This is a genomic window from Mesorhizobium sp. M4B.F.Ca.ET.214.01.1.1 (assembly GCF_004791545.1).
GTDB lineage: Bacteria > Pseudomonadota > Alphaproteobacteria > Rhizobiales > Rhizobiaceae > Mesorhizobium > Mesorhizobium abyssinicae.
The window spans coordinates 1-224944 of the sequence record NZ_SRUX01000013.1 but is presented as its reverse complement, the minus strand read 5'-3'; the positions used below and the strand labels follow the sequence as shown (position 1 = coordinate 224944).

The window sequence follows — 224944 nt, the reverse complement described above, 5'->3', positions numbered from 1 at the left end:
CGGGGTCGATGGAACGGCGGACGAAGACCCTCGCTCTCCCACGGGCTTCAAGGCCCAAAGATGCTCCGGTCTCTCGTCCGCCACCGCACCTGCTGCAATAGCAGAGTCGGCAAGGGACAAGTTACAAGGATGCCGGCAGGCAGGTGAGGGGCGGCGCCAGCGCTCGGTGGACGGGCGATGGAGGCAAATTCGACCTGCCCTGCCAATCTCTCGCACGCGGCGCGGGAGTGGGAGGCTAACAGTCGCAAAACCGGAAACCACTTTTGCTGATCGCCCACTGATGCTAAACGCGCGCCTTCATGTCACGCTCGGCCTGGCGGCCGGGCGATCTCCGGGAAAGCAAAAATGTCCGCCTTCAAGTCCGACTTCCTGCGCACGATGAGCGAGCGCGGCTTCATCCACCAGACCTCGGATGATGCCGGCCTCGACCAGCTTTTCGCCAGGGAGACGGTGAGCGCCTATATCGGCTTCGACGCGACGGCGAAGAGCCTGCATGCCGGATCGCTGATCCAGATCATGATGCTGCACTGGCTGCAGCAGACCGGCCACCGGCCGATCGCGCTGATGGGCGGCGGCACCTCGATGATCGGCGATCCCTCGTTCAAGGACGAGGCGCGCAAGCTTTTGACGCCGCAGGACATCGAGGACAATCTGGCCGGCATCCGCCGCAACTTCGCGCCCTACCTCAAATTTGGAAGCGGCGCCGGCGACGCGGTCATGATCAACAATGCCGACTGGTTGATGGAGATCAACTACGTCAACTTCCTGCGCGACGTCGGCCGGCATTTCTCGGTCAATCGCATGCTCGCTTTCGATTCCGTGAAGCTGCGCCTCGACCGCGAGCAGTCGCTGTCGTTCCTCGAATTCAACTACATGATCCTGCAGGCATACGACTTCGTCGAACTCTACAAGCGTCTCGGCTGCCGCCTGCAGATGGGCGGCTCGGACCAGTGGGGCAACATCGTCAACGGCATCGACCTCGGCCATCGCATGGAGAACGCGCAGCTTTACGCGCTGACCACGCCGCTGCTCACCACCTCGTCGGGCGCCAAGATGGGCAAGTCTGCGTCGGGCGCGGTCTGGCTCGACGGCGACATGCTGTCGCCTTACGAGTTCTGGCAGTATTGGCGCAACACCGAGGACGCAGATGTCGGCCGCTTCCTGAAACTCTATACGACGCTGCCGCTCGACGAGGTCGCGCGGCTCGAAAAGCTCGGCGGCGCGGAGATCAACGAGGCGAAGAAGATCCTCGCCACCGAGATCACCGCCATGCTGCATGGCCGCGAGGCGGCGGAAACGGCGAGCGAAACCGCGCGCAAGACCTTCGAGGAAGGCGCGCTCGCCGACACACTGCCCAGCGTCGAAGTCGGCCAGGCCGCGCTCGAAGCCGGCATCGGCATCCTGTCGCTGCTGGTCACCGCCGGGCTCGCCGCCTCCAATGGCGAGGCGCGGCGTCATGTCCAGGGCGGCGCCGTGCGCCTCAACGACCAGTTGGTCGCGGACGACCGCCGGACTGTGACGCTTCAGGATTTGAGTCCGGAAAACGTCGTAAAGCTCTCAGTTGGCAAGAAAAAACACGTCCTGGCCCGGCCGGTGTGACGGGCCGCCTCAGCGGTATTCGAAGATCGACCTGAATATTCCGGGAGCGATTACCGAAAGCGGGTTGATGTCGAGGCTCGGCTTGTTGGCATTGCCTCTCAGCCGGAAAGTGACGCCGATCAGGCCGCGATCCCGGCCGTTTCCGAGCAGCGGGCCGAACAGCGGCAGTTCGCCGAAGATGCGGTTCAGCCCATAGACCGGCATGAAGGTGCCGGTCATGTCCATATTGTTGTTCTGGTCGTAGAGCGTGCCTTGGAAAGTGGTGCCGATGCGCTCGCCGCGCAGCACCCCGTTCGCCAGTTTCAGATAGCCGGCCCCCTTGTCGATCTCGGCGTAGCCGCGCTCGAACTTGACCCTGGACGTATCGATATCGGCCTTGACCGCCTGGTTCAGGCTGCGCGTGTCGCCGGCCGGCGTGGTCGACACGATCGAGGCGAGCTTCGGCTCGTTGACGACGAAGAAGTTGGTGGCATCGACCTGACCCTTCATCGGCCCGTCGCTGGCGCCCGCCATCGACAGCGTGATCGAGCCACCCTCCATATGCTCGTAGACATTGAGGAAGCGTAGTATGGCGCCGGCGTCGGCCGACTTCATGCTGAGCGCCCGCCTGCCGTCGGCGGTCGTGTTGCGGATGGTAATGGCCGCGCCGGAGCTCGCCGTCGCGCTGACCTCGAGGCCGTTCACCCGGGAACCCGCGGCGCTGTAGTTCAGCTTGAGGTTGGACAGCACCTCGTCATGGAAACCGGTCAGCGAACCGACATCGGCGTCGACGGAAATCGCGTCGGTGCCGGTGGTCTTGGTGGCGGTGTCGACATCGGAGGTGAACTGCTTGATCAGCGAGCGTGCATCGAGCGCCTCGCCGCTGACATCGACGGCATAGCCCTTGCCCGACCGCTTCACCGTCACCGCGACGTCGTCGCCCCTGTTCAGGGCGACCTTGCTGAAGCGGGCCGAAGACAAGGCGCCATTGACCAGCGTGACGTCGCCGTCGATGGAGAAACTCTTTCCGTCGAGGTCGAAATCGGAGAGCGTCGTGGTGCCGCCGGACTTGGTCATTGCAAATGTGACCTTGGCGGGGACGCCCGCGCCCTTGCTCCAGCCAGCCCAGGGGATATCGAGCCTGGCGCTGGTGAGATCAGCCGAGACGTTCTGTTCGTCGCCGTCGCTCTTGTCGATCGCCACCTTGATGGTCCCCGAAAGCAGCGGCGACAGGCCGGGCATGGCGGTGGCGCGCGTCTTGTCGTCGAGCACGAGCTCGACCTTGCGACTGGGCGGTGGCCCGTCATCGGCAAGCGGCTCGACGATGTCGAGCTCGGCCGGAATGCCGTTCAGCCGCGCCTTGGCCGAGATCACCGCCTGTTTCGGCTCGACGGTGATCGAGCCGTCGGCCTCCGTCACGGTCTGGTCCTCGAACGGCTTGGCGAGCGACAGGTCCTTATAGTCCAGTGTTACCAGCCAGTTGAGCTTCGAAGTGTCGACGCCAGACGTCAGCGGAATATCGGCCTTGACGTGGCCTGTGACCGTGCCGGTGAGATCCTCCGGCGACAGGCCGACATGGCGCATGGCGTTGATCGGCTCGTAGGAGGCGAGCTCGGCGATCGCCGGCGCCTCGCCGGCGACGTCGATGTCGAGCGCGCCGATCACCGGCGAGTGGTTGGCCTGCTTGACCGTCAGCGTGCCGTTGCTGGCCGCCACGGTGCGGCCGCTGGTCATGTAGACGCTGCCCGACGACAGCGCGATGTCGACATCGTTGCCGCGGAAGGAAACGACGCCCACCGCGTCACGGATCGGCGGGATGCGGCCGGCCGTGTCGAAGCGCGAACCCTCGACCTGGAAGCGGCCGAACACCTCGTCGGCGGACAGCGGGACGCCGTTGCCGAGCCGCCCCGGCACGACCTGGAACTGCAGGGTGGCGTCGACTACGCGACCGCCGAACAGATTGCTCAGCACCCACAGGCGGGCGTTGCGGGCGGAGAACCAGGGCCACAATTGCTTGACATGCGAGACCGGCATGTCGTGGATGTTGAGAGAGAGAGATATGCCCGGCGGGCCATTGTCGATGAAGGTGACCGAGGCCGTGCCCAGCACCTCGCTGGAAGATCCCGAGCGGACGCCGATCTTCTCGGCGATGAGCTTGTTGCTCTTCGGCTGATAGACCCCGGCGATGCGGGCCACGAAATCGAGTGCCGGCTCGGGCGACTCCGACGGAGAGAGCTTCGAGCCGTCGCTGGTCAGGTCGTAGCGATAGGCTGGCTGCTCGCCAGCGGTTGCCGGCTTTGGTCCGATCGAGCCGGCGAAGTCGAAGGTCGAGCGGCCGGTCTTGAGCAGAAGGCGGGTGACATCGATCTTGTTGGCGCCGGCGACAAGGGTGGCATTGGCGTCGACGTCGGCGGGCAGCTGCCCGCGCGAGCCGAGATCGAGCACGGAGCCTGCCAGCGACAGCGAGGCCGTCAGACGCGACTTCGTCTCCGCTGCTCCTTCCACCCCCGTCAATTTCAAGGTGACGGCGCCCAATTTGCCACCGGTCCCTGCTCCAGCGTCGGCGGCGAGACTGACGTTGGCGTCCAGCGCCGTGACCCGCCCGGTTGCAGTATCGCGGGCGGCGGAGGCGGCGATGGTGAGCGCGCGACCATCGACATCGGCGTCGTAGGAGGCCTGCATGCTGCCTGGGCCGGTCTGCAGGACAGTGGCATTGGCCACGGTGACCCGCTTGACCGGACTGGTGTCCGACAGAACGAACTCGACATTGCGCAGATCGACCTGGCGAATCGAATCCTCGCGCACGGCATCGAGGGCGTGGTTGACATTGGCGAAGACCGCGGCAACCACCTTGTCCGGATCAACCAGGCCATCCGCGTTGCGAAGCGACGCCGTCCAGTCGCCGCCAGTGGATGGCATCGCCGCCAGCATGAAATGCGCATCGGAAATCCGGGCGCTGGTCAGGCGCACCTCGCCCGAGAGCAGCGGGATCAGCCGGATGCCGAAGCGGACACGGCCGGCGTCGGCGATCGGCTTGCCGCCGGCGGTCTTCAGGCTGACGTCGCTCACCTGCAAGGCAATGAAGCTCGACCCGTCGAGCGTCAGCCGCGCCGGGCCGACGGCGACATCGACATCGAAGCCGGCCAGTTTCTCGATGGCCGTTTCCGCCTCGGCGCGAAGCCGCTCGGTGCCGATGCCCGACGTGCCGAGCACATAGACCGCGGCAGCGGCCAGCAACACCAGAGCGCTGAACCCGGCGACCACGCGGGCAAGGATGCGAAAGCCACGACCGATCCTGGCGCGCCCAAGCGGCGGCACTTTGCAAGCGGAGGGGAAAGCCGCCAGGTCGGTGATCTCGTCACGCCTGAACCTGATCTTCTCGTGCTGCGTTTCTTCCTGATCCACGCAATCTTCCGTTGTAGCGAACTCGATCGTGGACGAATCCCCGTCTGACACTATATCGATGCGGCTTCGCGCGTAACCTCAAACAAGGGCACCGACATGGCCGATCTCGACGTGGGCGATCTTGCGCCGCAATTCGATCTTCCGCGCGACGGTGGCGGGTCGCTCAGCCTCGCCGCATTGCTGGGAAAGCCTGTTGTACTTTACTTCTATCCGCAGGACGACACCACGAGCTGCACCAATGAGGCGATCAGCTTTTCGCAATTGAAGCCGGACTTCGAGAAGGCCGGCGCCGTGGTCATAGGGCTGTCCCCCGACAGCACCAAGAAGCACGACAAATTCAAGCAGAAATATGACCTTACCGTCGATCTGGTGGCCGATGAGGAGCGCAAGGTGATCGAGGCCTACCGTCTGTGGGTCGAGAAGACGATGTATGGTCGCAAATATATGGGCGTCGAGCGCGCGACTTTCCTGATCGGCGAGGACGGGCGCATCGCCAGAATCTGGCGGCAGGTCCGCGTCAAGGGTCACGCCGAAGAGGTGCTGGAGGCGGTGCGCGCGCTCTGAGGCATGCTCGACGGTCTTCGCCGCAACCCGATACCCGCTCTGCGAGCATTGGTTACCGGCGCATTCGGCCCGGCAAAGCTTTATTAACCCTAATAATGTGTAATCAGGCTCTTCGTGGCGTCACAACGAAAGCTTGGTCCCGTGAACCCAACCGGTCAGTCTGCGGTCTTCGGTAAACGCAAGGAGCCCCATACGGTCATCATCGCCCGGGGCAATGAAATCAGGCATTTCACCATCCGCCCCTGGCTTGCCGCCTTTCTCGGCTCGGCGCTGGCGGCTGTCGTCATCGGCTACCTGCTCGCCACCTCCTACCTGGTGCTGCGCGACGACCTGATCGGAGCGACGACGGCCCGGCAGGCGCGCATGCAGCAGGCCTACGAGGACCGCATATCGGCGCTTCGCGCCCAGGTCGACCGCATCACCAGCCGCCAGCTCCTCGACCAGCAGCTGATGGAAACCAAGGTGAGCGAGCTTCTGGAGCGCCAGACCCAGCTCAGCCAGCGTCACGGCCGCCTTGGCCCGATCCTGGAGCGCGCTGAAAGCGAAGTCGGGGCCGCGTCCGCCGCCGATGGCGCCGCGGCGGCCAAGCCGGATGAGCGCGCCGAGGTGATCGGCGCCCAGTCAGCCTATTCGATCGCCAGCCTCGGTGCCGGCGACACAAGACCGTTCTCATTGTGGTCGACACGCTCCGATCCGCTGCCCAGCGATTCGGCCGCCGACCGCGCCGACAGGCTGTTCGTGTCGATCAACCAGTCGCTCAAGGCAATCGAGAGCGAGCAGCTCACCCGCGTCACCACGCTCGCCGACAATGCCTACAAGAACGCCGACGCCATCACCCAGGCGCTCGCGGCCGCCGGCCTGCCGGTCGACAGCGATTTCGGCAAGGACAGCGATGTCGGCGGCCCGCTGATCCCGCTCAACGCATCGACGATGTTCGACAGCAAGGTCAAGGAACTGGACGAGGCGCTGGATGCGCTCGACCATTTGAAGAAGGAAGCGCGGCGGCTGCCGCTCGCCAACCCCGCCCCCGGTCATTCGGTCACCAGCCCGTTCGGCGTGCGCACCGACCCGATCCTCGGCACCGCGGCCTTGCATTCGGGCATGGATTTCAGGGCGCCAATGGGCATGCCCGCCAAGGTCACAGCGCCCGGCGTCGTCACCAAGGCGGGCTGGAACGGCGGCTATGGCCGCATGGTCGAGGTCGACCACGGCAATGGCTTCGCCACGCGCTACGGGCACTTGAGCGAGATCGACGTGACGGTCGGCCAGAAGCTCGCGGCCGGCGATATTATCGGCAAGACCGGCAGCAGCGGCCGTTCGACCGGCCCGCATCTCCACTACGAAGTGCGCCACAATGGCGATGCGGTCGACCCGCTGCGCTTCCTGACCGTCGGCAAGAAGGTCGCGCAGTACCTTTAGCTAGCTAGGCCGTAGACTCATAGGCGCGCAGCCACAGCCACATTTGACGCGAGTTGAACCATGGCAACAGACCGGTTGGGATCTCAGCTCGCTTTCTAGTGGCATGGCTCGACGTCGCAAAAGGCGTCAATCCAGGCATGGAAACTTGGCGCAACCTGATCGACGGTTCCAAAATCGTGATCGAAGAACCAAATTCCCCGCCTGTCGGCGCTGTCAACGCCAAGCTGGTCCGCATTGAAGCAGAACTTGTTTCCGGACCCGTCGCTGGCGATAGCGATAAGCCGATCAGGCATCCCGATCTCGCGCCAGCCAAGCGTTTCCTCTACTATCTCCTTCGGAGAATAGAAGTTGCTGAGATCATGCAGATCCAGCCCACGCACGACGATCGCGTTCAAAAGCGCGATTGTCGGCCGAGGCAATCCCACGTCGAGTACTGCTTGTCGATAGTCTTCGGGAAAGCGGACGCCTAGCTGCTGCTCAGCGGCACTCAAATCCCCCTCTAAGACTGACGCAGGGGGATAGCTAGGGGTAGTCCACTTCTCAACAAATCGCGAAAGTGACATGCTCGCTATTTTCCAACGCGAAGTAGACTTAACAGCTTGGGGACGCATGGCAACGCCCGCTTCCCAAACCATTTCGGTGAGCCCAGTTATGAATTCAGCTAGCGGTTTGCGCCGGGATTTTCCCGCTGCCCCGACAGAAACACCGTCGCTGCCGAAACCAAGGTGAGAGCGCCGTTTTTCAAGGCTGCCTCGTCAACGCGGAACTTGGCTTGGTGGAGCGGAAAGACCGATCCGACGTCTTCGTTGCGGATGTCGAGCCGGAAATAGACCGACGGAATTCTCACGCTGTAATAGGCAAAATCGTCGGCAATGCTCCACCCAGGCATGTTGAGCGCATTCTCCGCGCCGATGCTGGCCTTGGCGCCGGCAAGGATCAGTTCGGCCATCTCGGCATCGTTGACGACTCCGGGCTCGCCCCGATGGATGTCGACCTTCACCCTTGCGCCGTGGCTGGCCGCGACGCCCTCCAGCACCTCGCGAACCCGGCGCCAGGCGCGCTCGCGAGTAGCGTCATTGCCGCTGCGGATGGTGCCCTTCAAAGCGACTTTGCCGGCCGTGACATTGTAAGCATTGCCGCCATTGATGGCGGTCACCGAAATGACCAGCGGATCGTAAGGATTGGTCTCGCGCGAGACGATCTTCTGCAGTTCGCCCACCATGGAGCAGGCGACAGTCAACGCATCGATGCCTTCATAGGGTTTTGCCGCATGCGCGGCCGATCCGGTAACCAGGACATCGAACGTGTCGCAGGCCAGCGTGTAGGGACCAGAACCGACGGCGACCTTGCCCGACGGCGTATAAGGATCGACGTGGACGCAGAGCGCGGCATCGATGTCGTCGAGATGCCCTTCCGCCACCACTCGTTTGCCACCCGACGGCTCGTCCTCCTCGGCCGGCTGGAAGATCAGGCGGACGGTGCCGCCGAAACTGTCGCGCGTTCGATGCAGATGGGCGGCCACCGCAAACCCCATCGCGGCATGGGCATCGTGACCGCAGGCATGCATTACGCCGGGATTGAGCGACGCGAAGTCGACGCCGGACTCCTCCTCGATCGGCAAGGCATCGATATCGGCACGAATGGCGATTTTGCGGTTCGACGGCCGGCCGGTACCGACAATATCGACGGCAAGACCATAGCCGGCGACGTCGCGGATATTCTCGATCCCCTGCCCGGTGAGCATCTCCCGCAAATAACTTTGCGTTGCCGCTTCGCGGTTCGAAAGCTCCGGATGGCGATGCAAATGCCGGCGAACCTCGATCATCCGGTCGAGAATTCCGCCGTCGATGCTGATCGGGGCGGCAATCGCGCTATCCTCAGGGTTTGACATGGATTTCTCGCGGGAACCTGGTCAGGGTCTCGTTGCCGGTCTCGGTGATCAGGATGGTCTCGCTCACCTCGATGCCCCAACCCTCCATCCACATGCCGAGAATGGAATGAACGACGTTGCCGGGTTGAAGCACCGTCTTGTCGCCGGGCCTCAGGCTGATCGTGTGTTCGCCCCAGTCCGGCGGATAGGCGACACCGATGGAATAGCCGATGCGCGATTCCTTCTTCAGTCCGTAGCGTTGAATGACGTTGCGCCAGGCGGCTTCCACCGCTTCGGCGGTCGTTTCGGGCCTCGCCGCCTCGAGCACCGCGTCCATGCCTTCGATCACCGCCTTTGCCGTGTCCGAAACATTTGTCGGCGTCCTGCCAAGCTGCAGGGTTCTTGCGAGCCCGGCGGCATAGCGACGGCAGACCCCGGCGAGTTCGAGCGCGATCGTCTCGTTTTCGCCGAACCGCCTGTCGCTCCACATGATGTGCGGAGCGGAGGCATTCTCGCCGCCGAGGATGGTTGGAGGAAGGGCGGTGATGTCGCCGCAGAAGTCCGGGCTGCTGGCGATCTGTGCCGCCTGGATGGAGGCGATCGCGTCGCATTCGCGAACACCTGGCGCGATGACCTCGTAGGCCCGCGCGACAGCTGCCTCGGCCAGTCTCGATGCCTTGCGCAAGTAATCGATCTCGGGCGCCGATTTGACCGCGCGAATCCAGTTCACCAGAAGATCGGCGTCATGCCATCTGGCATTGGGCAGTCCGGCGACGAGCCGGGCATGGGCTTTCGGCGAGAAGTAATAGGCTTCGAGCTCGATGCCGATGTGACGATTGCCCCAGCCCTTGGCGACGATCCAGCCTGCTATCCAGTCCATGGGATGCCGATCGGCGCGCTGGACATGGTCCTCCGGGAAGCCGACAACGTTCTCGGGCTTCATCCAGGCGGTGAGCAGGCCGCCGGCGGCATCCATGGCGCGGCCGATCCAGACCGGCTCGACCTCCTCGATCGGAACCAGCACCATTTGCGGCGTGTAGAACGACCAGCCGTCATAGCCGGTTATGTAGTGCTGGTTGGCAACGTCATTGACGATCAGGACCTCAATACCTCGCCTTGCCATCTCGGCGCGGATCTTGCGAAGCCGCTGCTGGTATTCGTCGCGCTTGAACGGCAGTTCGATCATCTTTTCCCCATGCCTTGCTGGATCAACTGTCGCGGGCGTGCCGCCGCCTACCCTTGAAATGGTTTTGACCTAGCGGCAATCGGCCAAGCCGGCGCGTGGACAGGGCCTGGACCGATATGCCCGGTAATTTCCGGCCGCTCTGGGAAGGCCGTTGACTCGAGTTAAGTTGTAGGATGATATGTATCACCCGATATCCTGACATCGTCACTCCATGACCGTTCACCGCCTTTCGCCGGAAATCCTCAGCGCCATGCAGAGCGCTGTCGGGCAGAGCGGCGTCGCCATCTCCGGCTCCGACATGGCGAAATATCTCGGCGATTGGTCGGGCGATCATCGGGGCGCCGCGCTTGCCGTGCTGAAGCCGGCATCGGTCGCCGAGGTCCAGGCCGTGGTTCGGCTCTGCGGCGCGCTTGGACTCGGCATCATCCCGCAAGGCGGCAACACCGGACTGGTGGCAGGCGCGATCGACATCGAGGCGCGCGGCGCTGTGGTGATCAGCCTGGAGCGGCTGAACCGCATCCGCCTCGTCGACGCCGACAATTTCGTGCTGCAGGCCGATGCCGGCTGCGTCCTGCAGGCGATCAAAGACGTCAGCGAGGCGCATGACTGCCTGTTTCCGTTGGCGCTCGGCGCCCAGGGTAGCTGCCAGATCGGCGGCAATGCGGCGAGCAATGCCGGCGGCGTCAACGTCTTGCGTTACGGCATGGCGCGTGACCTCATCCTCGGCCTTGAAGTGGTGCTGCCCGACGGCGAACTGTGGGACGGCTTCTGCGGCCTGCGCAAGGACAATCGCGGCTATGACCTGAAGCAGCTTTTCATCGGCTCGGAGGGCACGCTCGGCATCATCACCGGCGTCGAGCTGAAACTGTTTCCGAGGCCGGCCCGCATCGAGACCGCCTATCTCGGCCTTGCCTCCTTCGAAGCGGCCGTCGCGCTGTTCCGGCAAGCGCGCCGGGCCACCGCCGACCTGATCTCGGCCTTCGAGATCATCGGCCAGGAATGCATCGATCTCGCGCGCCTGGTCGACGCCGATCTCGCATCGCCGGTCGAGGCTCCGGTTCATGTGCTGATGGAGCTTTCCGCCAGTGCCGCTGTCGACCTGCGTGCCTTGCTGGTCGATTTCCTCGCCGGCGCCATGGAGAGCGGCCTGGTCGCAGAAGCCCTGCTTGCCGACAGCGATGGCCACGCCAAGGCATTCTGGGCGATCCGCGAGGGGCTGGTCGAGGGCCAGGCAAAGCGCGGCTACCATGTGCGCACCGACCTTTCGGTGCGGATCTCGGACATTCCTGCGCTCGTCGACCAGGCGCGCCACTTCGTGGCGCTGGAGCATCCCGGCTGGCTGCCGCAGGCCTACGGCCATGCCGGCGACGGCAACATTCATTTCAACGTCCTGCCGCCGGAAGGCCTGACGGTGGTCGAGGCGCGCAACCGGGGCGCCGACATCACCGCCGGACTCTACCGCATCGCCAATTCGCTTGGCGGCTCGATCAGCGCCGAGCACGGCATCGGCCGCAGCCGCCATCGCGCCTTCTGGGCCGGGCTGGCGCCCGCCCATCGCCGGCTGGTCACCGCGCTGAAACAGGCGCTCGACCCTGAGGGCCTGATGAACCCCGGCTGCTTGCTGCCGCCAACGGAGACCGTTCCATGAAGCAAAGACTGGCCGCCATCGGCACCGTCGAAACGCTGCCGCACCGCGTCGCTGCCTTCCTCAGCCGCGAGATCGAATCGGGCGAGCTCAATCCGGGCACACGGCTGCCGACGGAACAGGAGCTTTCGGAAAAGTTCGGCGTCAGCCGCAACGTGGTGCGCGAGGCGATCGCCCAGCTTCGCGCCGACGGCATGATCGAGGCCCGGCAAGGCGTCGGCGCCTTCGTGCTGGCGCCGGAGCAGCGCGCCTCGATCCGCATCGACGGCGAGGCGCTGAAGGACAGCGAGAACATGGAGCGGCTGTTCGAGCTGCGCTGCATCCTCGAGGCCGAATCCGCGGCACTTGCCGCCGAGCGGCGCGGACAGGAGCACCTCGACGCCATCAAGGCAGCGCTCGACCGCATGAGCGGCGAGGAGCGCTGGGAGGAAGGCAGCATCGATGCGGACCTTCTGTTCCACCGCGAGATCGCGCGCGCCACCGGCAACAGCTACATCCACACCTTCATCTCCTTCGTCTGCGAACAGATCCGCCGCTCGATCCACTACGCCCGCCTGACCAACCCGCTGCACGATCTGGTCGAGGTCAATGTCGGCGAACATGTGCGCATCTACGAGGCGCTGGTCGCCGGCGATCCCAGCGCAGCCGAGGCAGCGATGCGCGCCCACATCATCGGCGCGGCGGAGCGCGTCGGCGTCAAGCTGCCGGCAGCGCGGCGCAAACAGTCCGGCAAGGGAAAGTAAAATGCCGATCGGGGACACAAACGCAATTTCGGATGTCTGCCTGCTCGTCGAGGACATCGAGCGCACGGTGGCGTTCTATGTCGAGAAGCTCGGCTTCCGGCTGCGCCGCCGCGCCGAGGGTTTTGCCGACTTCCATGGCGAGGGCGTGACGCTTGCCGCCTGGGAGATCGACCACATCAACCGGCATACCGGCGTGTCCAAGCTGAGATCGCCGCGCCAGGCGCACAAGGTCTGCGTGGCGGTGCGGCTCGACAGCCCCGGCGAGATCGACCGGCTGCATGGCGAGCTGAGCGCCAAGGGCGTGCCCTTCTATGGTCCGCCGGAAGACTATGTCTGGAACGCGCGCTGCGCCTACTTCACCGATCCCGACGACACGCTTTGGGAATTATACGCCTGGCTCGACGGCGGCCCCGGCGACTACCACGACGAACAGCCGTAGACGTCGCGCCGTGGGAGCGGCGCGCAATGAAGAAACCTCTTGCAACAGGAGCGAAAAATGAGTGGGAACAAGCATTTCGACATGAACCGCCGCAGCTTCGTGAAATCCGGCATCGCCGCCGTTGCCGCCGCGTCCGCCGGCATGCAGTTGGTGCTGACGCCAGGCGCCAAAGCGGCCGGCAAGGTCGTCATCCAGTATGACTGGCTGATGTCCAACGGCCAGATCGGCGATATCGCGGCCGTCGCCAACGGCTATTTCAAGGACGCCGGACTGGAAGTCGAGTTCAGCCCCGGCGGGCCAAATGCGGCGACCGTGCCGCCGGTGGTCTCTGGCGCCGCCCAGCTCGGCCAGTTCTCGGAAACGCCGCAGCTCTACGCGGCGCGCGCCAGCGGTGTGCCGGTGAAGATCATCGCCTGCGGCTTCCGCACCGGACCCTATGCCTTCACCTCGAAGCCGGCGAAGCCGATCCGCGGCGTCGCCGACCTCAAAGGCAAGAAGATCGGCATCCAGCCGACGGCGCGGTTCGTCATCGACGAGATCCTGGCCAAGAACGGCATCGATCCGTCGGAAGTCACCATCGTCAATGTCGGCTTCGACAAGGCGCCGCTGGTGCGCGGCGATGTCGACGCCATCGGCGGCTGGATCACCAACACGCAGGCGCTGAGCGTCGTCGGCGACGACCGCATCGACCTCCTCGTGCGCGATCTCGGGCTTAGTTCCTACGCCGATGTCTATTTCGCCACCGACAAGGCGATCGAGGAGAATGCAGACACGCTGGCGAAGTTCATCGGCGCCGTCGCCAAGGGTTGGGGCTGGGTGCATGCCAACCCGCAGGACGCGGTGAAGAAGATGGTCGCCGCCTATCCGGAGATGGATCTCGGCTGGGAGGAAAAGACGATCAACCTCGTTCTCAAGCTTTCCTTCGACGGCGCCACCGCCAAGGACGGCTGGGGCACGTTCGAGCCTGCCTCCATCGAGGAGCAGCTGGCGCTGCTCGACAAGGTCGGCCAGTACCCGAACGGCCGGCCGCAAGCCGCGGATGTCTACACCGCCAAGATCCTCGAACTGTCGGCCGCCGACCGGCCCAAGCTCGACGCGCCCGCCGCCTGATGGCGAACGCGATCGAGGCAAACCGACTGGATGTCGGCTATGGCGGCCGGCAGACGGCGGTGAAAGTGCTCGCCGGCCTCGACCTCGCGGTCGCGGCCGGCTCCTTCCTGTCGATCCTCGGGCCATCGGGATGCGGCAAGTCGACCCTGCTGCGCGTGGTCGCCGACCTGCTCGACCCGCTCGGTGGCACGATCAGCGTGCTTGGCGACACGCCGCATGCGGTGCGCTCGCGTCGCGATGTCGGCTTCGTCTTCCAGGATTCGACGCTGCTGCCCTGGCGCACGGTGCGCGACAATGTGCGTTTGCCGCTTGCAGTCGGGCAAGGCAGCCTGACGCGCAAGATCGAGGACCGCAGCGAGGAATTGCTGGAACTGATGGGGCTTGCCGGCTTCGGCGAGCGCCTGCCGCACCAATTATCGGGTGGCCAGCGCCAGCGCGTGGCGATCGCCCGCGCACTGCTCGGCGAACCCAGGCTGCTGTTGATGGACGAGCCCTTCGGCGCGCTGGACGAAATCACGCGCGACCGCCTCAACGACGAATTGCTGGCGCTGTGGCGGCGCACCGGCACGACCATCCTCTTCGTCACCCATTCGATCGCCGAAGCCGCCTATCTCGGCGAGCGGGTCATCGTGCTTGCCGCCAATCCGGGACGGCTGATCAAGGATCTCGACATGCGGCCGTTCAAGCAGGACGGCAACCGCTGCTCGCGCGAAGATCCGGCTGTCATCGCTGCCATGGCGGAACTGCGCGCGGCGCTGGAGCGCGCGTCATGAGACAGGCACCCTTGCCGCCGGCGCTGGCGATCGCGCTGCCCGTCCTTGGCGCGGCCTCCATCCTGTTCACCTGGCAGTTCCTGCTGCCGTGGCTCGGCGTGCCGGCCTATATCGTGCCGACGCCGACGGCGATATTCGGCGTCTTCCAGAAGAGCTTTGCATTGCTGCTCGGCAATCTCTGGCCGACGCTGATCGAGGCGCTGGCCGGCTTCGTCATCGGCAACCTCGCCGCCGTGATGCTCGCCGTGCTGTTCGTGCACAGCCGCGTGCTGCAGGCCGCTTACTTCCCGATCGTGCTGTTCTTCAACACCATCCCGATCCTGGCGCTGTCGCCGATCATCATCCTGATCTTCGGGCTCGGCATGACGCCGAAGATCGTCATAGCCGCGGTGATCTGCTTCTTCCCGACGCTGGTCAACATGATCCGCGGACTCGATTCGGCCAGCAGCAGCGAGCACGAGCTGTTCAGGGTTCTATCGGCGACGCGCTCGGAGATTTTCTGGAGCCTGCGCCTGCCGCGCGCGCTGCCGATGCTGTTCTCCTCGCTCAGGATTGCCTCCGCCACCGCCGTCATCGGCGCCATCGTCGGCGAATGGATCGGCTCGGACAAAGGGCTCGGCGCGCTGATCATCCAGGCGAGCTTCAACTACCAGTCCGATCGGCTCTATGCGGCGATCGTGCTGTCGTCGTCGTTGTCGATCGCCCTGTTCATCCTGGTTGTGGCGATTGAGCTTCGCATCATAAAATACTGAAATTGCTTTTAATTTCGCTCTGCTGATGGCGCCGGCGCGGACCCTCGCAGTCGTCGCCGGCAGGAGCCGTCCACAACACTAAAATATTTTTGAATTCCATTTGACTGAATAAATCTTCGGTGCGAAGCTCTACTCTCTTCGGGAGCGCAAGGCATGGCATTGCGGGGGACAAATCAGGAGTTCGGCCGGCCCTACAACCGACGCATCGTGCTGGAGTCCATCCGCCTCAACGGGCCGATCGCGCGCGGCGACATCGCCAGGGGCGTCGGTCTCACCGTGCAGACCGTGTCGACCATCGTGCGCGAACTGGAGGAACAAGGCTACATCCTGTCGCTGCGCGAAGAGCCGAAAGGCCGCGGCCTGCCACCGGCGACGCTCAGGATCAATCCCGAAGGCGGCTATGCCGTCGGCATCCACCTCACCCCGCTCGGCATCGACGCCGCGCTGATCAACCTCAGCGGCGACGTCATCGAAAGCATGCACAGCGAAGCGCCCAACGTGACGCCCGACCACGCGTTCGACCAGATCGGCGCCATGGTCCGCGACCTGGCCGGACGGCGGGCGGGCGGACGGGTGCTCGGCGTCGGCATGGCGCTGCCCGGCCCGTTCGGCGTCGAGTCCATGAGCTTCATCGGCCCGACGACCATGACCGGCTGGAAGGACGTGGCGCTGCGCGAGCGGCTGACGACGGCCACGGGTTTGCCGGCCTTCTTCGAGACCGACATGGCGGCCGCGGCCATGGGCGAGCGCCTCTACGGCCTCGGCACCGGATATTCCGACTACTACTACCTCTATTTCGGCGTCGGCCTCGGCGGCGCCATGGTGCATGATGGCAGCGTGCTGCGCGGCGCCTGGGGCAACGCCGGCGAGATCGGCCACATCCCGGTCGTGTTCGGCGGCGAACCTTGCCCATGCGGCAACCGGGGCTGCCTGGAGCGCTACCTCTCGCTCGAGGCGCGCGGACGCTGGCACGGCAGCGACGACGCCTGGGTGGCCGAGGTCGGCCCGGTTTTCCGCAATGCCATCACCATCATCGAGAACCTGTTCGACCCCGAGACGGTGGTCCTCGGCGGGCTGGCGCCGCCGGCGCTGCTCGAACGCCTGGCGGGAGCCGCAGAGCTGCCCAATTCGGTCTCGGCCCGCAAGGACCGCGTCACGCCGCGCATCGTCGTCGCCCGCGGCGGCCAGCATGCGGTGCTGCGCGGCGCGGCGGCACTTGCCGTTTCCGGGGTGCTCTCGCCGCGCTTCGGCCAGATCTTCACCGCCAAGCGGCAGCGCGGCGGCGACCTCCTGAAAGGCGGAGACATCGCGGCATGAGCGAACCCCTGCTGGTCCTCGACAACGTCACCAAGAACTATGGCGCCATCCAGGCGCTGAAGGGCATCAGCTTTTCGATCGGACGCGGCGAGGTCGTGGCGCTGCTGGGCGACAACGGCGCCGGCAAGTCGACGCTGGTCAAGATCATCGCCGGCGGGCTGGAGCCGACCTCCGGCCGCATGCTGTTCGAGGGCAAGGAGTTCCTCGCCAGATCGCCTGCCGAGGCCAAGGCGGCCGGTATCGAGACCGTCTACCAGGACCTGTCGCTGTGCACCAATGTCGACGTGGTGGCGAATTTCTTCATGGGCCGCGAGATCACCCGCAAAGTGCTCGGCGTCCCCGTGCTCGACGAGCGCGCCATGGAAGACGTGGTCGCCAAGGCGCTCGCCAATGCCGGCACCCGCATCCCGTCGTTGCGCACCAATGTCGAGCACCTCTCGGGCGGACAGCGGCAAGCGATCGAGCTCAACCGCTTCGTGCACTGGGGCGGCAAGCTGGTGCTGCTCGACGAGCCGTTCGCGGCGCTTGGCGTCGAGCAGACGCGACGCGGCCTCGACATGATCCGCCAGGTGGCGAACCAGGGCATCGGCGTCGTCATCATCACCCATATCATGCAGCAGGCCTTCCAGGTCGCCGACCGGATCGTGGTGATCCGGCAAGGCGTCGTGGCGGGCGATGTCGCACGCAACAAGACAAGTCCCGACGCGGTGATCAACATGATCACCGGAGAGACGCTGGCCGGTGCCGGACCGGCGAGCTGAGGGACAAATGAGGGGTCCGGCGCAAGAGGAGCGAACGACATGAAGAGAGTACTTCTTTCCGTCTTCGGTTTCCTGGCACTGGCCATTGCCACGCTCACGCCGGCATTCGCCCAGTCCAAGGGCACCGTCTATTATCTGGTGCCGACATTGCTCGATGAGTTCCAGACCGGTTCGGTGACCGCGCTGGAACTGTTCCTCAAGCAGGTCGGCTACGACTTCAAATCGCTGAACGCCGACAACAAGACCGACGCCCAGCAATCGCAGATGAACGACGTCATCGCGCTGAAGCCCGCTGCGATCGTGCTTGCGGCGGTCGATTTCAACGCGCTGAAGCCGTCCGTCGAAGCGGCCCGCGCCGCCGGCATCCCGGTGGTCGAATTCGACCGTCAGATCACCTCCACCCCGTCCGACTTCACCTCGGTCGCCGGCACGGTCGAGATCGGCTACGTCGCCGCCGACCAGGCCGAGAAGCTCCTGAAAGCGAAGAACGGGGCGGTGAAGGGCAAGATCCTGCAGGTGCTCGGCGATCCCGGCGATCCCTACACGCTCGACATCCAGAAGGGCTTCGAGGAGAAGATGAAGGCGTTCCCGGACGTCAAGATCATCTCGCTTCCGGCCATGCAGTGGGAAGCCAGCAACGCCGGCACCATCGTCGCCGACCAGATGCTCGCCAATCCCGACATCGACCTGATCTTCAGCCATGCCGCGCATCTCTCGGTCGCCGGCGTCGCCTCGCTCGAGGCCGCAGGCAAGAAGCCAGGCGACGTCATGATGATGAGCTCGAACGGCGCGCCGGTCGGTCTCGACCTGATCCGCAAGGGCTGGCTCAACGTCGAAGTCGAACAGCCGCTCTACGCCCAGGCCGCGGCTATCGCCATGTTCATGGACAAGATCGTCAAGAAGGAAGAGATCAAGCCCGGCGAATATGAGGTGCTTGGCCTGAAGTCGACGGTGACCAAGGAAGCCTGGGGCCCGAACATCAAGATCCCCGGCGCCGCCATCACCAAGGAGAACGTCGACAATCCGGCCTTCTGGGGCAACCAGAAGCCGCCGACCGAAACCGTAAAACCGGTCGAGTAACCACGAGGACCGCTCCGGGCTACCCGGCCCGGAGCGCCCCTCAAAAGCGCCGCGCGCGTCGAAACGCGCGAAGCCGCAACATTGTCAAACACGCGCGCCAACCGGATCAGCTCATGAACCCCCGCACCCGCCATGCTCTCGAGCTCATTCTCGACAATCTCGTCTGGTTCATGCTGGTCTTCGTGCTGGTGGTGTTTTCCCTGCTCATTCCGAACTACTTCCAGCTCGGCATCTTCGCCAACATCATCGAGGCCTCCAGCGTGCTGGGCGTGATGTCGATCGGCCTGGCGCTGGTCATCATCGCCGGCCACATGGACCTGTCGGTCGAATCGGTCGCCGCGCTCAGCGCCATGGCGGTCGGCATCCTGTTCTGCTCGTCGGGCATCGGCCTCGGCGTGCAACTGCACCCGCAATGGCTGATGGTTCCGGTTTCGCTGCTGCTCGCCGTCCTCGTCGGCGGCATCATCGGCGTCTTCAACGGCTTCCTGATCGTCAGGCTGAAGATGAGCGCCTTCATCATCACGCTGGCCTCCTACATCTGGGTGCGCGGCCTGGTGCTCGTCGTTTCCGGCGGCCGCTCGGCGCAGGACCTGGCGCCGGCGATCCGCTGGTTCGGCATCCAGCGGCTGATCGGCCTGCCGCTCACCGCCTGGATCGCCATCGCCTGTTTCGTCGTCTTCTCGCTGATCATGGCCAAGACGCCGTTCGGCCGGCATCTGGTGATGATCGGCGGCAACGAGACGGCGACCTTCCGCGCCGGCATCCGCGTCAATCGCAATTTGATCATCGCCTTCGTGCTTGCCGGCGCCATCGCCGGTCTCGCCGGCTGGCTGCTGGCCATCCGCACCTCCGGCGCCACCGCCAATCTCGGCGTCGGGCTTTTGTTCAACGCCTTCGCCGCCGTCGTCATCGGCGGCGTCAGCCTGAAGGGCGGCGTCGGCACCCTGCCCGGGGTCTATGCCGGCGTGCTCTTGCTCTCGGCCATCAACACGGCGATCAACCTGATGGGCCTGCCGGCCAATTTCACCCAGGTGATCCACGGCCTGCTGGTGCTGGCGGCGGTGCTGCTCGACGCCTTCAAGCAGACCATCCGGCAGAGGCTGGCATGACCGGCCGGCTGCAGGATAGGGTCGCGCTGATCGTCGGCAGCGCGCGCGGCATCGGCAAGGGCATCGCGCAGCGCTTCGCCGAAGAGGGAGCGAAGCTCGTCCTGGCCGACACCGAGGCCGGGGCCGGGCAAGCCACCGCGAGCGAGTTCGGCGCCGGCTTCATCCGCACCGACATCTCGCAAATGGCCGAGGCCGAGGCCGCCGTGGCGCTGGCGCTCGAGCAGTATGGCCGACTCGACATCCTGGTCCAGAATGCCGGCATTTATCCCTGGCAGTTGATCGAGAACACCAGCCCGGAGGACTGGGACAGGGTGATGGCGGTCAACCTGCGCGGCTCCTTCAATGCAACGCGCGCCGCACTGGTGCCGATGAAGGCGCAGCGGCATGGCCGCATGCTGTTCACCTCGTCGATCACAGGGCCGCATGTGACCAGCCCCGGCCACGGCCATTATTCGGCGACCAAGGCCGGAATCAACGGGCTGATCCGTGCCGCCGCGCTCGAATTCGCCGGCTACGGCATCACCGTCAACGGCGTCGAGCCCGGCAACATCCTCACCGAGGCGATCGAGCTGCATCGCGGTGCGGCCTATATCCAGAACATGCAGGACTCCATCCCGCTCGGACGGCTGGGCAGCCCGCGCGACGTCGCCAATGCCTTCCTGTTCTTGGCCTCCGACGACGCCAGCTACATCACCGGCACGACCATCGTCGTCGACGGCGGCCAGCTGCTGCCCGAGGGCAAGGATTTTCGGCTGCTGCCGCCATGATTGTTGACGGGCGTCGGCGAACGGCGAGATTCGCTTCAGGGTGACTGCTTCAAGATGGCTGGGATGGTGGGCGATGACGGGCTCGAACCGCCGACATCTTCGGTGTAAACGAAGCGCTCTACCAACTGAGCTAATCGCCCGCTCCGGGCCGGACCTTTAAGCAGTTAGGGCAGGCTTCGCAAGGCCAAATGAACAGGCGCCGCGTTGGCCGCGTGGCGGTTTTCCAGCGTAAAGAGGCGGTTGTCAAAAAACCTTCTCCAGTTTGCTGATAAGGTGCTTTGCCGCGCTTGACACCCGGTGGCGAACCCCTTATCCAGCGGCCCAACGACGAACACGGCTGACACGTGGTCGTCAAGTGCGCGGGTGTAGCTCAGTCGGTTAGAGTGCCGGCCTGTCACGCCGGAGGTCGCGGGTTCGAGCCCCGTCACTCGCGCCATTTCTTTCAAGGGCCTAGGCCCTGACTCTGCAGAAAAGCTTCAACTTTCAGGAACCGGCTTGTGCCCGCTGCGGCGGCACGCCGGTTTTCGCCATTCAGGCCGGCGGCGTGTAATTTGCCGACATCCGGCCCGCCTCGGTGCCTTTCGATCCACGTTTGTAGATCAGGCCGACAACCAGACCGATATATCCAACCTGAAGAATGACCAGCGCAAGAATGGCCCAGCCGAGCGCCTTCCAGACCGAGCCGGTTTCTATTTCGGCCCAGATTGCCGTGATGAACGACGTTGCGAGCATGCCCACTAGAAACTGAGGAAAATACATGGCTGCAGCACTCTCGTCTTGGCGATTCAGGCGGCTTTCAAACTCAGTTGCTAAAGAGCCCGCCGCTCCATTTCTGGAGCGGCGGGGCCCCCCGAATTTGCCCCCCGGCTGCCGGGGTAATTAACGACCCCGGGCATTGCTGACAGTGCAATTGCGATGCCAGAAATGATGACCCATTACGGGACACTCGGGGCAAAGGCGCAAGACCGCATTGCCGATAAACATTACCTGTGGCTAATATGTCACCTTGGCCGGAAGGGACCAAGGTGAAGAGGGTTTTGGCAGGTTTTCTGGCCGCGATGCTGGTGGCGTCGGCAGGTCGGTGCTGGTCCAAGGACACCGACAAACAGATTTCCGAAACCGCCCTGAGAACGCTCAGCGCCCAGATGTATTCCGGCATTCTGAGCCATGAATACCTGTATGGACGACGCTATCCGCAAAGCCGAATCGAGAACGGCTTCAAAAGGCACTTCGAGGAGATGAAGCTGCAGTTGATCGCCGATGGGTACACCATCGTGCCAGGCGCGGAAGGGCGCAACTCACAGCGGCCCCTTTCGGAGATGGCATTTGACGCCAAACGCCGGCTCGGCCTCCCGCGTCAATTCGGTGCCTTGAAGCGTATTGGCTCGACGACAATCCCGACTGGTGAGGCAAGCAAGAGCCGCTGTCGACCTCAAGTCCGCGCCAGCAGCGCCTCGACCTCCTGCAGCGTCGGCATGGACGGCGCAGTGCCGGGGCGAGTCACCGAAATGCCGGCGACGGCGCAGGCGAACTTTACCGCCTGCAGCGGCTCGACGCCTTTCGCCAGGGCCCCCGCGAGGCCGCCATTGAAGGCATCGCCGGCGCCCGTCGTTTCCACAACCGGCCCGGCATTGACGGCGCCTACATGGTCGGAACGATCCTTTGTGTGGAGCAGCGCGCCCTTCTCGCCAAGCGTGACGATGACCGCGCCGACACCTTTCTCGAGCAGGCTGTCGGCGGCGCGGCGGGCGTCGTCGATGGACGACACCTTGATGCCGGTCAGTTCCTCGGCCTCGGTCTCGTTGGGCGTGACATAGTCGCAAAGCGTATAGATGCGGTCGGGCAGCCTGGCGGCCGGGGCCGGGTTGAGGATCGTCGTCACCCCTGCCCCGCGCGCGATCTCGAGCGCCCTCAGCGCGGCCTCGATCGGCTGCTCGAGCTGGGTGACGAAGACGCCGGCCGAGCGGATGAGGCCGGCATGGGCATCGATGTCGGCGGGCGAGATCAGCATCGCCGCGCCCGGACTGACGATGATGGCGTTGTTTCCGGTCGTCTCCTCGACGAAGATATAGGCAGCGCCGGTGTAGCTGTCCGGGGTGTCGATGACCGCCGCCTTGACGCCGGCCGCTTGCCAGGTGTGCCTGGCCATGTCGGCGAAGGCATCGACGCCGAGCCGGGTCAGGAAGGTGGTGTCGGCGCCCAGCTTGCCGGCGGCGACCGCCTGGTTAGAACCCTTGCCGCCTGGGCCCAGCTTGAACGAGTTGCCGAGGATGGTCTCGCCCATGCGCGGCTGGCGGTCTGCGCGGTAGGCGGTGTCGGCGACGAAGACACCCAGGATGACGACAGGCTTGCCGGCGGCCATCGCCCTACTCCGCATCCGGCGGAATGACGCCCTTGCGGAAGGCGAAGCAGCCATAGAAGCGGCGCTCGCCTGTCTGGATGACGCAATAGGCCTTCTTGGCGCGCTCGTAGAAGGCGTAGCGCTCGATCGAGATCATCGGCCAGGCCTTGCCCTCGGCCTTGTCGATCTCCTTCTGCACCTCCTTCTGCACCGGCGGGATCTCGTCAGGATTGCCGACGATCTCCATGCGGGCGGCCGCGTCGTCGACAAAGCTGTCCAGCGGATAGAGCGACAGCACCGCCTTCACCACCTCCGCCGCCGGCGCGTCGATGCGCAGCAGATAGCCGAGCTCCGTCTGGCGGGCGACCGAATCGGCCGGGAAATTGGTGTCGCAGATGATCAGGTCGTCGCCGTGGCCCATCGCCCGCAGTGCCTGGAGCACGTCGGCATTGAGCAGCGGATTGATCCCTTTGAGCATGGCAGTCCTCGCAAAAAATCTGTTGGAGATCAGAGCCGGTTGCCGGTCTCTGCGTCGAAAAGGTGAAGCTGGTCGAGACGTGGCCGAAGATGCAGCGTGTCGCCCGGCTTGAAGTCGTGGCGCTCGCGGAACAGCGCCACCATCTCGCTTTCGCCGAAGCGCACGAAGACCAGGGTCTCGGAGCCGGTCGGCTCGACCACGGAAATCCTGGCGGCGACGCCGTCGGGATGGATTTCGAGATGCTCGGGCCGTACGCCGTAGACGACGTTCTGCCCGTCCCTGGCGGTGCTGCCGGGGGCAAGCGGAAACGCTGTGCCGGATATGTCGACGACCGGCTTGTCGCCCTTGCGCACGACGCCCTTCAGAAGGTTCATCGCCGGCGAGCCGATAAAGCCGGCGACGAAGAGGTTGGCCGGACGGTCGAACAGCTCCAGCGGCGCGCCGACCTGCTCGATTCGGCCGTCGCGCATCACCACGATCTTGTCGGCCATGGTCATGGCCTCGATCTGGTCGTGTGTGACGTAGATGGTCGTTGTCTTCAGCCGCTGATGCAGTTCCTTGATCTCGGTGCGCATCTGGACGCGCAGCTTGGCGTCGAGATTGGACAGCGGCTCGTCGAACAGGAACACCTGCGGGTTGCGCACGATGGCGCGGCCCATGGCGACGCGCTGGCGCTGGCCGCCGGAGAGCTGGCGCGGATAGCGCTTGAGATAGGGCGCGAGGTCGAGGATGTCGGCGGCGCGCTTGACCCGCTCGGCGACGATCGCCGGATCGGTCTTGCGCAGCTTCAGCGCGAAGGCCATGTTCTGCTCCACCGTCTTGTGCGGGTAGAGCGCGTAGTTCTGGAACACCATGGCGATGTCGCGCTTCGCTGGCGGCAGATTGTTGACGACGCGCTCGCCGATCGCGATCGTGCCGCCGGAGACGGTTTCCAGCCCGGCCACCATCCGCAAGAGCGTGGACTTGCCACAGCCGGAAGGACCGACCAGCACGACGAACTGGCCGTCGGCGATATCGACGCTGACATCGTGCAGGACCTTGACGGGTCCGAACGCCTTGGCCACATTGGTGATCGCGACTTGAGCCATCATCTCCCCTATCGTTTTCGGTGAAGCTAGCCATTGCCAACGGCAAGGGCAAGTCAGTATATTATAGATAAAAAGCCATTCCTGTTGACAAGGTAATCGATTACGCGAATAGTGGCGAGCGCAAAATCCGATGATCGGTGCTTTGCCGGAAATCGGATCTCCACGCGACGCAGGGTGGGGTCCCACGTCCCCATATGGTATAGGAGAAACGCAGACGTTTCGGCGTCCGATAGGTTGGCACGTCAAATTCACGGCTTTTGTTCTGGGAGGAATGTAGATGAGAGTCGGTCTTTACGAAAAACTGGTCCGCGCGGGTGCCACCCGGCGTGACATTCTCAAGGGCGCGGCCAGCATGGCCGCGATCGCCGCGGCTTCAGGCGCCGGCCTCGGCGCGCTGACCCGGCCGGCCGCCGCGGCCGACGATCTGCGCGCGAAGATCCTGCAGATCCCCGGCGTCGGCAAGGGTCAGCCGACCGATGCCGATTTCCAGAAGGTCGGCGAGCTCTGCCTCGAAGCCACCAAGGCCAACGTCAAGGAAGGCGAGTTCGCTGGCGTCGAGCTCACCTTCATGGGCCTCAACAACCAGAACCTGCACAATGTTCTGTTCCGCGGCTTCCTGAAGCCGTGGGAGGCCTATACGGGTGCCAAGATCAGCTGGATCGACCTGGCGCAGGCCGACTACAACGCCCGCCTGCAGCAATCGATCGCCACCGGCACCGTCGACTTCGACATCATCGAGATGGGCGCGCCCTTCGAAGGCGATGTCTGCGGCAAGGGCCTCACCTCCGAAATGCCCGACTGGGTCAAGAAGCAGATCGATTTCGACGACCTGGTCAACTACCTGAAGCCGCCGGTCGGCACCTGGAACGGCAAGCAGTACCGCGTCACCATCGACGGCGACGCGCACAACTTCAACTACCGCACCGACGTGTTCGCCGATGCCGATCTCGCCAAGGCGTGGAAGGAAAGCGGCGCGACGACAGAATGGGGCGTGCCGAAGACCTGGCAGGAAGTGCAGGCCGTCACCAAGTTCCTCAAGGGCAAGCAGTTCAAGGGCCAGGACGTCTATGGCTATCTCGACGCGCCCAAGCCCTGGGGCGGCTTCGGCTTCTACTTCCTCGGCAGCCGCGCCAGCGCCTATGCCAAGCATCCCGACGACAAGGCCTGGCTGTTCGATGCCGACACGATGAAGCCGCGCATCAACAATCCGGCGTGGGTGCGGGCGATCCAGGACGTCATCGACGCCCTGCCCTCGGAGCCGCCAGACCAGATCAACGCCGATCCGAACACCACCGGCTTCCAGCAGTTCCTGGCTGGCACCGGCTCGATGATCCCGTGGTGGGGCGACATCGGCTCCAACGTCAAGACGAACGACTCGTCGGTCATCGGCGACGTCACCGGCTTCTCGATCCTGCCCGGCTCGGACGACGTCTACAATTCGAAGACCGGCCAGTGGGACAAGCTTGCCAGCGGGCCGAACTACTCGCCGAACTGCGCCTATCTCGGCTGGGGCGTCTATGTCATGGCCCGCGTCGACAGCGACGAGAAGAAACAGAAGGCGGCCTGGTCGGCGGCGGCCCATCTCGGCGGCAAGGACCTGTCGCTCTGGTGCGCGGCCTATCCGTCGGGCTTCCAGCCGTACCGCAACAGCCATTTCAACATTCCGGAATGGGTGGCGGCGGGCTACGACGAGGCGTTCATCAGCTCCTACCTCAAGTCCGAGGGTGACAGCTACAACCATCCGAACGCGGCGATCGAGCCACGCATCCCCGGCATCTTCCAGTACTACAGCGCCGCCGAGGACATCCTGGCCAACACCTTCGCCGGCAAGATGAAGGCGCAGGAAGGCGCCGATGCCATCGCCGCCGCCTGGGAGAAGCTCACCGACCAGATCGGCCGTGAAAACCAGATCAAGCTCTACAAAGCCTCGCTCGGCGTGTAGCCTGATCGCATGATGAACCGGGGTCCGGCGACGCGTAGCCGCCGGACCCCGTTTTGACCGGCCAGCCGGTCGCTTTGTATCGACGGACGGGACGCGTGGCTGACCAGACCTTGCCCACCAATGCATGGCCGGCAAACGGCGTTCCAGCCGATCTGATCCCACCCGGCCGCAAGCGGCTCGGTTTCGCCTTGATGGCCGCGGCGACGCTCGGCCTGCTCGCCGTCATCGCGCTGCAGATCCTCTACAAGACGGAAGTCACCACGCTCGGCTTCGATACCTGGCGGCCGATCGTCTATGCCTATGTGCTGTGGGGCGTGGCGCTGGGCGTCGGTCAGGTGCTGACGCGCGGCGAGGACGGTCAGCGCGCGCTTTTCCTGCTTCCCGCGCTATTGTTCACCATCGCCATGGTGGTGTTCCCGACGTTGTTCGGCTTCTACATCGCGCTGACGGACTGGAACCTTAGCTCCTTCTCCGGCCGCAAATTCAACGGGCTCGACAATTTCTGGCAGATGCTGGCCGACCCATACTACCGCAACGCGCTGTTCAACATGGTGCTCTACGTGCTCGCGGTGTTCGTCGAATACATCATCGCCTTCGGCCTGGCGCTGCTCCTCAACGCGCAGATCCGCGCGCGCAAATTCTTCCGGGTCGTCTTCCTGATGCCCTTGATGCTGTCGCCGGTCGCGGTGTCATGGATGATCGGCAAGTCGCTGATGGAGTATCGCTTCGGTCCGGCCGCGACGCTGGCGCGACATCTCGGCTGGGACAATCCAGCCTTCTTCTCCAATCCGATCACCGCGCGCATCTCGATCATGGTGCTGGACGCCTGGACCTTCATCCCGTTCATGATGATCATGCTGCTTGCCGGCCTGCAGGCGATGTCGCGCGAGGTACTGGAGGCGGCCCGCGTCGACGGCGCCACCACCTGGCAGACGTTCTGGCAGGTCACCTTCCCGCTGATGCTGCCGGTGTCGGTGACGGCGGTGATCCTGCGCATCATCTTCAAGCTGAAGCTGGCCGACATCATCATCACCGTGACGTCGGGCGGCCCCGGCGGCGCCACGGATTCGGTGTCGAGCTTCATCTACCGCGAGTACCGCGACCGCTCGAATGTCGGCTACGGCACGATGCTGGCCATGGCCTATCTCGTCATCATCATCGTGTTCGTGACCTGGCTGCTGAAATTCGCCAGCCGTTTCGTGCGCAACGTCAACTGAGCGGCCGGCAACATGAGCGTCCAGACCACCGACTATTCCGTCTCCGAAATCAGCTCGCCGGCGAGCTTCCTGACCAGCCGCGTCTTCATCTATGGCGCGCTGGTGTTCTGGTCCTTTATCTGCCTGTTCCCGATCTACTGGACGATCACGACGTCATTCAAATCGGCGGTCGACGTCACCCAGGGCCATCTGATCCCCTTCGTCGACTTCCAGCCTGACTGGAAGGGCTGGCGCTCGCTCGGCCTGTCGCCGGACTCGATCACGCAGACCTCGACCGTGCGCGACGAGTTCTTCAAGCGCTTCATGAATTCGGTCATCGCCTCGGTCGGCGCGTCCGGCCTCGCCATCATCATCGGCAGCCTCGCCGCCTACGGCCTGACCCGCTACCGCTACCACTTCGCCTGGTTCAAGAACGAGGACATATCCTTCTTCTTCCTGTCACAGCTGATCCTGCCGCCGGTGGTGCTGGCGCTGCCCTTCCTGGTGCTCTACCGCGAGGTCGGCCTGCTCGACACGCGCGTCGGGCTGATCCTGCTCTACACGCTGATGGTGCTGCCGATCGTCATCTGGATTATGCGCGACCAGTTCAACTCGATCCCGGTCGAGCTCGAGGAAGCAGCGCTCGTCGACGGGCTGTCGATCTGGGGAGCTTTCTTCCGCATCGTCATGCCGATCGCGCTGCCCGGCATGGTCGCCGCCTTCATCCTGGCGATGGTGCTGTGCTGGAACGAGTATTTCTTCGCCGCGCTTTTGACCTCGACCGACGCCAAGACCATTCCCGTCATGGTGGCGAGCCAAACCGGGTCGCAAGGCATCAACTGGTGGTCGATGGCCGCACTCGCCACCGCCGCCATCACGCCGCTTGCCGTCATCGGCATCCTTCTGGAACGCTACCTGATCATGGGCATGACGGCCGGCGCGGTGAAGTAGCGCTTCAGCCCGCTGCCTGCCCCAGGAAGGCGGAGCTTATCCGGTCGCGAAACATCTCGGCGGTTGCGGCGGCGCCGAAATCGCGCGTCTCAAAACGCTCGCCCTTCAGCGTCGTCAGGACCACCGAGAAGGTCGGGCCGCCGCTGTCCCATTCGATCGTGCGCAGACCGAAATCGGCAATGTCGTCAGGGCCGAGACGATAGCGGCGCAGGAAGAACGGATTGCGCGTCACGATATCGATGCGACCGGAGCTGACGATCCAGCGCACCGCTGGACTGAAGAGCGCGGCGAGCGCAAGCGGGATGCCGACCGCATAGGCGCCGAGGATGATGAACAGGAAAAAGGGGCTGGCAAAGTTCGGTGGCCAGACGCCGCGATAGAGCTCCCAAGTAGGGACGATGATGCAAAACAGACCGGCAAGGCCAAGGAACAGGCGCTTGGCGACGTGCATCGGAACGTCGTGCCGCAACCGTCCATCGCTGCCGATCTCGTCCATTCCGGCCCCCTTAGCCCGGCGATCATGGCGGCGGATGATGAAAATAGGCGTAACGATCCGGAAGGCGCGTTTCTGTCGGGCGTGGCCAGACGCTGCTCGCCGCGTCAGGCCGACAGGAGGGCACGCAGATGCTCAAGGATCATGGCGACGCCCTTCCTGCCCAGCTCTGCCGAAGCTTCCGACGCGCTCGCCGTGTACCAGCTTGTATTATCGGCGAAGCGGCCGGCGTCGACCGCTTCGGGGCACAGCGCCAGCATCAGCGAGGTTTCGCCGATGCCGGCATGGTCGAACGGGTACTGGCCGTTCATGGCGGCCGACATCAGCGGATGCACCTGAACCCAATTGAAGAAGTTCTCGCCCTTGGCATGGCCTGCATAGTAGTCGGCCATTGTTTCGGAACCCCACCAGCCCTCGCCGCGCTGCTTTTCCAGGAAGCGGAAGATCGCCTGTCGGCCGGCGGCCTTGAAAGCGAGGTCGGTCGGCATGCCGGCGGTGAAATTCTCGGTCTGGTGGTGGATGATGGCGTGGATGTTGCGAAAGCCGATGCGCAGCAGGCTGAAGAACAGCCCCTCGGCGAACGGCGCCAGCTGATTGCCGCCGACCTGCACCGAGCCGCCGCCTTCCGGCGGCGCCACCGCATAGCTCGCGGCGCCATAGTAGAAGGCTGGCAGAATAACGATGTCGGCCTCCTTCTCGAACAATTCCAGTGTCTTGACGACGGCCAGCGTGTCCATGCCGACGGCCATGTGCTCGCCATGATACTCGAGCACGCCCAGCGGCAGGACGACCGGCCAGTTTTCGGCGATCGCCTTGCGGATCTGGTGCGGCAGCATCAATTCGTAACGCATCGCCCCTACTCCATATTGGTGTGGCGGGCGCGCATCGCCTCCGGCGAGGCGCCGGTCAGGGCCTTGAGCTTCAGCACCATCACTTCGAACAGCAGGAACAGCGCGCCCTCGAACAGCGAGCCCATCGGCAAGACGGAGGTCTTTGCCGCGCCCTGGTCGCTGGCCATGGTCTGCGCCGGGATCAGCAAGGTGAAATCGGCGAGCCTGGCCGCGCTGCTTCCGCTTTCGGCGGTGACGAGCAGGACCTTTGCGCCCGCATCCCGCGCAACCCGTATCAGGGTCAGCACCGTCGTGGTCTCGCCCGGCCCGGAACTGACCAGGAAGACGTCGCCCTTGCCCAGCGGCGGCGTGGTCATGTCGCCGACCACCGACACCGGCAGGCCGAGATGGTAAAGCCGCATGGCGAAACCCTTGACCTGCAGCGCCTCGCGGCCGCAGCCATAGACGGCGATCCTGCCGGCCCCGACGAGCACTTCGCAGGCGGCGTCGATGCCGGCCCCGTCCACCTTGGCCAGCACGCCGCCGAGTTCCTCCAGCGCGCTCGCGAACAGATCCGTACCGGCCTTGGTCATGATGGCTTCACCAGTTTGCCCAGGGGTTGAAAAGGTGGAAGCTTCTGGTCACGCCTTCCCGGGAAAGGCTTGTTTTTGTTCATGCTATCACCGCGAAAATGCCTGTCCAACGGCCGTCGGCGCTTTTGCTGTACCACGGGCGTGATAGTGTCATGTCAGACAAATCAGCCCCAGGAAAACTCCACGACATGAAGACACGGCATTTCGACCGCATCGGCAATGGCGGCATCGACTTCACCGAACTCGGCTTCGGCACGGCGCCGCTCGGCAACCTCTATCGCGCCGTCTCCGACGAGGACGCCCATGCCACGCTGGAAGCGGCCTGGAACACCGGCTGCCGCTACTTCGACACAGCGCCGCTTTACGGTCTCGGCCTCTCGGAAACCCGGCTCAACCCGTTCCTGCGCGGCAAGAAGCGCGACGATTATGTGCTGTCGAGCAAGGTCGGGCGCCTGATGCGCGCCTGTCCGCCGGCTGAGCGCACCGGCATCGGCAAGTTCTTCGACACGCCGTCGCGCCGGGAGGTCTACGACTACAGCTATGACGGCGTCATGCGATCCTTCGAGGCTTCGCTGGAGCGCCTCGGCGTCGACCGCATCGACATCCTGTTCGTCCACGACGTCGACATCTTCACCCACGGCAGCAAGGAGGCCTCCGACCGGCGCATCGAGGAGTTCATGACCTCCGGCTATTATGGTCTGCTTTCGCTGCGCGACCAGGGCGCGATCAGGGCCTTAGGCGGCGGCATCAATGAATGGCAGGTGTGCCAGACATTGGCCGAGCGCGGCGATTTCGACCTTTTCCTGCTGGCAGGACGCTACACGCTGCTGGAGCAGGAGGCTTTGCAGTCCTTCCTGCCGCTCTGCCAGAAGCGCGGCATCGGCATCGTGCTCGGCGGCCCCTACAATTCCGGCATCCTGGCCACGGGGCCGAAGCCGGGAGCCTTCTACAACTATTCGGAGGCGCCGAAGGACGTGCTCGATCGAGTGGCGCGCATCGAGGCGGTTTGCAAGCGCCACGGCGTGCGCCTCATCGAGGCGGCGTTGCAGTTCCCGCTGCAGCATCCGTCTGTCGTGTCGGTGATCCCCGGCGGCCAGCGGCCGGGCGAGGTCGAAAGCAACCGCGCGTTGCTCGACGTCAAGCTGCCCGAAGCTCTCTGGAGCGATCTGAAGCAGGAAGGGCTGCTGCGCGCGGACGCGCCGACGGGCTGATCTGCCGTGCTGGCGGTGGCAAAAGAAAAGCCGGGCAAGCCCGGCTTTTCTGATCTTTAAAGAAAAAGGTCTTAGTTGACCGCGTCCTTGAGGCCCTTGCCGGCCGAGAATTTCGGCACGGTGCGCGCCGGAATCTTCACCTCGGCGCCGGTCTGCGGGTTGCGGCCGGTCGAAGCAGCGCGTTTTGACACGGTGAAATTTCCGAAGCCGACAAGCCGGACATCGCCGCCCTTCTTCAGTTCGCCAGTGATCACGGAAAACACCGCATCGACGGCTGACTGCGCGTCACCCTTCGAAATGCTCGCGGCATCGGCGACAGCGGACACCAGTTCGTTCTTGTTCATCAAAATTCCCTTCCATGAGAAAACCGGAACTTTCGACTCATCCGGCAGGAAACGGACTTTAGAAAGAAGCGTTCCTGCAACCAAGTCGAAAAAGCGGAAAAAATCCGAAAAAAGCCCGGAATTCCGGGGTTTTTCACATTAAAAAGCCGGGCGCGAGGCCCGGCTTTCGTTTTGTGCGCTGCAACTTTAGCCAAATCTAATGCGCAAGCGACTTTCCGGCATCGTCGCCGCTGTCGGCCGCGGCCGGGGCGTTGACCGGCTCGACCCACTCGATCGCCTCCGGCATCCGCACCAGCGCGTGACGCAGCACTTCGCCGACCCGCGAGACCGGAATGATCTCCATGCCGTTCTTCACGTTGTCCGGGATCTCCGCCAGGTCCTTGGCGTTGTCTTCCGGGATCAGCACCTTCTTGATGCCGCCGCGCAGCGCGGCCAGCAGCTTCTCCTTGAGACCGCCGATCGGCAGCACCCTGCCGCGCAGCGTGATTTCGCCGGTCATCGCCACATCGGCCTTGATCGGAATACCGGTCAGCACCGAGATGATGGCGGTCGCCATTGCCACGCCGGCCGACGGGCCGTCCTTCGGGGTTGCCCCCTCCGGCACGTGGACGTGGATGTCACGCTTGTCGAACAGCGGCGGCTCGATGCCGAAATCGAGAGCGCGCGAGCGGACATAGGAGGCCGCCGCCGAGATCGATTCCTTCATCACGTCGCGCAGGTTGCCGGTCACCGTCATGCGGCCCTTGCCGGGCATCATGACGCCTTCGACCGTCAGCAGTTCGCCGCCGACTTCCGTCCAGGCAAGCCCGGTGACGACACCGACCTGATCGTCAGCCTCGACCTGGCCGAAGCGGTAGCGCGGCACACCGAGATAGTCGGCGAGATTGTCGGCGGTGATGGTGACCGACTTCTTCTTCGTCTTCAGGATCTCGGTCACCGCCTTGCGCCCGAGCTTCATCAGCTCGCGCTCCAGGCTGCGCACGCCCGCCTCGCGGGTGTAGGTCTGGATGATGCCGCGGATCGCGTCCTCGCCAACGGAGAACTCCTTCGGCTGCAGCGCGTGATCGCGGATCACCTTCGGCATCAGGTGCCGCTTGGCGATCTCGATCTTCTCGTCCTCGGTGTAGCCGGCGATACGGATGATCTCCATGCGGTCCATCAACGGCGCAGGGATGTTCAGCGTGTTCGCCGTCGTCACGAACATCACGCTCGACAGGTCGTATTCGACCTCGAGGTAATGATCCATGAACGTCGAGTTCTGCTCGGGATCGAGCACCTCGAGCAGGGCCGATGACGGGTCGCCACGGAAGTCCTGGCCCATCTTGTCGATCTCGTCGAGCAGGAAGAGCGGGTTGGACTTCTTGGCCTTCTTCATCGACTGGATGACCTTGCCGGGCATCGAGCCGATATAGGTGCGCCGGTGGCCGCGGATCTCGGCCTCGTCGCGCACGCCGCCAAGCGCCATGCGGATGAACTCGCGGCCGGTCGCCTTGGCGATCGACTTGCCGAGCGAGGTCTTGCCGACGCCGGGAGGACCGACGAGGCACAGGATCGGCCCCTTGATCTTCTTCTGGCGGCTCTGCACGGCGAGATACTCGACGATGCGGTCCTTGACCTTGTCGAGGCCGAAATGGTCGGTGTCGAGCACGTTCTGGGCAAAGGCCAGGTCGTGCCTGACCTTGGAGTTCTTGCCCCACGGGATCGACAGGATCCAGTCCAGATAGTTGCGCACGACGGTCGATTCAGCCGACATCGGCGACATCGTCCTGAGCTTCTTCAACTCGGCTTCCGCCTTCTCGCGGGCCTCCTTGGAGAGCTTGGTCTTCTTGATGCGCGCCTCGATCTCGGCGGCCTCGTCGCGACCGTCCTCGCCTTCGCCGAGCTCCTTCTGGATCGCCTTCATCTGCTCGTTGAGGTAGTACTCGCGCTGCGTCTTCTCCATCTGGCGCTTGACGCGCGAGCGGATGCGCTTCTCCACCTGGAGCACGGAGATCTCGGCTTCCATGAAGCCCATCGCCTTTTCCAGCCGTTCCTTGACGGAAAGCGTGGCCAGCATCTCCTGCTTCTCGGGGATCTTGATGGCAAGGTGCGAGGCAACCGTGTCGGCGAGCTTGGAATAGTCGTCGATCTGGCTGGCGGCACCCACCACTTCGGGCGAGATCTTCTTGTTCAGCTTGACGTAATTCTCGAAGTCGGTGACGACCGAGCGGGCCAGAGCCTCGATCTCGACCTCTTCCTCCTCCGGCTCGACCAGCGCCGAAGCACGGGCCTCGTGGAAATCGGGACGGTCGGTGAACGAGACGATCTTGGCGCGCGAGGCGCCTTCGACCAGCACCTTCACGGTGCCGTCGGGAAGCTTCAGCAATTGCAGCACGTTGGCGAGCGTGCCGATATCGAAGATGGCATCGGGCTCGGGATCGTCGTCGGCTGCGTTCATCTGGGTCGCAAGCAGGATCTGCTTTTCCTGACCCATCACCTCTTCCAGCGCCTTGATCGACTTTTCGCGCCCGACAAAGAGCGGAACGATCATGTGCGGAAACACAACGATGTCGCGCAGCGGGAGGACCGCGAAGACGCCGTCGCCGGGAGCCCTGGATGTTTTGGCCATTGTCCAACCTTTCATGTCGCGGCCGCCAGTCGGCCAACCGCGAATCTCATATTAACGACCGAGGATCGTTCCGCCTACCACCGTTTGTGACGGGAGTTTTACAGCACAGAATTCGGCACCTCGGCCTTCTGCTGTTAGTTGGATGTGTAAGCGGCAAAGATCAAGGGCAAACACGGTCCGTTCATCCTACTCCATCGGTCAGGCGGCACACCGTTTCACAGCAAAACGGCGCCCGTCGGGCGCCGTTCCACAAAAACTATGGGCCAGGTGCCATGTCAGGCGCTGACGTTGCCCTTCTTTTCCTTCTGCTCGGAATAGATGTAGAGCGGCCGGGCGTTGCCGGAGACCACCTCTTCCGAAATCACCACCTCGCGCACGCCTTCCAGCGCCGGCAGTTCGAACATGGTGTCGAGCAGGATTGCTTCCATGATCGAACGCAGGCCGCGCGCGCCGGTCTTGCGCTCGATGGCGCGCTTGGCGATCGCCGACAGCGCGTTCTCGTGGAAGGTCAGATCGACATTCTCCATCTCGAACAGCCGCTGGTACTGCTTGACCAGCGCGTTCTTCGGCTCGGTCAGGATCTGGATCAGCGCCGGCTCGTCGAGGTCTTCCAACGTCGCCAGCACCGGCAGACGGCCGACGAATTCGGGGATCAGGCCGAACTTCAGCAGATCCTCGGGCTCGACCTGGCGGAAGATGTCACCGGTGCGGCGATCCTCGGGCGAAGCGACCGTGGCGCCGAAGCCGATCGAGGTCTTGCGGCCGCGATCCGAGATGATCTTGTCCAGCCCGGCGAAGGCGCCGCCGCAGATGAACAGGATGTTGGCGGTGTCGACCTGCAGGAACTCCTGCTGCGGGTGCTTCCTGCCGCCCTGCGGCGGCACCGAGGCGACCGTGCCTTCCATGATCTTCAGGAGCGCCTGCTGCACGCCCTCGCCCGACACGTCGCGGGTGATCGAGGGGTTGTCGGACTTGCGCGAAATCTTGTCGATCTCGTCGATGTAGACGATGCCGCGCTGGGCGCGCTCGACATTGTAGTCGGCCGACTGCAACAGCTTGAGGATGATGTTCTCGACGTCCTCGCCGACATAACCGGCCTCGGTCAACGTCGTGGCATCGGCCATGGTGAAGGGCACGTCGATGATGCGGGCCAGCGTCTGCGCCAGCAGCGTCTTGCCGCAACCGGTCGGGCCGATGAGCAGGATGTTCGACTTGGCCAGTTCGACGTCGTTGTTCTTGCCGGCGTGCGCGAGGCGCTTGTAGTGGTTGTGGACGGCCACCGACAGCACGCGCTTGGCGTAGGGCTGGCCGATGACATAGTCGTCGAGGACCTTGAGGATCTCCTGCGGGGTCGGCACGCCCTCGCGCGACTTCACCATCGAGGTCTTGTTCTCCTCGCGGATGATGTCCATGCAGAGCTCGACGCATTCATCGCAGATGAAGACCGTCGGGCCGGCAATCAGCTTGCGCACCTCGTGCTGGCTTTTGCCGCAAAACGAGCAGTAGAGGGTGTTCTTTGAATCACCGCCGCCGGTATTGTTCGCAGGCATTTTCCTGTCCTTTCACCGCCCGCCCGCCGATGGTCTGGCCAAGGCGTCTTATCAATCTACCGCGAGAATGCGCCACCGCCAGTGTCCCAGCTCACACAGCGTATTCCGTACGAAACACAAATCAGAAGACGCGGCAACGATTCGCAGCAACCCCACACAAAGCTAAGCCGTCGAAAATCAACATAGCCTTAACGTAGGCAATCCCACCCGTCGAGGGAACAGCCAATTGTGGCCGAAATGCCGCAAGCCGCGCCAAAAGCGCGTTTTCCCGCCACCCGCTGCCAATCGGCGCCTAGGCGGCGACGACTTCGGCGGCCTCGCGGGACGAAATGACCTTGTCGATCAGACCAAAGTCCTTGGCCTCGTCGGCGGTCATGAAATGGTCGCGGTCGAGCGTCTTTTCGATCTCGTCATAGCTCTTGCCGGTGTGCTTGACGTAGACCTCGTTGAGGCGGCGCTTCAGCTTGATGATGTCCTGCGCATGACGTTCGATGTCCGAGGCCTGACCCTGGAAGCCGCCGGACGGCTGGTGGACCATGATGCGGGCGTTCGGCGTGGCGAAGCGCATGTCCTTGTGGCCGGCGCAAAGCAGCAACGAGCCCATCGAGGCGGCCTGGCCGATGCAGAGCGTCGACACCGCCGGCTTGATGAACTGCATGGTGTCGTAGATCGCCATTCCCGACGTGACGACGCCGCCCGGCGAATTGATGTAGAGGTTGATTTCCTTCTTCGGGTTCTCGGCCTCGAGGAACAAAAGCTGTGCACAAACCAGCGTCGCCATGCCGTCCTCGACCGGACCGGTGATGAAGATGATGCGCTCTTTCAGCAGGCGCGAGAAAATGTCGTAGGCCCGCTCGCCGCGATTGGTCTGTTCGACCACCATCGGAACGAGGTTCATGTAGGTTTCGACGGGGTTCTTCATGGACTATCCCTTTTTGAAGATGGGATTCCGGCGCCGGGGAGTATGAGCAATCGGGCAGAATCGGTTCTGGATCGTTAGGATGTAAATAGGATGCCGGCTCACCCTAACGCAAGGCCGCCCCTCCTAGCCATCTGGTTAAGCCGAATCAAGCGCTACCAACCGACGAAAGGCGCGGGCGAAGCGTCTTTCGACCCAGTGTCTCCCGGGGCGCTTTGAAACGGTAGCACTTTCTTAACCGCGCCCCTTAACGAAAAGCTGCAAAACCGCTTTCGGGGAACGGAGCTTCCGGTACAACTTCCGCGTTGAACTGGCGTTCTTTTCCATGGGGGAATGTCATGATCCGCAAAAGCCCTGCATCCCTGGCCGTGGCGGGCCTCGCCATCCTTGCCACGATATCGGAAACGGCCGCCGGCGGCCGCGCGCTCGAATGCTACGAGCCGATCCGCAGGCCGGCGCTCTACGATACCGTCTACGAGGACGTGATGGTCAGCCCCGGCGGCCAGTTCGTCGACTACGATGCGCCGATCTACGGCACGCGCGCGAGCGTCGAGCAGATCGCGCCAGCCCGCGTCACTTACGAGGTGGTGCCGGCCGTCACCCGCACCGTCTACCACACGGTCAAGGTGGACGACGGCGGCTATGCCTGGGAATGGCGCATCATCCACGGCCGCAAGGTGCTGTGCAAAGTGTGGCGCAAGGCCCGCTATGCGCGGGTCGCCGAAACTGCGGTGGTCGAGCCCGAGCGTCTCAGGCGCGTGGTGCTCCCGGCGGAATATGAAAGCGTCGCCCGGGAGGTGCTGGTGCGGCCGGAACGGCGGCGCATCACCGAGATTGCGCCCTCGTACCAGAAGGTGGCGCGCCGGATGCTGGTCAGGGAAGGCTCCACGCACTGGCGGCGCGTGCATATCGAGCGCCATTGCCGGGATTAGGCCACCTCTGCCCGCAGCCACTTCTTGAGGCCGCCGACATCACCGTCGCCAACGGCTTTGGCGACACGCCTGCCGACCGCCGCGCCGAACTTGTAGCCATGACCGGAGCAGGCCGAGACGACCAGGCATTTGCCCCTTTCGTGCGCCAGGAACTTCTCGTCGGCGGTGAAGGTGTAGGCGCAGGTGACGACCTCGGTCACCCTGTATTCAGCGATGCGGGCGATCGGCGGCGAGAACAGGTTGCGGATCACCTCACCCTCGCCCGGCACCGGCGCCCGGTTCCAATCGGCGTCGCTGGTCGGCACCTTGTGCAGGCCCGAACCGAATTTCATGCCGGCGCCGCGCGTCAGCGGGATCATGTAGCCGTCGGTGACGCCGCCGACGTCGAGGATGACGGGCGCCGTTTCCCAGGCCACCCTAAGATCGGCTGGCGGTTCGACATAGGCAAGCGCGGTGCGATAGGTCTTCAATTCACCGCCGAGCTCCGGGAGCAGCTTCAGCACCCACGCGCCGGCAGCGACTACGATGCGGTCGGCCTGCATCGTCTCGCCGCCGGCGAGCGTGATCCGACCGGCCTCGGCATCGACCTCGACCACCTTGCTGTGTTCGTAGACATTTGCGCCGTTGGCGCGCAGCCATGCAGCGAGGCCGGAGGCGATCCTGCGGCAATGCAGAGCGCCACCCTCGGTCGAAAAATAGGCGTAGCGGAATGAGTCCGGCTCCAGGAACGGCCAGCGCTCGACCGCGGCGGCGGGGTCGAGCAACTCGAAGGGAAAGTTCCCCTCCTCCAGGCCTTCGCGGTATTCCTCGGCCTCGTCGCCGGGCTCGCGCGAGATGCAGAGGAAACCCCTGGCATCGAGATGGTTCTCGCCGAGATCGGCCCACATCTCGTCCCAGGCGTCATACGCCTCCGTGATCAGCCTGCCATAGCCGGTGCCGGCGCGGTAGGCGCGACGGATGATGCGGTGATGGTCGCCCGACGCGGCCAGCGGATTGGGAATCGGCCCCTGCTCGACGATGGAAACGCTGTGCCCGGCCTTGACCAGCGACCACGCCGTCGAAAGCCCGGCAATGCCGGCGCCGACCACGATCACATTCATCGAAACCGTCCTTCCGCAGCCATCTCGCTGGCTCAATTCATTGGGTTGCCGGGCGCCAAGATACGGTCTGGCACCGGGCTGGCAAGGCGCGCTAATGATCCAGCATGACCGATTTGATGCCGCCACCCGCCTACCTTGCCTTCGATCCCGCCGGCCGTCGCCTGCGGCTCGACCCGCACGAGCCGGCCTTCTTCCTGAACCCGTACGAGGCCTATGCCTTCCTGCATGGCGCCGCGAACGCCTTCTTCTGGGAGGACTACGGCTTCTGGTGCTTTGGCGGCTTCGACGACGTCAACCGGCTGCTGCGCGACCGCCGCTTCGGCCGCCAGAACCCGGCCGGCATACCCGACAGCCGCGGCGTCGGCCAGGACCGTTCGCATCTCGCCGCCTTCGACGGCATCGAGGCCAATTCGATGCTGGAACTGGAGCCGCCGGTGCACACCAGGCTGCGGACCCTGGTCAACCGCGCATTCGTCTCGCGCCAGGTCGAACGGCTGCGGCCGCGCGTCGAAGCGCTGGCCAACGAGCTGATCGACCGCTTCGAGCCCAACGGCGTCGACCTCTTGCCCGCCTTCGCCTCGCCGCTGCCGATCACCATCATCGCCGAAATGCTCGGCGTGCCGGTGGCGATGGCGCCGCAGCTGCTCGACTGGTCGCACCAGATCGTCGCCATGTACATGCATGGCCGCACGCGCGAGACCGAGGAGACCGCGAACCGCGCCGCGCGCGACTTTTCCGATTTCCTGCGCGGCTACGTCACCGAGCGGCGCAAGCAGCCGGGCGACGACCTGCTGTCGCTGCTGATCGCAGCGCAAGAAGATGGCCAGAGACTGTCCGAGGACGAGCTGGTGTCATCAGCCATTCTGCTGCTCAATGCCGGCCACGAAGCGACCGTGCACCAGACCGGCAACGCGGTGCGCTCGATCCTGGCGCAGGGCGGCGACCCCAGCCGTTTCTTCACCACGCCGGAGGCGACCGCGGCCACGGTCGAGGAATGCCTGCGCTTCGACGCGCCGCTGCATATGTTCCTGCGCTATGCCTATGAGGAAATCGAGGTCCAGCCCGACATCGTGCTCAAGCGCGGCGACAAGATCGCGCTGCTGCTCGGCATGGCCAACCGCGACCCCTTAGCCTTCGCCGCGCCGCAGGCCTTCAATCCAGGCCGCGCCGACCAGAAGAACGTCTCCTTCGGCGCCGGCATCCATTTCTGCATCGGGGCGCCGCTGGCCAGGCTCGAACTGCAGGTCTCGCTGAAGACGCTGTTCGATCGGCGGCCAAAGCTCCACCTCGCCGAAGAGCCGCGCTTCCGCGACAGCTATCATTTCCATGGGCTGGAACGGCTCGCGGTGGCCTTCTGACAGGCGACGAACGGATATCGGGACAATGAGATTCGCCTTCCTGCAGGAACCGCCCTTCTGCTTCACCGACGCATCGGGCGCCTTGCGCGGCTGCGACGCCGTGCTCGCCGAGAAGGTTTGCGAGACATTGGGGCTGGACGGGTTTTCGGCCATCGAGGCAGAGTTCGCGGGATTGCTGCCCGGATTGGCCGCGAACCGTTGGGACATGACCACGGGGCTGTTCATCTCGGACGAGCGCAAGAAGCGGGTCGATTTCACCCGGCCGATCTGGATGCTGCCGGACGGACTGCTGGTCGCCGAGGGCAACCCGCTTGGACTGGGTGGCTACCGGGCACTCGGCCGCGATCCGTCGGCCATCCTTGGCGTTGTATCGGGCCAGATCCAGCACCAGACGGCGCTGCGCAACGGCGTTCCGGCCGAGCGGATCAGGATCTTCGGCACCCAGGCCGAAGCAGCCGAGGCCGTCGCTGCCGGCGTGGTGCATGCCTATGCCAGCGTCGCCATGGCGCATCGCGGCTACCTGGCCGGACGGCCTGACGCGCCGCTCGCCGTCATCGATGTTCCGGCCGAGGAAAAGCGGCCGGCGGCCGGCGCCTTCGCGCTCGCCAAAGGCAATGCGCCCCTGCGCCAGCGCATCGATACCTGCCTGGACGAGTTGCTCGGCGGCTCCTGGCACCGGCAGATGATGCGCGAGTACGGATTTTCCGAGGGCGATGTCGACCGCCTGCTCTGATCCGGCTGGAGGGGTCAGAGCTTGATCACATAGTCCTTAAGGGTCGTTTCAGGCATTCCGGTTGCACCCTGGATCTCAGAGGACCTGCGCGAATTCCCGGCGAATTGGCCAGGTAGGCGCAGCCTACAGAATTCCACTTGGCGCCTTACATGTTCCCAGAGATGCTAAGAACGAACAGGATCGTGGAGGCCAACATGACGATGGTCGCTGCCGGAAAGAATACTACCGCCAGCCAAAATCTCTTTGGGTGCATTTCTCGCAAGTAAACCCTACCACGCGCCGGGTAGATTCCTGCCCTAACGGCCGGCAATACAACATATATACAAAAATTTAAAAGCCACACGTTCGCGAGCACGCAGGCAATGACGATCACTATTTTGTATATATCGATACCTGAGTGCATGGTAATCCCCAATAGGCGCTAGTTCTCCCTGCTACTGTTCTTGGAGATCATTAAAGCTTGATTACATACTCCTTGCGCGTCGTTTCAAGCACTTCCCAGCTGCCCTTGAAGCCCGGCCGCAGCACGAAACTGTCGCCGGCTTTGACGGTGCGCGCCTCGCCGCCGTCCTCGGAGATCACCGAGACGCCGGACAGGATGTGGCAAAACTCCCACTCGTCATAGACGATGCGCCACTTGCCGGGCGTCGATTCCCAGATGCCGGCATAAAGGCCGCCGTCCCGCTCCTCGACATTCCAGGTGCGGAACTTCGGATCGCCCGAAATCAGCCGGTCCGGAGCAGGCGCGCCGGCCTCCGGCTCGGCGCTTGCGACATCGACGGAGAGAAAGTTCGGCGCCGCCATCAGACCTTGTCCAGCGCCTGTTCGAGGTCGGCGACGATATCGTTGACGTCCTCGATGCCGACCGAAAGGCGGACCGTGTCCGGCCCGGCGCCGGCCTTGATCTTCTGCTCGTCGGAAAGCTGGCGATGCGTGGTCGAGGCCGGGTGGATGACCAGCGACTTGGTATCGCCGACATTGGCAAGATGCGAGAACAGCTCCAGCGCCTCGACGAATTTGACGCCCGCGGCGTAGCCGCCCTTGAGACCGAAGGTGAACACCGCGCCGGCGCCCTGCGGCGAATACTTCTTCTGCAGGGCGTTGTTCTTGTCGCCGGGCAGGCTGGGATAGCTCACCCACGCGACCTTGGGATGGTTCGATAGCCAGCCGGCGACGCTCGCCGCGTTGTCGCAATGGCGCTGCATCCTGAGCGGCAGCGTTTCCAGTCCGGTCAGGATCAGGAAGGCGTTGAAGGGCGAGATCGCCGGGCCGATGTCGCGCAGACCGAGGACGCGCGCGGCAATCGCAAAGGCGAAATTGCCGAAGGTCTCGTGCAGCACGATGCCGCCATATTCGGGGCGCGGTTCCGACAGCATCGGGTATTTGCCCGACTTCGACCAGTCGAAGGTGCCGCCGTCGACGATGGCGCCGCCGATCGAATTGCCGTGGCCGCCGATGAACTTGGTCAGCGAATGGACGACGATGTCGGCGCCGTGCTCGATCGGCCGCACCAGGTAGGGCGAGGCCAGCGTGTTGTCGACGATCAGCGGCAGGCCGTGCTTGCGGGCGATGTCGCCGATCTTCTCGATGTCGACGAAGATGCCGCCCGGATTGGCAAGGCTCTCGATGAAGATCGCCTTGGTCCTGTCGTCGATCTGGCTTTCGAAGGTCGAGACATCGTTGGTGTCAGCCCAGCGAACCTCCCAGCCATAATTCTTGAAGGCGTGGCCGAACTGGTTGATCGAGCCGCCGTAAAGCCTTGTCGCGGCGACGAAATTGTCGCCCGGCTGCATCAGATTGTGAAACACCAGTATCTGCGCGGCGTGGCCGGACGCGACCGCCAGCGCCGCGGTGCCGCCCTCGAGCGCCGCGACGCGCTCCTCGAGCACGGCCTGGGTGGGGTTCATGATGCGGGTGTAGATGTTGCCGAAGGCCTTCAAGCCGAACAGCGAGGCGGCATGGTCGGCGTCATCGAAAACATAGGAGGTGGTCTGGTAGATCGGGGTCGCCCGGGCGCCCGTCGCCGGATCGGGCTTGGCGCCGGCGTGAATGGCAAGCGTGTTGAAACCGGGCGTACGCGTCATCGAAAACTCCCTCAGGAACCTGCGCAAGAAATCGTGGGGCATTCTTGGCGAAGGCCACCCCGGAATGCAAAGAAGAAAATACCTTTCGGCGTGCGATCTGCGACGAGCGCCCGAGAAAATCCAATTCTTCCCGGAATAATTTTGCGCCGCGGCAGCCGGGCTATTTTTGCCTTACGCCGAAGCTCTGGAAGCCCTGCCGCATCAGCGGCTTCTTCGACGACAGCACGCCGGAATTGACGCCGGTCCAGCCGATCTCGCCGGACAGCTTGCCGTATTCGATCTTCGGGCAGCGGTTCATCACCACCTTCATGCCGGCAGCCTCGGCGCGGGCGGCCGCCTCGTCATTGCGCACGCCAAGCTGCATCCAGACCACTTTCGGCAAGGGATCGAGCCGCAGAATCTGATCGAGGATACCCGGCACCGCGACTGAGCCACGAAAGATGTCGACCATGTCGACCGGCTGCGGCACGTCGGCGAGGCTTGCGTAGACGGTACGGCCTAGAATCTCCTTGCCGGCATGACCAGGATTGATCGGAAACACCGAGAACCCCTTGGCCAGCAGGTACTTCAGCACGAAAAAGCTCGGCCGAACGTCGTTGGGCGACGCGCCGACCATGGCGACGGTCTTCACCGAGTTGAGGATGCCGGCGATATAGGTGTTGTCGTAGCTGTCGTGGTTCATGCCTCGTCCTCATACAGCGCTTCGGCGAGAAAACCATCCGGATCGCCGCAGAAATCGCGCATCATGCGAAAGTGGTCGGTGTCGCGAAAATCGACCAGGTCGAGCCCGAAGCGGCTGATGCGGAACAGGCGCGCGCCGGGACAGGCCATCAGCAGCGGCGAGTGCGTCGCCATGATCACCTGCGCGGTGCCGGACAGGTCCATTCGCCTCAGCAGCTTGAGCAGTTCGATCTGGCGTGTCGGCGACAGCGCGCTTTCCGGCTCGTCCAGGATGTAGATGCCTTGCCGACGACAGCGCTCCTCGAAGAAGCGGATGAAACCTTCGCCGTGCGACCACGAGAGGAAATCGGGCGGCGGCGGTTTGAACGGGTCTTCGAGTGCCGCCCGATCAAGGTAGCGCGCCACCGAATAGAAGGATTCTGCTCGGAAGAACCAGCCGGCGGTGACCTTCGGCAGCCAATGGGCACGGAGCGTCTGGGCAAGCGCGGTGCCGCTTTTGTCGATGGCGATGGAATGGTCGACCGGCCTGTAGCCCTTGCCGCCGCCGGCCTCGTCGTAACCGGCAAGCGCGCCGATGGCTTCGAGCAGCGTCGATTTGCCGGTGCCGTTCTCGCCGACGATAATGGTGATCGGCGTGGTGAATTCGAACTCGAACGCGCGGCTGGCGAAGATCGGCAGGTTCCAGGGATATTGTTCCCAGTCCTCGACGCCCGCTGGCTCGAGCAGGATGCGCTTGAGATAAGGCGCCTTCAGGCGCGTCAGTTGCTTGCGAGGCGCCACGGGCAGCGTCAGCCCGGCAGCGAGATCGAGCCGTCTTCCGCGATCGGAAAGGCCGGATTGTGCGCGACTTCCCAGACATGGCCGTCGGCATCGGCGAAATAGCCGTACCAGCCGCCCCAGAAGGCGCGGCCGGCCGGCTTGACGATCTTGCCGCCGGCCTTCTCGGCCATGGCGAGGACTTGGTCGACTTCGGCGTCGGAGCGGGTGTTGTAGGCGAGATAGACGGCCGACGGCGCTTTTGCAAAGCTGACGCCGGAATCCTCCTCGGCGCTTTCGCGCGGGAACAGGCCGAGAATGGCTCCACCCATCTGGAAGAAGGCGACGCCCTCGGTGATCCCCGGATGGCGGGTCAGTCCCATGCCCTCGTAGAAGCGCGTCGCGCGATCGAGATCGTCGGTGGCGACGGTGATGATGGAGATACGCGGTTCCATTCGGACCTTCCTCTTTCCGGGCGCCCTACTCGTCCTTCCATTCCGGCTTGCGCTTGCCGACGAAAGCTCCGATGCCTTCCTCCGCGTCGCGCGCCAACATGTTCTCGACCATCACCCGGCCGGTGTACACATAGGCGTCGGCCAGTCCCATCTCGGCCTGAGCGTAGAACGCCTCCTTGCCGGTCTTGACCACCAAAGATGATTTCGAAGCAATGGTTTGCGCGTATTTACTGACAACCTGATTCAGGTATTCGCGCGGCACGATGCGGTTGATGAGGCCGAATTCTTTGGCGGTGGCCGCGTCGATCGTCTCGCCAGTCAGTAGCATTTCCATGGCCTGCTTGCGCGAGACATTGCGCGACAGCGCCACCATCGGCGTCGAGCAGAACAGGCCGATGTTGACGCCCGGTGTGCAGAAGGTCGCCTCGTGCGAGGCAATCGCAAGATCGCAGCTCGCGACCAATTGCAGCCCGGCGGCGGTGGCGAGGCCGTCGACCTCGGCGATGACCGGCCTGGGGTGGCGCACGATCGCCTGCATCAACTCGGCGCAAGCGGCAAAGGTCTTCTCGAAGAAGGCCCGGCCGCGATCGGCATCGCTGCGATGGGCGCTCAGTTCCTTGAGATCGTGGCCGGCGCAGAACACCTTACCGGACGCCGCGAGGATGATGACGCGCACGGATTTGTCGGATTTCGCGCGATCGAGTTCGGCCATCAGCGCCGCCATCACCGCCAGCGACAAGGCATTGGCCGGCGGGCTGGCGAGCGTCAGGCGAAGAGTGCCTTTGTCCAGGCTGGCGACAACAGGCCCCTCGGCGATTGCCGGCTTGATGGCGACGACTTCAGCCATGTTTTCAAACCTCTCCGCCCAATCCTTCTCGGCCTGCTGTGGCGCACTTCACAGACCATGGAACAAAAGAACTAGCACGCTGCCGATTGAAGAAAAGCCGCTAGCCGTGTTTTCTCGGCCGCAACATTTGGTCCAGGCGCCCTCGCCTTGGGTGCCCTGCCCGTCCCGCACATAGGAAATCGCCGATGCCCGCTCAAAGCAATCTGAAGCCGGTGTTGACCGCGGCTGACGTCAATCGGTTGATGGAAAGCGTCTATCCGCAGCTCAACGACCAGTTTTCCTTCTATCAGGCGCTGGAGGTGTTTCCCGGCGGCTGCATCGTGCGGCTCAATGCCGACGAGCGGCATCTGCGTCCGGGCGGCACGGTGTCCGGTCCTTCCCTGTTCACGTTGGCCGACATCGGCGGCTATGTCTGCGTGCTATCGCATGCCGGGCCGGATGCGCTGTCGGTCACCACCAACCTCAACATCAACTTCGTGCGCAAGGCCAAGGCCGGTCCGATCGACGGCCATTGCCGCATCCTGAAGCTGGGAAAAAGCCTGATGGTGTTCGACATCGACATCGTCGCCGGGCCGGACGGACACACGGTGGCGCATGCCACGGGCACCTATTCGATCCCGCCGAAACGTCCGAATGATGTGGTAAAATAATACCTTTTACTCAATTCATTGTTTTTGCTATGTTTTCCACGCAAAGAGAGATTTCGGTCGCCTTGACGCGCTGATTGCCCTCGCCTATAAGCCCTCGCGAAGCAGCGGCCCGCAACGGCCGCCGCTTTGTTATTGGCGACGGGCGAACACCCCAGCCAATTCAAGCAACAAGAAACGCCTTTCCCTGTCCTTCGCGGGTAGGGAAGGTCCAATCGAGAGCAAGAACCATGGCTACCTTTTCGCAGAAGCCTGCGGATGTGGTGAAGAAGTGGGTGCTGATCGACGCCGAAGGTCTCGTCGTCGGCCGCCTCGCCACTGTCATCGCCAACCATCTGCGCGGCAAGCACAAGCCCACCTTCACCCCGCATGTCGACGACGGCGACAACGTCATCGTCATCAATGCCGACAAGGTGGTGTTCACCGGCAAGAAGTACACCGACAAGGTCTACTACTGGCACACCGGCCATCCCGGCGGCATCAAGGAGCGCACCGCGCGCCAGCTGCTCGAGGGCCGTTTCCCCGAGCGCGTCGTCGAGAAGGCCGTCGAGCGCATGATCCCGCGCGGCCCGCTTGGCCGTCGCCAAATGAAGAATCTCCGCGTCTATGCAGGCGCTGAACATCCGCATGTCGCCCAGCAGCCCGTCACGCTCGACGTGGCCAAGCTGAACTCCAAGAACAAGAGGGCTTCGTAATGGCTGAGCTTTCCTCGCTCGCAGAACTCGGGACTGCCGCTGCCGTCGCGCAGCCGGCCGCTCCCGTCCACGTCCAGAAGCTCGACAAGTCGGGCCGCGCCTATGCCACCGGCAAGCGCAAGAACGCCATCGCGCGCGTCTGGGTGAAGCCGGGCTCCGGCAAGATCGTCGTCAACGACAAGGAATTCGCGAGCTACTTCGCGCGTCCGGTGCTGCAGATGATCCTCAACCAGCCGATCATCGCCGCCAACCGGGCCGGCCAATACGACATCGTCGCCACCGTCATCGGCGGCGGCCTGTCCGGCCAGGCCGGCGCCGTTCGTCACGGCATCTCCAAGGCGCTGACCTACTACGAGCCGGCGCTGCGCGCCGTGCTCAAGAAGGGCGGCTTCCTGACCCGCGACAGCCGCGTCGTCGAGCGCAAGAAGTACGGCAAGGCGAAGGCCCGCCGCTCCTTCCAGTTCTCGAAGCGCTAAGCGCTACGAAATTTGGACAATCGAAAGGCCGCCTCCGGGCGGCCTTTTTGTTTTTGGGATGCTCAGGGACCGCGGCCGGCCGGCGTCTTTATGTAGTCGATGAATGCGCGCAGCGGCGCGGGCACCAGCCGTCGGCCGGGATAGTACAGGAAGGGTCCCGGGAAGCTCTGCCACCACGGCTCCAGCACAGGTTCCAGCGCGCCGCTCTCGAAATGCGGGCGCACCCAGTCCTCAAACAGCCAGAGAATGCCGACACCAGCGATCGCCGCATCGACAGCGAGATCGACGCCTCCACCGATGCTGACGACCAATGGCCCCGTGGGATCGACCCGCACCACCTCGCCGTCCCGCTCGAACTCCCAGGGCGTCATGACCCCGCTCGGGAAGCGGCCGCGCACACAGGCATGGCCAAGCAGGTCGCGCGGGTGCTGCGGCCGGCCGTGCCGGTCAAGGTAGGACGGCGCAGCGGAGGTCGTGAAGCGCTGCGCTCGGGGTCCGATCGGCACCGCGATCATGTCCTGCTCCAGCCGCTCGTCATAGCGGATTCCGGCGTCGCAGCCGGCCACCAGCAGATCGATGAAGTTCTCCTCGGCGATCACCTCCAGGCGAATGGCGGGATAGGCCGCGAGAAATCCCGGAACGATTTTGGGCAGCACCAGCCGCGAGGCGCTTATCGGCACGTTGAGACGCAACGTTCCGGCGGGCCGGTCGCGAAAGCCGTTCACCACATCGAGCGCAGCTTCTACCTCGCCCAATGCGGGGCCGAGCCGCGCCAGCAGGCTGGCACCAGCCTCGGTCAAAGCGACGCTGCGCGTGGTGCGGTTGAAGAGCCTCACACCGAGCTGGGTTTCCAGACGGCGGATCGCTTCGCTGAGCGCGGAGGCACTGCCCGCCGTCGCGCGGGCTCCTTCGCGAAAACCGCCTGCGCGCGCCACCGCCATAAACGCCTGGAGATCGTTGAGATCCGTCGCCATTGTTCGTCATCCCGTACAACCTGTCCGGATTATAAGCGATTATCGAAACAGCCGACAGCGCCTATCTGCCTCGTCGACAGCAAGGAGAAACAGCATGTCCAGCATCCAAAAGTCCGGCACATTCACCCTCGGAAGCCACACCGTGAAACGCCTTGGCTACGGCGCCATGCAGCTTGCCGGCCCGCATGTGTTTGGTCCGCCCAGGGATCGCGATGCCGCACTGGCGGTGCTGCGCGAGGCGGTGTCATCGGGCGTGGACCATATCGACACCTGCGACTATTACGGCCCGCACGTCACCAACCAGATTATTCGCGAGGCGCTGTCGCCTTACCCCAAGGACCTCGTCCTCGTCACCAAGATCGGCGCGCGGCGCGGCAGCGATGCGTCCTGGCTGCCGGCCAATTCGCCTACCGAACTTGAGCAGGCCGTGCATGACAACCTCAGGAATCTCGGACTTGAGGTGCTGGACGTCGTCAATCTGCGCATAATGTTCGGGATGGGGCCGACTGAGGGCTCGATCGAAGCGCAGTTGACAGCGCTTGCCGAGTTGCAGCGCAAGGGACTGGTGCGCCATATCGGCCTGAGCAACGTCACTCCCGCGCAGATCGAGGAAGGCCTCCGGATCTGCAAGATCGTCTGCGTGCAGAACCAGTACAATCTGGCGCACCGCGACGACGACGCGCTGATCGACCAACTGGCGCGGGAAGGCACCGCCTATGTGCCATTCTTCCCGCTCGGCGGCTTCAGCCCGCTGCAGTCTTCGACTTTGTCGCGGGTGGCGGAACGGCTCGGCGCGACGCCGATGCAGGTGGCGCTCGCCTGGCTGCTGCGACGCTCGCCGAACATTCTGCTGATCCCCGGCACGTCGTCGGTCGGGCATCTGCGGGAGAATCTTGCGGCGGCGGAGCTGGAGCTTTCGGCGGAGGTGCTGGACGAGTTGGATGGCGTGGCGAAAGCCGCGTGATTGGCTAATCTCCCCCCTCGTGGGGGAGATTAGCTGCGTCGGCGCCGACGCCTAATTAATACTCGCCGTATGCGCCGGCTCGGCCGGCCGCGCCTCATCTGCATAAGGCACGCGAAAACCATTGGCGGCGAGCCAGCCGATCGCCGCCTTCGGCTCGTCGGTCTGGATGATGGTGGCGCCGCGTTCGGCCCAGAAGCCCCAGGTCTCGGCGGGAAGGCTTGCGGCGACCGCCAGCTCGTCGCCGCGGCCGCCCGACAGGTAGCCGCCCGGCTTGTTGACGATGGCGTAGGTGTCGGCCCAGAGGTGCCAGCCGCCGCGCACGGCAGACGCCCGCATGCGGTTGGTGAACAGCGGTCCGCCCGTCTCCGTCAACGTCTCGGCGCCGGCCCGCCAGTTGATCAGCTCGATCGCACCCGGGGAAAAGACGCGGCCAACCTTCTCGGCGAAGGCGGCGTCGCGCACGGCATCGTCGGCGATGATCGGCATGAACTGGAAGCCGCCGCCGATAGCGTCGATCGCCGCCTTGACGGTGTCGATCCGCTGCTGGTTCCAGAGGTTCTCCTTGACGATGACCTGATCGGCCATGCCGAGATCGCGGGCAACCGCGATCATGCCGGGCAGAGCATGAACGTCGAGCTTGTTGTCGAGGTTGATCAGGATCCGGTCCCTGGTCGCCATCAGCATTTCGCGCAGCGTCGAGACCGGCTCGCTGGTGATGGCGCCGGTGCCCTCCAGGACAAGCCTGCATCTCTTCAGTTCGGCGACAGTATGGTCGACCACCTCGCCCTTGCAGTTGGTGGTGCGGTCGAGCCAGCTGTCATGCATGACGACGAACTCGCCGTCCTTGGAGCGCCTGATGTCGACCTCGACGATCTCGGCACCGAGCGCGATCGAGGCCTCGACCGCGGCGAGCGAATTCTCGGGGTAAGGCGTCTTGCCGGCCTGCATGCCGCCGGCGCGGTGCGCCGCCACCATCACATGGTCGCGCCACTGGTTGGCATGCTCGAAGCGGTCGAGGATCTGCCTGGCGCGCGTTTCGCCGGCCAAGGCATGGCCGATCGAGACCGCGAGCGCCGCGGAAAGCAGAAGGCCTTGCCAGATGGTACGCATCAAGAATCGCTCCGTTCCGGATCGCAGTCCGGTTAAGCGATGCGCATGACAGGGCGGTGAACGAAGCCGGCTATGGGCTTGAACGGATTGGCTTCTCAGATCCGCTTGGCGAGCCGCCGGAACCAGGCCAGGGCCGGCATTTCGACGAAGCGCCAGGTGAACCAGGAGACGGCGATGGTGGCGACGAGCATGGTGAGAATAGCGGCAAAGCCGAGCCATGGCAGATCGGCGCCGAAGCCGGTCGCATGGTCGCCGCGCAGCACGATGTCGCCAAGCAGGTGAAGCCCGAACTTGCGCTCCACCAGCCCGCCGACATTGATCATGCGCGCCTGCACGAAGATGTGGACCATGTAGATGGAATAGGAGAGCGCGCCCAGCATCGGCATCGGCCGGGTGCGCAGGAAGGCGCTGATCCAGCCGCCCTCATGCGCAAAGAGGTAGAGCGCCAGCGCAAACACCAGGGGAGCGGCGATGCCGGCATCGTTGTCTCCGGCCAGCGCGACAAAAACACCGATCACCGCGATCATCACCATCTCGGCCGCCGTCCAGGCGATCCGCGCCCTGCCGTCACCGGCAAGCGCCTGTCGCGCCTCTGCAATGGAATCGTGCTGAAACCATGCCAGCAGCGCGCCGAGCGAGAAGCCGTAGAGGCAGCGGATGAAGCCGAAGTCGAAGGACACGTCCATATGCGTGTGAGAGAAGGCAAGCAGGAAAAGCGGCGCGGTGACGGCAGCGGCCACAAGCCAGATCCAGCTGCGCCGGCCTGCCGTGAAGACAACGGCGGCAAACAGCAGATAGGCGAAGAATTCGGCCGAGATGCTCCAGCTCGGCGCGTTCCAGCTCAGATGATCCTCGACGCCCATGCCTTGCAGCAGGAAGAGATTGGCGACGAGGCTGTTCAGGTCGAAGCCGCCGGTGAACGGCTCGGCACCCGTGCCGTGCAATTGCGGCAGCATGAGCCGCAATTCCTCGAAGGCGGCGAAGGCGGCGAGCATCACGAGATGCAGCGGGTAGATACGGCCGAAGCGGACAGGTGCGAAGCGGGCAAGCTCGACCGGCTCGCTGAGCCGGTTGCCGTAGGAACTGGCGATGACGAAGCCGGACAACACGAAGAAGAAATCGACGAACAGGTAGGAGCCGCCGACAAAGGCGCTTTGCGAGATCGTCGAGTCGGTCGGGAAATGGAACAGTGCCACCAGCAGCGCGCAGATGCCACGCCAGGAATCGAGCGCCAGGAAACGCTCGCTCGCCACGGTGCCGGTCCGGGTCGCCGCCGGCATATGCGCGGGGTTGAGAAAGGCGGTCTGCGTCATGATGATACAATCCTGTGTTGTCGTGGCACTCGCCGAGCGCCATTCCCGTTTCCCCACTCTGTGACTGGCATGTTGCGTGCCGGTTCTGTAGTTGTGGCAACCCGCTGAAAACCGAGGACCCGTAATGGCGAACCAGAACATCGACCATGCCTTCACCGCCCGCTCCAAGACGGGCGCGTCCTTCGAGCCGACCTATGCCGGCGCGCTGTCGTTCATGCGGCGCAGATACACGAAGGACGTGAGGGGCGCGGACGCGGTGGTGTGGGGCATTCCCTTCGATGCCGCCGTCACCAACCGGCCGGGCGCACGCTTCGGGCCGCAGGCGATCCGCCGCGCCTCGGCGATCCTCGACAACGACCCGCAGTACCCGTTCTCGCGCGACCTGTTCGAGCACCTCGCTGTTGTCGACTACGGCGACTGCCTGCTCGACAGCGGCAACCATCAGAAGACACCCGGCACGATCGAGCGCGAGGCGGCCAAGATCCTGAAATCAGGCGCCTTCCTGTTGTCGCTCGGCGGCGACCATTTCGTCACCTGGCCGCTGCTCAAGGCGCATGCCGCCATCCACGGACCGCTGGCGATGGTGCAGTTCGACGCCCATCAGGACACCTGGCCGGACGACGGCAAACGCATCGACCACGGCTCCTTCGTCGGACGCGCCGTGAAAGAAGGCATCATCGATCCCGATCGCTCGATCCAGATCGGCATCCGCACGCACGCCCCCGATACGTTCGGCATCAAGATCCTCTACGGTCACGAGGTCGAGGAGATGCGAGCGTCCGACATCGCCTATGCTATCGTCGACCGTACCGGCGGCAGGAAGACCTATCTCACCTTCGACATCGACTGCCTCGACCCGGCCTTCGCACCGGGCACGGGCACGCCGGTCGCCGGCGGCCCGTCCTCGGCGAAGATCCTGTCGACACTGCGCCAACTCGGCCAGATCGACATTGTCGGCGCCGACGTGGTCGAGGTTGCGCCCGCTTACGATCATGCCGATATAACGGCGATCGCGGGCTCCATGGTGGCGATGCATTATCTGGGCCTGGTCGCCGAGCGGAAAGCCCGGCTCGAGGACCTAAACAACGGCAATACTGTTGCAGTCAATCACGCTCAGGGCATATAGCGCTGAAATCGCAGGGACTTTTCAAGGCAATGAAACCGAAAATCTTCATCGACGGCGAACACGGCACCACCGGCCTGCAGATCAGGGCGCTGCTGGCCGAGCGGGGCGACCTGGAGATCATCTCGATCCCCACCGAGCGCCGCAAGGAAACTGCGGCGCGGGCCGAGTTCCTTAATGCCGCCGATGTCGCGATCCTGTGCCTGCCGGACGCCGCCGCCAAGGAAAGTGTGTCGCTGATCGAGAATGACACCACCCGGGTGATCGACGCCTCGACCGCGCATCGCGTTGCCGCCGGCTGGGAATATGGTTTCGCCGAAATGGACAAGGACCAGGCGAGGAAGATCGCCAACGCGAAGCGCGTCGCCAATCCCGGCTGCTGGCCGCAGGGGCCGATCGCGACGCTCAGGCCGCTGGTGTCGGCCGGATTGCTGCCCGCAGATTTCCCGATCACCGTCAACGGCATTTCCGGCTATTCAGGCGGCGGCCGGCCGATGATCGAGGACTATGTCGGCAAGGGCGAGGACGCGCCCGAATTCCTGCCCTACGGGCTGACCCTGCAGCACAAGCACGTGCCGGAGCTCAGGACCTATGCCAAGCTTTCGCACGACCCGATCATGCAACCGGCGGTCGGCAATTTCGCGCAAGGCATGATCACCGTGGTGCCGCTGCAACTCGGCGGCCTCGAGCGCGTGCCGACGGGCGCCGAGATGCACGCCGCGCTGGCCGATCATTTCACTGCGATCGAGGGTGGCGTGGTCGAGGTCGCGCCCTACACGCATCTGGAGCGCATCCCCGAGGTCGATCCGGAAATCTACAACGGCACCAACAAGATGAAGGTCTACGTCTTTGCCAATGACGAGCGGGCGCAGGCGCTGCTGGTCGCCGTCTACGACAATCTCGGCAAGGGCGCGTCGGGCGCCGCCGTGCAGAACATGGACCTGATGCTCGGCCTCACCCCGTAAGCAGGCATGCCGGAATTTCCGAAGCGCTGGAAAGTCAGCGCGCCCGAACTCATTGCCGAAACCTTCTCCAGCCGCATCCCTTACGGAAACCACACCGGCGGTAGGGATAGACGTATCCCAGCCGCAACCAACGAGACGCCTACACCGACAAGGAGCACGTACCTGCGCTTCATCGGCGGTCTCGTCGGTAGCGGATAGGCACCCTTGGTGCCGCGCCAGTGCGCGGCGGCAAATCCGAGCAGGATCAGCGCGAAACCCTGATGGGTCAGCGCCATGTGCAGCGGCACCTGCATCAACAGCGTGCCGATGCCGATCGAGGCCTGCACCAGGACAATCAGGAACAGCAGCGTGGCGCGGCGCGCATGGGTGGTTCCCGGCAGACGCCGGCGCGTCGCGATCATGTGCCAGAGCGCGACCGCAAAGACCGTGTAGGCGCCGATGCGGTGGACGAACTGCACCGTCTTCGGGTTCTCGAAGAAGTTGCGCCAGGCGGGCTCGAGCAGAAGCAGATCGCCTGGAACGAGCCTGCCGTCCATCAGCGGCCAGGTGTTGTAGCTCAAACCGGCGTCCAACCCGGCGACCAACCCGCCGAGATAGATCTGCACCAGCGCCAGCAGCACGATGACGCCAGCAAGCCGCTGCGTCGAGCGATCGGCGGCGGGCTCGGAATGCGGCGCCAGCCCCCGCGCCACTACCATAGTCGCGGTGAAGATCAGCGCCGCCAGCGTGAGATGCGTGGCCAACCGGTATTGGCTGACCGAGACGCGGTCGACCAGGCCGGACGCGACCATCCACCAGCCGATGGCGCCCTGCAGGCCGCCGAGCAGCAGGATGCCGACGAGCTTCGGCCCAAGGCCGCGCTCAATACGGCGCGTCGCCCAGAAGAACAGCAGCGGCAGGGCAAAGACGAGGCCGACGCTGCGCGCCAGGATGCGGTGTACCCACTCCCACCAGAAGATCGACTTGAACGCCTCGATGCTCATGCCCTTATTGAGCTCGGCATATTGCGGGATCTGCTGGTAGCGCTGGAACTCCTCCTGCCACTCGGCGTCGTTGAGCGGCGGGATGACACCGTGGATCGGCTGCCATTCGGTGATCGACAAGCCGGATTCGGTAAGCCTGGTGGCGCCGCCGACCAGCACCAAGGCGAACAGCACGAGAAGCACGAAATATAGCCAGCCGCGCACCTGCGCCCGGTTGCGCAGGTCGCGATCGCGGGCGGCATAGGGTGCGGCAGCAGTGATGGCGGCCATGGTTGTGTTCCGGCAATTGAGGTCGCGGGATTGGTGGACCAAGGCAGCCCCGGTGGCAAGGCCGGGCAGCGCGGCACGCCGTCGCGCCGCCAATGACAGGTTGCGTGCACCCTGCGATCGGCCTAAGCGATAGCCGTCAAAGAGATCGCGACATGCCCATTCGCCTCAAAAAGCTGATCGGAACCGTGCTGCTGGTTGCGCTGGTCGTCATCTACGCGCTGGTGGCGTCGATCGTGGCGGTTGCCCAACTGTCGGAATCGAGTCCGCTGGTGCATCTCCTGTTCTTCCTGTTGAGCGGCCTGCTGTGGGTGCTGCCGGCGATGGGCATCATCAAGTGGCTGATCATCGAACCGCGGCCCAAAGGCTGAAGTCCGGCGCCTGCAAAGGGCGCAAACGGGAATGTGATGTGATTGCGCGCGCCGAACACATCTCGCTACTTCCACAAGTGTTGATGCTCCGGGCCGGCCATCCGCGACGGTGACATGAAGTTGACCGCGGCGCCGGCACCGGCGCATGAAGTCCAGCGTTCCTTGCGACTCCCAGGACCAGGATCATCGCGCCGCTCCACCTTCCCGCTTGACGCACACATATCTCAATGGTTATACGTCAATCAATAGCCACCGGGTTATCGATCCCATGACGAATGCCCACGACGCGCTGTTCAGGACACTTGCCGATCCGACCCGGCGCGCCATCTTCGAACGACTGTGCCAAAAGGGAGAGCAGACCGTGGGCGCCCTTACGGCCCAGTCCGGGGTGTCGCAGCCAGCCGTGTCGAAGCATCTCGGCGTCCTGAGGCAGGCAGGGCTGGTGCGCGACCGCCATGAGGGACGGCAGACCCACTATAGCGCGCAGCTAGGCGCGCTTGCTCCCCTGATGGATTGGACACGCCAGATGGCCGGCTTCTGGGAGAGCCGGTTCGACGACCTCGAGGATCTGCTCAAAAGAATGGACCAATGATCAATACTGCAACCGAAACCCGCTCCGTCGTCGTCGAGCGGGAGATACCTTATCCGCCGGAAAAGATCTGGCGCGCGCTGACGCAACCGCATCTGATCGAGGAGTGGCTGATGAAGAACAACTTCAAGCCGGTCGTGGACCATCGTTTCAGTGTCAGCGCGGACTGGGGCGGCGTCGACTGCCAGGTCCAAACGGTCGAGCCCAACAAGACGCTGTCCTACAGTTGGGACACCAAGGATCTCGAGAGCGTCGTCACCTGGACGCTCACCCCCACGAGCACGGGAACCCATTTACGCATGGAGCAGACCGGCTTCCGGCCGGATCAGCAACCCTACTACCGGGGCGCCACCGTCGGCTGGCCGAGGTACCTTGCAGCCCTGGAGCAGGTGCTGGCGCGGATGGACTGAAGTCTACCGGCAGTTCAAGTCAAGCCCACGTTCACCACGCGCTATGCCGCGCACGATGCCAATGGAGGAAACAGAATGAAGATCAAGCTGACCAAAGTGTATGTGGACGACCAGGAAAAGGCCCTCGCCTTCTACACCGACGTTCTCGGCTTCACCAAGAAGGCCGATTTCAGCAACGGGCCGTTTCGCTGGCTGACCGTCGCCTCGTCCGACGAGCCGGAGGGCACCGAGCTGCAGCTGGCGCTGAACGACAATCCCGCGGCCAAGTCCTACCAGCAGGCCATGTTCAAGCAGGGCCAGCCCGCCGTCATGTTCTTCACCGACGATATCGAGAGCGACCACGAGCGCCTCAAGGCACGAGGCGCCGCCTTCGCCATGGCGCCGACCACGGTCACCGGCTCGACCATTGCGCAAGTGAACGACAGCTGCGGCAACCTGGTCCAGATCACCCAGCTGGCGCGCTGGTAGCGCGGGCTTTTCCGCTCATTTCTCAGAGGAGGTCGTATTGAACTTTAGCCAGTGGATTCGGCAAATTCACCGTTGGCTGTCGATCGTCTTTACGGTGACCGTCATCGCCAACTTCGTCGCCATGGCATTGGGGGAGCCGCCCGCCTGGGTGGTATACTCGCCGCTCTTGCCGCTCTTCCTGCTGCTGTTTTCCGGCCTCTATATGTTCGTGCTGCCCTACACCGGCAAGTCGCGTAGCGAGCAGCGCGTGGGCGGATAGGGACGGATGGCGAAGACGCGTGGACAATCGAACGCCAAGCGGGCCGGCACAGAGCCGGTCCTGCTTTCAGGCGGCAACCCGCAGATCGCCAAGGGCTATGGCGACGCCCCGGTGCAGGCCTATATTGCCGCCATGCCGGGGTGGAAGCGCGATGTCGGCCGCCGTCTCGATGCGCTCATCGCGCGCGCCGTCCCCGGCGTCGAGAAGGCGGTCAAATGGAACTCGCCGCTTTACGGGGTCGAGGGCCAAGGTTGGTTCCTCGGCGTTCATTGCTTCGCGAAATACGTCAAGGTCGCCTTCTTCCGCGGCACGTCGCTCAGCCCGCTGCCTCCAGGCGAGTCCAGGACCAAGGAAACGCGCTACCTCGACATTCGCGAGGACGATCAGGTCGATGAAGCCCAGGTCGCCGAATGGGTGAAGCAGGCCAGCCGATTGCCCGGCGAACGGATGTGACCGGACGACGGCTACGTGGCGCAACAACAACACGAAGGGAGTGACAGCCAACCATGAACAATAGCGCATCGCCGGAAAGCAAGTCTCCTTCGCAGCTGATAGACGCCAGGATCGAGGAGTTGGGCGACTGGAGGGGCTGGATGCTCAGCCAGCTCCGCGGCCTGATCAAGGAGGCCGATCCCGACGTCGTCGAGGAGTGGAAATGGAGAGGCGTTCCCGTTTGGGAGGACGCCGGCATGATCTGCACGGGCGAGACCTACAAGGCCGTGGTCAAGCTGACCTTCGCCAAGGGGGCTTCCTTGGAGGATCCCTCCGGTCTCTTCAACTCCAGCTTGGAGGGCAACACCAGGCGCGCCATCGATTTCCACGAGGGCGATGCGATAAACGCCGAGGCTCTGAAGGCGCTGGTTCGCGCGGCTGTGAGCCTGAACAAGTCCAAGGCCAGGAAATAATCCGCAGGATCGACCGGCGGCAGCCAAGGTCTGTTGAGATTCAGGTCAGGCCGAGTCGAAAACGGTGATTTCCGAGAACCGGAGCGGAGCGTACTTAGAGTACGTGAGCACAGGAAGCGCAGGAAAGCGCCGTTTGCAGGCTGGCCTCACCTGAATATCAACAGACCTAGATCGTCACCACCATTTTGCCGGCATTGGCGAGCGGCGTCGTCACGCCCGACAGCATTGTGCGGATATGGGCGACGCTCTGGTAGCGGCCATTGACCGAGATGCGCGGCAAGGCATGCAGGAAGCCGGCATGCTCGGCGCGCAGCACGCCATGGCGCGTCGTCACCGCCGAGACGTAGCCGGCATCGCGGGCAAAGCCCACTTCGCGGCAGCCGACGGCGCTGGCATAGCCATAGGGATAGGCAAGATGGCGCGGCTCCTGGCCGAGCTTTTCCAGCAATATGCGCCGGACATCGCCGATCTCATGCCGCGCGTCGGCCTCCGAAAGCCGTTTCAGGTTGAGATGGTTGACGGTGTGAGCGCCGATCGTCACCAGCCCGTGCCCGGACATGGCCCGGATCTCGTCCCAGCTCATCAGCGTGCTCGGGCGCTTTGTCGCCAGATCGATGCCGTTCACGCGCGCAAATTCGCGCAGCGTCGCTCGCTGGTCTTCCTCGCGCACCTCCACCGTCAGCCAGCCATGCAGGCGAGCGTTGGCCTGGAGTTTCTTGCCGCGGGTCGAGCAATCGATCGTCACCGAGCCGTTGGGGGTCGGCAGCGTCAGCCGGTCGCGCGCGTTGACGATATCCTCGATCACGTCCCACCAGAGGTCGGCGGCGCCGTCGATCAGGCCGGGCGCGACATAGATGGTGATGGGTGCGCCGTGCTTTTCCAGCACCGGCAACGCTTCGGTCATGTTGTCGCGATAGGCGTCGTCGGCGGTGATGGTGGCGAACTGGCCGCCCTTGCCGCCGCACGCGACGCGTTCGATCGCCTCGTCCAGCGAGACGAAGGCGTAGCCTTCGGCCTTCATGTCGGCGATGAGGGCATCGAGGAAGCCGGGCGCAATGTTCAGGTGACGGTTGACGCCGTTCGGCTTCTCCGGCGTCGCGGTGACCCGGTGCAGCATCAGAATGGCGCCGATGCCGCCGACAAACGGCTTCGCCAGTGGCGCAAGGCCGGTGTAGCGGGCGAGGTTCAGCGCCAGTTTCCGGATTGCCTCGCCCCCGTCGATCATTCCTTCACCTTTTGCGCCTAGGCTCATCCAAGCACGGAACGCGCCCACGCGTACCCCCTGACTGGGACCAATACGCCTTAAGGATTGAGGTATGGTTGACGCTAGCGCGTCATTTGACGGCAATCGGCTGGCCGCGAGCGAGACGTCGCCACGCACCTCGCCGGTCGGTCAGGCCGGCCTGTCGGTTACCGTCGGCGACGCTGCGGCGCTTGCAACTTATGCGGGATTCTGCGGTTCTGCGCTGTTTGCGCCGGCGCAAAGTGACGGCTGGATCCGCAACTGGGCGCGAGCGGTTCATCCCGACATTGTCGTCGCGGCACTCCATATGGAAGACGAGCCGGTGCTTGCGCTGGCCCTTGAAGTCGTTCGTCGTGGACCATTCCGCGTCGCCCGCTTCATGGGCGGCCGCCATGCCAACGGCAATTTCGCCGCCGTCGCACCGGGCTGGCTGCCAATGGCCAACGCCGCGGCGATGCGTTCGATGCTGGCGGGCATCGCCAGGGCACGGCCCGACATCGACCTGATCTCGCTGGAGCGGCTGCTGCCCGACCTTGACGGCGCCGCCAATCCGCTCGCCGCCCTGCCCCATTTTCCGAGCCCGAATCTATCGCTCGGCGTCGATCTCGACGGCGGCTTCGACGCCTTGCTGGCGCGCGCCAGCGGCAAGCGCAAGCGCAAGAAGCACCGTTCGCAGACGCGCAAATTCGAGGCGGTCGGTGTCTTCCGCCGCATCGAGGCGCGCACGCGCGAGGATGTGGACAGGCTGCTCGATGCCTTCCTCGAAATGAAGGAGGTCCGCTTCCGCAAGATGGGCATCGCCAATGTCTTCGGCGAGCCGGAAGTTCGTGCCTTCTTTCGCGCCTTGTTCAGCGAAGCGCTGGCCGAAACAAAACCATCCTTCGTGCTGCACGGGCTTGAGGTCGCCGGCAAGTTGCGCGCCGTCACCGGATCGAGCCTGTCGGGCAAGCGCCTGATCTGCGAGTTCGGGGCGATCGCCGAGGATGATCTCGCCTTCACCAGCCCCGGCGACTTCCTGTTCTTCGACAACATCCAGGAAGCCTGCGAAACGGGCTTCGCCGTCTATGACTTCTCGGTCGGCGACGAGCCCTATAAGCGGCTCTGGTGCGATGTCGAGACGCAGCATTTCGAGGTGATGGCGCCGTTGACGCTGAAAGGCCGCGCGCTGGCGCTGGCGATGCGGCAGGGCGCACGGATAAAGGCCTTCATCAAGAACAGCCCGCTCATCTGGAAGCTGACCAAGATGCTGCGCCGCAAGGCCGCCGGACAGGCGGCCCCTGCGAGCGAGGACGACAGCTAGCCATATAGAAGCGCTGGGATCGTGGAGCTCTGCGCCGGCGGGCGGCCGGAGCAGATCCCTGTCTTATGCCGCCGTGCGCCGTCCCGGGACCGGCGTTCCCGGCGACTCGTGGCCGAGCGGCGTCACCAAGGTAAGCTCGGGATAGCCGTTCTCGATCAGCTTGACCGCGGCCTGTGTCACCTCGTCGTCCGCCTCCAGCATCGAGAGGAAGACCTCTGTCGCCTCGCCCGCCAGCCGGCTGATGCCTTGCGCGTCGGCCGGGCCGCATTCGACCACGACAAGGTCGTAGGCGGTGGTCAGCGACTGCATGATGATCGGCAGCCGGTCGGCGGCGCGCATGGCGCGGGCAGGATCGGCGGTGCCGACCGGGATCACGTGGCAGTCCGAGTAGAGATCGGCGTGGATGACGTCGCTGAACTGCGCCTCGGAGGCAAGCAGATCGGTGATCCCCGGGAAAAGCGCGCTGTCCAGCATTGGTCGCGAGGCGGCGCCCGAAGCGGTGAGGTCGAGCAGCAGCACGCGCAGGCCGGCGTCCGAGACCTCGCGCGCCACCAGCACGGCCGAAGCGGCGGCCTCGTCGCCTTCCGGCGACACGAATATGGCCCGCGCGGCACCCGAGGCGATCAGCTTCTCCGCCGCCTTCTCGATGTCGATCTCGCCCAGCGCCGAGGGTTTCGGCGCGGCGCTTTCGTCCAGTGCGTCCGCTGCGGTGGCGGCCTCCGGCTGAACCTCTCGATCAGCCAGGCGATCCCTGGCCAGCCCGGCATCGACAAGTGCCGGCTCGACGCGGGCAACCGGCATCTCGACCTGCTCGATTCGCCCGAAGCGGGCGCCGGCGGCCGGGCGCATGGCGCGGCCCGAGAACAATTCCCCAAGAAGCGTCGCGATCGCCATCAGAAGCAGCGAGGCGACGAAGGCGGCGCCGACGATCGGCACGATCTTCGGGAAATACGGCTCCGACGGCGTCACGGCGCGCGAGAAGATGCGCGCATCGACCGGCAGATAGTTACGGTCGCTGCGCGAGGACGCCTCGCGATAGCGGGTCATGTAGGATTCGAGCAGCTGGCGCTGGGCGTTGGCGTCGCGCTGCAGCGCGTCGAGCTCGACCTGCTGCTCGCCGGCGCGCGCCGATGCGGCCTTCAGCGTGTTGACGTCGCCGAGGAGCTGGTTCTCGCGCGCCTGGGCCGTCTGCGCCTGAGTCGCCAGGCCCTTCATGATCTTTTGCGCCTCGTTGCGAATCTGGCCGTCGAGATCGGCAAGCTGCGATTTCAGGGCGCGGATGCGGGGATGATTGTCGAGCAAGGTGGTGGAGAGGTCGGCGATGTTGGCCCGAAGCTCGACCTGCCGCTCGCGCAGGCGCTGGATCAGGTCGGAGTTCAGCACTTCCGGCACCGCGTCCAGCGAACCGCCGCTTTGCAGCGCCTTGCGCACGCTGTCGGCGGTCGCCTCGGCGGCGGCGCGATTGGCGCGCACCCGCGACAGTTCGGTGGACAGTTCGGAAAGCTGCTGGGTGGCCAGCACCGCATTGTTGCCGCCCATCAGCAGATCCGATTGGGCGCGGAAGTCGGCGACCTTGGCCTCGGCATCCTTGACCCGCTTCGACAGGTCGGCGATCTCAGGCGCCAGCCAGTCGGTGGCGGCGGCGTTCGATTCCAGCTTGGCGTTGCCCTGGACGGAAATGTAGGTGTCGGCGATGGCGTTCGGAATGTCGGCGGCGAGCCGAGGATCCTCAGAAGAAAACTCGATGACGATAACGCGAGATTTTTCAACGCTGTACACGTTGAGCTTCTCGCGCATCTTCTTCAGCACGCGCTCTTCCGGCGGGATTTCGTTGGGGTCGCTTTTCAGCCCGACGATGACCAACAGCCGTCTGAGCGCCGACATCTTGGCCGCCTCGTCGAACTCGGGCAGCCGCGACAGGTTGAGCTTGGCGGCCACCTGCTTGAGGATGTCTGTCGAGGCGATGACCTCGACCTGGCTGGCCACGCCCTGCTCATCGAGAATCGGCTTCTCGCTGTCGTTGCTGGTGCCGTCAGGCCGGGTGAAGACCGATTCGCGGGTTTCGATCAGCAGCTTCGTCTCAGCCTTATAGTGCGGCGTGGCGAGCCAGGCGAAAGCGAAGGCCAGACCGGTGACGGCGAGCGCAACGACCAGGATGCGCAGCCAGTTCCTCGCCAGACTGGCGAAGAGCTGCCTGAGATCGACATCGACGTCTGCGGCCGCGGACTGAACGGACATGCATCCTGCTCCGAACTTTGAGTCTAGGATGGACCGTAAACAACTATGGTAACTCAGCCGTTAAGATCAGTACGAACCCCTATTAGAGACGACTGAAGAACATTCAGCAAAGACAGTAGAATAGCTACGCTTTTTGACGACCGCCGCCGCCGCGGACGGCAAACCTTTACCGGCCATTAACCCTAACAGGACGATAACGGATTCCGTTCCCTGGGGTTTGCCGCAACATATGGCGGCCAGCGATGAAGGTTCGTGACCGGCCATGAAAAGCACTGCCTCCCTCTTTCGTGCTCTGCTTGCCGTGTCGATGCTCGCCGGCTGCTCAAGCTACCGGCCGACGCCGGCGGCCTTTCATGAGGTGCTCGACCAGCCCTACCGACTCGGCGCCGGCGACCGCGTCCGCGTCACGGTCTTCGAGCAGGACGGCCTGACCAACACCTACAGTGTCGACCAGTCCGGCTACATGTCCTTGCCGCTGGTCGGCGCCGTGCCGGCGCGCGGCCACACCGCCCAGCAGCTCGAGAAGGAAATCGCCGACAAATTGCGGCAAGGCTATCTGCGCGATCCCGATGTCTCGGTCGAGATCGACCGCTACCGGCCGATCTTCGTCATGGGTGAAGTGGGTGCTGCCGGCCAGTATTCCTATGTGCCGGGCCTGACGGTGCAAAAGGCGATCGCGATCGCCGGCGGCTTCTCGCCGCGCGCCAACCAGGAAAGCGTCGACATCACCCGCGACATCAACGGCAAGGTAATGACCGGACGGGTGGTCACATCCGATCCGCTGCTGCCCGGCGATACCGTCTACGTCCGCGAACGGCTGTTTTGACAACCAACGTGGCGAACCAATTGCGGATCGTCCATTGCTTTCGCTCACCCGTCGGCGGGATATTCCGGCACGTGCGCGACCTGACCGAGGCGCAGATCGCTTCGGGTCACTCAGTCGGCATTGTCTGCGACTCGACCACCGGTGGCGAATTCGAGGAACGGCTGTTCGAGGGCATGACGGACAGCCTGGCGCTCGGCATCCATCGCACGCCGATGCAGCGCCATGTCGGGCCGGGCGACCTCGCCTCGGCCTGGCGCACCTACCGAATCATCAAGGAATTGCGGCCGGACGTGCTGCACGGGCACGGCGCCAAGGGTGGCGCCTATGCCCGGCTGTTCGGCTCATTGTTGCGGGTATCCAGGTCTCGCGTAGCCCGCCTTTATTCGCCGCATGGCGGCTCCCTCCACTATGACGAAACCACGGCCACCGGAAAGCTGTTCTTCGCGCTGGAGCGCTTCATGGCGCGCTTCACCGACTGCCTGCTGTTCGTCTCCGACTACGAGCGCCGCACCTGGCGCAGGAAGGTGGGCGAACCACCCATCCCCAACACGCTGGTCTACAATGGCCTGCGCGCGGTCGAGTTCGAACCGGTGGGGAGCGTGCCCGACGCGGCCGACCTGCTCTATATCGGCATGATGCGCGACCTCAAGGGTCCCGACATCTTCATCGATGCGCTGGCGCTGGCCGGCAACAGGCTTGGCCGACGCTTGAGCGCCGTGATGGTCGGCGATGGCGACGACCTGCCGCGATACCACGAACAGGTGAAACGGCTCGGCCTCGACGGCCATGTCCGCTTCCTGCCGCCGATGCCGGCCAGGGACGCCTTCACGCTGGCGGAGCTGATCGTCGTGCCATCCCGCGCCGAGGCCATGCCCTATATCGTGCTGGAGACGCTGGCCGCCGGCAAGCCGATGATTGCCACCGCTGTCGGCGGCATTCCGGAAATTTTCGGCGAAACCTCCCGCGCCTTGATCCGGCCCGACCCGAACCAGCTCGGCGACAGGCTGAGCGACGCGCTAGCCGATCTCGGCGCCTACCAGCGCCTGATGCCCGGGGCGCCCGACCTCAAGGCACGCTTCGGCGCCGACGTCATGGCGGCGGAGATCGAGAAGGCCTATTTTGCCGCGCTTCGGCGCTAGAGCGTGGTCGGCTTGATCTCAAGTATTTTTCACGCCGATCAGCGCCCTTTTCCTCAACGCTGGGTGGCAACCGCTTCAAAGCCATCGGTTGTCTCAAGGGTTTCTTAGCTCTCTTTTGCTATTCAGCTGAGCGAAGCCCGCGGACAATCCAATGAACGAGATCGACCCCGCACACCGCTTTTCCATGGACGCGGTACGCAAATTCGACGGCCCTGCCCCGAGCGAAGCATCGAGCAGCCTCAACGATGTGGCGCGCCAGGTCGCCTCGCAATACCGGCGCGATACGATGTCGCCGATCATGGTCAGCGGCGTGCTGCGCATGGTCGAGTTCGCGCTGCTGTTCCTGTCGGGTCTCTGCGTCTATGTCTACTATGTCGGCTTCTTCAAATATCTCGCCTGGCAGTACCCGCTGACGATCGCCGCGGCCTCGTTCCTGGCGGTGGTGCTGCTCGACGTCACCGACAGCTACCAGGTCTCGGCCCTGATGCGGCCGATCGCCAATTTTGGCCGCGTGCTCCTGGTCTGGGCCGGCACTTACGCGCTGATGGCGCTGACGGCCTTCATCATGAAGATTTCGGAGGATTACTCGCGCCTCCTGTTCGGCACCTGGTTTGTCGTCGGCTTCGTGCTTATCTTCGGCCTCAGGCTGGTGATGTCCAACCTGATCCGGCGCTGGGCCCGCGACGGACGCATGGAGCGGCGCGCCGTCATCGTCGGTGGCGGTAAGTCGGCCGAGATGCTGATCCGCTCGGTCGAGAGGCAGCCCTACAACGACATCCGCATCTGCGGCATCTTCGACGATCGCGGCGACAAGCGCTCGCCGCCGATCGTCGCCGGCTATCCCAAGCTCGGCAACATTTCCGAGCTGATCGACTTCGCGCGCATTGCCCGCATCGACATGCTGATCGTGTCGCTGCCGCTGACCGCCGAATCGCGCGTGCTGCAGCTGCTGAAGAAGCTGTGGGTGCTGCCAGTCGACATCCGGCTGTCGGCGCATTCGAACGCGCTGCAATTCCGCCCGCGCGCCTATTCCTACATCGGCTCGGTGCCGATGCTCGACATATTCGACAAGCCGATCAACGACTGGGATTCGGTCGCGAAGCGCGCCTTCGACATCCTGTTCTCGATCATCGGCATCATCGTCTTCTCGCCGGTCATGCTGGCGACGGCGATCGCCATCAAGCTCGACAGCAAGGGGCCGGTGCTGTTCAAGCAGAAGCGGCACGGCTTCAACAACGAGGTCATCGAGGTCTACAAGTTCCGTTCGATGTACACCGACCGCTCGGACCCGACCGCCAAGCAGACGGTGACCAAGAACGATCCGCGCGTCACCCGCGTCGGCCGCTTCATCCGCAAGACCTCGATCGACGAGCTGCCGCAGTTCTTCAATTCGCTGTTCGGCTCGCTGTCGCTGATCGGTCCGCGTCCGCATGCGATCGCCGCCCAGTCGCACAACCTTCTCTACAACGAGGTGGTCGACGGCTATTTCGCCCGCCACAAGGTCAAGCCCGGCGTCACCGGCTGGGCGCAGATCAATGGCTGGCGCGGCGAGATGGACACCAATGAGAAGATCCGCATGCGCACCGAATACGACCTCTATTACATCGAGAACTGGTCGCTGCTGTTCGATCTCAGGATCCTGTTCCTGACCCCGGTGCGGCTGCTCAACACGGAAAACGCCTATTGAGCGCGGTGGCCCATGAGCTGCCGGCGGCCGCGGTCAACAAGTTGCCGCCCCAGGCGGTCAACAAGTTGCCGCCCCAGGCGGTCAACCAGTTGCCGCCTCAGGCGGTCAACGCCAAGCTGGCGGCGCTGATTGCATCGGCCGCGGTGTTCTTCGGCGTCCTGCTTTCCGGCTTCGTCATCGACGAACCGGCGCCTTACGACCTCTTCATGGTCTGCCTGATCGCGGTGTGGGCGCTGTTCGGCCTGCGGATCTCGCGGGCGGCGGTGCCGCTTCTGGTGCTGCTGATAGTGATGAACATCGGCGGCATGATCTCGATGACGCAGATGGCGAACCTCGCCAACACGCCGCTCTATCTTGCCGTGTCGATGTTCCTCGCCTTCACCGCGATCTTCTATGCCGCGGTCACGTCGGTGCAGCCTCGTCTCTACCGGCTGATCTTCACCGCCTATGTGGTGTCGGCGGTGCTGACCGCGCTGCTCGGCATTGCCGGCTATTTCCACGCCTTCCCGGGAGCGGAGGTCTTCACCAAATACGACCGCGCCGCCGGCGCCTTCCAGGACCCGAACGTGTTCGGGCCGTTCCTGGTGCTGCCCGGCGTCTACCTGCTTTATCTGCTCCTGACCGGCCCCGTCGCGCGCATGCCGCTGGTCGCCGCGCCGCTCCTGGTCATCACCGCCGGCATCTTCTTTTCCTTCTCGCGCGGCGCCTGGGGCATGTTCGCGGTTTCGGCCGTGCTGCTGACCGGCGCACTCTTCCTGCAGAGCAACAGCGGCAAGTTCCGGCTGCGCGTGGTCATCATGACGGTCGCCGCCATGGCGCTGCTTGTCATCGCCATGGTCGTCATCCTGCAACTGCCGGGCGTGGCCGAGATGTTCTCCAGCCGCGCCCATCTCGAGCAAAGCTACGACACCGCCCGCCTTGGCCGGTTCGCCCGCTACACGATCGGCTTCCAGATGGCGATGGAGCATCCGTTCGGCATCGGCCCGCTGGTGTTCGGCACCATCTTTGGCGAGGACACGCACGACATCTGGCTGAAGATGCTGATGGACTACGGCTGGCTTGGCTTCATCTGTTTCCTGACGCTGACAGTGTGGACGATCGTGGCCGGCTTCCGCATCCTTCTGCGCGACCGGCCCTGGCAGCCCTATCTCTTGTGCGCCTATGTCGCCTTCATCGGCAATATCGGGCTCGGCACCTTCATCGACATCGATCACTGGCGCCATGTCTACCTGCTGCTCGGCCTGATCTGGGGCGCGATCGCGCTCGAATACCGGCATCAGAAGACTTAGGCCGGAGACAAGCGCGAACGTCATCTCACCCATCCGTCACACTCCAGCCCGGACGGACGTGTGCGCGCAATGGGCCAAGCAGTTTTCAACCAAGGCTGAACGAGAGCTCATTGACGTAGCGTGTCCAGCGCCCTTTTCGCTTCGATGAGGTCGACGACCGGATATCTGGATTCAAGCGCGTCAATTTTAGATCGAAGCCGCACTTCTGCCTCATGGACACGACCTTGTAGCGCGAGAATTGGTGCAAGTTGCGTTATGGCGCGGAGTTCAAAAAGTCGCGCTTTCTGCCGCTTTGAAGTAGCAATCGCTGTTTCGAATAGGCGCGCGGCACCAGCTAGGTCACCTTTGCTCGCGGCGATTTGGCCACGAAGCCGGAGGCATTCTGCCAGGTAGCTTGTCTCGTCCGTGTCGAAAACGAGTGTATCGACATCATCAAGCATTTGCGATGCGTCTTCGATGCGACTGGCCCTCAGGAGAAGACCACAAAGTTCGCATGCTTTCTCAGGGGTATGAAATACGACGCCGTGCCCACGCCAAAGAACCAAACTCTCCCGGACGTCATCGATGCCGGCATCCAGTTCGCCTAAATGCGAGCGGGCATGACCACGCCACCTAATGCCGCTGCCTCGACGCGCCGTGTAGCCATGCAGTTCGCAAATCTCGACGATCTTCGTAGCGTTCTCAAGGAGTTCCTCGTATTGACCAAGTAGCGCGCACAATTGGCACTGCACGAGAAGATGCCACGCGAGGTCGAAAGGCTTGTCGAGCTGGTCAAAATAGCGCATCAGGCGCTCTTTCTCTTCGACTGCAGCATCAAAGAAACCCAATATGATCAGCGATTCGCTGAAATATGCTTGGGCAGAGACACGTTGATCCGCACCGGCGAACGAAATACGATGACTTGGGTCAACGCGATCAATCAGATCTAAGGCCTTGCGCAAGGCCTCTGCTGCCAGCGGCTCTTCTCCTCGGTTGGAATGAGCGATCCCCTTTGTTGCCCAAAGACCACTCAGATGGGCCGTTGGAAGGAGATCGGCACAGTTTGCGAGCTGCTCTTCGGCCAGGGTCAGGTAATCGTGATTGCGCCCAGTGGCATAAAAAAATGGAGCGAGTGAAAGCGCAACGTCACATTGCAATTCGACCGATGCAGTCTTCGCGGCTGCAAGACGTGCGTCTTCAAGCGTCTTCCCAAGGCGCTCAGAACGATACCCTTCTGCCTGCATCAAGGCATTGGCCATCGCAAGATGGAGACGCGTCACCCGTTCGGCGCCGCCGGAGACGTCGCCAAGTCTCCTGCTGCAATCAATAGCACTGGCAAAGTGCGACACGGCTTCCCGGGTTGCCGCTCTGGCCAGAGCGGCCTCTCCCGCCTTTTGCCAGTGATCGACCGAGCTCGCCCAATCCCCCGCTTCCTGAAGGTGGTGCGCAAGGAGCTCGGGTTGCGCTTCGGTGATTTCGATCCACTGTTCCTCTAACATATCTGCGACCCGCTTATGTAGCTCCTGGCGCTTGGCGCGCAGCAGCGTGCCATACGCTGCGTCCTGAACGAGCGCATGCTTGAAGAGGTAAGTGGCCAGTGGACGAGTCCCGCGGCAGAACACCAGACCGGCGCCGACGAGTTGATCCAGTGCGCCATTTAGCTCAGCGGCATTTCGCTGTGCTACCGCTGCCAGCAATTCGTAGGAGAACTCCCGACCGAGAACCGCGCCAATTTGTGCGACCTCCTTAACGGCTGAGCCGAGGCGATCGAGCCGCGCCATCAACGAGGCATGCAGCGTGGCGGGAACGTTCAACACCGTCGCACCAGCTCTTGAGAGCACTGTCCTGGCGTTCCCGCCCTCCAATACTGCCTTGGTCAGCTCCTCGACGAACAGCGGCACCCCATCCGTGCGCTCGATGATCTCTGCGACAAGGTCGCTCGGCAGCTCTCCGGTGCCTACGACCCGCTGGACCAGCGCAGCACCTTCACGACGGTCGAGTCGATTGAGGACAAGAACCGTGACGTGCGCCTGCCCGGTCCACGGTGGTTGAAACTCGGGGCGAAAGGTGAGGAGAAGCAGCACTGGCAAGCGCGGCACTCGCTCGATGACCAAGTCGAGCAGCTCGCGCGAGCTGGGGTCGATCCAGTGGACATCCTCGAAGAGCATCAGCAGCGGACCTTGTCGCGCCAAGCCTTGGAGGTGCCGAAGCAGCGCCTCGAAGGTCTTTTCCTTCTTACGTTGGGGTGTCAGCTGGACAGGCGGAAAGCGACCTTCGGTCGGCAACGACAGCAGCTCGGCCAGCAGCGCCACGTCCTCCGACGAGGCCGGGGCAAGCAGGGCCGCAAGCTTATCCAGCTTCCCCGACATGTCGTCGCGCTCGAACCCAGCTGCGCGTCCGAGCTGCGCAATGATCGGATGGAGCGCGCTGTCTTGGTGGTGCGCTGAGCAGAAATAGCGCAAGTAGGTGCGCGGCTCATTCTGGATCCGCTCCTGCAAGGTGACAGTGAGGCGCGATTTTCCTATGCCCGGCTCACCTGAGAGCAGTACCACGCGACCTTCGCCACTTTTGGCGCGATGCCAGTGACGCTCCAGCAGGTCGACCTCCTCCTGACGTCCGACCAGCGGCGTGGGGGTTGCCCCGTGCAGCGCCTCGAAGCGGCTTTCGACAGCGCTCTCACGAGTCACTTGATAGGCGTGGATCGGCTCCGGAAAGCCTTTCACCTCGACGGAGCCAAGATCGTGATATTCGAAAAGATCGCCAACCAGCTGCCGCGATTGCGGCCCGATCACGACCGTGTCGGGTTCGGCGAGAGCCTGCAGGCGGGCAGCGAGGTTCGGCGTCTCGCCCACCACGCCGCGCTCCTGCCCATCGCCGGCGGAGATCAGATCGCCAACGACGACCTGCCCGGTGCCGACGCCGATACGAACCCGCAATGGCTCGGGCTCTTGGAGTCGCCTAACAGCATCGACGAGAGCAAGACCAGCGCGCACAGACTGTTCCGCGTCGTTCTCGTGCGCTTGCGGGTAGCCGAAATAAACCAAGACCCCGTCGCCCATATACTTGGCGACAAAGCCGCCAAAGTGAGCGACCGTATTGGCGACACAGCGGTGATACGCTCCGATGATCTCGCGCAGGTCCTCCGGATCCAGACGCGACGCGAGCGCCGTCGATCCAACGAGATCCACGAACATGACGGTCAGCTGTCGACGCTCCGCGCCTAGGTCCTGGCGGTTTTGAGCCACGATGTCATCGGTGCTCGGGGCGGGACGGCTTGATGCCATCCCCAGCCTCACTACCGCCTTACGAAATCGCTTGCGATGACCAAGCAGCATACCGAGCTTCTCGAGGTCGGCATCGGTCAGCTCCGGCAGAACTTCCGCGTCGATGGCGTTATCGCGAAATGCCTGCTCGTATTGCTGGAGCCCGAGGCCTCGCAACCAGACGGCAACGTCCACACCAGCTCTCCCAACGAATGGGGTCCCTCAGCAATGTTAACTCAGATGCCAGGGAATGAAGAGATGCATGGGAACACACCGAGAACATCCGGTGTGCTTTTCGGTGTGCTTTTTGGTCACGAAAGGCACACCGGGACCTTGTTTGTTCTAGTTCCCTCGATTTTGTTCGGACAAGGCACTTGCGCCAGACCCCTTGAGAATATAGGGCTTTGCGCGGTCCGGAGTGTAGCGCAGCCCGGTAGCGCACTTGACTGGGGGTCAAGGGGTCGTCGGTTCGAATCCGGCCACTCCGACCATTTTTCCTTGAAAGCCCTGGTTTGTCGAAGGCGCCCTGTGGCGCCTTTTCGCTATTCAGAGCGAAAGCCGCTGGAATCGCCCGGTCGCGATCAGGGCGCTGCCGACCGACGTTGGTCGGGCCTGGGCGGAAGCCGGTGGAACAAGACATGCGCCAGGCGCGGCCGCGGCTTGATCTTCCACTTCGGCACGAGTCGCCAGTGAGTCCTGCTCAGCGGCGAACAAGGATCCCGCGCGCTTCCTCGCCTGTCGAAATGCACCGCCAGCGCCTGGTCCACGGCGCACAGAACCGCGTAGCGCTCAATCTGCTCATCGGATAGCTCGCAATCCGGGACCTTGTCCCGCACCGACTGAACCACCGAATAGGTCGAAATGATGCGTCCGGGAGCAGCGCAGTCGATGCATCGCTGGACGGCGTCGATGACGTCGTCAGGAACAAGAAAGTTGAATTGGCGCGAACTGGTTGTGGTGGCAGTTACGATCCGCTCTAGCATATCGCCTTCTGAAAGCCCCGCAGCACGCTAGCGTCGGGACAGATCCATCAGCAAGGACTAATAATAGGCCCTGGCTGAGTTATGCACCGAATTCTTTGCCGCCTCAGTCACCAGCGAATCGAGGCCGCGCCGCGTAAGGATATGGGTGAACTCTGCACGGAACTAAAAAGCCCGCCAAGGCAAACCGTGGCGGGCTCGTTGGGTCGACACAGCTCGACTATTGCATGGGCCGATTTTCAGACGCTGGCATGTCGATGAAAGCGCCTTCCGGCATCTGGAGCGCGACGGCGATTCGCCGGAGCTTCGAGGGGTCGGCATCCCTGCCGCTTTCAATATCGGCAATCTCGTGGGTGGACAGGCCGCATGTCAGGGACAGCTCTTCGAGGCTGTATCCCCTGGTTTCACGGGCGGCCTTGAGGGCGCTGTAGCCGGGTGTTGCAATCAAATCGGACAGAACTTCGCGTCTGGCAGTGGCGGGCATTGGCAACTCCTTGGGTTGAAACCGTCTGATCAAATCATGGGGTTGCCTGAGACGAGCGAGACAATGACCGCTCGCGGGCGATTTGCCAAGCGTCAAAACGGGCGTCACGCCATCGTGAAACTGCGCCGGAATGATCTCGCGGAATCGAACCAGCCAAATGGGCGCCGCCGCCTTTCACCTCGGCACACCGGAGCAGCGCCCGGCCGAACCGGGGCGGGGAAGACCTGAGACACAATCCAGAAACAAAATTCTACACTCGGGAAAAATTGCCGAAAGAATCCAGGAGGATAGTCCCCAATCGCGGCGCTCGAGCCATCGATATGGTCCGATGTCTCCAGAAACGGCCCGCGCAAAAGGAAACGATGTCATGAAGAAGTCCCTCCTCTCCGCTCTCGGGCTGGCTGTGGCCCTGGCTGTCTCGATGCCGATCCTCGGCGCGACCAGCGCCGATGCTGCTCCGATGCATCACAAGCATCACCGTCACCATCATCACCGCAAGCACCATCGCAAGCATCACCATCATCATCACCATCATCACCACCACAAGAAGCTGGTGGCGAAGAAGGCCTAAGCAAACCGGCTTATCCGACAGGAAGGCCGGTTTTTGGTTGTTGCCCGTAACCGGCCTTCCTGCCCTGCTCTGATGGCATCGTGCCATCAGCGTTCGCGGCACAGGCAGTTCGCGCTGCTGCGCTCAGACCTGGTTGCATCCCAAGGGGTGCCTGATGTTGGCCAATGCCAGGTTGCCGGTAATGCACCGCCTGGTCCTGGCTGTCGCGCGGCTGCTGCTCACGCTTCGCCATCCTGCCCTGATCGTCCGCTTCGCCATGAAGCTCGGCTATCTGCCCAATCCCGCCGCGCCCAGGACCTATCACGAGCTGATGCTCTGGCGGAAAACCGTCGATCGCAATCCGCTGTTCGTGACGCTGACGGACAAGCTCGCGGCGAAGGATTATGTTCGCGGCATCTGCCCTGAACTGCCTCAAGCCAAAACGCTCTGGTCCGGGCGCGACCCCGCCGACATCCCACCCGGGCTGTTGACAGGCAATGCGGTGGTCAAGGCAAACCATGGCTGCGCGATGAACATCTTCGTTTCCGGCGGCCGGCCGGACCGTGCCACCGTCATCGCCACAGCAAGGGGCTGGCTCAAGAAACGCTATGGGCGCCGAAACGGCGAATGGGCGTATTGGCCGATCGTGCCAGCGGTCTTCGTCGAGGAGCGGCTCGAGCTGAGTGGCGGAGCAATCGCCACCGACATCAAAGTCCATGTCTGCGGCGGCACGGTCTGCCATGTCTGGGTGGAAGACAAGCAGGCCCGCCTCTCGCACCTGTTCGACTGCGATGGCAAGCCGCTGCCCGGGCGCGACCCCGACTATCCGCGCGAGGACCAGGCGCTGCCGGTCAGCGACCGTCTTGTCGACTATGTGCGCCGGGCGGCGGCGATCGCGCCGCGCATCGCCGGCGATCTCGATCACATCAGGATCGACTTCCTTGTCACCGGCCAGTGTCTCTATCCCGGTGAGCTCACCGTCTACTCCGCCGCCGGCTACGGCACGTGGACCAATCCGGAAATCATGGCGACGATCGAGCGAAACTGGCGGCTCGACCGATCGGACTATCTGCGCAGACGGCATCGCGGCATTACAGGTCTCTATGCCCGCGCGCTCAAGGCCTGGTGTCGGGCCGACGTACGCAATCGCCGGCCGGCGACGAGCCCTCGCCAGGCCTGACCAAGCGGCACCAAGCTCGCGCTCTGGCCTCCGCCTCGGCAAAAAATTTGAACCGACGCGTGAACCTTTCCCCTCCGGGCCGCACCAAGCCTGCATGGACGCCACGAAGGCGCTCCCCAACCAGAAGGACGCCGCAACGGCGATCCTCGATCAAAGAGAAGGAAATGCTCAAATGACCAACTTCACCAACTTCAAGCGCATCTCGCTCGCCGCGGCCATCGCTGTCTCGGCCCTCGGTTCGGTTTCCGTCCCGAGCTCGGCCTTCGCCGGCACGCACCCCACCGGCGACGGCGGCGCGGTGTGCAAGGGCGCGGGCTCCTGTCTGGTGCTCGAGATCGACTGCAAGGGCACCTATACCGACGCCACCGACAAGAACGGCACCGTCTACGGCAAGTGCAGCCAGGTCATGAAGGTCGACCCGACGAAGCGGCTCAAGCTCGCCAACTGATCGACCTGCGATCAAGGAAATGGCGGCCGTCCGCGCGACGGCCGCCATTTTCTTTCACCTTTCGGGGGCGCGCTAACGCCGCGCGAGGAACAGGCTGGCAACCAGTCCAAGCACGAGCAGCCCGACGGCGGCAGCTGTCGCGGGATGCTCGCGTGCCGTCCTTTCGATCGCTTTGCCCCTGCCGCCGATCACCGGCAGCGCATCGGCGAGGCGCCCGGCCAGCTGGGAATAGTAATCCGAAGCGGCGTCGCGACCGTCCTCATAGTAGGCGCCACCTTGCCTCGAGATGGCCTTCCTCAAAGCAGCCAGTTCCCTGGAGAGGGTTGCGACCTGCTTTTCGAGATCGGAGACGGTCGAAAGCGTTGCCATGATGCGTTTTCCTTCCTTGTGCAGAAGGAGGCGTAACGCATGGGCGCACAAGCAGTTCCGGTCAACCGACTGTCAGCGAGCGGCGCCTAACGCACCTGGTCGAGCAGGCGCTTGCACTCCAGCAGATCGAACAGCGCTTCCTGCAACAGGGCGCGGTTGTCGCGCGACAGTTTCGAGGAGTCCGGCTGGACCGGCCCCTCATCGTCGCTCTTGCCGAGGCCGAAGAAGCGTCGGCTGGGTTTCACCCTGGGCTGGCCGACCAGCATCTCGTCGTCGGCGCCGCGCGGCTGGGCAGCCGGCGTCAGCGGCACCTGTTCTGCCTGCCGGCGCTGCGCGATCGCCTCGACGGCCGCCATGTCGCCATTGCCGATGGCAACCAGGAAATGGTTGCCGTTCTCGCGCAACAACTTTTGCACGCCCTTGATGGTGTAGCCCTGGTCGTAGAGCATATGGCGAATGCCTTTGATCAGTTCGACGTCCTGCGGCCGGTAATAGCGGCGGCCGCCACCGCGCTTCATCGGCTTGATCTGGTTGAAACGGGTTTCCCAGAAGCGCAGCACGTGCTGCGGCAGATCGAGATCCTCCGCGACCTCGCTGATGGTGCGGAAAGCATCGGGGCTCTTGTCCATGGGTGAATCCTCCGCTGGACGGCGATCGGGCCAATTGCTGCCGAATCGAGCCTTATTTCAGCGGTTTATGGAACAATATTCAAGCCCGACGTCAAAACGCGCGGACATTATCAACCGGGCATTTGCGGCGGCTACTTGCCGCCCTTGGCCTTGCTGTTCTGGTGCGAGCGCAAGATGCGGCTCTTCAGCACGTTCGACGACTTGAAGGTCATCACCCGTCGCGGCAGGATCGGCACTTCCTCGCCGGTCTTGGGATTGCGGCCGATGCGCTCGTTCTTGGAGCGGACATGGAAAGTCGCGAAGGATGAGAGCTTGACCGTCTCGCCGCGCACGATGGCTTCGCAAATCTCATCCAGCACCGCTTCAACGAGCTCGGCCGATTCAGTTCTCGACAAGCCAACCTTGCGGTAAACGGCTTCGGCAAGGTCGGCGCGCGTAAGTGTCTTTCCCCCCATGCGACCGTCCCATCAGCTCAAAAACATAAATCGGTACAAGCAACGGCAGAGCCTAAGTAATTGATCCGTCAAGGTCAAGGACCGAACCCTTCCGTTCGGCACTTACCAGCGGACCAAAACCGCGCCCCAGGTGAAGCCCCCGCCCATCGCCTCGAGCAGCACCAGATCACCCTTCTTGATGCGGCCGTCGGCGACGGCCACTGACAGCGCCAGCGGCACGGACGCAGCCGACGTGTTACCGTGCAAATCGACCGTAACCACCACTTTTTGCTCGGCGATCCCGAGCTTCTTGGCGGAAGCGTCAATAATCCGTTTATTGGCCTGATGCGGCACGAACCAGTCGAGATCGTCGGCGGTGATGCCGGCCTGCGAGAACGTCGCCTCGATGACGTCGGTGATCATGCCGACCGCATGCTTGAACACCTCGCGGCCCTCCATCCTGAGATGGCCGACGGTGCCGGTGGTCGAAGGCCCGCCATCGACGAACAGCTTCTCCTTGTGGACGCCGTCGGAGCGCAAGCTCGCCGCCAGCACGCCGCGGTCGGCGATGGTGCCGGTCCCCTCGCCGGCTTCCAGCACCAGCGCGCCGGCGCCGTCGCCGAACAGGACGCAGGTCGAGCGGTCGTTCCAGTCGAGGATGCGCGAGAAGGTCTCGGAGCCGATGACGAGCACCCGCTTGGCCAAGCCGCCGCGAATGTAGAGGTCGGCGGTCGCCACCGCGTAGACGAAGCCTGAGCAGACCGCCTGCATGTCGAAGGCAAAGCCGTGATGCATGCCGAGCCGGTTCTGGATCTCGACCGCGGTCGCCGGAAAGGTGTTGTTGGGCGTCGAGGTCGCCAGCACGATCAGGTCGATGTCGGCGGGCGTCAGGCCGGCGCTGTGGAGTGCCGCGCGCGCGGCCGCCTCGCCGAGCGAGGCGGTGGTCTCGTCATCGGCCGCGACATGGCGCTGGCGGATGCCGGTGCGCTGGACGATCCACTCGTCGGAGGTCTCGACCATGCCTTCGAAATCGGCATTCTTCATGATGCGGCGGGGCAGCGCGGCGCCGGAGCCGCGCACGACTGATCTGATCAAAGCTCTTTCCTATTCCTTTGCGTCGACGACGACGTCGGATTTCCTGTTTGCCTGGGCATGCGGATTGCGCGCATGGAACAGATCGAGATCGGCCTCGATGCGGTCAAGTAGATTGTTGCGCACCATGTCGTAGCCAAGCTCGATTGCCGCCGCGAAGCCGTCCGAATCGGCGCCGCCATGGCTCTTCACGACAATGCCGTTGAGGCCGAGGAAGACACCGCCATTGGAGCGGCCGACATCCATCTTCTCGCGCAGCCGGTCGAAGGCGCCCTTGGCGAAGACATAGCCGATCCTGGCCATCAGCGTACGGCTCATGGCGGCGCGCAGATAGCCGCCGATCTGCCTGGCGGTCCCTTCCGCGGTCTTGAGCGCAATGTTGCCGGCGAAGCCTTCGGTGACGACGACGTCGACCGTGCCCTTGCCGATATCGTCGCCTTCGACGAAGCCGCGATAGTTCATCGATGCCATGTTGGCCTCGCGCAGCATGCGCCCGGCCTCCTTGACCTCTTCCTGGCCCTTGATCTCCTCGACGCCGACATTGAGCAGACCGACGCTCGGACGGTCGATGCCGAAGATCGAGCGCGCCATGCCAGTACCCAGAATGGCGAAATCGATGAGCTGGTGCGCATCCGCGCCAATGGTGGCGCCGACATCCAGCACCACGCTTTCGCCGCGCGTCGTCGGCCAGATCGCGGCGATCGCCGGACGGTCGATGGTGGCCATGGTGCGCAGGCAGAATTTCGACATCGCCATCAGCGCGCCGGTGTTGCCGGCCGAGATGCAGGCCTGGGCGGTGCCGGACTTCACCGCCTCGACCGCCTTCCACATCGATGACTTCCAGCGGCCATGGCGCAGCGCCTGGCTCGGCTTGTCGTCCATGCGGACCGCGATCTCGCAATGCACGAACTCGCTCACCTCGGCGAGCTTGGGGAATTTGGCCAGCTCGGGGCGCACCGCATCCTCGCGGCCATAAATGATGAAGCGGATGTCGGGACGACGGATGGCGACCGTCATGAGCGCCGGGATGACCACGCCTGGTCCGTGATCGCCGCCCATGGCATCGATGGAAATCCTGATCACGCGGTATTCATCTCACGGTTTGCCTGCCGGCGGCTTGAGCTGGTCAGGTTCGGGGGCTCGCGAAGGTTCGGCGAAAATAGCGTTTTTGCGCTGCCGCACAACCGGCTTTTCTAATATCGGGTCCGCTTTCAGGATTTTCCAAGCAGCGAACGCAGCTTTTGCTGGAATTCGCTTTCCTCGGCCTCGCCGTCGCCGGAGACCTCCAGCGACACGCCGGCCTTGCGCGGATAGGGGTCGATAGCCAGCCCGAAGAACTGCTCGGCGAGCGCGCCGACATCGATCGTGTCGCCGGAAAAGGTCTCCGGGCTGTCGGGTCCGTCGGCATCCAGCACGATCTCGCCGCCGCCTTCGAAACCCTGCCGCCCGAGCTTGGACTGCTCGGGCAGGAACAGCGCCTCGACCGGCTCGTCTATATGCGCCTCCACGGGATCCAGGGTGACGATGCAGGCCTGGGTGATGTCGGCCTCGACGCGACCGCTGACTTTGACGCCATTGCGCTTCCACGGCGCCACCAGAAGCTCGGCGCGATAGCGTTCGACCGAGAGCAGCTCGTGCTCGACGGCGAGCGCCGCGCGCTGCCTTTCGTCGGCCTCGATCGTCACCGGCAGGCCTTTTTGCGGCAGGCGGGCGACATTGGCGATGAAGGAAACCTGGCTTTGCGGGTCGATATGTTTCATCTTCGCCTCCTCAGCCGGCCGCCGGAAACGTCAGCGTGCCGGATGCGATCGATTCGGCCGGCTGGGCCGCAAGATGCCGGGCGGCATCCGCGACATAGGCGGCCAGCAGCGGCGCCTGCGGCCACTCACCCGCGTCGGGCACGACATTGCGGGTAAGCGCGGCGGCCAGCGCTTCCCTGTCGTCGCGCTCGAGCGCATCGTCGTAAGCGGCCGTGCGGCCATAGAACATCTTGGCCAGCTTCTTCATGCGCTTCGGCACGCCGACGTCGCTGATGCCCAGTTCCCGCAGCGAATGTTCGACATCCAGGAAGAACTCGTCGATGAGCACCTGGGCGACCTCGGTCGCGGCGCCGCTCTCGCCGCGCAGCCGGTGCTGGAACAGGAACATGTGCAGCGACAGCATCTCGAAACGACCAAGCGGCGTGTCCGGCACATTCCAGTCGGAATAAAAAACGGCTTGCCGCGCCGCCGCCACGATTTGTGCGTAAAGCGCCTCGGTGATAGCGCGGTTGGCATGGCGTTCGCGGCCAAAAAAGCGCTGGAACATTGAGGGTGGTCTCCCGGGGACCGTTTGTTGAATTGGCCTTGTTGCATCGGCAGGCAAGCTGGTTTACCGGTTTTGCCGCCCAGCGCAAGTTGCGGTCGGCTAATGGAGTTGTTGTTGCGCGCGCTGAATTTCAAGTTGCATTTCCTGGCCAGGCCGGCCGGCATGGCATCGCTGCTGGTGGCGGCGGCCGCCCTTTCAGCCTGCAATTCGTCCAAGATGATCGGCGATCTCAGCCCCGGCGAGACGCTGACCCAGGGCTACGTCATCGACCAGCAGGCCATCGACTCGGTGCCGGTGGGATCGAGCCGCGAACAGGTGCTGCTGGCGCTGGGCACTCCGTCGACGACGGCGACCTTCGACAACGAGGCCTTCTACTACATCTCGCAGACGCGCAAGCGCTATGTCGCCTTCGACAAGCCGCATCTGGTCGATCAGAAAGTGCTGGCGGTCTATTTCGGCGCCGACGGCCGCGTCACCCAGATCGCCAACTACGGGCTGAAGGACGGCAAGGTCTTCGACTTCATCTCGCGCACCACGCCGACCGGCGGCAAGGACCAGAACTTCCTCAGCCAGATCATCAACGGCGCCAGCAAGCTGGCGCCCGGCCTGCCAGGCGGCGGCAACGGCATGTAACCGACGGCCGGCTCGCTTTTCGCACGCGGGCAACACAGAATCAGGCAGCCAGGGACCCGCCGGATCGCTCCGGCGGGTCTTTGCTTGGTACTGACCGGCCGTTCCGGCTCAGCGAGGCCAGCTTCGCTCGAAGAGCAAAACCGAAGCCGTCCAGTGTCCCGATGATCCTTTATTGATCCTGTGGCGGGCGCAACTTCTGCGTTAGCCGTTTATCCACCACAAAACGCAATGGCGCTTGGGTTTCATCTGCCTATAATTTTTGATCCACAAGATCAGCCGGATCGGAGGGTCAGATGAGCCGCATCGTCATGTACGACCAGATCGGCGCCCGCAAGCCGGTCCAGAGCTTCGTCCTGGACTGGAAGGACGGCGTCCCGTGCACGCTCCGGCAGATCATCACCGAACGCGTGCTGCTGGAGCATGACAGGTTGCACGCCTCGCGCAACGACGCGGCGATCGAGACCCTGCTCTATGCGCCAAACACCGGACCGCTCAAGAAGACCAACCCGGACCAGGCTGTGGCGGCAGCGATCGAGGCCTTTTCGCGCAACGCCTTCATGGTGGTCGTCGGTGGCAAGCAAATGATGGCGCTGGACGACGTGGCCGTCATTTCAGCGCGCACGGACGTCGTCTTCATCAAGCTTTTGCGGCTCAAGGGAGGCTGAGCGGATGAGCAATGGACGGTTGTTTTCGGGTCTCAGGGCAGCGGCCGCGGCGTTCGGCAAGGCCGTAGGCGGCGCCGCGCGTCCGACTGAGCCGGCGCCGGTCGCCGACATAAACAGGATGGTCGAGCGCCTCCATCGCGCCCATGCCGACAGGGAGCGGAGCCAGGCGGAGGCGCTGGCGCGGGATATCGAGCTGGCCTCATCCGCCGGCGTCTCGCGTCCGATGACAGCGGAGCTCATCTCCCTCGTCCGCGCCTACGACACCGCGAACTCGGAGGAAGCCCGCAAGGATATCACCAGCCGCCTGCGCGCTTTGTCGGCGGAACAGCGCGGCGAGTTGTTCGACACTATCGACATGCTGCGAGCGCGGTTCGGCTGGGGTCCGGCGGTGGCCATCTATGTGCGCAGCCGCGAGGGCAGCATCCCACCCAGATTCGCGCGCTTTTGCGAAACCTTGAGTCGCGATCTTCTGCGCAGCGGCTTCCAGGCGAACGCGCCGAGAACCGCCACCGCGCTCAGGCTGCTCGCCAACGACCAGGCCGGCCTCCACCTCAAAGGCACGATCGGCTGGTCGAGCGGGTTGCCCAAGCTCGGCATCGTTCGCGAGATCGAGCGCGCGGTGAAACACGGACTGGTTCCTGGCCCCGAGGACCGGGCCAACGCCGCCAGGCTCATCGCGCTGGTTTGCGATACGCAGTACTACAAAAACCGGACTGGTCCGGAAAAGACCGATCCACCGCTGATCGTTTCGCTGAAGGCGCTTGCCGGGGCCGGCCAGCAGGACAGTTTCTTTGCGCGCATGCGGGCCAATCCGCCGGGAAAACTTCCGCACCTGCGCTACACGCCGCCGCCGTCCGACAAGGCGGAATTTTGGGACGACGTGCTGACGGAACTGGCACCGCTGTTCGAGGACATCCGCGCCTACGCCGGCGACAGGACGGTGCACAACTGGCTGACCGACCGACAGGCGTTCGCCGCCCGTTTTGGCTCCGGCGATGGCAGTGCCGCCTTCAGGTTCGGCTGGTGGGCTCGCGACACCAAGGGCGAGGAAGGTTTTCACAAGGACTACAACAACCATCTCAGCCGCATGCTGAGCCAGGAAAAACCCGAATGGCGACAGCTCGCGACCGCCGCGCAAATGGCGATGCTGCGTACCATGGGGCCGACCTTCGATCGGGGTTGGCCGCAGGACTTCACGAGGGCCGGCACGCAGGTCGAGGCGTTCGAATTCGGCGGCGGGGATCCTGACGGCAGCCTGCTCAACCATCTGGTTGCCGCCGGCGATGGCGCGCCCGGCACGACCTGGCTGAAGGATTGCGAACGCAAGATCGCAGCCCTTGGGCACGACACGGTGGCCGACGGTTTCAGGCAGTGGCTCAAACCGCTCTGCGAACCGGCGCTGCCGGAGATCGACCGCGACGTCTATATCGGCCTCGAAGCCTACAGCCTGGTGTTCAGCCCGCAGAATGCATCGGTGTTTCCGACACCGCTGCCGGAACGGGAGTCGGCGGGCTATGCGGCGGCGGTGCGGCAGTCCGCGCTGAAGGCGATCTGCGCGATACCGGGCCTGCTGTTCCAGCGCGCGGCCGGGGACTATGTACCCTGGCAATTTGATCTCGGCCGACTGCACGGCGAACTGTCGCCCGACAATGTCGCGGTCGCACGCGGCATTGCCCTGGCCTTGTCCCGCCTGCCGGCCGACAAGGCGCTGCCGCTGCTGGAATCGCTGGCAGGCGCGACGCTGATCAAGACAGGGCATTACGGACGCACCGTGCGTTCGCAAAAGACAGGGGCGGCCTGCGTCTGGTCGCTCGGCCAGTTGGGCACCGCGGACGCCGCCTATGCGCTCGGCCGCCTTCGCCGCAGGATCGACGACAAAGTGGTGATCAAGTCGATCGACAAGGCGCTGGAAGCGGCGGGCAGCAAGCTCGGCCTGTCGGGCGACGACATGCAGGAAATCGCCATGGCCGAGTACGGCATCGGCGATGGCGGGCTTCGTGTCGAGGAACTGGGCGGCGTTCGCGTCGAGTTGCGCGTTGTCTCGTCGGCCAAGGCCGAGTTGCGCAGCATCGACGCCAAGGGCAAGTCGAGCCGCGGCATCGCCAAGGATTTCAAGGCGGCACCCGGCGGTAGCGAAATGGCGGGCGAGTTGGAAAATGCGGCGAAGGACATCGCGCTGATCCTGCCGGAAGCGCGGCGCCGCATCGAGAGCGCCTGGCGCGACGGCCGCCACTGGAATTACCAGGGCTGGCAGGATCGGCTGATCGGCAATGGCCTGCTGCGCACGCTTTCCGAGCGCCTGATCTGGCGTTTTGTGGGTCCCAAGAGCGAGGCGTTCGTCGCCATGCCGCGCGACGGCGGGCTTGTCGATCATGCCGGCGTTCGCTGCCCGGTTCCAGGACCGGACTGGACGGTCCACCTTTGGCATCCGCTGGACAGCCCGGCCACGACCGTCGCCGCCTGGCGCGAGAGGCTTGCCAGGCAGACGATCCAGCAGCCCTTTATCCAGGCCTGGCGGCCGGTCTATGTCGTCACCGACGCCGAACTTGCCACGCAGAGCTATTCGAACCGCTTCGCCGCGCACATACTGGAGCAGGCTCCGGTCATGGCCATCCTGAAGAAGCGCGGCTGGACGGCGTACAACCGCAGCATGCACGGCAACAATGCCGAGCATGAACGCGTTCGGCTCATCCTGCCGCATCACGGCGTCGCGCCGAGTTCTGGGTCGCCGGCATCGGCACGCGCGTGCAGGACATCGAGGCGGCGGAGCGCGGCGCCGCCCTCTACGCCTTCATCGCCACGGACCGTGTCGCCTTCTTCGCGCTCGATCCCAAGACCGGGCTGCCGAACGAGGTGCCCCTGTCCGTCGATGCAGTGCCTCCCCGCGCGTTCTGCGAGGCGATGTACGACATCGACAGCGTGATAGGCCGCACCTCGATCGGCAACGACCGCCACTGGCAGGATCGCGGCGGCGATGCCCGCCACCCGCTGTCGGAGCGGCCTGAATTCCTCGATTACCGCGAGCGCTATTCGGCGGGACAGGCCAGCGGCCTGGCAAAGGGTCGCCGCGATTTCATCGCCACCATCCTGCCCGGCCTCGCCATTGCCAACCAGTGCACGGTTACAGACGAGTTCCTGATCGTCGACGGCAAGCGCAAGACCTACAAGATCAACTTCGCGTCCGGGCACATCAGAATGGCGCCCAACGACCGCTATCTCTGCATCGTGCCGTCAAACGAGGCGACCGGGCCAAGGCCAGCCTACGTGCCGTTCGAGGGCGACGACATCCTGTCGGTCATCCTGTCCAAGGCAATGATGCTCGCAAATGACGACAAGATAACCGACGGCTCGATCCTCACGCAGATCGGGTGACGGCAAAAAGAAAACCCGCGGGATCGCTCCCGCGGGTTTTTCTGACTTCCAGCCTCGAGCCTCAGCCGTGCGCGAGCACGGCCAAGAGCAGCAGGGCGACGATGTTGGTGATCTTGATCGCCGGATTGACGGCCGGGCCGGCGGTGTCCTTGTAGGGATCGCCGACGGTGTCCCCGGTGACCGAGGCCTTGTGCGCCTCCGAACCCTTCAGGTGCTTGACGCCGTCCTTGTCGGTGAAGCCGTCCTCGAACGATTTTTTGGCGTTGTCCCAGGCGCCGCCGCCCGAGGTCATCGAGATGGCGACGAACAGACCGTTGACGATGACGCCGAGCAGCGAGGCGCCGAGTGCCGCAAAGGCCGAGGCCTTCGAGCCCGAGATCAGAAGCACGCCGAAATAGACCACCAGCGGCGCCAGCACCGGCAGCAGCGACGGGATGATCATCTCGCGGATCGCCGCCCTGGTCAGAAGGTCGACGGCGCGGGCGTAGTTGGGCTTCGAGGTGCCGGCCATGATGCCCTTGTCCTCGCGGAACTGCTTGCGCACCTCCTCGACGATCGAGCCGGCAGCGCGACCGACGGCAGTCATGGCGATACCGCCGAACAGATACGGGATCAGGCCGCCGAAGATCAGGCCGGCGACGACGTAGGGGTTGGAGAGGTCGAAGGAGACGTCGCCCATGCCCTGGAAGTAGGGGAACTTGTCGCCATTGGCGGCAAAGAACTTCAGGTCGTTCGAATAGGCGGCGAACAGCACCAGCGCGCCGAGACCGGCCGAGCCGATGGCATAGCCCTTGGTCACCGCCTTGGTGGTGTTGCCGACCGCGTCGAGCGCGTCGGTCGAGTGGCGCACTTCCTTGGGCAGGCCGGCCATTTCGGCGATGCCGCCGGCATTGTCGGTGACCGGGCCGAAGGCGTCGAGCGCGACGATCATGCCGGCAAGGCCGAGCATGGTGGTGACCGCGATCGCCGTGCCGAACAGGCCGCCGAGCTGGTAGGTGGCGATGATGCCGCCGACGATGACGATCGCCGGCAGCGCCGTCGATTCCAGCGAGACAGCAAGGCCCTGGATGACGTTGGTGCCGTGGCCGGTCACCGACGCCTGGGCGATGGAGTTGACCGGGCGCTTGTTGGTGCCGGTGTAGTACTCGGTGATCACCACGATCAGGCCGGTCACCAGTAGGCCGATCAAGCCGCAGATGAACAGGTTTTTGCCGGTGATGGCGATGCCGGCGACGGTGCCGATATCACCCCAGCCGATGGTGAGCGACGTGGCGGCGCCAAGGCCGACGATCGACAGCAGGCCGGTGACGATCAGGCCCTTGTAAAGCGCGCCCATGATCGAACCGTTGGAGCCGAGCTTGACGAAGAAGGTGCCGACGATGGAGGTCAGGATGCAGGCGCCGCAGATGGCCAGCGGATAGAGCATGGTGTCGGCCAAAATGGCAGTGCCGCCGAAGAAGATAGCAGCGAGAACCATGGTGGCGACGACGGTGACGGCGTAGGTCTCGAACAGGTCGGCCGCCATGCCGGCGCAGTCGCCGACATTGTCGCCGACATTGTCGGCGATGGTGGCGGGGTTGCGCGGATCGTCCTCGGGAATGCCGGCTTCGACCTTGCCGACGAGATCGCCGCCGACGTCGGCGCCCTTGGTGAAGATGCCGCCGCCGAGACGGGCGAAGATCGAGATCAGCGAGGCGCCGAAGCCGAGCGAGACCAGCGCGTCGATGACGATGCGGTCATTCGGCTGGAGGCCCATCGGTCCGGTCAGGATGAAGTAGTAGATCGAGACGCCGAGCAGTGCCAGACCCGCCACCAGCATGCCGGTAATGGCGCCCGACTTGAAGGCGATGTCGAGGCCGGCGGCAAGGCTGTTGGAGGCGGCCTGCGCGGTGCGCACATTGGCGCGCACGGAAACGTGCATGCCGATGAAGCCGGCGGCGCCCGAGAGCACGGCGCCGATCAGGAAGCCGATGGCCGAGGTGATCGACAGCAGCCACCAGGCAAGCAGGAGCACGACGATGCCGACGACGGCGATGGTGGTGTATTGGCGCGCCAGGTAGGCCTGGGCGCCCTCGCGGATGGCTGCGGAGATTTCCTGCATGCGCTGATTGCCCTGATCGGACGCAAGGACCGAACGGGTCGCCCAAATAGCGTAAAGGACTGAAAGCAGGCCGCAGGCGATGACGGCGTAAATGATGGTCATTGCCGAATTTTCCTCGATTGATGGCCCAAAAGAACCCCTCCCTGGGCCGTTGGAACGGGGATGCACGCCGCCAGGCGGAATCCACCCCTTGGCTGGGCTGTATGCGAAACAGGGCTGGGAACGTCAAGATATTGTTCGGTTTTTGCCCGGCTTTCGCCCAAAAGGCGAAGGTGATCGCAAACCTGCCGGCGTGACCGTCCTTTTAGATCGATTGAAATGACGCTGGGTAATCAGTCGCCGCACGGATCCGGCGTCGCCTCTCGACAGGTCTTTCAGTGTCGGTCCCGCCCCGATCGGTCCCGACATTTGTCGCTAAACCGCCCCCTGCCCCATCCGACGCGCCGTGTAGCGCTCGATGGCCGACAGGCCGTCATAGATCAGCACGGCAAGTGCAGCGACGATCAGGCCGCCCTGCAGCACGAAGGCGAGATTGTTCGACAGCAGGCCGGCGATGATCACCTCGCCAAGCGTCTTGGCCGCAACCGTTGAACCAATGGTGGCGGTGGCAAGGCTGATGACCACCGAAAGCCGGATGCCGCCGAGGATGACCGGCGCGCTGAGCGGCAGCTCGACCTTGACCAGCCTCTGCCAGGCGGTCATGCCGGCGCCGCGCGCCGCTTCCATGACATTGCCCGGCAGGGTGGTGAGAGCCGTCAGCGCGTTCTCGAAGATCGGCAGCAGGCCATAGAGGAAGAGCGCAATCAGCGTCGGCTTCTCGCCGAAGCCGACGGCCGGCACGGCAAGTGCCAGCACGGCGACAGGCGGAAAGGTCTGGCCGATGTTGACCAGGCTGCGCGACAGCGGCAGGAACTCCGCTCCGGCCGGCCTGGTGACCAGAATGGCAAGCGCGACCGCAACGATGGTTGCGGCGACCGTGGCGATCAGCACGGTCCTCAGATGCAGCAGCGTCAGCGTCAGCAAGCTGCCCTGGTTGTAGATCGCCGGCGCGCCGTTCTCGGTCAGCGGCTTGAGCAGCGGCTCGAACAAGGCTGGGTTGGTGACGAAGGCGACAAGCAGCACCACCAGGAGAAGCCGGAGCAGCGATGGCAGCCAAGCTTTCATGCAGGCCTCGCGGCGCGCCTGACCAGCCCATCGACGGTGACCCGGCCAAGCGGCTTGCCGTCGCCATCCTTCACCGGCAGCGCCGGGCGACCCGACCAAAGCAGCTCGGCCAGCGCATCGCGCTGGCTGGCCTCGGCCGGGATCGCTTCGCCCTCGGCGGTCCCCTTCTCGACGGCATCGCCGACGCGGCCAAGCGACAGCAGCCGGAACGGTTTCTCGCTGGCGCCGACAAGCGTCTCGACGAAGGCGCTGGCCGGCTTCGCCAGGATCTCGGCGGGTTTTGCGTATTGCACCAGCTTGCCGGCATCCATGACGGCGATCTTGTCGCCCAGATGCACGGCTTCCTCCATGTCGTGGGTGACGAGGATGATGGTGGTGCCGAAGCGCTTCTGGATGGCCAGCAGGTCCTCCTGCGCCTTGTTGCGGATGATCGGGTCAAGCGCGCCGAACGGCTCGTCCATCAAAAGCACGTTCGGCTCGGCGGCCAGCGCGCGCGCAACGCCGACGCGCTGCTGCTGGCCGCCGGAGAGCTCGTGCGGGTAACGCGGCCCATAGGCCTGCGGATCGAGCTGGTAGAGCGTCATCAGCTCGTCGACACGGCGCTTGATGCGGTCCCTGTCCCAGCCGAGCAGCAGCGGCACCGTGGCGATGTTTTGCGCCACCGTGCGATGCGGAAACAGGCCATGGCCCTGGATGGCGTAGCCGATGCTGCGGCGCAGCTCGTAACCCGGCAGCGAGCGGTTGTCGGCGCCGTCGAGCTTGATGACGCCCGCGGTCGGCTCGACCAGCCGGTTGATCATCCTGAGCAATGTCGTCTTGCCGGAGCCGGACGTGCCGACGATGACGCAAACAGTGCGCGGCTCGATCGCCATCGACACATCGTCGACCACTGTGGTTTCGCCATAGCGCTTGGTGATACCTTCGATCTCGATCATGCCGGGCTTGCCTCATGTCGTCTGATGGAGGTCATTTCGATGATGGCGTCGAGGATGATGGCGGCGGCGAAGGCCAGCGCCACGGTCGGCACCGCGCCGAGCAGCACCAGATCCATCGCGGTCTGACCGACGCCCTGGAAGACGAACACGCCAAAGCCGCCGCCGCCGATCAGCGCGGCGATGGTGGCAAGGCCGATGTTCTGCACCAGAACGATGCGGATGCCGGTCAGGATCACCGGGAAGGCGAGTGGGAATTCGACGTCGAACAGCCGCTGGCGGTCGGTCATGCCCATGCCGCGGGCGGCGTCGTTGGCGGCGCGCGGCACGCCGGCGAGGCCGACCACGGTGTTGGCCACCACCGGCAGCAGCGAATAGAGGAACAGCGCGACGAAGGCTGGCGCGGTGCCGATGCCGCGGATGCCCAAAGCGCCGGCGCCGGGCACATGGGTCGCGACCCAGCCGAGCGGCGCGATCAGCAGGCCGAACAGCGCGATCGAGGGAATGGTCTGGATGATATTGAGCACGTTGAGCACGCCGGCCCGCAGCCTCTCGACGCGGTGGCACAGGATGCCGAGCGGCAGGCCGACCACCACCGCCGCCGCCAGCGAGCCCAGCGCCAGCGTGATGTGCTTGGCGCCTTCGGCCCAGAAACTGTCGGCGCGGTTGGCGTATTCCTTGAGGATCGACAGGCTATCCCATTGCCTCGACACCAGAAGCAGGCCGATCGCCAGCGCGGCGGCGATGAGCACACCGACGCGCGCCCAGGGCGACAGATCGAGCCTGGTCAGTACATCGGCGAGCAGCAGCGTGAAGGCAAAGATCAGCAGCCAGAAGCCGGAGGCCGGCGAGACGCGGGCAAAGGTGTTGCCTGCCGGGGTGAGGAAACTGCCGGCCGTGCCGATGAGGATGGCAAGCGCTGCAAGCGCCACGACGCCGGCGGCAAGCCGGAGCAGCAGCGGCGTCTTCAGCAGCGCGATCAGCGCGCCGGCGATGACGATCGCCAGCAGCAGCGGCCCGGTGGCAGACGGCAGCGCTTCCAGAATGGAGCGCGCCTGGCCGGGCACGATGCGGTTGGCACGGAAGGTGGCGAAGGGGGCAAGCAACGCCGCATAGGCCGCGATCGCGGCGATGACCACGCCGAGCTTGTCGAAACGGAGGGTCATCGGCTGCTCGCGCAGCAATTCGGAGAGGCAGAAATAGGAAGGCCTCGTTCCTTCGCGGCCCCCTCTGTGCTACCGGACATCTCCCCCACTTGGGGGGAGATCAGATGTCGCGCGGGCTTTCGCCAATCCCCAGCGTGGCAAGAGAAGCGACGGCGATGAAGCTGCCAATCTCCCCCCTTGTGGGGGAGATGTCCGGCAGGACAGAGGGGGGCGCCTCGCACCGGCGTACGTTTCTTCGACGCGATCGCGACTACTTCAAAAACCCGTTCTTCTTCAGAAAGTCCTCGGCGACGCCCTTGACCGGCTCGCCGCCGACCTGCACGCGGCCGTTGAGTTCCTGCAGCGTGACGAGGTCGAGCTTGGCGAACACCGGCTTCAGCAGCGTCTCGATCTCGGGATGCTCCTTCAGCACCGCCTCGCGGATGATCGGCGCCGGCTGGTAGACCGGCTGCACACCCTTGTCGTCGTCGAGGACGACGAGGCCGGAAGGCGCGATGCCGCCGTCGGTGCCGTAGACCATGGCGGCATTGGCGCCGTTGGTCTGGTTCGCGGCAGCCGCGATGGTCGCCGCGGTGTCGCCGCCGGAGAGCGTGATCAACTGGTCGGGCTTCAGCGCAAAGCCGTAGGTGGTCTGGAAGGCCGGCAAGGCGGCCGCCGAATTGACGAATTCGGCCGAGGCCGCAAGCACGACCTTGCCGCCGCCCGCCACGTACTTGCCGAAGTCGGTGAGCGTCGCCAGCTTGTTCTCGTCGGCGACCTCCTTGCGCAGCGCGATCGCCCAGGTGTTGTTGGCCGGCGATGGCGACAGCCAGACGATCTTGTTGGCGTCGTAGTCGAGCTTCTTGGCCGCCTCATAGGCCTTGGCGGCATCCTTCCAGACCGGATCGTCGGCCTTCTCGAAGAAGAAAGCGGCATTGCCGGTATATTCCGGATAGATGTCGATCTCGCCGGCGGTGATCGCCTTGCGCACCACCGGCGTGCCGCCGAGCTGGATACGGTCGGTGGTCTTGATGTTGTTGGCGTTCAGCACGAGCTGGATGATGTTGCCGAGCACGCCACCCTCGGTGTCGATCTTCGACGACACGACGACCTGAGCGTTTGCCGAGGCAGCGGTGATGCCGAGCGCAAGCGCGGCGCCAGCCAGAAGCTTGATTGAAAACATGGTGAAATCCCTTGCTGTGAACCGGATTCGGTTGCCGCATATGAGCATGGCTTCAACGCCCCGTCGGGGCACACGGTTTCATAACAACAGGGATACACGCAATAATTTTATACGGGCTGGCCCAACGTGGCAGCGCCGGTACAGGACAGGGTGGTGTCAGTTGGCTGCGCGCAAGCTCGTCACCTTCAACGCTCCGAGCGCAACGAAGCAGAGCGCGCAGACCGGGAACACCAGCCAGTTGAGCATCGCCCAGCCCCAGGCGTTGTAGACCGCGCCGGACATCAGCGAGGCGAAGGCGACGGAGCCGAACAGGACGAAATCATGGAAGCCCTGCACCTTGCTCTTTTCCGACGGGCGGTAGCTGGCGGCGACCATCGAGGTTGCGCCGATGAAGCCGAAATTCCAGCCGAGGCCGAGCAGGATCAGCGCCGTCCAGAACTGCCACAGCGCCAGGCCTGACAAAGCGACCGCGGCGCAGCCGATCAGCAACACGAGGCCGGCGGCGACGATGCGCTCGGCGCCGAAGCGGTGGATCAGCGAGCCGGTGAAGAAACTCGGCCCGAACATCGCCATCACATGCCAGGAAATGCCAAGCGTGGCATCATCCGTCGACAGGCCGCAGCCGACCATGGCGAGCGGCGCGCCGGTCATGACGAAGCTCATCAGCGCATAGCTGCCGACGACGCAGAACAGCGCCGCGACGAAACGCGGCTGGGTGACGATCTCGGATAGCGGCCTGGCGTCGCTGTCCTCGACCGCGGCGCCGCCGACCGCCTTGGGCGCGATGCGCAGAAACGACAGGATGACCGCGCCGACGGCCGACAGTACCAGGATGGAGGCGAACGAGCCGGCGAACATCACCGGTGCGAAGGATTCGCGTGTGAAGATGACGATCTGCGGCCCGAGAATGGCGGTGACGATGCCGCCCGCCAGCACGAAAGAGATGGCGCGCGCCTTGAATTCGGGCGGCGCGTTGTCGGCGGCAGCGAAGCGGAACTGCTGGACGAAAGCGCCGCCCACCCCGATCACCAGCAGGCCGAAGGCGAACAGCCAGAAACTCGGGTTGAACAGCGCCAGCGTCGCGACAAGCCCGCCGAGCGCGGTGACGACGGTGCCGGTCATGAAGCCGCCGCGCTGGCCGAGCTGGCGGATGATGGCGGCGGCCGGCAGCGCGCCCAGCGCCACGCCGATGTTGAAGCCGGTGACCGGCGCCGTCGCCAGCGATTTGTCGGGCCCAAGCAGGTATTGTCCCGCAAGCGCGCCAAGCGAGATGGCGATGGGTGCGGCCGAGCCGATGATCGCCTGCGCGGCGGCAAGCAGCAGCGCCGTGCGGCGCGCTTCCTTACCGGCCTCGGCAACGACGGCCGCGGCCGTCACGAAGCGTCCTTGCCGCGGCCTTCGCCGCGCACCCGGCGCGACACGCGGTCGAGCACGGCGTTGGTGAGCTTCGGTTCGTCTTCCTCGTAGAAGGCCTTGGCGATGTCGACATATTCCGAGACGATCACCGCCACCGGAACGTCGTCGCGCTTCATCAGCTCGTAGACGCCGGCGCGCAGGATGGCGCGCAGCGTCGAATCCAGCCGCGACAGCGGCCAGTCGTCGGTCAGCGCCTGGCGGATGACCGGATCGATGGTCTTCTGGTTCTCGACGACACCGGTGAGGATGGCGCGGAACCATTGCGCATCGGCCTCGCGATAGAGCGCGCCGTCGACTTCCTTGCCGAGCCGGAACGCTTCGTACTCGGCCGTGATCTCGATCACGCCACTGCCGGCAACGTCCATCTGGTAGAGCGCCTGCACGGCGGCGAGCCGGGCGGCGCCGCGCTTGTTGGCGTGGCGGGCCGTGGGCTGGCCGGGCGACGCGGGCTCGCTCACGATCGCGCTCCCAGCTGCTGTTTGAGGGCGATCATGGTCAGAGCCGCGCGCGCGGCAAAGCCGCCCTTGTCGCCTTCCGAACGTCTGGCGCGCGTCCAGGCCTGGGCGTCGTTCTCGGTGGTCAGGATGCCATTGCCGATGCAGACCGCTTCCTGCACGGAGAGGTCCATCAGCGCGCGGCTCGATTCATTGGCGACGATGTCGAAATGGTAGGTGTCGCCGCGCACGATGGTGCCCAGCGCCACGAAACCGTCATAGGCGGTGCCGCCTTCGGCGGCGCCGTCGAGCGCGAAGGTGATCACTGCCGGGATTTCCAGCGAGCCGGGGACGGTGACGACGTCATAGGTCGCGCCTGCCTCGTCCAGCGCACTCGTTGCGCCTTCGAGCAGCGCGTCGGCAAGGTCGTCATGGAAGCGCGCCTCGACGATGAGAAGGTGCGCCTTGTCCTTCGGACGGATGAACGCTTTGCCGTGTTGGGATATGCCAGCCATAGATGTCTCCGGGGGTCGCCGGTGACTTAGGCCGAAGCGGCAGCATTCGCAAGCTTTGTCCGATGCTCAGGCCCGGTCTAATTTGCCGGGGTGGCTCAAAGCCCTTCTTTCGCCGCCTCCGCCAGGCGCGCGGCGTAGCGAGCCATGGTGTCGATCTCGAGGTTCACGCGGTCGCCGACCTGGCGTTCGCCCCAGGTGGTGACGGTCAGCGAATGGTGGATCAGCAGCACGTCGAAGCGGGTGCCCTCGACCTTGTTGACGGTGAGCGAAGTGCCGTCGAGCGCGACCGAGCCCTTTGGCGCGATGAATTTCGCGAGCTCGCGCGGCGCTTCGAGCGTGAAGCGCACGGCGTCGCCCTCGTCCTTGCGCTCGACAATCTCGGCCGTGCCGTCGACATGACCGGACACGATGTGGCCGCCGAGCTCGTCGCCGATCTTCAGCGCCCGTTCCAGATTGATCCTAGTGCCGGACTTCCAGCCCATCGCTGTGGTCAGCCTGAGCGCCTCTTCCCAGGCCTCGACCTCGAACCAGCGGGCGTTGGAGCCGCCTTCCGGCAACGCCGTCACCGTCAGGCAGACGCCGGCGCAGGAGATCGAGGCGCCGATGGCGATGCCTTCCGGGTCATAGGCGGTGTCGATGCGCAGTCCGACCCCTTCCCTGAGCGGCGTCACGGCAGCGACGGTGCCGACATCGGTAACAATTCCCGTGAACATCAGATGTCTCTGTCTTTCAGGTTGACCAAACCGGTTCCCATTTCTTGGGTCATGGTCTTACCCACTCGGCGTAGCTGTCCTCGCCGAAGCGCATCTCGCGCAACTTGCGGAAACCTGCCGGGATATGGTCGGCGTCGATGGGCGATGCAATGCCTTCTTCGCCGATCGCGTCCGGCCCGCCGAACAGCACGATGCGATCGACCAGGTCTTCGTCGAGGAAAGCCTTGGCCACCCTGGCGCCCCCCTCGACCAGGACGCTCGCCATGCCGAGCGCCGCCAGATCCTCGAGCAGCTCAGGCAAGGCCACCTCACCTCCATACGTTTCCGTTCCGATGAAGTGCACGCCCGCGCGCTCAAGCGTGGCCCGCCGCTGCGGATCGGCCTCGAGGCAGGCGGCGAGGTAGAGCGGCACGCGGTCGACGCCGGAGACCAGCTTGGAGGTGTCCGGCAGTCGGATCTGGCGGTCGAGCACGATGCGCGCCGGCGAGCGGTTCTCCAGGCCGGGCAGCCGTACGGTCAGCGCCGGATCGTCCTCAAGCGCGGTGCCGATGCCGATCAGGATGCCGTCGGCTTCGGCGCGCATCAGATAGACTTCGCGGCGCGCGATATCGCCGGTGATCGCGACCTGCCCCTCGCCCTCGACGCCGATCTTTCCGTCGCTGGAAAGCGCAAGTTTCAGAATAATTTCCGGCCGTTTCCTGAGTGATCGAATCATGTAACCGGCCATCTGCTCCAAAGCCTCGTCGGCGAGCACTCTTTCGACAACCTCGATGCCCGCGGAACGCAGGATGGCGTAGCCTTGGCCGGAAACGCGCGGATCGGGGTCGCTGGCCGCGCCGACGACACGCGCAATGCCGGCATTGACCAGCGCGTTGGCGCAAGGCGGCGTGCGGCCGTGGTGGGCGCATGGCTCCAGCGTCACATAGGCGGTGGCGCCGCGCGCGAGTTCGCCCGCCTCGGTCAGCGCTTCGGTCTCGGCATGCGGCCGGCCACCGACCGCGGTGACGCCGGTGCCGACGATCATCGGCCCGGCGCCATCGTCGCGGACGATGATCGTGCCGACGGACGGGTTGGTCGAGGTGCGTCCGGCGTTTTTTCGCGACAGCCGCAGCGCCGCCGCCATGAAACGGCGATCGAGAGCTTCCTGCCCGGCCGGGCTTGGTCGCGGCCCTGCCATGCTCAACCTGCGTCCTCTTCGCTCTTGTCTTCGTCGCCCTTCAGCTCGCCGAGCAGCTCATGGAAATCCTTGGCCTCGCGGAAATTGCGATAGACCGAGGCGAAGCGGACATAGGCGACGTCGTCGAGCGACTTCAGCGCCTCCATGACCAGCCGGCCGACCTCGCCCGAGGCCACTTCGGTCTCGCCGGAGCTTTCAAGCTGGCGCACGATGCCGGTGACCGCGCGGTCGATGCGCTCGGGATCGACATTGCGCTTGCGCACCGCGATCTCGACCGAGCGCAAGAGCTTGTCGCGGTCGAACGGCACCTTGCGGCCGGATTTCTTGACCACGACGAGGTCGCGGAGCTGGACGCGCTCGAAGGTGGTGAAACGGCCGCCGCAATCGGGGCATACGCGCCGCCTGCGGATCGCCGCGCCATCCTCGGCAGGGCGCGAATCCTTCACCTGCGTATCTTCGGACTGGCAGTAGGGACAGCGCATGGAGAGCCTTCGGTTGGCGATTCTTGGTGAGCGGAAGGCTTAGAGGTTTTTGCCGCGATGGCAAAGCACGGACGGCCTTCCGTGCCTCAGAGATAGCGAGGCGCGAGGAAGATTGCCAGCGCCGCCGCCAGCCAGACCGCGATACCGCCGAGAACGGCAAGCCGATAGTCTACCCTCTCGATGAACAGCCAACAGGCGCCGAGGAAGGCGAGATAGGCGGGGATCGTCCTGAAGCCGGCGAGACAGGCCTCGCGAAAGCCGGTCGGGTTGCCCTTGGCGCCGACCGCGAGCAGCGCGATGACCGCGAAGGTCGGCGCCAGCGGCAGGATGCCGGGCAGGACGTTGCCGCGCTTCGAGGCCCAGACGATCAGCGCCGTGACGAGGCCGCCGACGACACCTTTCCAGAGAATGTCCATGGCGCGGCTCCTTGCTGCCTGTCAGGGCGCGACGTCGGTGGTCGGGAAGCCGCAGGACGCGCCAAGGCTGCGGTAGGCCTTGGTGAAGCCGTCCATCGATATGCTGGCAACCGGCTTGTTGGCGAAGACGACATCGATCGCGGCCGCGCGCCGCATGGCCCGCAGCAGGGCAAGCGCGACGTCCTTCTTGTTGTCCAGCATCCACTGGTCGCCGATATCGGCGCTGACGGTCGCCTTGACCTTGCCCTTGTCGTCGCCAAACACTGCGGGAATGCTCTCGCCGGCCGGCAGATCCTTGTTCCGCAGCGCGATGACGAGGCTCGGATAGCCGTCGGGCGGCAATGCGTCGCCGTTCGAGATGGCAAGCGTCAGCGTGCCGCCGGTGCCGTTCTGGTCGAGGAACGCCGTCGAGGCGGCGCAGGTTCTGCGCACATCCTCACCGGTGTTGACTTCATCGATAATGGTGGACCACCTGCCGAAGGTCTCGGTCTTGGGAGATGCAGGCGGGGGCGACGCAGGCGCAGGCGATGCGGCCGGCGCCGTCCCTGCCTTGGGCGCCGTCGTCGTGGTCTGCGCCTGGGCGGCGCCGGTCAACGGCGAGGCCGCCAGAAGCGCCGCGAGAGCGCCGAGACATGGAAATCGCATCATCAACAAGGCTCCTGTCCGGATCGCCGCTCCATCCGGAGCGGCGCTTCCCGTCGTGGCCAATAAGAATGACGCGAGGCTTCAGGTCAACCGAGATAGGGATAGAGCGGGAAGCGATCGGTGAGCGCCACGACCTTGGCCTTCACCGCCGCCTCGACGGCCGCGTTGCCCTCGTCGGAGTTCGCCACCTTCAACCCGTCCAGCACCTCGGCGATCAGCTTGCCGATCTCGCGGAACTCGGCCTGGCCGAAGCCGCGCGTCGTGCCGGCCGGCGTGCCGAGGCGCACACCCGAGGTGACGAAGGGCTTTTCCGGATCGAAGGGGATGCCGTTCTTGTTGCAGGTGATGTTGGCGCGGCCGAGTGCCGCCTCGGCGCGCTTGCCGGTGGCGTTCTTGGGGCGCAGATCGACCAGCATCAGGTGGTTATCGGTGCCGCCGGAGACGATGTCGAGGCCCGTCTCCTTCAGGCTCGATGCCAGCGCCTTGGCGTTGGCGGCGACGCTCTCGGCATAGAGCTTGAAGCTCGGCTTCAGCGCCTCGCCCAGCGCCACCGCCTTGGCGGCGATGACGTGCATCAGCGGACCGCCCTGCAGGCCCGGGAAGACGGCCGAATTCATCTTCTTGGCGATGTCTTCGTCGTTGCAAAGGATCAGGCCGCCACGCGGGCCGCGCAGCGACTTGTGCGTGGTCGTCGTCACGACATGGGCGTGCGGCAACGGCGACGGATGCACGCCGCCGGCGACGAGGCCGGCGATGTGGGCCATGTCGACCATCAGATAGGCGCCCACCGCATCGGCGATCTCGCGGAAACGCTTCCAGTCCCAGATGCGGGAATAGGCGGTGCCGCCGGCCAGGATCAGCTTCGGCTTGGTCTCATGCGCGGTCTTCTCGATCGCGTCCATGTCGAGCAGATGGTCGTCCTTGCGCACGCCGTAGGAGACGACCTTGAACCACTTGCCGCTCATGTTGACCGGCGAGCCGTGGGTGAGATGGCCGCCGGAATTGAGGTCGAGGCCCATGAAGGTGTCGCCGGGCTGCAGCAGCGCCAGGAATACGGCCTGGTTCATCTGGCTGCCGGAATTCGGCTGGACGTTGGCGAAGTTGCAGCCGAACAGCTTTTTCGCGCGTTCGATGGCCAGTTCCTCGGCCACGTCGACGAACTGGCAGCCGCCATAGTAGCGCTTGCCTGGATAGCCCTCGGCATATTTGTTGGTCATGATCGAGCCCTGCGCTTCCAGGACAGCGCGCGAGACGATGTTTTCGGAAGCGATCAGCTCAATCTCATGGCGCTGGCGGCCGAGCTCGTTGCGGATGGCGCCGAAAATCTCCGGATCGGCGTCGGCCAGCGTGGTCTCGAAGAAGGATTCGAATTTGTTCGACGCTGCCGCTGCTGTTGCCATGCCTGAAATCCTCCGGTTCGGGGCAATTTGTTCATGCATATCGTTGCCCCAAAACCGCTGCGCACTCTTGGGCGACATGCATTGCCGCGCCATTAACACAGTTGTCTTCGCCTCGCCACGTTTGCGCCGCGAAATTTGCTGGCCGGTTTGCGTCAACGCCAGCGGCGCGAGGTCTATTTCCGCTCCCGCCGGCTTTTCAGCAGGGCTTCGGTGAGCGTGATCTCGGCAAGCAGCGCCCGCATCGTATGGTCGTTGATCTCGCGGCTGCGGAACATGGCGCGCACGGCGCCCCGCTCGGCCTCGATGCCGGCGTGCCTGAGTTCCAGTTCCAGGCGCCCCGCCTCGCGGGCCTCGGCGCGCGCCTCGTCGGCCTCGTCGGAGGCGGCTATGCGGCGGCGGTAGCCGGCGACGATGCTGTCGGCGACCGCGAGCCTCGCCTCGGCGGCCTCGCCCTCACCCCCTTCATTGGCGATGCTCTCGATCCTGGCGATCGCCGCGTTGGCGGCGCCGACGCGCGCCCGCCGTTCCTCGGCGGCGCCCGGGTCCTCGCCGGGCTCGACCAGCCCGCGCGCGATCTTCGGCAGGGCCAGGCTGGCGATCGTCAGCGAACAGATGATCACGCCGGCGGCGAGGAAGATGACGACGTCGCGTGACGGAAAGGGCGAGCCGTCGGCCATGGTGAGCGGCAGCGACAGGATGCCGGCCAGCGTGATGGCGCCGCGCACGCCGGCGACCGAACCGGCGAGCCGAACGCGCATCCCGAACGGCTCGGCCTTGTGCTTGCCGAACCGCGCCCCCACGCGCTGCGCGATGTCACCGACCCAGATCCACAGGAAGCGCAGGCCGATCAGGCAGACCGTCAGGATCAGCACCGTCGCCGCGGGCTCGATCAACCAATGCCGGCTGGAAAGTGCCGGCGGCACGTTGCGGATGATGTCGGGAAGCTGCAGGCCAAGCAGGATGAACAGCGCGCCGTTGAAGATGAAGGACAGCGTCGTCCACAGCGACATGGTCTGCATGCGCGCCGAGACGCCGAGATAGCGGAAGATGCCGGAGCCGCCGGTGAGCAGGCCGGCGGTGACCGCTGCCAGGATGCCCGAGGCCTCGACGTGCTCGGCGATGAGATAGGCGATGAAGGGCATCAGGATCATCACCAGTACCTGCGCCTCGGACGGCACGCCACCGATGCGGTTGAGCAACTGCAGCGTCTTGGCGGCGACGATCAGCGCCACCACGCCGGCCAGGATGCCGGCGGCGACCGCATAGAGGAACGTCAGCGACGCAGCGGCCAAAGAGAAGCTGCCGGTCAGCGCCGCCGCGACGGCGAAGCGGAACATGACGAGGCCGGACGCGTCGTTGAGCAGCGACTCGCCCTCCAGTATGTGCATCAGCCGCGCCGGAACCACGTTCCTGTCGACGATCGAGGACACGGCGACCGCATCGGTCGGCGACAGCACGGCGGCGAGCGCGAAGGCGACGACCAGCGGGATGCTCGGCACCAGCCAGTGCAAGGCATAGCCGAAGCCGACGATGGTGAAGAAGACCAGCCCGATGGCGAGGTCGAGGATCGGCCCGCGCAGCGCCAGAAGCTCGCGCTTGGGCGCGGCGACGGCATCGCCGAACAGGAGCGGCGGGATGAACACCAGGAGGAACAGCTCCGGGTCAATCTCGACATGCAGGCCGCGCGCCGGCCAGGCAAGGGCCGCGCCTATGGCGATCTGTAGCACCGGCAACGGAACGCGCACGAGCCGGACCAGGGCGCCCGAAAGCGCGACGAACACGAGCATGACCAGGATGAAGACGGCGACATGCATGGCGGCGATTCCGAATATTGCCCGACCATGCGCAAAGCAGGTCGCGCCGTCCAGTCGTGACGAAGGCTAGCTGACGGAAGGCGGAAAGCAAAAAGGCCGCCTATCGGCGGCCTTTTCAATAAAGATTCCAGTCGCTTAGAGCGAAGACGTGATCTGCAGCTCTTCGTTGCCGTCAAGGCCGTAGATGTCGTCGCGGAATTGCACGACGCCGGGGCCCGTCGACCATGCCGAAAGATAGAGGAAGTGGACCGGCACCGGGTTGGTCACCTGAACCGGGGTGTTTTCGCCGGTCTTGATCGTCGCCTCGAAATGCTGGCGGTCCCAACCGGGCGTGTCGCGCAGGATCCAGGTGACGAGGTCACGCACGTTCTGGACGCGCACGCAGCCCGAGGAGTCGAAGCGCATCAGCTTGCCGAACAGGCTCTGCTGCGGCGTGTCGTGCATGTAGACGCCATCCGGGCTGGGGAAGTTGATCTTGACCGAGGCCATGGCGTTGCCGGCGCCCGGATCCTGGCGGAAGCGGTACTTCTCGGCGTCATCCGTCGACCAGTCGACCGTCATTGGGTCGACCTCGCTGCCATCCGGCGCGAACAGGCGGATGTGGCTGTCCTTGAGGTAGTTGGGATCCTTGCGCATCAGCGGAATGATATCCTTGCGCACGATCGAGACCGGGGCATTCCAGTAGGGATTGACGATGATCTCGTTGATCTTGGAATTCACGATCGGGGTCTGGCGGTCGATCTTGCCGACGATCGCGGTGTGGCGCAGCACGACGCGGTCGTTCTCGACTGCCTCGATCTGGGCCGCCGGAATGTCGACCAGCACGTAACGGTTGCCGAGCGTGCCAGCCTTTTCGCGCAGACGCTGCAGATTGGTCTGCAACTGGCCAAGCCGGATCTGCGCCGAAACATTCATCGCCGTGTAGGTGTATTTGCCCATGGCGCCGTCGGCCGGCAGGCCGTGGCGAAGCTGGAAACGCTTGACGGCGGCGTCGACGTAGGAATCGAACGAGTTGGAGATGCCGGCGCTCTGCGACAGATCGCCCGAGATCATCAGCCGCTTGCGCAGCGGCACCACATCGGGGTCATCGACGCCGAGCTGCAGCTTCTTGGTCGCGGGCACCTGCTCCCAGCCGCCCTGGCCGGCGATGGTCTGGTACTGCGCCACCGCCTGCTCGGTGAAGGCGACGGTCTGCAGGCTGAAGATCGGCAGCGTCGAGGCCACCTTGCCGCCCTCGCTGGCGCGGGCGTCGAATTGGTCGTCCCAATTGCCGCGGGCCGATGATTTCAGGATATCCCCGATCACGTCCTGCGCGCTGGCGCTGTTGGCAACCATGGCTGCGGCAAGCGCGGAAGCTCCGGAAAGGAAGAAACGGCGGCTGGTTCTCATGGACGTTCCAGACATTCTCTAAGCATCTGATCAACGGGCGATCTCGCCCGCACTCTAGGATTGGCAATCTTAACAATTAGCCAACCATGACCGCATCGCTTCGGCGTGAAACACGCGGCGCGACGCAACTTCAGGGTGAAGGCAGGCCTGTGGCCGCAGCATCACCCGTATTCTCGCTTTCACCGGGATTATGGCGGCAATTTGGCCTTGGCGCGCGATTTGCGCCAGGCGACGCGACGAAAAGAAAGGAACGGTGCTTTTCGGCACCGCTGAACAATCCAGGCATCCTTCGTCCTCGGTCTGCGCCGTCGCGTGCCGACCTCAGTTCGGAGTCTTATCCTTCGGATCCGGACCTGGCTGCGCCTTCAGCTCCGAACATCGCTGCAACACCTCTTGCCGGGGATAACGCATGACCTTGTTGTCCTCCAGCTTGAGCAGCAGCTCGCGTCTCTTTTCCGTGGTCTCACCGTCCGAACAGGTCATGTCCAGAATGATCGCGTCGAGGCCGCCGATCTTCTGCACCTTCTCCAGCGAGCAGCCGACCTCCCACATCTCGACCGCCTTGTCGGTGAATGTCACGATCGTATCGTTGTTGTCGCACGGGGCGCTGCCTTCGGCGGCGAAAGAATCCTTCCACCACTCCTCGGCGGAGGCCGCGGTCGAAATCAACAGAAGCACCGCGGCGATCCTTGAACGGTTTTTCAGGTTCATGTTCGCTCCCTCGCCAGCAAGCGACATTAGGCAGTGCCGCAGCGAAAGCAAACAGCGTAGACGCCCTGCCGATGGGCGCGGCGCTTCCGAAATATCCCTTTGCATCGGGAAAAGGAAAAGGGACCGGCGCCTTTCGACACCGGTCCCCGACTGTTTCCCCTGCCCGCGCTTCCGCGGCGCGGTCCCTCGGCGCGGATGCGGCTTACATCCGGTAGGCGATGGTGTCGTTCCAGAAGCGGTCCAGCCGCTGGAGGGCGCGGTTCATCTGCTTGAACTCGTCGGTGTTGATGCCGCCGACCTGCTCGATCGAGCCGACATGACGCTCATAGAGACCGGCGACCACTTCGGCCACCTCGTTGCCCTTCGGCGTCAGCGAGACGCGGACCGAACGCCGGTCGATGCGCGAGCGCTGGTGGTTGATGAAGCCGAGGTCGACCAGCTTCTTCAGATTGTAGGAGACATTCGAGCCGAGATAGTAGCCACGCGAGCGCAGTTCGCCGGCGGTCAGCTCCGAATTGCCGATGTTGAAGAGCAGCAGCGCCTGGATAGCGTTGATGTCGGAACGGCCGTTGCGGTCGAACTCGTCCTTGATCACGTCAAGCAGACGGCGGTGCAGGCGCTCCACCAGCTGCAGCGATTCCATGTAAAGCGAACGGATCGCCTCGCGGCGGTCGTCGGATACGGTGGCGGTCTTCGCCGCCGGACGCGAATTGATCATTGTCTTTGCCTCTCGTTTGTCGCCCGGTGATTTTTTTGTCTTTCACCTTGATCGCGACACTATCGAATACTCATAAAATTCGACTTAAACGCCAAGGCTAACAAGAGCTTACCGGTAAGAGGTTTCGAAAGAGGCTTAACGAACGGTCACCCCAGCAAGGATAATTAACCTAAAGATTTAGGCACCGTTTCCGGAGCAAATTGCCCGCGCTTCCGGGCTAGCGCTGGGCCTGGCGCTTCTGCAGCCAGATCACCACCCGGAAGGCGATGTAGAGCAGCGCCACCGCGGCATGCGAGGCGATGATCAGCGGGCGGTGGCCGAACAGATCGGGAAAGCCGACATACATCACAATCTCGGTCGCGGCGCAGATGAACCAGATCACCGGCCCCCAGGAGGCCAGCATCCACAGGCCAGCGGCGGCGAAGGGAAAGAAGACGGCGAGCGTCACCGCGGCCACCTGCCAGTGCACCGGCATCAGGTCGAAGCGCCAGAGCGGACCGGGATGGAAGCCGATCAGCCGGATCCAGTAGAGGATGCCGAACAGCAGGCAGTAGCCGGCGATGACGCGCTGGAACCAGGCGAAAATGATTTCGGTGGTCGAGGGCTGCAGCACGACGCGCCTGGAGGTCACCTCGCTCACAGGTCGAGCTCCCGCTCGCCGAGCGGCGCGAAATAGGCGTCGACATCGGCGACGCCGACGTCGTCCAGGCCTGCCGGACGCCAGCGCGGCGTCGAGCCCTTGTCGATGATGGCGGCGCGGATGCCTTCGTAGAAGTCGTGGCCGGCCAGCATGCGGTTGAGGATGCGGAACTCCATCTTCATGCACTCGTCCATCGACAGCGTCAGCCCGGCGCTGATCTGGCGCCAGGCGACATGCAGGCTGGTCGGCGAGCGCGTCCTGATCGTCGCCAGGGTCTTTGCGGCGAACTCGTCGGAGGGCGCGGCCCGATCGAGGCTGGCGATGACATCGGACAAAGAGGGTTGGGCGAAATGGCGCGCGATCGCTTCCAGCACCGGCCGGTCGGTCTCGCGCCTGGCCGGGATGAAAAACCCGCGCAGCACCGATTCCGGATCGCCGGTGGCGCAGAGCCGGTCGAGGAAGGCGGCCTGGTCCTCGGCCTTGATGGTGTGGGTGGCCAGTCCCGACCAGAGCGCGTCCCCGTGGCGGATGCGGTTGCCGGTCAGCGCCAGGTACATGCCGAAGCTGCCACCGAGATCCGGCAGCAGATGGCTGCCGCCGACATCGGGGAAGAAACCGATGCCGACCTCCGGCATGGCGAACTGGGCATTTTCGGTCAGCACGCGCTGCGAGCCGTGGAAGGAGATGCCGACGCCGCCACCCATGACGATGCCGTTGATCAGCGCAACGTAGGGTTTCTTGAATCGCTTGATGCGGGCGTTGAGGCGGTATTCGTCGGCGAAGAACTCGACCGGCGGCTGCCCGGCGCGGCCGGCCTCGTAGACGTGCAGGATGTCGCCGCCGGCGCAGAATGCCCTGCCCTCGGCCTTGACGACCACCACATCGACGCCGTCGTCCCGCTCCCAGGCGTCGAGCGCCTTGCCGAGCGCCTTGACCATGACGTGGGTGAGAGCGTTGAGCGCCTGCGGCCGCGTCAGCGTGACGACCCCGGCCCTGCCCAACCGCTCGAAGCGAATTTCGTCGCCTCCGCCAAAATCCATCGTAAGAGAATCCTCCCCCGCGCATGCGGGACTGAAGTGCTAAAGGCTGGCGCACATGTCCGTCAATGGCAGGAGGAGATCGCCTTCGTATTGGCGGCCGCCTGCGGCCGGTGCTACGAAGCGGCAGTCCTCGCGGAGAAGCGGGGAGCAACGGCAGGATCGACAAGCTGCCTGACGGACTTCGGGGGAGCCATGTCCGGACTTTGGCGTCTCGGCATTGCAATCATCGGCCTGCTCGCCGCCGTGCCGGCGCCGCGTGGCGCCATGGCCGCAACGATCGACGACCTCTATCAGTCGCAGACCATCGTCACCGGCACCGGCGAGGTGAACCGACAGATCGGTTTCAAGGATTGCCTGGACCGGGTGCTGGTCAGGGTTTCCGGCGATCAGCGCCTGCCGGCAAAGCCGGAGATGGCGGCGCTGCGCGACAAGGCGGGCGATTTCGTCGACAGCTTCCGCTACCGCGACCGGCTGGAGGGGATTCCGGTGCATGACGAGCAAGGCACGCATGACCGGCCACACGACCTCACCTGCCTCTACAAGCCCGCCGTGCTGGACAAGGTGCTGGCGCAGCTCGGCAGCAAGCCTTGGCTCGGCGAGCGGCCGCGCCTCGCCATCCTCCTCAGCGCCGAGCAGGGCGAACGGCATTTCGTGCTGACGGCCGACGACGGGCGCGGCGAGGCGATGCGCGAATCTTTCGTCAATGCGACGGCGCCGATGCTGATGCGCGTCACTTTCCCGCCGGCAGAGCTGGTTTCCGGCATGGACGAGAAGGCGCTGCGCGCAGCCGACATTGCGGGGCTCGATCAACTCGCGAAAAAGGCGGGAGCCGATCACGCGCTCGCCGGCAGCATCGTGTGGAGCGACAAGGACCTGGGCTGGATCGCCGACTGGCGGCTTGGTGAAGACGGCAAGACCTACCGCTGGCAAGTGCGCGGCGTCAGCTTCGACGAGGCGTTCCGTGTCGCTATCCGGGGCGCGGCACAGGTCCTGTCGGGCAACGGGCAACCCTGAGGGCTGGCACAATCGTGTCGCATTGGTCTGCGGTGAGTGCCCGTGTTAAAACCCGGCCAAACGAGAGTTTTGGCGATGAACAGATTCACCCCCGCAAAGCCTGCCGGCGCCCGCAGCGTCGACGAGATCACCGGCAGCCGGCGGCTGAGGCGCATGCGCAAGGCCGACTGGTCGCGACGCCTGGTGCAGGAAAACCGGCTTTCGGTCGACGACCTGATCTGGCCTATCTTCGTCGTCGACGGCAAGCAAGTGCGCGAGCCGATCGCCGCCATGCCCGGCGTGTTCCGCCTGTCGCTCGATCTCGCCGTCAAGGAAGCCGAGCGCGCGGCAAAGCTCGGCATTCCGGCGATAGCCACTTTTCCCAATGTCGAGCTTTCGCTGCGCGACCAGACCGGCTCGCACATCCTCGATCCGGAAAACATCATCAACCGCACCACCCGCGCCATCAAGCATGCGGTGCCGGAGATCGGCATCATCACCGACGCCGCGCTCGATCCGTTCACCAGCCATGGCCATGACGGCATCCTGCGCGACGGCATCATCGTCAATGACGAGACCGTGGAACAAGTGGCGGCGGCGGCCGTCATCCAGGCAGCGGCCGGCGCCGACATCATCGCGCCGTCGGACATGATGGACGGCCGCATCGGCGCCATTCGCGACGCGCTCGACGCCAATGGTTTCCAGGACGTGGCGATCATGTCCTACGCCACGAAGTTCGCCTCCGCCTTCTACGGCCCGTATCGCGAGGCGGTGGGCACGGCCGGCCTGCTCAAAGGCGACAAGAAGACCTACTATCTCGACCACGCCAATTCGGACGAAGCGCTGCGCGAGGCCGAGCAGGACCTCGCCGAAGGCGCCGACATGCTGATGGTCAAGCCCGGCCTGCCCTATCTCGACATCATCCGACGGCTGAAGGACGAGCTGCAGATGCCGACCTTTGCCTACCAGGTGTCGGGCGAATATTCGATGATCAAGGCGGCCGCCGCCAATGGCTGGATCGACGGCGAGAAGGCGATGCTGGAATCACTGCTCGCGCTGAAACGCGCCGGCTGCGACGGCATCCTGACCTATTTCGCGCCGGAAGTGGCGGCGATGCTGAAGGGATAGCCTTCCCGAACATCGGCTTGCGGGGGACGGCCGCTGGCGATTGGCTCGATCTTACGGAACAATTCCGCCTGCCGGCCCAACGGCGCGCGATGCGTCGCGCTCGTCTTTGGCCGCCCGAAAACTCCGCTTGCAATTCGCAATCAGTCTGCTACATAACAACCGCTTGCAAATTACAACTGGTTATGAGGAGGCAGTCATGTCGAAACTGCGAGTCAACGCTTTCACCCTGTCGCTCGACGGCTTCGGGGCCGGCCCTGACCAGGATCTCGCCAACCCACTCGGTATCGGCGGCGAGAACCTCCACAAATGGATGATCGGCACCCGCTTTTTTCGCAAGGTTGTGATGGGCCAGGACGGCGGCACCACCGACACGGACGACGTGTTCGCGGCGCGCAGCTTCGAGAATGTCGGCGCCTGGATCCTGGGCCGCAACATGTTCGGACCGATCCGCGGCGACTGGCCGGACGACAGCTGGAAAGGCTGGTGGGGTGACAACCCGCCCTATCACGTGCCGACTTTCGTGCTCACGCACCACAAACGCGCGCCGATCGAGATGGAAGGTGGGACGACGTTCCATTTCGTCACCGACGGCATCCATTCGGCGCTGGAACAGGCCAGGGAGGCGGCTGGCGGCAAGGATGTGCGCGTCGGCGGCGGCGTTTCGACCGTCCGGCAGTATCTGCAGGAGCGGCTCATCGACGAGATGCACCTGGCGGTATCGCCGGTGCTGCTCGGCAAGGGGGAGCATCTTTTCGCCGGCCTGGACATGCCGGGCCTTGGCTACCAGTGCACCGAGCAGGTGGCGACGCCCCTCGCCACGCATGTGGTGATTGAGCGGGCGTGACTTTGGCGGTTTGGCGAAAGCCGGTGAGACAGCCCTTTCTCCCCGTCACCATACGGGGAGAAATGCCCGGCAGGGCAATGAGGGGCAGCGCTGCCGGTTGGAGATCAGCGACAAACGACCAATGACCGCGAAATAGGGCCCAATCGCTGACGTCGGCGCCGCCCCTCATCCGCCCTTCGGGCACCTTCTCCCCGTGAACGGGGAGAAGGAGAAGACGCTAATACTTCTCCGGCACGTAAAGCTCGCGCGGCAGCACCTGGCGCTCGTATTCGGGGTTGAAGACGCGCTCCGGTAGCGTGATCTCCTCATGCGGCACCTCCTCATAGGGAAACTGCTGCAGGAGATGGTCGATGCAGTTCAGCCGGGCGCGCTTCTTGTCGTTGCCTTCGACGATGAACCATGGCGCCTCGGGAATGTTGGTGCGGGCGAAGGTCTCTTCCTTGGCCTTGGTATACTGCTCCCAGCGCACGCGCGACTGCAGGTCCATCGGCGACAGCTTCCACTGCTTCATCGGATCGTGGATGCGCATCAGGAAGCGCATCTGCTGCTCCTCGTCGGTTATCGAGAACCAGTATTTGACCAGGGTGATGCCGGAGCGCACCAGCATGCGCTCGAATTCCGGCACGTCGTGGAAGAACTCCTCGACCTGGTCCGGCCCGGCGAAGCCCATCACCCGCTCGACGCCGGAGCGGTTGTACCAGGAGCGGTCGAACAGCACGATCTCGCCGCCGGCCGGCAGATGCGGCACGTAGCGCTGGAAATACCATTGCGATTTCTCGCGCTCGGTCGGCGCCGGCAGCGCCACGACACGGCAGATGCGCGGATTGAGCCGCTGCGTGATGCGCTTGATGACGCCGCCCTTGCCGGCGGAGTCGCGGCCCTCGAAGACCACCACGACCTTCTTCTTGTGATAGGCCACCCAGGACTGCAGCTTGATCAGTTCGGACTGGAGCCGCAGCAAGTCTCGGAAATATTGCATGCGTTCGATCGAGGGCGGATGCGACTCCTTGTAGATCTTGGCGATCTCGAGCGACAGCGCCGGCTCCGATATCTCGAGCTCGTAGTCCTCGTCGAGCGTGTCGGCGAGTTCGGCTTCCAGCCAGTCCCTGGCTCCGGAATTCGGTTTCAGTTCGCTCATCGTGCTTCTCCGTTCGCCATCCTGAGCCGACTTCAATAAAGGCCGGCAATGACGGTTTTATTGCAATGCCGCTGCTCCAGATGTGATCGACCGGTCGCCGCGATGGGGCGACAAGCCGAGCAACTTGTCCTACAAATAGGCTGTCCTATTCGGGCTGCCCATTCGTGGCGCCTCTCTCAACGCGATTGCGAGGATCTCAAATGGAATACCGTACACTCGGCCGTTCCGGGCTGAAGGTTTCGACATTGACGCTCGGCACCATGACATTCGGCGGCGCCGGCGCCTTCGCGGCGGTCGGCAGGACCGACCTCAAGGAAGCAAGCCGGATGATCGACCTCTGCATCGATGCCGGCATCAACCTCATCGACACCGCCAACGTCTATTCGAACGGGATTTCGGAAGAGATCATCGGCGAGGCGCTCGGCGGCAAGCGCAAGGACGATGTGCTGATCGCCTCCAAGGCGCGCATGCGCATCGGCAAGGGTCCCAATGACGAGGGCCTGTCGCGCCACCACCTGATCCGCGAGTGCGAGAAGAGCCTGAAGCGGCTGAAGACCGACGTCATCGACATCTACTTCCTGCACGAATGGGATGGCGTGACGCCGCTCGAGGAAACGGTCGCCGCGCTCGACACGCTGGTGAGCCAGGGCAAGATCCGCTACGTCGGGTGCTCCAACTATTCCGGCTGGCAGGTGATGAAGGCACTCGCCATCAGCGACAGCAGCCACCAGCCGCGCTTCGTCACCCAGCAGATCCACTACACGCTGGAGGCGCGCGAGGCAGAATACGAACTGCTGCCGATCTCGGTCGACCAGGGGCTCGGCGTGCTGGTGTGGAGCCCGCTCGCCGGCGGGCTGCTCAGCGGCAAATACGACCGCAACAGTCCGACCGCCCGCCAGATCGGCGGCTGGTCGGAACCGCCGATCCGCGACGAGGACCGGCTGTGGCGGATCGTCGACGTGCTGGTCGACATCGGCAAGGCCAGGGGCGTGTCCGGCGCGCAGGTGGCGCTCGCCTGGCTGCTCGGCCGGCCGGCGGTGTCGTCGCTGGTGATCGGCGCCCGCAGCGAGGCGCAGCTCAAGGACAACATCGCCGCCGCCAGCCTGACGCTGTCCTTCGATGAGCGGGCGCGGCTCGACGCCGTCAGCCGGCCGCCGGTTCTCTACCCCTATTGGCACCAGCAGCTGACGGCCAAGGGCCGCTTCGGGCCTGCCGACCTGGTGCTCGACCGCAGCGACGTCTGATCGCCGGAAGGGTCAGCCGGTTATGAAACGCCAGACCTCGGGATCCGGTTTGACCTGGCCGCTGAGCACGAAATATTTGTAGAGGACGAGCAGCGAGATCGCCTGCTCGTCCCGCTCGTTGCGGAACTTCTGGCAATAGGCATTGGCGGCGGCGACGATGCGTTCGGCCTCGGCCGGGTGCTTTTCGAAATAGGCCACCCGGTCGGCGAGATCGGAGAAGTCGGGGGCCAGCGGCACATAGTGGACATCGGCCCTGACCTCGCTTTCGGCGAACCAGGTCTCGTAGGTCGGCGGCGGCATCAGGCAGAGCGAGTTCGAGCTCATGATCCATTTGAGGTTGGTCGCGACATCGTTGCCTTCGAGCGAGACGATGTAGCGGTAGCGCCGCTGCTCATCGATGGTGAGATAGGGTTTTTGGTATTCGGCCTTGGCCTCCTTCTTCGGCGTCCCGACATCGCAGATCGGCAAGTCGCGCACGGCATCGAGGAACCGCGTGCGGATCGGGTTGTTGAGATCGCCGCGCCAGACCACGAGCGGACGCTTGTCGGCGAAGGGCTGCCGGTCGGCCGGCAGCTGGAAGTGGCGGAACTTGTCCAGCTTCATCAGCACGGCATTGCCGTTGCCGTCCGTGATCGGCCGGTCCTTGACGATCGCCGGCATCTTTGGGACGTCGATGACATCACCGAATTCGAGATCGATGAGCAGCGCCGGATCGAAATAGCGGGCAAATTCCTTGAGGTCGTAATAATACATGCTCGGAGAAAACGGCATGCGACTGACCGGCACCGCGGCCGGGCTCGGCGCGAAGGGCCGCTCCAGCCTGTTGTAGTAGTTCACCCGCTCGCGGACCGAGCCGTCCGACCGCCGTGTCTGCTCCAGCCATCCCGCCAGCCGGCGACGGAACAGCGCCTGCGGAGCGAGGTCGCGCGCGAAGTTGCGCGCGTAGTAAAACACCTTGGCGGCGGTTCGGAGAGGCGTGGCCATCGGTCCGTCGTTTCAATCAGCCTGGCGCTGGCGCGCAGATTTCTCCTACACCATTGTGCCGCCTGTCTTGCAAGCCCCGAACCGAGGGCGGGATAATTGTCCGCCTATTCTTGCTTCAGCCGTTGTGTTTGCGCTCCAATGCTCCTAGGCAGGACGTCAAGTCCCGCAGTTGAAAGGAAGCGATATGGCGCGAGCACCGAACTACGGTCAGGAACGCAAGGAGCGCGATCGCCAGAAGGCCGCCAAGAAGGCCGAGAAGCTGGCGGCCAAGGTCGCCGCCAAGGAGCGTTCGAAGCCCGCGGACAAGACGGAAGCGGAAACGGCCAAGTAATCTTGAAGTCTGCAGGCCGCGTCGCTTATGCGGAGGCCTTGTCGCTGACGAAGACATTCACTTCGCGGGCGGCCGCGATGAAGGCGCGCCTCGCATTCATCGCCGGCTTGTCGCCGGCCAGAGCGTCGTGACAGGCCTGCAGCGCTTCGCGGTGTTTGGCACTGCGCTTGCCGGGCCAGCTGTTGAGCAGATAGTCAGACGCCTCGCGCGCGGTGCGCAAGAGCTGATTGGTTCCCGCCGTGGCCGACTTGACGGTCACGGGTATTTCAAACCGGTTGTTTTCCATCGCCGCTCTTACGCCATCGGCGCACGCGAAGCGAGAGCCAAAGCGAACTGAATCGCGATCAGGCGGCGACGACGGCGAAGCCCCTGGCGCGCAGGCCGCGCCGGTCGTCGCGCAGCGATGTCACCAGCCGGTCGCGGCTGCCGACCATATGGGTTGAAAGCAGCCGTGCCGCCTCGTCGGCATCGCCTGCCCGCACGGCGGCCAGCACCGCATGGTGCTCGGCCCAGGCACGGCCAAGTGCCGCCTCGTCGCGCACCTCCAACCAGCGGGCGCGCGACAGCCTGGTCATCGCATCGCGTACCGCCCGGAACAGGAAGTCGTTGCCGGAAAGCCTGGCCAGCTCGATGTGGAAATCCATGCCGACGCGGTGCCATTCCTCGCGCGCTGTGGCGGCATCGCAGGAGTCCAGCATCGCCTCGATGAGGTCCACGGCACTCTTGTCCTCCAGCGCGCAGGTGATCCGGATAGCGGCCACCTCGACCGCCTCGCGATAGACGGCGATCTGCTCGAGCTCGGTGAGGTTGATGGGCGAGACGGTCCAGCCGCGTCCGTCGCGGCAGATCAGGCCCTCGGTCTCCAGCCGCAGCAGCGCCGCCCTGACCGGGGTGCGCGAGGCGGCGAAGCGGCTTTCGATCCAGCGCTCGGTGAGGCGCTCGCCGGGCCCGATCTCGAGGCCGAGGATCATTTCGCGAAGCTGCCGTTCGACGCTCTGCATCTGCGACATGGCGGTTCCGTTGATAACGGTCGCATTGACAGCGACAGGGTTGAGGTTCATGACGGATACCAACTTGGTATCCCAAATTGGTGTCCACAACAATCCCCCTGATCGGGCAAGGCATGACATGAGCGAGAACGGCAGCGAACACGGCGGCTACAATGTCCACTGGCGCCGCAATCTCGCCGTCTGTTTTGCTGGCTCGTTCAGCACGCTCATCGCCATGACCCTGCTGCTGCCCTTCCTGCCGCTCTATGTCGAGCAGCTTGGCGCCAAGGGCCATGCGGCGATCGTGCAATGGTCGGGCATCGCCTATGGCGCCACCTTCCTTGCGGCGGCACTTGTGGCGCCGCTGTGGGGACGGCTCGGCGACCGCTACGGCCGCAAGCTGATGTTGGTGCGGGCCAGCTTCGGCATGGCCATCTGCATGTCGCTGACCGGCATGGTCGAGACCGTCTGGCAACTGGTGCTGCTGCGTCTCCTGATCGGCTTTGCCGGCGGCTATTCGTCGGGCTCGACCATACTGGTCGCCATGCAGACGCCGAAGGAGCGTTCCGGCTGGGCGCTGGGCGTGCTGTCGGCCGGCATCACCGCGGGATCCCTGGTCGGCCCGCTGCTGGGCGGCGCGCTGCCGCCGCTGATCGGCATCCGCGCCACCTTCCTTTTGTCGGGCGGCGTCATCTTCCTCGCCTTCCTGGCGACGACTTTTCTCATCAAGGAGACCCCTCGCCCGCCGGCCGCCAAAACCAAAGCTGCGTCAAAGCCGAAAAGCGGCTGGTCGCAGATCCCCGACAAGCGGCCGGTCGCCGCCATGCTGGCGACCGGCATGCTGCTTGCCTTCGCCACCATGTCGATCGAGCCGATCATCACCGTCTATGTGCAGCAGTTGATCGAGGACCAGAGCCGGGTGACGCTGGTCGCCGGCGTCGTCATGTCGGCGGCGGCGCTCGGCGCCATCCTGTCGGCCTCGTGGCTGGGCAGGCTGGCCGACCGCATCGGCCATTGGAACGTCGTGATCGCGGCACTTGGCGTTTCGGCCCTGCTGTTGATCCCGCAGGCCTTCGTCACCGAGGGCTGGCAGCTGATCGGCCTGCGCTTCCTGATGGGCCTGGCGCTGGGCGGCCTGTTGCCCTGCATCACCAGCGTCATCCGCCACAACGTTCCCGACGGCGTCGGCGGCAACGTGCTGGGCCTGTCGATCTCGGCGCAGTATGTCGGCCAGGTGGCCGGGCCACTGCTCGGCGGCTTCGCCGGCGGCCATTTCGGCATGCGCTCGGTTTTTCTGGGCACGTCGGTGCTGATGGCCGGCGGCGCGGTCTACAACTGGATTGTCCAGTCGCGGCGGGCAAGGCATATGGTGCTGGAACCCGGCAAGCCCTGAGCGGCCTGCGTATCGCTCGCTACGACGGAGACATCCATGAGCTTGGCCGAACACCCGGCAAAATCCGGCAGCCGCATCCTCGTTCTTGCCGGCGGCCTTTGCGGCGCGGCGGGCGTGGCGCTGTCGGCCGCGGCGGCGCATCTCGGCGGCGCCTTCGTCGGCACGGCTGCGTCCTTCCTGCTGATGCATGCGCCGGTCTTCCTCGCCGTCGGGCTGATCGGCGCCGGCCGCCCGTTGCGAATTGCGAGCCTGCTCCTGCTTGTCGGTCTGGTGCTGTTCTGCGGCGATCTTCTCGCCCGCGACTTCCTGGGATCGCGGCTGTTCCCGATGTCGGCGCCGATCGGCGGCACCTTGCTGATCGCCGGCTGGCTGGCGATCGCGGGATCGGCGCTGATCCAGAACCGGCCCTGAGGTCGGGGATCAGTCCTGCCGGCGCTTGCGTCTTGCCAGCCAGTCGCGGTTGCGCACTGCCGGCCTCGTCAGGCGCCGCCGTTCGGGCCGGTCGCTGGCGGGTGAGATGCCCCAGTAGTTGCGATAGATGTCCTCGAACAGATGGCTTATCGGATGCATGACTGTTCTCCCGAGAATTGAATCGATCCAATCCACCGATACAGAAAAAGCGGATCGGTCAGCCGCGCTTACGATCCACGATAAAGCGCAGCTCGCACTTCCATGGACTTGCCTTGCCGCGGCGCTTTTCGCTGAGCGTGGCCGAGGCAATGCCCCAATCGTTGCGGTAGACGTCCTCGAACAGAAAGTTGACCGGATGCATGGCACCCTCCTTTTCAACCTGCTCCATCGGCCGAATTGCCGATTGGATCGATTCAAGAATACGCCGCCAGGCGATACAGTCAAGCAATATTTGAATCGATCCAAGAAAAATGATAGATGGACCGGAGATCGATCCCCGTCCATGTATTGCAGCGCTAGAGGTTCGGAGAACTGACATGGCAGCACTCGTCGAAGGCCAGGCACGACCCATCCGGCTGGCCGATATCGCCAAGGCCGCCGGGGTCTCGCACGGCACGGCCTCCAACGTCTTCAGCCGCCCCGAGATCGTGCGCGCGGAAGTGCGCGAGCGGGTAAAGGCGGTGGCGGAAGCGATGGGTTATGCCGGTCCCGACCCCAAGGGCCGGCTGCTGCGCGCCGGCAAGGTCAACGCCATCGGCGTCTGCACAACCGAGCCCCTCTCCTATTTCTTCGACGATCCTTTTGCCCGTGTGATGATGGCCGGCATCTCCCAGGCATGCGACGCCACCGGCGCCGGGATCGCGTTGGTGTCGGCTCAGAATGACGAGAAGCTCGCCTGGAACATCCAGAGCGCCCTGGTCGACGGCTTCATCCTGTTCTGCATCGAGGGCGGTCCTCGCCTCGTGGAACTGACGCGCGAACGGAGGCTTCCCTTCGTCGCGCTCGCGATCGGCTTCGATGACGACACCATCTCGATGATCGGCATCGACAACATCGCCGGCGCCAGGCTGGCCGCGCGTCATCTTGGCGAACTCGGGCATCGCCGCTTCGCCGTCCTGTCGCTGCCTTTCGTCGACGGCAGCACCGGTCTTGTGATGCCCGGGCGGCTCGGGACGGCGCTCTACACGGCAACGCGCGATCGACTTGCCGGCTATTTCGAGGAGCTTGCCCGCTTCGGCGTCGATACCACCAGGGTGCCGGTCTACGAGACCGAAAACGAGGCGGCCACCACCAGGGCCGGCCTCGAGGCCATCTTCGCCAGCGGCGAGCCGCCCACCGCGATCCTGGCGATGTCGGACCGGATGGCCATGGTCGCGATCGACTGGCTGACGGAGCGCGGCCTGAACGTCCCGGGCGACGTCTCGGTCGTCGGCTTCGATGGCGTGCCGGATGGCCTGCTGAGCAGACCTCAGCTCACCACCATCGCCCAGCCGATTGCGGAGATCGGCCGTCGGGCGGCGCGGATGATCCTCGATTTCGATGGCGCGGTGCGGCGCGAGATGCTCGGCGTCGAACTCGTCGTCAGGGCATCGACCGGGCCGGCGAAGGCCTGATCCTCAGCGATTGCCAGCGGCCATCGGCTGGGCGACGAACGTTGGTCGCGCCGGCGCCTCGCCGCGGACCGGCTTCCGGCCCAGTGAACCGATGGCCGACAGCCATTCGAGATAGAAGGCGAGCGCGAACTGCATGGCGATGCCGGCCGATATCAGCAGCGTGTCGTAGGCAAAGCCGCCCGGATTGATCAGCTTCAGCACCTGCGCCACCATGGCGAGAACCGTGCCGGCGATGAACACCGGCAGCGAGCGCTTGCCGAGGATGGCCAGCGGATGGTCGGTGCTGGTGCGGAACAGGTTCGAGACCGCCGGCAGCGCGACGATCAGATAGCTCACCGCCAATATGTGCAGGAGCCTGGGCAGCGACAGGAAGGTCTTGTCGAAGCCGGTCAGCACCACCGGCAGGTCGAGCCAGGATATGCGGCCCCAGAGCGGGCTGTGCACCCAGACCAGCGCCGTCAGCACATAGGCGGCGGCGGCCCCGACCAGCCAGCGATTGACCGGAATGGTTCCGCCGCGCCTGACATGCAGCATGGCTGCGAGGCCGATGTTGAACAGGAATTGCCAGGACAGCGGATTGAGGAACCAGAAGCCGGGCTCCGGATAGTTCGGCGGCGCGATCTGCCAGATGCCGGCGATCAGCCACAGGGCAGCCGACAGTACAAGCGCCGGCACCGGCCTGTAGCTGATCAACAGCAGGAAGGCCGGCGCCAGCAAAAGCAGCACCGCATAGACCGGCAGGATGTTGTTGTAGCCGAGCTGGTGGCCGAGCGTGACGATGCCGACCAGCACCTCCGGCGTGTTTTTCATCAGCGGCTCGATGTTGATCAGCTTCAGCAGCTCCGGCCGCCGGGCGAACACCGCTGCGGCGCAGAACAGCGCCATCACCACCATGGTCGTGACGATGTGGGCGGCATAGAGCACGCCGGCGCGCCGCCACATTTTCAGCGTCGCCAGCAGCCGGCCGCCGGGCTGGAATTTGCTGCCGTAGGCGAGCGCCACCGACATGCCGGAGATCAGCACAAAGGCTTCGGCCGCGTCCGAGAAGCCGAAATTCTTGTAGGTCAGCGTCTCGAACATTGTGCCAGGCACATGGTCGATGAAGATGGTGAGCAGCGCGAGCGCGCGAAACACGTCGATACGCGTGTCGCGATCGTGGATACGCGTATCGCGATCGTGGATACGCGTATCGCGATCGTGGATACGTGTGTCCCGTCCGGGCGAAACTGGCATGGTCATCGACAAAAGGCCTCAAAGCTGGTCGTTCATTCGGGCAATGCGACCCCCGGCGCACCGCTTTGATTCCTCCCGTGAGAGGGAGTGTATCGGCGCAGAAACGGACTGAAGTAAGCCTGGTTCAATCAACTTTCGCGGAGCAAGAAAATAATCCGTTTTGAAGCCGGCAAATCAACGAAACAGCCATGAAATCAAAAGGATATGAGCGTGCCTGAATATACTGACGATGGCGGCGTCTTCTATGACTTGAGCTTCCTCCATCGCTTCATCAAGCCATCCGGCGCAAGCGGCGAATGCCTGTTCCTGCTGCATGGATCCGGCGTCGATGAAACCACGCTGGTACCGTTTGCGAGACAGATCGCGCCCAGGGCCGCGCTGGTCGCGGCGCGCGGTCGAATCCCGCAAGAGGACGGCTTTCGCTGGTTCGAGCGGATCACGCCGACCAGCTTCGAGCAGGCCAGCATCCGCACGGAGACGGACACCTTCGCCACCTTCGTTGCCGAGGCGACGAAGCGCCACGGGCTCGATCTCTCCCGTGCGACCTTCCTCGGCTATTCGAACGGCGCCAATCTGGTCTCGAGCCTGATGCTGCTTCATCCCGGTCTGGTCCGGCGGGCAGCACTCCTGCGGCCGATGCCGGTGCTCGACGAGACACCGCCGACGAATCTCGGCGGCACGAAGGTGCTGATGATCGCCGGCGCCTCCGACCTCACCTACGGCCCGTTCGCGCCGGCGCTGGTGACGCTGCTAAGCCAGCGCGGCGCCACGGTCGATGCTCGCATCGTTGCATCGGGACATGAGATCGGCGACCCGGACGCGGCCATGGTCAGGCAATGGATGGCGGATCCAGCCGTGGCGTGAGTGGATCAGGACCGGAAGGCCTATCCCTGCCCCATCCGGTTCCACGCGTCCAGGCCTGCGATCTTGTAGGCTTCGGCCAGGGTTGGGTAGTTGAAGGTGTTGTTGACGAAGAAGTCGACCGTGCCGCCGAGATTGATCACCGCCTGGCCGATATGGATGAGTTCAGTGGCGCCCTCGCCGACGATGTGGGCGCCGAGCAGCCGGCGCGTTTCGACCGAGAACAGCAGTTTCAGGAAGCCAGAGTTGACGCCCATGATGTGGCCGCGCGAGGTTTCGCGGAAGCGCGCCACGCCGACCTCGTAGGCGGCGCCGCTCTCGCGCACCTGCTCCTCCGACTGGCCGACGGTGGAGATTTCGGGCACCGCGTAGATGCCATATGGAAAGGTTTCCGGCGGCGGCGGCAACAGCACGCCGAAAGCGTGGCAGGCGGCCACCCTGCCCTGCTCCATCGAGGTCGAGGCAAGGCTCGGGAAGCCGATGACGTCGCCGGTGGCGTAGATGTTGGGCACGCTGGTCTGAAACGTGTTCGCGTCGACCTTGATGCGGCCCCTGGAGTCGGACTCGATGCCGACCACGTCGAGGCCGAGGCTGCCGAGATTGCCGCTGCGGCCGGCGGCATAAAGCACGATCTCGGAGCGGATGGTGCGGCCATCGGCAAGGGTGACCTCGGCATAATCGGGCTTTGAGGTGATCTCCTTGACCGTGCTGCCGAGGCGGATGGTCATGCCGCGATCGCGCATCTGGTGGATGAAGTCGTCGACGATCTCGCGGTCGACGAAATCGAGGATGGTGTTGCGCGGCTCGACCAGCGTCACCGGCACATCGAGGGCCGAAAAGATGGTGGCATATTCGACGCCGATGACGCCGGCGCCGATCACAGTCAGCGTGCGCGGCAGCCGGTCGAGCTCCAGCATCTCGTCGCTGTCGAAGACGCGGGTCTTGTCGAACGGCACGTCGCGCGGCCGGTGCGGCCTGGTACCGACGGCGATCAGCGCATTGGCGAAGCCGACCTCGCTATAGTCGCCATTGTCGCTCGTCAGGCTGACCTTGTTGGGGCCGAGGAATTTCGCCGTGGCGCGCGAACTCTTGACCGCGTTGCGCATGAACTGGTGCTGCAGCACCTCGACCTCGTGGTCGAGCGTCTTGTGCAGGCGCTCAATGAGGTCGCTGACCGAAATGTCCTGCTTGACCCGGTAGCCGCGTCCATAGAAGCCGCGCTCGCGCCAGCCGGAAAGGTTGAGCACCGTCTCGCGCAGTGTCTTCGACGGGATGGTGCCGGTGTGCACCGAGACGCCGCCGAGGCGCCGGCCCCTGTCGACCACCAGCACCGATTTGCCGAGCTTGGCGGACTGCACCGCGGCGCGGCGCCCCGAAGGGCCGCTGCCGATGACCAGCATGTCATAGTCCATAATACCCCCGTCCCCTCGGCGTCTTGTTGCGCCGCAGCAAGCTAACGCCATCCTTGCCGTGAATTCAACCGCTCGAGCGACCTCCGCACGTCGCACCCCGACCGACGATCTTGATTCCGCCATCGGCTTTCACCATTTCAATGGCGGATCGCCCGCACCCTATCGCGGGCCCGGTTACGAGGGCATGACATGAACGCGCGTGTACTTGACGGCGAAATCATTACCAGCAGGCTCGACGACGTCAGGGCCCATGACGGCGTGCGCACCCGGCGCATTCTTGCCTGCCTGATCGACTATCTGATCATCGGGCTGCTCACCATTCCCTTCGCCATCCTGGTCGCCGTCCTCGGGCTGCTGACGTTTGGCCTCGGCTGGATGCTGTTTTCGGTGCTCGTGCCGGCGGTCGCCGTTCTCTACATCTGGAACACGCTGGGCAGCGCCGACCAGGCGACCACCGGCATGAAGCTGATGGGCATCCGGCTCGACCGCCTTGACGGCACCCGCATCGACGGGCTGACCGCTGTCGTGCATTCGGTGCTGTTCTGGGCCGGCAACGTCATCCTGACGCCGCTGGTGCTCCTGGTGACGCTGTTTTCGGACCGCAAGCGCACGCTGCACGACTTGCTGCTTGGCACGGTGGTGAGCCGTACAGATCGTTGAAACAGCATTTTCGAGGGCGAACGCGGGCGCTTATGCGCAATTATGAAGGCCCTCAGTCAGCAACCGCTCCACAATCCTGTTGAATTTTTCGCCGGTCGGGCCAAAGGTAAGGCGATTCGTAGGAGCGTTTCCCGGAATCCATGACGCAGCACCCGACCCAGTCGCCGCAGTTCTTCCTGACCGCGCCGTCGCCGTGCCCGTATCTGGAGGGCCAGTTCGAACGCAAGGTGTTCACTCACCTCGTCGGCGACAAGGCGCCCGAGATGAACGACCTGTTGACGCAAGGCGGCTTCCGGCGCTCGCAGAACATCGCCTACCGGCCCGCCTGCGAAACCTGCCGCGCCTGTGTGTCGGTGCGTATCCTGGCGCAGGAATTCACCGCAAGCCGCAACATGAAGCGGGTGATCCAGCACAATGCCGACCTCGTCGGCGCCATGCACGACGCGCAGCCGTCGACCGAGCAATACTCGCTGTTCCGCGCCTATCTCGACGCCCGCCATCGCCGCGGCGGCATGTCGGACATGACGGTGCTCGACTACGCCATGATGGTCGAAGACACGCATGTCGACACCAAGATCATCGAATACAGGCGGCGCGGCCCCGACACTTTCATAACCGGCAAGGGTCAGGGCGAGCTGATCGCGGTGGCGCTGACCGACAAGATGGCCGACGGCCTGTCGATGGTCTATTCCTACTTCAATCCGGACTTCGAGGACCGCTCGCTCGGCACCTTCATGATCCTCGACCATATCGCCCGAGCGAGAGCCATGGGCCTGCCCCATGTCTATCTCGGCTACTGGGTCAACGGCTCGCGCAAGATGAGCTATAAAATGCGCTTCATGCCGCAGGAGCATCTCGGCCCGAAAGGCTGGGAACGCTACGAGCACGAAGCGGTCACGCGCTGACTAACCCTTTCCAAGCCCGACCTTAAAACTGTTTCAAGCAGCGGGATGCTGGTCTTGCCGCCGAACGGCGAGAGAATGCGCTATCGCGCTGCTGGCCGTCCGCCTGCAAATTCCATTGCGAGAATTGCCGACATGTCCTCCCACCACGACCACCAGAAAGGCCTTCTGCTGACCGCCATCGGCGGCATGACGCTGACCGTCGACATCCCGCTGATCAGGCTCGCCCATGGCGAGGCATGGACGATCCTGTTGCTGCGCACCGGCACCACTTTCCTTGCCGGACTTGTCATCTGGGCGGTCTGGCGCTCGCTGAGCGACCGGGCGCCGCAACTCGTTCCCGGGCGGGCGGGGCTTGCGGTGGCGACGCTCTACGGGCTCGGCTCGATCGCCTTCATCACCGCCGTCTACAACACCTCGACCGCCGACCTCGTCTTCATCCTCGCCTTCACCACCATGTTCTCGGCGCTGCTGTCCTGGCTGTTCCTGAAAGAACGACCACGGCCGCTGACGCTGGCGGCACTGGCGCTGATGATCGTCGGCGTCGCCATCATCGTCGGCGACTCCATCGGCAACGGATATCTGTTCGGCGATGTCATGGCCCTGTGCTCCGCGCTTTGCGTCGCCTGCGCGATCACCATCTCGCGCGCCAGCGGCAAGGACATGGGCTTCACCTCGCTCATCGGCGTGGTGCTGCCCTTCACCGTCGCCGCCTTCATGGTCTCGAAGACCGGCTTTCAGGTGGACGCGCCGTGGTGGATCATCTTCAACGGCGCGGTGATTATGCCGATCTCGTTCTTCTGCCTGGCCAACGGGCCGAAATACATCTCAGGGCCGGAAGTGGCGATGTTCTACCTATTGGAAACGGTGCTGGCGCCGGTCTGGGTCTGGATGATCTTCTCCGAGACGCCGTCGCGCAACAGCCTGATCGGCGGCGCGATCTTGATCGTGACGCTTGTCGGCCATTCGCTGTGGCAGTTGCATGAGGGGCGCAAGCGCCGCGCTACGCTGGCCGTCAGTCACCCGGTCTGAATCTTCTTCTTTTCCGTGGCGATCTCGATCTGCGGCGGGCCGTCCTTGGTCTCAGCAAGCGCCGTGGCAGCGGAATCGTCCATCAGCTCGACCTCACGCAGCCACTCGCGCCAGATCGCGACCAAGAGCGCCATCAGCACCGGGCCGATGAACAGGCCGAGGAAGCCCATCGTCTTGACGCCGCCGATCAGGCCGAAAAAGGTCGGCAGGAAAGGCAGTTTGATCGGCCCCCCGACCAGCTTGGGGCGCAGCGTCTTGTCGACGATGAACAGCTCGACCGCGCCCCAGGCAAAAAGCGCCAGGCCCGCCATTGGCGAGCCGCTGGCGGCAAGGTAGATCGACACCAGCGTGAAGGAGAGCGGCGCGCCGCCGGGGATCAGCGCCATGATGCCGGTCAAGGCGCCGAGCGTCACCGGCGACGGCACGCCGGCCAGCCAGTAGGCGACGCCAAGCACCACCCCCTCGCCGATGGCGATGATGGTCATGCCGGTGACGGTGGACGAGATCGTCGCCGGCACCACGCGCGAGATCCGCTCCCAGCGGGTCGGCAGGATGCGCTCGCCGAGGCGGTCGACCTGCGCGGCGAAATGCTCGCCATCGCGATAGGCGAAGAACAGCGCGATCATCATGAACAGCAGCGTCAAAAGCAGGCCGAACGCGCTGCCGCCGGCGGCGAGCGCGCCGCGATAGATGCTGCCGATATTGGCGCCGCTGACCAATTGGATCAGTTCGCCGATGCCGCCCGGATGGCCGAGATTGGTCGTCCACTGCTCGTTCAGCCATTCGCCGACGATCGGCATGGTGGCGATCCAGTGCGGCGTCACCGCGCCGTGGCGGTTGGTCTCGATCGCCCACCCGACCCATTCCCGGACCTCGTTGATGGCATAGGTGCCGGCAAGCGCGATCGGCACCACCAGGAAGGTGAGGATGAAGAGGATGGCGAAGGTGGCGGCGATGGTGCGGTTACCGCCGACGGCGGCCAGCAGGCGGCGGTAGAGCGGCCAGCTGGCGAAAGCGATGACGAGGGCGGCCAGAACCGGGAACAGGAAGCCGTGGAAGAAATAGACGCCGGCGGCGACGATCAGCACCAACAGCCAGCGCGCCGCAGACAGTGGCGGGATGACGGCGGCCCTGAGCGGCGTCGACAGGCCGAACAGCCGCTGCCCCGGTTTCTGGATCTCGGTCTGCTTCAAGCGCGCGTTTCTCCCCTGCCCCCGGGTTTGCCTGTGCACCATCATAGTGCAGCAATCGTGACGATAGTCCAAATGATTGGGCGGAGGTCTTCCTTCTCCCCTTGTGGGGTGAGCAGCCGGTTCGCCGAAGGCGAATTCATCGTGCCAGTGGCACGGTGAAAGGCCAGGGAACGCCGGGACGCTGCGAAGCAGCGGGGACCCGGCCGGGGTGGATCGGCCACCGCCCGGCCCTTCGCAGGCTCAGGGCGTTCGAACCTCGAAAAGCCAAGCAATTGGCTTTTCGTCCGCTAGCTCGGACCGCTTCTCACCCCACAAGTGGAGAAGGGGGAGCTTCGCTAGCCGAACTTCCCCGTCCTCGGGAACCCCTTCGGCACCATGCGGCCGGCGGCGGCGCGGGCGCCGATCCATTCGGCCAGTTCTTCGCGCGAGCGGATGAAGGTGCGGTCGGCCGAATCCTGCCAGCTGAGGCCGGTTTCGAGCGTGAAGGGCTTGATGTCCAGCACGCCGCCATCCTTGTACTTCTGCAGGCGCACGCCCTTGCCGCGCCCCATCTCCGGGATCTCGGCGAGCGGGAACACCAGCATCTTGCGGTTCTCGCCGACGATGGCGAGGTGGTCGCCTGAGAGCGGAATGCAGCGCTTGGCCTCGTCCGGCGACTTGACGTTCATCACCTGCTTGCCCTTGCGGGTGTTGGCGACGACCTCTTCCTCCGGAACGATGAAGCCGTTGGCGTCGTAGGAGACGAGAAGCAGCTTGCGCTTCGGATCGTGGACGAAGGCGGTGACGATATCCTGGTCGTTCTCCATGTCGACGATGATGCGGATCGGCTCGCCATGGCCGCGCCCGCCCGGCAGACGGTCGGCCCCGATCGTGTAGAACTTGCCGCCCGTCGTGAAGACCAGGATCTTGTCGGTGGTCTGGGCGTGGAAGGCTAGCTTGAGGCTGTCGCCTTCCTTGAAGGTGAACTGCGAATGGTCGGTCAGATGACCCTTCATCGCCCGCAGCCAGCCCTTTTCGGAGACGACCACGGTGACCGGCTCGCGCTCGATCATGGCGTGCGCGATGTCGGTCAGGTCATGCTCGGGCGCGTCGGCGAACTGGGTGCGGCGCTTGCCGAGTTCGGTCTCTGGCCCGAACTTGTCGCGGATGCTGGTGACTTCCCACTTGATCGTCGCCCACTGCTTGGCGTTGGACGCCAGCAGCGCCTCGATCTGCTTCTTCTCGGCGGTGAGCCCGTCGAACTCCTTGCGGATCTCGATCTCTTCCAGCTTGCGCAGGGCGCGCAAGCGCATGTTGAGGATGGCTTCGGCCTGGGTGTCGGTGAGCGACCAGCGGGCCATCATCACCTGCTTGGGCTCATCCTCCTCGCGGATGATCCTGATCACCTCGTCGATGTTGAGGTAGGCGATCAGGTAGCCGGCGAGAATCTCGAGGCGCTTTTCGATCTCGCCGAGGCGGTGCTTCGAACGGCGGATGAGGACGTCGCGGCGATGCTCCAGCCACTCCTTGAGCACGCCCTTCAGCGACAGCACGTTCGGCACCTTGCCGCGCGACAGCACGTTCATGTTGAGCGGGAAGCGGCTTTCGAGCTCCGTCAGCTTGAACAGCGATTCCATCAGGATGCCGGGATCGACGGTGCGGCTCTTCGGCACCAGCACGATGCGGATATCCTCGGCGCTCTCGTCGCGGATGTCTTCGAGCAGCGGCAGTTTGCGCGCCATCAGGAGCTCGGCGATCTTCTCGATCAGCCGCGCCTTCTGGACGCCGTAGGGGATCTCGGTGACGACGATGCTCCAGGTGCCCCTGCCCTGGTCCTCCTGGCCCCATTTCGCCCTGACGCGGAAGCCGCCGCGGCCCGTCTCATAGGCTTCGAGGATCGAGGCGTGGCTGTCGACGATGATGCCGCCGGTCGGGAAATCCGGACCCTGGACGAAGTCCATCAGCGCCGTCACCGGCGCGTCGGGATTCTCGATCAGATGAAGCGCTGCGTCGCAAAGCTCGGCGGCATTGTGCGGCGGAATCGAAGTCGCCATGCCGACGGCAATGCCGGACGAGCCATTGGCGAGCAGGTTGGGGAAGGCGCCGGGCAGCACGACCGGCTCCTCGTCCTCCTCATTGTAGGTCGGCCTATAGTCGACGGCATCCTCGGTGATGCCGGCAAGCAGCTCCGTCGCCACTTCGGTCATGCGCGCTTCGGTGTAGCGCATGGCGGCGGCGTTATCGCCGTCGATGTTGCCGAAATTGCCCTGCCCGTCGACCAGCGGGTAGCGCATCGAGAAATCCTGCGCCAGGCGGACCAGCGCGTCGTAGATCGACTGGTCGCCATGCGGATGGAACTTGCCCATCACCTCGCCGACGATGCGCGCGCATTTGGCGAAGCCCTGGTCGGGATTGAGTCTCAGCAGCCGCATGGCATGCATGATGCGGCGATGCACGGGCTTCAGCCCGTCGCGCACATCCGGCAATGCCCGGTGCATGATGGTCGACAGCGCATAGGCGAGATAGCGCTCCTCGAGCGCCTTCTTCAGATCGACCGGTTCGATATGGTCACCGCCGCCATCTTCAGGCGGCAAAAGCCTTTTTCCCATGGGTTTGCACTAGCCGAGCGGGTGATTCGCGGCAAGCGCCGGCTGGCCCAATCCGCTTGCCTCAAGCCCATGGGTGTGACGGATTTCACGGAATTGGCGAAGCGCGCAGGCCAATTTGCGGCCCGACTGCAACACCTGTCACCGCATGACGGCGCCAGCCAACATCAACCTGTTACATGCCCTGTCTATGGCAGGGCGATGCCGGATGGAAACCCGATCTTCATGACAAATTCACCGCTTCAAGCGAACAGGTCGGCCCGCTATTTGCCTTTCACCGCGATTTTCGACCATTGTGCCGGGAGGCGCCTTTTTCCCGTCCAGTTCGTCGCGGAATGGTGATGGCGCATAGGATCAAAAAGCAATTTCAGGACAACTCTCAGGGGACTTCGCCATGACAATCCAACGCTCAACTCTCAAGAAACTGGCCTTCTCGACCTTCCTGCTGACGCTGCCGCTCAATGCCGCCTTCGCGCAGGACACCGCCGTCGCCGATCGCCTCAAGGCGGCGCTTGCCGCCCAGGGCGTCGACATCTCCTGGACCGGGGTGAGCGGCGATGAGTCCAACATGGTGCTGCAGGGCGTGGCCGTGAAGCCGGCGGGCGAAAAGGAGCCCCTGACCATCGGCGACGTCAAGCTCGAAGGCGTCAGCGAAGCCGCTGGCGGCTACGACATCGAGACCGTCTCGACCGCGGCCCTCGAGCACAGCAAGGACGGCGTCACGCTGTCGCTCAGCCCGTTCGTCATCCATGACATGACGGTTCCGGCCGAGGGCGCCACCGGCCCGCTCGGCTCGCTGATGATGTACAAGTCGGCCGAGCTCTCCAACCTGACGGTCAAGGTTGCCGACAAGACCGCCTTCTCGATGGACGGCCTGGCGATCGAGATCACCCCGCCGGAGGATGGCAAGGCGATGAACTTTTCCGGCACGACGGAAAAGTTCAATGCCGACCTGACCCTGGTCGACGACCCCAAGTCCAAGGAAGCCATCGAAGCGCTCGGCTACCAGAACATTTCGGGCAATATCGACATCGCCGGCACCTGGCAGCCGGCGGACGGCAAGATGGAACTGTCGAAATACGACATCGCTGTCGACAATGCCGGCAAGCTCGGCATGACCTTCGGCCTCGGCGGCTATACGCTCGACTTCATCAAGTCGCTGCAGGAGATGCAGAAGAAGATGGCCGCGCAGCCCGAGGGCGCAGACAATTCGGCGCAAGGCATGGCCATGCTCGGCCTGCTGCAGCAGCTTTCGTTCAACAGCGCCTCGATCCGCTTCGACGACGATTCGTTGACCAACAAGGTGCTGGAATATGTCGGCAAGCAGCAGGGCATGTCGGGCAAGGACATCGCTAACCAGGCCAAGGCGATCGTGCCGTTCGGCATGGCGCAGCTCAACAATCCGGAGCTGACGGCCGAGGTGACGACGGCGGTCGGCAAATATCTCGACGACCCGAAGAGCCTGGAGATTTCGGCCGAGCCGCCGGCCGCTGTGCCGTTCGCGCTGATCATGGCTGGTGCGATGTCGAACCCGCTCGACCTGCCGAAGACGCTCGGCGTCAAGGTCAAGGCCAACGAGGACTGATCGGACTAGCTGCCTTCTCCCCGTTCTACGGGGAGAAGGTGCCGGCAGGCGGATGAGGGGCAGCGCCGACGCCGGCAAATATGGAATCCAATTCGGACCCGATTGCCTGTCGGAAGGCTTCAGCTGCTGCGACCACTCGCAAATCGCCGACGTCCGCGCTGCCCCTCATTGTCCTGCCGGACATTTCTCCCCGTATAGAGACGGGGAGAAAGAGCAGCTGCAACGCTACCGTCAGTCCTTCTTGGCCACTGCCACGCGCAGCGACAGTTCGCGCAGCTGCTGCGGGGTGGCTTCCGAAGGCGCGTTCATCAGCAAGTCGTAGGCCTGCTGGTTCATCGGGAACATGGTGACCTCGCGCAGGTTCTTGGCGCCGACCAGCAGCATGACGATGCGGTCGATGCCGGCCGCCATGCCGCCATGCGGCGGCGCGCCATACTGGAAGGCGCGGTAGAGGCCGCCGAAGCGCTCCTCGACGGTGGCGCGGTCGAGCCCGACCGTTTCGAACGCCTTGACCATGGTCTCCGGCAGGTGATTGCGGATGCCGCCGGAGGCGATCTCGAAGCCGTTGCAGACCATGTCGTACTGGAACGCCTTGATGCCGAGCAGATCCTCGCCGCCCAGCGCCTCGATACCGCCCTGCGGCATTGAGAACGGGTTGTGGGCGAAGTCGATCTTCTTTTCTTCTTCGTTCCACTCGAAGAACGGGAAGTCGACGATCCAGCAGAGCTCGAAACGGTCGCGGTCGACGAGGTTCAGTTCCTCGCCTGCGCGGGTGCGCGCGGCACCGGCAAAGGAGACGAACTTCTTCGGGTCGCCGGCGACGAAGAAGGCGGCGTCGCCATCGGCGAGGCCAAGCTGCTGGCGCACCGCTTCGGTGCGCTCCTCGCCAATGTTCTTGGCGATCGGACCGGCGCCTTCGAGCTTGTCGCCCTCCTTGCGCCAGAAGATGTAGCCGAGGCCCGGCTGGCCCTCGCCCTGCGCCCAGGAATTCATGCGGTCGCAGAAGGCGCGGCTGCCGCCGGTCTTGGCGGGAATGGCCCAGACTTCGGCCTTCGGATCGTTGGCCAGGATGTTGGCGAACACCTTGAAGCCGGAGTCGCGGAAATGGTCCGACACCGCCTGCATCTCGATCGGGTTGCGCAGGTCCGGCTTGTCCGAGCCGTAGGTGCGCATCGCCTCGTCATAGGGGATGCGGCGGAATTTCTGCGTCACCGGCTTGCCGGCGGCGAAAGTCTCGAACACATCACGAAGCACCGGCTCCATCGTCGACAGCACGTCGTCCTGCTCGACGAAGCTCATTTCGAGGTCGAGCTGGTAGAATTCGCCGGGCAGACGGTCGGCGCGCGGGTCCTCGTCGCGGAAGCAGGGCGCGATCTGGAAATAGCGATCGAAGCCGGAGACCATGATCAGCTGCTTGTACTGCTGCGGCGCCTGCGGCAGCGCGTAGAAGCTGCCGGGATGGATGCGCGACGGCACCAGGAAGTCGCGCGCGCCTTCGGGCGACGAGGCGGTCAGGATCGGCGTCGAGAATTCAGTGAAGCCGACCTCGCCCATGCGCTTGCGCATCTCGGCGATGATCTTCGTCCGCGCCACGATGTTCCTGTGCAGCGTCTCGCGACGCAGGTCGAGGAAGCGGTACTTCAGGCGGATGTCCTCGGGATAGTCAGGCTCGCCGAACACCGGCAGCGGCAGTTCCTTGGCCGCCGACAGCACCTCGATCTCGCGCGCGAAAATCTCGATCTCGCCGGTCGGCAGATTGGCGTTCGTCGTCTCCGGCAGGCGAGCCTTGACCTCGCCATCGACGCGGATCACCCACTCGCCACGCACCGTCTCGGCAATCTTGAAGGCCGGCGAATCCGGATCGGCGACGATCTGGGTGAGGCCGTAATGGTCGCGCAGGTCGATGAACAGCAGGCCGCCATGGTCGCGCACGCGATGCACCCAGCCCGACAGGCGGACGGAAGTGCCGACGTCGCTCTTTCTCAATTGGGCACAGGTATGGCTGCGGTAACGATGCATTGTCATGGTGAAGTCCGGATGCTGATTGCGGACCGACGGCCCGGCTCGAAAATTGGCGCGAAAAGCGCATGGGAGGCCGGTTTTGTCAAGGCAAGCGGTCACACAGAAGCGCCGCCTCAGCCTCTCAAGCAAAGTGGATTTCGGCGCCCTGGCGTTCGAAATCGGCAAGGATCGCGGCGGGCGCCGACTTTTCCACCACAAGGTGGCGGATCGCTTCGGCCCTGGCGACGCGGTAGGGCGCGGCGGTGGCCAGCTTGTCGTTGGTGACGGCGACCACGATGCCGGTGCTGTTCCTGGCCATGGCCCGCTTCACCTCGGCCTCCGCCGAATCGAAAGCCGTCACGCCACGCGCGGCGTCGAGGCCGCAGGAGCCCAGGAAACACAGATCGGCGCCAAGCTGCGCGATGGCGGCCAGCGTGTCGGCGCCGACGCAGGTTCCGAGCTCGCGGACGAACCTGCCGCCGAGCACGATCAACTCGACCTGCGGGTGATCGGACAGCGCCGAGGCAACGCCGAGCGAATTGGTGGCGACGGTCAGGTCGAGCTCGCGCGGAATGGCCCTGGCGATCGCCGCATTGGTGCTGCCACCATCGATGAACAGGCTCTGCCCGGCGGAAAGCAGCCTCACCGCCGCGCTCGCCAGCCGCATCTTCTCCTCGACCGCATGGCCGCTGCGCTGGCCGACTGTTGCCGCGGCCAAAGGTGCCGATGCGACGGCGCCGCCGTAGACGCGGCGACACTCGCCCGCCTTCGCCAGCTCCCTGAGGTCGCGCCGGACCGTGTCCTCGGAAACGCCGAAGTGGCTCGCCAGCTCCCCGGCCAGCACCCTGCCCTCGACCGCGAGACGGTCGCGGATGATCTGGTGCCGTTGATCCGTCAGCATTGCATGACCCTGATTTCGCTATACACGTTCTTGCATGTTTTGCACGTTTATGCAAGAAGTGACTCTTGTCGGACCGCTGGCAAACCCAGCCGTCTGCTCCCTTCAAGGAAAACACCGCGATGCGTTTTGGTCTCAGCCTTGCCCCTCAACACCGCGTCTATGCCGGGTTCGCGATCTATTCCTTCGCCATGGGCAACATCTTTCCGCGGCTTCCCGACATCAAGCGCGCCATGGACATCGAGGACGGCACGCTCGGGCTCAGCCTGATCGGGACGCCGATCGGCACCTTGATCGCGCTGACGCTGGCGGCGCCATTGCTGGAGCGGGTCGGCTTCCGCCGCGCGCTGCTCGGCCTCGTGCCGCTCATTGCGACCGCCTACGCGCTCGCCGTGCACGCGCCGGGGCCGCTTGCGCTGTTCCTGATGCTGCTTCCGGTCGGCTTGATGATCGGCAGCGTCGAGATCGTCCTCAATGTCGAGGCAGACAGGACCGAGTTCCTGCTCGGACGCCGGATCATGAACCGGGCGCACTCGTTCTGGAGCATCGGCTTCTTCGGCGCCGGGCTGTTCGGAGGAGCGCTCGCGCATCTCGGACTGTCGCCGCAACTCCACCTCGCCCTCGTCGTGCCGATGGTGGCCCTGTCGATGATGCTCTTTCTCGGCGGCTACGAGCCGGCGCCCGCCCGCCACGCCGGCAGCGGCGATGCCGCGCCCATGTTCGCGCGGCCGACACTGCCGATCCTGGTCCTGGTCGCCGTGACGCTGTCGGCGATGCTGCTGGAAGGCGCCAGCATCGACTGGTCGGCGATCTACATGCGCACCGTGTTCGACACCGGCCCCTTCGTCGCCGGCTTCACCGTGGCGCTGTTCGCGTTCTCGCAAGCGACCACCCGCTTCTTCGCCGACAGTTTCGTCGATCGCCACTCGCCGAGCGGCGTGGCGCGCGTGCTGCTGGCGACAATGGCGGCGGGCGTGCTTTTGGTCTTCCTGTCGCCGGCACCGTTTTTCTCATTGCTGGGCTTTGCGCTTCTGGGCATCGGCACCAGCGCCATCTTCCCGCTGGCGATCTCAGCCGCCGCTCAGCGCACGGACCGCTCCGCGGCAATCAATGTCGCGGCGCTGTCGCAGATCTCCTTCGTCGCCTTTCTGCTCGGCCCGCCGCTGCTCGGCTTCGTCTCCGACCATTGGGGCATCCGCTCGGCCTTCGGCATCGGCATCCCGTTCATCGTGCTCAGCCTGCTGACCGCGGGTTCGCTCGGACGCCGGCCGGCCAAGTCCGCCGCGCCGGCGAACGAAGCTGCCGATCCGGCGCGGGCGAGAGCATTGGCGCCGGCGGGCAAGGCCTGAGCGCCGCTCCCAATACGGCCCCTAAGCAAGCGCCATTGGCCCCATAATTGCCGCTGGCATTGGTGGTGGTGTTGGTCCAAGAAGGATCACCAACATGTGATTGCCTTCCCCTATGTCCTCGATACGCCCGCTGATCCCCCTCCTCATCGCCGCCGGCATCCTGCTTGGCGGCAACGGGCTGCAGGGCACGCTGATCGCGCTGCGCGGCGCGCAGGAAGGCTTTTCCGCCCCCGTCATCGGCCTGATGGGCACCTTCTACTTCGCCGGCTTCCTGCTCGGCTGCCTGGCAGTCACCCGCATCCTGAAGGCGGTCGGCCATGTCAGGACCTTCTCGGCGCTCGCCGCCACCGCTTCGGCCGGTACACTGCTCCTGGTGCTGGTCATCGATCCTGTCATGTGGTGCGCGGTGCGCTTTGCCGGCGGTTTCTGCTTCGCCGGCCTGTTCACCGTAATGGAAGCCTGGCTGAACTCCGGCGTCACCAACAAGGACCGCGCACGCGTGCTTGCCATCTACCGCATGGTCGACATCGGCTCGGTCACCAGCGCGCAGTTCCTGATACCGATCTTCGGCGCCGGCGGCTTTGCCATCTTCGCCATCATGTCGATGATGATCACGCTGTCGCTGGTGCCGGTCTCACTCGGCGACCGCTCCAACCCGACGCCGCCGGAAGACGTCAAGCTCGACCTGCCGCGCGTCTGGCGCATCTCGCCGCTCGGCTCGATCGGCTGCATCGCCGTCGGCGTCACCAACAGCGCCTTCCGCACGCTCTCGCCCGTCTATGCCGAGCAGATCGGCATGTCGGTCGCCGATGTCGTGACCTTCGTCAGCGTCGGCATCTTCGGCGGCGCCCTGATCCAGTATCCGCTCGGCTATCTCTCCGACCGCCGGGACCGGCGCTCGGTGCTGCTGGCGACCACCTGCTGCGCGATGCTCGCAGCACTGGCACTGGTGTTCCTGGCGGGCGCCGACCCGTTCCTCAACTTCGTCATCGTCTTCATCTTCGGCAGCTTCGCCATGCCGCTCTTTTCGCTGTCCGCAGCGCATGCCAACGACCGCGCCGACAAAGGCGAGTTCGTGCTGATCAACGCGGCCCTGATGCTGTTCTATTCGTTCGGCGCCATCGGCGGCCCGTTCGCGGCCTCGGCGGCGATGCAATATTTCGGACCGGGCGCCCTGTTTGTGTTCAGTGCCATGGTCTACGCGGTGCTGATTCTCGTCATTCTTTACCGCATGCAGGTGCGCTCCGGCGTGCCGGCCGACAGACGCAGCCCTTTCACCGCGCTCTTGCGCACATCGACGGTGTTCGCGCGGCTGGCGCGGCGCAGCGGCGATTCCGATGGATCGAGCGAGCCATGACCTTGCGGCGGCTTGACGAAAGCGCCCGCGGCTGAAATTGAAAGGGACCTAATTTGTTCTTAAAAGCGATTTGATGCACGTCATCACCACCCAAGCTGAGCTCGAGAGCGCCATCGCCGCGTTCGAAAAGTCGGAATTCGTCACCGTCGATACCGAGTTCATCCGCGAGACGACCTTCTGGCCGATCCTGTGCCTGATCCAGATGGCCGCGCCCGGCCAGACCGCGCTGATCGACCCGCTGTCGCCAGACATCGACCTGAAACCGTTCTTCCGGCTGATGGCCAACGAAGCCGTGGTCAAAGTCTTCCACGCGGCGCGCCAGGACATCGAAATCATCGTCCATCTCGGCGATCTCATGCCGCACCCGGTGTTCGACACCCAGGTGGCGGCGATGGTCTGCGGCTTCGGCGACAGCGTCTCCTACGACCAGCTGGTGCAGCGCATCACCGGTGCCCGGCTCGACAAATCCTCGCGTTTCACCGACTGGCGCCACCGGCCGCTTTCCGACAAGCAGCTCGACTATGCGCTCGCCGACGTCACCCATCTGATCGACGTCTACAAGAAGCTCAGCGCCGAGCTCAAGCGCGAGAACCGCGCCCACTGGCTCAACGAGGAAATGGAGGTGCTGACCTCGCGCCAGACCTACGATCCGCACCCGGAGGACGCCTGGAAGCGGCTGAAGATGCGGCTGCGCAAGCCGCAGGAGCTGGCGATCGTGCAGGCGGTCGCCGCCTGGCGCGAGCGCGAGGCGCGCGAGCGCGACGTGCCGCGCGGCCGGGTGCTGAAGGACGATGCCATCTATGAGATCGCGCAGCAGGCGCCGCGCGATTCCACCGCGCTCGGCCGGCTGCGCACGACGCCGAAAGGCTGGGAGCGCTCGGCGACCGCAACGGCGCTGCTGGGCGCCGTCACCACCGCGCTTGCCCTGCCCAAGGAGGCGATGCCGAAGCTGCCGAAGACGTTCCAGCCGCCCGAAGGTTCGAGTGCCGCGGCGGAGCTGCTCAAGGTGCTGTTGCGCATCGTCGCCGAAAAGGAAGGCGTCGCCTCGAAGGTGCTCGCCTCCAGCGACGATATCGACCGCATCGCGGCCGAGGGCCAGGATGCCGACGTGCCGGCTCTTCAGGGCTGGCGGCGCGCAGTGTTCGGCGAACAGGCGCTGAAGCTGGTGCGCGGCGAGATCGGCATCAAGTTCGACAAGCGCAAGATCGCCGTGTTCGACCTGTAGCGCCAGCCGGAAGCGTTCAGCCCACGCCGGCGAGGTGCAACGCGAACAACGCCCAGGCCAGCAGCAGCACCGCGGCGCCGAAGAAGAAGACGCGGCTGCGGTGGCGCAGGTTGTTGCTGCTGAGATGCACCCAGGCGTGGACGTAGCGCGACAGGATGAAGATCCACGCCAGCGCAAGCGTCAGATAGTTGACGCCGTTGGTCACGAACAGCGCCAGGCACAGCACGTGAAACAGCACCGGTAACTCGAACTGGTTGATCAGATTGTTGGCGACGGTGACGCAGGAGGCCGGCTCGGTGGCGCGGACCTTGTACTGGCCGACCTTTGCCTCGCCCGACTTGACGGCGAAATACCGGCGCCGGGCCATCACGAGATAGACGATATAGACCAGCAGCACATGCGCCAGCATCGGCCAGAAGATCGCGGTCTGGCTCACGGCCGCTCGCCGCCCTGCCCGGCCCGCCGCTGATCCGCGAGGTAGAAGACCGCAATGACAACCACCGGGATCGCCAGCAGCGCGAATTTGGTGACGGTCAGGGCAGAGGCGAAGGCGAGCGAATCGGGATTGGCCGACTGGAAATCCGATAGCAGCCGCGCCACGGCGAGATTCTGCGCGTAGTCGGCAAGCGTGTAGGGCAGCACGAGCACGAACGCCAACAGCGACTGGGCCGGTGCGGCCATCGCCCGGAACTTGGCCAGCCGGCGTCCGGTGGCCAGAAGGAGGCTGACCAGGGTCAGCGACAGGAGCGCCGGGAACAGGAGGTCGAAGGTCAGATAGTGCCAGACGAGGATGATCTCGCCGCCGCGCCGGCCAAGCGCGGTGAGCCAGGCCATGCCCTCATCCGGCGTGAAGCCGGCAAGGCGCATGTCGAGCGACGGCAGTCCGCCGCTCAGGCGGCGGAAATAGAAGAATTCCAGCAGGGTCATGGCGACGAAGACCGCCAGCGTGACGAACGCGAGTGCCGCGGTGTGCCGCGACAGCCGAAGCGCCGTCGCCGTCAGGTTGCGCCAAAGCGTGTAACGATCCCGTTGATCAGGCTCGGCGGCCTGATCAAATTCCGCCCGGATAGTTCGGGCTTTCGCGGGTGATCGTGACGTCATGGGCGTGGCTTTCACGAAGTCCGGCGTTGGATATGCGCACAAAGGTGGCGCGTTCCCGGAAATCGGCAAGATCGCGGCCACCGACATAACCCATAGCGGCTTTCAGGCCGCCTGCAAGCTGGTGCAGCACGCCAGCCACAGGTCCTTTGTAGGGAACCTGCCCTTCGATGCCTTCCGGGACCAGTTTCAGCGTATCGCGGACCTCGGCCTGGAAGTACCGATCGGCCGAGCCGCGCGCCATGGCGCCGACCGAGCCCATGCCGCGATAGGCCTTGAACGAGCGGCCCTGGTGCAGATAGACCTCGCCCGGGCTCTCGTCGGTGCCGGCCAGCAGCGAGCCGATCATGGCGGCGCCGGCGCCGGCGGCGAGCGCCTTGGCGAGATCGCCGGAATATTTGATGCCGCCGTCGGCAATCACCGTCACGCCCTTTTTGTGCGCCGTCTCGACCGCCGACATGATCGCCGAAAGCTGCGGCACGCCGACGCCGGCGACGATTCGGGTGGTGCAGATCGAGCCCGGACCAATGCCGACCTTGACGGCGTCGGCGCCGGCGTCGATCAGCGCCTGCGTGCCTTCCGCAGTGGCGACGTTGCCGGCCAGGATGCGCACCGAATTGGAGAGCTTCTTCGCCCGGGTCACCGCGTCCAGCACGCGCTGCGAGTGGCCGTGCGCGGTGTCGATGACGAGGAGATCGACACCGGCATCGATGAGGCGTTCGGCACGCTCGAAGCCGTCATCGCCGACGCTGGTGGCGGCGGCGGCGCGTAGCCGTCCCTGCGCATCCTTGGTGGCGTGCGGGTTGAGCTGCGACTTCTCGATGTCCTTGACGGTGATGAGGCCGACGCAATTGCCCTTCCTGTCGACGACGACCAGCTTCTCGATGCGGTGCTTGTGCAAGAGCCGCTTGGCCTCGTCCTGGTCGACGTTCTCCTTGACCGTGATCAGGTTCTCGCGGGTCATCAACTCATAGACCTTCTGCGAGGGGTCGGAGGCGAAACGCACGTCGCGGTTGGTCAGGATGCCGACCAGCCGGCCGACCGTGTGGCCGCCGGTGCCACCGTTCTCGACCACCGGAATGCCCGAAATCGAGTAGGTGCGCATCAGCGCCAGCGCATCGGCGAGCGTGGCGTCCGGACCGATGGTGACGGGGTTCACCACCATGCCGGATTCGAACTTCTTCACCTGGCGGACCTGCTCGGCCTGCTCGGCCGGCGAGAAATTGCGGTGGATGACGCCGATGCCGCCGGCCTGGGCCATGGCGATGGCGAGCCGGGCCTCGGTGACGGTGTCCATGGCGGCCGACAGGATCGGCACGTTGAGGTCGATGTCGCCGGCAATGCGGGTGCGGATGTCGGTCTCGCCGGGCATGACCTCGGAATGACCGGGCTGCAGCAGCACGTCGTCAAAGGTCAGCGCCAGCGCGCCGGTGGACGTTTCGATGATTTTTGCCATGGCCAGTCCTTCGAACACGAAAAAGCCTGGGGAATACAAAAAAGCGCTGGACCGTTATGGACAGCGCCGACTCGTTTCTTCCCTTTCAGGATTGGCGCTGGCTGGTAACACGTCCCGCGGCCGATGAAAAGCCGCTCGTTGCGTCGATCGCAAAGTGTTGCGCTCAGCCATTTGCGGGCCACCAAGGGTTGCGGCCGCACAAACGTGACAGCAATTTAATGCGACATCCGGGGCAAGGCGTGATAACCGCCCTTGCGTGTCGGCTTGCCCCCGGTCGGCGACAAGATTCGAAGCCTGGACGCGTTCCCTTGAGCCGCATCATTCCGCTCATCCTGGCGGTCGCACTTTTCCTGGAGAACATGGATTCGACCGTGATCGCGACGTCGCTGCCGGCGATCGCGGTGGACATCCACACCAGCCCGATCGCACTCAAGCTGGCGCTGACGGCCTATCTGGTGTCGCTGGCGATCTTCATTCCGATCAGCGGCTGGATGGCCGACCGCTTCGGCGCCAAGAACGTCTTTCGCGCCGCGATCGCCGTCTTCATCCTCGGCTCCGTCGCTTGCGCAATATCCAATTCGCTGCCCGCTTTTGTCGTCTCGCGCTTCCTGCAGGGAATCGGCGGCGCCATGATGACGCCGGTCGGGCGCCTGGTGCTGGTACGCGCCACGCCGAAGAGCGAGCTGGTCGCGGCGATGTCGTGGCTGACCGTGCCGGCCCTGGTCGGACCGCTGGTCGGTCCGCCGATCGGCGGCTTCATCACCACCTATTTCACCTGGCACTGGATCTTCCTGATCAACGTGCCGATCGGGCTCATCGGCATCTGGCTCGCCACCCGTTTCCTGCCGGAGACGGATGCCGCCGAGACACCGCCGCTGGATTTTCCGGGATTTGTGCTGAGCGGGCTCGCGGCTTCCGGCGTCGTGTTCGGCCTGTCCGTGGTCAGCCTGCCCTATCTGCCGCCGGCGATCGGTTTCATCACCGTGGCCGTCGGGCTGGTTTCTGGCATTCTCTATCTGCTGCATGCGCGCCGGGCGCAGAATCCATTGCTGGCGCTCGAGCTGTTCCGAAACCAGGTGTTCCGCTCGTCCGTGCTCGGCGGCTCGCTGTTTCGCATCGGCATCGGCGCGGTACCGTTCCTCTTGCCGCTGATGTTCCAGATCGGCTTCGGGCTGACGCCGTTCCAGTCGGGCATGATTACCTTCGTCTCGGCGATCGGCGCCATCGGCATGAAATTCGTTACCGCGCTGATCTTCCGGCTCGCCGGGTTCCGCCGGGTGCTGATCTCGGGCTCGCTGGTCGCGGCCGGGTCGATCGCCATCTACGGCCTGTTCACCCCCGAAACGCCCTATGTGCTGATGCTTGCCATATTGCTGGTCGGCGGCTTCATCCGCTCGATGTTCTTCACCGGCGTCAACGCGCTCTCCTATGCCGAGGTGTCGGCCGAAGATACCAGCAAGGCGACGCCGATCACGGCGGTGTTCCAGCAGCTGTCGATCGCGCTCGGCGTGGCGCTGGCCGGCGGCATCCTCGAAGTGTCGACCTCGATCCATGGCGGGCCGCTGACGCTGGCCGACTTCCACACCGCCTTCTTCATCGTCGCGGCAGTGTCGGCGGTTGCATCGCTGTCGTTCATGCGGCTGGCGCCCGATGCCGGCAACGCGGTGTCCGGACATGGCCGGCTTTCGACGCCGAAGACGCTGGAGCCGGCAAGGTCGCCGGGGGAGTAAGGCGCCTCTCCTTCTCCGCCTGCGGGAGAACGTGGCCTCGCGAAGCGAGGTCGAATGAGGGGTGCTGGAAGGATCGCCGCGCTGAAGAACTAAGCGCCTAAAATTGCTCGATTTTCAAACGCCTCGTTTCTTCCAGTACCCCTCATCCGCCTCGGCGCTGCGCGCCGATGCACCTTCTCCCACAGGGGGAGAAGGGAAAGGTGCTAGCCTTTAAAATCCTTCGCCAGCAGATAGAGCTCCACCGACTCGTCGCGGGAGGCCGGCGGCTTGACGTGGTGGACCGAGCGGAAGTTCTGTTTCAGCAGCGACAGCAGCTCGTTCTCTGCGCCGCCCTGGAACGTTTTGGCGAGAAAGTGCCCGCCGGGCTTCAGCACCGAGAGCGCGAAATCGGCGGCCACCTCGCACAGATGCATGGTGCGCAGATGATCGGTGCGGCGGTGGCCGGTGGTGGGCGCCGCCATGTCGGAAAGCACCACGTCCGGCTGGCCGCCAAGCGCCTCCGACAGCTTCTGCGGCGCCTCGGGGTCGAGGAAATCCATCAAGAGAACCGGGGCGCCCGGTACGGCGTCCATTTCCAGATAGTCGATGCCGACGACGTGCGGGTTCTTCGCCGTCGACTTCGTGCGCGCGGCCGCCACCTGGCACCAGCCGCCGGGCGCGGCGCCGAGGTCGATCACCTTCATGCCGGGCTTCAGGAGATGATGCTTGTCGTCGATCTCGATCAGCTTGTAGGCCGCGCGGGATCTGTATCCGTCCGCTTTGGAGCGCTGCACATAGGGATCGTTCATGTGGCGCTCGAGCCAGCGGCGCGAGGATTCCTTCAGGCCGCTCTTCTTCTTGATGCGGGTCTTGAGCACGCGAATGCCGCCGCCCGGCTTTTCCGGTTTCTTCGCCATCAGCGACCGCGCCCCTCGTTGCGCCAGACGCCATCGTCGGCCATCAGCTCGCTCAATATGCCCTCGCGCAGGCCGCGATCGGCGACGCGCAGCCTCTCCGACGGCCACACGCCGCGGATCGCCTCCAGGATGGCGCAGCCGGCGAGCACGAGGTCGGCGCGGTCGGCGCCGATGCAAGGGTTGGCGACGCGCTGCTGGAAATCCCAGCCGACCAGCTTCTCGACCATGCGGTCGACGCTTTGGCGGTCCATCCACAGGCCGTCGACCCGGCGGCGGTCGTAGCGTTCGAGGTCGAGATGGACGCCGGCGAGCGTCGTCACGGTGCCGGACGTGCCGAGCAGGTGGAATTTCGGACTGGCGAGCACATGTGCCAGCCGATCGCGCCCGTCGAAGGACTTCAGCCGCGCCGCCACATCCTCGACCATGGCGGTGAAGGTCTGGCGGGTCACCGTGCGGCCGCCGAAACGTTCGGCCAGCGAAACGACGCCGACGGGAAGCGATGTCCAGGAGACGATGTGGTTGGCCAGCCGCGGCGAGCGGTGGCCGGTGAGGTCGATCAGGGCGATCTCCGACGAGCCGCCGCCTATGTCGAACAGCACCACGCCCTGGGTGTCGCGCTCGACCAGCGAGCCGCAGCCCGATACCGCCAGCCTGGCCTCGGTCTGGCGGTCGATGATCTCCAGCTTGAGCCCCGCCTCGCGCTCGACGCGCTCGAGGAACTCGACACCGTTTTCGGCGGCGCGGCAGGCTTCCGTGGCGATCAGCCTCGCCTTCCTGATCTTGCGGTTGCGCAACTTCTCGCCGCACACCTTCAGCGCCTCGACGGCGCGGTCCATCGCCGCCTGGCCGAGCCGGCCGGTGGCGGTCAGCCCCTCGCCCAGCCTGACGATGCGCGAGAAGGCATCGATGACGCGGAACTGGCCGTGGCGCGTCGGCACCGCGACCAGCAGCCGGCAATTGTTGGTGCCGAGATCGAGCGCGGCGAAGACAGGCAGTTCGTGCTGCGGCGGACGCGGCCCACTTTGCATCGGCCTGCCCTGCACGGCAGGTGGAGGCGGGGCTGGTGCCGGCTGCGCGGCTGGCGCACTGGCGCCGGGCGCCGGTTGCCCCGCTGTGGCGACCTGATTGTCGTCGCGGGCGAAAACCTTGCGGCCGCGCCGGCGTTTGCGGCGCTTGCGGGTCTTGCCTTTCTGCTGCTGGGCGTCGCCCGGGGCATGCCTGCCGCCCGGCCCCGCATGGCGGTCATGATGCCGCCCCGCGGATGAGCTCGCCGAATCGAGCGGCGAAGCCCTGGACACACCCACTTCCGGCGCACGGGCGCCGGTGTCGTGGTCTTCCACTGTCGTTCCTTCCGGCACCGCGCGAACCGGGGAACGGACGCTGCAGGCGCTTTCATTGTTTCAAGTTGCGGCCAGACTAGCAGCGCCACGTCGGATCACCAAGAGCGCAAAGGCGATTTTTGGAAACCGGCGCCAGCGGTGCGATGTCTTGCCAGTTGAATAGCCGGCTTCGATCAGGCATGTCTCAAATGAGGCGGACAGGAAACGGGAAGCGGGCTACAGCCTGGACTATGAGCTGCAACGCATGACGACCACGCCATGAACTGGAGGCGTTACATCTGGCCGGTCATCGGCATTGCGGCGGTTGTCGCCTCGCTGCTTTTGCTCTGGCACGAATTGCGCGGCATCTCGATCGACGACGTCTGGGCCGGCATTATCGCCATCCCGGCGCGCGGCTGGATCCTGGCGGCGCTGAGCTCGGTGATCGCCTATGCCTCGCTCGCCGGCTACGACCACATCGCGCTGCTCCACCTCGGCAAAAAGGTGTCGTGGCTGTTCGTCACGCTGTGCTCCTTCACCACCTATGCGCTGTCGCACAATATCGGCGGCTCGGTGTTTTCCGGGGCCGTCATCCGCTACCGCGCCTATGGCACAAGGGGGCTGACCGGGCAGGATATCGGCATTCTGGTGGCGATCTGCTGGTTCACCTTCGTGCTGTCCAGCATATTCGTCGGCGGCCTCGTGCTGGTGCTTGAACCCGAGGTCATCGATCGTTTCTCCGGCACGCCGCATCACGGAATGGCGATCGCCGCCGGACTTGCCATGTTGATCCTCGTCGGCGCCTATGTCTTCGGCAGCTGGCTGCATCTGCGGCCGCTCAAGATCGGTGGCTTCCAGCTGCACTATCCGGCGCTGCCCATCGTGGCGCGGCAATTGCTGATCGGCCCGGTCGAACTGCTGGCGGCGGCGGCGATCATCTTCTTTGCCCTGCCGGCGGCGGGCAATCCCGGCTATTTCGTCATCCTCGGCGTCTTCCTGGTGTCATTCTCGGTGGCCCAGATCTCGCATGCGCCGGGCGGGCTCGGCGTCTTCGAGGTGGTCTTCCTCGCCGGCCTCTCGCACATGGACCCGGTCGGGGTGCTGGCGGCGCTGCTGGTGTTCCGGCTGTTCTACCTGATCATCCCGCTGCTGATCGCGCTTTGCGTGGTGCTGTTCTTCGAGCATTCGCAGCTTGGCCGCAGCGAGAGCTGAGCCGCCATTTTCGTCGCGATGTGGCCGAGCGATCAAAAGCTGCGATTGAAACGCGGCGCGGGGTTGACTATTTTCCGGCGGCGGCTACAAGGCAGCGCTCGCGGCGCATAGCCGCCCGCTTCGCACGGTCCATCACCGACCGCGCCTGCTGGGGAATAGGTTAACGGTAGACCCACGGACTCTGACTCCGTTAGTCCTGGTTCGAATCCAGGTTCCCCAGCCAAGCTCATTTCCTGACGACGGATGCCGCCAGATGATCAGGCTGAGAGGTTCAGCTTTGATCCGGCCCTGGCCTTGAGGCTGCCCCGCCGCGCAATCAGGTGATTTGTCAGCAATTTCTCGTCGATTGGTTCCGACATGAAAAACCCCTGGGCGCCGTGGCATTGTTCGGCGATCAGGAAGGCCAGCTGTCCTTCGGTTTCCACGCCTTCGGCCATGACCGTCATGCCGAGCGAGTTGGCGAGCGCGATGATGCCGCCGACAACGTCCTGCTTCTTCCTGGACGATTCCAGATCGTTGAGGAAGGATCGATCGATCTTCAGCTGATTGAGGTCGAGATCGGCAAGATAGCCGAAGCTCGAATATCCCGATCCGAAATCGTCGAGCGCCAGGCTGACCCCGAGTTTGCGAATTTTCGCCAGCGTGTTCAGCGCATCCTTGCTTTGGATGAAGACCCCTTCGGTTATTTCCAGTTGCAGGCGCGCCGGCGGCAACCGCGTTTGCTGCAGCACTTCGACGAGGTGCACGAAGAATGCGTCGGCCTGCAGGGTTTTGCCCGAAACATTGACGGCGCAGATGAAATCGCCGGCCGAAACCGGCACCCACCGAACGGCCTGCGCGCAGGCCTTGCTCAGCACGACCTTGTCGATTTCCAGGATCAGATCGCTGCGCTCGGCGGTCGGAATGAACGAGTCCGGCAAACGGACCGTTCCCGAAACGCGGTCGCGCCAGCGGACCAGGGCTTCGGCGCCGATCATGCGCCCGCTCGCCAGTTCGAACTGCGGCTGCCAGACCAGGAACAACTCATCGTCGTCGAGCGCTTGCTTGATCGCTGCCTCCTCGCCGAGCTGCAGGTCGATCTGGCTGAGGATCGCGGGCGAGAAGGTCACAAAGCCGGACCGCCCTTCTGCTTTCGCGGCATAAAGCGCGCTGTCGGCATTGCGCAACAGTGTGGAGATGTCCGCGCCATGATCCGGGAAGGAGGCCATGCCGATGCTGGCGCCGATGCGCACCTGATGCCCGTCCAGATCGGCAAACCGGTTCAATTGCTCGCGCAGCCGGTGTCCCAGATCGTCCGAAGGCCCGATCGCCATGATGGCGAACTCGTCTCCGCCCAGGCGGACGGCGGCCACTTCGTCCGGCCGCTCGACCGACTGCAGGGTTTCGGCAACGGTCTTCAAGAGCATGTCGCCGATGTGATGACCGAACGTGTCATTGACGCTCTTGAAGTGGTCGAGGTCGATCAGGAACAGCCGGAGCTGCTGGCCGGACAGCCTTGCCCGCTCCAGCAGCCCGTCCCTGTTGGCCGACATCCAGGCCCGGTTCTTCAACTCGGTCGTCGCGTCCCGCCAGGCGAGAAATTCGAGCTTGCTGATGGTTTCCCGACGGCCGATGAGAAGCACGGCGGTTCCGATCGCCAGCGCCGACAACACCGTCAAGGCAAAGGCGATCTGGTAGTTGAACCTGTTCAGGTTCGTCTCCGCGGCATAAAGATCGACGTTAACCTCCTCGCCATATTTGTAGTACTCGTCGTTCATCCGCGCGACGATCTGGTCGAGCTCAATTCCCAGTTGCCTGAGGCCCTTTTCATCCAGAGGCAGACCTGCCTGGATGATGACATCGATCCGCTTCACCGCATCCTTGACCTGCGGCACTATACCCGCGTAGGCGGGGATTTCGCTGATTGTGTCGCCGCCGTCGATCCGCTCGAAGCGGATGTAGACCAGATCGTTTGCGGCCGACAGCTGTTCCAGGCTTTCCGGCGAACCGTCGGCCAGTTGCGCAAGCGAAACCATATCCCGCAGATGCGTCACGTCGCGTATGGCAATGTGGAACTCGCGGATGGCGAAGAAGCCGAAACGCGGCATCGCGCTCTCCACCTTGCTGACGCTCGTGAAGAGCACCGCGATCAAGATCGCCGAGCAGACGGCCGCCGACGCCGCAGCGGCGACGTAGGTTATGGGAACCCGCCAGGCTTTGCTTCTAGACCACATGGCCGAAAGTCACGAAGGGGTTCAATTGCCCGGCGCGATCGTCTTGATCAACCAGATCCATCGCGGTTTGCGAACTGGCGTATCGAAGGCCGGATAGTCGTCGAGAGGATAGATCAGCCGCGTCGGACCCTGCGTGCGCCGGGTCAGCAGCTCGCCGTCCTGGCGCGTGGCAAGAAGCAGCGGACCGTCCGTCCAGTCCTCCTTCGGGATTACCTGCACATAGTCGTCCGCCGCCCGCAGGACGACCGACGATTCACCCTCCAGTCCGACCAGCTTGACCACATCCCTAAACAGCACACCCTGAAACGCCAGTTGCCCCTTTTCGAAGGGACTTGGCGTGGAAACGCTGTAGAGGCCGAGCTTTTCCAACTGGCGCAGCGTGACCGGGATCGACTCGCCGTTCTTCTCGACCTTGAATGCGACGGTGTCGGGCGGTTCCGGATATTTGGCGGGCTCGATGGCGAATGCCGGCAGCACGCCGATTGCCGAAACGAACAGAATGATCAGGGCCCGATGAAGTGCAGACAAACGCCTCTTGAGGATCGACACAACGCAGTCCTTCCATTTCCATGGCCAGTACCAACCGTTGCCGGCTCGCCGATACTGTCGGCGGAGCTGCCATCCTTCCATCGATTGTTTATTTTTCAGTTAGCTTTTGGTTTCAGATGCCCGTCGTTGCTGGTCATCGATACGGGCTAACCATCACATATCGAAAGCTTTTCGAGACCGGTCGGCGGGCAAGCAACCTTGCACGCTACTCCGCCGCCTGCACCCTGCCGGCTGCGATGATGGCGCGGATTTCGGCGCGACAGGAGCCGCAGTTGGTGCCGGCCCTGGTCGCCTCGCCGATGGCCTCGACGGTTCCGCAGCCGGCCCCCACCGCCGCCGCGATCTGGTTGGCGCCGATGCCGAGGCAGGAGCAGACGATGGCCCCGATATCGGGCCGATCGGCGCCGGCACGACCGGCGACGATGCGGAAGCGCTGGCGCTGGCCGGCATGGGTTGCATCGAGCTGCTCGGCGGCCCAGCCGCGCGATACGGCGACCGGTCCCGGCGCGACGAACAGTGCGCCGGCAAGGCGTTCGCCGGCGAAGGCGGCGATGCGATGCTGGCCGGCGTCGCGGTCGTGATAGGCAAGCATCTCAACATCAGGCGATGCGCCGAACAGCGACTGGGCAAAGCCGGCCCAGTCGATGTTCTCGTCGGCGACGGCAAGCTCCACCCGCCAGCCGCCCTTGCAGCGCGCCACGGCCCAATAGTCGGCGGCGATCGTCTCGGGGCGATCCCGCATCACGGCGAAACCAAAGGCCGCCGCGGCGAATTTCTCGATGCGCACCGCGACATGCTTCAGCGCCGGCTGGCCGGAGATCGGGTCGGTGAGCGGCGCGGTCAGCGCGTCGAGGCGCCCTCTGGCCGCGAACTGGTCGGTCCAGTGCATCGGCGCGAAGACGCTGCCGCGGCGCTGGCGGGTCGTGATCAACGCGCGCACCAGGACGGCGCCGCGCGGGCTGGATATGCGCACGATGTCGGCGTCGCCGATGCCATGGTGCTGTGCATCGGCCGGATGGATTTCGACGAAGGGCTCGGCGATGTGCTGGGACAGGCGCGGGCTTTTGCCGGTGCGCGTCATCGTGTGCCAGTGGTCGCGGATGCGGCCGGTGTTGAGGATCAGCGGGTAGTCGGGCGTGGTGCGGGTGTCGGTTGAGACGCGGATCGGGATGAAGCGGGCCTTGCGGTCGGGCGTGTAGAAGTTGCCGTTGGCGAAGAAGCGAATGGGCTGGCGCCCGGTCGTACCGACCCCCTCTGGCCTGCCGGCCATCTCCCCCTCAAGGGGGGAGACTAGCGGCACTGCGGACTGCGCCCACTCTCCGACTTTGGAAATTGGCGAAGGTCGAGGTGCGGGCTGATCTCCCTCCTTGAGGGGGAGATGGCCGGCAGGCCAGAGGGGGTCGCCTGCGACAGTCTCGGCCTCGTTGGCAGAGACTGAGACTTCACCTCCGACCCCTCTCCGGCTCGCTTGTCTCGCTCCGCTCAACGCGCTCTCCGACCCTCCCCTCAAGGGAGAGGATAAGGCCGGTGCTGGCCATTGGAATGGCGCCAAATCCTCATAGCCCTCAGCATTGATCCCGGCATAAGCGCCGATATCAAAATCCCGCGCGCCATCATTTTCATAACCCGACAGCGCGGCGTGCTCGGCGAAGATCTCGCCCGGCGCGGCATGGGAAAACGCCTCGGCAAATCCCATCCGCTTCGCCACCTCGGCAACGATCCACCAGTCCGGCCTCGCCTCGCCGGGCGCCGCCAGAAACGGCCGCTGGCGCGAGATGCGGCGTTCGGAATTGGTGACGGTGCCGTCCTTCTCGCCCCAGGCAGTGGCGGGCAGTGACACATGGGCGTGGCGCACGGTGTCGGTGCCGGCCAGAACGTCGGACACCACGACAAACGGGCAGGCCTTGATCGCGGCTTCCACCGCATCGGCGTCCGGCATCGAATCGACCGGGTTGGTGGCCATGATCCACAGCGCCTTGATGCGCCCATCGGCCACCGCGTTGAACATGTCGACCGCCTTCAGGCCCGGCTTTTCAGCCAGGGTCGGCGCGTTCCAGAAGCGGCGCACGCGGGCGCGATGCGCTGGGTTCTCGATCTCCATATGCGCGGCCAGCATGTTGGCCAGGCCGCCGACCTCGCGGCCGCCCATGGCGTTGGGCTGGCCGGTCACCGAGAACGGCCCTGCCCCCGGCTTGCCGATGCGGCCGGTCGCCAGATGGCAGTTGATGATGGCATTGACCTTGTCGCTGCCTTGCGAAGACTGGTTGACACCCTGGCTGTAGACGGTGACTGTCTTCTCGGTCGCCGCGAATAGCGCGTAGAAGCGCGAAAGCTCGTCCTCGCTCAAACCCGTGGCGGCGGCAATGCCGGCGAGATCGAGCGATGCGGCGGCCGTCAGCGTCTCCTCGAAGCCTGTCGTATGCGCGGCGATGTAGTCGCGGTCGAGCGCTTCGTTCTTTGCCAGATGTTCCAGCAGGCCGGAGAACAGCGCGGTGTCGCCATCCGGCGCGATCGCCAGATGCAGGTCGGCGATATCGGATGTCATGGTGCGGCGCGGATCGACCAGGACGATCTTCATCCCGGGCCGCTTCTCGCGGGCCGCGGCGATGCGCTGGTAGAGCACGGGATGGCACCAGGCGAGATTGGAGCCGACGAGCACTATGAGATCGGCCAGCTCCAGATCCTCATAGCAACCCGGCACCGTGTCGGCGCCGAAGGCGCGGCGATGCCCGGCGACCGAGGAGGCCATGCAGAGCCGCGAATTGGTGTCGATATTGGCCGAGCCGACAAACCCTTTCATCAGCTTGTTGGCGACGTAATAGTCCTCCGTCAGCAGTTGGCCGGAGACATAGAAGGCGACCGCGTCCGGCCCATGCTCGGCGATGGTGCGCGAGAAGGTCGAGGCGACGAGGTCGAGCGCCTCGTCCCAGCCGGCACGGCGGCCGCCGATTTCGGGATGGAGCAGCCGGCCATCGAGGTCGATGGTCTCCGCCAGCGCCGAGCCCTTCGAGCACAGCCGGCCGAAATTCGCCGGATGATCAGGATCGCCGCGGACGGTGACTTCACCGTCCGCGGCGATCTTCGCCAGCACGCCGCAGCCCACCCCGCAATAGGGGCAGGTGGTCCTCACCTCGCGCGCTTCGTCGATCTCCATGGGGTCAGGCCGCGCGGCTGGCCAGCGCTTCCAGCGCCAGGAACAGACGCTCGCCTTCCCGCTTGACCGGGATGGTGCGCACCGCGCCCTCGTCGGCGCCGAGCGCCTTGCCGGTCTCGAGCGAAATCACCCAATTGTGCAGCGGGCACGTCACCGCGGCGCCATGGACGATGCCCTGGCTCAGCGGCCCGCCCTTGTGCGGGCAATGATCCTCGATGGCGAAGACCTCGTCGTCGGCGGTGCGGAAGACGGCGATCTTGCCATGCGGGGTGGCAACGCAGCGCGCGCCACGACGGGGGATGTCGGCGATGGTCCCGATAGCGATCCAGGTCATGATTGTCACTCCGCCGCCTCGGCAAACCCGACCGAGGCCATCGGCCGGAATTCGTGCTTGTCCTTGCCGGAGGCGCGTTCCGACCACGGATCGACCTGGGCGAATTTCTGCGAGAAGACGAAGCGGTCGTAATAGGCCCTGCGCTTCTCGCCGTCGTCCATGATCTGGCGCTTGATCTCGGCGATGCCGACGCGCTTGGCCCATTTGTAGATGCGCTCGAGATAGCGGGCCTGCTCGCGGTACATCTGCGTCAGCGCCACGATGTGCTCCAGCGCCTCGTCTTCGGTCTTGACCAGGCCGAGCACCTCGGTGCCCTTGATGTCGAGGCCGGCCGCACCGGCGAAATGGATCTCGTAGCCACTGTCGACGCAGATCACGCCGACATCCTTGCAGGTCGCCTCGGCGCAGTTTCGCGGACAGCCCGACACCGCCATCTTGACCTTGGCCGGGGTCCACGAGCCCCACATGAATTTCTCGATGCGGATGCCCAAGCCGGTCGAATCCTGCGTGCCGAAGCGGCACCAGTCGGAGCCGACGCAGGTCTTCACGGTGCGCAGGCCCTTGGCATAGGCATGGCCGGAGACGAAGCCGGCCTGGCCGAGATCGGCCCACACCGCCGGCAGGTCCTCCTTGCGGATGCCCAGCATATCGATGCGCTGGCCACCGGTGACCTTGACCATCGGGATCTCGAACTTGTCGACGACGTCGGCGATGGCGCGCAGTTCGGAGGCGCTGGTCACCCCGCCCCACATGCGCGGCACCACCGAATAGGTGCCGTCCTTCTGGATGTTGGCGTGCACCCGCTCGTTGATGAAACGCGACTGGTAGTCGTCGGCATATTCATCCGGCCAATCGCAGACGAGGTAGTAATTGAGCGCCGGCCGGCATTTGGCGCAGCCACAGGAGGTCTTCCACTCCAGCTCCTGCATCACGGCGGGAATGGTCTTCAGCCCCTTGGCCTTGATCAGCCGGCGCACCTCGTCATGGCCGAGCGTGGTGCAGGAGCACATCGGCTGCACGGCTGCCGGGTTGTAGGTGTCGCCGAGGGTCAGCACCATCAGCTTCTCGACCAGCCCGGTGCACGAGCCGCAGGAGGCGGACGCCTTGGTGTGCGCCCGAACATCATCGAGCGAGGTCAGGCCCTTGCTGGTGATCGCACCGGTGATCTTGCCCTTGCAGACGCCGTTGCAGCCGCAGATTTCCGCATCATCCGGCAAGGCTGCAACGGCCGCCATAGGGTCCAGGGGGGCACCCCCCTGGTATGACTGGCCGAAGATAAGCGTGTCGCGCATCTCCGAAATATCGGTCTGCTTCTTCTTGAGGTCGTTGAACCAGGCGCCGTCGGCCGTTTCGCCATAGAGCACGGTGCCGATGATGCGGTCGTCCTTCAGCACCAGGCGCTTGTAGACGCCGGCCGAAGCATCGCGCAGCACGATCTCCTGGCGGTCGTCGCCATCGGCGAAGTCGCCGAGCGAGAACAGTTCGATGCCGGTGACCTTGAGCTTGGTCGGCGTGTCGGAATGGACGAAGGCGGCAGCCTCGTCGCCGGCAAGCTGGCTGGCGGCGACGCGCGCCATCTCGTAGAGCGGCGCCACCAGGCCGTAGACCATGCCATTGACCTCGGCGCATTCGCCGAGCGCGAAGATGTCGGGGTCGTTGCTGCGCATGCCGGCATCGACGACGATGCCGCGATTGACGGCGACGCCCGCCTCCTTGGCCAGCGCCGCGTTCGGCCGGATGCCGACCGCCATCACCACCAGGGTCGCCGGGATGATCGTGCCGTCGGCAAGCTCGACCTGCTCGACCTTGCCGTTGCCGGTGATGGCTTGCGTGTTGGCCTTGGTGATGACCTTGATGCCGCGTTCCTCCACGGCGCGCTGCAAGAGGTAGCCGGCGGCGGGATCGAGCTGGCGCTCCATCAGCGTCGGCATGACATGCAGCACGGTGACGTCCATGCCTTGCGCCTGCAGGCCGGCCGCGGCCTCCAGCCCGAGCAGGCCGCCGCCGATGACCACGGCCTTGGCCCGCGACTGGGCTGCAAGCATCATGGCGCGGACGTCGTCGAGATCGCGATAGGTCAGCACGCCCGGCAAGTTGTTGCCGGGCACCGGGATGATGAACGGCACCGAGCCGGTGGCGATGACCAGCTTGTCGTAGGGTTCCGTCACGCCATGGTCAGAGGTGACGGTCTTGGCCGCGCGGTCGATGGCGACGATCTTGTGGCCCTTGTAGAGGGTGATGCCGTGCTTGATGTACCAGCCGTCGCCGTGAATGATGATCTCTTCGTATGCCTTCTCGCCCGACAGAACCGGCGACAGCATGATGCGGTCGTAGTTCACGCGCGGCTCGGCATTGAAGATGGTGACCTGGTAGCGATCCGGCGCCTTATCCAGGAGATGCTCCAGCATGCGCCCGGGGGCCATGCCGTTGCCGATGATGACGAGTTTCTCGGTCATATTGCTGATCCGTTCCGGTTTCACTCGGCCGCGTAGAGCGCTGGCGTTTCGGCGGCGGCACGTTCCATGCGGCGGATGGAGAAGTGCATCCAGGCAAGGCAGCCGAGGACGATGACGAAGAGCAGCATGAAGCAGCTCGACCAGACGCCGGTGAGGTCGTTGAGGGCGCCGAAGGCGATCGGCAGGACGAAGCCGCCGAGCCCGCCGATCATGCCGACCACGCCGCCGACGGCGCCGACGTTCTTCGGATAGTAGACAGGGATGTGCTTGTAGACGGCGGCCTTGCCGAGGCTCATGAAGAAGCCGAGCACGCAGGCGACGGCGATGAAGGCGAGCGGGCCGATCTCGAAATGGAAGGCGATCGGCCCGCTGATGCCGCGCACGACGTAGTCTGCCGAGGGGAGAGACAGAACCAGGGTCGCGACGGCACAGACCGTGAAGGTCCAGTAGAGTACGGTGCGGGCGCCGATACGGTCGGAAAGCACGCCGCCATAGGCGCGGAAGACGCTTGCCGGAATTGAATAGGCAGCGCCGATCATGCCGGCGGTGGCGATGTTGAAGCCGTAGACGCCGATCAGGTAGCGCGGCAGCCACAGCGACAGCGCCACGAACGCGCCGAAGGCGAAGAAGTAGTAGAAGGCGAAGCGCCAGACCTGCAGGTTCTTCAGCGGCGCGAATTCCTGCCAGAAGCTTCTCGGCGCTGCCGCTTTGCCGGCGCGGCGCTCGCGGATGACGGGGTCGTCGCCGGTGGTGAACCAGAAGACGACGGCCATGACGACGAGCGCCGCCGCCCAGATCTGCGCCACCGTCTGCCAGCCCCAGGCGAGCAGCACCAGCGGGGCCAGGAACTTGGTGACCGCGGCGCCGACATTGCCGACACCGAAGATGCCTAAAGCGGTGCCCTGCCTGCCTGCGGGAAAGAAGCGCGAGACGTAGGCGACGCCGACGGCGAAGGAGCCGCCGGCAAGCCCGACGCCGAGTGCTGCGATCAGCATCTGCTCATAAGTATGCGCAAAAGAGAGCAGTAGGGTCGCGATCGCCGCCGATAGCATGACGGCGGTGTAGACCAGCCGCCCGCCATAGCGATCGGTCCAGACGCCGAGCAGCATGCGCACGAGCGAACCGGTGAGGATCGGCGTGCCGATGAGCAGGCCGAACTCCGTCTCGCTCAGCCCAAGCTCCTGCTTTATGCGCACGCCGATGATGGAGAAGATCGTCCACACCGCGAAGCAGACGGTGAAGGCGATGGTGGACATCGCGAGCGCCTGCCTGGGTTCCTGGCTGGGCGCGGCTGGGAGAATTGCAGTCATGTCGGCTCCGGTTTGCGGCGTGGGAGGCGCCGCTCTTGTCTGTTCGTTCGCGATTGTCAGCGACGCGCCATCGGCGTGCCGGTCGAAACCTCGCTGTGCGCGGTCACTGCCGGCCCCTTGCCGTCCGTCTTGGCGCCGACGGGAAAGAGCAGCAGTGCGGCGGTGAACAGCGCGGCGGTCAATGCGCTGCTGGCCAGGAAATCGCGGCGGGTGAAGTCCTCGAGGGCCGCGCCAGTTCCGATCCGTTTCGTCATCGTCGTCTCCGGTTGGGCACCGCCTGGGATCGGCGCCGTCGATTGCGTGTTCGGTCAAAACAAAAAAGCTGCCGGCCAGGTCGCTCGCGTCCGTCCATCCGGGATCGCGTGTTGACCTGATCGGCAGCTTTGCCTGTGGCGCCCGCCATTGGACGCCGTGTCTCTTGGCCCCGAGGGACCTACATTCCTAAAAGCAGGAAGCGTGCCAGTTCGACGGCGCGCTGAATTATCAAATAATATCAATGCGAAACCGCAGCCGCGCGACTTTTGACGAGCCCGGCGGCGGATCAAAGATTAGTCAGATCGCCTTGCACGGCAGCATAATATTTGTGCAGTGCGGCAGGTTGCCCATTGCCGATGCAGATCGACCTTTGGCGTTGAAGATGCGTTTCTTCGGGTCATGACGCTACTCCGCGGCTTCAACGAAGCGGTGGCGTTCATAGAGGAACTTCAGCACCGCCTCGCGGCAGCGCAGGAAGGTGCGGTCCGAGGCAAGCTCGATGCGTCGGCGCGGCCGGGCCAGCGGCACCGAAAGCACCTCGCCGATGGTTGCCGCCGGGCCGTTGGTCATCATCACGATGCGGTCGGACAGAAGCACCGCCTCGTCGACATCGTGGGTAATCATGATCATGGTCGTGCCGAGCCGGGCGTGGATGTCCATCACCGCGTCCTGAAGGTGGGCGCGGGTCAGCGCGTCGAGCGCGCCGAACGGCTCGTCGAGCAGCAGGATCTTCGGCTGCATGGCGAGCGCGCGGGCAATGCCGACGCGCTGCTTCATGCCACCGGATATCTCGGCCGGGCGCTTGTCCCTGGCATGCGCCATCTGCACGAGATCGAGGTTGCGCATGATCCACTCATGCCGCTCGGCCCGGCTTTTGGTGCGGCCGAAGACCTTGGAGACGGCAAGGTTGATGTTCTCGTAGACGGTGAGCCACGGCAGCAGCGAATGGTTCTGGAACACCACGGCGCGCTCAGGCCCCGGGCTGTCGACCTCCTTGTCCTCGAGCAGCACGGCACCCGAGGAGACCCTGGTCAGCCCGGCGATGAGGTTAAGCAAGGTCGACTTGCCGCAGCCGGAATGGCCGATGATGGAGACGAACTCGCCCCTGTCGATGGTGAGCCTGATATCCTTCAGCACCTCGCTGACCTGGCCGCCGCGGGCGAAGGATTTGTCGATATGGTCGAGCTTCAGATAGGCGGTCATGGCGCCCTCCTCACTTTGCCGTTGTGCCGCGGGTGACGAAGGCGCCGGCCGCCGCGACCAGCCGGTCGAGGCAGAAGCCGGTGACGCCGATATAGGCCAGCGCGACGATGATGTCGGGCAGCCGCGAGGAGTTCCACGCGTCCCAGATGAAGAAGCCGATGCCGACGCCGCCGGTCAGCATCTCGGCGGCGACGATGGCGAGCCAGGAGAGCCCGATGCCGATCCTCAGGCCCGTGAAGATGTAGGGGGCGGCCGCCGGCACCATGATCTTGACGAAGAACTCGAGCTGGTTGAGCCGCAAGATGCGGGCGACGTTGCGGTAGTCCTCGGGGATGTTGCGGACGCCGACGGCTGTATTGATGATCACCGGCCAGATCGAGGTGATGAAGATCACGAACAGCGCCGACGGGTTGGAATCGCGGAAGGCGGCGAGCGACAGCGGCAGCCAGGCGAGCGGCGGCACGGTGCGCAGGATCTGGAACACCGGGTCGAGGCCGCGCATCGCCCACACCGACTGGCCGACCAGCGCGCCCAGCGCCACACCGACCACCGCAGCCATGCCGAATCCGATGGCGACGCGCTGCAGCGAGATCAGCACTCGCCAGGCAAGGCCGATATCCTGCGGGCCGTTGTCGAAGAACGGATGCGCGATCAGGTCATAGGCCTCGTTCCACACCTGGCTCGGCGGCGGCAGGCTGGCCGTCGGCGACGAGCAGGCGACCTGCCAGACGACGAGCAGGAGGATGATGACGACGGCCGGCGGCACCAGCGCCGTCGCCAGCTTGCCGGCAATGGCGAGCAGATCGATGCGGCGCCTCGCCTTGGCGGTGAAGGCGATCACCTCGGCGGGCTTTACGGGAAACGCCTTCACCTTGGTGTCCTCGACGGTTTGGATGGACATGTGTTCGCGAAGCTCCTGGTCGTTGGGCGACAACGGCGCGAGCGCCGTTGCGCCTTTGTCGCGCCGCGACAAACGGCGCCTTGGGCGCCGTTTGCGCCTAGGCTGATGCCTTGATCTTGAGGCTGTCGAGATAGGCGGACGGGTTGGCCGGATCGAAGGTCTTGCCGTCGAAGAAGGTCTCGACGCCGCGCGACGACGATGCAGGGATGTCGCTTGCCGCGACGCCCAGCTCCTTCGCCGCCTCGCGCCAGAGATCCTCGCGGTTGACCTGGTCGACCAGCGTCTTGATGTCGGTGGTCGGCGCGAACTTGCCCCAGCGGATGTTCTCGGCGAGGAACCAGCTGTCATGGCTCTTGAAGGGATAGGAGACGCCGCCCTTCCAGAACTTCATGTAGAGGTCGGTGCCCTTGGCGACGCGGTCGTTGCCGTAGTTGATATCGCCCTTGAGGCGGCCGATGATGTCGGCGCTCGGAACGTTCATCCATTGCCGCTTGCCGATGATGGAGGCCATCTCGTCCTTGTTCTCCATCGCCTCGCACCATTGCTGGGCTTCCATGACGGCCATCAGGATCGCCTTGGTGGCGTTGGGATATTTCTCGATGAAGGCGGCGCGCAGGCCGAGCGCCTTTTCCGGATGGCCCTTCCACAATTCACCCGTGGTGGCGGCGGTGAAGCCGATACCCTGGTGGACGAGTTGCTCGTTCCACGGCTCGCCGACGCAGAACACGTCCATGTTGCCGACCTTCATGTTGGCCACCATCTGCGGCGGCGGCACGACGATGGTCGAGACGTCCTTGTCGGGGTCGATGCCGCCGGCGGCCAGCCAGTAGCGTATCCACAGGTCATGCGTGCCGCTCGGGAAGGTCATGGCGGCCTTGACCTCCTTGCCGGCGGCCTTCTTGGCGGCGAAGGCCTCCTTCAGCTTGGAAGCGTCGAGGCCGACGCCGGTGGCGGCGTATTCCTGGGCGACGGAAATGCCCTGGCAGTCGTAGTTCAGCCGCGCCACGATCGCCATCGGCAGCGGCTGCTTGTTCTGCGTCACCTTGCCGGTGTGCATGAGGTAGGGCATCGGCGTCAGGATGTGGGCGCCGTCGATGCCATTGGCCTCGCTGCCCAGCACCAGATTGTCGCGCGTCGCGCCCCAGGAGGCCTGCTTCAGCACCTCGACATCGGGCATGCCATATTTGGCGAACAGCCCCTTCTCCTTGGCGATCATCAGCGGTGCCGCGTCGGTGAGCGCGATAAAGCCGAGCTTGGCGCCGGTCACTTCGGGTGCTGCGGTCGCCGCATAGGCGCCCGAAGGCAGGAGGTTGCGCGCCGCCACGAGCAGCCCCGCCGTCAGCGCGCTTCTGGCAAGGAAGTCGCGACGCGACATGCCCTTGAGGGTCGTTGCAGTTCCGATCCGTTTCGTCATCGTCATCTCCCGGTTGGACGCCGCTTGGGACCGGCGCCGTCGATTCTCGTGTTCGGTCAAAACAAAAAGCTGCCGGCCAGGTCGCTCGCGTCCGTACATCCGGGATCGCGTGTCGACCTGAGCGGCAGCTTTGCCTGTGGCGCCCGCCATTGGACGCCTGTTCCGGCTCCGCGAGGAGCTTGTCTATTGCAATGCAGAAACCGTGCCAGTTTTGAACGAGGAGAAAAATTTCAATTAAATCAATGATCCACGCCGGCAACGCACGGGCCGGGTCACGAGGCGCGCAGGCCAAAGATTGTTCATTAGCGCAAGCGCACGCATAATTATTGTGCAATGCACAAGAGTGGCGCAAAAATAATCAGGCCCGTAAAATCAGCTCTCGAGACGGTGGTCTTGACCGGTTGGGGACCTGTTGCCGGCCAAGGTTTCAGCCTTCGTGCAGATGGATCGACGGCACGGGCGTTTGGCTGATCTCGGCGCCGCCGCCCGAGCCACTCGCGGCTAACGAATCCGTCCGGGTCAGCCTGAGACAATCTCGAAGTGAAGAACCTCGGTGTCGCCGGGCGACGATCTCCGTCCCGGCGAGATGACGCCGGAGCCGAAGAGAAGAATATCTTCGCGGCGCACGAATACTTCATGGTCGGGCCCCATCGACACAAATGTGCCCGACGAGCTTCGCTCGATAAGGCGGGCCTTGCCATTCGAAATGGTGAAAGTGGCGTGGTGCCTTGAGACCCAGGGCCACTGGATGACGATATTGCATTCCGGCGATCGGCCGAACGTTACGAATTCGTTGTTTCGGCAGGATCGCGACTGATCTCCATAGCCGATGAGTAGATTGATCTGCGGCGGCGGGACAGAGCGCCTTTCGATAACGGTGCCCCGGCTGGCGATTTGCGGACTGAGGGTCCCATCGTCGCTCCTCAGAGTATAGACATCGAAGAGTTCCTGCTTGCCCTTGAAAGCCATTTTGTCGAGGAGCCGCAAGGCACTGCGACTGCCCGCTGTAAGGCCTTCGAAGAAGCTCTGGCTGATCAGCACCTCCCCGGGGTTGGCCGTGCTGGACAACCTGGCGGTGACATTGACAACATCGCCGAATATCGCGCCCCGCGCGCGAATGACCGCCCCGAAATGCAATCCTATACGGGCGCTCAACGGCCCTTTGGTCAATTGGCGGCTGATTTGGCAGACGGCCCTCAGCGCCATCTCCGGGCTCTCGAACAGGCTGAGTACGTCATCGCCTTTCGAGTAAATGAAATCACCGCCGTGCTGGGCGACGATCTCGCGCATCGTGTCCAGGCAATCCGAAACCTGCTGCAGAGCGGCATCGTCGCCGATGCGCTCATAGAGGGGCGTGCTGCCCACGACATCAGCCAAAAGGACTGCGGCCAGAAGTCTTTCCTGATCCATCGATCTCGTATCCGCCCGAGAACGCAGCGTATATAACACACCAAGGCTGGCTTTGACTTATCAACTTGCGCGCGTTGGCGATCCGCACCCCGGCACGTCGGAACCTACTGCGCCAGGGAATCAGCGTGTTTCTGCCCGGCGATATAGGCTTCGATCTCGTCGGGATCGAAGATCTGGCCGTCGAAGAACCCGTCCGGGCCGAGCAACAGGCTTGCCCCCGCCGAACCGACCGGCGTCGCCGCTTTCAGCGCCCCTTCGACCTTGGCATTGGCGCCGGGCAACGCCACGCCGAGCGGCTTCAGCGCCGAGCGATAAAGGTCGGGCCGGTAGCAGTTCCAGGCGATGGCGAGGTTTTCCGGCGTGTGCGCCAACTGCCCCCAGCGCACCATCTGCGTGTAGAACCACAGCGCATGGCTCTTCCACGGAAAATTCGCCGCCTTGTCGAAGGGCACGAAGAAATCCGCGATCGCCCGCTCGGCGCCGCCGCCGAGCTTCAGCCGTCCGGTCAGGATCGGCATCTGCACCGAAGCCGGCAGGCCGAGGAAGCCCGACCCGGCCATCAGCGCCGCCAGTTCGGCATGGTTCGCCGGGTCCTGACACCAGCGCGCCGAATGATGCAATGCACGCAGCAGCGCCGCCAGCGCCTCCGGATTCTCCTCCGCCCAGGCCTTGCGCACGCCAACGACTTTCTCTGGGCTGTTGCGCCACAGCAGCGCCTTGACGGTGACGATATGGCCGGTGCCGGCGGCGACCGCGGCACTGTTCCAGGGCTCGCCGACGCAGTAGCCATCGATGCGGCCGGCGGCCAGCGCATCGGCCATGAAGGGCGGCGGCACGATGACGATCTCGATGTCGCGCTCGGGATCAATGCTGCAAGCAGCGAGCCAGTAGCGCAGTTCGTAGTTATGCCCGGAATGCGGATGCACGACGGCGAAGCGCAGCGGCTCGCGGCCCGCAGTCGCCCGCTCGCGGATCAGCGCGCCAAGAGCGGCCCCTGCCCGCGCGGGATCGAGATCGGGTTCCGCGCCATGCGCCGCCATGCCGTCCCACACCGCATTGGAGACGGTGACGCAATTGCCGCCGAGGCTGAGCGAGAACGGAACGATGGTCTCGGAGGCGATCGGTGTGAGGCCGAGGCTGCAGGCCAGCGGCATCGGCCCCAGCATGTGCGCCAGATGGAAATGGCCGATGGCGATGCGGTCGCGGATGTTGGCCCAGGAGGTCTCGCGATGCAGCGTCAGCTCGATGCCCTCGCGCGCGGCAAAGCCCAGCTCGCTGGCCGCCACCAGCACGGCGCTGTCGAAAAGCGGCATGAAGCCGGCGGTGATCTGGTGCGCAGCGGCCATGCTCATTCGTCCTCCAGCGGCCCGAGCAGCCCGGCGGCGGTCACCAGGCTCTGGGCGATGTCGCTGATCTTGCGGTTCTGGTTCATCGCCGTCTTGCGCAGCAGCGTGTAGGCCGCCTCCTCGGAGAGGCCGCGCGACTTCATCAAAATGCCCTTGGCGCGGTCGATGACCTTGCGGCTCTCCAGCTCGCTGCGCGCCTCCTCCAGTTCGCGCGCCATGCGCGAGAAGGCGTTGAAGCGGCTCACCGCCATGTCGAGGATCGGCTTGACGCGCTCCTGCCTCAAACCATCGACGACATAGGCCGAGACGCCGGCCTCGACCGCCGCCTCGATCGAGGCCTGGTCGGAGCGGTCGACGAACATGGCGATCGGCCGCTTCACCGCGCGCGACAGCTGGAACATGTTTTCGAGCATGTCGCGGTTGGGGTTTTCGAGATCGATGACGATGACGTCCGGTTCGATCTCGGCGATGCGCCGCGCGATGCCGGCGACATCATGGATGACCGTCACCCGCTCATGCCCGGCCTCCCGCAACCCGGCCTCGATGATCGAGGCACGGATGCGGTTTTCGTCGATCACAAGGACGGCGAGCGAGGAACGGACCATGGCTTCAATATGTCGAAGCGGGGTGATTGTGCAATGCGGGATGGCGAGCCGCCATGCCTTGGCAGGCCTATAGAGGCGGACGCTGGAAATGGACAGCTGTGATTTTGGAGGCATCGAAACAAACGTTTCGCGTGGTTTTTTGTTAGCCGCATCTACAAGTTGCGTGCGCCGATCGAACTCCCTTGCGCGCGCAGATAGGTCGCGCCATGAGTGCTTTGGGGGAAATCTCAAATGAAGCTGAGCGTTGGTGGCCGCTATTTCTGTTTTCTGGCTGCGCGTCGGTAGTGCGCGGAGCTACAGAGAAAGTCTCTGTAAATTCAGAACCGTCGGACGCGGGGATAAGAACGTCTGTAGGGCATTCCTGCCCCCTTTTCTCCGTGCACCGTCGAAGTAAGTCGAAAAGAAGGTTTTGCGGCCTTTGAATGGGCAGCAATAGGATCGAATCGAACCTTCCTTTCGACTGTTGTTGTTCGCGGACGACGCCTTAGTTCGCTATAGCCTCGATAAATCGCTTCGCTAACGCGTCGCTAGCGAAGCGCCCGATCTCTTCGTAATCGGGGCGATCTTCTGCAATATCTGGAGACCTTAAGACGACGAAAGCACCCGCATCCGGCACAATGAGAAGCGTGAGGTCTTCACTTTCGATTGGAGCAGTATGACGAGCGCCGCAGCTTGGACAGTCGTCATCGCACATGCATGACCACTCGTCGACCCAATGTTCGCCGCAGCCGTAGCATTCATAATGGTTTGCGTACCAAGACATTTAGGCGTTGTCCCTTTGCTCGGTCTTCAAAAGCTCTCTTTCCTCAGGCGATAGCGGCCGCGGGCCACAAACTCGAGATATCTGTTGTCTCTGAGGAACTGCAATTGCTGACGAATCTTTGGTCTCACATTTCTGTTGTTCGGGTATAGAGCGCTCAGTTTCCTTTCGAACGCGTAGACTTGTTCGATATCGAAATCAGTCGCACCGATCATATCGACACATCTCATTACTTCAATTAGCCAGCCACGAGCATCTGCCTTTTCCTCACGAAGAAAAAGGGTGTGCTGCCATTTTGCGACAACGACCTCTTTAGGGATCGGAATGCTGTTCCTAACCAAAAATATTCGGCCCGCATCCGGAATGCGGTCGAGCAAAATATTGGAACCAACCCAACCCGCTCTCCTCGCTGTCGGCGCCAGTGGGTTCCTTTTCTCGATGATGTCTGGTACGAAAAAATGCTTTGGAACAACGCAAACATGCCTTACTGCTTTTTGCGTCAGATCATAATTCAGCAATATCAAATTCGGGTTGGTCGATGATGCCAATCTGTCAATTTTGGTAAAATAGGCTCCGTCGGCGACCTTCGTGCCGAATGCCTTCTTTTGGCTTTTCAGCTCGAATTGATCACTGCAACTGCTGCAGAAAAAGTCGGCAACAGGTAAATTAGCAGCGAATTTTTCTAGACGGGAGCTTCCACAATTGGGGCAATAAATCCATTGGGAGGCCCACTGCTCGGTCCAAATTCTGGCTTGTTGTGATCCACTGTTATATTTTGCTTGTGTCTCTTCAAAACCAAATTTCATTCGCGATCAAAGCCATCTGTTAGCGGACGCCAATAAACCCTGGATTTACAATTCGGCAATGGACGATCAAGAGCAAGCCGGAAAGATCACCGCCTTCGCCGAGAAGGAAGGCTACAAGCCAGGCAGCAAATACATCGCTACCAAAATGAGTGGAAACGGTGCTGCCGGGCTCGCCGGAAACATTTTGGTCGGAGGCTTGATTGGCGTCGGTGTTGATGCGGTGACCGGCGCAACGTTGGATCATTTTCCGAACCCTCCGGTGATAACCTTGGTTCCCGTCGACGCCGTCCGCCAGAGCACCAAGGCGGTGGTGCCGCCTCCGCCGCCGCCGCAAGAAACAACAGTGCGCCGAACTGGAGTCTGAGGGAAAGGCACATGAGCCTATCCGGCAGTGGCAAAGCCGGTACCGATGGCGCCGCATTGGTATCACCGGTGTTGATCACCGATCTGCAGATGTAGCCGAGTCCTACTCCGCCGCCTCGTACCCCGCGATGCCCTTGATCTCCAGGAAATCCTCGAGCCCATATTCGGCATACTCGCGGCCGTTGCCGGACTGCTTGTAGCCGCCGAAGGGCAGGCCGGCGTCCCAGGTGGGGTAGTTGATGTAGACGTTGCCGGAGCGCATGCGGGCGGCGACGGCGCGCGCCTTCTCGATGTCCTTGGCCTGGATGTAGGAGGCTAGGCCGAAGACGGTGTCGTTGGCCTGCTCGACCGCCTGCTCCACCGTGTCGTAGGGCATGATCGCCAGCACCGGCCCGAAGATTTCTTCAGTGGCGATGCGCATGTCGTGGGTGACGTCGGCGAACACGGTCGGGCGGACAAAGTAGCCGCGGTTGAGCTCGGCCGGGCGGCCGGGGCCGCCGGCGACCAGCGTGGCGCCTTCGTCGATGCCGCTCTGGATCATGCCTTGAATCTTGTCGAACTGGAGCTGGCTGACCACCGGGCCGAGCTTCGAGCCCGGCGCGTCGGCCGGGCCGACGGTGAATTTTTCCGCCGCCGCCTTCGCATGGGCGGCCGCCTCGTCGTGACGGTCACGCGGCACGAACATGCGGGTCGGCGCGTTGCAGGACTGGCCGCTGTTGCCGAAGCAGCCGGCGACGCCCTTGGTGACGGCTCGTTCGAGGTCGACATCGGGGAACAGGATGTTGGCCGACTTGCCGCCAAGCTCCTGATGCACGCGCTTGACCGTGTCGGCGGCGGCCTTGGCGACCAGGATGCCGGCGCGGGTCGAGCCGGTGAACGACATCATGTCGACATCGGGATGGCTGGCCAGCGCCTGGCCGACGGTCGGGCCATCGCCGTTGACGAGGTTGAAGACGCCCTTCGGCACGCCTGCCTCGTCGATGATCTCGGCGAAGATGATGGCGTCGAGCGGCGCAATCTCGCTCGGCTTCAGCACCATGGTGCAGCCGGCGGCAAGCGCCGGGCCGACCTTGCAGGTGATCTGGTTCAGCGGCCAGTTCCACGGGGTGATCAGGCCGACGACGCCGATCGGCTCCTTGACGATGAGCGACAAGCCCTTCACGTGGCGGAACTGAAAACTTTTCAGCACCTCGGCCATCTTCTCCAGATGCGCCTGGCCGACGCCGACCTGGCTGTCCAGCGCCATCTGGCGCGGCGCGCCCATCTCGCGCGAGACGGCCAGCGCCAGGTCCTTGCTGCGCTTCTTGTAGACCTCGATGACGCGGTTGAGGATCTCGAGCCGCTCCTCGACCGAGGTGAAGCCGAAGCTGTTGAAGGCGCGCTTGGCCGCCGCCACCGCCTTGTCGACATCGGGCTTGGTGCCGAGCGAGATCTGCGCGAAGGCATCCTCGGTGGACGGATCGATGACGTCGAAATTGTTCGGAACGACCGGATCGACCCAGGCGCCGTCGATGTAGAACTGCAGATTATGGGACATGGGTTCCTCCTCGGTCGGCCGTGGTTCTCGATTGTGGGGCGTCGTATTCCGCCAGTGATAACGATGCAATTAGGTCAAACGCAAGACCGGGTCGTTGAGCCAGGGCCGCGCAGCAATCCGCCGAGAGCTCACTCCTCGAACGCGCTCGCCCCGACATAGATCGCGGCGAGCTTCTCGATGCCGGCCTGGTCCTCCTTGTCGAAGCGGCCGGGCAGCGGGCTGTCGAGGTCGAGAACGCCGAAGATGCCGTCATTGTCCCTGAGCAGCACCACCAGCTCCGAACGCGAATCCGCGTCGCAAGCGATGTGGCCCTCGAACTCGTGGACGTCCTTGACCAGCATGGACATGCCCAGATCGACGGCAGTGCCGCAAGCGCCCTTGCCGACGGCGATGCGCACGCAGGCCGGCTTGCCCTGGAAAGGGCCGAGCACCAGCTCTTCGTCCGATTGCAGGAAGTAAAAACCGGCCCAGTTGAGGTCTGGCACCATCTGGTAGATCAACGCCGCGGTGTTGGCGGCGTTGGCGATCGAGTCGCGCTCGCCTTCGAGCAGCGCCTTCAGCTGCGTGGCGAGTTCGCTGTAGAAGGCCGGCTTGTCCGTGCTCTCGATCGCCTTTGCCGCAAACATCGCCGTGCCTCCGTTGCCAGGACGCCGAAGCGCCCGCTCCGCTCTCTCTGCCACCAGGTGAGCGGTGAGGCTATCACGAAATCCCCCGGGATGATGACGATTGCGGCGGCGGCAGCATAGCGTAGGTCGGCGCCGCCCCTCATTGCCCAGCAGGGCATTTCTCCCCGTATAGTGACGGGGAGAAAGGGGCCGTCATCGGCGGCTTCGCCAATCATCAGCTTTGCAGATTAGGAGCCGGCGCGGCGCCCAGCCCTCTTCTCCCCGTTCACGGGGAGAAGGTGCCGGCAGCGGGGCGGCGCGACGTTTCTAATTTCGCCCCAGAGTGCGCGACGTATGGGACGGGCTTCAGGTCTGCCGGCGGCCGAAGACGCGGGCAACGCGCCCCAGCAGGCTGGGACCTGGAGCAGCCGACTTCACCGGCGGCGCCGGCATGGCAGGCCCGGCCGCGGCACGATTTTCCAGGTCGGACACCATGGCCGTAACCGCCTTGTTGACATCGAAGGCCGACGTCGGACGAGCGTCCTTCATTCGTTGCTGGGTCAGCGGCGAACATGTCGGGCGGCCATCCGCGCCGAGTACCTCTCCCATGGTCAGCTGGTGGGTGAAGCGGAAAAGGGCAAAGACGGCATATTTGGTCGCCTGCGCGTCATAGGCGCGGCTTTCGACCTTGGCATGGATTTCCAGCAGCTTCGGGATCAGGAACTGAGCCTTGTCCGGCGCGGCTTCGCCTTCGTATGGCAAGGTGCTCCAACCGGCCTTGATCAATGTGGCCCTGAATTCGGCTGGCTCTCGCCAGAGGGCGACGACAGTCGCGGGATCGACAAAAGCCGTGACGTAGTTCCCCTTCATGTTGTGGGCGATGCCGACCTCGTCCAGCAAACGCTTGCATTCGGGAACGAGCCAGACGGCCTTTGGAAAGATCGACTGGAATTCGAAGTCGTAGTTCAGTTCCATCCGAAAAGCCTCCGGCGTTTCATCACCCTGACCTTCCGTCAAGTCTCGCAATTTCCACTTAAGGTTTTGCCTATCTTGCTTGGTGAACGGCCGATTGACTGGCGTCCCCGTTGCCAGCCGGCCGGGCCACCCGCTACAGTTCCAGCCGCCTCAGGAAAGAGCATCGTGACTTCCAATCCCGCCAACCGCAAACGCGACCGCGCGCAGCCGGCGGCGGGCGAAGCCCCCCTCGCCTTCGCCGTGCTGGTCTTTCCCGGCTTTCCGATGATGGCGTTTTCCTCGCTGATCGAACCGCTGCGCGCGGCCAACGTACTGGCCAAGCGCGAATGCTACCGCTGGGTGATCGTCGGCGCGGATCCCGGCACGGTCGAGGCCTCCAATGGCGTCGTTATCCAGCCCGGCTTTTCGGCGGCCGATGCGCCGAAGGTCGACCGCATCGTCGTCTGCTCCGGCGGCGATGCCGACCATGTCGTGGCCGACGAGGCGATGAGCTGGATCCGGAAAAGCCTGCGCGGCGGCGCGCATATCGGCGCGGTGGCGGATGCCGCGTTCTTCCTCGCCCGCGCCGGCCTGCTCGACGGCCATGCCTGCACCCTTCACTGGACCAGCCAGGCGGCTTTCACCGAGGCTTTCCCGGATATCGAGCTTCGGCGCGATCTCTTCGTCATCGACCGCAAGCGCTTTACGTCGGCTGGCGGCGTCGGCAGCCTCGACATGATGCTGGAGATCATCACGCGCGACTATGGCGCCGAACTGGCGGCGGGCGTCGCCGAATGGTTCGTGCACAGTCCTTTGCGATCGAGCGTCGACCGCAAGCTGATGCCGCTCAGGCTGCGCACAGGCGTGCAGAACGAGCTGGTGCTGTCGGCCATCGCGATCATGGAGGACGCGGTGGAGGAGCGGCTCGGCATGGCGGAGCTGGCGACAAGGCTCGGCGTTTCCCCGGACAAGCTCGAGCGCAATTTCCGCGCCGAGCTGGATATCTCGCCCAACGGCTACTACCGGCGGCTGCGGCTGAAACGAGCGGCCGACCTGCTGGCGCATTCGACGCTGATGGTGCGCGATGTCGCGCTGGCGTGTGGGTTTGCTTCGATGTCGAGTTTTGCCCGGGCGTTTCGGGAGGAGCATGGGCACGCGCCTAAAGCCATGAGGAGGCAGTAACTCTTCACTGTGCTGAATGCTGAGACGCTGGCGGGACAGCGCCCCCCTCTGGCCTGCCGGAGATCTCCCCCACTTGGGGGGAGATCAGCAGCTTCAGCGCCCCGCTCATTCTGCAACGTTGGCGATTGGCGAAAGCCGCGATGACAGCTGATCTCCCCCCTCGTGGGGGAGATGTCCGGCAGGACAGAGGGGGGCGCGAAGGATCTCGGCGCCTGTAGTTCGCCTCACCACATCTGCGGCATCCGGCACGACATTTGCGGGAATTCGCACACACTTCTTGCAACGCATAGCCCATGTTCTCCGCATCAGGAGGGACCGCCATGAGCATCGTCGTTTTCGACCCCGACAGCACCGAGGATGTGGACTTCAAGGATCGCATGCGCCATCCGGCGGCCGCTGATCCGGCGGGCGGCATGTGGCTCTCCGACACCGAGCCGTCCTTCATCGATGCGGATGCGCTGCGCAAGGGGCGGCTCAAGAAACTGCGCGGCTGGATGCGCGAGGCAGGCTATGGCGCGGTCGTCCTGTTCGACCCCTACAACCAGCGCTACGCCACCGGCTCGCGCAACATGTTCGGCTACTTCCTGCGCAACTCGACCCGCTATTTCTTCATCCCGACCGACGGGCCGGTGGTGCTGTTCGAATATCCGCAGAGCTACCACGTCTCGATGGTGCTCGATACGATCGACGAGGCACGGCCGTCGAAGCTGGTCTGGTCCTCGGTATCGGGCCGCGATGACGAGACCGCCGGGCCGTTCGCCGACGAAGTCACCGAACTCCTGAAGAAGCATGGCGGCGGCTCGATGAAGCTCGGGCTCGACCGCTGCAGCCATCTGCAGGCGCTGGCGCTCGAAAAGCGCGGCTGCGAGGTGCGCGATTGCCAGGGCGAGATTTTGGCCGTGCGCGCGGTGAAGACGCCTGAGGAAGTCAAATGCCTGCAGGCGTCCATGGCCGGCGCCGAGGCCGCGGTGTCCGCAGTACGCGAGGCGATCAAGCCCGGCGTCTCCGAAAACGAGCTGTTCGCCATCATGTATGGCGAAGTGATCCGCCAGGGCGGCGAGTTCATCGAGACGCGGCTGCTCACCTCCGGCCAGCGCACCAACCCGTGGTTCAGCGAGGCGAGCGGGCGCAAGATCAGGCCGGGCGAACTGGTCGCGCTCGATACCGACACGATCGGTTGCTACGGCTATTATTCCGATTTCTCGCGCACCTTCCGCTGCGGGCCGGGCAAGCCGACCGCCTACCAGAAGTCGCTCTACCGCATGGCGCACGACCAGGTTCAGCACAATATCGGCATCGTGAGGCCCGGCATGGCTTTTCGCGAGATCGCCGAGAAGGCCTGGAAGATCCCGGACCGCTTCGTCGACCAGCGCTACACTTCGGTCATGCACGGCGTCGGCATGCATGGCGAGACGCCTTTCATCGCGCACTCGATGGACTATGAAACCTATGGCCGTGACGGCATCATCGTGCCCGGCATGGTGGTCAGCGTCGAAAGCTATATCGGCGAGAAAGGCGGCCGCGAGGGCGTCAAGCTCGAGGACGAGATCCTGATCACCGAGACAGGGACGGAGTTGCTGTCGCGGTTTCCGTATGAGGACGAGTTCTTGGAATGAGCGATTTGATGCCGATACGCTCTGTTGGCGCCGCCCATACGCTATCGCAGGCCTTCGAGATTGGCCGCAGCAAATGTGACGTCGTCATCCTAGGGCGAAGCAAGGAGCGAAGCGACGCGGCGCAGACCCTAGGATCCATGCCGTTACTTCGGAGCGTTGCATCGGTGCAGAATTCTGTTCCGCTGCATTCTTCGCTAGAGGTAACGGCATGGATTCCAGGGGCTTCGCGACGCGGCTTTGCGGCTGCTTCGCCCTGGAATGACGAAACTGATAGTCTGCCGCAGAACCCCTCACACTGCGGCACCCCTTCGAGAGCATCCGCATGAAGACAGCCATCGCCATCCGACGCGGCACCGTGGCCGCGGTGTTCATCGATCTCCAGGAGGAGCATCGCAAGGACGAACGCTATCTGGTCGAAGGGTTCGGCGGCATCCTCGCCAATGTCCAGCGGCTGCAGGCGGCGGCGCGACGCAATTTCGTGCCGCTCTACCACTTCGCCTACATCGTCGACCTTGCCGAGGCGCGGCCGTTCCATCCGGTGGACGCCAGCGGCAAGTCGGCCTTCTCCGACAAGGACGATCCGCTGACGGCGATCTGCGCGGACGTGGCGCCGACCGAGGGCGAGACGATGCTGGTCAAGACCGAGGCCAGCGCCTTCGGCAACGGCGCCTTCGCCGACCGGCTGAAGACGGCGGGCATCGAATGGCTGGTGATTGCCGGCGTCTGGACCGAGGCCTGCATCGACGCCACGGTGAAGGATGCGGTGGCGCGTGGTTTCCGCGTGCTGCTGGTCAAGGATGCCTGCGGCAGCGGCAGCGCGGCCATGCACCAGACCGCCATCCTCAACCTCGCCAACCGGCTCTATGGCGGCGCCGTCACCGGCACGCTCGATGCCTGCCGGCTGCTGGCGGGCGACACGGTCGATGCGTGGCAGGTCGAGGGCTCGGTGCCGCTGCGCTTCACCTACGAGAACGCGGCGCGGCTCTACGACGAGCTCTGACGGCAAGCCGATGGGCGCGAACCAGATCGAAGCGACCAGGCGGGGGAAATACGCCACCCTGCTCGACCCGGAGCTGTGGGACTATATCGACCAGGTCAATGCCTGGTTTCCGCCCGGGATCGCGGCGCGGCCGATCGCGGAGCAACGGGCGGTCTACAACGCGATGTGCCGTGCCTTCCACCAAGGCTGTCCGGCCGGTGTCACGGCGAGTGACGATGTGGTCTCGGCCGACGGACGCGACATCGCGGTCCGGCGCTACCGGATGGCCGGCAAGGTGGCGCGGGCGATCGTTGTCTACTACCATGGTGGCGGCTTCGTGCTCGGCGATCTCGACAGCCATGACGACATCTGCGCCGAGATCTGCGCCGCCACCGGCTTCGAGGTGATCTCGGCCGACTACCGCCTGGCGCCGGAGCATCTCCATCCCGCCGCCTTCGAGGATTGCCTCGCCGTGTTCGAATGGGTGGCGGCGACAAGCGCGCTGCCGATCGTGCTCTGCGGCGAGAGCGCCGGCGGTAATCTCGCCGCGGCTGTCGCGCACGCCACGCGCCGCAGCCAGCGCCACGCCGCCGGCCAAGTGCTGATCTACCCCGAACTCGGCGGCGAGACGGGCCGCTCCTATCTCGAGCATGCCGAGGCGCCGCTGCTCGACGTCGGCGATATCGAGTCCTACCGCCGCTTCCGGTCCGCGCCGGGTCAATCGCTGGACGATCCGACCTTCTCGCCGCTGCGCGACAGCGATTTTACCGATCTGCCGCCGACCTTCATCATCACGGCCGCGTGTGATCCGCTGTCGTGCGACGGCGAGACCTATCGCGACCGCATCGTCGCCGCCGGCGGCTCGGCCTGGTTTCAGGAAGAGCCGCGGCTGGTGCACAGTTTCCTGCGCGCCCGCAACAGCGTGCCGCGCGCCGGCGAAGCGTTTGCGAGAATTGTTGCGGATATTGGCAGGCTTGGCGCGGCGATGGAGCGCTGATCTCCCCCCTTGTGGGGGAGATGGCCGGCAGGCCAGAGGGGGGCGCGAAGGATCGCGGCCCCTCAGAATCCTTAGGATTCAAAACCATTCGTCATCGCAGCGGCGCTGAATAGCCGAGATGCTGGGCGGGACAGCGCCCCCCTCTGCCCTGCCGGGCATCTCCCCCACACGGGGGAGATTGGCGCTACCCACGTGCGGAACAGCGCACAAGAACTGCGGAAAAGCGAACATTTCCCTGAGTAACCCCGCCCTATCATCGCCGCAGGCCAACGGGCGCTCCGGCGAGACGCATCCGCCCCCCGCACCGCGACCGGCCGGGGCGCCCAACAGGGAGGGAACGACGATGAAATTCATGCTGACCGACAGAAAACTGCACCCGCGGGCAAAGCCCTCCGCCGACGATTTCAGGAAAGGCGGCATCAGCCGGCGCGAATATCTTGCCATCATGGCCGGCTTCGGCGTCAGCGCCGCCGGCGCCTTCGCGTTGGGCGGGCTCGGCACGTCGCCTGCCCGCGCGGAGGAGCCAAAAAAGGGCGGCATCTTGCGCGTCGCCATGAACGTCAAGGGTTTCAAGGATCCGCGCACCTTCGACGGTGTCGAGATGTCCAACGTGGCGCGCCACTGCAACGAATATCTGGTGCGCTGGAACACCGACTTCAGCTTCGAGCCGTGGCTCTTGGAAAGCTGGGAAACCAGCGATGACGCCAGGACGATCGCTCTGCATGTGCGCAAGGGCATCAGCTGGTCGAACGGCGACGCCTTCAACGCCGATGACGTCGTCCACAATCTGACGCGCTGGTGCGATGCCTCCGTCGCCGGCAATTCGGTCGCCGCGCGCATGGGCGCACTGGTCAACGCCGACACCAAGAAGCCGGTCGATGGCGGCATCGAGAAGGTCGACGACTTCACCGTCAAGCTCAACCTGCCCAAGCCCGACATCTCGCTGATCGCCGGCATGGCCGACTATCCGGCTCTGATCATGCACCGCTCCTATGAGGGCGACGGCGACCCGAAGAAGGCTCTAGCCATCACCACCGGCCCTTGCGAACTGGTGAGCTGGGACGCCGAGACGGGTGCGGAGGTGAAGCGCAAGGACAAGCCCTGGTGGAAGGGCGAGTTCCATCTCGATGGCATCAAATGGGTCGACTACGGCTCCGATCCCAACGCCATGCTGTCGGCCTTCGAATCCGGCGAGATCGACACCGACCACGAGACGGCTTCGGACGCCGTATCGCAGACCGAAGAGATGGGGCTCGAAAATTCCGAGATCGCCACCGGCTCGACCATCGTCGCCCGCTTCAACGTCGGCAATGCGCCCTACGATGACGCCAAGGTGCGCCGCGCCGCCCAGCTTGCCGTCGACAACTCGGCCGTGCTGAAGCTCGGCATCGACGGTCGCGGCAAACCCGCCGACAACCACCATGTCGGCCCGATGCATCCGGAATTCGCCGATATCGGCCCGGCCAAGCGCGACGTCGACGCGGCGAAAAAGCTGCTCGCCGAGGCCGGCAAGGCGGACCACGAATTCGACCTCATCTCGGTCGACGTCGAATGGCAAAAGAGCACCGGCGACGCGATCGCCGCGCAGATGCGGGAGGCGGGCCTGAAGATCAAGCGCACCGTGCTGCCGGCCGCCACCTTCTGGAACGACTGGAGCAAATACCCCTTCTCCTGCACGGAATGGCTGGGGCGGCCGCTCGGCGTGCAGGTGCTGGCGCTTGCCTACAAATCGGGCGCCGCCTGGAACGAAAGCGCCTATGCCAACAAGGAGTTCGACGAGCTTCTCGACAAGGCGCTGGCGATGCCCGATGCCGCCCAGCGCAAGGAGATCATGGCCAAGATTGAGCAGAATTTGCGCGATAGCGGCATCATCATCCAGCCCTACTGGCGCTCGGTCTACCGCACCTACCGCAAGGGCGTGCAAGGCTGCGAGCAGCACCAGTCGCTCGAGCAGCATTTCGAGAAAGTGTGGCTGGAGTCCTGATCCCTCCCAGGGTGGCAACCCCGGCCGGCACGGCTCTTGCTGAGCCGCGCCGGCCGTTGCCATATGCGCCCATTCAGCACAGATTGCATGCGGCCTCAGACCGGCAAGCGCGGAAGCAGTCAGGCATGGATCACTTCGACCTCGGCACCTACCGCCGCCCAATTTCCACATCCTCGGCAGAGACGCAGCGCTGGTTCGATATCGGGCTGAACTGGTGCTACGGCTTCAACCACGGAAGGCATAAAATGCTTCGCGAAGGCGCTGCGGACTGATCCCGATTGCGCCTTCGTGCACTGGGGCATCGCCTATGCCGCGGGGCCTTTCTACAACCTGACCTGGAAGGAGCATGGCGAGGCCGAGGCCTGAGTGGCACAGTTCAGCGCCGCGCCCAGCATCCCGGACAATGTCTGGGCGCTGCACGGGCTGGTCGAATGCTTGGGGCGGCGCGGCGAGACCGACCAGTTGCCTGGGTTCCAGGCCAGGCTCGCCACGGCGTTGGCAAAGACCGACGTGCCGATCACCTCGTCCTGCCTGTGCAGGACAAGCGTGCATTCAGGGCACGACTGCTGCCATTGAGGATGGCCCGCCCCTGTGCGCCGTCACCAATCTCGCGTACACAAGTCCTGATCCAACCCGGCCCCGCGACGTGAGAACCCCATGCGATTGGTGCTAAGTAGTCTCTTCCTCGGCCTCGCCGCCGCCGGCCTGTCGCCCGCCCGGGCCGCGGCGGACGATTGCGGCGATGCCGCCGCGCTGGTGCAACTGGCCTATCCCAATGCGCAGAAGAGCGCCGACGAAAGATCGTTCACGCTGGAACCCCATACCAGCATCTCCCTGACGCTGCGGGAAGGTGACAATTCATTCGGCCTGGTCTGCAAGGTCTGGCCCGCCCATGACGACCTGCTGCTGGTCGCTGTGCCACTGATCGACAGCGCCAAGTCCGGCGACGGCCAGCATGTCGGCGATATCGAGATTCTCGTCCTCGACATGAACAGCCTGCGGGTGCGCCAGCGCCTGCTCCAGCCCGGGCTGATGAATGATGATGCCATCTACATCCGCAAGATCGAGTTCGATACCGGCCGCTACAGGCTGGCGCCCGATGTAAGCGCCTTCGGCCTGCGCATCGAAATGGCAAGCGATTCTCGGCCCAATCCCTTCCGTGAAACCGACCTCAGGCTCTATGCCCTCACCCGCGATGGGCTGCGCCTGGTGCTCGACGGCCTCGTCGTCGACAGCTATGGCGGCGAAGGCGACGCCAATTGCGCCGGATCCTTTCATTCCAGCAAGGCCGGCCTGTCGATGCGATCGGCGAGCCACCACGGTTATCGCGACATCAGCGTGGTCGAGCGGAGGGATACCGACGAGCCCGACCTCGACACGCAGGGCGAATGCCTGTCGCACCCCGGCAAGCCTGTGAAACGAACCTACCGGCTCCGCTATGACGGCAACCGCTATCCGGTTCCGGCGGCGCTCAAGGCCCTGGAACCGTGAGAAGGCTGCTTGCATCACGGCGGTGCTGCCGAGCGGGCGGCCTGAGGCGCTCGCCGATGGCGGCGCCGGCAAGGTCTCCGACGACGCCGCCTCCATCATGTGGTGAAGGCGGCGATCTTCTCCGTCAGGAAAAGATTTCCGCCAGATCCTCTACGCTGGTGCCTTCCTTGACCTGGCGCAACTCGACATAGGTGACCGCGGAGGCAATCGACATCAGCGTCGACATGAACGCCGAGACCACAGCGCCGAGGACAATGGCGATATATCCGCCAAAGAGCAGCACGACCGTGCCGAGCACCATCTGGATGCCAAAGGCGATCAGGATGAGGATCAGGAAGAGGCCGAACAGCGCCCAGCGGCTGCCCTTGGTGAGCGCACGGCTGCGCGACATGGAGCCGAAGACGCCGAGCCTCTCCTGCACCAGGGCGGGCACCGCCACCGACCAGCCAAGCCACAGGATGATGCCAGGCACCAGCAGCGCTATCGAGGCGAGGCCGGCGCCGAGGGCAACCATCAATCCGATGCCGATGGTCGGCAGCAGGCAGCGGAGCGCGATCTGGATGCAATCCCCGAAAGTCGGCTTCTTGCCGTTCATGTCCTCGATCGTTGCCCTGACCAGCGCCGACTGCAGCAGCAGCGACAGGATGAAATAGAGCATCGCGAAGACCAGGGTCAGCATCGAATCGCGGAACATGGTGGCGGGATCGGCCATAGCCAGCGCCGCCGGATCGCCAGCCGCCAGGCCGCCCATTCGCACCTCGTTCCAGAACTGGAAAACGAATGTCGGCAGCCCCGAGAACAGCGCGGCAAGCCCCAGGCAAAGACCGATATTGCGATTGATGACGGCAAAGCTGTTGTTGAGTACCTTGCCGATCTGGAATTTCTCTGGCCGTGCCAGTGTCGTCGAAGTCATAGTCTGCCCCCTTAACCACAGCCGCATAATGGCTGGTTCGCATGACAGTAAATGTGACAAGATTAACACTTAGCGTCTAGCCTACTTGCAATTGTTGTGTCGCGTTGCCAGTGTCGGCGCGGCGGGTTTACGGGGGAGCGAGCGGGTGGCAGTTGCACAGCCGGGCACAGTGGACGCCGAATGGCTGGCGAAAGTGCACAAGCAGCTGCTGGCCGACACGTCCATACAGTTCGACCTGCCGGCCTTCGCGCAGCCCGAACCGCCGGCCTGGCTGAAGCCGCTGCTGGATTTCCTGTCACAGCTCGGCCCCTATATGATCTACCTGTTCTGGGGCGCGGTCATATCGGGCGCCGTGATCATCCTGTTCCTGATCGCCCTCGAAATGAAAGGCATCGCCTGGCGCCTGCCGTGGCGACGCGCGCGGGGCGAAGCCGAGGCGCAGGAGGAATGGCGCCCCGATGCCGCGATGGCGCAGATCCTGCTGTCGGAAGCCGACGCGCTCGCGGCGCGCGGCGACTATGACGAGGCGGTCCATCTCCTGCTTCGTCGCAGCGTCGCCGACATAGCCGGGCGCCTGCCCGACTTCCTGCGTCCCTCGCTGACGGCGCGCGACATCGCCAATGCTCCTTCCCTGCCGGCGCGGCCACGCGGCGCGTTCAGCGAGATCGCACGCATCGTCGAGGCGGCGCTGTTCGCCCGCCGGCCGGTCGGCGCCGAAGGCTGGCAGCAAGCGCGCGGCGCCTATGAGCGGTTCGCCTTCCGGGATGCCTGGGCATGAGCGCGCCGGCGGCCGAGACGGTACAGGAACCGTTCAGCCGCAGAACGCTGTTCTGGGGCATTTTCGCCAGCCTGTTCGCCGCCGCGGGGTTCTTTCTGCTATCGACCTATGCGCCGGATTTTCGCCAACCCGGCGGCGGCGCGACGCCGCTGTCCAAGGGCGGCTCCGGCTATGCGGGGCTGGTGGAATGGCTCAAGCTGACCGGGACTCCTTCGCCGATGGCGCGCAGCGAGGAGGACCTCAGCACCGGCCTGATGTCTGGCTTCCTGCTGATCGTCACCATTTCGCCCGACAGCGACCCAGCCGCGCTCGACCGCATCGTCAAGCTCCGCGAAGACAAGGCCACGCTGTTCGTGCTGCCCAAATGGCAGACCACGCCGCTCGAGCAGCATGAAGGCTGGGATATCAAGATCGAGCGGCTGCCCGCTACGGCCGTGAATCAATGGCTGGGCCGGATCGGCAAGGCAAAGCTTGGCGAAGGAAAGAGCACGGTCGAGCAACTCGACATCAACGGCCATCTCGTTGCCGCGCCGGAAGACATGCAATGGGTGGCCGACGATCATCCGCTGATCTCGGCCGGCAACGGCAAGGGCGTTCTCACCGAACTCGACGACAAGCCATTCTACATCCTGACCGATCCGGACCTCATCAACAACGCAGCGCTCAAGGATCCAGACAGGGCCAGGGCGGCGCTCGATCTGATCGCCATGCTTGAGCCTGGCAAGGGCGCCGTGATGTTCGACCTCACGCTGCATGGCGCCGGGCGCAAATACGATCTCGCCAAGCTTTTGGTCGAACCGCCCTTCCTGGCGCTGACGCTGTCGATCCTGGCCGCCGCTGCGCTGGCCTTCCTGCACGGGCTTGGCCGTTTCGGCCCGCCGCGCGCCGAGGGCCGGGCGATAGCCTTCGGCAAGCGGGCGCTGGTCGACACTACGGCGATGCTGTTCAAGCGCGCCGGACGGCTGAACGAGTTGGGCGACCGCTATGGCGCGCTGATGCGGCAGCGCGCCGGCGCGTTGCTCGGCGCGCCGCACGGGCTGCAGGGCGAGGCGCTCGACCGCTGGCTCGATTCCCGCGACAAGGGCGAGGCCCAGGGGTTCACGACGCGGCTCAAGGCCGCGGACAATGCCAGCTCGCTGGCGGACATGCATGAGGCAGCCGAGCGGCTGCACGACTGGACGGCAAGGAGGCTCGGTGAACGTCGATGATGTGAAGGCCCTGGCGACAGCGATCAGGGAAGAAGTGGCGAAAGCGATCACCGGCCAGCGCGACACGGTCGACCTGATGCTGACCGCGCTGTTCGCCGGCGGGCATATTTTGCTCGAAGGGCCGCCGGGGACCGCCAAGACCATGACAGCGCGCTGCTTCGCGCAGGCGCTCGGCGTCGCCTATGGACGCATCCAGTTCACGCCGGACCTGATGCCCGGCGATATCGTCGGCTCCAACATCTACAATTTCCAGACCGGCCAGTTCACGCTGACGCGCGGCCCGATCTTCTGCGACCTGCTGCTTGCCGACGAGATCAACCGCACGCCGCCGAAGACGCAGGCCGCCCTGTTGGAAGCCATGCAGGAGCATGCCGTCACCTTCGACGGCACCACGCACTCGCTCGGCCGCAACTTCATGGTGGTGGCGACGCAGAACCCGATCGAGCATCAGGGCGTCTACCCCCTGCCCGAGGCGCAGCTCGACCGCTTCCTGTTCAAGCACCGAGTGAGCTATCCGGACCTGCAGGAGGAGCGCGCCATCATCGTCCATCACGGCGGCGGCTCCGCCTCGCACGACATCGCGCAATACGGCATCAAGGCGCAGACCGACCGCAAGACGCTGGAAAAGGCGCTCGACACCGTCGGCTCCGTCACCCTCGTCGACGATGTCGTCAACTATATCGCGGCGCTCGTGCGCGCCACGCGCGAGAGCCCCGACCTGGAGGTTGGCGCCAGCCCCCGCGCTGGCGCCATGCTGGCGCGGGCGGCCCGGGCGCGGGCGACGCTCGACGGCCGTTCCTATGTGATCCCCGACGACGTCAAGGCGCTCGCCGTGCCGGCGCTGCGCCACCGCGTCATCCTCTCGCCGGCCGCGCAGATCGACGGGCGGCTGGTGGAGCAGATCGTGTCCGACCTCGTCGACCAGACGGAAGCGCCGCGTTGATCTATCCGAGCGGTAGAGCGGTCTGGGCAGCGGCGGCGGGCGCGATTCCCGCCTTCCTGATCGCGCTCGCGCTGCCGTCCTTCTGGTATATCGGCCTGCTCTGGATCTGCCTGCTGCTTGCCTTCCTGGCGGTGGACGCGGCCGCCGGACGCGGGCGCGCCTCGCTCAGCGCCAGCCTCGACGCGCCGCCGCAGGTCGGCGTCGGCGGGCGTTTCGCCGTCCGCGTCGCTGCCGGTCTCGGCAAGCAGGCGCGCATGCTGCAGGCGCGCGTGGGCCATGACCAGCGGCTGGAGCCGATCCATGGCACCGGCGGCGCGCTGCCGGCGAATGGCGGAACGCTCGACCTCGAATTCACGGCGCTGAGGCGCGGCATGGCCAATTTCGACCGCCTGTGGCTGCGCTGGCGCGGGCCGTTCGGGCTGGTCTGGAACCAGGTCGTGCTGCCGATGGACGAGAAGGTCGCTGTGCTGCCCGACGTCAGCCGCGCCCGCGACGAAGCGATCACGCTTTTGCAACGCTCGGCGCAGGCTGACGGCCATGCCCAAAAGCGGGCTGGCCAGGGCCGCGAATTCGAGGCGCTGAAGGACTACCAGCCCGGCATGGGCCGGCGGATGATCGACTGGAAGCGCAGCGCCCGCCACGGCAAGCTCCTGGCCCGCGAATTCCGGATCGAGGAGAACAACAGCATCGTGCTCGCCATCGACAGCGGACGCCTGATGTGCGAGCCGGTCGACGGCGTGCCCAAGGTCGACCGCGCGGTGACGGCGGCGCTGCTATCGGCCTTCATCGCGCTGAAAGGCGGCGATCTCGTCAGCCTGTTCTCCTTCGATGCCAGGCCGCGCATCTCCAGCGGCGCGGTGCGCGGCTCGGCCAGCTTCCCGATGATCCAGAAGCGGGCGGCCGAAATCGACTATTCCAGCGAGGAAACCAATTTCACGCTGGCGCTGACGACGCTTTCGGGCAAGCTCGACCGGCGCTCGCTGGTCATCATCTTCACCGATTTCGTCGATCCGATCAGCGCCGAGCTGATGCTGCGCACCGTCGGCCGGCTGACCGAGCGGCATCTGGTGCTGTTCATGATGATGAAGGATGTCGAACTGGAGAGCCTCGCCGACATGCCGCCCGCGACGCCGGAGGATGTGGCGCGCGCCGTCACCGCCGGCGGCCTGCTGCGGGAACGGCAGGTCGTGATCGGCCGGCTGAGGCTGCTCGGCGCGCATGTGATCGAGGCCGACCACCAGCGGCTCGGCCCGGCGCTGGTCGAGCGCTATCTCGAGCTCAAGCAGGAGAATCTGCTGTGACGAACCCGGCCGGCACCGATGCGGTGCGCCAGACGCTGGCCAGCTTCCGCCAGGAACGCGAGGCCGACTGGAAGGCATTCGAGGCGCTGCTGGCCCGGGTCGAGAAGCGGGCGCCGCGCACGCTTTCGGAAGAGGAACTGCTGTCGCTGCCGCTACTCTATCGCTCGGCGCTGTCGTCACTGTCGGTGGCCAGGGCGACCTCGCTCGACCATGCGCTTGTCGCGTATCTCGAAGCACTTTGCCTGCGCGGCTATTTCTACCTCTATGGCGCCCGGCGCGGCTTGCGGCAGCGCATCGGCGATTTCTTCCTTCACGACTGGCCGAACGCCATACGCGCACTGTGGCGCGAAACCCTGGTCACTGTCGGCTTGACGGCGGTCGGCGCGGGCGCGGGCTACTGGCTGGTGGCTTCCAACAAGGGCTGGTACGCCGCCATCATCGCGCCCAGCCTTGCCGGCGGCCGCAATCCGGATTCGTCGGCCGCGATGCTGCGCAGCGTGCTCTATGACGGCGCCGACAACCAGTTCCTGTCGAGCTTCGCCGCCTATCTCTTCACCCACAACACCCAGGTGGCGATCCTTGCCTTCGCGCTCGGCTTTGCCTTTGCCGTGCCAAGCGTGCTGATCATCCTGATGAATGGCTGCATGCTCGGCGCGATATTCCAGATCTACGCCGCCAAGGGGCTCGGCTTCGAGCTCGGCGGCTGGCTGTCCATCCACGGCACGACCGAGCTGTTCGCCATCGCGCTTGCCGGTGCGGCCGGCATGCGCATCGGCACGCGCATCGCCTTCCCCGGCGAACTGACCCGCATGGCGGCGGCGGCGCAGGCCGGGCGCATCGCGGCGACCGCCATGGTCGGCGTCGTGGTGATGCTTCTGTTCGCCGGCCTGCTCGAAGGCATCGGCCGGCAGACCATCACCGGCGACGGCGCCCGCTATGCCATCGGCGGCGGCATGCTGGCGCTATGGTGCGCCTATTTCTATCTGTTGAGGATTGTGCGGCATGGCGACGGTTAGACGCGCCACCCTCGCGCCGACGCGGCCGCTGATCACACCGGAAGGCGTCGATCTGCGCATCAGGCTTGCCGATGCCGGCACGCGGGCCGCGGCCTTCGTGCTCGATGTGGTGATCATCACCACTGCTGCGATCGTCATCACGATCGTCGCCCTGTTCGGGCTGCGCGGCATCGGCTTCGGCGGGCTGCAGCCGCTGTTCGTCGTCTGGATCATCCTGATCTTCCTGCTGCGCAACGCCTATTTCATCGCCTTCGAAGCCGGCCGCCGCGCCGCGACGCCAGGCAAGCGCATCGTCGGCATCCGCGTCGCCTCGCGCAGCGGCGCCGGCCTGTCGGTCGATCAGGTCATCGCGCGCAATCTGATGCGCGAGATCGAGATCTTCCTGCCGCTGTCGATCATCGCCGGGCGCGGCGGCGCCGGCGTCGCCGACACGCTGACGACCATTTTCGGGCTGGCGTGGGCGCTGCTCTTCGCGCTCTTCCCGCTGTTCAACCGCGACCGCCTGCGCATCGGCGACCTGCTCGCCGGAACCTGGGTGGTCGAAGCGCCGAAGCTGAAGCTGGTCGAAGACCTGTCGCGCAGGCAGGACCCGGTCGCCGCCCGTTTCCGTTTCAGCTCGGCCCAACTCGATGCCTACGGCATCGCCGAACTGCACAAGCTGGAAGAAGTGCTACGCCGCGACGACTATTTCGCGCTGAAGACAGTGGCCGAAATGATCGGGAAGAAGATCGGCGTGACGATCGAAGCGCCGGATTCCAGGGCGTTCCTCACGGCCTACTACGGCGAGCTCAGGGCGCATCTCGAGCGCAAACTGCTGCTCGGCAACCGCAAGGCGGACAAGCATGCGCGGTAGCGGCAGATACTGGAACCTGGCGCGCCGCCCCTCATCCGCCCTTCGGGCACCTTCTCCCCGTAAACGGGGAGAAGGCCATAGCCGCGCCTGCGGTTGGCGAAACCCCACGCGACAAGTCCTTTCTCCCCGTCACTATACGGGGAGAAATGCCCGGCAGGGCAATGAGGGGCAGCGCCGACTCACAATACTTTTGAACCGAAACCTGGCTCGCTGGGCTGATTTCTTACCCCACCCACTTCTCGTAGTCCGACACCAGGAGGTGCAGCGGCACGACGTCCTCGTCGATGTTGGAGAAGCGGCCGATCGGCTCGCGGAAGACATTGTCCGTCAGATCGTCGTTGACGGTCGAGACCTCGCCGATCAGCACGTCCTTGCCCTCGGCCCAGAAGGCGTGCCAGACGCCGGGCAAAAGCGTGACGCTCTGGCCCGGATCGAGCTTCAACAGCCCGCCCGCCGGCAGTCTGTGGATGGTGCCGTCGACCGGCACCGACACTTCGGCCTTGGGATCGATGCCGCCGTCGCGGTCGTGCATGAACAGTTCCAGCACCAGCTTGCCGCCGCCGCGGTTGATGATGTCCTCGGCCTTGATGTTGTGGCGGTGCATCGGCGAGAGCTGGTCCTTGCGCGAGATCATGATCTTCTCGGCATAGAGCATGCCCATGCCAAGCTTCATGTCCTCGTAGCGGCCGTTGCGGACGGTAAACAGGAACAGACCGAGCTCGTCGAACTTCTCCTGGCCGTAGTCGGTGATGTCCCAGCCGAGGCGCGAGGTGAAGATCGCCGAAGAGTCTCCCTTATGCGCCTTCATCTCTTCCGGCGACCAATAGGCGAAGGGCGGCATGATATAACCGAAGGAGCGGATGAAGGCGTCGGCTTCGCGGATGATGTCGTTGATTTTGGAGCGCTTCATGGGTTCCCTTCCTTCCGGCCGCTGACTGCTGCAATCTGCCAATCCGAATAGCTCAATGCCGGTCGGCTGTCGACGCAAACCGACGGCTCTGGCCTCGTGACATCCGGCCGGATCGGGGCCATAACGCGACCGGTTTTTGTGGTGGTGACAATCTCATGCCAAGCATAGACGACCTCGATACGCCGGCGATCCTGATCGACGCCGCACGCGCCGAAGCCAACATCAGGAAGGCGCAGGCGCATGCCGATCGTCATGGCCTGAAGCTCAGGCCGCACATCAAGACCCACAAGCTGCCCTATTGGGCGAAGAAGCAGGTGGCGGCCGGGGCGGTCGGCATCACCTGCCAGAAGATCGGCGAGGCCGAGGTGATGGCCGATGCCGGCCTGACCGACATTTTTCTCCCCTACAACATTCTCGGGCGCACCAAGCTGGAGCGGCTGAAGGCGCTGCATGGCCGGGTGACGCTTTCGGTGACGGCGGACAGCAAGGAGACGCTGGAAGGTCTTGCCGCGACCTTTGCCGATGCCGGTCACCCGCTTCAGGTGCTGGTTGAGTGCGATACCGGCATGGGCCGCTGCGGCGTCCAGACGGCGGCCGAAGCCTTGGCGCTGGCGAAGGCGATCGACAGCGCCAAGGGACTGACCTTCGGCGGGCTGATGACCTATCCGGCTGCCGGCAAACAGGCGGAGGCGGAGGCATGGCTGGCAGGGGCCAAGCAGGCCCTTGCCGCGGCGGGGCTCGAGTGCCAGCGCATCTCCAGCGGCGGCACGCCGGACATGTGGCGCTCGGGCGACGATAGCGTCGTCACCGAATACCGGCCTGGCACCTACATTTACCTGGACCGCTACCAGGTCGCCAAAGGCGTCGGCAGCCTCGACGATTGCGCGCTGACGGTGCTCGCCACCGTGGTCAGCCACCCGACGCCGACCCGCGCCATCCTCGATAGCGGCAGCAAGGCGCTGTCCAGCGACACGCTGGGGCTGGCCGATTTCGGCGAGTTGCTGGGAATGCCGGGCGCGAGGGTGACGGGCCTCAGCGAGGAACACGGCAACGTCACGCTTTCCGGCGATGCAAAGCTTCGCATCGGCGAGCGCGTTCGCGTGGTGCCGGACCATTGCTGCGTGGTGACGAACCTGTTCGACCAGGTGCATCTGATCGACGGCGACAAGGTGCTGGAAACGCTGCCGGTGGCGGCGCGGGGACGGATGGGTTGATCAGTTAGCCTGGCGCGCCGCGACCCTGCGCATCGCGATCACCCGGCGCCGGAAAATCTCCGTGCGCATCGCCATCAAATGCAGGGCGAAGAACAGCACGGTGAAGCCGAGCGCCATCACCAGCAGCGGCCTCAGCATGGAGGCGTCGATGGTCGAGCCGCCCATGCGGAACACCGAGGCCGGCTGGTGCAGCGTGTTCCACCAGTCGACCGAGAATTTGATGATCGGGATGTTGATGAAGCCGACCAGGGTGATGATGGCGGCGGCCCAGGCGGCGCGGCTGACGTCATCCAGCGCGCGGGTCAGCGCGATGATGCCGAGATACATCAAGAACAGCACGAAGACCGAGGTGAGCCTTGCGTCCCACACCCACCAGGTGCCCCACATCGGCTTGCCCCAGATCGAGCCGGTGACCAGCGCAAGCGCGGTGAAGGTGGCGCCGATGGGGGCCGCCGATTTCAGCGCGACGTCGGCCAGCGGATGGCGCCAGACCAGCGTGCCGAGCGCAGAAACCGCCATCAGCGAGTAGCACATCATGGCGAGCCAGGCGAAAGGCACGTGGATGTACATGATGCGCACCGTGATGCCCTGCTGGAAATCCTCTGGCGCGGTGAAGCTCATATAGAGCCCGGCGGCAAGAAGGAGCGCCGCGGCCGCGGCCAGCCAAGGCACCAGCCTGTCGGCCAGCCCGACGAAGCGCGTCGGGTTGGCGAGGTCGGCCCAGCCGCTCAGGCGTGAAGTGGTGTCGCTCATGCGGCTTTAAATAGACCGGCGGCGTGTGTTGGGCAATCGAGCGGTTGTCGCAGGCAGGGCAGGCTCTTCCTTCTCCCCTTGTTGTGGGAGAAGGTGCGTCGGCGCGCAGCGCCGAGACGGATGAGGGGTGTTGGAAGAAATGAGGCGGTTCGCAACAAGGCTATGCCAAGCTGGAGCACCCCTCATCCGGCCGCTTCGCGGCCACCTTCTCCCACAAGGGGAGAAGGGAAAGGCGCTTGGTTACGCCGCTTCCGTCACCGTGCGGCTGAGGCGGCGGACTTCCTCGTCGTTGAGCAGGCCGCCGGCGCGCAGCAGGCTGGCGAAGCGGCCGTTGCGGAGCGACAGCTCGGCGAAGCCTCCCTGCTCGACCACTCTGCCCTTGTCCATGAACACGACCAGGTCGGCGTCGCGAACGGTGGTGAGGCGGTGGGCGATGATGAAGGTGGTGCGGTTGCGGCGCAGCTCGTCGATCGCTTCCTTGACGCGGTCCTCGGTCTCGACGTCGAGCGCACTGGTCGCCTCGTCGAGCACCAGAATCGGCGCATCCTTGAGCACGGCGCGGGCAATGGCGATGCGCTGGCGCTCGCCGCCCGAAAGCTGGCCGCCGCGCTCGCCGACGACGGTGTCGTAGCCGCTGCTCTTCGACAGGATGAAATCCTGCGCGGCGGCGGCATTGGCGGCGGCGTGCACCTCGTCGTAGGTCGCTTCGGCGCGGCCGACGCGGATGTTGTCCTCGATCGAGCGGTTGAGCAGGCCGGCATCCTGGAACACGGTGGCGATCGAGTGGCGCAGCGACTTGCGGGTCACCGAGCGGGTGTCGATGCCGTCGATCAGGATACGGCCGCTGGACGGCGTGAAGACGCGCTGCAAGAGGTTGATGAGCGTCGTCTTGCCGGCGCCGGTCGGACCGACGATGGCGACCGTCTGACCGGCCTGGACCTCGAAGGAGACGTCGTCGACGCCCTGGCCCGAATTGGCGAACTCGAAGCCGACATTCTCGAAGCGGACGTGGCCGGTGACGTTGGCCAACTCGCGCAGGCCGTCCGGCTCGGCGGTGTCAGCGGCAGAGTCCTCGAGACGGTAGAAGTCCTCGAGCTTGGCGCGCGCCTCTGAGATCTGGCTGGAGAAAGCCGACACCTGATCGAGGCGGGCAATCAGCATCCCTGCAAAGCCGATGAAGGCAACGACGTCGCCGACGCGGAGCTGACCACGGGTGACGAGGTAGGCGCCGATCGAGAGCACGATCATCATCGAGATGGTCGACGACAGCCGGTTCAGCGCACTGGCGATCGCCCACCAGTCGAGCACCGGCTTCTGGGCGTCCAGCAGATCCTTGACGTAGCGCTTCAGCGTCGCGGTCTCATGGCCGATGCGGTTGTAGCTCTGCAGCACGGCGACATTGCTGACGCTGTCGGTCACATGGGCAAACACGGTGTGGTAATGGCGCTCGACGGCGGTCTGCCCGGACTTGGTGCGGCGCATGACGATGCGGCCGATGGCGACATAGAGCACGCCAAGGCCAAGCAGCACGAGCGACATGCGAATGTCCATGGCAAGCGCGGTCGGCACCAAAAGCACCAGCGCGATAGCCGTCGAGAGATGCACGCGCATGAATTCGAGCCACAGGCTGAACAGGGTCTCGATGGCGCGCAACAGCGTTTGCAGGGAATTGGACGTGCCGCGCTGGTGATGCCAGGCGAGCGGCATGGTGATGACGCGCTCGAAGGACTGGCACAGCACCTCCGAGCGGCGGGCATGGGCGAAGCGGTCGGCGCCGCGCGCCACCAGCACGACAGCGATGACGTTGAACGCGCCGAGAGCAGCCCAGACGGCGAGCGTCGAAAACACCGGGCCGTTTTCAGAGATGGCACCGATCACCCGGCCCAACAGGATCGGTTCGAGGATCGCGATCGCAGCGAGGGCGACGTTGGCGGCGCAAATCAGCGCGACGCGCTTCTTGTCGGCAGCCAGATAACCCAGGGCTCTCCAGTAGATCTGCAGAAGTGACACTTCAGCTACTCCGCCAAACTTTCATTGTGCAGTGCACCATTTCTTGACACGTACCGGTTAACGGGTCGCAAAACAATGCCCGTCTAGCTCTTCCGTTCCCATTCTGCGAACAAAAGATGACGACGCTGCGAAATCTGCCGTGATCACCTAACGGTTTGAGATAAAAGGTGAAATGTCAGCCTTGCGGCGAAATCATGGCAGCAGCCGGGAGCTGCCACATTTTTAATCATCAAGAGCTTGCGTAGCGGAAGCTAATGCGCCCGCCCGCATGCCGGCAAAGCGCATGCGCAAATAACGGCGCAAAAACAACGCGCGCCCCCAAGGGCGCGCGCTTCTAGTATCAAGTCATTGATTTTACGCAGGTATCTTGACGACAACCTCACTCGCCTCGCCGGCCTTCGGCTCGAAAGACGAGGATTTTGTCTTGGTTCCATTGACTTCGAGCGAGATGGATTTGGTCTTTTTGTCGCGGATGACGCGAACCTTGACTTCCGCGCCCAGCATCTTGAGCGTCGCCGCATAGCCGTCCCAGTGGCCGGGCAGCTTCGGCCTGAATGTGATGTGCTTGCCGCGCCGCTCGATGCCGAGAATGCCCTCGACCGCCGCGCGGTACAGCCAGCCGGCGGAACCCGTGTACCAGGTCCAGCCGCCGCGACCGCCCTTGCCTTCGCCGGCATAGATGTCGGCCGCCACGACATAGGGCTCGACCCTGTAGTGCTCGGCCGCCGCCTCGTCCGAGGCGTGATTGACCGGGTTCAGCATCGAGAAGCAGCGGTAGGCGTCGTCGGTGCGGCCCATCTCGGCCAGCGCGATGACGAACCAGGTGGCCGCGTGGGTGTACTGGCCGCCATTCTCGCGCACGCCGGGCGGATAGCTCTTGATGTAGCCGGGGTCCTTCTCGGTCTTCGAGAAGGGCGGTGTGAACAGCTTGAGGATCTTGAGCTCGTCGTCGACCAGCATCTTGGTCGCCTGGTGCATGGCCGTGGTCGAACGCGCCGGGTCGCCCTCGCCTGAAAGCACGCTCCACGACTGGGCGATGGAGTCGATCTTGCATTCCTTTGAGTCATGCGAGCCGAGCGGCGTGCCGTCGTCGAAGCTGCCGCGCCGGTACCACTGCCCGTCCCAGGCTGTGGTCTCCAGCGCCCGTTTCAGCACGTCGGCATGCTTGTTCCAGGCCTGCGCCCGCTTGGCGTCACCTTGCGCCTTGGCCACCGGGGCAAAGTCGCCCAGCGTCTTCAGCAGGAACCAGCCCAGCCACACGCTCTCGCCCTTGCCGCCCTCGCCGACGCGGTTCATGCCGTCGTTCCAGTCGCCGCCGAGGATCAGCGGCAGGCCGGCGGGGCTGCTGCGCTTGATGGCGAGATCCAGCGCCCGCGCGCAGTGATCATAGAGCGAGGCGGTGGTCTTGGAGACCTCCGGCGTGAAGAAGGCATCGTGCTCGTCCTCGCCGAGCGGCTGCCCGTCGATGAAGGGAAGCTGCTCCTTGAGGATCGCCGCATCGCCGGTCACGTCGATGTAGCGGGCGGTGGCGTGGGCGAGCCAGACGACGTCGTCCGAGATCATGGTGCGCACGCCGGCGTCGGTGCGCGGCAGCCACCAGTGCTGTACGTCGCCTTCGGGGAATTGCCGGCGCGCCGCGTTGAGGATCTGGTCGCGCGCAAGTTTCGGATCGTGCGCCAGCAAGGCCAGCGTGTCCTGCAACTGGTCGCGGAAGCCGAAGGCGCCGCTCGCCTGGTAGAAGGCGGATCGGGCGCGGATGCGGCAGGCCAGACTCTGATAGGGCAGCCAGTGGTTGACCATGGCGTTGAGCGCCTTGTCGGGCGTCTCGACCTGGATGGTGTCGAGGAAGCCGCGCCAGACGCGTTCGTTGTCGGCCAGCCGCTGGTCGAAATCCTTGCCCCGATGGCCCTGAACCAGCGCGCTCGCCTCGGCGGGCGTGGCCGCGTCGCCGAGCAGCCAGATGAGCGTGACGTCGCCACCGGCGGGGATGTCGATGTCGCTGGCAATCGCCGCGCAGGGATCGTCGCCCGCCTCGACGCGGTCGGACAGGGCAGCGCCGGCAAGCACGGCCTGCGGATATTCGCTGCTGCCGTGCCGGCCGATGAACTCACCGCGGTCGGTTGTCACCGACTGGACGGCGCCGGCAGCGGCGAGGAACGCCACCCGCTCGCTGAAGTCGAGCCCATAGGGGTTCTGCGCCAGGAGGGCGCCGGTCGCCGCATCCCTGGTCGGCACGATGGTCGCCGCCGTCCGCGAGCGATGACCGCCCAGCACCCATTCGGCATAGGCATAGACGCGCAGCCTGGCCGGCACGGGCCCCGCATTCTGGATGCGCAGCCGGGTGATCTTGACCGGGTCGGCCGGGTCGACCACCTGGGTCAGGTCCATCGACAGCGGTCCGCGTTTCGAGCGGAACGTCGAGAAGCCCTGGCCATGCCATGTCTCGTAGGTCATGGCCGGATCGCGCACGATCGCCGCCATCGGCGAGAACGCCTTGCCGCTGGCCTGGTCGTAAATGTAGATGCCCTCGCCCGGCCGATTGGTGACCGGGTCGTTCGACCATGGCGTCAGCTGGTAGTCGCGGCTGTTGCGGCTCCAGGTGAAGCCGGCGCCCTCGGCCGAGACGTGGAAGCCGAACGAGGCGTTGGAGATGACGTTGATCCAGGGCTGCGGCGTCGTACGCCGGCCGGTGAGACGCGTCACATAGTGGCGGCCGTCGCCGTCGAAGCCGCCAAAACCGTTCCAGAGGCTCAAGCCGCTGCCATCGGCACTGGCGCTCGCCGGCCCTGGCGCCGCGAATGGCGGCGGCGCAATGGCCGGCAAGGTCGATGCAGCTCCGACGCCGCCGGCCTGCTGCAGGGCGTCGCGCGCCTGCAGTGCCGCCGCCTCGGCGCGCTCGATCTGGTCGAAGATGGTGCCGTTACGCGTGTGTAGAACGACGCGGGCGACCGCCAGCAGGGTCTTGTAGGTGGCCTCGTCCATCAGGTCGCGGCGCACGGCGAAGATGTGCTGGCGCGGGCCGAGCTCCTTGCCGCGCAGGCGGCTGTTCTCGCACAGCGTCTCGACCGCCCGCTGCAGGTCCTGCACGTAGGACGATGCCTGCTCGTTGACGACGACGAAGTCGATCATCATGCCGCGCGCCCGCATGTATTCCTGGAAGCGCAGCGCCTGGGCGACGATCTCCAGGTCGGCGACGTCGCCGATGCGGACCAGGAAGATCGGGAAGTCGCCGGAGATGCTGGTCGGCCACAGGCTCGACTGCTTGCCGAGCCCGGAGGCGATGGAATCCGCCGGCAGGCGCAGGAACGGATCGGGATAGATCAGATAGCGCGCCAGCTTCTGCACATTGGCGGCATCGGTCAGGCTGAGGCCGAGATGGCGGGTCTGCACCTGGCTGCGGGTCCAGGCCAGCATCGCCTGACGGGCGAAGCTTTCCGGATGGTCGAGCCGGGCAACCGCTTCGTCGAGTTCCGCGCGGCTGGCGCCGACGATGGTCCAGAAGGTCAGCGAGATCTTCTTGTTGGCGGGCACACGCACCTGGCGGCGAAGCGAGGCGACGGGGTCGAGCGTGAAGCCCGAATGACCGCCGAGCTTGGCGCCCGGATCGAAAGCTGCCGCGTCGACGATGGTGCGGCCGCGGCCGATGAAGGCGCGCCGGTCGGTCTCGGCCTCGGCATCGCGCGAAGGCCCCGAAGGATCGGTGACGAAATGCGCCATGGCGATGTCGGGGTCGTTCTTGTCGCGCTTGCGACGGATGGCAAAGATCGCGCCATTGTTGGGCGCAATCTCGGTCTCAACGAACATCTTCGAGAAAGCCGGATGGGCGTTGTCGGAGGCTTCGTTGCCCAGCACCAGCTCGGCAAAGGAGGTCACTTCGATGTGCCGGTCCGTGGCGCCGTCATTGTAGAGCGTGACGCGGCGGCCCTCGCCATTGCCTTCCGAGATGACGATGCATTCGACCTCGGAGCGCAGCGATCCGACCGATTTGACGAAGCTCGCCTTGTCATCGGAGAACAGGGTCTGGACGCGCTCATGGTCGGCGCGCCGCGGCTCCGACGTCGCCGACCACCAGTCGCCGGTGCCGGCATCGCGCAGGAAGATGTAGGAGCCCAGGCGGTCCTCGCTCGGATCCGGCTGCCAGCGGGTGACGGCAAGCTCGCCGAAGCGGCTGTAGCCGGAACCGGTGGCGGTGACCATGACCGAATAGCGGCCGTTGGACATGACATTGGTGGCGCGCAGTGCCTTGGCCGGGTCGAGGATGACGCGCGTGTCCGGGCTCTCGGTCTCGGTCTCGTCCTTGGCGCGCTCGTCGGCCTCGGTCCTGACGGTGGCGGCCGGAATGTCGCGCGGCGCCTTCTCCTGCAGCAGCAGTTCGGCCGACTCGATCACCGGATCGCTGTGGAAGCGATCGCGCAGGCGGCCCTCGAAGATGGCGTCGGCGACGGCAGCGATCGACATGCCGGAATGGTGCGCCATGTAGTTGAGCACCACAGCATGGTCGGTGCCCTCCGGCACACGCTGCGGGGTGAAATCGACCGCGTCGTAGTAGCCGTGCCGGCCAAGCGCGCCGATCGCCTTCAGCCGGGCGAGATTGTGCACCGCCTCGCGCGGACTGAATTGCGCCGCGAGGATCGTCGCGTAGGGCGCGATCACCGTGTTCTGGCCAAGGCCGCGCTTGAGGCCGAGACCGGGCACGCCGAAATTGGTGTACTGGTAGGTGAGCTCGCGGTCGCGGGCGTTGTAGGCCGCTTCCGAAATGCCCCACGGCACGTTCTTGGAGCGGGCGTACTGGATCTGGCGCTTGATGATCAGCTTGCTGGTCTGGTTGAGGATCGAGCCATGCGGCTCCTTCATCACCAGCGGCGGCATCAGGTACTCGAACATCGAGCCCGACCAGGACATCAGCGCACCCTGGAAGCCGATCTCGACGATCGGCCGGCCAAGCCGGAACCAGTGCTCGGTCGGGAGGTCGCCCTTGGCGATGGCGAACAGGCTGGTCAGCCGCGCCTCCGAGGCGAGCAGGTCGTAGCAGCTCTCGTCGAGCTGATGCTCCTCGACCCGGTAGCCGATCGACAGCAGCTTGCGCTCCTGCCGCATCAGGAAGGAGAAATCCATCTCGAAGGCGTAGCGACGGGTGCGCTCGCGCAACGCGAGCAGCTTGGCGCGCAAGGCCTCGACCGCGTTCTCGTCATTGTGCGAGTCGTGCACATGCGCCTCGCAGGTGGCTTCCAGCCTTGCCGCCCAGTCGGCGATGACGTCGCTCTTCGGCGACGCCGCCTCGGTGTGGATGGCGGCGGCGAGCTTGCGGATTTCGCCTGCCAGCACCGCCAGGTTGATGGTGCGGATCGACGCCATCTCGGGCTGTGCCTTGATGGTCATGACGGCGCGGCGCATGCCGTCGAGACGGTCGGCCAGCCGCTGGCGCAGCGGCCGGAGCTGCCGGCGGTCGTCGGGCAGTTCCTCGAGGCTCTCGTCGAGGATGGTCACCGTGTCGAGGATGCCCTCGAAATCGCCCTGCAGGTGGACGGAGGGCGCTTCCGCCCATTCGGCGCAAGCCGCCGCCACGGCCACCAGGTGGCCTGCGAGATTGCCGCTGTCGACCGCCGAGATGTAGAGCGGATAGAGCGGCTTCAGCGTTGTCGTATCGTACCAGTTGAAGAGATGGCCGCGGTCGCGCGGCATGCTCTCGATGGTCGTCATCGTCGCGTCGATGCGGGTGATCGCGTCGGACAGGCTGATCCAGCCGAAGTCGCGCGCCGAAACCACCGACAGCAGATAGACGCCGATATTGGTCGGCGAGGTGCGCGGCGCCACCACCGGCGCCGGGCTTTCCTGGAAATTGTCGGGCGGCAGATGGTGATGCTCGGCCGTCACGAAGGTCTCGAAATAGTGCCAGGTGCGGCGCGCGATGGTGCGCAGCGTATGGATGTCGGCGGCCGAGATGCGCAGCCGGTCCTCGGTCTCGGCCGAGCGGCTGATCCAGCAGGCGACCGCCGGCGAGCCGATCCAGAACAAGGCGAAGAAGAAGGCGACGAAGGCGCCGGTGGAATCGGCAAGCACCGGGATGGCAAGGCCAACGACACCGATGATCACCGCGCCATACATCATGCCGTAGTAGGCGGCGAGGTCGCTGCCGCCGCTCTTGTGCGCCTGCGAAGCGGTGCGCCATTCGAGCAGGTTCTGCCGGCTGACGAACAGTCGGTAGAGCGTGCGCACGATGGCATCGCCCATCATCCAGGCGAGATGCGCCATCAAAAGCACCTTCAACGCCACCAGGGCGGTGCCGAAGATGGTGTCGCGCGCCAGCGCCGAGAAATGGCCGCGCGGCGTCTGGTCGCCGCTCTTGGGCAGGATGCCGTTGACGATGTCGAAGGTCGGCGCCATGAACAGGCTGAGGATCAAGAGCGCCTGCCATTGCGCGGCCTGCGTGAAGGGCAGCAGCGTCCAACCGGCGATCGCCGCCATCACCCAGAAGATCGGGGTGAGCGAGCGGCGCAGATTGTCGACCATCTTCCAGCGCGACAGCGCCGGCACGCCGGAGCGCGGGTCGAGGATGAAGCCGAGAAGCTGCCAGTCGCCCCGCGCCCAGCGATGGTGGCGCGACGCGTCGACCGAATAGCGGGTCGGATAGTCCTCGACCAGTTCGACGTCGGTGACCAGGGCCGAGCGCGCCAGCGCGCCTTCGAGCAGATCGTGGCTGAGGACGGTGTTTTCCTCGATGCGGTCCTTCAGCGCCGCCTCGAAGGCATCGACATGGTAGAGGCCCTTGCCGGTGAAGGAGCCATCGCCGAAGACGTCCTGGTAGACGTCGGAAACGGCGAACACATAGGGGTCGAGGCCACGGTTGGCGGAGAAGACGCGCTGGAAGAAGGAGGCGTCGTCGCCGCTGGTCAGCGAAGCAGTGATGCGCGGCTGCAGAATGGTGTAGCCGGCGGTGACGACGCGCTTGGCGGCGTCGAAATGTGGGCGGTTGAGCGGATGGCAGAGCTTGCCGGCCAGACTGGCCACGGCATCGCGGGTGGTGCGCGTGTCGGCGTCCAGCGTCATCACATGGACGACGTTTTCCGGCAGCGGCACGTCGAGCGGCAAATAGGTGGTGTCGCTATCGCCGCGCAGCAGAAGGTTCAGCTCGTGCAGCTTGCCACGCTTGCGCTCCCAGCCCATCCAGCAGCCTTGCGCGGCGTTGTAGAGCCGGCGCCGGTGCAGGACGTAGAAGAGCGGCGCGCCGTCGGTGGGATAGCGAGCGTTGAGCCTGGCGATCTCGTCACGCGCATATTGCAGAATCTCGATGTCGGCGGCGTCGATCTCGGTGTTCGAATCCGGCCAGTCCGAAAGCAGCGCGAAATGGATTTCGCCCGCCGAATTGGCGAGGTGATGCACCTCGATGTTGCGGATGTTTTCCTCGACATCGTCGCGCGAGCCGATCAGCGAGGGCACCACGACCAGCGTGCGCGCCTCGGCTGGCACGCCATGCTTGTAGTCATAGCCGACCAGCCGCGTCGGCTTCAGGAACAGCGACGCGACGGTGTTGAAGAAGGCGAGCGCGCCTTCCGAGGCCGGCACGGCGAACAGGGCCAGCATCAGGACGATGGACGGCAGCGACAGGCCGAGATGGTCGAGGGCGTTGCCGGCGAGCGCCAGCAGCAGCACCGTCAGCGCGAAGACCGGCACGACGACGCCCAGCCAGCCAGTGCTGGTGAAGGCGCGCTTGGCCCTGACACTGATGGTCGGCCGGTAGCCGATCGCCTTTTCCAGCTCCAGCCGACGCGGGCCGACAAGGAAGAAGCCGACATCGGTATGCACCGTGCCGTCGACGTCGGTCGCTTCGGCCTGGGGGACCTCGGCGCCGGAGGCGTCGGCGATGACGACATGGCCGGCAAGTTCGATGGCCTTTTCGGCAACGCGGAATTCGGAGAGCTCCGAGCGGCGCGCCAGCTCTTCGATGGCCGTGCGATACTGGTCGCGCGAGAAGAAGTCGAGCGCGGCGAAGTCGGTCTTCTCGCGCAGCAGCGTATCGATGCGGCTGACGCCCTCGAACCAGACAGTCCAGTCGACGTCGTTGATGAGGCGCAGGCCGCGGATGATGTTGCCGGTGGTGACATTGCCGCTGGACAGCGTGTGATGCTCGGAGATGATGATCTCCTCGGCATCGGAGCCGCTCTTCTCCAGCTCGCTTTCCAGCCATTCCAGCGCCCGGCCGGCATTCTGGGAACCGTCGCGCAGACGGTAGAGCAACTGGGTGGCGAAGGTGGTGTCCTGCGCATGGGTGCCGTAGTGCGACAGGATCTTCTGCCGGTCGGCATTGTCGTCGGTCGCCAGCACGCGGTCGGCGACCTCGTTGGCGATCTGGCGCATCTGCCTGGTGCGGTTGACGCGCACGGCTATGCGGCGAAGATTCTCGATCAGCACGAAGCGCAGCAGCGACGGCAGCGCCCAGAGCTCGCCGATCTTCAGCGGCTCGACCGACTGGAAGCCCTCGACGATCGCCTTGAACATCGTCGCCGAGACGGAGCTGTCGGAATGCGCGACATAGGTCCAGGCCAGCGCCAGGGCGCGCGGCACACTGGTTCCGTCCGCCAGTTTCAGCGTCGGCAGCTGGCGGTAGAAGCGGCGCGGCAGGTCGCGCTTGACCTGAAAGATCGTCTCCTCGACCAGATAATTGTTGTCGAGCAGCCATTGCGCCGCCGGCGTGATGGTTTCGCCCTTGGCCTGCGCGGCATTGGTCGAGCGGTAGACCTCGAGGATTCGCTTGGCGCTGTCGCGGATGCGGCCCTGGAATTCGAACGGCGCCAGGCCGAACAGATCCTTGACGTCTCCCTTGGCGAGACCCGCGCCAAGCTCACGCAGCCGGTCTTCCGGCATGAAATTGGAGCGTATCGGCGCTTCGGTGATGACCGGAAAGCTGGCGCTCGTGAGTTCGATTTTGGCGGGATTCGTCTGTATGTTCATTTATAATTCCGTATGGCGGGCACGGTGCGGCGTCCCCGCCACGGCAATGGCCCTAAAACCTGCTCAAATGCAATTGGTTGCATGTCAACTTAGGCCGAAAGTTCGTTTTCCGCACCACCCAGGGCGTCATCTCTCAGCAACGCGGTGGACGAGCGCCCCACGCTCCCCGTCCCGTATCTGATCGAGGCAAGGAATCCGGCTTTTTCGTGATGCGGGCAAGAGCTTACGCCAATTTTCGCCGGCGTCGCGATCATGTTTGGCAACAGGCGTTAATGGTTACTGCCAGCCCGATCGATGCGGATCACGAACAGGATCGTGCTGGCGGCCGGCTCCAGGCGCTGTCTCGGGGTACCCCGATCCAGCACCAGCGCATCGAGCGGGCCGAGACTCTCGGGCGTAGTGCCGGCGAGCACGATCTCGCCATCGAGGGGCAGCACAAGGGTCGTGTCCGCCCTGGCCTCGATTTCCAGAGGCGTCGCGGGCGTCAGGCGCTCGACGGTGTGCGTCATGCGGCCGCGCCGGGTCATGACATTGAGGTCGGTGATCGGGCCGGAGATCAGCGCGGCTGCGGTCGGCACATCGGCTGCAAAGGAAAACGGGGCGGAGGGCCCGGTCAGTTCAGCCGGTGGCTCGCCGGCAATATCGAGCACGATCCCCTGCCCTTCCAGCACGCAAAGCGTGCGGTCGATGCCGGCAAAGCTCGAGAACGGCCCGCCCGTCTCGACGCGCGCCATGGAGACGCGCCAGTCGAAATCGTCAAGGCCGGCGCCGTCGGGCGAAACAGTGATTTCGGTCGTTGTGCCGCCGCCGTTCTTCCACGGCATGACGCGGTAGCCGGCGGCACGAAGGATGCGCATGCTCAGCCCAGTATGCCCGGCAGGTTGAGCTGGTGCTCTTTGGCGCACTCGATGGCGATGTCGTAGCCGGCATCGGCATGGCGCATGACGCCGGTCGCCGGATCGTTCCACAAAACCCGCTCCAGGCGCTTGGCGGCGGCCGGCGTGCCGTCGGCGACGATGACCATGCCGGAATGCTGCGAAAAGCCCATGCCGACGCCGCCGCCATGGTGCAGCGACACCCAGGTGGCGCCCGAGGCGGTGTTGAGCAGCGCGTTGAGCAGCGGCCAGTCGGAAACGGCGTCGGAGCCGTCCTTCATCGCCTCGGTCTCGCGGTTGGGCGACGCGACCGAGCCGGAATCGAGGTGATCGCGGCCGATGACGACCGGCGCCTTGAGCTCGCCCTTGGCCACCATCTCGTTGAAGGCGAGACCCAGTCGATGGCGATCGCCAAGGCCGACCCAGCAGATGCGCGCCGGCAGGCCCTGGAAGGCAATGCGCTCGCGCGCCATGTCCAGCCAGTTGTGCAGATGGGTGTTGCCGGGGGTCAGTTCGCGCACCTTGGCGTCGGTCTTGTAGATATCCTCCGGATCGCCCGACAGCGCCGCCCAGCGGAACGGGCCGATGCCGCGGCAGAACAGCGGGCGGATATAGGCCGGCACGAAGCCGGGGAAGGCAAAGGCGTTCTCGAAGCCCTCTTCCTTGGCAACCTGGCGGATGTTGTTGCCGTAGTCCAGCGTCGGCACGCCGGCGTTCCAGAACGCGACCATCGCCTCGACATGCTCGCGCATCGACGCGCGCGCCGCCTTCTCGACCGCCTTCGGATCCGAGACGCGCTTCTCGCGCCACTCGGCCATTGTCCAGCCCTTCGGCAGATAACCGTTCACCGGATCGTGCGCCGAGGTCTGGTCTGTGACCATGTCGGGGCGGATGCCGCGCCTGTACATTTCCGGCACGATCTCCGCCGCATTGCCGAGCAGGCCGACCGACTTCGCCTCGCCGGCCTTCGTCCAGCGCTCGATCTTCTCCAGCGCCTCGTCCAGCGTCTCGGCCTTCTCGTCGACATAGCGGGTGCGCAAACGGAAATCGATCGAGTCCGGGTTGCATTCGATGGCGAGGCAGCAGGCGCCGGCCATGACGGCGGCCAGCGGCTGGGCGCCGCCCATGCCGCCGAGGCCGGCTGTCAGGATCCACTTGCCCTTGAGGTTGCCGCCATAGTGCTGGCGGCCGGCCTCAACGAAGGTCTCGTAGGTGCCCTGGACGATGCCTTGCGTGCCGATATAGATCCAGGAGCCGGCCGTCATCTGGCCGTACATCATCAGGCCCTTCTTATCGAGCTCGTTGAACTTCTCCCAGTTCGCCCAGTGCGGCACGATGTTGGAGTTGGCGATCAGCACGCGCGGCGCATCGGCATGCGTGCGGAACACGCCGACCGGCTTGCCGGACTGCACCAGCAGCGTCTCGTCGTCGCCGAGCGTCTTCAGCGAGGCGGCGATGCGGTCGAAATCGTTCCAGGTGCGCGCGGCACGGCCGATGCCGCCATAGACGACCAGCTCGTTGGGGTTTTCAGCGACGTCGGGATCGAGATTGTTCATCAGCATGCGCAGCGGCGCCTCGGTCAGCCAGCTGCGGGCATTGAGCTCGGCGCCGCGCGGGCTGCGGATTTCGCGGATATTGTGACGAGGATTGGTCATCATTGTCCCTTTCGAGTAAGGCGGCGCGTCAGCGCCCGGCCCAGTCAATGGCGGTTTCGAGAATGGTCTTCAGCGTGCCGCGGATCGGCGCCGCGTATTCGGGGTCGTAGGGCACCGGCCAGTTGTCCGGCGCGCCTCTGCCTTCGGGCTCATGCATGTAGCCGCGGTTGGAAAGCTCCATCTGCAGCGCATGGACGCCGTTTTGCGGGTGGCCGAAATTGCGCGTGATCCAGCCGCCCTTGAAGCGGCCGTTGACTACCCAGGTCTGACCGGTACCAGCCATGATCTCGGCAACCTTGGCCTGCAGCGCGGGATCGGTGCTTTTGCCGTCATTGGTGCCAAGGTTGAACACCGGCAGCGTGCCCCCGAACAGGCGCGGCAGCACCGAGCGGATCGAGTGGCAGTCGTAGAGGACGATTCTTCCGTGCATGCCGTGCAGCCGGTCGATCTCGGCCTGCAGGGCGGCATGGTAAGGCTTGAAGTAGGTCTCGCGGCGCTCGTCGATTTCCGAAGGCGTCGGCTCCTCGCCCATATGGTAGAGGGGATCGCCGTCGAAGGTCTCGGTCGGGCAAAGGCCAGTCGTCGCCTGGCCGGGATAGAGCGAGACGCCGGACGGGTCGCGATTGACGTCGATGACTGTGCGTGAGATCGCGGTGTGCACCACCGTCGCGCCGAGGTCGGCCGCAAAATCGTAGAGCTTGTCGATCCACCAGTCGCAGTCGCGGCGGCCGAGCCAGGGCGAGACCAGCCGGCTGTCGAGACCGGCAAGGTCGATGCCGGTGTGCGGGATCGAGACCAGCAAGGGTGCGGTGCCTCGGGTTACGCTGAGCCAGGAGGGCGTGGCCATCACGCCGCTCCCGCGATCGCCGGCAACGCCACGGCGCTCGCCGCACTCACCGCGGCGCCGCTGCGCACCATGGCGATGGCCTTTTCCATGTCGGGATGGAAATGGCGGTCATTGTCGAGATGCGGCACTTCGGCCCGGACCAGCTTGCGCACCGCTTCAAGCGCTTCGCTAGACGCCAGCGGCGCATGGAAATCGCAGCCTTGAGCGGCCGCCAGGAGTTCGATGCCGATGACCGCGGTCGCATTCTCGATCATGCCGAGCAGCCGGCGGGCGCCGTGCGCGGCCATCGAGACGTGGTCTTCCTGGTTGGCCGAGGTCGGGATCGAATCGACGCTTGCCGGATAGGCCTTCTGCTTGTTTTCGGAAACCAGCGCCGCCGCCGTCACCTGCGGGATCATGAAGCCGGAATTCAGTCCGGGCTTGGGCGTCAGGAAGGCCGGCATGCCGGACAGCGCCGGATCGACCAGCATGGCGATGCGGCGCTCCGACAGCGAGCCGATCTCGCAGACGGCAAGCGCGATCATGTCGGCGGCAAAGGCCACCGGCTCGGCGTGGAAATTGCCGCCGGAGAGCGCGGTGTCGTCCTCGGCGAAGATCAGCGGGTTGTCGGTGACACCATTGGCCTCGGTCTCAAGCGTGTCGGCCGCCTTGCGCAGCACATCGAGCGCGGCGCCCATCACCTGCGGCTGGCAGCGCAGGCAATACGGGTCCTGCACGCGCTCGTCGCCGACGCGGTGCGATTCACGGATGGCGCTGCCCGCCATCAAATCGCGCAGCGCGCCCGCCGTCTCGATCTGGCCGCGATGCTTCCTGAGCAGATGGATGCGCGGGTCGAAGGGCGCGTCCGAGCCCTTGGCGGCGTCCGTCGACAGCGCGCCGGCGACCAGCGCCGACTGATAGAGCGTCTCGGCCTCGAACAGGCCGGCGAGCGCGAAAGCCGTCGAGAACTGCGTGCCGTTGAGCAGCGCCAGGCCTTCCTTGGCGCCCAACGTCACCGGTTCCAGTCCGTGCGAAACGAAGGCGACCTTGGCCGGGAAGCGACCATGCGGGGTGAAGCATTCGCCGACGCCGATCATGACCGCCGTCATGTGCGACAGCGGCGCGAGATCGCCGGAGGCTCCGACCGAACCTTGCGCCGGCACCACCGGAATGACGTCGTTGGCAAGCATCGCTTCCAGCAGCGCGATGGTCTGCGGCCGCACGCCGGAGGCGCCCTGCGCGAGGCTTGCGAGCTTCAGCGCCATCATCAGCCTGGTGACGGCAACCGGCATCGGCTCGCCGACGCCGGCGGCATGCGACAGCACGATGTTGCGCTGCAGCGTTTCGAGATCGGCGGCGGGGATGCGCACGCTGGCCAGCTTGCCGAAGCCGGTGTTGATGCCATAGACCGGCTCGCCCTTGGCGACGATCCGCTCAACCGCCTCGGCGCTGGCCTTGATCCTGGGCTTGCAGGCGGCGTCCAGCTTCGGCACCGCGCCGCGATAGATGGCGCGCCAGTCGGCCAGCGTTGCGTTGCCGGGCTTCAGAACGAGTTCGGTCATTGTCCTCTCCAGATGCGGGCATGCAGCGGGTTGAAGCCCATGCGGTAAACGAGTTCGGCCGGGCGCTCGATGTTCCAGATGGCGAGGTCGGCGGACTTTCCCGCCTCGAGCGTGCCGGTCTTTTCCTGCAGGCCAAGCGCGCGCGCCGCCTCGCGGGTGACGCCGGACAGGCATTCCTCGACAGTCAGGCCGAACAGCGTCGCGGCCATGTTCATGGTGAGCAGCAGAGAGGTAAGCGGCGAGGTACCTGGATTGCTGTCCGTGGCGACCGCCATCTTCACGCCATGCCGGCGGAACAGCTCGACCGGCGGCTTCTTGGTCTCGCGGATGAAGTAATAGGCGCCGGGCAGGATCGTCGCCACGGTTCCGGCGCCGGCCATCGCCGCCGCGCCCTCGTCGTCTGTGTATTCGAGGTGGTCGGCCGACAGCGCGCCATAGCGCGCGGCAAGCGCCGCGCCATGCAGGTTTGACAACTGGTCGGCATGGAGTTTTACCGGCAGGCCAAGCGCTCTGGCCTTGTCGAAGACGCGCGCCATCTGCTCCGGCGAGAAGGCGATCCCCTCGCAGAAACCGTCGATCGCATCGGCAAGATTTTCCGCCGCGACCGCCGGCAGTATGTCCGTAGCGACGAGATCGATGAAGGCGTCCTTGTCGCCCCTGGCCTCCGGCGGCAGCGCATGGGCGGCCAGGCATGTGGTCCGGACCGTCACGCTGCGCTGATCGCCCAGGCGGCGCGCGGCGCGCAGCGACTTCTTCTCATTGTCGACATCAAGGCCATAGCCCGACTTCACCTCGATGGTGGTCACGCCTTCAGCCAGCAGCGCATCGAGGCGCGGCAGCGTCTGGGCGACCAGTTCGTCCTCGCTCGCCGCGCGAAGAGACTTCACCGAGGAGACGATGCCGCCGCCGGCCCTGGCGACCTCTTCATAGGTGGCGCCGGACAGCCGCATCTCGAACTCGTTGGCGCGGTTGCCGGCGTAGACGAGATGGGTGTGGCAGTCGATCAGGCCGGGCGTGATCCAGCGACCCTCGCAGTCGGTGATGTCAGCGCCCTGGACGAGCGCCGCAGGCATGGCGGCTTCGGATCCGGCATAGGCGATCAGGCCGTCGCGCGCGACGATCGCGCCGTTCTCGACGATGCCCAATCCCGGCGCGCCTTCGGCCATGGTCGCCAGGCGCGCATTGCGCCAAAGGTGAAGGCCCCCTGCCCGGCTTTTGATTTCTGCCGCCATCATCTTTTCCGTTTGATTAGATGGCAATTATGTATATACATATTGAGACGCACTGCAAGTCCTATTGTCATCGGAAAGCGGGATTCGGAGAAAATCGTGACGGCGATCTTCGCGGAACAGGCACTTCTGCCGGACGGCTGGAACAACAATGTCAGGATCAGGCTGGCGGGCGGCCGCGTCGCGGCGGTCGAACCGGGCGCCTCATTGCTGCCCGGCGACGAGCGCCATGCCGTCCTTGTCCCCGGCATGCCCAATCTGCACAGCCACGCCTTCCAGCGCGGCATGGCGGGGCTCGCCGAACTGCGCGGCCCCTCGGCCGACAGTTTCTGGAGCTGGCGCGAGGTGATGTACCGGTTCGCGCTGTCGATGACGCCGGACCAAGTCGAGGCGGTGGCGGCGCAGCTCTATATAGAGATGCTGGAGGCCGGCTTTTCGCGAGTCGGCGAGTTTCACTATCTCCACCACGATCGCGACGGAAAACCCTATGGCAACATCGCCGAGATGGCGGAGCGGATTGCCGCAGCGGCCGGCGCAACCGGCATCGCGCTGACGCTGTTGCCCGTGTTCTATGCTCATTCCTCTTTCGGCGGCGCGGCGCCCAATGAGGGCCAGCGGCGATTCATCAACGATGTCGAGCGGTTCGGACGCTTGCTTGAGAAAAGCCGCGAGAGCGTTCGCTCGCTCGATCAGGCCGTTGTCGGCGTCGCCCCACACAGCCTGCGCGCCGCGACGCTGGACGAACTCAATGCGGTGACCGCAATGGCGCCGGACGGCCCGATCCACATTCATATCGCAGAGCAAACAAAGGAAGTGGAAGACTGCATCGCCTGGTCGGGTGCGCGGCCGGTCGAATTCCTGCTTGGCCATGCCGAGGTGGACCGGCGCTGGTGCCTGATTCACGCCACGCACATGACCGAGACAGAGACGGTCCGCATGGGCGAGAGCGGCGCCATCGCCGGCCTCTGTCCGATCACCGAGGCCAATCTCGGCGACGGCACCTTCGCCGCGCCGCTGTTCGTCGAACATGGCGGACGCTTCGGCGTCGGCTCAGACTCCAATGTGCTCATCGGTCTGCCGGACGAGCTCAGGCAACTTGAATATTCGCAGCGCCTGGCGCACCGCGCCCGCAACGTGCTGGCAGTGGCGGGCGGCTCGACCGGCCGCGCCTTGTTCGATGCCACGCTCGATGGCGGCAGCACAGCGCTTGGCACCGGCCCGGCGCGGATCGCTGTCGGTGCCTCGGCCGATTTTGTCTCGCTCGACCAAAACCATCCTTCGCTCGCCGGCAAGACGGGCGACGCCATCCTCGATGCCTGGATCTTCGCCAACGGCACCAGCGTCGATTGCGTCTGGGTGCACGGCAAGAAGCAAGTCAGCGGCGGCAGGCATATCGGGCGCGAGGCGATCGCCGAGCGGTTCCGTGCCGTCATGACCGCGCTGTCGGCAGCCTAGCTCGTTCAACAGCCGAACCGCGACATGAGCATGATCGAGACAATGGAGGCGGAAGGAGGCGAGGCTGTCTCGCTGCACCAGCGCATCCTGTCCGACATCAGCGAGAAGATCCTGTCCGGCGCCTGGGCGCCCGGTCACAGGATCCCGTTCGAGCACGAGCTGACGACCGAGTACAATTGCTCGCGCATGACGGTGAACAAGGCGCTGTCGCAGCTGGCGAAGGCCGGGCTGATCGAACGCCGTCGCCGGTCCGGCAGTTTTGTCCGCCAGCCGCAGTCGCAGGCGGCGGTGCTGGAACTGCACGACATCCGGATCGAGGTCGAGGCGCTCGGCCTGCCCTACCGCTACGAAAGGCTGGCGCGGCTGAAGCGGCGCAGCAGCGCCGACGACCGGGCGCTGCTCGGGCTTTCCGCCCCAGGCTTGGTGCTTTCGCTGGAATGCCTGCATTTCGCCGGCCAGCGGCCCTTCGCGCACGAGCAGCGGCTGATCAATCTCGCCGCCGTCGCGGAAGCCGGCGAGGAGGAATTCCTGGGCATAGCGCCCGGCCCCTGGCTGATCGGCCGCGTGCCGTGGAGCCAAGCCGAGCACCGCATCCGCGCCACGGCCGCGGCCGACCATGTCGCCGACGCGCTCGACATCGAAACCGGCGCGCCCTGCCTGGTGGTCGAGCGCCGCACCTGGAGCGCGGAGCACCCGGTGACGCATGTGCGCTTTATCTATCCGGCTGAGAGCCACACGCTGGTGGCAAGGTTCACGCCGTCGCAGGGGTAGTGCCTCTCTACCCTCCCCCATGCGGGGAGGGTCGCTGCGCAGCAGCGGGTCGGGGGTCGGCGCAGCCCCCACCCGGACCTTCGGTCCGACCTCCCCACAAGGGGGAGGTAGAAGGCAGGCGCTAGATCGCCGCCGTAATAATAATCTCGACCAGATATTCCGGGCCGGCCAGCTTGGCCTCGCCGGTGGCGCGGGCGGGCGTGTGGCCCTGCGGCACCCACTTGTCCCATTCCGCGTTCATCTCGGCGAAGGTGCTCATGTCGGCCAGCCAGATGATGGTCTGCAGGATCTTGGTCTTGTCGGTTCCGGCCTTGGCCAGCAATTCGTCGATGGTCTTCAGGATGTCGCGGGTCTGCGAGGCGACATTGCCGCCGGGCTCGCCGACCTGGCCTGCCAGGTAGACGATGTTGCCGTGGATGACGATCTGGCTCATGCGCGGGCCAACATCGATGCGACGAATGCTCATGGGGCGTTCCTTCCTATTGTCGGTCGCGCCTCTTTAGAGTCCGCGCCGGTTTCGGGCAAGGCCGGCAGGGACGAAACCAATTGAGCCAATTGTGTGACCCCTGCCCGCTGCGTACACGGCGAGTTGACCGGCCGTGACCAAATTGCGTCGGGCCATCTTGTTGACTAATGTAATAACATCACATATCGACTTGAGCCGCCCGCACGACGGGCCGCCGCCCTTACGGACCGCCGATGACCAATGCCTGCCTGACCTTCCGCGACCTGACGCTCGGCTATGGCAGCCACCCGGCGATCCACCATCTCAACGGCACGATCCGCAAGGGATCGCTGACGGCCGTGGTCGGCGCCAACGGCTCGGGCAAGTCGACGCTGATGAAGGGCATTGTCGGCGTGCTGAAGCCGATGGAAGGCGCGGTCACCCGCGCGTCCGGCGTGCGCACCGCCTATCTGCCGCAGCAGTCGGAGCTCGACCGCTCCTTCCCGGCCCGGGTGGTCGACCTGGTTTCGCTCGGCCTGTGGCCAAAGCGCGGCCTGCTCGGCCGCTACACTAAGGAGGACCGCGAATCCGTCAGCCAGGCGCTGATGGCGGTCGGCCTCGGCGGCTTCGAGAAGCGCCCGATCGACACGCTGTCGGGCGGCCAGTTGCAGCGCACGCTGTTTGCTCGCGTGCTGTTGCAGGATGCCGACCTCATCCTGCTCGACGAGCCGTTCAACGCCGTCGACGCCAAGACCGTCGGCGACCTGATCCAGCTCATCAAGCGCTGGCATGGCGAGGAGCGCACGATCATGGTCGTCGTCCACGATCTCGATCTCGTGCGACAGAATTTCCCCGAGACCTTGCTGCTTGCCCGCCAGCCTGTTGCCTGGGGCGAGACAAAAGAGACACTGCGGCCGGAAAACCTTCTCAAGGCACGGCGCTTCCACGAGGCCTGGGAAGAGAACGCGCCCTGGTGCGAGCCGGACGACCATGACCATCATGGGCACGATCATCACGACCATGCCCACGGCCATGCGCATGATCACGACCACCAGCACGGCTCCGGACCGAGGGCCGCCTGATGGATTTCCTCTACAACCTGTTCATCGCGCCTTTCGCCGATTTCGCCTTCATGCAGCGGGCGCTGTTCGGCTCGCTGCTGCTGTCGCTCGGCGCCTGTCCGGTCGGCGTCTTCCTGATGCTACGGCGCATGAGCCTGTCGGGCGACGCCATGGCGCATGCCATCCTGCCAGGTGCCGCCGCCGGCTTCCTGCTCTACGGCCTGGAAATCCTGCCGATGACCATTGGCGGGCTGATCGCCGGCATCATCGTCGCGCTCGGCGCGGGCGCGGTCTCGCGCTTCACCATCCAGCGCGAGGACGCCTCGATGGCGGCCTTCTATCTGATCTCGCTCGCCGTCGGTGTGCTGATGGTGTCAATTCGGGGCTCCAGCGTCGATCTCATGCATGTGCTGTTCGGCACCGTGCTTGCGCTCAACAACGAGGCGCTGACGCTGATCGGCGGCATCGTGCTGGTAACTTTAGTCAGCCTTACCATCTTCTGGCGGGCGCTGGTCGCAGAATGCCTCGACCCGCTGTTCCTGCGCTCGGTGAGCCGCATGGGCAGCCCGGTGCATTTCATCTTCCTCGGCCTCGTCGTGCTCAACCTCGTTGGCGGGTTCCAGGCGCTGGGCACGCTTTTGTCGGTCGGGCTGATGATGCTGCCGGCCGCCGCTGCCCGCTTCTGGACGGTGCGGGTCGAGCCGATGTGCGTGCTGGCGGTGCTGATCGGCTTTGCCTCCTGCATCGCCGGGCTGCTCTTGTCCTACCACGCCTCGCTGCCGTCCGGCCCGGCCATCATCCTGTCGGCCGGTGTCGTCTACTTCTTCTCGATCGTGTTCGGCTCGCGCGGCGCGTTGCGCGCCCGCATCGTCCACCACCGCCACCGCACCGCCTGATCCCCAAGCAAGGAGACCCGCCCAATGCTGAAATCCTTCCGTGCCGCGCTGACCCTGAGCGTTATAACATTAACCGCTCTCGGAACATCGTCGGCCCTCGCCGCGCCGCTCAAGGTGGTTGCGAGCTTCACGGTGATTGCAGATTTCGCCAAGAATGTCGGCGGTGACCGGGTCAGCATCACCACCATCGTTGGGCCGGATGGCGACGCGCATGTCTACGAACCGAGCCCGGCCGACGCTGTCGCAATGGCCGACGCGGACGTGGTGCTGGTCAACGGCCTGCATTTCGAAGGCTTTTTGCAGCGCCTGGTCGACGCCAGCGCCACCAAGGCCGCGATCGTGACCTTGACCAAGGACGTCACCCCGATCGACTTCAAGCCGGAATTTGCTGACGCGGATGCTGCCGAAGGCGCCGGCAAGACCGTTACCGACCCGCACGCCTTCCAGTCGATCGCCAACGCCAGGATCTATGTGAAGAACATCGCCGAGGCCTTCTGCGCCGCCGACAGCGAGGGCTGCGTCGGCTACCAGACCAATGCCGCGGCTTACACCAAGAAGCTCGATGCACTGGAAGGCGAAGTGAAGGCCGCGATCCAGTCGATCCCCGAGGAGAAGCGCGTCGTCATCACCTCGCACGACGCGTTCGGCTATTTCGAGCACGAATACGGCCTGACCTTCCTGGCGCCGCAGGGCATTTCGACGGACTCCGAGCCGTCGGCCGCCGATGTCGCCAAGCTGGTCAACCAGGTCAAGCAGGACAAGGCGGCGGCGATGTTCATCGAGAACATCACCAATCCGCGGCTGATCGAGCAGATCGCCAGCGAGACCGGCATCAAGGTCGGCGGCACGCTCTATTCGGATGCGCTGTCGCAGCCCGACGGCCCGGCCTCGACCTATATCGACATGATGCACAACAACATCGCCCAGATCAAAGGCGCGATCCTCGGCAGCTGAAGTCGGCTCATCCAGCCGGATCGCGACGATCCGGCTGGATTTTCCGCCGCGAATGTCTATCTGCAAAGACGACGCCGACGGCGTGCGACGATACGCGATCGGCGGGAGCAGTTGCCGGCCGCGTCAGGGGATGGCAAGACTGCCGCCGAAGCAGATTGCGAGGACGACCATGGAATACCGAGAGATCAGCGACGACTATTCCGTCTCGGGCCAGATCCAGCCCAGCGATATCACCGCCATCAAGGAGGCCGGCTTCAAGAGCGTGATCTGCAACCGGCCGGACGACGAGCAGCCCGGCCAGCCCTCGGCCGAAAGCGTCCAGGCGGCGGCCGAGGCGGCGGGCCTCGCCTTCCGCTTCATCCCGGTCATCAGCGGCCAGATCACCTTCGAGAATGTCCAGGACCAGGCCGCGGCGCTCGACGCGCTCGAAGGCCCGGTGTTCGCCTACTGCCGCTCCGGCGCGCGCTGCACCAATCTCTATGGGCTGATTCAACAGTCGAGGGGCTAAATCGGCAGCGCGCCGGTCTCCTTCAGCGTCTCCAGCACGATAGCCGTCTTCACGTGCTGGACGGATTCATGCGGCAGGAGCACGCCGTTGACGAACTCCGACAATGATTTGAGGTCGGGCGTCACCACCTTCAATATGTAGTCCATCTCGCCGGTCAGCGCGTGCGCCTCCTGCACTTCGGGCAGCCGCGCCACCAACTCGCCGAAGCGGCGGGCATTGTCGCGATTGTGGGTGGCCAAGGTCACCGAGATGACATTGACCAGCGAAAAGCCCAGCCGATCGCGGTCGAGCACGGCGCGGTAGCCCTTGATGTAGCCGTCCTCTTCCAGCCGCTGGCGGCGGCGCGAGCATTGCGACGCCGACAGGTTCACCCGCTCCGAAAGGTCGTTGTTGGTGAGCCGCGCGTCGCCTTGCAGAAGCGCCAGTAACTTGCGATCAAATTGGTCAAGCCGCGCATCATCCACGGATTTTCCTCCATTCATGCACATTCCACGCATGACATGAGCATTTCAGGCGTTCGAATGCAAGCACCGTGCGGCCCTGAGGCGCTATCATGCGCAAAGATGGCCAGGAACGGCCGCAACAGCTTCGGAGAACCGCCATGGGCCCCTTCCCGCACGACGCCCCGCCCGCCAGGATCAGCAAGGCGAACCCCGCCGGCACAGACGGTTTCGAATTCGTCGAGTTCGCGCATCCCGAGCCGGAAAAGCTCGCCGAACTCTTCACCCGCATGGGTTATGTCGCGGTGGCCAAGCACCGCACCAAGGACATCACGGTCTGGCGGCAGGGCGACATCAACTACGTCGTCAATGCAGAGCCCGGCTCGCATGCGATGAAGTTCGTCGATAAGCACGGACCCTGCGCAGCCTCTATGGCGTGGCGCGTGGTCGACGCGAAACACGCCTTCGAGCATGCCGTGTCGAAGGGTGCGACGCCCTATGAGGGCACCGACAAGGCGCTCGACGTGCCGGCCATCGTCGGCATTGGCGGCTCCCTGCTCTATTTCATCGAGGCCTATGGCGAGAAAGGCTCGGCCTATGACGCCGAGTTCGCATGGCTGGGCGAGCGCGATCCGAAGCCCGAGGGCGTCGGCTTCTACTTCCTCGACCATCTCACCCACAATGTCTATCGCGGCAACATGGACAAGTGGTGGGACTTCTATCGCGACCTGTTCGGCTTCAAGCAGATCCACTTCTTCGACATCGACGGCAAGATCACCGGTCTGGTCAGCCGTGCGATCACCTCGCCCTGCGGCAAGATCCGCATTCCGCTGAACGAGTCCAAGGACGAGACCAGCCAGATCGCCGAATATCTGAAGAAGTACAATGGCGAGGGCATCCAGCACATCGCGGTGGGCACCGACGCGATCTACGAGGCCACCGACAGGCTTGCTGCCAACGGCCTGAAGTTCATGCCCGGCCCGCCCGACACCTATTACGAGATGTCGCACGAGCGCGTGCACGATCACGACGAGCCGGTCGAGCGGATGAAGAAGCACGGCATCCTGATCGACGGCGAAGGCGTCGTCGACGGCGGCATGACCAAGATCCTGCTGCAGATTTTCTCGAAAACAGTGATCGGCCCGATCTTCTTCGAGTTCATCCAGCGCAAGGGCGACGAAGGTTTTGGCGAAGGCAATTTCCGCGCGCTGTTCGAGTCGATCGAGCAGGACCAGATCAAGCGCGGCGTGATCAAGCTGGACGGCAAGGCGGCGTAAGGCCCATGAGGGCGAGCGGTTCAAAGACCGAGCCGCTCGACCTCGTCCTTCCTGAGCTTCAGATCATAGTCGAGCAGAAACTCATCCAGTTGCGGCGGCGGAGCGGAAGTGCCGGCGAGCATGGCGTGCACCTGGCCGCGGTGATGGATGTCGTGCAGGAAAACATGGGCGAGGATGTCGGCGATCTTTTCAGGGATCATGCCGTCCTCGCGTCTATCGGTGATGACACGACGGTCGAGATCGGCCTCGGACAGGGCATCACAGAAGGCGATAAGTTTGCGGTCGAAGGTGATCTGCGCCACTACCAAATCGGCGACATTATCGAACGGCACGAAATCATCATAGGCGGCAGCCCCGACACCACCCTCCGTCAGAAAATCGAGATAGAGATGGTCGACAGCGAGGATGTGGTTCAGCGTGTCCTTGATTGACGGAAAGAAGCTGGTGCGCGCGGCCTCAAATTCCCCAGGCTCAAGGGACAGCACGGCGCGGTACAGGCGGTCGTTCGACCAGTGATTGTTGCGCGCCATGCGGCGCAGATGATCAAGCAGCGTCATGGGGTCCTGTCGACAAGGCCGATGCCGACCGCCAGAACGACGAAGCCGCCGACAACGATCAGCAGCAGCCGGATCATTTTCCGCCGCAGGCCTTGCGTTTCTTCATCCCGCGCGACGCTGAGATTGGTGATGGTGTGGAACATCATCGCGTTGCGCGGCACACCGGTGCGGTTGGTGAGATCAGGCGAGCGCGCCTCGATGCGGTAGCTCAGGCGGATCGCCTGGATGAAGACCGCCAGAATGGCCAGCGCCCACACGCCAAACAGCAAATAGACCGCTTCGCCTGGCATCCCCTCACCCCGCGTATTTCTCGACCTTCTGCTCGATGGCGCCGAAGATCGAATGGCCGGCCTTGTCCTTCATCTCGATGCGCACCGTGTCGCCGAAATGCAGGAACGGCGTCTTGGGCTCGCCGCTCTCGATGGTTTCGATCATGCGCAGTTCGGCGATGCAGGAATAGCCGGCGCCGCCGGCCGAGACAGGCTTGCCCGGCCCGCCGTCCAGCTTGTTGGAGACGGTGCCCGAACCGACGATGCTGCCGGCGGCGAGCGGCCGCGTTTTCGCGGCATGCACGATCAGCGCCGGGAAATCGAAGGTCATGTCGACCCCTGCGTTCGCACGGCCGAACGGCTTGCCGTTGAGATCGGCGAGCAGCGGCAGGCTGACCTTGCCGCCGTCCCAGGCGTCGCCCAACTCATCCGGCGTGACCGCAACCGGCGAGAAGGCCGAGGACGGTTTCGACTGGAAGAAGCCAAAACCCTTGGCAAGCTCGGGGCCGGTGATGGCGCGCAGTGTCACGTCGTTGACCAGCATGACCAGCCGGATCGCGTCCCGCGCGTGGTCGGGGCCGGCGCCCATCGGCACGTCGTCAATGATGACGGCGACCTCCGCCTCCATGTCGATGCCGAAGGCCTCGTCGGCCATGCGGATCGGATCGCGCGGCGGAATGAAGCTGTCCGAGCCGCCCTGGTAGATCAGCGGATCGGTCCAGAAGCTTGCCGGCATTTCTGCGCCGCGCGCTTTGCGCACCAGTTCGACATGGTTCACATAGGCCGAGCCGTCAGCCCACTGATAGGCGCGCGGCAGTGGCGAGTGGGCGTCATGCTCGTGGAAGCGCGCCGAGGGCACGGCATTGTTCTCCAGCGATTCCGCTATTGTCGCCAGATGCGGCCAAATCCGCCGCCAGTCGTCGAGCGCGGCTTGCAGCGTCGGCACCAGGAAGGAGGCGTCGGAGAACCGCGTCAAATCGCGCGAGACGACGACCAGCTTTCCATCGCGGGTCCCGTTCTTCAATGTTGCAAGCTTCATGCGGTTTCCTCTCCTTGCGCGGCTTGTTCGCCGCTTTGGTCTTTGTCTGTCGCCTGATCTTTTCCGAAAACCGGGTCCCACTTTTCGGGGTCATGCTCTAACCCCACAACAAGGCCGTCGCGGGCGATCGTCAAGTCGCCGGCCCAAGTTTTCCTGACGGCGGCGATCCAGTCGGCCTCGCCGATCGCGGCATCGTCGGCCGGGATGAGGTGGTTCAACACCAGCCGCCCGACCCCGGCATCGCTGGCGATGCGCCCTGCCTCCTCGGCGAAACTGTGGCTGGCGAGCAAATGTTCGCGCAGCCGCGCGCCATTGCCGGTCTTCGCCACCAGGCGCTCGATCCCCTCTTCCAGCATCGCTTCGTGGACGAGGATATCGGCGCCTTTGGCGAAGTCGGCCAGCGGCGGGAAGAAGGCCGTGTCGGCGGAGAACACGATGCTCCTGCCGCCATGCTCGACGCGCAGCGCAAAGCAGTCGGTCACCGGCGGATGGTCGACGCGCAACGCCGTCACCTTCAGCCCGCCCTCCTCCACAACCAGTCCCTCGCCGAACTCCTCGACCGAGACCAGATCCCTGATATCCGGCCGGCCTTCGTCGACGATGCGGATTTCGATGTCGAAATCCATCGCCTGGCAGAAGCGCTGCCAGTAGTGGCCGGTGCCGGGCGGACCGAAGATGGTCACCGGCGTGGCGAGGCCCGCCGTCCAGGCGGTGTGGATCAGCGGTCCGAGCTCCAGCAGATGGTCGGAATGGAGATGGGTGATGAAGACCAGGTCAAGCGTCTTCAGGCCGAGCCCGGCATCGGTCAGCGCGCGGGTGACGCCCAGCCCGCAATCGACGACGATAGCGCGGCCGCCGATCTCGAGCAGCGAGGAACTTGGCCACGGCCCACCCGGCCGGATCGCCGGGCCGCCCTTGGACCCGAGCAGAACGAGGCGGTCCAGACTCAAGACCAGTCGCCCTCGGGCGTGCCGTTGAAGCGTTTCTTCAGCCCGGCCCAGCAGTCGATGTAGTTGTCCTGCCTGGTTTCGACCTCGGCGGCGTAGCGGGTCAGCATCTGCGGGAATCGGGTCTCGAACATAAAGGCCATGGTGTTGTCGAGCTTGACCGGTTTCAGCTCCGTGCGCGAGGCCTTTTCGAAGCCAGTCGCGTCAGGCCCGTGGGCCAGCATCAGATTGTGCAGGCTGATGCCGCCGGGGACGAAGCCTTCCTCCTTGGCGTCGTACTGGCCGTGGATCAGACCCATGAACTCGCTCATGATGTTGCGATGGTACCAGGGCGGACGGAACGTATCCTCGGCCACCAGCCAGCGCGGCGGGAAGATGACGAAGTCGATGTTGGCGGTGCCTTCCTCGCCGCTCGGCGCCGTCAGCACGGTGAAGATCGACGGATCCGGATGGTCGAACAGGATGGCGCCGACGGGCGAAAACGTCGCCAGATCATATTTGTAGGGCGCGTAGTTGCCGTGCCAGGCGACGACGTCGAGCGGCGAATGGCCGATCTCGGTGACATGGAAGGAGCCGCACCATTTGACGATCAGCCGGCACGGTGTCTCCCTGTCCTCGAACCAGGCGCAGGGCGTCTTGAAGTCGCGCGGATTGGCGAGGCAATTGGCGCCGATCGGCCCGCGATCGGGCATGGTCAGCTTGGCGCCGTAGTTCTCGCAGACATAGCCGCGCACCTCGGCATCGGCGAGCTCGACCTTGAAGACGAGGCCGCGCGGCAGCACGGCGATCTCGCCGGGTCTGAGCTCGATGACCCCCATCTCGGTGACGAAGCGCAAGGCGCCGACCTGCGGCACGACAAGCATCTCGGCGTCGGCGTTGAAGAAGTGGTCGTCGGTCATCGAGCGGTTGGCGACATAGATATGCGCCGCCATGCCGGACTGCCCGAGCACGTCGCCGGCGGTGGTGATGGTGCGCATGCCCTCGATGAAGTCGGTCGGCTCCTTCGGCATCGGCACCGGGTTCCAGCGATACTGGCCGAGCGCCAGTTCGTGGTCGCCGAGATTGGGTGCGGTCTTCCAGAGCGGATAGAGGGTGGACTTGAAGCGCCCGGTGTGGCGGACGCTCGGCCGGATCCGGTAGAGCCAGGAGCGCTCGTTGGTGCCGCGCGGCGCGGTGAAGGGCGAGCCCGAAAGCTGCTCGGCATAGAGCCCGTAGGCCGGCCGCTGCGGCGAGTTGCGCCCCTGCGGCAGCGAACCCGGCAGCGTCTCGGTCTCGAAGTCGTTGCCGAAGCCCGGCATGTAGGAAAAGCCCATCCGATCCTCCCTGATCCCGGTTCTCAGCCTCGCTAGGCGCGGCCTGCCGGCGATGTTGACCAACTTGGTTTCATTTGTAACCATCGAAAATGTAACTATCAACGGCGAACGTCGCATCCACGGTGCATCATGGAATCGGAAATCCTCGAACTCGAAAGCTTCCTGCCCTACCGGCTTTACCGGCTGGCCGATGTCGTCAGCCGCGAATTCTCGAAAATCTACCGGGATCGCCACGGCCTGACCCGGCCGGAATGGCGCACACTTTCGGGGCTCGGCCAGCATGGCACGATGACAGCGACGGCGCTCGGCGAGCAGTCGGCCATGCACAAGACCAAGGTTTCGCGAGCGGTGGCCGAACTGGAGCGGCGGCGCTGGCTGACGCGGACGGCGGACGAGCACGACCGGCGGGTGGAGCGCCTGGCGCTGACCAAGGCGGGGCTTGCCGCCTATCGCGAAATGGTGCCGCTGGCGAAGGCGTTTGAGAGGGAGTTGCTGGAGAGGCTGAGCGCGGAGGAACGGGCGGCGATTGCTAGTGGGGTGGCGGCGCTGGAGGAAGCTTTGGAAGAAAAAAGCTGATAGGCTGGCGCGAGGCCCCCCTCTCTGTCCTGCCGGACATCTCCCCCTCTTGGGGGGAGATTAGATGTCACGCCGGCTTTCGCCAATCGCCAACGTTACAGGATGAGAGCCGGCGCCGAAGCAGCCAATCTCCCCCCTTGAGGGGGAGATGTCCGGCAGGACAGAGAGGGGGGCGAAGGAACGAGACGCTTCTTTAAAGGCCGCTACCAATCCATCACAACCTTACCCGAATTGCCGCTCCGCATCGCATCGAACCCAACCTGAAAGTCGTCGATCCCGATGCGATGCGTGATCAGCCCCGACACATCGAGCGGCCCCTGCACCAGGGCGATCATCTTGTACCAGGTCTCGAACATCTCGCGGCCGTAGATGCCCTTAAGGTGCAGCATCTTGAAGATGACCTTGTTCCAGTCGATCTCGAAGCCGGTCGGCGCGATGCCGAGGATGGCGATCTTGCCGCCATTGTTCATGGTATCGATCATGTCGCGGAAGGCGGGGGCCGCGCCCGACATCTCCAGGCCGACGTCAAAGCCCTCGGTCATGCCGAGCTTCGGCATGACGTCGCGCAGCTTTTCCTTCGAGGCGTCGACGACGTGCTGGACGCCGAGCTTGCGTGCCAGGTCCAGCCGGACCGGATTGATGTCGGTGATGACGACCTTTCGCGCGCCGACGCATTGCGCCACCAGCGCGCCCATGATGCCGATCGGCCCGGCGCCGGTGACCAGCACGTCCTCGCCGACCAGATCGAAGGACAATGCGGTGTGAACCGCATTGCCCAGCGGATCGAAGATCGCCGCGATCTCGTCCGGCACGTCGTCGGGGATCGGCACGACATTGTGCTGCGGGATCGCCACGTACTCGCCGAAGGCGCCGGGGCGATTGACGCCGACGCCGAGCGTGTTGCGGCAGAGATGCCCCCTGCCCGCGCGGCAGTTGCGGCAATGGCCGCAGACGATGTGGCCCTCGCCGGACACGCGCTGGCCGAGCTTGTATTCGGTGACCGCGGCGCCGAAGTCGGCGACGGTGCCGACGAATTCATGGCCGGTCACCATCGGCACCGGTACGGTCTTTTGCGCCCACTGGTCCCAATTGTAGATGTGCACGTCGGTGCCGCAGATCGCGCTTTTCCTGACCTTGATCAGCACGTCGTTGGGGCCAATCTCCGGCACCGGCACCTCTTCCATCCAGATGCCGGGTTCGGCCTTGGCCTTCACCAGCGCCTTCATCATGTTGGACATTCTTTTGTTCCTTGATTTCTTTGATCTGGAATCGTTTTCGGCGCTCAGGAAATCACGCCGAGCTCGCGTCCCACGGCGCCAAATGCCTCAACTGCCCTGTCGATATCGGCGCTGGAATGCGCCGCCGACATCTGGGTGCGGATACGGGCTTGGCCCTTCGGCACCACCGGGAAGGAAAAGCCGATGACATAGATGCCGCGCTTCAGCATGCGTGCCGCCATCTCCTGTGCCAGAGCCGCATCGCCCAGCATCACCGGGATGATCGGATGATCGGCACCAGCCAGCGTGAAGCCAAGCTTGCCCATCTGAGACCGGAAGCGTTCCGCATTGGCATAGAGGCGCTCGCGCAAGGCGCCGCCATTGCGGATCATGTCGAACACCTTGATCGAGGCGCCGGCGATCGCCGGCATCAGCGTGTTGGAGAACAGGTAGGGCCGCGAGCGCTGGCGCAGCCAGTCGACCACCTGGGCTTTACCGGAAGTGTAGCCGCCGGAAGCACCGCCCAGCGCCTTGCCGAGCGTGCCGGTGATGATGTCCACCCTGCCCTCGACGCCACAATGCTCGGCCGAGCCGCGGCCGTTCTTGCCGACGAAGCCGACGGCGTGGCTGTCGTCGACCATGACCATGGCGTCGTATTTCTCGGCGAGATCGCAGACGCCCTTGAGGTTGGCAATGATGCCGTCCATAGAAAACACGCCGTCGGTGGCGATCAGCCGGAAGCGGCAATCCTTCGCCTCCTTCAGCCGCGCTTCGAGATCTGCCATGTCGTTGTTGGCGTAGCGAAAGCGCTTGGCCTTGGACAATCTGACACCGTCGATGATCGAGGCATGGTTCAGCGCGTCGGAGATAATGGCGTCCTCCTCGCCGAGCAGCGTCTCGAACAGGCCGCCATTGGCGTCGAAGCAGGAGCCGTAGAGGATGGTGTCGTCCATGCCGAGGAAGGACGAGATCGTCGCCTCCAGCTGCTTGTGCTCCTCCTGCGTGCCGCAGATGAAGCGCACCGAGGCCATGCCGTAGCCGTAACGGTCGAGCGCCTGCTTCGCCGCCTCGCGCAGTTCGGCGCTGTCGGCGAGGCCGAGATAGTTGTTGGCGCAGAAATTCAGCACCTTGTCGCCGCCAACCTCGATCTCAGCCGACTGCGTCGAGGTGATCACCCGCTCGGATTTGTAGAGGCCGGCCGATTTCAGCCCGGCAAGTTCATTGTCGATGTGGGAAAGGAATGCTGTGCTCATGATCCAGCCCTGTTCGGTTCGAGCCGGACTGTCGCCCCGCGCGACCGAAAAATCCACCGCAAAAGCGACGGCTTCGGTGGCGCGGCGAAAGCCGCATGGCTCCCAATTTCGGCGGCGCGAGCGTTGATGCGTTCAAATGCATCGACGCGGTGAAAGAACATGATAACCATCTCCGCAGCTTTCCCTCTCTGCCCGCGCAACCGGCCGGGCTGCTTGCCTGCCTGTTAACCCTTTCAAGTCAATGGTGTTCGCAGAACGAAACCAAGGCGGGATTCCGTCGGCGGGAGGGGTCGCCCTGAAATGTCGCAGCAGCCGGTGCAGAGCGTTTCGCGCAAGCTGATCTTGCTGATCAAGAGCGGCTACTGGCTGGCGCTGCTGATCATCGCCGCCATGGTGATGGGCTCGTTCGTGCTCTTGCAGCAGATGATGGCGGCGCAGCAGAACAACGACACGCTGATCAACATCGTCAGCATGCAGAAGGCGCTGTCGCAGCGCATCGTTTTCCTGGCCGGCGCGACCGGTGCGGCCTCGCGCGACAAGCAGCCAGCCCTCGTTGCCGCGCTCAAGCAGGCGACCGTCGAATTCGAAACCAATTACGACCTGCTCCTGGACAAGACGGGAGCCGATCCGATGTCGCCGGCGCGCTTCGATCCGAAGTCGATCGAGAACGTGCTGTTCGCCAAGCCGTTCCATCTCGACTACTTCTCGGTCGGCCTGATCGCCAATGGCAAACGCCTTATCTCCTCGTTCGAGACCAAGCTGACGACGGGCGTCGACGGCTACAAGGGCGGCGCCGACCGGGTCGATCTCGACGCTTCCGTGGCCAATGCGACGCTGTCGGGCTATGCCGCGCTCGGCCAGCGCATCAGTGCCTTCGCCGACGAGCGCTCGGGAAAGCTGCTCGATCTCCACCGCACCCTGTTCTTCGCCACCATCGGCGTCATCGTGCTGGTGGCGCTGTTCATCTTCAGGCCGATGTCGAAGGCCATCCTGCGCAAGACGCATGAGCTGGTCGACGCGCGCAACTCGATGGCCTTCATCGCCGTGCATGACGGGCTGACCGGACTGCACAACCGCACCTTCCTGACCGATCATTTCGACACACTGATCAAGGGCGCGCATCGCCGGCGCGAGCGGCTGGCGGTGATCCAGCTCGACCTCGACCGGTTCAAGCAGATCAACGACACGCTAGGCCACGCGGCCGGCGACTACGTGCTGGTCGTCACCGCGCAGCGCATGCGCGACTCCTGCCGCGCCTCGGATCTGTGCGCCCGGCTTGGCGGCGACGAATTCGTGATGATCCTCAACGGCGCCGGCGGCACCGAGGACATCAACATGCTGGCCAGGCGCATCCTGGAGCAGATCAACGAGCCGATCACCTTCCAGGGCACGACCATCCTGCCTGGCGCCAGCGCCGGCATCGCGGTCTATCCGGTCGACGCCGACAATGCGGAGGACCTGCTTGTCCACGCCGACCTTGCGCTCTACTCGGCCAAGAAGCTAGGCGGCGGCAATTTCTCGTTCTTCTCCGAGGAGTTGCGGCGCGAGCTCGACTACCGCAAGCAGCTCGAGCACGACATCCGCGCCGCCATCGCCGACAAGACGTTCGAGGTCTATTTCCAGCCGCAGGTGTCGCTGACCAGCGGCAAGATCAGCGGCATCGAGGCGCTGGTGCGCTGGAAGCACGCCTCGCGCGGCATGATCTCGCCGGGCGAGTTCATCCCGGTCGCCGAGAAATGCGGCTTCATGCCGGAGATCGGCCGCATCGTCATCACCAAGGCGATCAACGAGGCGGCGGAGTGGGACCAGGCCGGCATCGATTTCGGGCGGCTCGCCGTCAATGTCTCCGGCACCGAGCTGCGCGAGCCGGACTTCGACAAATTCCTGTTCGGAACGCTGGAGAAGGCCGGGCTGGCGCCGCAGAAACTGTCGCTGGAAATCGTCGAGTCCGTGATCCTCGACGACGAGAAGACCGGCATCGCGGCCAAGCTCAGGCACATCCGCGCCGCCGGCGTGCATCTCGAACTCGACGATTTCGGCACCGGCTATGCCTCGCTCAGCCATGTCAACCCGAACGAGATCGACCGGCTGAAGATCGACCGCCGCTTCGTCCAGAACATCAACGAGAACGGCGACAACTCCAAGATCGTGCGCGCCATCACCGAGCTTGCGCGCGGGCTGGGCATCTCGATCGTGGCGGAAGGTGCCGAGACCGAAGCCGAGCTCGATTCGCTGATGGCGATCGGCTGCGACCAGGTGCAGGGCTATTCGATCGCCTTCCCGATGCCGCAGGACAAGGCGCGCGACTGGCTGCTGGCGCGCAGCCCGAAGAAGGCGAAGCTCAAGGTGCTGCAGGGCAGCCTGGCTTAGCTCGTTCGTCGACAAACTTGACAAGGCCGGTCCGGCCATGGCGGCCTGCGGAGATCGCAAACGGATCTCGCGGATGCCCCCTCGTCTCGTTCTGTCGTTCCTGCTGCTCATCCCGTGGCGGCACTGGCAGCGGACCGCACCATCTATCTCACCTTCGACGACGGCCGCTGAACGGCACCAGCAACATCCTCGACGTGCTGCAGGCCGAGCAGCTTCCGGCGACGCTGTTCATGGTCGGCATTTATGTTGCCGGCAGAGGCGGCAAAGCCTTTAGCGGATTGAGCATCGGCACCCCGAGAGGGGCGAAATGACGCTCGTTGACGGTCAATATCGTCAAGGCATGAACTTCGGCCGTCGCGGCGATCGCAATGTCCTCGAACCCTGGCTGATGGGCCCTGGCCCGATCCAAGATAGATCCCGCCGCATGAGCGGCACGCAGATCGAAGGGGAGTATTCTTTCGTTGTAGAGATATTCGACCGCCTGCCACCACTGGCGAAGCAGAGCCGTCTTTTTCTTAGCGCCTTCGCGCTCGGCCTTCGCTATTCCCGAGGTAATTTCGGATGCCGTAACCACAGACAGGAACAGGTAGTCGCTGGCCCGATCAAGCCAATCCGCCAAGGCCGCTTGCTCGACCGTCTTGGAAGACGCCAGCGCCGAAATGATGTTGGTGTCCAGCAGGAACATCAAACGCAAAGCCCGCGTTAGAGGTCAACCGTGCGAGCTGGTTTTCGGGAGCGAGGCGGAATGTCAGCTTCTGCGCCGGGAAAAGCCGCCAGCAATCGCCCAAAGCTGGGCACCCGCGACAGCCGTTCATAGTCCTTGAATGACAGAATGACAGCCTGTTTGCGACCATGCCGCGTGATGACGGCAGGCTTTCCGGCGACCGCCTGATCGACCACCGCCGAGAGCGTCGCCTTGGCATCCTTCAATTGAATCTCTCGCATGGGCGAACTCCGCTTATGACTATTGTAGTCATATAGCACTTCTGACCGGCGGAAACAATCCGACTGATCAGCCGCCGACATTCGCCCGCAGCGCCGCCAATACCTCCGCGAACTCTGCCAGCCGCTCGTCCGGCAATCCCGCCCGCAGCCGCTTGTCGAAGGCGACAGCGGCCAATCGCAATTTCTCGAACATCGCTTCGCCGGCCTCGGTCAATGCCACCTGATGGACCCGGCGGTTTTGCGGATCGCGTCGCCGCGTCAGCAACCCCTGCGCCTCCATGGCGTTGAGATGATGCGTGAGCGTCGCACCCTGGATGCCGATCATGCCGGCGAGTTCGCGCTGGTTGGCGAGTTCCTTCGACTTGACCGAGAGCAGCGTCAGCCACACCGGCAGCGTGCCGCCGGCCTCGACCAGGGCGGCGTCAAAGGCCTGCGCCACCGCCTTGGCGGTGCGGGCAAGGTTCATTCCGACGGGCGGGCGGTCAAAGGGTGTCATGATCCGACAGTAGAACAAGGCATGGGGCGTTGGAACGCGCCATTATACATTGACATCAAATCATTCGATATCTAATTATTTGGTCGGCGGGGGGAAAGGAAGGAATGCGGTCATGCAATATGTCTACATCATCGTCATCGGCCTTCACGTCATGGCTGGCGTGTTCTGGGCCGGCACGACAATCACGCTCGCCCGCGATCCCGAGATCAAGGCTGAGCGCTTCATCCGGCCGCAACTCGGCGCATCGGGCATGGTGTTCCTGACCGGCGCGCTGCTTTGGTATTTCTTCCACGAGGGCAGCTTCGGCTCGATGGAGATCGTGCTGGCAATCGGCATCGTGGCGGCCATCGCGGCCGCCGGCGTCCTCGGCGCCATGGTGCGCCGGCCGAGCAGCCAGTTGGCCGGTGCCGATGCAGCCACCGTACCTATGCTGCGCGCAAAGATGGCCGTCGGCGAACGCATCGCCGCCTGGCTGCTGGTGCTCACCGTGCTGTGCATGGCAACCGCAAGGATGTTCTAGCCCGGAAAGAACCGCCGGGCGCCGGCGCCAAGCCGGTGTCGGGCGCGGCGCGCACCGGACCGGAGCGGCAGGTGGCTCTCCTTGCGAAGGTCCGGTGCGCGTGCCTCGCTAGAATTGCGCTGGCGGCGGCACGGCCGTCAAAGCACCTCCACCCGGGCTCCACGCAGCCTGTCGCGGCGCAATTTGAGGTAGTTGCGCACATTCGGCGCAATGCGAAAACCTTCCAACCTGCTATCCTCGAGCGCAGCCGCCCACCCCAGCGCCGCATAGCGGCTGCCATAGGCTTCGATAGTGGCAGCAAGGCTCTCGCGGCCGATGCGCCGGGCCAGAATGGCGCAGGCAGCCACCCGCGATTCAATCGACCGGCCATATTTGGGCGCGAATGCCAGCCCGCCATCCGCCATATCGTCGACATCATGCGCAAGGACGAGGAAAAGGATGTCCTCGTCGCCGGCCGGCACGCCTTGCGCCACAAGGCGCTCGGGATCCCCGGTGTCGAACTTCATCGCGCCGACCCTGGCGACAAGACCTTCCACCCGGGGTCCGAGCTTCTGCTCCAGCCACTTGCGGTGGGTCTCGCTGCGCCGGCTGGATTTGCCGTCCGGATATTGGGCGCTGTCATAGGCGGCGTGGAACATCGCGGCGACGACAAGATCGAGATCCTTGTCGAAATGCGCGACCGATGACGCGGCGCCGACGGCATGGCAAATAAAGGGTCGCCCGGTCTTGCGGTAGCGGCCATTGAACATGGCGCAGGCCACGCCGTAGGCCCTCTGGACGCGCAGGATATCTTCCACCGGGTGCCCGGCGTCGTGCAACTGGATGTAAAGCGCCGTATTGGTCTGGCGCGGAACGAACAGGTCTTGTGCGGTCAAGTAAGCCCCCGGCTGTGCGGACCCTTCAGCACAGCCTGTGCCAGCCCCGGATCGGCGACAGAAAATTGCAAATATGACAGGCCAAGTCCAGTCCGGCCATCAGCCACCGCGGCCTAGATTCTCAGGCCGAATCGGATGCCGTCGTAGATGGCGGCATGGATGTTGCGCGAGGCGACCGCGTCGCCAATCCGGAACACGATGAAGCCGCCCTCCGGATTGCGCTTGGGGAAAATATCGCCGCCGCTCACCAGCCGCACATAGTCGACCGCGCCGCCATTGTTCGACAGCGGCTTCAGCGAAAGATAGAGGTCGTCGAGCGGCGCGGTGCCATGCTCGACCACCACCTGGTCGACCCGCCGCTCGACGCGCCAGCCGTCGGCGAAGTCCGAGGCGAGCTCGGCGACGAGCTGGTTGCCCTCGCGCTGCACCGAACGCAGCCTGGTGTTGATGGTGATGGTGACGCCCTTCTCCTGGAAAGCGCGCATATAGGGCACATGGTTCAGGCCGCCCATCTCCGGCGCGAAGAAGCGCTCCGGCGAGACCAGCTCCAGCCTCGAGCCGCCATTGGCGATGAGCTCGGCAGCGCCCATGCCCTGATGGCCGCCATTGTCATCATAGAGCAGCACGCTCTCGGCCGGTTTGACGGCGCCCGCCATGATGTCCCAGCTCGAAGTGACGAGGTTATCGCCGGCCGTCAGCGGCGGATTCTGCGGCAAGCCGCCGGTGGCGACGATCACCACATCCGGCGACAGTGCCAGCACATCATCCTTCTCGGCCCAGGTATCGTAGCGGATCTCGACGCCCAGACGGTCCAGCTCCGCCAGCCGCCAGTCGATGATGCCGATCAGTTCCTTGCGGCGCGGGTTCTGCGTCGCCAGCCGCACCTGGCCGCCGGCCTGGCTGGAGGCTTCGAGCACCGTCACCTGATGGCCGCGCTCTGCCGCGACGCGCGCCGCCTCCAGGCCGCCGGCGCCGGCGCCGACCACGACCACCTTGCGCCTGGGCCCGCCGCTCTTCTTGATGATGTGCGGTATCTCGGCCTCGCGGCCGGTCGCGGCGTTGTGGATACACAGCGCCTCGCCGCCCTCGTAGATGCGGTCGAGGCAATAGGTGGCGCCGACGCAAGGCCGGATCTCATGCTCTCGGCCCTCCATCACTTTGCGCATGATGTGCGGATCGGCGATATGGGCGCGGGTCATGCCGACCATGTCGAGTTTTCCCGTCGCAATCGCGTGGCGCGCGGTCGCTACGTCGGAAATGCGTGCCGCATGGAAGGTCGGGAACTTCGTCGCCGCCCTCACCTCGCCGGCGAAATCGAGATGCGGCGAGGAGCGCATTCCGGTCACCGGGATGACCTTGGTCAGTGCTGCATCGGTCTCGATCGAGCCGCGGATGATGTTGAGGAAATCGACCTTGCCCGAGGAGGCGAGCCGCCTGGCGATCTCGACGCCCTCCTCCTTCGACAGGCCCTTCTCAAAATCCTCGTCGGCGACCATGCGGATGCCAACGACGAACTTTTCGCCGACCGCGGCGCGCACGGCGTCGAGCACCAGGTTGGTGAAGCGCAGGCGGTTGTCGAGCGAGCCGCCATATTCGTCGTCACGATGGTTGGTGGCCGGCGACCAGAAGCCGTCCATCAGGTGGCCGTAGGATTCGAACTCGATGCCGTCGAGGCCGGCCGCCTGGCAGCGCTGCGCGGCGGACGCATAGTCGGCGACGATGCGCTCGATATCCCAGTCCTCGATGGTCTTCGGAAAGGCGCGATGCGCCGGCTCGCGCACCGGCGAAGCCGACAGCACCGGCAGCCAGTCGGCCTTGTTCCAGCCGGTGCGGCGGCCGAGATGGGTGATCTGGATCATCACCTTGCAGTCGTGCTCGTGGCAGGCATCCGCGAGTTCGGCGAGCCACGACACGATGCGGTCGTCATAGACATGCAGATTGCCGAAGGCGGCCGGGCTGTCGCGCGAGACGATGGCCGACCCAGCGGTCATGGTCAGCGCCATGCCGCCCTTGGCCTTCTCGGCATGATAGAGCCGGTAGCGCTCTTTCGGCATTCCGTCCTCGGAATAAGCCGGCTCGTGGCTCGTCGACATCACCCGGTTCTTCAGCGTCAGGTGCTTGAGCTGGTAGGGCTGGAGAAGCGGGTCGTTGCTGGTCATCGTCTTCCTGCTGGTTCAAGATTGTGGTTGAGCAGCGCGCGCCGCCCAGCGTCCATTTCTCGCATCGGATCGGTCCGAAAACCGCTGCGCGCCTTTCGGTCCGGTGCTAATGAGCGGCAAAACTCAAGGAACTCGGACCCATGATCGACACCAAAAACCTCACCCAGCTCGGGGCGCACGTCGAGACGCCACAGAGCCCCGAACAGGCGGTCCTGGAGACCGTGCCGTTTACGCGCGGCGACGGGCCGCCGGCGATCGTGCGCTTCACCTGCCCGGAATTCACCTCGCTCTGCCCGGTCACCGGCCAGCCGGATTTCGCCCATATCGTCATCGACTATGCGCCCGATGCTCTGCTGGTGGAATCGAAGTCGCTGAAGCTGTTCATGACCTCGTTCCGCAACCACGGCGCCTTCCATGAAGACTGCACCGTGATGATCGGCCGCCGCATCATTGAAGCGACCAAGCCGCTCTGGCTGCGCATCGGCGGCTACTGGTTCCCGCGCGGCGGCATCCCGATCGACGTGTTCTGGCAGACCGGCGCGCCGCCCGAAGGCGCCTGGCTGCCCGACACCGGCGTGGCACCCTATCGCGGGCGCGGCTGAGCGGGATGGCGTGATCGCCCTCATTCGCACTGGTACTGGCTGAGCGCCCATTCGCCGGTGACCGACAGAAGGTCGGAGATCTTCCAGTCACCGCCGACCTTCTTCAGCTTCCATTCCAGCCGGTGCGCGTTGTTTGCGACGACGAAGGCGACGACCACCTTGGCCTCGTCGCCCCTGACCGCCTCGATGGTCTTCAGGCTGCCGTCGATCGCCGCCTTGTCGTAGTCGGCATTGTCGAGCGCCATATTGGGATCGAGGCATTCGCCCTGCCCGGAGTTGCGCAGCGCATCGCTTTTGTCGAGCACGGTTTTCGCTGGGTCGATGAAGTTCTTGCGCTCAGCCGGATCAAGCTCAAGCCCGAGATGCTCGTAGAACGGCTTCACCAGCGCCGTCGGCGAGCCCGGCAGGACCGGTGCTGCCGGCGCACTTTCCGCTTGCGGCGATGCGGCCGGCGGGGTTGCCGTGTCGTCGGAAGGCGCGTTGTCGGCCGGGGCATTTGCCGGTGGCGCGCCGAACAGGCCCTGGGCGCAGGCGCCGCTCACACCCGCCGCCAGCATCGAGATGGTCGCAAACGCCAGGACAATGCCACGCACCATGGCATTACTCCGGCGCCTTGTCGGGCATGCATTCCAGCGCGCTCAGCGTCCAGCCGCTGGTCTTGGAGGCGATGTCGGCAATCTTCCACTTGCCGTCGACCTTCTTTAGTGACCAGACCATTTCGCGTTTGGAATCATCGCCTTCCGGGAACAGGCTGAAAGTCGCCGTGACCTCGGCGCTATCGCCGTTGACGGCTTCGGCAAGCTTCAGCGTTTTCGCCAGGGTTTTCTGATCGAAGTCCTGCGCGTCGAGGCCCGGATCGAAGTCGAGGCAGGCGACCTCGTCCGGATTGTTCTTGGCGGCCTGATCGTTGAGGGCAAACAGCTTGGTCACCGGCTCGGTGAAACGGTCGCGATATTGCTCGTCGCCCTCGAACCTGACCTGCGGAACATAGAAGAACTTCACGGCGTTGGAGGCCGGGCCCGCCAGAGCGGCGGCGGGCATGGCAACGGAAAGGACGGCGGCCAGCACTATCGGTCTCATCGAGGATCTCCGGGCATCGGCAAAAATGGCAAGACGCCCCTTGCATATCGGCTTTTTTGCGGCTCATGAAGTCCCGGATCGCCGGCCTCGGGCGGCCCGCCGGATGTCGCGGAGGGTCGCAATCGCCGACGATGCTGGCCATATGCAATCGCCGCGACCGTCACTGTATTCTCAGCCTCCGAACGTCGCGACAGGCGCTTTGAGTTGGGAGCGCTCAGGCTTAACGCCGAGCCCTGGCATCTGGGGGACGCGTATATGCCCGTTTTCGATAATGATCGGGTTTGCGGGGTCCATGTGCCCTTCGATGTATTCCTGCGCGATCCAGGCCCCCTCAAAACGTCTCGGCTCGACGGTAGCGGCGAGGTGCACGCATGCCGCGGCGATGATATCCCCACCCCAGGCATCGTCGCAGCTGTGCGGCAGCGATCGTATCGCGCACAGGTCGCGGACGGTGACCATCTTGGTGAGGCCGCCAAGGCGGGTGACCTTCAGTCCGAATCCGTCCGCGATGCCTGAAGAAATTGCCTGCAGGACGGCATTCAAATCCTCGGTATTCTCGTCGAGGTAGACCGGATGGGTCACGCGTCCCTTGAGGCTCGCGACTTCCTCCATGGTGTTGCAGGGCTGTTCGAAGACGAACGGGATTGCCTGGCAGAGCCGGTCGATGTGCAGCGCCGCCGCGGTGGTGAGGCCACGATTGGCGTCGACCGCGATGCGGGCCTTGAAGCCCACCGCCTCCCATACCTTGTGCACGGTGGCGACGTCCTGTTCGATATCCCCTCCGCCTATCTTGATCTGAAGCCGTTTGTATCCGGCCTTGACCTTGTCCGCGGCAATACGCGCCGTCTCGTCGGGCGCACCGACGATAGTCGAGTAGTAGGAAGGCACACGATCGGTGAGCGCGCCGCCCAGGAGTGTTGAAACCGGCACGCCCAGCCGCTGGCCGGTGAGGTCGAGGAAGGCTATGTCCAAGGCCGCCTTGGCATAGTTGTGGCCGTTCAGCCGCTCGTCCATTCTTTTCGCGAGGCGGCGCATGGACGCGGTGTCCTCGCCGATGAGCCCGGGCGCCATTTCGGCAATTGCCGCTCGCGCACCCAGCGCGTGTTGGGGCTGGTAGACAGGGCCGACCGGGCACGTCTCACCCCAGCCTGACAGTCCATCCTCGGTGGTGACTTCAACGAGCGTGCTGTCCAGATTCTCCACGGTATCGCTGGCCATCCGGTAGGCGCCGCCTTTGACCGGCAAAAGCATCTGATAGACCTTGATCGACGCGATACGCATACGGAGATCTGCCCCCTTCGAGCCAAGCGATTTTGGCCACCCAGCCGACCTCACGCCTGACGTTCACAAACCCGGATCGCGCCGCCGTGCTCAGGCGCGCACATTGTGCTTGCGCTTCATGAAGTCTTTGGCGGTCTCGACCGCCACCGCCGCGTCGCGGCAGTAGGCGTCGGCGCCGACGGCCTTGCCGAACTCCTCGTTGAGCGGCGCGCCGCCGACCAGCACGACGTAGTCGTCGCGGATGCCCTTTTCCTTCATCGTGTCGATGACGACCTTCATGTAGGGCATGGTGGTGGTGAGCAGCGCCGACATGCCGATGATGTCGGGCTGGTGCTGCTCGATCGCCTCCAAATACTTCTCGACCGCATTGTTGATGCCGAGGTCGATGACGTCGAAGCCCGCGCCCTCCATCATCATGCCGACCAGATTCTTGCCGATGTCGTGGATGTCGCCCTTGACGGTGCCGATCACCATCTTG

At 64.7% G+C, this 224944-nt stretch carries 213 protein-coding genes, 4 tRNA genes and 1 pseudogene; 97 read left to right on the top strand and 121 right to left on the bottom strand.

The window, feature by feature from the left end; all coding sequences use genetic code 11:
- Positions 1 to 345: 345 nt before the first annotated feature.
- The gene (gene tyrS / locus EN857_RS24850) at positions 346 to 1599 is read left to right on the top strand and encodes a tyrosine--tRNA ligase (RefSeq protein ID WP_127392453.1); all 1254 of its coding nucleotides are present in this window, start codon (positions 346 to 348) and stop codon (positions 1597 to 1599) included.
- Positions 1600 to 1608: 9 nt separating this feature from the next.
- Here tyrS and EN857_RS24845 read toward each other — a convergent pair whose 3' ends face one another.
- Positions 1609 to 4983, bottom strand: a complete 3375-nt coding sequence (locus tag EN857_RS24845; RefSeq protein WP_127392452.1) for a DUF3971 domain-containing protein — start codon at positions 4981 to 4983, stop codon at positions 1609 to 1611.
- Between the two features lie 96 nt (positions 4984 to 5079).
- On the opposite strand from EN857_RS24845, the gene EN857_RS24840 reads away from it, so the two are divergent.
- Both EN857_RS24840 and EN857_RS24835 read left to right on the top strand, forming a co-directional pair.
- Positions 5080 to 5547 carry a peroxiredoxin gene (locus EN857_RS24840; RefSeq protein ID WP_127284397.1) on the top strand — a complete coding sequence of 156 codons (468 nt, stop codon included), beginning with the start codon at positions 5080 to 5082 and terminating at the stop codon, positions 5545 to 5547.
- Between the two features lie 141 nt (positions 5548 to 5688).
- Positions 5689 to 6966 (top strand): M23 family metallopeptidase, encoded by a 1278-nt coding sequence (locus EN857_RS24835; RefSeq protein WP_127392451.1) that lies wholly within the window; start codon positions 5689 to 5691, stop codon positions 6964 to 6966.
- Positions 6967 to 7061: 95 nt separating this feature from the next.
- On the opposite strand, the gene EN857_RS24830 is transcribed toward EN857_RS24835, so the two are convergent.
- The 3 genes from EN857_RS24830 to EN857_RS24820 form a co-directional block, all read right to left on the bottom strand.
- Positions 7062 to 7529: an SMI1/KNR4 family protein gene (locus EN857_RS24830; protein ID WP_281015750.1), complete on the bottom strand. Its 468-nt coding sequence runs from the start codon at positions 7527 to 7529 to the stop codon at positions 7062 to 7064.
- Between the two features lie 98 nt (positions 7530 to 7627).
- A complete protein-coding gene (locus tag EN857_RS24825) occupies positions 7628 to 8857 on the bottom strand; it encodes a M20 family metallopeptidase (protein WP_135859291.1) in 1230 nt (409 codons plus the stop codon).
- Positions 8844 to 10022, bottom strand: a complete 1179-nt coding sequence (locus EN857_RS24820) for a M24 family metallopeptidase (RefSeq protein WP_127392448.1) — start codon at positions 10020 to 10022, stop codon at positions 8844 to 8846. The genes EN857_RS24825 and EN857_RS24820 overlap by 14 nt, the downstream gene beginning before the upstream one ends.
- A 211-nt stretch (positions 10023 to 10233) precedes the next feature.
- Between EN857_RS24820 and EN857_RS24815 the strand changes: the two genes are divergently transcribed.
- The 11 genes from EN857_RS24815 (at position 10234) to EN857_RS24765 (ending at position 20518) form a co-directional block, all read left to right on the top strand.
- A complete protein-coding gene (locus EN857_RS24815) occupies positions 10234 to 11670 on the top strand; it encodes an FAD-binding oxidoreductase (RefSeq protein ID WP_210213999.1) in 1437 nt (478 codons plus the stop codon).
- Positions 11667 to 12410, top strand: coding sequence for a FadR/GntR family transcriptional regulator (locus tag EN857_RS24810; protein WP_128276240.1), 744 nt, complete (start codon positions 11667 to 11669; stop codon positions 12408 to 12410). Before EN857_RS24815 ends, EN857_RS24810 begins: the two co-directional genes overlap by 4 nt.
- A 1-nt stretch (position 12411) precedes the next feature.
- A complete protein-coding gene (locus tag EN857_RS24805; RefSeq protein WP_127393842.1) occupies positions 12412 to 12849 on the top strand; it encodes a VOC family protein in 438 nt (145 codons plus the stop codon).
- Positions 12850 to 12930: 81 nt separating this feature from the next.
- Complete coding sequence (locus EN857_RS24800; RefSeq protein WP_127393845.1) at positions 12931 to 13959, top strand: ABC transporter substrate-binding protein; 1029 nt, start codon at positions 12931 to 12933, stop codon at positions 13957 to 13959.
- Entirely contained in the window at positions 13959 to 14732 is a 774-nt protein-coding gene (locus EN857_RS24795) for an ABC transporter ATP-binding protein (protein ID WP_127393843.1), read from the top strand. The genes EN857_RS24800 and EN857_RS24795 overlap by 1 nt, the downstream gene beginning before the upstream one ends.
- On the top strand, positions 14729 to 15484 hold the full coding sequence (locus EN857_RS24790; RefSeq protein WP_127393844.1) for an ABC transporter permease: 756 nt from the start codon (positions 14729 to 14731) through the stop codon (positions 15482 to 15484). The genes EN857_RS24795 and EN857_RS24790 overlap by 4 nt, the downstream gene beginning before the upstream one ends.
- 153 nt (positions 15485 to 15637) lie before the next feature.
- Positions 15638 to 16801: an ROK family transcriptional regulator gene (locus EN857_RS24785; protein WP_128346713.1), complete on the top strand. Its 1164-nt coding sequence runs from the start codon at positions 15638 to 15640 to the stop codon at positions 16799 to 16801.
- Positions 16798 to 17562, top strand: a complete 765-nt coding sequence (locus EN857_RS24780) for an ATP-binding cassette domain-containing protein (RefSeq protein ID WP_128346712.1) — start codon at positions 16798 to 16800, stop codon at positions 17560 to 17562. The genes EN857_RS24785 and EN857_RS24780 overlap by 4 nt, the downstream gene beginning before the upstream one ends.
- Before the next feature lie 39 nt (positions 17563 to 17601).
- Positions 17602 to 18642: a sugar ABC transporter substrate-binding protein gene (locus EN857_RS24775; RefSeq protein ID WP_135859290.1), complete on the top strand. Its 1041-nt coding sequence runs from the start codon at positions 17602 to 17604 to the stop codon at positions 18640 to 18642.
- A 113-nt stretch (positions 18643 to 18755) separates the two neighbouring features.
- Entirely contained in the window at positions 18756 to 19751 is a 996-nt protein-coding gene (locus EN857_RS24770) for an ABC transporter permease (RefSeq protein WP_126054882.1), read from the top strand.
- A complete protein-coding gene (locus EN857_RS24765) occupies positions 19748 to 20518 on the top strand; it encodes an SDR family oxidoreductase (protein ID WP_127393501.1) in 771 nt (256 codons plus the stop codon). The genes EN857_RS24770 and EN857_RS24765 overlap by 4 nt, the downstream gene beginning before the upstream one ends.
- Before the next feature lie 64 nt (positions 20519 to 20582).
- Here EN857_RS24765 and EN857_RS24760 read toward each other — a convergent pair.
- A tRNA-Val gene (locus EN857_RS24760) sits at positions 20583 to 20658 on the bottom strand.
- Between the two features lie 219 nt (positions 20659 to 20877).
- On the opposite strand from EN857_RS24760, the gene EN857_RS24755 reads away from it, so the two are divergent.
- Positions 20878 to 20954 (top strand) — tRNA-Asp (locus EN857_RS24755).
- 95 nt (positions 20955 to 21049) lie between these two features.
- On the opposite strand, the gene EN857_RS24750 is transcribed toward EN857_RS24755, so the two are convergent.
- The 4 genes from EN857_RS24750 to ugpC all read right to left on the bottom strand — a co-directional run bounded on the left by EN857_RS24750 (position 21050) and on the right by ugpC (position 24425).
- The gene (locus EN857_RS24750; protein ID WP_127393502.1) at positions 21050 to 21277 is read right to left on the bottom strand and encodes a hypothetical protein; all 228 of its coding nucleotides are present in this window, start codon (positions 21275 to 21277) and stop codon (positions 21050 to 21052) included.
- Between the two features lie 673 nt (positions 21278 to 21950).
- On the bottom strand, positions 21951 to 22880 hold the full coding sequence (rbsK, locus tag EN857_RS24745; RefSeq protein WP_127394091.1) for a ribokinase: 930 nt from the start codon (positions 22878 to 22880) through the stop codon (positions 21951 to 21953).
- A 4-nt stretch (positions 22881 to 22884) separates the two neighbouring features.
- Positions 22885 to 23337 (bottom strand): RbsD/FucU family protein, encoded by a 453-nt coding sequence (locus EN857_RS24740; RefSeq protein WP_126054886.1) that lies wholly within the window; start codon positions 23335 to 23337, stop codon positions 22885 to 22887.
- A 29-nt stretch (positions 23338 to 23366) separates the two neighbouring features.
- A complete protein-coding gene (ugpC, locus tag EN857_RS24735; RefSeq protein WP_127394092.1) occupies positions 23367 to 24425 on the bottom strand; it encodes a sn-glycerol-3-phosphate ABC transporter ATP-binding protein UgpC in 1059 nt (352 codons plus the stop codon).
- Between the two features lie 277 nt (positions 24426 to 24702).
- Between ugpC and EN857_RS24730 the strand changes: the two genes are divergently transcribed.
- The 3 genes from EN857_RS24730 (at position 24703) to EN857_RS24720 (ending at position 28514) form a co-directional block, all read left to right on the top strand.
- Positions 24703 to 26367: a sugar ABC transporter substrate-binding protein gene (locus EN857_RS24730; RefSeq protein ID WP_127282112.1), complete on the top strand. Its 1665-nt coding sequence runs from the start codon at positions 24703 to 24705 to the stop codon at positions 26365 to 26367.
- Positions 26368 to 26462: 95 nt separating this feature from the next.
- On the top strand, positions 26463 to 27584 hold the full coding sequence (locus EN857_RS24725; RefSeq protein WP_127282113.1) for a sugar ABC transporter permease: 1122 nt from the start codon (positions 26463 to 26465) through the stop codon (positions 27582 to 27584).
- Between the two features lie 12 nt (positions 27585 to 27596).
- Complete coding sequence (locus EN857_RS24720; protein WP_126054889.1) at positions 27597 to 28514, top strand: carbohydrate ABC transporter permease; 918 nt, start codon at positions 27597 to 27599, stop codon at positions 28512 to 28514.
- A gap of 4 nt (positions 28515 to 28518) precedes the next feature.
- On the opposite strand, the gene EN857_RS24715 is transcribed toward EN857_RS24720, so the two are convergent.
- The 3 genes from EN857_RS24715 to EN857_RS24705 all read right to left on the bottom strand — a co-directional run bounded on the left by EN857_RS24715 (position 28519) and on the right by EN857_RS24705 (position 30430).
- On the bottom strand, positions 28519 to 29010 hold the full coding sequence (locus EN857_RS24715; RefSeq protein WP_127393708.1) for a hypothetical protein: 492 nt from the start codon (positions 29008 to 29010) through the stop codon (positions 28519 to 28521).
- Positions 29011 to 29114: 104 nt separating this feature from the next.
- Positions 29115 to 29858 carry a creatininase family protein gene (locus EN857_RS24710; protein WP_127393709.1) on the bottom strand — a complete coding sequence of 248 codons (744 nt, stop codon included), beginning with the start codon at positions 29856 to 29858 and terminating at the stop codon, positions 29115 to 29117.
- A gap of 5 nt (positions 29859 to 29863) precedes the next feature.
- A complete protein-coding gene (locus EN857_RS24705; protein ID WP_128346714.1) occupies positions 29864 to 30430 on the bottom strand; it encodes an SIS domain-containing protein in 567 nt (188 codons plus the stop codon).
- 188 nt (positions 30431 to 30618) lie between these two features.
- Here EN857_RS24705 and EN857_RS24700 point away from each other — a divergent pair, with 188 nt between their 5' ends.
- Entirely contained in the window at positions 30619 to 31641 is a 1023-nt protein-coding gene (locus EN857_RS24700; protein WP_127394175.1) for an aldo/keto reductase, read from the top strand.
- A 71-nt stretch (positions 31642 to 31712) separates the two neighbouring features.
- Here EN857_RS24700 and EN857_RS24695 read toward each other — a convergent pair whose 3' ends face one another.
- The 4 genes from EN857_RS24695 to EN857_RS24680 all read right to left on the bottom strand — a co-directional run bounded on the left by EN857_RS24695 (position 31713) and on the right by EN857_RS24680 (position 37065).
- Positions 31713 to 31985: an HU family DNA-binding protein gene (locus EN857_RS24695; RefSeq protein ID WP_006201846.1), complete on the bottom strand. Its 273-nt coding sequence runs from the start codon at positions 31983 to 31985 to the stop codon at positions 31713 to 31715.
- A 196-nt stretch (positions 31986 to 32181) separates the two neighbouring features.
- Positions 32182 to 34593, bottom strand: coding sequence for an endopeptidase La (gene lon / locus EN857_RS24690; RefSeq protein WP_127282117.1), 2412 nt, complete (start codon positions 34591 to 34593; stop codon positions 32182 to 32184).
- 275 nt (positions 34594 to 34868) lie between these two features.
- Positions 34869 to 36143, bottom strand: coding sequence for an ATP-dependent Clp protease ATP-binding subunit ClpX (gene clpX, locus EN857_RS24685; RefSeq protein ID WP_127393424.1), 1275 nt, complete (start codon positions 36141 to 36143; stop codon positions 34869 to 34871).
- A 292-nt stretch (positions 36144 to 36435) separates the two neighbouring features.
- Complete coding sequence (locus EN857_RS24680) at positions 36436 to 37065, bottom strand: ATP-dependent Clp protease proteolytic subunit (protein ID WP_127282119.1); 630 nt, start codon at positions 37063 to 37065, stop codon at positions 36436 to 36438.
- 335 nt (positions 37066 to 37400) lie between these two features.
- Here EN857_RS24680 and EN857_RS24675 point away from each other — a divergent pair, with 335 nt between their 5' ends.
- Positions 37401 to 37994 (top strand): hypothetical protein, encoded by a 594-nt coding sequence (locus EN857_RS24675; protein ID WP_127393425.1) that lies wholly within the window; start codon positions 37401 to 37403, stop codon positions 37992 to 37994.
- Here EN857_RS24675 and EN857_RS24670 read toward each other — a convergent pair.
- Entirely contained in the window at positions 37991 to 39094 is a 1104-nt protein-coding gene (locus tag EN857_RS24670; protein WP_135859289.1) for an FAD-dependent oxidoreductase, read from the bottom strand. The genes EN857_RS24675 and EN857_RS24670 overlap by 4 nt on opposite strands.
- 104 nt (positions 39095 to 39198) lie before the next feature.
- On the opposite strand from EN857_RS24670, the gene EN857_RS24665 reads away from it, so the two are divergent.
- Together EN857_RS24665 and EN857_RS24660 are read left to right on the top strand one after the other, a co-directional pair.
- The gene (locus tag EN857_RS24665; RefSeq protein ID WP_135859288.1) at positions 39199 to 40452 is read left to right on the top strand and encodes a cytochrome P450; all 1254 of its coding nucleotides are present in this window, start codon (positions 39199 to 39201) and stop codon (positions 40450 to 40452) included.
- 25 nt (positions 40453 to 40477) lie between these two features.
- Positions 40478 to 41185, top strand: coding sequence for a transporter substrate-binding domain-containing protein (locus EN857_RS24660; RefSeq protein WP_127310821.1), 708 nt, complete (start codon positions 40478 to 40480; stop codon positions 41183 to 41185).
- Positions 41186 to 41638: 453 nt separating this feature from the next.
- On the opposite strand, the gene EN857_RS24655 is transcribed toward EN857_RS24660, so the two are convergent.
- From EN857_RS24655 to EN857_RS24630, 6 genes are all read right to left on the bottom strand, one after another.
- On the bottom strand, positions 41639 to 41989 hold the full coding sequence (locus tag EN857_RS24655) for a cupin domain-containing protein (RefSeq protein ID WP_127310820.1): 351 nt from the start codon (positions 41987 to 41989) through the stop codon (positions 41639 to 41641).
- Positions 41989 to 43269: an O-acetylhomoserine aminocarboxypropyltransferase gene (locus EN857_RS24650; protein ID WP_126054901.1), complete on the bottom strand. Its 1281-nt coding sequence runs from the start codon at positions 43267 to 43269 to the stop codon at positions 41989 to 41991. Before EN857_RS24650 ends, EN857_RS24655 begins: the two co-directional genes overlap by 1 nt.
- Before the next feature lie 160 nt (positions 43270 to 43429).
- Positions 43430 to 43951 (bottom strand): CoA-binding protein, encoded by a 522-nt coding sequence (locus EN857_RS24645; RefSeq protein ID WP_127282126.1) that lies wholly within the window; start codon positions 43949 to 43951, stop codon positions 43430 to 43432.
- Positions 43948 to 44730 (bottom strand): AAA family ATPase, encoded by a 783-nt coding sequence (locus EN857_RS24640; RefSeq protein WP_127393938.1) that lies wholly within the window; start codon positions 44728 to 44730, stop codon positions 43948 to 43950. Before EN857_RS24640 ends, EN857_RS24645 begins: the two co-directional genes overlap by 4 nt.
- 8 nt (positions 44731 to 44738) lie before the next feature.
- Entirely contained in the window at positions 44739 to 45161 is a 423-nt protein-coding gene (locus EN857_RS24635; RefSeq protein ID WP_127393937.1) for a VOC family protein, read from the bottom strand.
- A gap of 25 nt (positions 45162 to 45186) precedes the next feature.
- Entirely contained in the window at positions 45187 to 46008 is an 822-nt protein-coding gene (locus EN857_RS24630) for an enoyl-CoA hydratase (RefSeq protein WP_127393936.1), read from the bottom strand.
- A 185-nt stretch (positions 46009 to 46193) separates the two neighbouring features.
- On the opposite strand from EN857_RS24630, the gene EN857_RS24625 reads away from it, so the two are divergent.
- The 3 genes from EN857_RS24625 (at position 46194) to rpsI (ending at position 47826) form a co-directional block, all read left to right on the top strand.
- Entirely contained in the window at positions 46194 to 46658 is a 465-nt protein-coding gene (locus EN857_RS24625; RefSeq protein WP_127312045.1) for a PaaI family thioesterase, read from the top strand.
- 227 nt (positions 46659 to 46885) lie between these two features.
- Positions 46886 to 47350: a 50S ribosomal protein L13 gene (rplM, locus tag EN857_RS24620; protein WP_126054907.1), complete on the top strand. Its 465-nt coding sequence runs from the start codon at positions 46886 to 46888 to the stop codon at positions 47348 to 47350.
- Complete coding sequence (gene rpsI, locus EN857_RS24615; RefSeq protein ID WP_126054908.1) at positions 47350 to 47826, top strand: 30S ribosomal protein S9; 477 nt, start codon at positions 47350 to 47352, stop codon at positions 47824 to 47826. The genes rplM and rpsI overlap by 1 nt, the downstream gene beginning before the upstream one ends.
- A 62-nt stretch (positions 47827 to 47888) precedes the next feature.
- Here rpsI and EN857_RS24610 read toward each other — a convergent pair whose 3' ends face one another.
- Positions 47889 to 48800, bottom strand: a complete 912-nt coding sequence (locus tag EN857_RS24610) for a LysR family transcriptional regulator (RefSeq protein ID WP_127311851.1) — start codon at positions 48798 to 48800, stop codon at positions 47889 to 47891.
- A 94-nt stretch (positions 48801 to 48894) separates the two neighbouring features.
- On the opposite strand from EN857_RS24610, the gene EN857_RS24605 reads away from it, so the two are divergent.
- Positions 48895 to 49764, top strand: coding sequence for an aldo/keto reductase family oxidoreductase (locus tag EN857_RS24605; RefSeq protein WP_128276449.1), 870 nt, complete (start codon positions 48895 to 48897; stop codon positions 49762 to 49764).
- 51 nt (positions 49765 to 49815) lie between these two features.
- Here EN857_RS24605 and EN857_RS24600 read toward each other — a convergent pair whose 3' ends face one another.
- Positions 49816 to 50874 carry a glycerophosphodiester phosphodiesterase family protein gene (locus tag EN857_RS24600; protein WP_127392210.1) on the bottom strand — a complete coding sequence of 353 codons (1059 nt, stop codon included), beginning with the start codon at positions 50872 to 50874 and terminating at the stop codon, positions 49816 to 49818.
- Positions 50875 to 50969: 95 nt separating this feature from the next.
- Entirely contained in the window at positions 50970 to 52187 is a 1218-nt protein-coding gene (locus EN857_RS24595; RefSeq protein WP_127392209.1) for an acyltransferase, read from the bottom strand.
- A 124-nt stretch (positions 52188 to 52311) separates the two neighbouring features.
- On the opposite strand from EN857_RS24595, the gene speB reads away from it, so the two are divergent.
- Both speB and argC read left to right on the top strand, forming a co-directional pair.
- Positions 52312 to 53313 (top strand): agmatinase, encoded by a 1002-nt coding sequence (gene speB, locus EN857_RS24590; RefSeq protein WP_127282135.1) that lies wholly within the window; start codon positions 52312 to 52314, stop codon positions 53311 to 53313.
- A gap of 29 nt (positions 53314 to 53342) precedes the next feature.
- A complete protein-coding gene (argC, locus tag EN857_RS24585; RefSeq protein WP_127392208.1) occupies positions 53343 to 54275 on the top strand; it encodes an N-acetyl-gamma-glutamyl-phosphate reductase in 933 nt (310 codons plus the stop codon).
- Positions 54276 to 54355: 80 nt separating this feature from the next.
- Here the strand turns inward: argC and EN857_RS24575 are convergent, their stop codons facing one another.
- The gene (locus EN857_RS24575; protein ID WP_245509026.1) at positions 54356 to 55528 is read right to left on the bottom strand and encodes a COX15/CtaA family protein; all 1173 of its coding nucleotides are present in this window, start codon (positions 55526 to 55528) and stop codon (positions 54356 to 54358) included.
- 152 nt (positions 55529 to 55680) lie between these two features.
- On the opposite strand from EN857_RS24575, the gene EN857_RS24570 reads away from it, so the two are divergent.
- From EN857_RS24570 to EN857_RS24540, 7 genes are all read left to right on the top strand, one after another.
- Positions 55681 to 55896, top strand: coding sequence for a DUF2842 domain-containing protein (locus EN857_RS24570; protein WP_126054916.1), 216 nt, complete (start codon positions 55681 to 55683; stop codon positions 55894 to 55896).
- 268 nt (positions 55897 to 56164) lie between these two features.
- Positions 56165 to 56488 carry a metalloregulator ArsR/SmtB family transcription factor gene (locus EN857_RS24565; RefSeq protein WP_127392207.1) on the top strand — a complete coding sequence of 108 codons (324 nt, stop codon included), beginning with the start codon at positions 56165 to 56167 and terminating at the stop codon, positions 56486 to 56488.
- Positions 56485 to 56895, top strand: coding sequence for an SRPBCC domain-containing protein (locus tag EN857_RS24560; protein ID WP_127392206.1), 411 nt, complete (start codon positions 56485 to 56487; stop codon positions 56893 to 56895). Before EN857_RS24565 ends, EN857_RS24560 begins: the two co-directional genes overlap by 4 nt.
- Positions 56896 to 56970: 75 nt before the next feature.
- Complete coding sequence (locus tag EN857_RS24555) at positions 56971 to 57363, top strand: VOC family protein (protein WP_127392205.1); 393 nt, start codon at positions 56971 to 56973, stop codon at positions 57361 to 57363.
- Between the two features lie 37 nt (positions 57364 to 57400).
- Positions 57401 to 57622, top strand: a complete 222-nt coding sequence (locus EN857_RS24550; RefSeq protein ID WP_127392204.1) for a hypothetical protein — start codon at positions 57401 to 57403, stop codon at positions 57620 to 57622.
- Positions 57623 to 57628: 6 nt separating this feature from the next.
- Positions 57629 to 58075, top strand: a complete 447-nt coding sequence (locus tag EN857_RS24545; protein ID WP_127392203.1) for a DUF1801 domain-containing protein — start codon at positions 57629 to 57631, stop codon at positions 58073 to 58075.
- Between the two features lie 53 nt (positions 58076 to 58128).
- Complete coding sequence (locus EN857_RS24540) at positions 58129 to 58527, top strand: DUF1801 domain-containing protein (RefSeq protein WP_127392202.1); 399 nt, start codon at positions 58129 to 58131, stop codon at positions 58525 to 58527.
- A 166-nt stretch (positions 58528 to 58693) separates the two neighbouring features.
- Here the strand turns inward: EN857_RS24540 and EN857_RS24535 are convergent, their stop codons facing one another.
- Complete coding sequence (locus EN857_RS24535; RefSeq protein WP_127392201.1) at positions 58694 to 59752, bottom strand: polysaccharide deacetylase family protein; 1059 nt, start codon at positions 59750 to 59752, stop codon at positions 58694 to 58696.
- A gap of 91 nt (positions 59753 to 59843) precedes the next feature.
- Between EN857_RS24535 and EN857_RS24530 the strand changes: the two genes are divergently transcribed.
- Entirely contained in the window at positions 59844 to 61070 is a 1227-nt protein-coding gene (locus EN857_RS24530; RefSeq protein WP_127282144.1) for a GNAT family N-acetyltransferase, read from the top strand.
- 63 nt (positions 61071 to 61133) lie between these two features.
- On the opposite strand, the gene EN857_RS24525 is transcribed toward EN857_RS24530, so the two are convergent.
- On the bottom strand, positions 61134 to 63308 hold the full coding sequence (locus EN857_RS24525) for an exopolysaccharide transport family protein (RefSeq protein ID WP_128346371.1): 2175 nt from the start codon (positions 63306 to 63308) through the stop codon (positions 61134 to 61136).
- A gap of 262 nt (positions 63309 to 63570) precedes the next feature.
- Between EN857_RS24525 and EN857_RS24520 the strand changes: the two genes are divergently transcribed.
- The 4 genes from EN857_RS24520 to EN857_RS24505 all read left to right on the top strand — a co-directional run bounded on the left by EN857_RS24520 (position 63571) and on the right by EN857_RS24505 (position 68249).
- Positions 63571 to 64134 carry a polysaccharide biosynthesis/export family protein gene (locus EN857_RS24520; RefSeq protein WP_127282146.1) on the top strand — a complete coding sequence of 188 codons (564 nt, stop codon included), beginning with the start codon at positions 63571 to 63573 and terminating at the stop codon, positions 64132 to 64134.
- Positions 64135 to 64142: 8 nt separating this feature from the next.
- A complete protein-coding gene (locus EN857_RS24515; protein WP_127282147.1) occupies positions 64143 to 65273 on the top strand; it encodes a glycosyltransferase family 4 protein in 1131 nt (376 codons plus the stop codon).
- A gap of 151 nt (positions 65274 to 65424) precedes the next feature.
- Entirely contained in the window at positions 65425 to 66960 is a 1536-nt protein-coding gene (locus EN857_RS24510; protein ID WP_127282148.1) for an undecaprenyl-phosphate glucose phosphotransferase, read from the top strand.
- 89 nt (positions 66961 to 67049) lie between these two features.
- Positions 67050 to 68249 (top strand): O-antigen ligase family protein, encoded by a 1200-nt coding sequence (locus EN857_RS24505; RefSeq protein ID WP_127392056.1) that lies wholly within the window; start codon positions 67050 to 67052, stop codon positions 68247 to 68249.
- A 107-nt stretch (positions 68250 to 68356) separates the two neighbouring features.
- Here EN857_RS24505 and EN857_RS24500 read toward each other — a convergent pair whose 3' ends face one another.
- Positions 68357 to 71686, bottom strand: a complete 3330-nt coding sequence (locus EN857_RS24500) for an AAA family ATPase (protein ID WP_135859287.1) — start codon at positions 71684 to 71686, stop codon at positions 68357 to 68359.
- 219 nt (positions 71687 to 71905) lie between these two features.
- On the opposite strand from EN857_RS24500, the gene EN857_RS24495 reads away from it, so the two are divergent.
- Positions 71906 to 71982: transfer RNA gene (locus EN857_RS24495), tRNA-Pro, on the top strand.
- Positions 71983 to 72072: 90 nt separating this feature from the next.
- Here the strand turns inward: EN857_RS24495 and EN857_RS24490 are convergent.
- Both EN857_RS24490 and EN857_RS24485 read right to left on the bottom strand, forming a co-directional pair.
- Complete coding sequence (locus tag EN857_RS24490) at positions 72073 to 72474, bottom strand: hypothetical protein (RefSeq protein ID WP_127392051.1); 402 nt, start codon at positions 72472 to 72474, stop codon at positions 72073 to 72075.
- Between the two features lie 217 nt (positions 72475 to 72691).
- Positions 72692 to 72955, bottom strand: coding sequence for a helix-turn-helix transcriptional regulator (locus EN857_RS24485; RefSeq protein ID WP_127282151.1), 264 nt, complete (start codon positions 72953 to 72955; stop codon positions 72692 to 72694).
- A gap of 367 nt (positions 72956 to 73322) precedes the next feature.
- Here EN857_RS24485 and EN857_RS24480 point away from each other — a divergent pair, with 367 nt between their 5' ends.
- The 3 genes from EN857_RS24480 to EN857_RS24470 all read left to right on the top strand — a co-directional run bounded on the left by EN857_RS24480 (position 73323) and on the right by EN857_RS24470 (position 75133).
- Complete coding sequence (locus tag EN857_RS24480; protein ID WP_127282152.1) at positions 73323 to 73526, top strand: hypothetical protein; 204 nt, start codon at positions 73323 to 73325, stop codon at positions 73524 to 73526.
- 154 nt (positions 73527 to 73680) lie between these two features.
- Complete coding sequence (locus tag EN857_RS24475) at positions 73681 to 74685, top strand: ATP-grasp fold amidoligase family protein (protein WP_127392052.1); 1005 nt, start codon at positions 73681 to 73683, stop codon at positions 74683 to 74685.
- 172 nt (positions 74686 to 74857) lie between these two features.
- A complete protein-coding gene (locus EN857_RS24470) occupies positions 74858 to 75133 on the top strand; it encodes a hypothetical protein (protein ID WP_127282154.1) in 276 nt (91 codons plus the stop codon).
- A 72-nt stretch (positions 75134 to 75205) separates the two neighbouring features.
- Here the strand turns inward: EN857_RS24470 and EN857_RS24465 are convergent, their stop codons facing one another.
- The 7 genes from EN857_RS24465 to EN857_RS24435 form a co-directional block, all read right to left on the bottom strand.
- Positions 75206 to 75502 carry a hypothetical protein gene (locus EN857_RS24465; protein ID WP_127311113.1) on the bottom strand — a complete coding sequence of 99 codons (297 nt, stop codon included), beginning with the start codon at positions 75500 to 75502 and terminating at the stop codon, positions 75206 to 75208.
- Positions 75503 to 75588: 86 nt separating this feature from the next.
- Positions 75589 to 76131 carry a MerR family transcriptional regulator gene (locus EN857_RS24460; protein WP_126054931.1) on the bottom strand — a complete coding sequence of 181 codons (543 nt, stop codon included), beginning with the start codon at positions 76129 to 76131 and terminating at the stop codon, positions 75589 to 75591.
- Positions 76132 to 76262: 131 nt separating this feature from the next.
- The gene (locus EN857_RS24455; RefSeq protein ID WP_006201891.1) at positions 76263 to 76586 is read right to left on the bottom strand and encodes an integration host factor subunit alpha; all 324 of its coding nucleotides are present in this window, start codon (positions 76584 to 76586) and stop codon (positions 76263 to 76265) included.
- 102 nt (positions 76587 to 76688) lie between these two features.
- Positions 76689 to 77660, bottom strand: a complete 972-nt coding sequence (locus EN857_RS24450) for a beta-ketoacyl-ACP synthase III (RefSeq protein WP_127392053.1) — start codon at positions 77658 to 77660, stop codon at positions 76689 to 76691.
- A gap of 9 nt (positions 77661 to 77669) precedes the next feature.
- Entirely contained in the window at positions 77670 to 78740 is a 1071-nt protein-coding gene (gene plsX, locus EN857_RS24445) for a phosphate acyltransferase PlsX (RefSeq protein ID WP_127284713.1), read from the bottom strand.
- Between the two features lie 128 nt (positions 78741 to 78868).
- Positions 78869 to 79417: a DUF177 domain-containing protein gene (locus EN857_RS24440; RefSeq protein ID WP_127392055.1), complete on the bottom strand. Its 549-nt coding sequence runs from the start codon at positions 79415 to 79417 to the stop codon at positions 78869 to 78871.
- Between the two features lie 10 nt (positions 79418 to 79427).
- Entirely contained in the window at positions 79428 to 79964 is a 537-nt protein-coding gene (locus tag EN857_RS24435; RefSeq protein WP_127311828.1) for a ubiquinol-cytochrome C chaperone family protein, read from the bottom strand.
- Between the two features lie 114 nt (positions 79965 to 80078).
- On the opposite strand from EN857_RS24435, the gene EN857_RS24430 reads away from it, so the two are divergent.
- The 4 genes from EN857_RS24430 (at position 80079) to EN857_RS34885 (ending at position 84634) form a co-directional block, all read left to right on the top strand.
- The gene (locus tag EN857_RS24430) at positions 80079 to 80597 is read left to right on the top strand and encodes an outer membrane protein assembly factor BamE (RefSeq protein WP_127284710.1); all 519 of its coding nucleotides are present in this window, start codon (positions 80079 to 80081) and stop codon (positions 80595 to 80597) included.
- A gap of 293 nt (positions 80598 to 80890) precedes the next feature.
- The gene (locus EN857_RS24425) at positions 80891 to 81262 is read left to right on the top strand and encodes a hypothetical protein (RefSeq protein ID WP_127311827.1); all 372 of its coding nucleotides are present in this window, start codon (positions 80891 to 80893) and stop codon (positions 81260 to 81262) included.
- A gap of 4 nt (positions 81263 to 81266) precedes the next feature.
- Complete coding sequence (locus tag EN857_RS24420) at positions 81267 to 84185, top strand: DUF4132 domain-containing protein (RefSeq protein ID WP_135859286.1); 2919 nt, start codon at positions 81267 to 81269, stop codon at positions 84183 to 84185.
- Positions 84164 to 84634, top strand: a complete 471-nt coding sequence (locus EN857_RS34885; protein ID WP_127393489.1) for a hypothetical protein — start codon at positions 84164 to 84166, stop codon at positions 84632 to 84634. Before EN857_RS24420 ends, EN857_RS34885 begins: the two co-directional genes overlap by 22 nt.
- Positions 84635 to 84695: 61 nt before the next feature.
- Here EN857_RS34885 and EN857_RS24415 read toward each other — a convergent pair whose 3' ends face one another.
- Positions 84696 to 86837: a sodium-translocating pyrophosphatase gene (locus tag EN857_RS24415; RefSeq protein ID WP_127393490.1), complete on the bottom strand. Its 2142-nt coding sequence runs from the start codon at positions 86835 to 86837 to the stop codon at positions 84696 to 84698.
- Between EN857_RS24415 and EN857_RS24410 the strand changes: the two genes are divergently transcribed.
- On the top strand, positions 86827 to 87057 hold the full coding sequence (locus tag EN857_RS24410; RefSeq protein ID WP_127393491.1) for a hypothetical protein: 231 nt from the start codon (positions 86827 to 86829) through the stop codon (positions 87055 to 87057). The genes EN857_RS24415 and EN857_RS24410 overlap by 11 nt on opposite strands.
- Before the next feature lie 92 nt (positions 87058 to 87149).
- On the opposite strand, the gene EN857_RS24405 is transcribed toward EN857_RS24410, so the two are convergent.
- The 19 genes from EN857_RS24405 to EN857_RS24310 form a co-directional block, all read right to left on the bottom strand.
- Positions 87150 to 87899, bottom strand: a complete 750-nt coding sequence (locus EN857_RS24405) for an ABC transporter permease (protein WP_128346954.1) — start codon at positions 87897 to 87899, stop codon at positions 87150 to 87152.
- A complete protein-coding gene (locus EN857_RS24400; RefSeq protein ID WP_127284704.1) occupies positions 87896 to 88834 on the bottom strand; it encodes an ABC transporter ATP-binding protein in 939 nt (312 codons plus the stop codon). The genes EN857_RS24405 and EN857_RS24400 overlap by 4 nt, the downstream gene beginning before the upstream one ends.
- Positions 88831 to 89997 carry an ABC transporter permease gene (locus EN857_RS24395; protein WP_127284703.1) on the bottom strand — a complete coding sequence of 389 codons (1167 nt, stop codon included), beginning with the start codon at positions 89995 to 89997 and terminating at the stop codon, positions 88831 to 88833. The genes EN857_RS24400 and EN857_RS24395 overlap by 4 nt, the downstream gene beginning before the upstream one ends.
- Before the next feature lie 250 nt (positions 89998 to 90247).
- Positions 90248 to 91159, bottom strand: a complete 912-nt coding sequence (locus EN857_RS24385; RefSeq protein ID WP_127284702.1) for an ABC transporter substrate-binding protein — start codon at positions 91157 to 91159, stop codon at positions 90248 to 90250.
- 156 nt (positions 91160 to 91315) lie between these two features.
- Positions 91316 to 92536 carry an MFS transporter gene (locus EN857_RS24380; protein ID WP_127392532.1) on the bottom strand — a complete coding sequence of 407 codons (1221 nt, stop codon included), beginning with the start codon at positions 92534 to 92536 and terminating at the stop codon, positions 91316 to 91318.
- Positions 92533 to 93033 carry a transcription antitermination factor NusB gene (gene nusB / locus EN857_RS24375; protein WP_127287177.1) on the bottom strand — a complete coding sequence of 167 codons (501 nt, stop codon included), beginning with the start codon at positions 93031 to 93033 and terminating at the stop codon, positions 92533 to 92535. The genes EN857_RS24380 and nusB overlap by 4 nt, the downstream gene beginning before the upstream one ends.
- Positions 93030 to 93524: a 6,7-dimethyl-8-ribityllumazine synthase gene (gene ribH, locus EN857_RS24370; RefSeq protein ID WP_127287176.1), complete on the bottom strand. Its 495-nt coding sequence runs from the start codon at positions 93522 to 93524 to the stop codon at positions 93030 to 93032. Before ribH ends, nusB begins: the two co-directional genes overlap by 4 nt.
- Before the next feature lie 95 nt (positions 93525 to 93619).
- On the bottom strand, positions 93620 to 94237 hold the full coding sequence (locus EN857_RS24365) for a riboflavin synthase (RefSeq protein WP_127287175.1): 618 nt from the start codon (positions 94235 to 94237) through the stop codon (positions 93620 to 93622).
- Positions 94238 to 94286: 49 nt separating this feature from the next.
- Complete coding sequence (gene ribD / locus EN857_RS24360; RefSeq protein ID WP_127392531.1) at positions 94287 to 95414, bottom strand: bifunctional diaminohydroxyphosphoribosylaminopyrimidine deaminase/5-amino-6-(5-phosphoribosylamino)uracil reductase RibD; 1128 nt, start codon at positions 95412 to 95414, stop codon at positions 94287 to 94289.
- A 2-nt stretch (positions 95415 to 95416) separates the two neighbouring features.
- Complete coding sequence (nrdR, locus tag EN857_RS24355) at positions 95417 to 95896, bottom strand: transcriptional regulator NrdR (protein WP_010915593.1); 480 nt, start codon at positions 95894 to 95896, stop codon at positions 95417 to 95419.
- Positions 95897 to 95982: 86 nt separating this feature from the next.
- Positions 95983 to 96312: a GlpM family protein gene (locus EN857_RS24350; RefSeq protein ID WP_127285741.1), complete on the bottom strand. Its 330-nt coding sequence runs from the start codon at positions 96310 to 96312 to the stop codon at positions 95983 to 95985.
- A 21-nt stretch (positions 96313 to 96333) separates the two neighbouring features.
- A complete protein-coding gene (locus tag EN857_RS24345) occupies positions 96334 to 96960 on the bottom strand; it encodes a hypothetical protein (RefSeq protein WP_245509036.1) in 627 nt (208 codons plus the stop codon).
- An 83-nt stretch (positions 96961 to 97043) separates the two neighbouring features.
- Positions 97044 to 98357 carry a serine hydroxymethyltransferase gene (gene glyA, locus EN857_RS24340; protein WP_127285742.1) on the bottom strand — a complete coding sequence of 438 codons (1314 nt, stop codon included), beginning with the start codon at positions 98355 to 98357 and terminating at the stop codon, positions 97044 to 97046.
- Between the two features lie 173 nt (positions 98358 to 98530).
- Positions 98531 to 100171, bottom strand: a complete 1641-nt coding sequence (locus EN857_RS24335) for a Na+/H+ antiporter (protein ID WP_127394106.1) — start codon at positions 100169 to 100171, stop codon at positions 98531 to 98533.
- A gap of 135 nt (positions 100172 to 100306) precedes the next feature.
- Positions 100307 to 101560, bottom strand: a complete 1254-nt coding sequence (locus EN857_RS24330) for a murein L,D-transpeptidase (protein WP_127309873.1) — start codon at positions 101558 to 101560, stop codon at positions 100307 to 100309.
- 321 nt (positions 101561 to 101881) lie between these two features.
- A complete protein-coding gene (locus tag EN857_RS24325) occupies positions 101882 to 102298 on the bottom strand; it encodes a hypothetical protein (protein ID WP_245521661.1) in 417 nt (138 codons plus the stop codon).
- 175 nt (positions 102299 to 102473) lie between these two features.
- On the bottom strand, positions 102474 to 102989 hold the full coding sequence (locus EN857_RS24320) for a winged helix DNA-binding protein (protein WP_126054949.1): 516 nt from the start codon (positions 102987 to 102989) through the stop codon (positions 102474 to 102476).
- Positions 102990 to 103206: 217 nt separating this feature from the next.
- Entirely contained in the window at positions 103207 to 103629 is a 423-nt protein-coding gene (locus EN857_RS24315; RefSeq protein ID WP_135859285.1) for a DUF6163 family protein, read from the bottom strand.
- On the bottom strand, positions 103626 to 104669 hold the full coding sequence (locus EN857_RS24310; protein ID WP_128346475.1) for an enoyl-CoA hydratase/isomerase family protein: 1044 nt from the start codon (positions 104667 to 104669) through the stop codon (positions 103626 to 103628). Before EN857_RS24310 ends, EN857_RS24315 begins: the two co-directional genes overlap by 4 nt.
- A gap of 192 nt (positions 104670 to 104861) precedes the next feature.
- Here EN857_RS24310 and EN857_RS24305 point away from each other — a divergent pair, with 192 nt between their 5' ends.
- From EN857_RS24305 to EN857_RS24295, 3 genes are all read left to right on the top strand, one after another.
- Positions 104862 to 105683, top strand: a complete 822-nt coding sequence (locus tag EN857_RS24305; protein ID WP_128346474.1) for a DUF2066 domain-containing protein — start codon at positions 104862 to 104864, stop codon at positions 105681 to 105683.
- A 75-nt stretch (positions 105684 to 105758) separates the two neighbouring features.
- A complete protein-coding gene (gene hemB, locus EN857_RS24300; protein ID WP_127393787.1) occupies positions 105759 to 106790 on the top strand; it encodes a porphobilinogen synthase in 1032 nt (343 codons plus the stop codon).
- A gap of 196 nt (positions 106791 to 106986) precedes the next feature.
- A complete protein-coding gene (locus tag EN857_RS24295) occupies positions 106987 to 107634 on the top strand; it encodes a dihydrofolate reductase family protein (RefSeq protein WP_127393788.1) in 648 nt (215 codons plus the stop codon).
- A 217-nt stretch (positions 107635 to 107851) separates the two neighbouring features.
- Here EN857_RS24295 and ppk2 read toward each other — a convergent pair whose 3' ends face one another.
- Positions 107852 to 108772 carry a polyphosphate kinase 2 gene (gene ppk2 / locus EN857_RS24290; RefSeq protein WP_127284229.1) on the bottom strand — a complete coding sequence of 307 codons (921 nt, stop codon included), beginning with the start codon at positions 108770 to 108772 and terminating at the stop codon, positions 107852 to 107854.
- 200 nt (positions 108773 to 108972) lie between these two features.
- On the opposite strand from ppk2, the gene EN857_RS24285 reads away from it, so the two are divergent.
- Positions 108973 to 110016, top strand: a complete 1044-nt coding sequence (locus EN857_RS24285; protein WP_135859284.1) for an aldo/keto reductase — start codon at positions 108973 to 108975, stop codon at positions 110014 to 110016.
- A 12-nt stretch (positions 110017 to 110028) separates the two neighbouring features.
- Here EN857_RS24285 and EN857_RS24280 read toward each other — a convergent pair whose 3' ends face one another.
- Positions 110029 to 111000 (bottom strand): glycosyl transferase family 90, encoded by a 972-nt coding sequence (locus tag EN857_RS24280; protein WP_127393079.1) that lies wholly within the window; start codon positions 110998 to 111000, stop codon positions 110029 to 110031.
- Between the two features lie 184 nt (positions 111001 to 111184).
- Between EN857_RS24280 and EN857_RS24275 the strand changes: the two genes are divergently transcribed.
- A complete protein-coding gene (locus EN857_RS24275; protein WP_127284226.1) occupies positions 111185 to 111331 on the top strand; it encodes a hypothetical protein in 147 nt (48 codons plus the stop codon).
- Positions 111332 to 111356: 25 nt separating this feature from the next.
- On the opposite strand, the gene EN857_RS24270 is transcribed toward EN857_RS24275, so the two are convergent.
- A complete protein-coding gene (locus tag EN857_RS24270) occupies positions 111357 to 111617 on the bottom strand; it encodes a DUF982 domain-containing protein (protein ID WP_127393078.1) in 261 nt (86 codons plus the stop codon).
- 58 nt (positions 111618 to 111675) lie between these two features.
- Positions 111676 to 112341 carry a GntR family transcriptional regulator gene (locus tag EN857_RS24265; protein WP_127393080.1) on the bottom strand — a complete coding sequence of 222 codons (666 nt, stop codon included), beginning with the start codon at positions 112339 to 112341 and terminating at the stop codon, positions 111676 to 111678.
- Between the two features lie 118 nt (positions 112342 to 112459).
- Between EN857_RS24265 and EN857_RS24260 the strand changes: the two genes are divergently transcribed.
- Both EN857_RS24260 and EN857_RS24255 read left to right on the top strand, forming a co-directional pair.
- Positions 112460 to 113713: a multidrug efflux MFS transporter gene (locus tag EN857_RS24260; RefSeq protein ID WP_135859283.1), complete on the top strand. Its 1254-nt coding sequence runs from the start codon at positions 112460 to 112462 to the stop codon at positions 113711 to 113713.
- Between the two features lie 36 nt (positions 113714 to 113749).
- Positions 113750 to 114124 carry a DUF423 domain-containing protein gene (locus tag EN857_RS24255; protein ID WP_135859282.1) on the top strand — a complete coding sequence of 125 codons (375 nt, stop codon included), beginning with the start codon at positions 113750 to 113752 and terminating at the stop codon, positions 114122 to 114124.
- 9 nt (positions 114125 to 114133) lie between these two features.
- Here EN857_RS24255 and EN857_RS34880 read toward each other — a convergent pair whose 3' ends face one another.
- A complete protein-coding gene (locus tag EN857_RS34880) occupies positions 114134 to 114283 on the bottom strand; it encodes a hypothetical protein (RefSeq protein WP_187331415.1) in 150 nt (49 codons plus the stop codon).
- A gap of 58 nt (positions 114284 to 114341) precedes the next feature.
- Positions 114342 to 114485 carry a hypothetical protein gene (locus tag EN857_RS34875; RefSeq protein WP_187331414.1) on the bottom strand — a complete coding sequence of 48 codons (144 nt, stop codon included), beginning with the start codon at positions 114483 to 114485 and terminating at the stop codon, positions 114342 to 114344.
- A gap of 175 nt (positions 114486 to 114660) precedes the next feature.
- Between EN857_RS34875 and EN857_RS24250 the strand changes: the two genes are divergently transcribed.
- Positions 114661 to 115737, top strand: coding sequence for a LacI family DNA-binding transcriptional regulator (locus EN857_RS24250; RefSeq protein WP_127393075.1), 1077 nt, complete (start codon positions 114661 to 114663; stop codon positions 115735 to 115737).
- A gap of 3 nt (positions 115738 to 115740) precedes the next feature.
- On the opposite strand, the gene EN857_RS24245 is transcribed toward EN857_RS24250, so the two are convergent.
- Positions 115741 to 116970 carry an OpgC family protein gene (locus tag EN857_RS24245; protein ID WP_245493527.1) on the bottom strand — a complete coding sequence of 410 codons (1230 nt, stop codon included), beginning with the start codon at positions 116968 to 116970 and terminating at the stop codon, positions 115741 to 115743.
- 204 nt (positions 116971 to 117174) lie between these two features.
- On the opposite strand from EN857_RS24245, the gene EN857_RS24240 reads away from it, so the two are divergent.
- The gene (locus tag EN857_RS24240) at positions 117175 to 117834 is read left to right on the top strand and encodes an alpha/beta hydrolase (protein ID WP_135859281.1); all 660 of its coding nucleotides are present in this window, start codon (positions 117175 to 117177) and stop codon (positions 117832 to 117834) included.
- Between the two features lie 20 nt (positions 117835 to 117854).
- Here EN857_RS24240 and sthA read toward each other — a convergent pair whose 3' ends face one another.
- Positions 117855 to 119243, bottom strand: coding sequence for a Si-specific NAD(P)(+) transhydrogenase (sthA, locus tag EN857_RS24235; protein WP_127393855.1), 1389 nt, complete (start codon positions 119241 to 119243; stop codon positions 117855 to 117857).
- 189 nt (positions 119244 to 119432) lie between these two features.
- Here sthA and EN857_RS24230 point away from each other — a divergent pair, with 189 nt between their 5' ends.
- The 3 genes from EN857_RS24230 (at position 119433) to EN857_RS24220 (ending at position 121837) form a co-directional block, all read left to right on the top strand.
- The gene (locus EN857_RS24230; protein ID WP_127393856.1) at positions 119433 to 119903 is read left to right on the top strand and encodes an RDD family protein; all 471 of its coding nucleotides are present in this window, start codon (positions 119433 to 119435) and stop codon (positions 119901 to 119903) included.
- A gap of 140 nt (positions 119904 to 120043) precedes the next feature.
- Positions 120044 to 120808: an arginyltransferase gene (locus EN857_RS24225; RefSeq protein WP_127284216.1), complete on the top strand. Its 765-nt coding sequence runs from the start codon at positions 120044 to 120046 to the stop codon at positions 120806 to 120808.
- 132 nt (positions 120809 to 120940) lie between these two features.
- Positions 120941 to 121837 carry an EamA family transporter gene (locus EN857_RS24220; RefSeq protein ID WP_127393857.1) on the top strand — a complete coding sequence of 299 codons (897 nt, stop codon included), beginning with the start codon at positions 120941 to 120943 and terminating at the stop codon, positions 121835 to 121837.
- Here EN857_RS24220 and EN857_RS24215 read toward each other — a convergent pair.
- Together EN857_RS24215 and parC are read right to left on the bottom strand one after the other, a co-directional pair.
- A complete protein-coding gene (locus tag EN857_RS24215; protein ID WP_128346470.1) occupies positions 121825 to 123030 on the bottom strand; it encodes an AI-2E family transporter in 1206 nt (401 codons plus the stop codon). The genes EN857_RS24220 and EN857_RS24215 overlap by 13 nt on opposite strands.
- Before the next feature lie 335 nt (positions 123031 to 123365).
- Positions 123366 to 125618: a DNA topoisomerase IV subunit A gene (gene parC, locus EN857_RS24210; RefSeq protein WP_127393785.1), complete on the bottom strand. Its 2253-nt coding sequence runs from the start codon at positions 125616 to 125618 to the stop codon at positions 123366 to 123368.
- Here parC and EN857_RS34870 point away from each other — a divergent pair.
- Both EN857_RS34870 and EN857_RS24205 read left to right on the top strand, forming a co-directional pair.
- Positions 125574 to 125957: a hypothetical protein gene (locus tag EN857_RS34870; RefSeq protein ID WP_187331422.1), complete on the top strand. Its 384-nt coding sequence runs from the start codon at positions 125574 to 125576 to the stop codon at positions 125955 to 125957. The genes parC and EN857_RS34870 overlap by 45 nt on opposite strands.
- A gap of 52 nt (positions 125958 to 126009) precedes the next feature.
- Positions 126010 to 127200 (top strand): hypothetical protein, encoded by a 1191-nt coding sequence (locus EN857_RS24205; RefSeq protein WP_128346469.1) that lies wholly within the window; start codon positions 126010 to 126012, stop codon positions 127198 to 127200.
- A gap of 231 nt (positions 127201 to 127431) precedes the next feature.
- Here the strand turns inward: EN857_RS24205 and aspS are convergent, their stop codons facing one another.
- Positions 127432 to 129219: an aspartate--tRNA ligase gene (gene aspS, locus EN857_RS24200; protein ID WP_187331420.1), complete on the bottom strand. Its 1788-nt coding sequence runs from the start codon at positions 129217 to 129219 to the stop codon at positions 127432 to 127434.
- Positions 129220 to 129343: 124 nt separating this feature from the next.
- Positions 129344 to 130102 (bottom strand): DeoR/GlpR family DNA-binding transcription regulator, encoded by a 759-nt coding sequence (locus EN857_RS24195; protein ID WP_127392644.1) that lies wholly within the window; start codon positions 130100 to 130102, stop codon positions 129344 to 129346.
- Positions 130103 to 130221: 119 nt separating this feature from the next.
- Here EN857_RS24195 and EN857_RS24190 point away from each other — a divergent pair, with 119 nt between their 5' ends.
- From EN857_RS24190 to rnd, 3 genes are all read left to right on the top strand, one after another.
- On the top strand, positions 130222 to 131448 hold the full coding sequence (locus tag EN857_RS24190) for an MFS transporter (protein WP_127392645.1): 1227 nt from the start codon (positions 130222 to 130224) through the stop codon (positions 131446 to 131448).
- Positions 131449 to 131560: 112 nt separating this feature from the next.
- Positions 131561 to 132805: an MFS transporter gene (locus EN857_RS24185; protein ID WP_127311464.1), complete on the top strand. Its 1245-nt coding sequence runs from the start codon at positions 131561 to 131563 to the stop codon at positions 132803 to 132805.
- Positions 132806 to 132878: 73 nt separating this feature from the next.
- Complete coding sequence (gene rnd, locus EN857_RS24180; RefSeq protein ID WP_127392647.1) at positions 132879 to 134030, top strand: ribonuclease D; 1152 nt, start codon at positions 132879 to 132881, stop codon at positions 134028 to 134030.
- A 16-nt stretch (positions 134031 to 134046) separates the two neighbouring features.
- On the opposite strand, the gene EN857_RS24175 is transcribed toward rnd, so the two are convergent.
- The 3 genes from EN857_RS24175 to guaB are packed head-to-tail and all read right to left on the bottom strand — an operon-like array spanning position 134047 to position 136584.
- Positions 134047 to 134466, bottom strand: coding sequence for an MAPEG family protein (locus EN857_RS24175; protein WP_127392648.1), 420 nt, complete (start codon positions 134464 to 134466; stop codon positions 134047 to 134049).
- Positions 134463 to 135131 (bottom strand): hypothetical protein, encoded by a 669-nt coding sequence (locus EN857_RS24170; protein WP_127392651.1) that lies wholly within the window; start codon positions 135129 to 135131, stop codon positions 134463 to 134465. The genes EN857_RS24175 and EN857_RS24170 overlap by 4 nt, the downstream gene beginning before the upstream one ends.
- Positions 135082 to 136584 carry an IMP dehydrogenase gene (gene guaB, locus EN857_RS24165; protein ID WP_126054986.1) on the bottom strand — a complete coding sequence of 501 codons (1503 nt, stop codon included), beginning with the start codon at positions 136582 to 136584 and terminating at the stop codon, positions 135082 to 135084. The genes EN857_RS24170 and guaB overlap by 50 nt, the downstream gene beginning before the upstream one ends.
- 308 nt (positions 136585 to 136892) lie before the next feature.
- Here guaB and EN857_RS24160 point away from each other — a divergent pair, with 308 nt between their 5' ends.
- A complete protein-coding gene (locus tag EN857_RS24160) occupies positions 136893 to 138314 on the top strand; it encodes an MFS transporter (protein ID WP_135859280.1) in 1422 nt (473 codons plus the stop codon).
- A 203-nt stretch (positions 138315 to 138517) separates the two neighbouring features.
- On the opposite strand, the gene EN857_RS24155 is transcribed toward EN857_RS24160, so the two are convergent.
- The gene (locus tag EN857_RS24155) at positions 138518 to 139210 is read right to left on the bottom strand and encodes an RlmE family RNA methyltransferase (RefSeq protein WP_127394103.1); all 693 of its coding nucleotides are present in this window, start codon (positions 139208 to 139210) and stop codon (positions 138518 to 138520) included.
- Positions 139210 to 140550, bottom strand: a complete 1341-nt coding sequence (locus EN857_RS24150) for a Ppx/GppA phosphatase family protein (protein WP_135859279.1) — start codon at positions 140548 to 140550, stop codon at positions 139210 to 139212. The genes EN857_RS24155 and EN857_RS24150 overlap by 1 nt, the downstream gene beginning before the upstream one ends.
- 258 nt (positions 140551 to 140808) lie before the next feature.
- Here EN857_RS24150 and EN857_RS24145 point away from each other — a divergent pair, with 258 nt between their 5' ends.
- Complete coding sequence (locus EN857_RS24145) at positions 140809 to 141741, top strand: lysylphosphatidylglycerol synthase domain-containing protein (protein ID WP_127284159.1); 933 nt, start codon at positions 140809 to 140811, stop codon at positions 141739 to 141741.
- 149 nt (positions 141742 to 141890) lie between these two features.
- Positions 141891 to 141964, top strand: a tRNA-Gln gene (locus EN857_RS24140).
- A gap of 34 nt (positions 141965 to 141998) precedes the next feature.
- Here EN857_RS24140 and EN857_RS24135 read toward each other — a convergent pair.
- From EN857_RS24135 to EN857_RS24065, 14 genes are all read right to left on the bottom strand, one after another.
- A complete protein-coding gene (locus tag EN857_RS24135; protein ID WP_187331413.1) occupies positions 141999 to 143828 on the bottom strand; it encodes an EAL domain-containing protein in 1830 nt (609 codons plus the stop codon).
- 147 nt (positions 143829 to 143975) lie between these two features.
- Entirely contained in the window at positions 143976 to 144482 is a 507-nt protein-coding gene (locus tag EN857_RS24130) for a molybdopterin-dependent oxidoreductase (RefSeq protein ID WP_187331412.1), read from the bottom strand.
- A 226-nt stretch (positions 144483 to 144708) separates the two neighbouring features.
- Positions 144709 to 147657 carry a nitrate reductase gene (locus EN857_RS24125; RefSeq protein ID WP_127284162.1) on the bottom strand — a complete coding sequence of 983 codons (2949 nt, stop codon included), beginning with the start codon at positions 147655 to 147657 and terminating at the stop codon, positions 144709 to 144711.
- Between the two features lie 4 nt (positions 147658 to 147661).
- Positions 147662 to 147991, bottom strand: coding sequence for a nitrite reductase small subunit NirD (gene nirD / locus EN857_RS24120; RefSeq protein WP_127311774.1), 330 nt, complete (start codon positions 147989 to 147991; stop codon positions 147662 to 147664).
- Positions 147992 to 147996: 5 nt separating this feature from the next.
- Complete coding sequence (gene nirB / locus EN857_RS24115; RefSeq protein ID WP_128346221.1) at positions 147997 to 150447, bottom strand: nitrite reductase large subunit NirB; 2451 nt, start codon at positions 150445 to 150447, stop codon at positions 147997 to 147999.
- A 20-nt stretch (positions 150448 to 150467) separates the two neighbouring features.
- On the bottom strand, positions 150468 to 151757 hold the full coding sequence (locus EN857_RS24110) for a nitrate/nitrite transporter (RefSeq protein ID WP_128346222.1): 1290 nt from the start codon (positions 151755 to 151757) through the stop codon (positions 150468 to 150470).
- Positions 151758 to 151813: 56 nt separating this feature from the next.
- Complete coding sequence (locus tag EN857_RS24105; protein WP_127394292.1) at positions 151814 to 152011, bottom strand: hypothetical protein; 198 nt, start codon at positions 152009 to 152011, stop codon at positions 151814 to 151816.
- Positions 152012 to 152417: 406 nt separating this feature from the next.
- On the bottom strand, positions 152418 to 153215 hold the full coding sequence (locus EN857_RS24100; protein ID WP_126055004.1) for an ABC transporter ATP-binding protein: 798 nt from the start codon (positions 153213 to 153215) through the stop codon (positions 152418 to 152420).
- Positions 153216 to 153225: 10 nt separating this feature from the next.
- Entirely contained in the window at positions 153226 to 154116 is an 891-nt protein-coding gene (gene ntrB / locus EN857_RS24095) for a nitrate ABC transporter permease (protein ID WP_127394309.1), read from the bottom strand.
- Between the two features lie 97 nt (positions 154117 to 154213).
- On the bottom strand, positions 154214 to 155530 hold the full coding sequence (locus EN857_RS24090; protein WP_135859278.1) for a CmpA/NrtA family ABC transporter substrate-binding protein: 1317 nt from the start codon (positions 155528 to 155530) through the stop codon (positions 154214 to 154216).
- Between the two features lie 519 nt (positions 155531 to 156049).
- Positions 156050 to 156940 carry an FHA domain-containing protein gene (locus tag EN857_RS24085; RefSeq protein ID WP_127393761.1) on the bottom strand — a complete coding sequence of 297 codons (891 nt, stop codon included), beginning with the start codon at positions 156938 to 156940 and terminating at the stop codon, positions 156050 to 156052.
- 104 nt (positions 156941 to 157044) lie between these two features.
- On the bottom strand, positions 157045 to 158286 hold the full coding sequence (locus EN857_RS24080) for a CmpA/NrtA family ABC transporter substrate-binding protein (RefSeq protein WP_187331418.1): 1242 nt from the start codon (positions 158284 to 158286) through the stop codon (positions 157045 to 157047).
- Between the two features lie 2 nt (positions 158287 to 158288).
- Entirely contained in the window at positions 158289 to 158891 is a 603-nt protein-coding gene (locus EN857_RS24075; RefSeq protein WP_127287210.1) for an ANTAR domain-containing response regulator, read from the bottom strand.
- 789 nt (positions 158892 to 159680) lie between these two features.
- Entirely contained in the window at positions 159681 to 160457 is a 777-nt protein-coding gene (locus EN857_RS24065) for a DpnI domain-containing protein (protein WP_127393520.1), read from the bottom strand.
- A 58-nt stretch (positions 160458 to 160515) separates the two neighbouring features.
- On the opposite strand from EN857_RS24065, the gene EN857_RS34865 reads away from it, so the two are divergent.
- Positions 160516 to 160821: a hypothetical protein gene (locus EN857_RS34865; protein WP_187331411.1), complete on the top strand. Its 306-nt coding sequence runs from the start codon at positions 160516 to 160518 to the stop codon at positions 160819 to 160821.
- 102 nt (positions 160822 to 160923) lie between these two features.
- Here the strand turns inward: EN857_RS34865 and EN857_RS24055 are convergent, their stop codons facing one another.
- From EN857_RS24055 to EN857_RS24045, 3 genes are all read right to left on the bottom strand, one after another.
- Positions 160924 to 162357: an aldehyde dehydrogenase family protein gene (locus EN857_RS24055; RefSeq protein WP_127393519.1), complete on the bottom strand. Its 1434-nt coding sequence runs from the start codon at positions 162355 to 162357 to the stop codon at positions 160924 to 160926.
- 128 nt (positions 162358 to 162485) lie between these two features.
- Positions 162486 to 162983 carry a GAF domain-containing protein gene (locus tag EN857_RS24050; protein WP_127393518.1) on the bottom strand — a complete coding sequence of 166 codons (498 nt, stop codon included), beginning with the start codon at positions 162981 to 162983 and terminating at the stop codon, positions 162486 to 162488.
- Positions 162984 to 163328: 345 nt separating this feature from the next.
- Positions 163329 to 163937: a hypothetical protein gene (locus EN857_RS24045; RefSeq protein ID WP_127393517.1), complete on the bottom strand. Its 609-nt coding sequence runs from the start codon at positions 163935 to 163937 to the stop codon at positions 163329 to 163331.
- A 264-nt stretch (positions 163938 to 164201) separates the two neighbouring features.
- Between EN857_RS24045 and EN857_RS24040 the strand changes: the two genes are divergently transcribed.
- The 8 genes and pseudogenes from EN857_RS24040 (at position 164202) to EN857_RS24000 (ending at position 172165) form a co-directional block, all read left to right on the top strand.
- A complete protein-coding gene (locus EN857_RS24040) occupies positions 164202 to 165098 on the top strand; it encodes a GlxA family transcriptional regulator (RefSeq protein ID WP_245494602.1) in 897 nt (298 codons plus the stop codon).
- Positions 165099 to 165418: 320 nt separating this feature from the next.
- Entirely contained in the window at positions 165419 to 166714 is a 1296-nt protein-coding gene (locus EN857_RS24030; RefSeq protein ID WP_127393567.1) for a Xaa-Pro peptidase family protein, read from the top strand.
- 322 nt (positions 166715 to 167036) lie between these two features.
- Complete coding sequence (locus EN857_RS24025) at positions 167037 to 167714, top strand: isochorismatase family protein (RefSeq protein WP_127393566.1); 678 nt, start codon at positions 167037 to 167039, stop codon at positions 167712 to 167714.
- Between the two features lie 10 nt (positions 167715 to 167724).
- Positions 167725 to 168690: an alpha/beta hydrolase gene (locus tag EN857_RS24020; protein WP_127393565.1), complete on the top strand. Its 966-nt coding sequence runs from the start codon at positions 167725 to 167727 to the stop codon at positions 168688 to 168690.
- Between the two features lie 343 nt (positions 168691 to 169033).
- Positions 169034 to 170674, top strand: a complete 1641-nt coding sequence (locus EN857_RS24015) for an ABC transporter substrate-binding protein (protein WP_128346376.1) — start codon at positions 169034 to 169036, stop codon at positions 170672 to 170674.
- Positions 170675 to 170799: 125 nt separating this feature from the next.
- Positions 170800 to 171037: pseudogene (locus EN857_RS24010) on the top strand (hypothetical protein); the annotation flags it as partial.
- 3 nt (positions 171038 to 171040) lie between these two features.
- A complete protein-coding gene (locus EN857_RS24005; protein WP_127394366.1) occupies positions 171041 to 171250 on the top strand; it encodes a hypothetical protein in 210 nt (69 codons plus the stop codon).
- An 81-nt stretch (positions 171251 to 171331) separates the two neighbouring features.
- Complete coding sequence (locus EN857_RS24000; protein ID WP_135859276.1) at positions 171332 to 172165, top strand: hypothetical protein; 834 nt, start codon at positions 171332 to 171334, stop codon at positions 172163 to 172165.
- A 124-nt stretch (positions 172166 to 172289) separates the two neighbouring features.
- On the opposite strand, the gene EN857_RS23995 is transcribed toward EN857_RS24000, so the two are convergent.
- Positions 172290 to 173078: a hypothetical protein gene (locus EN857_RS23995; protein ID WP_128276083.1), complete on the bottom strand. Its 789-nt coding sequence runs from the start codon at positions 173076 to 173078 to the stop codon at positions 172290 to 172292.
- Between the two features lie 145 nt (positions 173079 to 173223).
- On the opposite strand from EN857_RS23995, the gene EN857_RS23990 reads away from it, so the two are divergent.
- From EN857_RS23990 to EN857_RS23965, 6 genes are read left to right on the top strand one after another with little or no spacing between them, the layout of a single operon-like run.
- Entirely contained in the window at positions 173224 to 173856 is a 633-nt protein-coding gene (locus EN857_RS23990; protein WP_127392034.1) for a DUF4129 domain-containing protein, read from the top strand.
- Positions 173853 to 175064, top strand: coding sequence for a DUF4350 domain-containing protein (locus EN857_RS23985; protein ID WP_127392035.1), 1212 nt, complete (start codon positions 173853 to 173855; stop codon positions 175062 to 175064). The genes EN857_RS23990 and EN857_RS23985 overlap by 4 nt, the downstream gene beginning before the upstream one ends.
- Positions 175051 to 176007 (top strand): MoxR family ATPase, encoded by a 957-nt coding sequence (locus EN857_RS23980; RefSeq protein WP_127286825.1) that lies wholly within the window; start codon positions 175051 to 175053, stop codon positions 176005 to 176007. Before EN857_RS23985 ends, EN857_RS23980 begins: the two co-directional genes overlap by 14 nt.
- Positions 176004 to 177308 (top strand): DUF58 domain-containing protein, encoded by a 1305-nt coding sequence (locus tag EN857_RS23975; protein WP_127392036.1) that lies wholly within the window; start codon positions 176004 to 176006, stop codon positions 177306 to 177308. Before EN857_RS23980 ends, EN857_RS23975 begins: the two co-directional genes overlap by 4 nt.
- Positions 177305 to 178324 (top strand): stage II sporulation protein M, encoded by a 1020-nt coding sequence (locus EN857_RS23970; protein ID WP_128346378.1) that lies wholly within the window; start codon positions 177305 to 177307, stop codon positions 178322 to 178324. Before EN857_RS23975 ends, EN857_RS23970 begins: the two co-directional genes overlap by 4 nt.
- A complete protein-coding gene (locus EN857_RS23965) occupies positions 178311 to 179177 on the top strand; it encodes an RDD family protein (protein ID WP_127392038.1) in 867 nt (288 codons plus the stop codon). Before EN857_RS23970 ends, EN857_RS23965 begins: the two co-directional genes overlap by 14 nt.
- Positions 179178 to 179400: 223 nt before the next feature.
- Here the strand turns inward: EN857_RS23965 and EN857_RS23960 are convergent, their stop codons facing one another.
- Positions 179401 to 180087, bottom strand: coding sequence for a D-lyxose/D-mannose family sugar isomerase (locus EN857_RS23960; protein ID WP_127287325.1), 687 nt, complete (start codon positions 180085 to 180087; stop codon positions 179401 to 179403).
- Between the two features lie 155 nt (positions 180088 to 180242).
- Between EN857_RS23960 and EN857_RS23955 the strand changes: the two genes are divergently transcribed.
- Positions 180243 to 181301, top strand: coding sequence for a D-TA family PLP-dependent enzyme (locus tag EN857_RS23955; RefSeq protein WP_127310220.1), 1059 nt, complete (start codon positions 180243 to 180245; stop codon positions 181299 to 181301).
- Here the strand turns inward: EN857_RS23955 and EN857_RS23950 are convergent, their stop codons facing one another.
- From EN857_RS23950 to hutI, 8 genes are all read right to left on the bottom strand, one after another.
- On the bottom strand, positions 181302 to 182054 hold the full coding sequence (locus EN857_RS23950; protein ID WP_127286087.1) for a heme ABC transporter permease: 753 nt from the start codon (positions 182052 to 182054) through the stop codon (positions 181302 to 181304).
- Between the two features lie 240 nt (positions 182055 to 182294).
- Positions 182295 to 184064 carry a glucan ABC transporter ATP-binding protein/ permease gene (locus EN857_RS23945; RefSeq protein ID WP_128274934.1) on the bottom strand — a complete coding sequence of 590 codons (1770 nt, stop codon included), beginning with the start codon at positions 184062 to 184064 and terminating at the stop codon, positions 182295 to 182297.
- A 354-nt stretch (positions 184065 to 184418) separates the two neighbouring features.
- On the bottom strand, positions 184419 to 193013 hold the full coding sequence (locus EN857_RS23940) for a glucoamylase family protein (protein ID WP_135859275.1): 8595 nt from the start codon (positions 193011 to 193013) through the stop codon (positions 184419 to 184421).
- Between the two features lie 269 nt (positions 193014 to 193282).
- Positions 193283 to 193870: a HutD family protein gene (locus EN857_RS23935; RefSeq protein WP_127392335.1), complete on the bottom strand. Its 588-nt coding sequence runs from the start codon at positions 193868 to 193870 to the stop codon at positions 193283 to 193285.
- A 2-nt stretch (positions 193871 to 193872) separates the two neighbouring features.
- Positions 193873 to 195543: a urocanate hydratase gene (hutU, locus tag EN857_RS23930; protein ID WP_127312089.1), complete on the bottom strand. Its 1671-nt coding sequence runs from the start codon at positions 195541 to 195543 to the stop codon at positions 193873 to 193875.
- 28 nt (positions 195544 to 195571) lie between these two features.
- Complete coding sequence (gene hutG / locus EN857_RS23925) at positions 195572 to 196390, bottom strand: N-formylglutamate deformylase (RefSeq protein ID WP_127312090.1); 819 nt, start codon at positions 196388 to 196390, stop codon at positions 195572 to 195574.
- Positions 196390 to 197931 carry a histidine ammonia-lyase gene (hutH, locus tag EN857_RS23920; protein WP_127392336.1) on the bottom strand — a complete coding sequence of 514 codons (1542 nt, stop codon included), beginning with the start codon at positions 197929 to 197931 and terminating at the stop codon, positions 196390 to 196392. Before hutH ends, hutG begins: the two co-directional genes overlap by 1 nt.
- Positions 197928 to 199163, bottom strand: coding sequence for an imidazolonepropionase (gene hutI / locus EN857_RS23915; protein WP_128346572.1), 1236 nt, complete (start codon positions 199161 to 199163; stop codon positions 197928 to 197930). The genes hutH and hutI overlap by 4 nt, the downstream gene beginning before the upstream one ends.
- A 96-nt stretch (positions 199164 to 199259) precedes the next feature.
- On the opposite strand from hutI, the gene EN857_RS23910 reads away from it, so the two are divergent.
- Together EN857_RS23910 and hutC are read left to right on the top strand one after the other, a co-directional pair.
- Positions 199260 to 200615, top strand: a complete 1356-nt coding sequence (locus tag EN857_RS23910) for a formimidoylglutamate deiminase (RefSeq protein WP_127393199.1) — start codon at positions 199260 to 199262, stop codon at positions 200613 to 200615.
- 24 nt (positions 200616 to 200639) lie between these two features.
- Entirely contained in the window at positions 200640 to 201386 is a 747-nt protein-coding gene (gene hutC, locus EN857_RS23905; protein ID WP_127393200.1) for a histidine utilization repressor, read from the top strand.
- A gap of 121 nt (positions 201387 to 201507) precedes the next feature.
- On the opposite strand, the gene EN857_RS23900 is transcribed toward hutC, so the two are convergent.
- The gene (locus tag EN857_RS23900) at positions 201508 to 201852 is read right to left on the bottom strand and encodes a RidA family protein (protein WP_127393201.1); all 345 of its coding nucleotides are present in this window, start codon (positions 201850 to 201852) and stop codon (positions 201508 to 201510) included.
- 233 nt (positions 201853 to 202085) lie between these two features.
- On the opposite strand from EN857_RS23900, the gene aztA reads away from it, so the two are divergent.
- The 4 genes from aztA to EN857_RS23880 all read left to right on the top strand — a co-directional run bounded on the left by aztA (position 202086) and on the right by EN857_RS23880 (position 205250).
- Positions 202086 to 202913 (top strand): zinc ABC transporter ATP-binding protein AztA, encoded by an 828-nt coding sequence (gene aztA / locus EN857_RS23895; RefSeq protein WP_127393202.1) that lies wholly within the window; start codon positions 202086 to 202088, stop codon positions 202911 to 202913.
- Complete coding sequence (gene aztB, locus EN857_RS23890; RefSeq protein WP_127311492.1) at positions 202913 to 203788, top strand: zinc ABC transporter permease AztB; 876 nt, start codon at positions 202913 to 202915, stop codon at positions 203786 to 203788. Before aztA ends, aztB begins: the two co-directional genes overlap by 1 nt.
- Positions 203789 to 203812: 24 nt before the next feature.
- On the top strand, positions 203813 to 204742 hold the full coding sequence (aztC, locus tag EN857_RS23885) for a zinc ABC transporter substrate-binding protein AztC (RefSeq protein WP_127311491.1): 930 nt from the start codon (positions 203813 to 203815) through the stop codon (positions 204740 to 204742).
- A gap of 169 nt (positions 204743 to 204911) precedes the next feature.
- Positions 204912 to 205250, top strand: a complete 339-nt coding sequence (locus tag EN857_RS23880; RefSeq protein WP_127393203.1) for a TIGR01244 family sulfur transferase — start codon at positions 204912 to 204914, stop codon at positions 205248 to 205250.
- On the opposite strand, the gene EN857_RS23875 is transcribed toward EN857_RS23880, so the two are convergent.
- Positions 205247 to 205714: an Lrp/AsnC family transcriptional regulator gene (locus EN857_RS23875; protein ID WP_127284603.1), complete on the bottom strand. Its 468-nt coding sequence runs from the start codon at positions 205712 to 205714 to the stop codon at positions 205247 to 205249. The genes EN857_RS23880 and EN857_RS23875 overlap by 4 nt on opposite strands.
- Positions 205715 to 205851: 137 nt before the next feature.
- Here EN857_RS23875 and hppD point away from each other — a divergent pair, with 137 nt between their 5' ends.
- Complete coding sequence (gene hppD / locus EN857_RS23870; RefSeq protein WP_128346370.1) at positions 205852 to 206967, top strand: 4-hydroxyphenylpyruvate dioxygenase; 1116 nt, start codon at positions 205852 to 205854, stop codon at positions 206965 to 206967.
- 20 nt (positions 206968 to 206987) lie between these two features.
- On the opposite strand, the gene EN857_RS23865 is transcribed toward hppD, so the two are convergent.
- Genes EN857_RS23865 through hmgA form a run of 5 tightly spaced genes read right to left on the bottom strand, consistent with a single transcriptional unit; the run spans position 206988 to position 211092 of the window.
- The gene (locus EN857_RS23865; protein ID WP_127393628.1) at positions 206988 to 207524 is read right to left on the bottom strand and encodes a DinB family protein; all 537 of its coding nucleotides are present in this window, start codon (positions 207522 to 207524) and stop codon (positions 206988 to 206990) included.
- Complete coding sequence (locus EN857_RS23860; protein ID WP_127393629.1) at positions 207521 to 207814, bottom strand: hypothetical protein; 294 nt, start codon at positions 207812 to 207814, stop codon at positions 207521 to 207523. The genes EN857_RS23865 and EN857_RS23860 overlap by 4 nt, the downstream gene beginning before the upstream one ends.
- 4 nt (positions 207815 to 207818) lie before the next feature.
- A complete protein-coding gene (locus EN857_RS23855) occupies positions 207819 to 208832 on the bottom strand; it encodes a fumarylacetoacetate hydrolase family protein (RefSeq protein ID WP_127393630.1) in 1014 nt (337 codons plus the stop codon).
- Positions 208829 to 209782 carry an MBL fold metallo-hydrolase gene (locus EN857_RS23850; RefSeq protein WP_245493366.1) on the bottom strand — a complete coding sequence of 318 codons (954 nt, stop codon included), beginning with the start codon at positions 209780 to 209782 and terminating at the stop codon, positions 208829 to 208831. The genes EN857_RS23855 and EN857_RS23850 overlap by 4 nt, the downstream gene beginning before the upstream one ends.
- Positions 209779 to 211092, bottom strand: a complete 1314-nt coding sequence (hmgA, locus tag EN857_RS23845; RefSeq protein WP_128346369.1) for a homogentisate 1,2-dioxygenase — start codon at positions 211090 to 211092, stop codon at positions 209779 to 209781. Before hmgA ends, EN857_RS23850 begins: the two co-directional genes overlap by 4 nt.
- Before the next feature lie 129 nt (positions 211093 to 211221).
- Here hmgA and EN857_RS23840 point away from each other — a divergent pair, with 129 nt between their 5' ends.
- A complete protein-coding gene (locus EN857_RS23840) occupies positions 211222 to 211668 on the top strand; it encodes a MarR family transcriptional regulator (RefSeq protein ID WP_127393985.1) in 447 nt (148 codons plus the stop codon).
- 203 nt (positions 211669 to 211871) lie between these two features.
- Here EN857_RS23840 and tdh read toward each other — a convergent pair whose 3' ends face one another.
- Together tdh and EN857_RS23825 are read right to left on the bottom strand one after the other, a co-directional pair.
- Positions 211872 to 212906: an L-threonine 3-dehydrogenase gene (gene tdh / locus EN857_RS23830; RefSeq protein ID WP_127310564.1), complete on the bottom strand. Its 1035-nt coding sequence runs from the start codon at positions 212904 to 212906 to the stop codon at positions 211872 to 211874.
- A gap of 44 nt (positions 212907 to 212950) precedes the next feature.
- The gene (locus EN857_RS23825; RefSeq protein WP_127393984.1) at positions 212951 to 214138 is read right to left on the bottom strand and encodes a glycine C-acetyltransferase; all 1188 of its coding nucleotides are present in this window, start codon (positions 214136 to 214138) and stop codon (positions 212951 to 212953) included.
- 95 nt (positions 214139 to 214233) lie between these two features.
- Here EN857_RS23825 and EN857_RS23820 point away from each other — a divergent pair, with 95 nt between their 5' ends.
- Complete coding sequence (locus tag EN857_RS23820) at positions 214234 to 214437, top strand: hypothetical protein (RefSeq protein WP_127393983.1); 204 nt, start codon at positions 214234 to 214236, stop codon at positions 214435 to 214437.
- A 1-nt stretch (position 214438) separates the two neighbouring features.
- A complete protein-coding gene (locus EN857_RS23815) occupies positions 214439 to 216508 on the top strand; it encodes an EAL domain-containing protein (RefSeq protein ID WP_128346368.1) in 2070 nt (689 codons plus the stop codon).
- A gap of 241 nt (positions 216509 to 216749) precedes the next feature.
- Here EN857_RS23815 and EN857_RS23805 read toward each other — a convergent pair whose 3' ends face one another.
- The 3 genes from EN857_RS23805 to EN857_RS23795 all read right to left on the bottom strand — a co-directional run bounded on the left by EN857_RS23805 (position 216750) and on the right by EN857_RS23795 (position 217949).
- Positions 216750 to 217193 (bottom strand): type II toxin-antitoxin system VapC family toxin, encoded by a 444-nt coding sequence (locus EN857_RS23805; RefSeq protein WP_127392535.1) that lies wholly within the window; start codon positions 217191 to 217193, stop codon positions 216750 to 216752.
- A gap of 17 nt (positions 217194 to 217210) precedes the next feature.
- Positions 217211 to 217453, bottom strand: a complete 243-nt coding sequence (locus EN857_RS23800; protein WP_127287110.1) for a type II toxin-antitoxin system Phd/YefM family antitoxin — start codon at positions 217451 to 217453, stop codon at positions 217211 to 217213.
- A 67-nt stretch (positions 217454 to 217520) separates the two neighbouring features.
- Complete coding sequence (locus EN857_RS23795; protein ID WP_127392536.1) at positions 217521 to 217949, bottom strand: MarR family winged helix-turn-helix transcriptional regulator; 429 nt, start codon at positions 217947 to 217949, stop codon at positions 217521 to 217523.
- 112 nt (positions 217950 to 218061) lie between these two features.
- Here EN857_RS23795 and EN857_RS23790 point away from each other — a divergent pair, with 112 nt between their 5' ends.
- The gene (locus EN857_RS23790; RefSeq protein ID WP_127287112.1) at positions 218062 to 218469 is read left to right on the top strand and encodes a hypothetical protein; all 408 of its coding nucleotides are present in this window, start codon (positions 218062 to 218064) and stop codon (positions 218467 to 218469) included.
- A gap of 137 nt (positions 218470 to 218606) precedes the next feature.
- Here EN857_RS23790 and EN857_RS23785 read toward each other — a convergent pair whose 3' ends face one another.
- Positions 218607 to 219344 (bottom strand): DUF6817 domain-containing protein, encoded by a 738-nt coding sequence (locus tag EN857_RS23785; RefSeq protein ID WP_127392537.1) that lies wholly within the window; start codon positions 219342 to 219344, stop codon positions 218607 to 218609.
- Positions 219345 to 219457: 113 nt separating this feature from the next.
- Positions 219458 to 221503 (bottom strand): NADH:flavin oxidoreductase, encoded by a 2046-nt coding sequence (locus EN857_RS23780; RefSeq protein ID WP_127392538.1) that lies wholly within the window; start codon positions 221501 to 221503, stop codon positions 219458 to 219460.
- Between the two features lie 140 nt (positions 221504 to 221643).
- On the opposite strand from EN857_RS23780, the gene queF reads away from it, so the two are divergent.
- The gene (gene queF, locus EN857_RS23775; RefSeq protein WP_127392539.1) at positions 221644 to 222105 is read left to right on the top strand and encodes a preQ(1) synthase; all 462 of its coding nucleotides are present in this window, start codon (positions 221644 to 221646) and stop codon (positions 222103 to 222105) included.
- A 20-nt stretch (positions 222106 to 222125) separates the two neighbouring features.
- Here the strand turns inward: queF and EN857_RS23770 are convergent, their stop codons facing one another.
- The 4 genes from EN857_RS23770 to EN857_RS23755 all read right to left on the bottom strand — a co-directional run.
- Complete coding sequence (locus tag EN857_RS23770) at positions 222126 to 222701, bottom strand: hypothetical protein (RefSeq protein WP_127392540.1); 576 nt, start codon at positions 222699 to 222701, stop codon at positions 222126 to 222128.
- Between the two features lie 4 nt (positions 222702 to 222705).
- The gene (locus tag EN857_RS23765; RefSeq protein WP_127392541.1) at positions 222706 to 223185 is read right to left on the bottom strand and encodes a DUF3828 domain-containing protein; all 480 of its coding nucleotides are present in this window, start codon (positions 223183 to 223185) and stop codon (positions 222706 to 222708) included.
- 171 nt (positions 223186 to 223356) lie between these two features.
- Entirely contained in the window at positions 223357 to 224466 is a 1110-nt protein-coding gene (locus EN857_RS23760) for a mandelate racemase/muconate lactonizing enzyme family protein (protein ID WP_127392542.1), read from the bottom strand.
- Between the two features lie 90 nt (positions 224467 to 224556).
- Positions 224557 to 224944 (bottom strand): cobalamin-dependent protein (locus EN857_RS23755; RefSeq protein ID WP_187331410.1); only part of this gene is annotated, 388 nt, incomplete at its 5' end.

Coding starts and splice junctions, on each gene's coding strand:
- EN857_RS24610 (WP_127311851.1), bottom strand. CDS start 48,800: ATGGCGACGGATCTCAACGATCTCCAGGCGTTTATGGCGGTGGCGCGC.
- EN857_RS24840 (WP_127284397.1), top strand. CDS start 5,080: ATGGCCGATCTCGACGTGGGCGATCTTGCGCCGCAATTCGATCTTCCG.
- EN857_RS24630 (WP_127393936.1), bottom strand. CDS start 46,008: ATGGCTGAAGTCGTCGCCATCAAGCCGGCAATCGCCGAGGGGCCTGTT.
- EN857_RS24280 (WP_127393079.1), bottom strand. CDS start 111,000: ATGGCCACGCCTCTCCGAACCGCCGCCAAGGTGTTTTACTACGCGCGC.
- EN857_RS23900 (WP_127393201.1), bottom strand. CDS start 201,852: ATGAGCATTCGTCGCATCGATGTTGGCCCGCGCATGAGCCAGATCGTC.
- EN857_RS24190 (WP_127392645.1), top strand. CDS start 130,222: ATGCGTTTTGGTCTCAGCCTTGCCCCTCAACACCGCGTCTATGCCGGG.
- EN857_RS24635 (WP_127393937.1), bottom strand. CDS start 45,161: ATGGAACCGCGTATCTCCATCATCACCGTCGCCACCGACGATCTCGAT.
- hmgA (WP_128346369.1), bottom strand. CDS start 211,092: ATGGGCTTTTCCTACATGCCGGGCTTCGGCAACGACTTCGAGACCGAG.
- EN857_RS24465 (WP_127311113.1), bottom strand. CDS start 75,502: ATGGCAACGCTTTCGACCGTCTCCGATCTCGAAAAGCAGGTCGCAACC.
- EN857_RS23935 (WP_127392335.1), bottom strand. CDS start 193,870: ATGCGCATCCTTCGTGCCGCCGGCTACCGCGTCATGCCGTGGAAGAAC.
- EN857_RS24480 (WP_127282152.1), top strand. CDS start 73,323: ATGAAGAAGTCCCTCCTCTCCGCTCTCGGGCTGGCTGTGGCCCTGGCT.
- EN857_RS24250 (WP_127393075.1), top strand. CDS start 114,661: ATGGCAGCACTCGTCGAAGGCCAGGCACGACCCATCCGGCTGGCCGAT.
- hemB (WP_127393787.1), top strand. CDS start 105,759: ATGAACAGATTCACCCCCGCAAAGCCTGCCGGCGCCCGCAGCGTCGAC.
- EN857_RS24435 (WP_127311828.1), bottom strand. CDS start 79,964: ATGTTCCAGCGCTTTTTTGGCCGCGAACGCCATGCCAACCGCGCTATC.
- EN857_RS24105 (WP_127394292.1), bottom strand. CDS start 152,011: ATGACGAAACGGATCGGAACTGGCGCGGCCCTCGAGGACTTCACCCGC.
- EN857_RS24090 (WP_135859278.1), bottom strand. CDS start 155,530: ATGACGAAACGGATCGGAACTGCAACGACCCTCAAGGGCATGTCGCGT.
- hutG (WP_127312090.1), bottom strand. CDS start 196,390: ATGGCCACGCCCTCCTGGCTCAGCGTAACCCGAGGCACCGCACCCTTG.
- EN857_RS23985 (WP_127392035.1), top strand. CDS start 173,853: ATGAGCGCGCCGGCGGCCGAGACGGTACAGGAACCGTTCAGCCGCAGA.
- EN857_RS23860 (WP_127393629.1), bottom strand. CDS start 207,814: ATGCCAGGCGAAGCGGTCTATTTGCTGTTTGGCGTGTGGGCGCTGGCC.
- EN857_RS23795 (WP_127392536.1), bottom strand. CDS start 217,949: ATGACACCCTTTGACCGCCCGCCCGTCGGAATGAACCTTGCCCGCACC.
- EN857_RS24810 (WP_128276240.1), top strand. CDS start 11,667: ATGAAGCAAAGACTGGCCGCCATCGGCACCGTCGAAACGCTGCCGCAC.
- EN857_RS24185 (WP_127311464.1), top strand. CDS start 131,561: ATGTCCTCGATACGCCCGCTGATCCCCCTCCTCATCGCCGCCGGCATC.
- ugpC (WP_127394092.1), bottom strand. CDS start 24,425: ATGGCTCAAGTCGCGATCACCAATGTGGCCAAGGCGTTCGGACCCGTC.
- EN857_RS24020 (WP_127393565.1), top strand. CDS start 167,725: ATGGGCGCGAACCAGATCGAAGCGACCAGGCGGGGGAAATACGCCACC.
- EN857_RS24255 (WP_135859282.1), top strand. CDS start 113,750: ATGAGCTTGGCCGAACACCCGGCAAAATCCGGCAGCCGCATCCTCGTT.
- rbsK (WP_127394091.1), bottom strand. CDS start 22,880: ATGGCCGCCGGCAAGCCTGTCGTCATCCTGGGTGTCTTCGTCGCCGAC.
- rplM (WP_126054907.1), top strand. CDS start 46,886: ATGGCTACCTTTTCGCAGAAGCCTGCGGATGTGGTGAAGAAGTGGGTG.
- EN857_RS23880 (WP_127393203.1), top strand. CDS start 204,912: ATGGAATACCGAGAGATCAGCGACGACTATTCCGTCTCGGGCCAGATC.
- EN857_RS24420 (WP_135859286.1), top strand. CDS start 81,267: ATGAGCAATGGACGGTTGTTTTCGGGTCTCAGGGCAGCGGCCGCGGCG.
- EN857_RS24680 (WP_127282119.1), bottom strand. CDS start 37,065: ATGAAGAACCCCGTCGAAACCTACATGAACCTCGTTCCGATGGTGGTC.
- EN857_RS23765 (WP_127392541.1), bottom strand. CDS start 223,185: ATGAGACCGATAGTGCTGGCCGCCGTCCTTTCCGTTGCCATGCCCGCC.
- EN857_RS24245 (WP_245493527.1), bottom strand. CDS start 116,970: ATGCCAGTTTCGCCCGGACGGGACACACGTATCCACGATCGCGATACG.
- EN857_RS23950 (WP_127286087.1), bottom strand. CDS start 182,054: ATGAGCGACACCACTTCACGCCTGAGCGGCTGGGCCGACCTCGCCAAC.
- EN857_RS23840 (WP_127393985.1), top strand. CDS start 211,222: ATGGAATCGGAAATCCTCGAACTCGAAAGCTTCCTGCCCTACCGGCTT.
- hutC (WP_127393200.1), top strand. CDS start 200,640: ATGAGCATGATCGAGACAATGGAGGCGGAAGGAGGCGAGGCTGTCTCG.
- EN857_RS24625 (WP_127312045.1), top strand. CDS start 46,194: ATGCCCGCTCAAAGCAATCTGAAGCCGGTGTTGACCGCGGCTGACGTC.
- nirD (WP_127311774.1), bottom strand. CDS start 147,991: ATGACCTGGATCGCTATCGGGACCATCGCCGACATCCCCCGTCGTGGC.
- EN857_RS23825 (WP_127393984.1), bottom strand. CDS start 214,138: ATGAGCACAGCATTCCTTTCCCACATCGACAATGAACTTGCCGGGCTG.
- EN857_RS24545 (WP_127392203.1), top strand. CDS start 57,629: ATGGCGAAGACGCGTGGACAATCGAACGCCAAGCGGGCCGGCACAGAG.
- EN857_RS24820 (WP_127392448.1), bottom strand. CDS start 10,022: ATGATCGAACTGCCGTTCAAGCGCGACGAATACCAGCAGCGGCTTCGC.
- EN857_RS24525 (WP_128346371.1), bottom strand. CDS start 63,308: ATGTCCGTTCAGTCCGCGGCCGCAGACGTCGATGTCGATCTCAGGCAG.
- EN857_RS34870 (WP_187331422.1), top strand. CDS start 125,574: ATGGTCACCGCCGCCATCTTCAGGCGGCAAAAGCCTTTTTCCCATGGG.
- hppD (WP_128346370.1), top strand. CDS start 205,852: ATGGGCCCCTTCCCGCACGACGCCCCGCCCGCCAGGATCAGCAAGGCG.
- EN857_RS24125 (WP_127284162.1), bottom strand. CDS start 147,657: ATGGAGATCGACGAAGCGCGCGAGGTGAGGACCACCTGCCCCTATTGC.
- EN857_RS24455 (WP_006201891.1), bottom strand. CDS start 76,586: ATGGGGGGAAAGACACTTACGCGCGCCGACCTTGCCGAAGCCGTTTAC.
- clpX (WP_127393424.1), bottom strand. CDS start 36,143: ATGCCTGCGAACAATACCGGCGGCGGTGATTCAAAGAACACCCTCTAC.
- EN857_RS24045 (WP_127393517.1), bottom strand. CDS start 163,937: ATGGAACTGAACTACGACTTCGAATTCCAGTCGATCTTTCCAAAGGCC.
- guaB (WP_126054986.1), bottom strand. CDS start 136,584: ATGGCAAAAATCATCGAAACGTCCACCGGCGCGCTGGCGCTGACCTTT.
- EN857_RS24310 (WP_128346475.1), bottom strand. CDS start 104,669: ATGGATTTTGGCGGAGGCGACGAAATTCGCTTCGAGCGGTTGGGCAGG.
- EN857_RS24335 (WP_127394106.1), bottom strand. CDS start 100,171: ATGCATGTCGCCGTCTTCATCCTGGTCATGCTCGTGTTCGTCGCGCTT.
- EN857_RS23955 (WP_127310220.1), top strand. CDS start 180,243: ATGCCAAGCATAGACGACCTCGATACGCCGGCGATCCTGATCGACGCC.
- EN857_RS24240 (WP_135859281.1), top strand. CDS start 117,175: ATGAGCGTGCCTGAATATACTGACGATGGCGGCGTCTTCTATGACTTG.
- EN857_RS23770 (WP_127392540.1), bottom strand. CDS start 222,701: ATGGTGCGTGGCATTGTCCTGGCGTTTGCGACCATCTCGATGCTGGCG.
- EN857_RS24765 (WP_127393501.1), top strand. CDS start 19,748: ATGACCGGCCGGCTGCAGGATAGGGTCGCGCTGATCGTCGGCAGCGCG.
- tdh (WP_127310564.1), bottom strand. CDS start 212,906: ATGTCCAACATGATGAAGGCGCTGGTGAAGGCCAAGGCCGAACCCGGC.
- EN857_RS24730 (WP_127282112.1), top strand. CDS start 24,703: ATGAGAGTCGGTCTTTACGAAAAACTGGTCCGCGCGGGTGCCACCCGG.
- EN857_RS23865 (WP_127393628.1), bottom strand. CDS start 207,524: ATGACGCTGCTTGATCATCTGCGCCGCATGGCGCGCAACAATCACTGG.
- EN857_RS24295 (WP_127393788.1), top strand. CDS start 106,987: ATGTCGAAACTGCGAGTCAACGCTTTCACCCTGTCGCTCGACGGCTTC.
- EN857_RS24595 (WP_127392209.1), bottom strand. CDS start 52,187: ATGACGCAGACCGCCTTTCTCAACCCCGCGCATATGCCGGCGGCGACC.
- EN857_RS24265 (WP_127393080.1), bottom strand. CDS start 112,341: ATGTCGCAGATGCAGAGCGTCGAACGGCAGCTTCGCGAAATGATCCTC.
- EN857_RS24305 (WP_128346474.1), top strand. CDS start 104,862: ATGTCCGGACTTTGGCGTCTCGGCATTGCAATCATCGGCCTGCTCGCC.
- EN857_RS24785 (WP_128346713.1), top strand. CDS start 15,638: ATGGCATTGCGGGGGACAAATCAGGAGTTCGGCCGGCCCTACAACCGA.
- EN857_RS24055 (WP_127393519.1), bottom strand. CDS start 162,357: ATGTCCCATAATCTGCAGTTCTACATCGACGGCGCCTGGGTCGATCCG.
- EN857_RS24440 (WP_127392055.1), bottom strand. CDS start 79,417: ATGAAACATATCGACCCGCAAAGCCAGGTTTCCTTCATCGCCAATGTC.
- EN857_RS24475 (WP_127392052.1), top strand. CDS start 73,681: ATGTTGGCCAATGCCAGGTTGCCGGTAATGCACCGCCTGGTCCTGGCT.
- EN857_RS34885 (WP_127393489.1), top strand. CDS start 84,164: ATGTACGACATCGACAGCGTGATAGGCCGCACCTCGATCGGCAACGAC.
- aztC (WP_127311491.1), top strand. CDS start 203,813: ATGCTGAAATCCTTCCGTGCCGCGCTGACCCTGAGCGTTATAACATTA.
- EN857_RS24660 (WP_127310821.1), top strand. CDS start 40,478: ATGAGATTCGCCTTCCTGCAGGAACCGCCCTTCTGCTTCACCGACGCA.
- rpsI (WP_126054908.1), top strand. CDS start 47,350: ATGGCTGAGCTTTCCTCGCTCGCAGAACTCGGGACTGCCGCTGCCGTC.
- EN857_RS24530 (WP_127282144.1), top strand. CDS start 59,844: ATGGTTGACGCTAGCGCGTCATTTGACGGCAATCGGCTGGCCGCGAGC.
- EN857_RS24410 (WP_127393491.1), top strand. CDS start 86,827: ATGATGGTCATTGCCGAATTTTCCTCGATTGATGGCCCAAAAGAACCC.
- EN857_RS24600 (WP_127392210.1), bottom strand. CDS start 50,874: ATGCGTACCATCTGGCAAGGCCTTCTGCTTTCCGCGGCGCTCGCGGTC.
- EN857_RS24025 (WP_127393566.1), top strand. CDS start 167,037: ATGAAGACAGCCATCGCCATCCGACGCGGCACCGTGGCCGCGGTGTTC.
- EN857_RS23960 (WP_127287325.1), bottom strand. CDS start 180,087: ATGAAGCGCTCCAAAATCAACGACATCATCCGCGAAGCCGACGCCTTC.
- EN857_RS24135 (WP_187331413.1), bottom strand. CDS start 143,828: ATGCCGCGTTTCGGCTTCTTCGCCATCCGCGAGTTCCACATTGCCATA.
- hutU (WP_127312089.1), bottom strand. CDS start 195,543: ATGACCAATCCTCGTCACAATATCCGCGAAATCCGCAGCCCGCGCGGC.
- EN857_RS24825 (WP_135859291.1), bottom strand. CDS start 8,857: ATGTCAAACCCTGAGGATAGCGCGATTGCCGCCCCGATCAGCATCGAC.
- EN857_RS24275 (WP_127284226.1), top strand. CDS start 111,185: ATGGCGCGAGCACCGAACTACGGTCAGGAACGCAAGGAGCGCGATCGC.
- EN857_RS24795 (WP_127393843.1), top strand. CDS start 13,959: ATGGCGAACGCGATCGAGGCAAACCGACTGGATGTCGGCTATGGCGGC.
- EN857_RS24155 (WP_127394103.1), bottom strand. CDS start 139,210: ATGGCGAAGAAACCGGAAAAGCCGGGCGGCGGCATTCGCGTGCTCAAG.
- EN857_RS24395 (WP_127284703.1), bottom strand. CDS start 89,997: ATGACCCTCCGTTTCGACAAGCTCGGCGTGGTCATCGCCGCGATCGCG.
- EN857_RS34880 (WP_187331415.1), bottom strand. CDS start 114,283: ATGCATCCGATAAGCCATCTGTTCGAGGACATCTATCGCAACTACTGG.
- EN857_RS24065 (WP_127393520.1), bottom strand. CDS start 160,457: ATGAAATTTGGTTTTGAAGAGACACAAGCAAAATATAACAGTGGATCA.
- EN857_RS24790 (WP_127393844.1), top strand. CDS start 14,729: ATGAGACAGGCACCCTTGCCGCCGGCGCTGGCGATCGCGCTGCCCGTC.
- EN857_RS24800 (WP_127393845.1), top strand. CDS start 12,931: ATGAACCGCCGCAGCTTCGTGAAATCCGGCATCGCCGCCGTTGCCGCC.
- EN857_RS24750 (WP_127393502.1), bottom strand. CDS start 21,277: ATGTATTTTCCTCAGTTTCTAGTGGGCATGCTCGCAACGTCGTTCATC.
- EN857_RS24830 (WP_281015750.1), bottom strand. CDS start 7,529: ATGTCACTTTCGCGATTTGTTGAGAAGTGGACTACCCCTAGCTATCCC.
- tyrS (WP_127392453.1), top strand. CDS start 346: ATGTCCGCCTTCAAGTCCGACTTCCTGCGCACGATGAGCGAGCGCGGC.
- EN857_RS24220 (WP_127393857.1), top strand. CDS start 120,941: ATGTCCTCCCACCACGACCACCAGAAAGGCCTTCTGCTGACCGCCATC.
- hutH (WP_127392336.1), bottom strand. CDS start 197,931: ATGACCGAACTCGTTCTGAAGCCCGGCAACGCAACGCTGGCCGACTGG.
- aztB (WP_127311492.1), top strand. CDS start 202,913: ATGGATTTCCTCTACAACCTGTTCATCGCGCCTTTCGCCGATTTCGCC.
- EN857_RS24555 (WP_127392205.1), top strand. CDS start 56,971: ATGAAGATCAAGCTGACCAAAGTGTATGTGGACGACCAGGAAAAGGCC.
- EN857_RS23780 (WP_127392538.1), bottom strand. CDS start 221,503: ATGACCAGCAACGACCCGCTTCTCCAGCCCTACCAGCTCAAGCACCTG.
- EN857_RS24100 (WP_126055004.1), bottom strand. CDS start 153,215: ATGACCGCCTATCTGAAGCTCGACCATATCGACAAATCCTTCGCCCGC.
- EN857_RS34865 (WP_187331411.1), top strand. CDS start 160,516: ATGGACGATCAAGAGCAAGCCGGAAAGATCACCGCCTTCGCCGAGAAG.
- EN857_RS24575 (WP_245509026.1), bottom strand. CDS start 55,528: ATGGCCGCCATCACTGCTGCCGCACCCTATGCCGCCCGCGATCGCGAC.
- EN857_RS24460 (WP_126054931.1), bottom strand. CDS start 76,131: ATGGACAAGAGCCCCGATGCTTTCCGCACCATCAGCGAGGTCGCGGAG.
- EN857_RS24710 (WP_127393709.1), bottom strand. CDS start 29,858: ATGCGTTACGAATTGATGCTGCCGCACCAGATCCGCAAGGCGATCGCC.
- EN857_RS24605 (WP_128276449.1), top strand. CDS start 48,895: ATGTCCAGCATCCAAAAGTCCGGCACATTCACCCTCGGAAGCCACACC.
- EN857_RS24385 (WP_127284702.1), bottom strand. CDS start 91,159: ATGTTTTCAATCAAGCTTCTGGCTGGCGCCGCGCTTGCGCTCGGCATC.
- queF (WP_127392539.1), top strand. CDS start 221,644: ATGATCGACACCAAAAACCTCACCCAGCTCGGGGCGCACGTCGAGACG.
- EN857_RS24470 (WP_127282154.1), top strand. CDS start 74,858: ATGACCAACTTCACCAACTTCAAGCGCATCTCGCTCGCCGCGGCCATC.
- rnd (WP_127392647.1), top strand. CDS start 132,879: ATGCACGTCATCACCACCCAAGCTGAGCTCGAGAGCGCCATCGCCGCG.
- speB (WP_127282135.1), top strand. CDS start 52,312: ATGGCGAACCAGAACATCGACCATGCCTTCACCGCCCGCTCCAAGACG.
- EN857_RS24260 (WP_135859283.1), top strand. CDS start 112,460: ATGAGCGAGAACGGCAGCGAACACGGCGGCTACAATGTCCACTGGCGC.
- EN857_RS24320 (WP_126054949.1), bottom strand. CDS start 102,989: ATGATCAATTCGCGTCCGGCGGCGAAGACCGCCACCGTATCCGACGAC.
- EN857_RS23790 (WP_127287112.1), top strand. CDS start 218,062: ATGCAATATGTCTACATCATCGTCATCGGCCTTCACGTCATGGCTGGC.
- EN857_RS23815 (WP_128346368.1), top strand. CDS start 214,439: ATGTCGCAGCAGCCGGTGCAGAGCGTTTCGCGCAAGCTGATCTTGCTG.
- ppk2 (WP_127284229.1), bottom strand. CDS start 108,772: ATGAGCGAACTGAAACCGAATTCCGGAGCCAGGGACTGGCTGGAAGCC.
- EN857_RS24815 (WP_210213999.1), top strand. CDS start 10,234: ATGACCGTTCACCGCCTTTCGCCGGAAATCCTCAGCGCCATGCAGAGC.
- EN857_RS24485 (WP_127282151.1), bottom strand. CDS start 72,955: ATGCCCGCCACTGCCAGACGCGAAGTTCTGTCCGATTTGATTGCAACA.
- EN857_RS24655 (WP_127310820.1), bottom strand. CDS start 41,989: ATGGCGGCGCCGAACTTTCTCTCCGTCGATGTCGCAAGCGCCGAGCCG.
- ribH (WP_127287176.1), bottom strand. CDS start 93,524: ATGGCTGGCATATCCCAACACGGCAAAGCGTTCATCCGTCCGAAGGAC.
- EN857_RS24415 (WP_127393490.1), bottom strand. CDS start 86,837: ATGACCATCATTTACGCCGTCATCGCCTGCGGCCTGCTTTCAGTCCTT.
- EN857_RS24145 (WP_127284159.1), top strand. CDS start 140,809: ATGAACTGGAGGCGTTACATCTGGCCGGTCATCGGCATTGCGGCGGTT.
- nirB (WP_128346221.1), bottom strand. CDS start 150,447: ATGACCGAGAAACTCGTCATCATCGGCAACGGCATGGCCCCCGGGCGC.
- EN857_RS24645 (WP_127282126.1), bottom strand. CDS start 43,951: ATGAACCACGACAGCTACGACAACACCTATATCGCCGGCATCCTCAAC.
- EN857_RS24075 (WP_127287210.1), bottom strand. CDS start 158,891: ATGGTCCGTTCCTCGCTCGCCGTCCTTGTGATCGACGAAAACCGCATC.
- EN857_RS24425 (WP_127311827.1), top strand. CDS start 80,891: ATGAGCCGCATCGTCATGTACGACCAGATCGGCGCCCGCAAGCCGGTC.
- EN857_RS24670 (WP_135859289.1), bottom strand. CDS start 39,094: ATGAATGTGATCGTGGTCGGCGCCGGCATTGCCGGGCTTTCGACGGCG.
- EN857_RS23805 (WP_127392535.1), bottom strand. CDS start 217,193: ATGTTCCTGCTGGACACCAACATCATTTCGGCGCTGGCGTCTTCCAAG.
- EN857_RS34875 (WP_187331414.1), bottom strand. CDS start 114,485: ATGCATCCGGTCAACTTTCTGTTCGAGGACGTCTACCGCAACGATTGG.
- EN857_RS24405 (WP_128346954.1), bottom strand. CDS start 87,899: ATGAAAGCTTGGCTGCCATCGCTGCTCCGGCTTCTCCTGGTGGTGCTG.
- EN857_RS24050 (WP_127393518.1), bottom strand. CDS start 162,983: ATGTTTGCGGCAAAGGCGATCGAGAGCACGGACAAGCCGGCCTTCTAC.
- EN857_RS24510 (WP_127282148.1), top strand. CDS start 65,425: ATGAACGAGATCGACCCCGCACACCGCTTTTCCATGGACGCGGTACGC.
- EN857_RS24270 (WP_127393078.1), bottom strand. CDS start 111,617: ATGGAAAACAACCGGTTTGAAATACCCGTGACCGTCAAGTCGGCCACG.
- EN857_RS24560 (WP_127392206.1), top strand. CDS start 56,485: ATGATCAATACTGCAACCGAAACCCGCTCCGTCGTCGTCGAGCGGGAG.
- EN857_RS23855 (WP_127393630.1), bottom strand. CDS start 208,832: ATGAAGCTTGCAACATTGAAGAACGGGACCCGCGATGGAAAGCTGGTC.
- EN857_RS24705 (WP_128346714.1), bottom strand. CDS start 30,430: ATGACCAAGGCCGGTACGGATCTGTTCGCGAGCGCGCTGGAGGAACTC.
- ribD (WP_127392531.1), bottom strand. CDS start 95,414: ATGGCAGGGCCGCGACCAAGCCCGGCCGGGCAGGAAGCTCTCGATCGC.
- sthA (WP_127393855.1), bottom strand. CDS start 119,243: ATGGACTATGACATGCTGGTCATCGGCAGCGGCCCTTCGGGGCGCCGC.
- EN857_RS24740 (WP_126054886.1), bottom strand. CDS start 23,337: ATGCTCAAAGGGATCAATCCGCTGCTCAATGCCGACGTGCTCCAGGCA.
- EN857_RS24490 (WP_127392051.1), bottom strand. CDS start 72,474: ATGCTAGAGCGGATCGTAACTGCCACCACAACCAGTTCGCGCCAATTC.
- nrdR (WP_010915593.1), bottom strand. CDS start 95,896: ATGCGCTGTCCCTACTGCCAGTCCGAAGATACGCAGGTGAAGGATTCG.
- EN857_RS24565 (WP_127392207.1), top strand. CDS start 56,165: ATGACGAATGCCCACGACGCGCTGTTCAGGACACTTGCCGATCCGACC.
- EN857_RS24000 (WP_135859276.1), top strand. CDS start 171,332: ATGCGATTGGTGCTAAGTAGTCTCTTCCTCGGCCTCGCCGCCGCCGGC.
- EN857_RS23760 (WP_127392542.1), bottom strand. CDS start 224,466: ATGCGTATCGCGTCGATCAAGGTCTATCAGATGCTTTTGCCGGTCAAA.
- EN857_RS23995 (WP_128276083.1), bottom strand. CDS start 173,078: ATGACTTCGACGACACTGGCACGGCCAGAGAAATTCCAGATCGGCAAG.
- EN857_RS24205 (WP_128346469.1), top strand. CDS start 126,010: ATGACAATCCAACGCTCAACTCTCAAGAAACTGGCCTTCTCGACCTTC.
- EN857_RS24770 (WP_126054882.1), top strand. CDS start 18,756: ATGAACCCCCGCACCCGCCATGCTCTCGAGCTCATTCTCGACAATCTC.
- EN857_RS24325 (WP_245521661.1), bottom strand. CDS start 102,298: ATGTCGCTTGCTGGCGAGGGAGCGAACATGAACCTGAAAAACCGTTCA.
- EN857_RS24805 (WP_127393842.1), top strand. CDS start 12,412: ATGCCGATCGGGGACACAAACGCAATTTCGGATGTCTGCCTGCTCGTC.
- EN857_RS24040 (WP_245494602.1), top strand. CDS start 164,202: ATGATGGCGTTTTCCTCGCTGATCGAACCGCTGCGCGCGGCCAACGTA.
- lon (WP_127282117.1), bottom strand. CDS start 34,593: ATGGCCAAAACATCCAGGGCTCCCGGCGACGGCGTCTTCGCGGTCCTC.
- EN857_RS24520 (WP_127282146.1), top strand. CDS start 63,571: ATGAAAAGCACTGCCTCCCTCTTTCGTGCTCTGCTTGCCGTGTCGATG.
- EN857_RS24110 (WP_128346222.1), bottom strand. CDS start 151,757: ATGACTGCAATTCTCCCAGCCGCGCCCAGCCAGGAACCCAGGCAGGCG.
- aztA (WP_127393202.1), top strand. CDS start 202,086: ATGACCAATGCCTGCCTGACCTTCCGCGACCTGACGCTCGGCTATGGC.
- EN857_RS24675 (WP_127393425.1), top strand. CDS start 37,401: ATGATCCGCAAAAGCCCTGCATCCCTGGCCGTGGCGGGCCTCGCCATC.
- EN857_RS23800 (WP_127287110.1), bottom strand. CDS start 217,453: ATGCGAGAGATTCAATTGAAGGATGCCAAGGCGACGCTCTCGGCGGTG.
- EN857_RS24365 (WP_127287175.1), bottom strand. CDS start 94,237: ATGTTCACGGGAATTGTTACCGATGTCGGCACCGTCGCTGCCGTGACG.
- glyA (WP_127285742.1), bottom strand. CDS start 98,357: ATGGCAACAGCAGCGGCAGCGTCGAACAAATTCGAATCCTTCTTCGAG.
- EN857_RS24540 (WP_127392202.1), top strand. CDS start 58,129: ATGAACAATAGCGCATCGCCGGAAAGCAAGTCTCCTTCGCAGCTGATA.
- ntrB (WP_127394309.1), bottom strand. CDS start 154,116: ATGTCCATCCAAACCGTCGAGGACACCAAGGTGAAGGCGTTTCCCGTA.
- EN857_RS24225 (WP_127284216.1), top strand. CDS start 120,044: ATGACGCAGCACCCGACCCAGTCGCCGCAGTTCTTCCTGACCGCGCCG.
- EN857_RS24700 (WP_127394175.1), top strand. CDS start 30,619: ATGAAGACACGGCATTTCGACCGCATCGGCAATGGCGGCATCGACTTC.
- EN857_RS24535 (WP_127392201.1), bottom strand. CDS start 59,752: ATGATCGACGGGGGCGAGGCAATCCGGAAACTGGCGCTGAACCTCGCC.
- EN857_RS24715 (WP_127393708.1), bottom strand. CDS start 29,010: ATGGACGAGATCGGCAGCGATGGACGGTTGCGGCACGACGTTCCGATG.
- EN857_RS24350 (WP_127285741.1), bottom strand. CDS start 96,312: ATGGACATTCTCTGGAAAGGTGTCGTCGGCGGCCTCGTCACGGCGCTG.
- EN857_RS24780 (WP_128346712.1), top strand. CDS start 16,798: ATGAGCGAACCCCTGCTGGTCCTCGACAACGTCACCAAGAACTATGGC.
- EN857_RS24330 (WP_127309873.1), bottom strand. CDS start 101,560: ATGAGAACCAGCCGCCGTTTCTTCCTTTCCGGAGCTTCCGCGCTTGCC.
- aspS (WP_187331420.1), bottom strand. CDS start 129,219: ATGCATCGTTACCGCAGCCATACCTGTGCCCAATTGAGAAAGAGCGAC.
- EN857_RS24195 (WP_127392644.1), bottom strand. CDS start 130,102: ATGCTGACGGATCAACGGCACCAGATCATCCGCGACCGTCTCGCGGTC.
- EN857_RS24665 (WP_135859288.1), top strand. CDS start 39,199: ATGACCGATTTGATGCCGCCACCCGCCTACCTTGCCTTCGATCCCGCC.
- EN857_RS24695 (WP_006201846.1), bottom strand. CDS start 31,985: ATGAACAAGAACGAACTGGTGTCCGCTGTCGCCGATGCCGCGAGCATT.
- EN857_RS24030 (WP_127393567.1), top strand. CDS start 165,419: ATGAGCATCGTCGTTTTCGACCCCGACAGCACCGAGGATGTGGACTTC.
- EN857_RS24400 (WP_127284704.1), bottom strand. CDS start 88,834: ATGATCGAGATCGAAGGTATCACCAAGCGCTATGGCGAAACCACAGTG.
- EN857_RS24285 (WP_135859284.1), top strand. CDS start 108,973: ATGGAATACCGTACACTCGGCCGTTCCGGGCTGAAGGTTTCGACATTG.
- EN857_RS24570 (WP_126054916.1), top strand. CDS start 55,681: ATGCCCATTCGCCTCAAAAAGCTGATCGGAACCGTGCTGCTGGTTGCG.
- hutI (WP_128346572.1), bottom strand. CDS start 199,163: ATGGCGGCAGAAATCAAAAGCCGGGCAGGGGGCCTTCACCTTTGGCGC.
- EN857_RS24170 (WP_127392651.1), bottom strand. CDS start 135,131: ATGACGTCACGATCACCCGCGAAAGCCCGAACTATCCGGGCGGAATTT.
- EN857_RS24080 (WP_187331418.1), bottom strand. CDS start 158,286: ATGGCCGCTGCGCACCAGATCACCGCCGGCTTCATGCCGCTTTTCGAC.
- parC (WP_127393785.1), bottom strand. CDS start 125,618: ATGGGAAAAAGGCTTTTGCCGCCTGAAGATGGCGGCGGTGACCATATC.
- argC (WP_127392208.1), top strand. CDS start 53,343: ATGAAACCGAAAATCTTCATCGACGGCGAACACGGCACCACCGGCCTG.
- EN857_RS24345 (WP_245509036.1), bottom strand. CDS start 96,960: ATGATGCGATTTCCATGTCTCGGCGCTCTCGCGGCGCTTCTGGCGGCC.
- EN857_RS23965 (WP_127392038.1), top strand. CDS start 178,311: ATGGCGACGGTTAGACGCGCCACCCTCGCGCCGACGCGGCCGCTGATC.
- EN857_RS23820 (WP_127393983.1), top strand. CDS start 214,234: ATGGCTCCCAATTTCGGCGGCGCGAGCGTTGATGCGTTCAAATGCATC.
- EN857_RS24720 (WP_126054889.1), top strand. CDS start 27,597: ATGAGCGTCCAGACCACCGACTATTCCGTCTCCGAAATCAGCTCGCCG.
- EN857_RS23940 (WP_135859275.1), bottom strand. CDS start 193,013: ATGAACATACAGACGAATCCCGCCAAAATCGAACTCACGAGCGCCAGC.
- EN857_RS24650 (WP_126054901.1), bottom strand. CDS start 43,269: ATGACGCGTACGCCCGGTTTCAACACGCTTGCCATTCACGCCGGCGCC.
- EN857_RS24230 (WP_127393856.1), top strand. CDS start 119,433: ATGAACGCGCGTGTACTTGACGGCGAAATCATTACCAGCAGGCTCGAC.
- EN857_RS24775 (WP_135859290.1), top strand. CDS start 17,602: ATGAAGAGAGTACTTCTTTCCGTCTTCGGTTTCCTGGCACTGGCCATT.
- EN857_RS24085 (WP_127393761.1), bottom strand. CDS start 156,940: ATGGATCAGGAAAGACTTCTGGCCGCAGTCCTTTTGGCTGATGTCGTG.
- EN857_RS24015 (WP_128346376.1), top strand. CDS start 169,034: ATGAAATTCATGCTGACCGACAGAAAACTGCACCCGCGGGCAAAGCCC.